Annotated in this window: 199 protein-coding genes, 1 tRNA gene, 6 rRNA genes and 9 pseudogenes (2 of these 215 running past the window's edge); 87 read left to right on the forward strand and 128 right to left on the reverse strand. The window is 41.1% G+C overall.

Annotated features, from left to right (window positions below; all coding sequences use genetic code 11):
* Positions 1-85: the 5' end (the start) of a MazG nucleotide pyrophosphohydrolase domain-containing protein gene (locus UB51_RS21190; protein WP_044879000.1), read on the reverse strand. 239 nt of this gene lie to the left of the window's left edge; 85 of the gene's 324 nt are visible here — the first part of the coding sequence; the start codon lies at positions 83-85; the stop codon falls past the left edge of the window.
* A 103-nt stretch (positions 86-188) separates the two neighbouring features.
* Here UB51_RS21190 and UB51_RS21195 point away from each other — a divergent pair, with 103 nt between their 5' ends.
* Positions 189-770, forward strand: a complete 582-nt coding sequence (locus tag UB51_RS21195) for an LOG family protein (RefSeq protein WP_044879001.1) — start codon at positions 189-191, stop codon at positions 768-770.
* Positions 771-843: 73 nt separating this feature from the next.
* Here the strand turns inward: UB51_RS21195 and UB51_RS21200 are convergent, their stop codons facing one another.
* The 4 genes from UB51_RS21200 to UB51_RS21215 all read right to left on the reverse strand — a co-directional run bounded on the left by UB51_RS21200 (position 844) and on the right by UB51_RS21215 (position 4,122).
* Positions 844-1,158, reverse strand: coding sequence for an MGMT family protein (locus tag UB51_RS21200; protein WP_044880347.1), 315 nt, complete (start codon positions 1,156-1,158; stop codon positions 844-846).
* A gap of 96 nt (positions 1,159-1,254) precedes the next feature.
* A complete protein-coding gene (locus tag UB51_RS21205) occupies positions 1,255-1,866 on the reverse strand; it encodes a flavin reductase family protein (RefSeq protein WP_044879002.1) in 612 nt (203 codons plus the stop codon).
* 129 nt (positions 1,867-1,995) lie between these two features.
* Positions 1,996-2,397 (reverse strand): DoxX family protein, encoded by a 402-nt coding sequence (locus UB51_RS21210; protein ID WP_044879003.1) that lies wholly within the window; start codon positions 2,395-2,397, stop codon positions 1,996-1,998.
* Between the two features lie 324 nt (positions 2,398-2,721).
* The gene (locus tag UB51_RS21215; RefSeq protein ID WP_044879004.1) at positions 2,722-4,122 is read right to left on the reverse strand and encodes a hypothetical protein; all 1,401 of its coding nucleotides are present in this window, start codon (positions 4,120-4,122) and stop codon (positions 2,722-2,724) included.
* Positions 4,123-4,422: 300 nt separating this feature from the next.
* On the opposite strand from UB51_RS21215, the gene UB51_RS21220 reads away from it, so the two are divergent.
* The 6 genes from UB51_RS21220 (at position 4,423) to UB51_RS21245 (ending at position 11,589) form a co-directional block, all read left to right on the forward strand.
* Positions 4,423-5,763: a voltage-gated chloride channel family protein gene (locus UB51_RS21220; RefSeq protein WP_044879005.1), complete on the forward strand. Its 1,341-nt coding sequence runs from the start codon at positions 4,423-4,425 to the stop codon at positions 5,761-5,763.
* On the forward strand, positions 5,760-6,437 hold the full coding sequence (locus UB51_RS21225; RefSeq protein WP_044879006.1) for a response regulator transcription factor: 678 nt from the start codon (positions 5,760-5,762) through the stop codon (positions 6,435-6,437). The genes UB51_RS21220 and UB51_RS21225 overlap by 4 nt, the downstream gene beginning before the upstream one ends.
* A complete protein-coding gene (locus UB51_RS21230; protein ID WP_044879007.1) occupies positions 6,434-7,810 on the forward strand; it encodes a sensor histidine kinase in 1,377 nt (458 codons plus the stop codon). The genes UB51_RS21225 and UB51_RS21230 overlap by 4 nt, the downstream gene beginning before the upstream one ends.
* 73 nt (positions 7,811-7,883) lie before the next feature.
* The gene (locus UB51_RS21235) at positions 7,884-9,002 is read left to right on the forward strand and encodes an ABC transporter permease (RefSeq protein ID WP_044879008.1); all 1,119 of its coding nucleotides are present in this window, start codon (positions 7,884-7,886) and stop codon (positions 9,000-9,002) included.
* Complete coding sequence (locus UB51_RS21240; RefSeq protein WP_044879009.1) at positions 8,999-9,685, forward strand: ABC transporter ATP-binding protein; 687 nt, start codon at positions 8,999-9,001, stop codon at positions 9,683-9,685. Before UB51_RS21235 ends, UB51_RS21240 begins: the two co-directional genes overlap by 4 nt.
* Positions 9,686-10,122: 437 nt before the next feature.
* Positions 10,123-11,589 (forward strand): alpha-amylase, encoded by a 1,467-nt coding sequence (locus UB51_RS21245; RefSeq protein ID WP_044879010.1) that lies wholly within the window; start codon positions 10,123-10,125, stop codon positions 11,587-11,589.
* A 216-nt stretch (positions 11,590-11,805) separates the two neighbouring features.
* Here the strand turns inward: UB51_RS21245 and UB51_RS21250 are convergent, their stop codons facing one another.
* Genes UB51_RS21250 through UB51_RS21260 form a run of 3 tightly spaced genes read right to left on the reverse strand, consistent with a single transcriptional unit; the run spans position 11,806 to position 13,747 of the window.
* Positions 11,806-12,486: a hypothetical protein gene (locus UB51_RS21250; RefSeq protein ID WP_044879011.1), complete on the reverse strand. Its 681-nt coding sequence runs from the start codon at positions 12,484-12,486 to the stop codon at positions 11,806-11,808.
* Entirely contained in the window at positions 12,486-13,379 is an 894-nt protein-coding gene (locus UB51_RS21255) for an ABC transporter ATP-binding protein (RefSeq protein WP_199925045.1), read from the reverse strand. The genes UB51_RS21250 and UB51_RS21255 overlap by 1 nt, the downstream gene beginning before the upstream one ends.
* Positions 13,379-13,747 (reverse strand): GntR family transcriptional regulator, encoded by a 369-nt coding sequence (locus tag UB51_RS21260; RefSeq protein ID WP_044879013.1) that lies wholly within the window; start codon positions 13,745-13,747, stop codon positions 13,379-13,381. Before UB51_RS21260 ends, UB51_RS21255 begins: the two co-directional genes overlap by 1 nt.
* A 183-nt stretch (positions 13,748-13,930) precedes the next feature.
* On the opposite strand from UB51_RS21260, the gene UB51_RS21265 reads away from it, so the two are divergent.
* Entirely contained in the window at positions 13,931-14,914 is a 984-nt protein-coding gene (locus UB51_RS21265) for a phosphotransferase enzyme family protein (protein WP_044879014.1), read from the forward strand.
* A 110-nt stretch (positions 14,915-15,024) separates the two neighbouring features.
* Here the strand turns inward: UB51_RS21265 and UB51_RS21270 are convergent, their stop codons facing one another.
* The 5 genes and pseudogenes from UB51_RS21270 to UB51_RS21290 form a co-directional block, all read right to left on the reverse strand.
* Positions 15,025-16,767 (reverse strand): ABC transporter ATP-binding protein, encoded by a 1,743-nt coding sequence (locus tag UB51_RS21270; RefSeq protein ID WP_044879015.1) that lies wholly within the window; start codon positions 16,765-16,767, stop codon positions 15,025-15,027.
* 41 nt (positions 16,768-16,808) lie between these two features.
* Positions 16,809-18,581 carry an ABC transporter ATP-binding protein gene (locus UB51_RS21275; RefSeq protein ID WP_044879016.1) on the reverse strand — a complete coding sequence of 591 codons (1,773 nt, stop codon included), beginning with the start codon at positions 18,579-18,581 and terminating at the stop codon, positions 16,809-16,811.
* A gap of 222 nt (positions 18,582-18,803) precedes the next feature.
* Positions 18,804-20,231 (reverse strand): alanine/glycine:cation symporter family protein, encoded by a 1,428-nt coding sequence (locus tag UB51_RS21280; RefSeq protein WP_044879017.1) that lies wholly within the window; start codon positions 20,229-20,231, stop codon positions 18,804-18,806.
* Between the two features lie 128 nt (positions 20,232-20,359).
* Complete coding sequence (locus tag UB51_RS21285) at positions 20,360-20,911, reverse strand: class I SAM-dependent methyltransferase (RefSeq protein WP_044879018.1); 552 nt, start codon at positions 20,909-20,911, stop codon at positions 20,360-20,362.
* Between the two features lie 222 nt (positions 20,912-21,133).
* A pseudogene (locus UB51_RS21290) lies at positions 21,134-21,520 on the reverse strand (glycerate kinase); the annotation flags it as partial.
* A gap of 122 nt (positions 21,521-21,642) precedes the next feature.
* On the opposite strand from UB51_RS21290, the gene UB51_RS21295 reads away from it, so the two are divergent.
* Complete coding sequence (locus tag UB51_RS21295) at positions 21,643-22,047, forward strand: bleomycin resistance protein (protein WP_044879020.1); 405 nt, start codon at positions 21,643-21,645, stop codon at positions 22,045-22,047.
* 225 nt (positions 22,048-22,272) lie between these two features.
* Here UB51_RS21295 and UB51_RS21300 read toward each other — a convergent pair whose 3' ends face one another.
* A complete protein-coding gene (locus UB51_RS21300) occupies positions 22,273-22,566 on the reverse strand; it encodes a DUF6509 family protein (protein ID WP_044879021.1) in 294 nt (97 codons plus the stop codon).
* 258 nt (positions 22,567-22,824) lie between these two features.
* On the opposite strand from UB51_RS21300, the gene UB51_RS21305 reads away from it, so the two are divergent.
* From UB51_RS21305 to UB51_RS21315, 3 genes are all read left to right on the forward strand, one after another.
* Positions 22,825-24,177 carry a sodium-dependent transporter gene (locus tag UB51_RS21305; protein WP_044879022.1) on the forward strand — a complete coding sequence of 451 codons (1,353 nt, stop codon included), beginning with the start codon at positions 22,825-22,827 and terminating at the stop codon, positions 24,175-24,177.
* A 284-nt stretch (positions 24,178-24,461) separates the two neighbouring features.
* Positions 24,462-25,004 (forward strand): PadR family transcriptional regulator, encoded by a 543-nt coding sequence (locus UB51_RS21310; protein ID WP_052676028.1) that lies wholly within the window; start codon positions 24,462-24,464, stop codon positions 25,002-25,004.
* A gap of 25 nt (positions 25,005-25,029) precedes the next feature.
* Positions 25,030-25,848: an SDR family oxidoreductase gene (locus UB51_RS21315; protein WP_044879023.1), complete on the forward strand. Its 819-nt coding sequence runs from the start codon at positions 25,030-25,032 to the stop codon at positions 25,846-25,848.
* Between the two features lie 202 nt (positions 25,849-26,050).
* On the opposite strand, the gene UB51_RS21320 is transcribed toward UB51_RS21315, so the two are convergent.
* The gene (locus UB51_RS21320) at positions 26,051-27,346 is read right to left on the reverse strand and encodes a DUF3999 family protein (protein ID WP_044879024.1); all 1,296 of its coding nucleotides are present in this window, start codon (positions 27,344-27,346) and stop codon (positions 26,051-26,053) included.
* Positions 27,315-29,873, reverse strand: coding sequence for a DUF2339 domain-containing protein (locus tag UB51_RS21325; RefSeq protein ID WP_234405484.1), 2,559 nt, complete (start codon positions 29,871-29,873; stop codon positions 27,315-27,317). Before UB51_RS21325 ends, UB51_RS21320 begins: the two co-directional genes overlap by 32 nt.
* Before the next feature lie 288 nt (positions 29,874-30,161).
* Here UB51_RS21325 and UB51_RS21330 point away from each other — a divergent pair, with 288 nt between their 5' ends.
* The 3 genes from UB51_RS21330 to UB51_RS21335 all read left to right on the forward strand — a co-directional run bounded on the left by UB51_RS21330 (position 30,162) and on the right by UB51_RS21335 (position 32,012).
* Entirely contained in the window at positions 30,162-30,383 is a 222-nt protein-coding gene (locus tag UB51_RS21330) for a hypothetical protein (protein WP_044879026.1), read from the forward strand.
* Positions 30,384-30,466: 83 nt separating this feature from the next.
* Positions 30,467-30,694, forward strand: coding sequence for an integrase core domain-containing protein (locus UB51_RS29840; protein ID WP_445322386.1), 228 nt, complete (start codon positions 30,467-30,469; stop codon positions 30,692-30,694).
* 571 nt (positions 30,695-31,265) lie between these two features.
* Complete coding sequence (locus UB51_RS21335) at positions 31,266-32,012, forward strand: class I SAM-dependent DNA methyltransferase (RefSeq protein WP_144407051.1); 747 nt, start codon at positions 31,266-31,268, stop codon at positions 32,010-32,012.
* 173 nt (positions 32,013-32,185) lie between these two features.
* Here the strand turns inward: UB51_RS21335 and UB51_RS21340 are convergent, their stop codons facing one another.
* The 8 genes from UB51_RS21340 to UB51_RS21370 all read right to left on the reverse strand — a co-directional run bounded on the left by UB51_RS21340 (position 32,186) and on the right by UB51_RS21370 (position 41,078).
* Positions 32,186-33,631 carry a DEAD/DEAH box helicase gene (locus UB51_RS21340; protein ID WP_044879027.1) on the reverse strand — a complete coding sequence of 482 codons (1,446 nt, stop codon included), beginning with the start codon at positions 33,629-33,631 and terminating at the stop codon, positions 32,186-32,188.
* A 205-nt stretch (positions 33,632-33,836) separates the two neighbouring features.
* Positions 33,837-34,496, reverse strand: coding sequence for a response regulator (locus UB51_RS21345; RefSeq protein ID WP_044879028.1), 660 nt, complete (start codon positions 34,494-34,496; stop codon positions 33,837-33,839).
* Positions 34,497-36,857, reverse strand: a complete 2,361-nt coding sequence (locus tag UB51_RS21350; RefSeq protein ID WP_044879029.1) for a sensor histidine kinase — start codon at positions 36,855-36,857, stop codon at positions 34,497-34,499.
* A gap of 26 nt (positions 36,858-36,883) precedes the next feature.
* Positions 36,884-37,057, reverse strand: a complete 174-nt coding sequence (gene comX, locus UB51_RS28365; RefSeq protein WP_160297292.1) for a competence pheromone ComX — start codon at positions 37,055-37,057, stop codon at positions 36,884-36,886.
* 167 nt (positions 37,058-37,224) lie between these two features.
* The gene (locus tag UB51_RS21355; protein ID WP_052676029.1) at positions 37,225-38,142 is read right to left on the reverse strand and encodes a polyprenyl synthetase family protein; all 918 of its coding nucleotides are present in this window, start codon (positions 38,140-38,142) and stop codon (positions 37,225-37,227) included.
* A gap of 259 nt (positions 38,143-38,401) precedes the next feature.
* Positions 38,402-38,623 (reverse strand): hypothetical protein, encoded by a 222-nt coding sequence (locus UB51_RS21360; RefSeq protein WP_044879030.1) that lies wholly within the window; start codon positions 38,621-38,623, stop codon positions 38,402-38,404.
* Between the two features lie 143 nt (positions 38,624-38,766).
* Positions 38,767-39,327 carry a radical SAM protein gene (locus tag UB51_RS21365; RefSeq protein ID WP_044879031.1) on the reverse strand — a complete coding sequence of 187 codons (561 nt, stop codon included), beginning with the start codon at positions 39,325-39,327 and terminating at the stop codon, positions 38,767-38,769.
* 326 nt (positions 39,328-39,653) lie between these two features.
* Positions 39,654-41,078 (reverse strand): NAD-dependent malic enzyme, encoded by a 1,425-nt coding sequence (locus tag UB51_RS21370; protein WP_044879032.1) that lies wholly within the window; start codon positions 41,076-41,078, stop codon positions 39,654-39,656.
* Positions 41,079-41,383: 305 nt separating this feature from the next.
* Here UB51_RS21370 and UB51_RS28370 point away from each other — a divergent pair, with 305 nt between their 5' ends.
* Positions 41,384-41,524: a hypothetical protein gene (locus tag UB51_RS28370; protein ID WP_160297293.1), complete on the forward strand. Its 141-nt coding sequence runs from the start codon at positions 41,384-41,386 to the stop codon at positions 41,522-41,524.
* Between the two features lie 130 nt (positions 41,525-41,654).
* On the opposite strand, the gene UB51_RS21380 is transcribed toward UB51_RS28370, so the two are convergent.
* Positions 41,655-43,142: a DUF4153 domain-containing protein gene (locus UB51_RS21380; RefSeq protein WP_044879034.1), complete on the reverse strand. Its 1,488-nt coding sequence runs from the start codon at positions 43,140-43,142 to the stop codon at positions 41,655-41,657.
* A 108-nt stretch (positions 43,143-43,250) separates the two neighbouring features.
* Between UB51_RS21380 and UB51_RS21385 the strand changes: the two genes are divergently transcribed.
* Positions 43,251-44,945, forward strand: a complete 1,695-nt coding sequence (locus UB51_RS21385; protein WP_044879035.1) for an ABC transporter substrate-binding protein — start codon at positions 43,251-43,253, stop codon at positions 44,943-44,945.
* 34 nt (positions 44,946-44,979) lie between these two features.
* Here UB51_RS21385 and UB51_RS21390 read toward each other — a convergent pair whose 3' ends face one another.
* On the reverse strand, positions 44,980-45,864 hold the full coding sequence (locus UB51_RS21390; protein ID WP_044879036.1) for a LysR substrate-binding domain-containing protein: 885 nt from the start codon (positions 45,862-45,864) through the stop codon (positions 44,980-44,982).
* Between the two features lie 117 nt (positions 45,865-45,981).
* On the opposite strand from UB51_RS21390, the gene UB51_RS21395 reads away from it, so the two are divergent.
* The 3 genes from UB51_RS21395 to UB51_RS21405 all read left to right on the forward strand — a co-directional run bounded on the left by UB51_RS21395 (position 45,982) and on the right by UB51_RS21405 (position 50,075).
* A complete protein-coding gene (locus UB51_RS21395) occupies positions 45,982-47,130 on the forward strand; it encodes an MFS transporter (RefSeq protein WP_044879037.1) in 1,149 nt (382 codons plus the stop codon).
* Positions 47,131-47,270: 140 nt separating this feature from the next.
* Positions 47,271-48,290: an ABC transporter substrate-binding protein gene (locus UB51_RS21400; RefSeq protein ID WP_044879038.1), complete on the forward strand. Its 1,020-nt coding sequence runs from the start codon at positions 47,271-47,273 to the stop codon at positions 48,288-48,290.
* 126 nt (positions 48,291-48,416) lie between these two features.
* Entirely contained in the window at positions 48,417-50,075 is a 1,659-nt protein-coding gene (locus UB51_RS21405) for an AraC family transcriptional regulator (protein WP_044879039.1), read from the forward strand.
* Positions 50,076-50,182: 107 nt separating this feature from the next.
* Here UB51_RS21405 and greA read toward each other — a convergent pair whose 3' ends face one another.
* The 3 genes from greA to UB51_RS21420 form a co-directional block, all read right to left on the reverse strand.
* Complete coding sequence (gene greA / locus UB51_RS21410) at positions 50,183-50,665, reverse strand: transcription elongation factor GreA (protein WP_044879040.1); 483 nt, start codon at positions 50,663-50,665, stop codon at positions 50,183-50,185.
* A gap of 148 nt (positions 50,666-50,813) precedes the next feature.
* Positions 50,814-51,992: an NAD(P)/FAD-dependent oxidoreductase gene (locus tag UB51_RS21415; protein ID WP_044879041.1), complete on the reverse strand. Its 1,179-nt coding sequence runs from the start codon at positions 51,990-51,992 to the stop codon at positions 50,814-50,816.
* A gap of 37 nt (positions 51,993-52,029) precedes the next feature.
* Positions 52,030-52,464 (reverse strand): helical membrane plugin domain-containing protein, encoded by a 435-nt coding sequence (locus tag UB51_RS21420; protein WP_044879042.1) that lies wholly within the window; start codon positions 52,462-52,464, stop codon positions 52,030-52,032.
* Between the two features lie 445 nt (positions 52,465-52,909).
* Between UB51_RS21420 and UB51_RS21425 the strand changes: the two genes are divergently transcribed.
* Positions 52,910-54,406: a peptide MFS transporter gene (locus tag UB51_RS21425; protein ID WP_044879043.1), complete on the forward strand. Its 1,497-nt coding sequence runs from the start codon at positions 52,910-52,912 to the stop codon at positions 54,404-54,406.
* Between the two features lie 158 nt (positions 54,407-54,564).
* On the opposite strand, the gene rlmN is transcribed toward UB51_RS21425, so the two are convergent.
* The 3 genes from rlmN to UB51_RS21440 form a co-directional block, all read right to left on the reverse strand.
* Positions 54,565-55,665 carry a dual-specificity RNA methyltransferase RlmN gene (gene rlmN / locus UB51_RS21430; RefSeq protein WP_044879044.1) on the reverse strand — a complete coding sequence of 367 codons (1,101 nt, stop codon included), beginning with the start codon at positions 55,663-55,665 and terminating at the stop codon, positions 54,565-54,567.
* A gap of 285 nt (positions 55,666-55,950) precedes the next feature.
* Positions 55,951-56,622, reverse strand: a complete 672-nt coding sequence (locus tag UB51_RS21435; RefSeq protein ID WP_044879045.1) for a hypothetical protein — start codon at positions 56,620-56,622, stop codon at positions 55,951-55,953.
* Between the two features lie 127 nt (positions 56,623-56,749).
* Positions 56,750-57,655: an NAD(P)-dependent oxidoreductase gene (locus UB51_RS21440; protein ID WP_267884769.1), complete on the reverse strand. Its 906-nt coding sequence runs from the start codon at positions 57,653-57,655 to the stop codon at positions 56,750-56,752.
* A gap of 171 nt (positions 57,656-57,826) precedes the next feature.
* Here UB51_RS21440 and UB51_RS21445 point away from each other — a divergent pair, with 171 nt between their 5' ends.
* Positions 57,827-58,888 carry an endonuclease/exonuclease/phosphatase family protein gene (locus tag UB51_RS21445; RefSeq protein ID WP_044879047.1) on the forward strand — a complete coding sequence of 354 codons (1,062 nt, stop codon included), beginning with the start codon at positions 57,827-57,829 and terminating at the stop codon, positions 58,886-58,888.
* A 65-nt stretch (positions 58,889-58,953) separates the two neighbouring features.
* Here the strand turns inward: UB51_RS21445 and UB51_RS21450 are convergent, their stop codons facing one another.
* The 6 genes from UB51_RS21450 to deoB form a co-directional block, all read right to left on the reverse strand.
* Positions 58,954-60,240: an NCS2 family permease gene (locus tag UB51_RS21450; protein ID WP_044879048.1), complete on the reverse strand. Its 1,287-nt coding sequence runs from the start codon at positions 60,238-60,240 to the stop codon at positions 58,954-58,956.
* 107 nt (positions 60,241-60,347) lie between these two features.
* Complete coding sequence (locus tag UB51_RS21455) at positions 60,348-61,301, reverse strand: ABC transporter permease (RefSeq protein WP_044879049.1); 954 nt, start codon at positions 61,299-61,301, stop codon at positions 60,348-60,350.
* A 3-nt stretch (positions 61,302-61,304) separates the two neighbouring features.
* Positions 61,305-62,375, reverse strand: coding sequence for an ABC transporter permease (locus tag UB51_RS21460; RefSeq protein WP_044879050.1), 1,071 nt, complete (start codon positions 62,373-62,375; stop codon positions 61,305-61,307).
* Positions 62,368-63,903 carry an ABC transporter ATP-binding protein gene (locus UB51_RS21465; protein WP_044879051.1) on the reverse strand — a complete coding sequence of 512 codons (1,536 nt, stop codon included), beginning with the start codon at positions 63,901-63,903 and terminating at the stop codon, positions 62,368-62,370. The genes UB51_RS21460 and UB51_RS21465 overlap by 8 nt, the downstream gene beginning before the upstream one ends.
* Positions 63,904-63,967: 64 nt before the next feature.
* Positions 63,968-65,029, reverse strand: coding sequence for a BMP family ABC transporter substrate-binding protein (locus UB51_RS21470; protein ID WP_044879052.1), 1,062 nt, complete (start codon positions 65,027-65,029; stop codon positions 63,968-63,970).
* Positions 65,030-65,064: 35 nt separating this feature from the next.
* Positions 65,065-66,252 (reverse strand): phosphopentomutase, encoded by a 1,188-nt coding sequence (gene deoB / locus UB51_RS21475; protein ID WP_044879053.1) that lies wholly within the window; start codon positions 66,250-66,252, stop codon positions 65,065-65,067.
* A gap of 136 nt (positions 66,253-66,388) precedes the next feature.
* Between deoB and UB51_RS21480 the strand changes: the two genes are divergently transcribed.
* Positions 66,389-67,105: a Crp/Fnr family transcriptional regulator gene (locus UB51_RS21480; protein WP_044879054.1), complete on the forward strand. Its 717-nt coding sequence runs from the start codon at positions 66,389-66,391 to the stop codon at positions 67,103-67,105.
* A gap of 184 nt (positions 67,106-67,289) precedes the next feature.
* Positions 67,290-67,994, forward strand: coding sequence for a purine-nucleoside phosphorylase (gene deoD, locus UB51_RS21485; RefSeq protein ID WP_044879055.1), 705 nt, complete (start codon positions 67,290-67,292; stop codon positions 67,992-67,994).
* Between the two features lie 79 nt (positions 67,995-68,073).
* Here deoD and UB51_RS21490 read toward each other — a convergent pair whose 3' ends face one another.
* Positions 68,074-69,093 (reverse strand): AraC family transcriptional regulator, encoded by a 1,020-nt coding sequence (locus UB51_RS21490; protein WP_052676030.1) that lies wholly within the window; start codon positions 69,091-69,093, stop codon positions 68,074-68,076.
* 184 nt (positions 69,094-69,277) lie between these two features.
* On the opposite strand from UB51_RS21490, the gene UB51_RS21495 reads away from it, so the two are divergent.
* Positions 69,278-69,859, forward strand: a complete 582-nt coding sequence (locus UB51_RS21495) for an NAD(P)H-dependent oxidoreductase (RefSeq protein ID WP_044879057.1) — start codon at positions 69,278-69,280, stop codon at positions 69,857-69,859.
* Positions 69,860-70,235: 376 nt separating this feature from the next.
* Here UB51_RS21495 and UB51_RS21500 read toward each other — a convergent pair whose 3' ends face one another.
* The gene (locus UB51_RS21500) at positions 70,236-70,592 is read right to left on the reverse strand and encodes a nucleotide excision repair endonuclease (RefSeq protein ID WP_044879058.1); all 357 of its coding nucleotides are present in this window, start codon (positions 70,590-70,592) and stop codon (positions 70,236-70,238) included.
* A 337-nt stretch (positions 70,593-70,929) separates the two neighbouring features.
* Between UB51_RS21500 and udk the strand changes: the two genes are divergently transcribed.
* Positions 70,930-71,565, forward strand: a complete 636-nt coding sequence (gene udk / locus UB51_RS21505) for a uridine kinase (protein WP_044879059.1) — start codon at positions 70,930-70,932, stop codon at positions 71,563-71,565.
* Positions 71,566-72,061: 496 nt separating this feature from the next.
* Positions 72,062-73,297, forward strand: a complete 1,236-nt coding sequence (locus UB51_RS21510) for a hypothetical protein (protein WP_044879060.1) — start codon at positions 72,062-72,064, stop codon at positions 73,295-73,297.
* Positions 73,298-74,164: 867 nt separating this feature from the next.
* Here UB51_RS21510 and UB51_RS21515 read toward each other — a convergent pair.
* Positions 74,165-76,198 carry a beta-N-acetylhexosaminidase gene (locus UB51_RS21515; protein ID WP_044879061.1) on the reverse strand — a complete coding sequence of 678 codons (2,034 nt, stop codon included), beginning with the start codon at positions 76,196-76,198 and terminating at the stop codon, positions 74,165-74,167.
* Between the two features lie 319 nt (positions 76,199-76,517).
* Between UB51_RS21515 and UB51_RS21520 the strand changes: the two genes are divergently transcribed.
* On the forward strand, positions 76,518-77,717 hold the full coding sequence (locus tag UB51_RS21520) for an MFS transporter (RefSeq protein ID WP_044879062.1): 1,200 nt from the start codon (positions 76,518-76,520) through the stop codon (positions 77,715-77,717).
* 319 nt (positions 77,718-78,036) lie between these two features.
* Here the strand turns inward: UB51_RS21520 and UB51_RS21525 are convergent, their stop codons facing one another.
* The 4 genes and pseudogenes from UB51_RS21525 to UB51_RS21540 all read right to left on the reverse strand — a co-directional run bounded on the left by UB51_RS21525 (position 78,037) and on the right by UB51_RS21540 (position 82,346).
* Positions 78,037-79,536, reverse strand: coding sequence for a HEAT repeat domain-containing protein (locus tag UB51_RS21525; RefSeq protein WP_044879063.1), 1,500 nt, complete (start codon positions 79,534-79,536; stop codon positions 78,037-78,039).
* A gap of 326 nt (positions 79,537-79,862) precedes the next feature.
* Positions 79,863-80,252, reverse strand: a complete 390-nt coding sequence (locus UB51_RS21530; RefSeq protein WP_044880351.1) for a BlaI/MecI/CopY family transcriptional regulator — start codon at positions 80,250-80,252, stop codon at positions 79,863-79,865.
* Positions 80,253-80,360: 108 nt separating this feature from the next.
* Positions 80,361-81,273 (reverse strand): annotated as a pseudogene (vanY, locus tag UB51_RS21535) (VanY-A/VanY-F/VanY-M family D-Ala-D-Ala carboxypeptidase).
* Positions 81,274-81,419: 146 nt separating this feature from the next.
* On the reverse strand, positions 81,420-82,346 hold the full coding sequence (locus UB51_RS21540; protein ID WP_044879065.1) for a methyl-accepting chemotaxis protein: 927 nt from the start codon (positions 82,344-82,346) through the stop codon (positions 81,420-81,422).
* 183 nt (positions 82,347-82,529) lie between these two features.
* On the opposite strand from UB51_RS21540, the gene UB51_RS21545 reads away from it, so the two are divergent.
* The 3 genes from UB51_RS21545 to UB51_RS21555 all read left to right on the forward strand — a co-directional run bounded on the left by UB51_RS21545 (position 82,530) and on the right by UB51_RS21555 (position 86,697).
* Positions 82,530-83,423 carry a MerR family transcriptional regulator gene (locus tag UB51_RS21545; protein ID WP_044879066.1) on the forward strand — a complete coding sequence of 298 codons (894 nt, stop codon included), beginning with the start codon at positions 82,530-82,532 and terminating at the stop codon, positions 83,421-83,423.
* Between the two features lie 379 nt (positions 83,424-83,802).
* On the forward strand, positions 83,803-84,912 hold the full coding sequence (locus UB51_RS21550; protein WP_044879067.1) for a PdaC/SigV domain-containing protein: 1,110 nt from the start codon (positions 83,803-83,805) through the stop codon (positions 84,910-84,912).
* 273 nt (positions 84,913-85,185) lie between these two features.
* On the forward strand, positions 85,186-86,697 hold the full coding sequence (locus UB51_RS21555; protein ID WP_144407052.1) for a serine hydrolase domain-containing protein: 1,512 nt from the start codon (positions 85,186-85,188) through the stop codon (positions 86,695-86,697).
* Between the two features lie 143 nt (positions 86,698-86,840).
* On the opposite strand, the gene UB51_RS21560 is transcribed toward UB51_RS21555, so the two are convergent.
* Positions 86,841-87,875, reverse strand: coding sequence for a C40 family peptidase (locus UB51_RS21560; RefSeq protein WP_044879069.1), 1,035 nt, complete (start codon positions 87,873-87,875; stop codon positions 86,841-86,843).
* 207 nt (positions 87,876-88,082) lie between these two features.
* On the opposite strand from UB51_RS21560, the gene UB51_RS21565 reads away from it, so the two are divergent.
* The 5 genes from UB51_RS21565 (at position 88,083) to UB51_RS21585 (ending at position 93,494) form a co-directional block, all read left to right on the forward strand.
* The gene (locus UB51_RS21565) at positions 88,083-88,778 is read left to right on the forward strand and encodes a response regulator transcription factor (protein WP_044879070.1); all 696 of its coding nucleotides are present in this window, start codon (positions 88,083-88,085) and stop codon (positions 88,776-88,778) included.
* Complete coding sequence (locus tag UB51_RS21570; RefSeq protein ID WP_044879071.1) at positions 88,771-89,775, forward strand: sensor histidine kinase; 1,005 nt, start codon at positions 88,771-88,773, stop codon at positions 89,773-89,775. Before UB51_RS21565 ends, UB51_RS21570 begins: the two co-directional genes overlap by 8 nt.
* A 100-nt stretch (positions 89,776-89,875) precedes the next feature.
* On the forward strand, positions 89,876-90,637 hold the full coding sequence (locus UB51_RS21575; protein WP_044879072.1) for an ABC transporter ATP-binding protein: 762 nt from the start codon (positions 89,876-89,878) through the stop codon (positions 90,635-90,637).
* Positions 90,627-92,570 carry an ABC transporter permease gene (locus UB51_RS21580; protein WP_044879073.1) on the forward strand — a complete coding sequence of 648 codons (1,944 nt, stop codon included), beginning with the start codon at positions 90,627-90,629 and terminating at the stop codon, positions 92,568-92,570. The genes UB51_RS21575 and UB51_RS21580 overlap by 11 nt, the downstream gene beginning before the upstream one ends.
* A 123-nt stretch (positions 92,571-92,693) precedes the next feature.
* Complete coding sequence (locus tag UB51_RS21585; protein ID WP_044879074.1) at positions 92,694-93,494, forward strand: metallophosphoesterase family protein; 801 nt, start codon at positions 92,694-92,696, stop codon at positions 93,492-93,494.
* Between the two features lie 72 nt (positions 93,495-93,566).
* Here UB51_RS21585 and UB51_RS21590 read toward each other — a convergent pair whose 3' ends face one another.
* A complete protein-coding gene (locus UB51_RS21590) occupies positions 93,567-94,439 on the reverse strand; it encodes a LysR family transcriptional regulator (RefSeq protein WP_044879075.1) in 873 nt (290 codons plus the stop codon).
* A gap of 161 nt (positions 94,440-94,600) precedes the next feature.
* Here UB51_RS21590 and UB51_RS21595 point away from each other — a divergent pair, with 161 nt between their 5' ends.
* Positions 94,601-95,590 (forward strand): DMT family transporter, encoded by a 990-nt coding sequence (locus UB51_RS21595; protein ID WP_082063219.1) that lies wholly within the window; start codon positions 94,601-94,603, stop codon positions 95,588-95,590.
* 127 nt (positions 95,591-95,717) lie between these two features.
* On the opposite strand, the gene UB51_RS21600 is transcribed toward UB51_RS21595, so the two are convergent.
* Entirely contained in the window at positions 95,718-96,695 is a 978-nt protein-coding gene (locus UB51_RS21600; RefSeq protein WP_044879076.1) for a ring-cleaving dioxygenase, read from the reverse strand.
* Positions 96,696-97,066: 371 nt separating this feature from the next.
* Here UB51_RS21600 and UB51_RS21605 point away from each other — a divergent pair, with 371 nt between their 5' ends.
* The 3 genes from UB51_RS21605 (at position 97,067) to UB51_RS21615 (ending at position 100,012) form a co-directional block, all read left to right on the forward strand.
* A complete protein-coding gene (locus UB51_RS21605) occupies positions 97,067-98,275 on the forward strand; it encodes an MFS transporter (RefSeq protein WP_044879077.1) in 1,209 nt (402 codons plus the stop codon).
* A gap of 187 nt (positions 98,276-98,462) precedes the next feature.
* Positions 98,463-99,290, forward strand: coding sequence for a matrixin family metalloprotease (locus UB51_RS21610; RefSeq protein WP_044879078.1), 828 nt, complete (start codon positions 98,463-98,465; stop codon positions 99,288-99,290).
* A gap of 209 nt (positions 99,291-99,499) precedes the next feature.
* On the forward strand, positions 99,500-100,012 hold the full coding sequence (locus tag UB51_RS21615) for a DUF1036 domain-containing protein (protein WP_052676032.1): 513 nt from the start codon (positions 99,500-99,502) through the stop codon (positions 100,010-100,012).
* A 362-nt stretch (positions 100,013-100,374) separates the two neighbouring features.
* Here the strand turns inward: UB51_RS21615 and UB51_RS28585 are convergent, their stop codons facing one another.
* The 11 genes and pseudogenes from UB51_RS28585 to UB51_RS21660 form a co-directional block, all read right to left on the reverse strand.
* Positions 100,375-100,680, reverse strand: a complete 306-nt coding sequence (locus UB51_RS28585) for a hypothetical protein (RefSeq protein ID WP_052676034.1) — start codon at positions 100,678-100,680, stop codon at positions 100,375-100,377.
* Between the two features lie 188 nt (positions 100,681-100,868).
* The gene (locus UB51_RS21625; protein ID WP_044879079.1) at positions 100,869-102,542 is read right to left on the reverse strand and encodes a methyl-accepting chemotaxis protein; all 1,674 of its coding nucleotides are present in this window, start codon (positions 102,540-102,542) and stop codon (positions 100,869-100,871) included.
* 41 nt (positions 102,543-102,583) lie between these two features.
* Positions 102,584-103,351: a polysaccharide deacetylase family protein gene (locus tag UB51_RS21630; protein ID WP_044879080.1), complete on the reverse strand. Its 768-nt coding sequence runs from the start codon at positions 103,349-103,351 to the stop codon at positions 102,584-102,586.
* Between the two features lie 45 nt (positions 103,352-103,396).
* Positions 103,397-103,987, reverse strand: coding sequence for a YkoP family protein (locus UB51_RS21635; protein WP_144407053.1), 591 nt, complete (start codon positions 103,985-103,987; stop codon positions 103,397-103,399).
* Between the two features lie 158 nt (positions 103,988-104,145).
* Positions 104,146-104,742, reverse strand: a complete 597-nt coding sequence (locus UB51_RS21640; RefSeq protein WP_082063220.1) for a sensor domain-containing protein — start codon at positions 104,740-104,742, stop codon at positions 104,146-104,148.
* 194 nt (positions 104,743-104,936) lie between these two features.
* A complete protein-coding gene (locus UB51_RS28375; RefSeq protein WP_160297294.1) occupies positions 104,937-105,107 on the reverse strand; it encodes a hypothetical protein in 171 nt (56 codons plus the stop codon).
* Between the two features lie 64 nt (positions 105,108-105,171).
* Positions 105,172-105,418, reverse strand: a pseudogene (locus UB51_RS27380) (AsnC family transcriptional regulator); the annotation flags it as partial.
* A gap of 159 nt (positions 105,419-105,577) precedes the next feature.
* Positions 105,578-106,273 (reverse strand): ABC transporter permease, encoded by a 696-nt coding sequence (locus UB51_RS21650; RefSeq protein WP_199924958.1) that lies wholly within the window; start codon positions 106,271-106,273, stop codon positions 105,578-105,580.
* Entirely contained in the window at positions 106,263-107,186 is a 924-nt protein-coding gene (locus tag UB51_RS21655) for an ABC transporter ATP-binding protein (RefSeq protein WP_044879083.1), read from the reverse strand. The genes UB51_RS21650 and UB51_RS21655 overlap by 11 nt, the downstream gene beginning before the upstream one ends.
* A 116-nt stretch (positions 107,187-107,302) precedes the next feature.
* Positions 107,303-107,413: pseudogene (locus UB51_RS29135) on the reverse strand (sensor histidine kinase); the annotation flags it as partial.
* A 145-nt stretch (positions 107,414-107,558) separates the two neighbouring features.
* Positions 107,559-108,233: a hypothetical protein gene (locus UB51_RS21660; RefSeq protein ID WP_052676036.1), complete on the reverse strand. Its 675-nt coding sequence runs from the start codon at positions 108,231-108,233 to the stop codon at positions 107,559-107,561.
* A 239-nt stretch (positions 108,234-108,472) separates the two neighbouring features.
* Between UB51_RS21660 and UB51_RS21665 the strand changes: the two genes are divergently transcribed.
* Together UB51_RS21665 and UB51_RS21670 are read left to right on the forward strand one after the other, a co-directional pair.
* Positions 108,473-109,138: a response regulator transcription factor gene (locus UB51_RS21665; protein WP_044879084.1), complete on the forward strand. Its 666-nt coding sequence runs from the start codon at positions 108,473-108,475 to the stop codon at positions 109,136-109,138.
* Positions 109,131-110,591 carry a sensor histidine kinase gene (locus UB51_RS21670; protein ID WP_199924959.1) on the forward strand — a complete coding sequence of 487 codons (1,461 nt, stop codon included), beginning with the start codon at positions 109,131-109,133 and terminating at the stop codon, positions 110,589-110,591. The genes UB51_RS21665 and UB51_RS21670 overlap by 8 nt, the downstream gene beginning before the upstream one ends.
* Before the next feature lie 63 nt (positions 110,592-110,654).
* Here the strand turns inward: UB51_RS21670 and UB51_RS21675 are convergent, their stop codons facing one another.
* From UB51_RS21675 to UB51_RS21685, 3 genes are all read right to left on the reverse strand, one after another.
* Entirely contained in the window at positions 110,655-111,329 is a 675-nt protein-coding gene (locus UB51_RS21675) for an ABC transporter ATP-binding protein (protein ID WP_044879085.1), read from the reverse strand.
* Between the two features lie 11 nt (positions 111,330-111,340).
* Complete coding sequence (locus tag UB51_RS21680; protein ID WP_044879086.1) at positions 111,341-112,765, reverse strand: ABC transporter permease; 1,425 nt, start codon at positions 112,763-112,765, stop codon at positions 111,341-111,343.
* Between the two features lie 964 nt (positions 112,766-113,729).
* Positions 113,730-114,242, reverse strand: a complete 513-nt coding sequence (locus tag UB51_RS21685; protein ID WP_044879087.1) for a hypothetical protein — start codon at positions 114,240-114,242, stop codon at positions 113,730-113,732.
* A gap of 148 nt (positions 114,243-114,390) precedes the next feature.
* Here UB51_RS21685 and UB51_RS21690 point away from each other — a divergent pair, with 148 nt between their 5' ends.
* Positions 114,391-115,389 carry a hypothetical protein gene (locus UB51_RS21690; protein ID WP_044879088.1) on the forward strand — a complete coding sequence of 333 codons (999 nt, stop codon included), beginning with the start codon at positions 114,391-114,393 and terminating at the stop codon, positions 115,387-115,389.
* 351 nt (positions 115,390-115,740) lie between these two features.
* Here the strand turns inward: UB51_RS21690 and dhaK are convergent, their stop codons facing one another.
* Both dhaK and UB51_RS21700 read right to left on the reverse strand, forming a co-directional pair.
* Complete coding sequence (dhaK, locus tag UB51_RS27385) at positions 115,741-117,501, reverse strand: dihydroxyacetone kinase subunit DhaK (RefSeq protein ID WP_082063221.1); 1,761 nt, start codon at positions 117,499-117,501, stop codon at positions 115,741-115,743.
* A gap of 1 nt (position 117,502) precedes the next feature.
* Complete coding sequence (locus UB51_RS21700; RefSeq protein WP_044879089.1) at positions 117,503-118,639, reverse strand: glycerol dehydrogenase; 1,137 nt, start codon at positions 118,637-118,639, stop codon at positions 117,503-117,505.
* 278 nt (positions 118,640-118,917) lie between these two features.
* Between UB51_RS21700 and UB51_RS21705 the strand changes: the two genes are divergently transcribed.
* Positions 118,918-119,982 carry a PocR ligand-binding domain-containing protein gene (locus UB51_RS21705; protein ID WP_044879090.1) on the forward strand — a complete coding sequence of 355 codons (1,065 nt, stop codon included), beginning with the start codon at positions 118,918-118,920 and terminating at the stop codon, positions 119,980-119,982.
* Between the two features lie 68 nt (positions 119,983-120,050).
* Here the strand turns inward: UB51_RS21705 and UB51_RS21710 are convergent, their stop codons facing one another.
* The 3 genes from UB51_RS21710 to UB51_RS21720 all read right to left on the reverse strand — a co-directional run bounded on the left by UB51_RS21710 (position 120,051) and on the right by UB51_RS21720 (position 123,348).
* On the reverse strand, positions 120,051-120,392 hold the full coding sequence (locus tag UB51_RS21710; protein ID WP_044879091.1) for a zinc ribbon domain-containing protein YjdM: 342 nt from the start codon (positions 120,390-120,392) through the stop codon (positions 120,051-120,053).
* 211 nt (positions 120,393-120,603) lie between these two features.
* A complete protein-coding gene (locus tag UB51_RS21715) occupies positions 120,604-121,839 on the reverse strand; it encodes a 2,3-bisphosphoglycerate-independent phosphoglycerate mutase (protein ID WP_234405485.1) in 1,236 nt (411 codons plus the stop codon).
* 21 nt (positions 121,840-121,860) lie between these two features.
* The gene (locus tag UB51_RS21720; protein ID WP_044879093.1) at positions 121,861-123,348 is read right to left on the reverse strand and encodes an SLC13 family permease; all 1,488 of its coding nucleotides are present in this window, start codon (positions 123,346-123,348) and stop codon (positions 121,861-121,863) included.
* A gap of 148 nt (positions 123,349-123,496) precedes the next feature.
* On the opposite strand from UB51_RS21720, the gene UB51_RS21725 reads away from it, so the two are divergent.
* A complete protein-coding gene (locus UB51_RS21725; RefSeq protein WP_044879094.1) occupies positions 123,497-124,417 on the forward strand; it encodes a LysR family transcriptional regulator in 921 nt (306 codons plus the stop codon).
* A 98-nt stretch (positions 124,418-124,515) separates the two neighbouring features.
* On the opposite strand, the gene UB51_RS21730 is transcribed toward UB51_RS21725, so the two are convergent.
* The 3 genes from UB51_RS21730 to UB51_RS21740 all read right to left on the reverse strand — a co-directional run bounded on the left by UB51_RS21730 (position 124,516) and on the right by UB51_RS21740 (position 127,598).
* Complete coding sequence (locus UB51_RS21730) at positions 124,516-124,908, reverse strand: MerR family transcriptional regulator (protein ID WP_044879095.1); 393 nt, start codon at positions 124,906-124,908, stop codon at positions 124,516-124,518.
* 27 nt (positions 124,909-124,935) lie between these two features.
* Entirely contained in the window at positions 124,936-126,393 is a 1,458-nt protein-coding gene (locus tag UB51_RS21735) for an alpha/beta hydrolase family protein (protein WP_044879096.1), read from the reverse strand.
* 206 nt (positions 126,394-126,599) lie between these two features.
* The gene (locus UB51_RS21740) at positions 126,600-127,598 is read right to left on the reverse strand and encodes a phosphotransferase (RefSeq protein WP_044879097.1); all 999 of its coding nucleotides are present in this window, start codon (positions 127,596-127,598) and stop codon (positions 126,600-126,602) included.
* A gap of 318 nt (positions 127,599-127,916) precedes the next feature.
* Here UB51_RS21740 and UB51_RS21745 point away from each other — a divergent pair, with 318 nt between their 5' ends.
* The 3 genes from UB51_RS21745 to UB51_RS21755 all read left to right on the forward strand — a co-directional run bounded on the left by UB51_RS21745 (position 127,917) and on the right by UB51_RS21755 (position 129,252).
* Positions 127,917-128,255: a DUF4234 domain-containing protein gene (locus UB51_RS21745; protein WP_044879098.1), complete on the forward strand. Its 339-nt coding sequence runs from the start codon at positions 127,917-127,919 to the stop codon at positions 128,253-128,255.
* The gene (locus UB51_RS21750) at positions 128,236-128,640 is read left to right on the forward strand and encodes a DUF2752 domain-containing protein (RefSeq protein ID WP_052676132.1); all 405 of its coding nucleotides are present in this window, start codon (positions 128,236-128,238) and stop codon (positions 128,638-128,640) included. Before UB51_RS21745 ends, UB51_RS21750 begins: the two co-directional genes overlap by 20 nt.
* Before the next feature lie 165 nt (positions 128,641-128,805).
* Complete coding sequence (locus UB51_RS21755; RefSeq protein WP_044879100.1) at positions 128,806-129,252, forward strand: erythromycin esterase family protein; 447 nt, start codon at positions 128,806-128,808, stop codon at positions 129,250-129,252.
* Between the two features lie 110 nt (positions 129,253-129,362).
* Here UB51_RS21755 and UB51_RS21760 read toward each other — a convergent pair whose 3' ends face one another.
* Positions 129,363-130,316, reverse strand: coding sequence for an alpha/beta hydrolase (locus tag UB51_RS21760; protein WP_044879101.1), 954 nt, complete (start codon positions 130,314-130,316; stop codon positions 129,363-129,365).
* A 286-nt stretch (positions 130,317-130,602) separates the two neighbouring features.
* On the opposite strand from UB51_RS21760, the gene UB51_RS21765 reads away from it, so the two are divergent.
* The 4 genes and pseudogenes from UB51_RS21765 to UB51_RS21780 all read left to right on the forward strand — a co-directional run bounded on the left by UB51_RS21765 (position 130,603) and on the right by UB51_RS21780 (position 135,135).
* Positions 130,603-131,454 carry a leucine-rich repeat domain-containing protein gene (locus tag UB51_RS21765; protein WP_044879102.1) on the forward strand — a complete coding sequence of 284 codons (852 nt, stop codon included), beginning with the start codon at positions 130,603-130,605 and terminating at the stop codon, positions 131,452-131,454.
* A 159-nt stretch (positions 131,455-131,613) separates the two neighbouring features.
* Positions 131,614-132,275, forward strand: a pseudogene (locus tag UB51_RS21770) (effector binding domain-containing protein); the annotation flags it as partial.
* Between the two features lie 322 nt (positions 132,276-132,597).
* Positions 132,598-133,527 (forward strand): L-lactate dehydrogenase, encoded by a 930-nt coding sequence (locus UB51_RS21775; protein WP_044879104.1) that lies wholly within the window; start codon positions 132,598-132,600, stop codon positions 133,525-133,527.
* 33 nt (positions 133,528-133,560) lie between these two features.
* Positions 133,561-135,135, forward strand: coding sequence for an L-lactate permease (locus UB51_RS21780; RefSeq protein ID WP_044879105.1), 1,575 nt, complete (start codon positions 133,561-133,563; stop codon positions 135,133-135,135).
* A 166-nt stretch (positions 135,136-135,301) separates the two neighbouring features.
* Here the strand turns inward: UB51_RS21780 and UB51_RS21785 are convergent, their stop codons facing one another.
* The 3 genes from UB51_RS21785 to UB51_RS21795 form a co-directional block, all read right to left on the reverse strand.
* Positions 135,302-136,429 carry a DUF4179 domain-containing protein gene (locus UB51_RS21785; RefSeq protein ID WP_044879106.1) on the reverse strand — a complete coding sequence of 376 codons (1,128 nt, stop codon included), beginning with the start codon at positions 136,427-136,429 and terminating at the stop codon, positions 135,302-135,304.
* Positions 136,404-136,988, reverse strand: a complete 585-nt coding sequence (locus tag UB51_RS21790; protein ID WP_044879107.1) for an RNA polymerase sigma factor — start codon at positions 136,986-136,988, stop codon at positions 136,404-136,406. Before UB51_RS21790 ends, UB51_RS21785 begins: the two co-directional genes overlap by 26 nt.
* Positions 136,989-137,344: 356 nt before the next feature.
* Positions 137,345-137,899: a hypothetical protein gene (locus UB51_RS21795; RefSeq protein WP_044879108.1), complete on the reverse strand. Its 555-nt coding sequence runs from the start codon at positions 137,897-137,899 to the stop codon at positions 137,345-137,347.
* Between the two features lie 97 nt (positions 137,900-137,996).
* Between UB51_RS21795 and UB51_RS21800 the strand changes: the two genes are divergently transcribed.
* Positions 137,997-138,911, forward strand: a complete 915-nt coding sequence (locus UB51_RS21800) for a phosphatidate cytidylyltransferase (RefSeq protein ID WP_044879109.1) — start codon at positions 137,997-137,999, stop codon at positions 138,909-138,911.
* Between the two features lie 283 nt (positions 138,912-139,194).
* Here the strand turns inward: UB51_RS21800 and UB51_RS21805 are convergent, their stop codons facing one another.
* The gene (locus UB51_RS21805) at positions 139,195-140,388 is read right to left on the reverse strand and encodes an MFS transporter (protein WP_044879110.1); all 1,194 of its coding nucleotides are present in this window, start codon (positions 140,386-140,388) and stop codon (positions 139,195-139,197) included.
* 202 nt (positions 140,389-140,590) lie between these two features.
* Here UB51_RS21805 and UB51_RS21810 point away from each other — a divergent pair, with 202 nt between their 5' ends.
* The 3 genes and pseudogenes from UB51_RS21810 (at position 140,591) to UB51_RS21815 (ending at position 142,215) form a co-directional block, all read left to right on the forward strand.
* Positions 140,591-141,169 (forward strand): TetR/AcrR family transcriptional regulator, encoded by a 579-nt coding sequence (locus UB51_RS21810; protein ID WP_044879111.1) that lies wholly within the window; start codon positions 140,591-140,593, stop codon positions 141,167-141,169.
* Positions 141,170-141,212: 43 nt separating this feature from the next.
* Positions 141,213-141,385 (forward strand): annotated as a pseudogene (locus tag UB51_RS29140) (ABC transporter ATP-binding protein); the annotation flags it as partial.
* Between the two features lie 59 nt (positions 141,386-141,444).
* Positions 141,445-142,215, forward strand: coding sequence for a metallophosphoesterase (locus UB51_RS21815; RefSeq protein WP_044879112.1), 771 nt, complete (start codon positions 141,445-141,447; stop codon positions 142,213-142,215).
* A 192-nt stretch (positions 142,216-142,407) separates the two neighbouring features.
* On the opposite strand, the pseudogene UB51_RS21820 reads toward UB51_RS21815, so the two are convergent.
* Positions 142,408-143,034, reverse strand: a pseudogene (locus UB51_RS21820) (amino acid permease); the annotation flags it as partial.
* A complete protein-coding gene (locus UB51_RS21825) occupies positions 143,024-144,097 on the reverse strand; it encodes a chitinase (RefSeq protein WP_445322342.1) in 1,074 nt (357 codons plus the stop codon). The pseudogene UB51_RS21820 and the gene UB51_RS21825, both read right to left, overlap by 11 nt.
* A 685-nt stretch (positions 144,098-144,782) precedes the next feature.
* On the opposite strand from UB51_RS21825, the gene UB51_RS29145 reads away from it, so the two are divergent.
* Together UB51_RS29145 and UB51_RS29150 are read left to right on the forward strand one after the other, a co-directional pair.
* The gene (locus tag UB51_RS29145) at positions 144,783-145,334 is read left to right on the forward strand and encodes an MFS transporter (protein WP_234405682.1); all 552 of its coding nucleotides are present in this window, start codon (positions 144,783-144,785) and stop codon (positions 145,332-145,334) included.
* A gap of 5 nt (positions 145,335-145,339) precedes the next feature.
* Positions 145,340-145,705: an MFS transporter gene (locus UB51_RS29150; RefSeq protein ID WP_234405487.1), complete on the forward strand. Its 366-nt coding sequence runs from the start codon at positions 145,340-145,342 to the stop codon at positions 145,703-145,705.
* A gap of 932 nt (positions 145,706-146,637) precedes the next feature.
* Here UB51_RS29150 and UB51_RS21835 read toward each other — a convergent pair.
* A complete protein-coding gene (locus tag UB51_RS21835) occupies positions 146,638-147,738 on the reverse strand; it encodes a phosphotransferase enzyme family protein (RefSeq protein WP_082063223.1) in 1,101 nt (366 codons plus the stop codon).
* Positions 147,739-147,808: 70 nt separating this feature from the next.
* A complete protein-coding gene (locus tag UB51_RS21840) occupies positions 147,809-148,618 on the reverse strand; it encodes a helix-turn-helix domain-containing protein (protein ID WP_267884714.1) in 810 nt (269 codons plus the stop codon).
* Between the two features lie 686 nt (positions 148,619-149,304).
* Here UB51_RS21840 and UB51_RS21845 point away from each other — a divergent pair.
* Positions 149,305-150,099 carry a MerR family transcriptional regulator gene (locus UB51_RS21845; protein ID WP_044880361.1) on the forward strand — a complete coding sequence of 265 codons (795 nt, stop codon included), beginning with the start codon at positions 149,305-149,307 and terminating at the stop codon, positions 150,097-150,099.
* 109 nt (positions 150,100-150,208) lie between these two features.
* The gene (locus UB51_RS21850) at positions 150,209-151,003 is read left to right on the forward strand and encodes a CPBP family intramembrane glutamic endopeptidase (protein ID WP_044879114.1); all 795 of its coding nucleotides are present in this window, start codon (positions 150,209-150,211) and stop codon (positions 151,001-151,003) included.
* 396 nt (positions 151,004-151,399) lie between these two features.
* Here UB51_RS21850 and rlmH read toward each other — a convergent pair whose 3' ends face one another.
* From rlmH to UB51_RS21860, 3 genes are all read right to left on the reverse strand, one after another.
* A complete protein-coding gene (gene rlmH, locus UB51_RS21855) occupies positions 151,400-151,879 on the reverse strand; it encodes a 23S rRNA (pseudouridine(1915)-N(3))-methyltransferase RlmH (protein ID WP_044879115.1) in 480 nt (159 codons plus the stop codon).
* Between the two features lie 276 nt (positions 151,880-152,155).
* Positions 152,156-152,323, reverse strand: coding sequence for a CxxH/CxxC protein (locus UB51_RS27395; protein ID WP_082063225.1), 168 nt, complete (start codon positions 152,321-152,323; stop codon positions 152,156-152,158).
* A 306-nt stretch (positions 152,324-152,629) separates the two neighbouring features.
* Complete coding sequence (locus tag UB51_RS21860) at positions 152,630-153,883, reverse strand: S1C family serine protease (RefSeq protein WP_044879116.1); 1,254 nt, start codon at positions 153,881-153,883, stop codon at positions 152,630-152,632.
* 410 nt (positions 153,884-154,293) lie between these two features.
* Here UB51_RS21860 and UB51_RS21865 point away from each other — a divergent pair, with 410 nt between their 5' ends.
* Positions 154,294-154,500, forward strand: coding sequence for a hypothetical protein (locus UB51_RS21865; RefSeq protein WP_044879117.1), 207 nt, complete (start codon positions 154,294-154,296; stop codon positions 154,498-154,500).
* On the opposite strand, the gene UB51_RS21870 is transcribed toward UB51_RS21865, so the two are convergent.
* The 23 genes from UB51_RS21870 to rpsF form a co-directional block, all read right to left on the reverse strand.
* The gene (locus tag UB51_RS21870) at positions 154,469-155,275 is read right to left on the reverse strand and encodes an MBL fold metallo-hydrolase (protein ID WP_044879118.1); all 807 of its coding nucleotides are present in this window, start codon (positions 155,273-155,275) and stop codon (positions 154,469-154,471) included. The two genes, UB51_RS21865 and UB51_RS21870, sit on opposite strands and share 32 nt — an antisense overlap.
* 6 nt (positions 155,276-155,281) lie before the next feature.
* Complete coding sequence (gene yycI / locus UB51_RS21875; RefSeq protein ID WP_044879119.1) at positions 155,282-156,034, reverse strand: two-component system regulatory protein YycI; 753 nt, start codon at positions 156,032-156,034, stop codon at positions 155,282-155,284.
* 156 nt (positions 156,035-156,190) lie between these two features.
* Positions 156,191-157,468, reverse strand: a complete 1,278-nt coding sequence (locus UB51_RS21880; protein WP_044879120.1) for a YycH family regulatory protein — start codon at positions 157,466-157,468, stop codon at positions 156,191-156,193.
* A complete protein-coding gene (gene walK, locus UB51_RS21885) occupies positions 157,465-159,291 on the reverse strand; it encodes a cell wall metabolism sensor histidine kinase WalK (protein ID WP_044879121.1) in 1,827 nt (608 codons plus the stop codon). The genes UB51_RS21880 and walK overlap by 4 nt, the downstream gene beginning before the upstream one ends.
* A complete protein-coding gene (gene yycF / locus UB51_RS21890) occupies positions 159,291-160,019 on the reverse strand; it encodes a response regulator YycF (RefSeq protein WP_044879122.1) in 729 nt (242 codons plus the stop codon). The genes walK and yycF overlap by 1 nt, the downstream gene beginning before the upstream one ends.
* Positions 160,020-160,215: 196 nt before the next feature.
* The gene (locus UB51_RS21895) at positions 160,216-161,739 is read right to left on the reverse strand and encodes a M23 family metallopeptidase (protein WP_044879123.1); all 1,524 of its coding nucleotides are present in this window, start codon (positions 161,737-161,739) and stop codon (positions 160,216-160,218) included.
* Positions 161,740-161,987: 248 nt separating this feature from the next.
* Positions 161,988-162,641, reverse strand: a complete 654-nt coding sequence (locus UB51_RS21900) for a hypothetical protein (RefSeq protein WP_044879124.1) — start codon at positions 162,639-162,641, stop codon at positions 161,988-161,990.
* A 222-nt stretch (positions 162,642-162,863) separates the two neighbouring features.
* Positions 162,864-164,153, reverse strand: a complete 1,290-nt coding sequence (locus UB51_RS21905; RefSeq protein WP_044879125.1) for an adenylosuccinate synthase — start codon at positions 164,151-164,153, stop codon at positions 162,864-162,866.
* A 197-nt stretch (positions 164,154-164,350) separates the two neighbouring features.
* Positions 164,351-165,709 (reverse strand): replicative DNA helicase, encoded by a 1,359-nt coding sequence (dnaB, locus tag UB51_RS21910; protein WP_044879126.1) that lies wholly within the window; start codon positions 165,707-165,709, stop codon positions 164,351-164,353.
* A gap of 1 nt (position 165,710) precedes the next feature.
* Positions 165,711-166,154 (reverse strand): 50S ribosomal protein L9, encoded by a 444-nt coding sequence (rplI, locus tag UB51_RS21915; protein ID WP_044879127.1) that lies wholly within the window; start codon positions 166,152-166,154, stop codon positions 165,711-165,713.
* Positions 166,151-168,151, reverse strand: a complete 2,001-nt coding sequence (locus UB51_RS21920) for a DHH family phosphoesterase (RefSeq protein ID WP_044879128.1) — start codon at positions 168,149-168,151, stop codon at positions 166,151-166,153. The genes rplI and UB51_RS21920 overlap by 4 nt, the downstream gene beginning before the upstream one ends.
* Positions 168,152-168,166: 15 nt before the next feature.
* Entirely contained in the window at positions 168,167-169,087 is a 921-nt protein-coding gene (locus UB51_RS21925) for a DUF2232 domain-containing protein (protein WP_044879129.1), read from the reverse strand.
* Positions 169,088-169,092: 5 nt separating this feature from the next.
* On the reverse strand, positions 169,093-169,395 hold the full coding sequence (locus tag UB51_RS21930; protein ID WP_199925048.1) for a MazG-like family protein: 303 nt from the start codon (positions 169,393-169,395) through the stop codon (positions 169,093-169,095).
* A 172-nt stretch (positions 169,396-169,567) separates the two neighbouring features.
* Positions 169,568-169,993: a CBS domain-containing protein gene (locus tag UB51_RS21935; RefSeq protein WP_044879131.1), complete on the reverse strand. Its 426-nt coding sequence runs from the start codon at positions 169,991-169,993 to the stop codon at positions 169,568-169,570.
* 130 nt (positions 169,994-170,123) lie between these two features.
* The gene (locus tag UB51_RS21940; RefSeq protein WP_044879132.1) at positions 170,124-171,116 is read right to left on the reverse strand and encodes an LCP family protein; all 993 of its coding nucleotides are present in this window, start codon (positions 171,114-171,116) and stop codon (positions 170,124-170,126) included.
* 317 nt (positions 171,117-171,433) lie between these two features.
* Entirely contained in the window at positions 171,434-172,399 is a 966-nt protein-coding gene (locus UB51_RS21945) for an ABC transporter ATP-binding protein (RefSeq protein WP_044879133.1), read from the reverse strand.
* Entirely contained in the window at positions 172,396-173,385 is a 990-nt protein-coding gene (locus UB51_RS21950) for an ABC transporter ATP-binding protein (protein WP_044879134.1), read from the reverse strand. Before UB51_RS21950 ends, UB51_RS21945 begins: the two co-directional genes overlap by 4 nt.
* A 32-nt stretch (positions 173,386-173,417) precedes the next feature.
* Entirely contained in the window at positions 173,418-174,314 is an 897-nt protein-coding gene (gene opp4C, locus UB51_RS21955; protein ID WP_199925049.1) for an oligopeptide ABC transporter permease, read from the reverse strand.
* A gap of 39 nt (positions 174,315-174,353) precedes the next feature.
* A complete protein-coding gene (locus UB51_RS21960; protein WP_044879136.1) occupies positions 174,354-175,316 on the reverse strand; it encodes an ABC transporter permease in 963 nt (320 codons plus the stop codon).
* Between the two features lie 132 nt (positions 175,317-175,448).
* Entirely contained in the window at positions 175,449-177,185 is a 1,737-nt protein-coding gene (locus UB51_RS21965; RefSeq protein WP_199925050.1) for an ABC transporter substrate-binding protein, read from the reverse strand.
* 676 nt (positions 177,186-177,861) lie between these two features.
* Positions 177,862-178,134: a 30S ribosomal protein S18 gene (rpsR, locus tag UB51_RS21970; RefSeq protein ID WP_044879138.1), complete on the reverse strand. Its 273-nt coding sequence runs from the start codon at positions 178,132-178,134 to the stop codon at positions 177,862-177,864.
* A 21-nt stretch (positions 178,135-178,155) separates the two neighbouring features.
* A complete protein-coding gene (gene ssb, locus UB51_RS21975; protein WP_044879139.1) occupies positions 178,156-178,635 on the reverse strand; it encodes a single-stranded DNA-binding protein in 480 nt (159 codons plus the stop codon).
* A gap of 49 nt (positions 178,636-178,684) precedes the next feature.
* Positions 178,685-178,969: a 30S ribosomal protein S6 gene (gene rpsF, locus UB51_RS21980; RefSeq protein ID WP_044879140.1), complete on the reverse strand. Its 285-nt coding sequence runs from the start codon at positions 178,967-178,969 to the stop codon at positions 178,685-178,687.
* A 214-nt stretch (positions 178,970-179,183) separates the two neighbouring features.
* Between rpsF and UB51_RS21985 the strand changes: the two genes are divergently transcribed.
* Positions 179,184-179,378, forward strand: coding sequence for a YjzC family protein (locus UB51_RS21985; protein WP_044879141.1), 195 nt, complete (start codon positions 179,184-179,186; stop codon positions 179,376-179,378).
* Between the two features lie 372 nt (positions 179,379-179,750).
* Here UB51_RS21985 and UB51_RS21990 read toward each other — a convergent pair whose 3' ends face one another.
* The 5 genes from UB51_RS21990 to UB51_RS22010 all read right to left on the reverse strand — a co-directional run bounded on the left by UB51_RS21990 (position 179,751) and on the right by UB51_RS22010 (position 182,167).
* Entirely contained in the window at positions 179,751-180,272 is a 522-nt protein-coding gene (locus UB51_RS21990) for a hypothetical protein (RefSeq protein WP_044879142.1), read from the reverse strand.
* A 310-nt stretch (positions 180,273-180,582) separates the two neighbouring features.
* Positions 180,583-180,673: transfer RNA gene (locus UB51_RS21995), tRNA-Ser, on the reverse strand.
* A gap of 63 nt (positions 180,674-180,736) precedes the next feature.
* A complete protein-coding gene (locus UB51_RS22000; RefSeq protein ID WP_044879143.1) occupies positions 180,737-180,961 on the reverse strand; it encodes a DUF951 domain-containing protein in 225 nt (74 codons plus the stop codon).
* Between the two features lie 45 nt (positions 180,962-181,006).
* A complete protein-coding gene (locus tag UB51_RS22005; RefSeq protein ID WP_044879144.1) occupies positions 181,007-181,900 on the reverse strand; it encodes a mechanosensitive ion channel family protein in 894 nt (297 codons plus the stop codon).
* A gap of 12 nt (positions 181,901-181,912) precedes the next feature.
* Entirely contained in the window at positions 181,913-182,167 is a 255-nt protein-coding gene (locus tag UB51_RS22010; protein WP_044879145.1) for a putative Se/S carrier protein, read from the reverse strand.
* Positions 182,168-182,309: 142 nt separating this feature from the next.
* On the opposite strand from UB51_RS22010, the gene yyaC reads away from it, so the two are divergent.
* Entirely contained in the window at positions 182,310-182,915 is a 606-nt protein-coding gene (gene yyaC / locus UB51_RS22015) for a spore protease YyaC (RefSeq protein WP_044879146.1), read from the forward strand.
* Here yyaC and UB51_RS22020 read toward each other — a convergent pair.
* From UB51_RS22020 to rpmH, 12 genes are all read right to left on the reverse strand, one after another.
* Positions 182,890-183,390 carry a DUF4446 family protein gene (locus UB51_RS22020; protein WP_044879147.1) on the reverse strand — a complete coding sequence of 167 codons (501 nt, stop codon included), beginning with the start codon at positions 183,388-183,390 and terminating at the stop codon, positions 182,890-182,892. The two genes, yyaC and UB51_RS22020, sit on opposite strands and share 26 nt — an antisense overlap.
* Positions 183,391-183,564: 174 nt before the next feature.
* On the reverse strand, positions 183,565-184,716 hold the full coding sequence (locus UB51_RS22025; RefSeq protein WP_044879148.1) for an aminotransferase class V-fold PLP-dependent enzyme: 1,152 nt from the start codon (positions 184,714-184,716) through the stop codon (positions 183,565-183,567).
* Between the two features lie 102 nt (positions 184,717-184,818).
* A complete protein-coding gene (locus UB51_RS22030) occupies positions 184,819-185,655 on the reverse strand; it encodes a ParB/RepB/Spo0J family partition protein (protein WP_044879149.1) in 837 nt (278 codons plus the stop codon).
* Complete coding sequence (locus UB51_RS22035) at positions 185,648-186,409, reverse strand: ParA family protein (protein ID WP_044879150.1); 762 nt, start codon at positions 186,407-186,409, stop codon at positions 185,648-185,650. Before UB51_RS22035 ends, UB51_RS22030 begins: the two co-directional genes overlap by 8 nt.
* 167 nt (positions 186,410-186,576) lie before the next feature.
* Positions 186,577-187,392 (reverse strand): nucleoid occlusion protein, encoded by an 816-nt coding sequence (noc, locus tag UB51_RS22040; protein ID WP_044879151.1) that lies wholly within the window; start codon positions 187,390-187,392, stop codon positions 186,577-186,579.
* 457 nt (positions 187,393-187,849) lie between these two features.
* Positions 187,850-188,572, reverse strand: coding sequence for a 16S rRNA (guanine(527)-N(7))-methyltransferase RsmG (gene rsmG / locus UB51_RS22045; RefSeq protein ID WP_044879152.1), 723 nt, complete (start codon positions 188,570-188,572; stop codon positions 187,850-187,852).
* Between the two features lie 2 nt (positions 188,573-188,574).
* Entirely contained in the window at positions 188,575-190,461 is a 1,887-nt protein-coding gene (gene mnmG / locus UB51_RS22050; protein ID WP_044879153.1) for a tRNA uridine-5-carboxymethylaminomethyl(34) synthesis enzyme MnmG, read from the reverse strand.
* Between the two features lie 81 nt (positions 190,462-190,542).
* Positions 190,543-191,922: a tRNA uridine-5-carboxymethylaminomethyl(34) synthesis GTPase MnmE gene (gene mnmE, locus UB51_RS22055; protein ID WP_044880362.1), complete on the reverse strand. Its 1,380-nt coding sequence runs from the start codon at positions 191,920-191,922 to the stop codon at positions 190,543-190,545.
* Between the two features lie 225 nt (positions 191,923-192,147).
* Complete coding sequence (jag, locus tag UB51_RS22060) at positions 192,148-192,843, reverse strand: RNA-binding cell elongation regulator Jag/EloR (protein ID WP_044879154.1); 696 nt, start codon at positions 192,841-192,843, stop codon at positions 192,148-192,150.
* Positions 192,840-193,709 carry a YidC/Oxa1 family membrane protein insertase gene (locus UB51_RS22065; RefSeq protein ID WP_044879155.1) on the reverse strand — a complete coding sequence of 290 codons (870 nt, stop codon included), beginning with the start codon at positions 193,707-193,709 and terminating at the stop codon, positions 192,840-192,842. Before UB51_RS22065 ends, jag begins: the two co-directional genes overlap by 4 nt.
* 74 nt (positions 193,710-193,783) lie before the next feature.
* Complete coding sequence (rnpA, locus tag UB51_RS22070) at positions 193,784-194,134, reverse strand: ribonuclease P protein component (RefSeq protein ID WP_044879156.1); 351 nt, start codon at positions 194,132-194,134, stop codon at positions 193,784-193,786.
* Positions 194,135-194,287: 153 nt separating this feature from the next.
* A complete protein-coding gene (gene rpmH, locus UB51_RS22075) occupies positions 194,288-194,422 on the reverse strand; it encodes a 50S ribosomal protein L34 (RefSeq protein ID WP_044879157.1) in 135 nt (44 codons plus the stop codon).
* Positions 194,423-195,038: 616 nt separating this feature from the next.
* Here rpmH and dnaA point away from each other — a divergent pair.
* The 6 genes from dnaA (at position 195,039) to gyrB (ending at position 201,364) form a co-directional block, all read left to right on the forward strand.
* On the forward strand, positions 195,039-196,385 hold the full coding sequence (gene dnaA / locus UB51_RS22080; RefSeq protein WP_044879158.1) for a chromosomal replication initiator protein DnaA: 1,347 nt from the start codon (positions 195,039-195,041) through the stop codon (positions 196,383-196,385).
* Positions 196,386-196,582: 197 nt separating this feature from the next.
* Positions 196,583-197,722, forward strand: a complete 1,140-nt coding sequence (gene dnaN, locus UB51_RS22085; protein WP_044879159.1) for a DNA polymerase III subunit beta — start codon at positions 196,583-196,585, stop codon at positions 197,720-197,722.
* Between the two features lie 37 nt (positions 197,723-197,759).
* The gene (gene yaaA / locus UB51_RS22090) at positions 197,760-197,978 is read left to right on the forward strand and encodes a S4 domain-containing protein YaaA (RefSeq protein ID WP_044879160.1); all 219 of its coding nucleotides are present in this window, start codon (positions 197,760-197,762) and stop codon (positions 197,976-197,978) included.
* A gap of 58 nt (positions 197,979-198,036) precedes the next feature.
* Complete coding sequence (recF, locus tag UB51_RS22095; RefSeq protein ID WP_044879161.1) at positions 198,037-199,149, forward strand: DNA replication/repair protein RecF; 1,113 nt, start codon at positions 198,037-198,039, stop codon at positions 199,147-199,149.
* 17 nt (positions 199,150-199,166) lie between these two features.
* Positions 199,167-199,418 carry an extracellular matrix regulator RemB gene (gene remB / locus UB51_RS22100; protein ID WP_044879162.1) on the forward strand — a complete coding sequence of 84 codons (252 nt, stop codon included), beginning with the start codon at positions 199,167-199,169 and terminating at the stop codon, positions 199,416-199,418.
* A 35-nt stretch (positions 199,419-199,453) separates the two neighbouring features.
* On the forward strand, positions 199,454-201,364 hold the full coding sequence (gene gyrB / locus UB51_RS22105) for a DNA topoisomerase (ATP-hydrolyzing) subunit B (RefSeq protein ID WP_044879163.1): 1,911 nt from the start codon (positions 199,454-199,456) through the stop codon (positions 201,362-201,364).
* A gap of 155 nt (positions 201,365-201,519) precedes the next feature.
* Here gyrB and UB51_RS22110 read toward each other — a convergent pair whose 3' ends face one another.
* Positions 201,520-202,326, reverse strand: coding sequence for a YheC/YheD family protein (locus tag UB51_RS22110; RefSeq protein WP_044879164.1), 807 nt, complete (start codon positions 202,324-202,326; stop codon positions 201,520-201,522).
* A 379-nt stretch (positions 202,327-202,705) separates the two neighbouring features.
* Here UB51_RS22110 and gyrA point away from each other — a divergent pair, with 379 nt between their 5' ends.
* The 5 genes from gyrA (at position 202,706) to rrf (UB51_RS22135) (ending at position 212,209) form a co-directional block, all read left to right on the forward strand.
* Entirely contained in the window at positions 202,706-205,285 is a 2,580-nt protein-coding gene (gyrA, locus tag UB51_RS22115; protein WP_044879165.1) for a DNA gyrase subunit A, read from the forward strand.
* A gap of 281 nt (positions 205,286-205,566) precedes the next feature.
* Positions 205,567-206,688 carry an HD-GYP domain-containing protein gene (locus UB51_RS22120; RefSeq protein WP_044879166.1) on the forward strand — a complete coding sequence of 374 codons (1,122 nt, stop codon included), beginning with the start codon at positions 205,567-205,569 and terminating at the stop codon, positions 206,686-206,688.
* A gap of 497 nt (positions 206,689-207,185) precedes the next feature.
* Positions 207,186-208,741: ribosomal RNA gene (locus tag UB51_RS22125) — 16S ribosomal RNA — on the forward strand.
* A gap of 358 nt (positions 208,742-209,099) precedes the next feature.
* Positions 209,100-212,029, forward strand: a 23S ribosomal RNA gene (locus UB51_RS22130).
* A gap of 63 nt (positions 212,030-212,092) precedes the next feature.
* Positions 212,093-212,209, forward strand: a 5S ribosomal RNA gene (gene rrf, locus UB51_RS22135).
* Together the 16S, 23S and 5S rRNA genes form the textbook arrangement of a ribosomal RNA operon.
* Positions 212,210-212,735: 526 nt before the next feature.
* Here rrf (UB51_RS22135) and UB51_RS22140 read toward each other — a convergent pair.
* Entirely contained in the window at positions 212,736-213,098 is a 363-nt protein-coding gene (locus UB51_RS22140) for a YmaF family protein (protein WP_044879167.1), read from the reverse strand.
* A gap of 916 nt (positions 213,099-214,014) precedes the next feature.
* The gene (locus UB51_RS27400; protein WP_324607726.1) at positions 214,015-214,371 is read right to left on the reverse strand and encodes a CHY zinc finger protein; all 357 of its coding nucleotides are present in this window, start codon (positions 214,369-214,371) and stop codon (positions 214,015-214,017) included.
* Positions 214,372-215,353: 982 nt separating this feature from the next.
* Here UB51_RS27400 and UB51_RS22145 point away from each other — a divergent pair.
* The 3 genes from UB51_RS22145 to rrf (UB51_RS22155) all read left to right on the forward strand — a co-directional run bounded on the left by UB51_RS22145 (position 215,354) and on the right by rrf (UB51_RS22155) (position 220,414).
* Positions 215,354-216,909: ribosomal RNA gene (locus tag UB51_RS22145) — 16S ribosomal RNA — on the forward strand.
* Positions 216,910-217,267: 358 nt separating this feature from the next.
* Positions 217,268-220,197 (forward strand): 23S ribosomal RNA (locus UB51_RS22150).
* Positions 220,198-220,297: 100 nt separating this feature from the next.
* Positions 220,298-220,414: ribosomal RNA gene (gene rrf / locus UB51_RS22155) — 5S ribosomal RNA — on the forward strand.
* 426 nt (positions 220,415-220,840) lie between these two features.
* On the opposite strand, the gene UB51_RS22160 is transcribed toward rrf (UB51_RS22155), so the two are convergent.
* On the reverse strand, positions 220,841-221,392 hold the full coding sequence (locus UB51_RS22160; protein WP_044879168.1) for an MORN repeat-containing protein: 552 nt from the start codon (positions 221,390-221,392) through the stop codon (positions 220,841-220,843).
* Positions 221,393-221,714: 322 nt separating this feature from the next.
* Positions 221,715-222,710 (reverse strand): ketoacyl-ACP synthase III, encoded by a 996-nt coding sequence (locus tag UB51_RS22165; RefSeq protein WP_044879169.1) that lies wholly within the window; start codon positions 222,708-222,710, stop codon positions 221,715-221,717.
* A gap of 185 nt (positions 222,711-222,895) precedes the next feature.
* Between UB51_RS22165 and UB51_RS28030 the strand changes: the two are divergent.
* The 3 genes and pseudogenes from UB51_RS28030 to UB51_RS22170 all read left to right on the forward strand — a co-directional run.
* Positions 222,896-223,021: pseudogene (locus tag UB51_RS28030) on the forward strand (Gfo/Idh/MocA family protein); the annotation flags it as partial.
* Between the two features lie 439 nt (positions 223,022-223,460).
* Positions 223,461-223,677, forward strand: a pseudogene (locus UB51_RS29155) (Gfo/Idh/MocA family protein); the annotation flags it as partial.
* Positions 223,678-224,305: 628 nt separating this feature from the next.
* Complete coding sequence (locus UB51_RS22170; protein WP_044879170.1) at positions 224,306-224,722, forward strand: hypothetical protein; 417 nt, start codon at positions 224,306-224,308, stop codon at positions 224,720-224,722.
* 68 nt (positions 224,723-224,790) lie between these two features.
* On the opposite strand, the gene UB51_RS22175 is transcribed toward UB51_RS22170, so the two are convergent.
* The gene (locus UB51_RS22175) at positions 224,791-225,315 is read right to left on the reverse strand and encodes a hypothetical protein (RefSeq protein ID WP_044879171.1); all 525 of its coding nucleotides are present in this window, start codon (positions 225,313-225,315) and stop codon (positions 224,791-224,793) included.
* A gap of 232 nt (positions 225,316-225,547) precedes the next feature.
* Here UB51_RS22175 and UB51_RS22180 point away from each other — a divergent pair, with 232 nt between their 5' ends.
* The 7 genes from UB51_RS22180 to UB51_RS22210 form a co-directional block, all read left to right on the forward strand.
* Complete coding sequence (locus tag UB51_RS22180) at positions 225,548-225,733, forward strand: sigma factor G inhibitor Gin (protein ID WP_044880363.1); 186 nt, start codon at positions 225,548-225,550, stop codon at positions 225,731-225,733.
* A 270-nt stretch (positions 225,734-226,003) separates the two neighbouring features.
* Positions 226,004-227,680: an aminotransferase class I/II-fold pyridoxal phosphate-dependent enzyme gene (locus tag UB51_RS22185; RefSeq protein WP_082063227.1), complete on the forward strand. Its 1,677-nt coding sequence runs from the start codon at positions 226,004-226,006 to the stop codon at positions 227,678-227,680.
* Positions 227,680-228,324 carry a dTMP kinase gene (gene tmk / locus UB51_RS22190; RefSeq protein ID WP_144407054.1) on the forward strand — a complete coding sequence of 215 codons (645 nt, stop codon included), beginning with the start codon at positions 227,680-227,682 and terminating at the stop codon, positions 228,322-228,324. The genes UB51_RS22185 and tmk overlap by 1 nt, the downstream gene beginning before the upstream one ends.
* A 74-nt stretch (positions 228,325-228,398) precedes the next feature.
* A complete protein-coding gene (locus UB51_RS22195; RefSeq protein ID WP_044879173.1) occupies positions 228,399-228,728 on the forward strand; it encodes a cyclic-di-AMP receptor in 330 nt (109 codons plus the stop codon).
* Positions 228,729-228,769: 41 nt separating this feature from the next.
* The gene (locus UB51_RS22200) at positions 228,770-229,213 is read left to right on the forward strand and encodes a YaaR family protein (RefSeq protein ID WP_044879174.1); all 444 of its coding nucleotides are present in this window, start codon (positions 228,770-228,772) and stop codon (positions 229,211-229,213) included.
* 46 nt (positions 229,214-229,259) lie between these two features.
* The gene (gene holB, locus UB51_RS22205) at positions 229,260-230,234 is read left to right on the forward strand and encodes a DNA polymerase III subunit delta' (RefSeq protein ID WP_044879175.1); all 975 of its coding nucleotides are present in this window, start codon (positions 229,260-229,262) and stop codon (positions 230,232-230,234) included.
* A 58-nt stretch (positions 230,235-230,292) separates the two neighbouring features.
* A protein-coding gene (locus UB51_RS22210; RefSeq protein ID WP_044879176.1) for a PSP1 domain-containing protein crosses the window boundary here: on the forward strand, positions 230,293-230,686 show its beginning. 407 nt of this gene lie beyond the right edge of the window; the window shows 394 of its 801 coding nt (coding positions 1-394); the start codon lies at positions 230,293-230,295; its stop codon lies off the right edge, out of view.

Genomic DNA, 230,686 nt, shown 5'->3' on the forward strand with positions numbered 1-230,686 from the left:
CAATACGAACAAAAATATTAAGTTCAGACCAGCCTCTTAATTCATAATATTCTTTAACCCATTGTTGAAATTCATGAACGTCCATCAATAGAATCTCCCTTATTAAAAGATTTAATTTAATCCGAAGATTCATTATACTTAAAGTTATAATTCAATTCATACCAAATAATTATTGTGATGGAGGAACTATGAAAAAAATAGCGGTTTTCTGTGGATCAAGTGACGGAGCTTCACCTGCTTATAAAGAGGGAGCTATTCATCTAGGTAAAGAGCTAGCAAAACGAGGCATTACCCTTGTCTATGGTGGAGCTAGTGTTGGAATTATGGGAACATTAGCAGATGCTGTCTTGGAATCAGGAGGACAGGTTATTGGAGTCATTCCACAAATGTTAGAGGATAGAGAGATATCTCATCCGAATTTAACGGAGTTGATCATAGTCGATTCTATGCACGAAAGAAAAACAAAGATGGTTGAACTAGCGGATGGGTTTATTGCTTTACCTGGGGGACCTGGAACATTAGAAGAATTTTTCGAGGTTTTCACTTGGGCGCAACTCGGACTTCATCAAAAGCCTTGTGGGATTTTGAATATTAATCATTATTATGATTTACTTATTTCTTTTTTTGACCATATGAATGAACAACAATTTTTACAAGACAAGTATCGTTCCATGGCTCTAGTGGATTCAAATCCAGCAGATTTACTTGAGAAATTCAATATGTATATCCCACCTACTGTGAAGACCTATATTAAAAAAAATCAAACATAATAAGGCTCAACAACAAAACAAGTTATCACAACACGGTATTATAAGTGTTATGATAACTTGTTTCATTCTAGCTTTATTCACACTCAGGAGTATGCAGATAATAAGCCAGATCAATGACTTCATTCTCATCTAGCTCGACGCCTTCATCCTTCAGATAGAGAATCTGCATGGCATGCCCTTCCTCATCCTGAATGGCTATTTGTCCCTTCGCATTAACTACCCTGTGCCAAGGAAGCTTATAGCGTCTGCCTAATGAATGAAGGATTCGAACAACCTGTCTAGCGCCCCGTGGACTGCCAGCCATTGCCGCTATCTGACCGTAAGTCATGACACGCCCCTCTGGAATCGCCTTAATAACTTCAATCACACGTAATGTGTAGGGCTTCAGTTCCTTCCCCGCTTCGGGCTCCCTAGAGTTCACCAAAACAACCCCTTCACTTCTTAAATAATCAACAAACGGATAATATCAGCGTACTTATGCATATTATTCAGGACGTTCTATAGTAAAGATCTCGCCCAATTTTGCGTAGGAATGACCAGCCAGCCGACTTACCGGCTTCAGCCCCTCGGGATCAATATATCCATTGTGATATAAGGATTCTGCAATATGAAAGCAGATCACTCTTCCAATTAGCAGATCCGTGGCAGGAGATTCTTCTGTCCCTCCAAGAGGTATGACATGTTCAAGAAGACATTCCATCCGAATGTTAGCTTCGGCTATACCTGGCACACTCACCTTGTTACTTTTCGTAGGGGTAAGCCCTGCCAAGACCACTTCACTTTCATCTGGCGGTAAGCTTGCAGCAGTCTGATTTATCTGTGCAATAAAGGATTCATCTGAGATATGAACGACAAATTCACCTGTTGCCATAGCATTCCTAGCTGTATCTTTGGACTGACCCATCTTACGATTTACAGATATGGATACCATCGGAGGATCAGCCGTTACGATGTTGAAATAACTAAAGGGCGCGGCATTCAGAATTCCAGTACTTGATAGCGTCGTTACGAAAGCAATCGGCCTAGGGACAATGCTACCAATGAGTAATTTGTAATTATCCCGTTCACTTTGGTCTAAGGGATCGATCATAATCATCTTCATTCCTCCTTCCCACTTTCTAAGGATATCCTCACTATAACTAATGAATCATACTCCATTATCCTCCATTAACACTCTTACTTCAATCGCGGGGTAAGATGGCTTTAACTCTATTCCCTTTGCTTATTAGTTAAGTAACGCATCCATGGAATAGGCTCCTGCACCGGTTAAGGCAATTCCTATAGCGACAACAATAAGCAACAAGTTATATTCATATCCATTAGCTGTTGCCCAATAACCATTACTTCCATGCACTTTAACGATAGCTCCGAGCATCGTTAGAACGATCAGCAGAGCGCCAACTTCAGTAAATAATCCTGCTGCAAACAACAAGCCTCCAAGAAGCTCTGCCAGTCCAGCACCCACAGCCATAGCTACACCCGGCTTAATGCCTATCGATTCCATCCAGCCTCCCGTTCCTTTGGGACCATATCCACCGAACCAACCGAACAACTTTTGTGCACCATGTCCTACGAAGCTTAAACCTACAACTAATCGAATGATGAGTAATCCCAAAGCAATAGCCATTATTAATTCCCCCATTTTTTAAATTATCTTAATATAAAGATACTTTATGATGAGATTAATGTCAACGACTATTTCTTTAGATATCTATCTCTCTTTAGAACACTAACGGAAACACCTAAAAGCCACATACATGACCATCGAGGTCATTTGCATGTGGCTTTTAGGGTGTTTCTTCTTACTTACGCTTAACTAAGCTAATAAAGATGCTGTCTTTGAACATCGAAAAATTCCTAAGTAAATCCACCAGAACCATGGATCATAGGAGCCACTACTTCTGAACCTACAATGGGTGGAGCCGGTTGTATGAAAATAAAAAAGCATAGACTAACTGCCAACAAAGAAGATATCATTTTCCGCATCATCATGAACTCCTTTAATAATAGTTTTATACTTATGTAAGGCTTCTGTCGAAGCAAGATGTCTTAACTCTTCAAATAATTTCATACAGAGGATAATGTTCGCCTTATTATTCATAATAACAGAATATTCCAAACTAATCAAAACATACCGATTTGCTATCTCATGCCGAGAATTTTTATAATGATAATAAGCAACTTCATAAAAAAAGTTCGTATACCTATCCATACTTAACTGATGGTCATAATCTCCCATCGCAAAATCCAGATGAGAATAAGAAGAAATATTGTCCTCAAACTTTAGAAGAATATCGTCTACATTGATATCATATTCATTCGCAACCTTCATAACGATTTCTAATCCCGGAAGAATTTCACTTTCCTTATCCTCAATATATGATACATATTCAGGAAGGACTTCTAGCTTTCCTGCTTTCAGCTCAAACACATAGAAATTTGCCTTTGACCACTCGCTAAACTTAGTAACACAGCTCTTGCCTTCTTCACCTAATCCCATGAACCAACTCAAATCAGCATAGCGATTATTATATTCCTGTGCCTGTTCGTAATCTTTTCGATGGTCACACACTTCCGCTCTCATCACATAGGCATATGCGTAATAAACAACCAATGGATATTTTGTCTTTCTATTTGATTCATCATATCTGTTAGACTCACATTCATATTTGTATAGACTTGCCACCAATCTTTCTAACTGCACGGCAATCTCATCTAAACGCTCCCATACATGAAGTGAAGTATAAACATTACCCAAATCTCGTAGTGCGTCGAGCTGCTCGTCTTCAGGTAGCCGATTAATAAAGGGATCAAACTGACTAACGGCCTTTAAATTAATCATATTATCTGTTCCTATCTTTTCTTTAAATAACCGATATTGAGAAATAGCTAGCCTCTCGGAATGTTGGTACTTCTCACCTTCAGCAACACATTTGTACAGCAAGGCTGCTGCTTGGGTCCAACCTTGTTTGTAGAGCAATTCTGCCGTATTAAATATTCCAGGAATAAATGAAAGATCATCGGCAAGCCGCTGCAATACATTCTCAATACACTCGTACCTTTCAAGCTCTGCACACCGTTGTAGGAAGGGTCTTAACCGTCGCCAATTCGGTGCATTCACAATAAAGCATTCATCCATATACAACTCATATAATGCTCCCTCTGGAAGCCCCATTGCTGCTGTAATTAGATCCAAATGACTTACAGCAATAGGCTTAGGTGGATTACGATTAATAATCGCACTTAGAATCCCTTTGTTCATGCCAGTTGCTTTGGATAATCCTTGTAGGCTCACTCTATTTCTTCTTATGTAGTCTTCTATTTCTGAGCGGATCGTGGTGTTAGATTTCAAATATATCACCCCCTAATAAAAAATATTATAAAACCCATAAAATAGTATTAATGAATTATATATGTAATTTATCCGACGGTCAATAAACATTCATATAGATTCCTGGTTGTATGGATACCTGTTCATTATCCTCAGTCACCCATGAACACAAAGCCAATAGATTGAAGGATGGACTAGATCGTGATAGAATTTTGGATTAGATCGTCTTCTTTTTGAATCTTTTGGTACAAACGGTTCTATAAAGGAGGACGATCTTTTTTCTACCCATTTTACTCATGCTTTAAGGAGATATGGATATCGATGCAAAAATTCAAATTGAATTGGGCTCAATTTTCGGACAGATTTGTACATACAGCTTTGCTAAGATCTTTTATTAAATGGATTATCCTAGGGAGCGGCGTGGGCATATTGTCTGGGACTGCTTCTGCCATTTTCCTAATGAGTCTGGAGTACGTAACCGACCTGAGAATGGAACATCCCTGGCTGTTATTTCTCTTACCTGCTGGAGGAGCCTTAGTCAGCTTACTTTACCTAAAGCTCGGGAAGAATAGTGCCAAGGGCAATAACTTAATTCTGGAACAAATCAACAACGGTAACGAGACGATCCCCCTGCGGATGACGCCTCTCGTTCTATTCGGAACCTTAATTACGCATCTGTTCGGAGGGTCTGCCGGGCGGGAAGGTACTGCTGTGCAGATGGGCGCAAGCTTAGCTGAAGGATTCGGAAAGCTATTACGAGTGAGTCCCGTTGATCGCAAAATTTTATTGATATGCGGAATTAGCGGCGGCTTTGGATCGATCTTCGGTACACCCTTAGCCGGTACTATATTTGGACTTGAAGTTCTAGCTATTGGATTAATCCGACATGAAGCCCTACTGCCTGCTTTTGTAGCGAGCTTCGTTGGTCATCTAGTAACAACATCATTCTGGGGAGTCTCTCATCTTCATTATAATGTAGGTGCTGTTCCCGAATTATCAGCGCTGGTACTCCTTAAGGTCATATTCGCGTCAATCCTGTTCGGATTGACCAGCATCCTTTTCAGCCAGTTAACTCACTCCCTAAAAAAAGCATATAGCTACGTATTCCGAAATCCTATGATCAAAAGCGCCGCAGGGGGTTTAATCATTATCGGCTTAGTCTACTTACTTGGGACAAGGGATTATCTAGGTCTCAGTATTCCGCTTATTCAAGACTCATTCACGGAGGATGTCTCACCCTTTGCTTTCCTGTGGAAATTGATATTCACTACTCTTACACTGGGCGCCGGTTTCCAAGGTGGGGAAGTTACCCCTTTATTCGCAATCGGAGCAACGCTAGGGAATGCTCTATCCGGCTTCTTGCATTTATACGCCCCTTTTCTGGCATCCTTGGGCTTTATCGCCGTATTCTGCGGGGCGACTAACACACCCATCGCTTGTTTTCTTATGGGCATTGAATTGTTCGGATCGAACGGAGCGAATGGAGCAATCTATATGTTTATTGCTTGTCTCGTCAGCTATTTCTTCTCTGGGCACACAGGCATCTATACATCTCAGCAGATCGGAATTTCCAAATCTCACTTGATACAAGTTCCTGAGGGTGCGACCCTCGGTACTATAAAACTCGGCAAAAAAGAGAAAAACGGGAGTGAGAAATCATGAAGAATCTATTGATCGCCGACGATGATCACCATATTCGTACATTATTGAAGCATGTTCTAACCAGAGATGGTTATCTTGTGCTTGAAGCTGGGGATGGACGGGAAGCTATACAGAAGCTGAAAGAGTCTACCGTGGATCTAGCTATCGTCGATATTATGATGCCACATGTGGACGGGCTGGAATTATGCCAATATATTCGGAAAACCTATGACATTCCTATTATATTGTTGACGGCACGCCAACAGCTAAGTGATAAGGAGCAAGGCTATTTGCACGGAACGGATGACTATGTCACCAAGCCCTTCGAGCCGGAAGAGCTGTTATACCGCATAAAAGCCTTATTTCGTCGCTACTCCATCGCTTCTGACGATAAGATCCGTTTGAACCGACTGGTCATTGACCGCAAAAACTATGAGATTACTGACGGGGACGATATTCTGCTCCTGCCCGTGAAGGAGTTTGAATTATTGGCACAACTAGCTCAGTACCCCGGAAGACTATTCTCCCGCGGTGAGTTAATTGAACTGGTGTGGGGAACAGAATATGAAGGTGATGAACGAACCATTGATGTTCACATTAAGCGTTTGCGTCAGCGATTTATAGATTATCAGGATGACTTTATCATCCGAACAGTTCGAGGGATTGGCTATAAAGTGGAGCTGTTCAGCCCATGAAATCACTCTATGTACGCATGTGCCTTGTCTTTTGTTCGGTTATTCTAATAGGTAGCCTTCTCGCTTTTCTAGCTTCCAACTTATATTACCAACAGAACGTTAAGTCCCTAAATGATTCGAAGCTTACTAGAATGGCCATTCAACTTCAACAATTTAGTGAGTCCCATCCGGATTCTATAGACGAATATCTAACCAGTGTAGCTTCTTTGGGCTACAAAATTTATATTACGAACAATCAAGGTGATGACCGCTTTTACGGTAAACCGTTTCGGGAGAAGGAATTAGAAGAGAAGCACGTTCAGAATGTACTGAAGGGCCAAATCTATCATGGTGTTGCTGATTTTCCAAACACGCTGTTTATTACTGGATTTTTTGATAATCAATTGCGCAACTCAATAGGGGTACCCATAAACATCAACAACCAAAGTTACGCGTTATTCATGCGTCCTGATGCCCAAGTGCAGTTTGGAGAGTTACGTATATTTTTTGCGATGATGATTGGACTCACCCTGCTGTTCAGCCTATGTTTCCTTATGATAAGTGTCCTACATATAGTCAAACCGATTATTCGACTTACTTCGGCTACCAAGGGGATTTCTAAGGGCAGATATGACATTAAACTGAATACGCGAAGACGTGATGAAATTGGACAGTTAGCTACCCATTTCATGATCATGAGTCGAGAGCTAGAACGGACGAATCGGGCCAGACAGGAATTTGTCGCTAACGTATCCCATGAAATCGAATCCCCCCTCACTTCCATACAGGGCTTTGCCCATGCTTTGAAGGACTCTACTTTACCTAACGAGGAAAGAATACAGTACCTCTCTATCATTGATGAGGAAAGCCGCCGCTTGTCGATGCTCAGTAAACAATTGCTTACGTTATCTTCTCTGGATTATGATGCCGATCAGCTACAGATTACAACCTTTGATTTACGCCCCCAACTACGCCAAGTTGTGCAGATTATGGAGTGGTGGCTTGCAGAGAAACAATTGTCGCTTCGGTTGAATCTACCCGAGATTAGCATTAGCGGAGATGCTGACCTGCTCTATCAAGTGTGGATGAATCTATTATCTAATGCGATAAAATATACGCCAGACGGTGGAGAAATTATGATATCAGCAAGCCTTGACAGTGGACGCTGTCTGGTTCGTGTAACCGATACTGGTGAAGGGATTGCCGCAGAGGAACTGCTCCTGATATTCGACAGGTTCTACAAAGTAGACCGGGCGCGGACACGAGAGACTCACAGCACAGGGCTGGGGCTTTCCATTGCTCAGAAAATTGTTCAGTCTCATAAAGGAACCATTGAGGTTACGAGTGTACAAGGTACCGGGACTACCTTCACTGTCTCTCTACCTTCTTTGTAATTCATTATTCATACTCCGTTCATGTTCAACTTCTAAACTGGGGCTATACAGATTAGAAGGAGTGGTTGGTTATATGTTTTTAGCATTAAGGGAAATGCGACATTCCAAAGCCAGATACATGCTTATTATGGTCATCATGTTACTCGTCTCTTTTCTTGTCTTGTTCGTAACTGGACTAGCTCAGGGATTAGCCTACGCTAATATCTCCGCTGTGAAGAATATGCCTGCGAACCATTATGTTGTTCAGGGAGATGCCGATCACACGTTTAGGCGTTCTCAGCTTCATGAACTCGAGTTGAAAGAGGTCCGTTCTGTTGTAGGAGAGCAGAATGCGACTCCGCTTAGCATCCAGATCAGTACGATTACTGCTAACAATACGGATGTAAAGGCTGATGTTACATTTTTTGCGGTAGATATGAAGGGTTTACTTGCTCCTAATGTAGTGCAGGGAGAAGGAATCACTAATGAAAAGAAGGGCAGTGTTATTGTTGACCGAAAGCTTGAGCAATCAGGTATCACCATTGGCAGTACCATTGTTGATCAAGCTACAGGGTTAAGTTGGAACGTTGCCGGATATGTCGAAGACAGCTCTTATAGTCACACTCCCGTGGTCTATATGAATACTGGAGACTGGCAGGATATGAAGCAGGGAGTATCCCGAACTGGGGAACCTTTGAAACCAACATCTTTTAATATTATTGCTGTGAATGCCACATCCGAGCAGGTAACTGGCATCACCGATAAACTGGACAATATCGAGGTAATCACGCAAAAGCAAGCCATTTCCAGCATCCCTGGTTATAAAGAAGAACAGGGTTCTCTGCTTATGATGACTGTGTTCTTATTTGTTATCGCAGCGTTTGTGTTGGCAGTGTTCTTCTACGTCATTACGATCCAAAAGACAAGCCAATTCGGTATTCTGAAGGCAATGGGTACTAAAATGTCTTACTTAGCGTGGAGTGTGGTCGGGCAGGTCATGGTGTTATCGGTGGCAAGTCTGTGTATCAGTCTGTTGCTGACCTTTGGAATGAACATGGCTCTACCGGAATCCATGCCCTTCCAACTGGACACCTCCACGATCGTTCTAACCAGCTGTTTATTTGTAGGCATGTCCTTATTGGGATCACTGATCTCAGTGGCTAAGGTAGCAAAAATAGATGCATTAGAAGCGATAGGGAGGACTGGCGCATGAGTACTAAATTACTGATGAAACAAGTAACCAAAACCTACGGTGATGGAGATTCAACGATGTCAGTGCTGAATAACCTGAACCTGCAAGTAGATGAGGGAGAATTCGTCGCTGTTCTTGGTCCCTCAGGCTCTGGGAAAAGCACATTTCTTTCCGCCGCTGGTGCGCTTCTGACACCTACCAGCGGAGAAATACTGATCGATGGAGAATCTTTGGTGGATAAGGACAAAGGTGAACTTACTCAGCTGCGATTAGAAAAAATAGGGTTTATGTTCCAAAGTGCGCAGCTATTGCCCTACTTGAAGGTGGAAGAGCAGTTATTGTTCGTGGCTAAGCAGGCACATGCTAACGCTAAGGAAGCCAAGCAGCGAGCTGCTTACTTATTACAACGGTTGGAGATATGGGATCGGCGTAATCATTATCCTGATCAGCTCTCCGGTGGGGAGAAGCAGCGTGTGGCTATTGCAAGAGCTTGGATGAACAAGCCCGAGATTCTGTTTGCTGATGAGCCGACCGCAAGCTTAGATTTCAAGCGTGGTAAAGAAGTAGTACGGATGATCGCTGAAGAAGTAAAGAACGAAGGCAAAGCAGCCGTCATGGTAACCCACGATGAGCGGATGTTGGAATGGTGTGATCGTGTGCTTTATCTGGAAGATGGATTGCTGGTCGACAAACCTAATCATTAATTTTAATAGCACACAGCAAAGACGTCATGATGAACTTTGGCGTCTTTTTTTGTGTTCTTTTCCGTTCGCTGGTCATCTTAGATTTGAATATCGATGCCCCCATCAGCATTCACGGTATTACTAACACTAAGGCTCTTATTGCTTGCTTCCTTCGTGCTTGTTTGAGCTTGACTAGAATTAGCACTCTTTTGCGCAAAGTTGAATACTTTTAGTACCGTATTGGAAAACTATCCTAACTAGAGCTATCCATAAAGATTTCACATCGGATGGTCTCACTGACCGAATCGATTATCCGCCTCCTCTTGCAAGCCTAATCATTATTTCTAAGTTTAAACACTATGCAAGATTGGGTAATCTTTCTCATATAAACCTAAATAACCATTCTTGCGAAGGCGTTAATATTGTACAAGCAAGGAACCATATGGAGGGAATAGGACATGAAGCGCAATCATACGATGATGGAATTTTTTGAATGGCATGTCGAAGCTAATGGATCTCACTGGAATCGGTTAAAAGAATTAGCCCCCGAGCTGAAACAGAGGGGAATTGATTCAATCTGGGTCCCTCCTGTCACAAAAGCCCAATCCGCAGAGGATAGAGGGTATGCTACATATGATCTGTATGATTTAGGGGAATTTGATCAAAAGGGTACGGTTCGCACGAAATACGGTACCAAGCAACAATTAGTGGATGCTATCCATGCCTGCCACGATCACGGTATAGGCGTTTATGTAGATCTAGTCATGAATCATAAAGCTGGAGCTGACGAAAAGGAGACGTTCCAAGTCATTGAAGTAGATGAACACAATCGCTTAGAGGAAATTTCCAAACCATTTGATATTGAAGGATGGACGAAATTCACATTCCCTGGACGGGGTGATCAATATTCTTCATTTAAGTGGAACTTCCAACATTTCAACGGTACGGATTATGATGCGAAAGAAGATCGCAAAGGCATATTTCGAATCGTAGGTGATAACAAAGTTTGGAATCAAAATGTAGATGTTGAATTTGGTAATTACGATTACTTAATGTTCGCCAATATCGATTACAACCACCCCGAAGTGAACCAAGAAATGATCTCATGGGGCAAATGGTTGACCAAGACATTGTCATGCGATGGCTTCCGCTTAGATGCGATCAAGCATATTAATCATGATTTCATTAAACAATTTACAGCTGAGTTAATGAAGCAACAAGGTAAAGATTTTTATATTGTAGGGGAATTTTGGAACCCTGATCTCACAGCCTGTCAGCAATTTCTAGATACCGTTGATTATAAAATCGATCTATTCGATGTGTCTCTTCACTATAAATTTCATGCCGCATCACAATCGGGTAGAAACTTTGACCTTACGACCCTATTCAAGGATACTTTAGTCGGTTCTCATCCATCAAGTGCGGTTACTTTTGTTGATAATCATGACTCACAGCCCCATGAATCTCTGGAGTCTTGGGTAGACGATTGGTTTAAACAAAGTGCTTATGCCCTCATACTGCTTCGCCAAGATGGCTATCCCGTAGTCTTCTACGGTGATTATTATGGGATTGGAGGAGAGAAAGCGATCGAAGGGAAACAATCAGCCATTGACCCCCTTCTCTATGCTCGATACCACAAAGCCTATGGTAAGCAGGAAGATTATTTCGATCATCCGAACACAATCGGATGGGTGCGATTTGGTGTACAGGAAATAGAACGTTCAGGGTGTGCTGTTGTCATCTCCAACGGAGATGACGGTGAGAAGCGGATGCTTGTTGGACCAGACCGCGTAAATGAAGTATGGATAGACATCACGAATAATAGAGACGATCAGATTACAATCGATGATAAAGGCTTCGCCACTTTTCCAGTCAATGGAGGAAGCGTGTCTGTATGGGCACTACCAGAGGATGATGTGAAGTAGATAAATATAAATAAGGGTAACGTTGCATGTTGATTGGACATGAAGCGCTACCCTTTTTGATTAAATATAGCCCAGTTAAACCAACAAGTAGGTTTCGTTAACAATTGAAACATAACGTGTAGTTTCACGTTTACTTCTTTAAAGGGGGCTGTATTATACATAATTTATTGTATAGGATTACTCAGAAGCTAGATCACGGCTTCATAAACTGGCGGATTAAATCGTCGCTCGACGCAGCAGAAGGTAAGACACCACTGCAAATATAACGATTAGAGGAAGCATCCACAGGGTATAGTCCACAGCGGATTGTTCGACCATCCAATCAAAGATGGCAGGATACCAATTCAGATAGGTGGCCAGGAATCCCAGAACGGTAAACACCAGTAGCAAAATACCTGAAGCGATGAATAGGCCACTGCGCCCTGTACGCTTGTGTGTAGCAGCAATCACAATCCCTAAATAACGCATGAACAACAGGATGACAAGAGGCACTAAGAATTGATTGATGACAGGACCATCGCTGAGATACGGCAGATGAAAGAAATGCAAATCGCTCCCCCAAGCACCCGTCCATCCTTCCGTGAGACCGAGAAGAAACATCAGAACGGCGAAACCGACGCTTGTCAAAATAATCATGGCCGAAGTTCCCAGAAAGTAATCTGTTCTGCTCACACTCATCCCAAGCGCAAACGGAAATGTCTGTGCCAGTGTAACAATCCCGGCTATGAACATATAGACGTAAACGGAAGCAATAGCACCGGTATACATAGGATCATCGATAAAAACGCTGATAACAAGATTGATAATAAAGACCGAAAGCATGACCACCCAAGGGATAATAAACCACGACCACTTATCCCTGCTATGCATTTTCATAACGTTTGCAACTCGGTTCATCAGACTTCAACCGCCTTTCTTTGTGTTTTTCCATTCGTCAGATAAATAATTAACTGCTGGAGGGATACGGGGGCAAGCTCAAGTCCCAATGCCTCTGCCTGCTTGCGTTCTCCGGCATCCCAATTTCCCATTACGGTTGCTGTTACCAAGTTGCCAAAAGGTTCACGATGGATGACCTCCTTGCCCGCCGTGAAGGATTCAACAGCATCTTTGGGCCCCGCCAAGGTAAACGCCCGACAGCGAAGCGCCTCGGCATCCTCATCGATGATCAAGGTTCCATTATCGATCACCATCACATGCTCCAGGATGCGGCTTACTTCATCGATGAGGTGCGTGGATAGAATGACTGTCCGCGGATGCAGTGAATAATCCTCAATCAGCCGATCGTAAAACAAGCTGCGGGCTACCGCATCAAGCCCTAGGTAGGGCTCATCGAATACCGTGAGCGGCGCCCGGCTCGCAAGACCAACAATAATACCGACAGAGGAGAGCATTCCTCTGGAAAGCTTCCCCATTCTCCGTTTCAGCGGAAGCCGAAACTCCTCAGCAAGCGAGAGCGCATAGTCATGATCCCAGTTGGGAAAGAAAGAAGCGGAGATTTCTAGCACATCGATAATACGATAAACATCAGGATATTTCTGGCTCTCCTTAATAAAACAAATCTGGCTGAGTACGCGGTTATTCTCGTAGGGATTTTCCCCAAATACTCTAAGCTCCCCGCTTGAAGCAAACAGCTGGGCGGTAATCATATTCATGATCGTCGTCTTCCCTGCCCCGTTCCTGCCCAGCAATCCGTAGATTTTATCTTCATCCATGGAGAAACTAACATTATTGACTACCATCACATCTCCATACGACTTCATCAGCCGGTTCAACTCGACTACTTTACCCATCATGCATTATCCCCTCTCTGGATCATATCCGTTAACTGTTCGGCCGAGATGCCCAGTTTCTTCGCTTCCCGAACCATCGTTACCACAAACTCTTCGAAAAATTGTTCCTTCCGCTTCTCAATCACTTTCGTACGAGCACCCTCTGCCACAAACATGCCAATCCCCCGCTTCTTGTACAAAATCCCCTCGTCAACAAGCATATTGACACCCTTCGCCGCAGTTGCCGGATTTATCTTGTAAAAGGTGGAAAATTGGTTCGTCGAAAGAACCTGCGATTCCTCGGGCAGTACGCCATCAATAATGTCATCTTCAATTCGTTCTGCAATCTGAACAAATATCGGCCGGCTGTCATCAATCAAAAATTTCATTTCTTCATCACCACCAGACTGGTTAACTACTTATGTAACTAACCATACAGCTGATGAATGCTGCTGTCAATAACATTTTTAAAAATAGGCTATTGGTCTAAAACAACTGTCTTTCGAGAATGTTACAATAGTTATGGATCATAATATCCCAGTGTAACTACCCATAACAGGCGGTGACAGGAATTGAACGACAAGATGATTAGTGAAATATTAAGAGAGTACCCCATTCATGTTTCGTCAACCGCATTTATTCGGCATAACGAGAATCTGACCTACAAAGTGACTGATGAAGTAAACGGGATGTCGTATCTTTTAAGAATACATAAAGCGGTAACTCCTAATCTGAGCGGTTTACAACACACCTATGAAGGGCTCAAGGTCGAGATGACGTTACTACAGGAATTGAACGCAAGAACGGATATCCTGATGCAGACTCCAGTCCGTAATACAGTTGGGGAATGGGTTACTCAATGGACAGAAGAAGGGGAAGTCATTCAAAGTACACTGCTACAATGGATTGAAGGCAGGGATGTACAGAAGGATGAAGTGATCTCCAAAGAACACATTATTCATTTGGGGGAACAGGTCAGCAACCTGCATCAATTCGGAAGAACTACGGGCATTAGAACAAGTGAATTTCGGCCAACTCATGCCGGTATAGCAGAAAATGAATCGATGCTGAAGCAGCTTGAGTTGGGTGTCTCGCTGGGTATTTTTTCGGCTGATGATTATATAATCTTAAAGAGATTCTTTGAGGTCCTTAACTCTAGATTAGAGACTTACCCTCAGACTTCAGATACTTGGGGAATCATTCATGCGGATATTAACAAGGGCAATCTTCTCGTAACACAACATGGGATTGCTATCATTGACTTTTGTCTGTTTGGCTATGGTTATTATCTCTATGATGTCGCGGGAAGTGTGCTTAGCTTTAAGCCGGATGAACGGGACCACTTTATAGCAGGGTACACCAGTAAATCGTCAGCATTTACGGAAAAGGATATGAAATTGTTAGAGGGAGTTATGATATTATCTATCCTTGGTTTTTATGCTTTTCATCTGGAGAATGAAGACAAGCATCCTTGGATGAGGGAACGGATGCCGACCTTTTGCAATAAGTACTGCCTGCCTTTTATAGATAATCAAAGCATTTTTTATAAGTTATAATGTGCATAAGCCGTACAGTAATCCTAGCCTTGAAGATCAAGGAGACCATTGAAAATAATAAAGAAAAATGGATAGAGCATCAGATTTTTCCTGATCACTCTATCCATTCATTAAGATGCCTTTTCTCCTTTTTGTAACTGATACATCTTATAGTACCTACCTTCAAGCGCCATCAATTCATCATGATTGCCGCGTTCCACAATCTCACCACGATGTAACACTAGGATCTGATTAGCCTCACGAATGGTAGATAATCGATGCGCGATAACAAGAGTTGTGCGTCCTTCACTGACCACCTTGAGCGCCTGTTGAATTAGCCCCTCTGTCTCACTATCGATGCTAGCAGTCGCTTCATCTAAGATCAGAATGGATGGGTCAAATGCTAAGGCTCTAGCGAATGAAATCAGTTGCCTTTGTCCAGAGGATAAGGTACTTCCACGTTCTACGACTTGCTCATCATAGCCATTGGGTAACTGTTCAATGAATGATGCTGCACCCACATCTTTCAGAGCTGTCTTCACTCGTTGCAAGGAAATGTCCTGATTATACAGGCTTACATTAAATTTAATATCTCCAGCAAATAAATAAGGGTCTTGTAGAACAATACCCATATGCTTACGGAGATCTTGTTTCGAGTACGTTGCAATGTCAGTGCCATCAATGGAGATGGTTCCTTGATCAGGCTCATAAAAACCAAGCAGCAAGTTCATGATGGAACTTTTGCCTGAGCCTGTATGACCCACAAGTGCTATTGTCTCTCCTTTTCGAGCTTCAAAAGAAATGTGCTTCAGTACATTCTCACCGGCTTTATACGCAAACGTTACATTATCGAATTTCACGACACCTTCAGGACGATCCACATCGTGACTCTTCTCAACTTCCATACCTTCCAAATCCATAATCGCGAATACTTTCTCCGAAGATACGAACGCTCTCTGTGCATTCGTCAACTGATCAAAGATCCCAATGATCGGTTGAAATATTCGACTTAAGTAGTCAATAAAGGCAACGAATACACCGAAAGAAATTACAGTATTTAACGACTCACGACCGAAATACCAGACAACAAGCGCAGTCACTAGGCTTCCTATCACACCCACAATATTACGGGAAGATAAAGAGAATACTCTGAACTGCTTGATCTGATTCACATATCGATCTTCATTCAGCACTTCAAATTCTTCGAGCGTGACCTTCTCCCGACGAAAGGCTTGAATAATCGGCATCACTACAATCGATTCATTGATGGTTGCGTTCATGTCACTAAGCCTAGCCCGCATAATCGTGATATATCTCTTCGAATATTTCAGATGAATCTTCATAATCACAACGAATATGAGCGGTAACGGTAGACAATATAAAGCCAGACGCACATCTAAGAAGAACAATGCGATATAAATCCCTGTAAGCTGAACCATACTCACGACGAATGTCGCCATGAAGCTCATGAACAAGTCCCTCACTGCTTCGGTGTCATTAGCGATTCTTGATACCACTTGCCCGATCGGCGTATTGTCGAAGTATTTTATCGGAATCCGTTGAATATGCTTCATCAAATCCATACGCATATTTTTAATGATCCTTAGCGCGGTGGATTGTAGAATATACGACTGTGTAAAGTTACAAATACTAGCGATAACGATGAGCCCCATATACAAAGCAATGAGCCATAGTATAGATGAGATATCACCTGTACCTGTAGATAAATGTTTATCAATAATTGTTTTGGTGATAAAAGGCCCACCCAGATCAGCGCCTACTGCACAGCAGAGAATAAGGAGGGCGCCGATAATTCTAAATTTATAGACGAGTGCATATGCGAAAAGCCTGCTCGCCGTGGATTGCTTGGGCATATAAGCTCCTCCTAGAAATTGTGGTGACAACGTTCACTACACTACGCGTCCGAATCCTTTTCAAGTCCCTCTTCATCTTCCAAACTTGCTTCCATCTGCTGACGATCCCATTGCTCTCTATACCAACCGCCAAATAACATCAACTCTTCGTGCGTACCTTCTTCAATAATACGCCCCTCATTCAGGACCAGAATCCAGTTCGCATGACTCACAGCGGACAGTCGATGCGATGTAATTAACGTAGTTTTACCTGCACGTTCAAGACGAATATGATGAAGAATTCGACTCTCTGTTCGTGCATCTACCGCTGATAATGCATCATCAAGGAGTAGAATATCGGAATCAATTAGCAGAGCTCTAGCAATAGCTAAACGCTGCTTCTGTCCCCCCGATAACATCACCCCATTCTCCCCGACAACCGTGTCTAGTCCTTCCGGCATTTGAGCAATGTCCTGAGTGAAGGAAGCCATTTCAACCGCTCTAGCAATCTCCTCTGGGGAGGCCCCCGGCTTACCAAGCGCAATATTGTCAGCAATAGATTTAGATAATAATAAATGCTCCTGGGGTACATAGGCGACCCATCGCTTCATCTGATCCATTGCAATTTGTTCCACAGCGTAGTCTGCGATAAATAACTTGCGTTCTCCAATCGGATACTGCCGCAGTAACTGCTTAAGTAGCGTACTCTTCCCACTCCCTGTCTTCCCGATAATCCCCAAGGTCTGCCCACGCTCCAAACGAAAAGAAACGTTATCTAGACTAGGATGGTTGGCTGATGGGTACGTAAAGGTTAACTGCTTCATCTCGATACGGGTAGGAATTTCAATATTCACTAAATTTTCCCCATCCTGTAGATCAGGCTTCTGAGACAATACGTTGTCCAAGCGATCGGCCGAGGCACTACCACGTTGCAACACATTAATAAACTCGCCGAAGGAAATCATAGGCCAGATTAACATGCCGAGATAAATGTTAAAAGAAATCAGTTGACCGAGTGTAATCTCATTCTCGAAGACAAGATAAGAACCATAACCGATACCAATGGAATAACTCACGCCCACAATCAGTGATATCAGGGGTTGAAAGAGTGCATTCAGTATCGAGACCCGTTTGTTCTTATTCATCACCTCAGAGGTGACCTTATCAAAAGCCACTGTATCGTCATCTTCTTGTACATACGAACGAATAACTCGAATTCCTGAGATAGACTCTAGCGCATGATCATTCATTTTTCCGAAAGAAGCCTGAGCATCTAAGAAGCGTGTTCTCACCTTTTTGCCCAACAAACTAATCACGACAACTAGAAAAGGCAACGGGATTAGCGCCGCAATCATAAGCTTAAAGCTAACTAATGTAATCATGGTGATAATCACGACCGAGGCACCCACTACCGTATTCACAAGGGTCATAACACCGTAACCGGCTGTTTGTCCGATAGCCAAAATATCATTTGTCGCTAATGCCATCAGTTGCCCTGTACTATTACGCTGGAAAAAGGCGGGTGTCATCTTCGTCAAATGCGCCAATAATCTTCCTCTTAATAGTTTCTCTATGAGTGCTGAGTTACCAAATAAAGTAGTGATCCATATGTAAGTCATAATGTACAGCAATAACGCAAGTCCTACGAGCAATAGAACCGTCTGGTTTAGACCTGAACTTGTCAGGTTCCTAGCTTGAATGCTATCAATTGTATTTCCGATCATCTTGGGAGGTATCGTACTGAGGATACTAACCCCTGCTATTAAACTGATAGCAAGCGCATACCGAGCCCATCTCCATTTAAAAAACCACTGTAACCTAGTCACGAAAGACAAGCCATTCACCTCTTCCACATTTCCAATTCACTTTCTTGATTTTACCTTTTCAACCATAACAAGTCTATATAATAAAGACATACCATTTCATCGTCCCAACGAAACAACCCCGAACCATTTCGGCTCGGGGTTGTTCCTAATTCAATTCCCTCTAAATTAATACAATTAAGTATCTTATTTAAGGAAGTAGAAAGGGTGTCACACGATTGTTATACAACTCAACTATTTCCCCTTAGTTGGTGTAGGCGGAGAATCCCAGCAATCTACAATATGGGAACGATCTAGAACACTAAGGCTCTCTCTCGTAAATACAGGGTCTTTCCCCGCTTTCTTCTGCTTCATATAATCTTTCAAGGCAGCGAAGGCTACCTTAGAAAGCATGGTAATGGCGATCAGATTAACGATAACCATGAGGCCCATAAATAAATCAGCCAGATCCCATACTAGCTTAACTTTTGCCACCGAACCGAATATGATCATCGCTAATACACTAATTCTATAAATGACAATCCAGATTTTATTTGATTTCAGAAATGCAATATTGGTCTCTCCATAGTAATAGTTCCCGATCAGCGTACTGAAGGCGAACAAGAACACCATTAATGCTAAGAAACCCGATGCCCAAGAACCTAGATGTATACTTAATGCTGCCTGCGTAAGTTCAATGCCACCGAGCCCAGACTGAGTATACATACCTGAGAGCAGAATGATCATAGCTGTACTTGTACAAATCACCAATGTATCTACTAGCACGCCTAATGCTTGAATCAACCCTTGCTTAACCGGATGACTTGTAGTCGCAGTAGCTGCAGCATTGGGCGCACTCCCCATACCTGCTTCATTCGAGAACAATCCACGCTTCACACCCTGCATGAGAGCCGCTCCAAGAGAACCTCCTGCAATTTGTTCAACACCAAATGCACTTTTCACGATCAATGCAAGAACTGCTGGAACCTGTCCAATGTTAACTAGTACGATATACGCAGCAATCCCAATATATAGTACAGCTAGGATAACAACGATATATTCGGACATCTTGGCAATACGCTTCACACCACCGAATATGATGATTCCGAATGCCGCAGCCATGACTAAACCGACTGCTAAACGATTTGTGCCAAAGGCATTCTGAAATGCTAGTGTAATGGTGTTTGACTGAACCGCATTAAACACCAGTCCGAATGATAATGTGATTAGAATAGCAAACAAAGCGCCCATCCACCGTTTATTCAAACCACGTTCCATATAATAGGCTGGCCCACCACGGAAGCCATCTTTATCTTTGACTTTGTATACTTGCGCTAGGGTACTCTCAATGAAGCTGGATGCTGATCCAATGATGGCAATAACCCACATCCAGAACACAGCCCCAGGACCCCCGAGCGCAATAGCAATCGCAATCCCTGTAATATTACCCGTTCCAACACGGGCTGCCATACTAATACAGAACGCTTGAAAAGGAGAGATCTTGTCACGAGGGCCACCTGTGGATTCTTTTAATACGCGCAACATTTCTTTAAACAAACGAAATTGCAGAAATTTCGTCCTAAAGGTAAAGTACAGTCCACAAGAAATAAGCATTACGATTAACAATTTAGACCACATCAGAGTATTAATAAAATCAATCACATTCTGTAAAGTCTGCTGCATAGTTGCGGCCCCTCTCTAGTTGAGTATATAGATATCCTTGATTGAAGAGCCACATTAGTATATCAAATTTCCTTTAAGAGTAGATACATGTATTAATTTGGATAATAGCAATCTAATTTACAAATTTGCTAACTTACCGTATATACATATACCTTGGTATGATATATATCTTTACAGATAATGACTCGCTCAGGTTGCCAATCTGGCAGAGCAAAACACACACTAATCACCTGTGCTCCCGGGGCCAAACTTCCAGACCAAATGGTGCTTAGTCGCTTCATTGCATCTGGATACAGATAACACACCACCACATCTGCATCTTCATATGTATACGTATAAAGATCTCTTCGGATAAAAGAAACATTAGAGCAGTTATCAAGCCTTGCTAACAGTCTAGAAATCCATAGTGGTATGCTTGAATTCTCTAATCCAATGATCTGCGAATCCGCCATATATCTTCCCATATATAGTGCTAGTGTTCCGAACCCCGATCCTGCTTCAACAATTGATTTCTTTCTAGTCCATTTCTTCATTTCAGTTGTCACTGCTTGGCGAACGGGTGCCGAGGACGGCATAGGAGATATACCATTCCGCAAGCTTACATATATAATAGACAACGCCGCTATAAACATACCTACAACCAATAACCCAGTTATGATCTGATTGAGGGTGCTTAGCATAATCAACCTCCTATTGTCAGATATAATTTGCATATTTCTTTCACAATTCGTTGTGCCATCGTTTGAGATAACTTCAAACAATCACCCCTCTGATGCCTTATTTATTATTTTACATTAAAAGCCTTCGTGGAATACATCAATCTTACAATTCCTTCTGCGGTCTTCTCAATATTACTCTGGCCTTGATCCAAAGCTTCGGCTAGTGAAGAAGCTCCCTTCACGACCATGATCTAAGCAAGCCGCTATTAACTGACCCGTACCATATGTGGACGTCAGCAGTGGATTTCTCATTTCTGGAGTCACAAGTTGTATGCCGCTGGCACTAGCCATTTCAAGGACGCCTGTCTCACCGTCACCTGTAATCCCATAAAGGGCATTTACTTCATTACCCAGAGGCCCCCGTACTTTCAAAGGATAGACATGACCACCTGTAGCATCTACAAGCGATTGCATCGTACCTTCTCCCCCATCAGCCATGGGTACGTGAATACAGTGAATCCGTGGATCAACTTTCTTAATGCCTCGCTCCATAGCTTCGCAAACTTCCTTCGCCGTCATGCTTTCTTTGAATGAGTCCGGGGCTAATACAAAAACAAGTTCATTCTTCATGTGGTTTCCTCCTACTCTTCACCCATTATTTATTGTAAAATACCGTATATGATTGTAACTACAATCGTTATGGTCAGACCGACAGGGCTTTCATAAGGTTAAAATAGAATGGAGTTGATAAGATGATTTTCAATAAAATGGTGCCTGAGTTATCTGTGAGTAATATAAATATATCGAAAAAATTCTATATTGATATACTTGGTTTCAAAGTGGAATATGAAAGAGAAGAAGATAATTTTGCTTTTATTTCACTTGATGGTGCTCAATTTATGTTAGATGAAGATGTTAATGGAAGTTGGAGTACAGGAATGACGGAATATCCATTTGGTAGAGGAATTAACTTTCAATTTTTTGTAAAAGACATAGAGAAAATTATATTAAATTTAAGTGATAATAATATAAAATTATTTAAAGAACCTTTTGTTAGTGAATATAGAATAAACTTAGAAAGACAAGTATTTAAACAAATATTGGTACAAGACCCCGATGGATATTTATTACGATTTTCGGAGTTGCAACAAAATTAATTTATACTTTAAATTAATAAAATGTAGATTAAGGGAAGTCCAAAATGACTTCCCTTAAAATTATCATATAATCAACACTATTTTAAAATATAACCTAATTATTTAGATTTTTGGTAAAGACTAAGAGTTGATGATAGTGAAAAAACAATAGTAAAGATCGTTGTGCACATGCACAAAAAAACTGCCTCCTATTCAGAGACAGCCCAGATTATTTCGGTGTTCCAATTATTTGGTTTTAGGTAAGTTCGCTTTGCAAAAGGAAGCCAAAACTTCTTCCTCATCCTCTTCCATGTCAAAGCTTAAATAGCGATCAACTATCTTCTCATATAGATCATAGTGAATCATGCTTGACTCTTCTCCATCCACCTTATAAGTAACCTTGGCATATATGCCATTCTCGAAATATAGCTCATCATCTTCTTCAACTTCCAAATCAAGTATGAATTGGTACCGCTCACCTGTTAATATTCCGAATGGATCTTTAACCACTTCCACTTGAAAATCCTTAATTGTAATCATTCTCTCAACCCCTCTCTACATCTATGTTATTATAAACGTTTTTCACTTGCTTACAAACCAGATGCACTTTTATATCAATTAAATAGAGGAACTAGTCTATTCATTCATAATTAGATGAATATTGGACACAATTACAATACACAATTACAATATAACCCTCTTGCATCAAATTTTATATACGAACCATCCTATTATTTAGTATAATACTCAAGTTCCTCATAGTATGGACAACTTAGATAAGATTAATGGGAGGATATCATGAGTTCACAACCATCACAGCACAACCTTTCTTCTGAGAAAAAAGACCGCTTCTCTTCATCTGGATTTATATTTGCAGCCATCGGGAGTGCAGTAGGGCTCGGTAACATGTGGAAATTCCCTTATATTACTGGACAATACGGCGGTGCTGCATTTTTTGTACTGTTTATTGTATGTTTGATAGCCATAGGCTTGCCTGTGCTTCTAGCAGAGCTTACGATCGGTCGCGGTGGTCGCGGCAATGCATCATCATCATTCGTAAAGGTGGGCGGACATAAAATATGGGGCGGTCTTGGCATGTTATCCGTGATTGCAGCATTCCTGATCATTTCTTTCTACTCTATTGTAGCAGGATGGACGTTGAATTATGCCGTATCCGCATTTAGTGGCAAGTTATTTGACAACCCAGACTTCACCGCACAATTCAATGAATTCATGTCTGGGAATAAGCCTATTATGTGGCAATTCGTCGTATTACTACTCACAGGCTTAGTTGTCATCAAAGGCGTCTCGGCCGGAATCGAGAAGTTTAACAAAGTTCTAATTCCAGGACTCCTTATACTTCTAGTTGTATTAATGGTTCGCGCCTTGACCCTTCCAGGCGCAGGGGCAGGTGTATCTTTCTTCCTGAACCCCGATTGGTCCAAACTGGGTGCAGAATCCTTACTTGTTGCACTAGGACATGCCTTCTTCTCTCTCTCGTTAGGTATGGGGGCAATGCTTACTTATGGTTCATATGTGGAGAAACGCCAGTCTTTGGGTGCGGCTACGCTGGCTATCGGAGGCGGAGATCTACTGTATGCCTTTATTGCAGGTCTGATCATCTTTCCAACGACGTTCTCATTCGGAATTAATCCAGCTGAAGGCCCAGGCCTCGTCTTTATCGCATTACCTGCCGCGTTCTCTGCTATGCCATTCGGAACATTGTTTGGTGGTTTATTCTTCATATTACTCGCTATAGCAGCGTTAACATCGACCGTATCATTGTTAGAAGTACCCGTGGCCTACACCATGGAACGTTGGCGTTGGACTCGGGCCAAATCCGTATGGATTATCCTGTCCCTCTCCTTCCTACTCGGAATACCATCTGCACTATCACTCGGAGTAGCATCTAATATCACATTGGGTGGTAAAGGATTCTTCGATTGGATGGATTTCATAGCCTCTAATCTCTTACTCCCACTGGGGGGCTTGATTGTTACCGTATTCGCAGGCTATTTCTGGAAAGGTGTAGCAGAAGAGGCTGGCTTAACGGCATGGTGGTTCCGGATCTGGCTATTTATGCTGCGATTCGTAGCACCCATCCTCGTTCTATTCGTATTTTTGCACACCTCCGGTGTTATTAAGTTCTAATCAATTACATCCAGTAACAAAAATTAACGATATAAACAACGCGCACAAGCCCAGATGGGCTTGTGCGCGTTATTTATTATTTATAGATCCTCATAAACATTATTTGATAGCCATCACTCGGTAACAATCAACTCCTGGGCAGTCATGTAAAGATGAGTAGACATCCAGATCATTTTTTTACGAATTATATATTGACTTGATATATATCATACTGATATATTAAAATAGCAATCGGAACACACAATATACCATTATTTCTAAACACCGATAAGGAGGTCCATTTTTTGAACAGTCAGGATGTTATTCTAGGCATGCTTATGAAAGAATCGTTAACTGGATACGAAATAAAGCAGTTATTGGAGGATGTATTCGCATATTTCTATAGCTCGAGTTATGGAACGATTTATCCCATGCTGACTCGGATGGAGAAGGAAGGGTTGATCACCAAGGAAATTGTGCTTCAGGACGGTAAGCCTAACAAGAATGTTCTAAACATAACGGATAAAGGCCGAGATTGTTTCAACGCCTATTTACAAGGGCCTCTGGAGGAAGATAGCACCAAAAAATCGGATTTTATGATGAGGCTTTACTTTGGTGAATTTATTGGGTATGACAAACTAGTTGCCTTGTTGAAGCAAGTACAAGAGGATACTCAAAAGAAGTTAAATCAGTTATGTGAAAAACATTTGCTTTATAAAGATGAAATGCATCCGACACAGATTATATGCATCCAGATTGGAATACAAGAATATAACGCTAAACTTGAAACCATCGCCCAAGGATTGTTAAGTATAGAGCAATTAGAACAAGGAAAAAGCGGCGTTTAATAAAACCTAATTGGGAGGAATTTTAATGAAAACGATTTTTATCACGGGTGCCTCTTCAGGAATTGGAAGAGCTACAGTAAAATATTTTGCTGAAAGAGGATGGAATGTAGTAGCTACTATGCGTACACCTGAGAAAGAAACTGAGTTCATTAAGGTGGACAATATTGTGGTGCTAAGACTTGATGTTGAGAAACAGGACACGATTCAAAGCGCGGTAGCAGAAGCCATTCAGCGGTTTGGTACCATTGACGTTCTTCTCAATAATGCGGGGTATGGAACAATGGGGCTTCTCGAAGTAGCTACAGAAGAACAGATTAGAAGACAATTTGAAGTGAATGTTTTTGGTATGATCAACATGACTAAAGCCCTTTTACCTCATTTTAGATCTATTCAAGAAGGCATGCTGATTAATATTTCTTCTATGGGAGGAAAAGTTACCTTTCCTACAATGTCACTTTATCATTCAACTAAATTTGCGGTTGAAGGCTTTTCTGAATCCGTCTCTTATGAACTAGCATCACAAAACATCAAAGTAAAATTGATTGAACCAGGAGCTATTCATACGGACTTTGGCGGAAGATCCATGGAGTTCTTTTTTAATGATTCATTAACTGACTACACGGAGTTCACTTCTGCATTTCTGGGTAAATTAGGGAAGATGGAAAAAGACCCCGCATACGCCTCATCTCCAGACCTTGTCGCTGAGACGATATATCAAGCGGCAACAGATGGCACAAGCCAATTACGATATGTTGTTGGTGAAGATGCCAAGATGCTTATTAATATGAAGGAAAATTCGGATGATGAAGAGTATATGAACAATATAACTCAGCACTTTTCTTAATAACGTTGGATACATATCCGATATCAAGCAAAGAACCTCTAAAGTACCGAGCGGATTGAACGCCTGATGTACGTTCAACCCTGCCTGACATGCAAAGGGCACCTATAACAGGTGCCCTTTAATTCGCCTTAGATTGTTAAGCTAAACCTTAATCAGGGAACTATACATCCCTGCATTCGGCTCTTACATGATGAATGATGCTTTATTCATTACGGCTACTTTTATTCATTTTTCGAATAAGAAGTATAACGAGTATGACGGATACCAGCATGATGACACCATTGAACCATACCCTTTGCTGTAACCACCATGGTGTTGGTAATTTAGAAGGAGTAGCCTCTTCCAAGAAGATTACTTGGGCACCCAATTTTGCCTCGGGTACATGCTCTTGTTGAATATGTGTCTTGAAATTCACGATATCATACTGCGGCTGATCCACGTTATCCTTACCGTACAACAACTGATAGGGCTGATTCCCTTGATCCTCGAACACTACTTTATCTACAACAAATTCAGTCGTTACACCCTTGATTTCCAAAGGTGCATCGTCATGATTGTTAATCGTTATGGTGAAATAAGGTGCGTTGATCGGTACCGTTCCAATAATGGTCGTATTGGCAATTTGAACGTCCTTGAAATCTAGACGATACAATTCACCCTCACCCTCAGTCCTCACCTTGCTCCCATCCTTATCATATACATCATAGGATCTTTTGAAATTACCCTCCACTTGAAGTTGGACTTTATTGAGCCTAAGCCTATTTTCATTATGCACGATAATGTGAGTAAACTTCGCATCCTGCTGTATTTCGTACTTTGGCTTAGCCGACTTCTTATATTCATTCCATCTAACATCACTTGTGTTATGGATCAATTCCAGCTGCGAGAAAGGAAGATTCTCCACATTATTCAGCACATTCAATCGATAATAACTGAATTTATATGCTGTCTCGAGATCAATAGTCGCCTTCTTAAGTGAGTCTGTCCGGTATAATTCATCCTTTTTCACAAGCTCCCATTCGTTACCATCATAACTTCCGTAGACCTCCACATGCTTCAAAAAAACCTCGTCCGGCAAATGAATCGCTAGGATGTTACCCTGAATGTCTACTTGATCATGAATCGGGATAAGACGATAGTCGAATGAAGTGTTCTTATTCTTCTTAGCCTTATTGACCAAAGTGGATCTGTACGTTACTTCTTGCTCTACCGATTCACCATACCTACTATTGATATAAAAAGGGACATATTGTCCCTTAGTGTTCACAATGCGTAGATCGCTCAAATCTGAGTTCGCTCCTGCATACGTTTGTTCATCTAGAAAGAAGGTTTGGTATCGACTGCCCTCCTCTTGCAGGATCAGCGGTTTCGAGAAACGCCACCCCTGCGGTCCATCTCCATCTTCTGCCGCAGTAACGTTTACTCCAGTAAATAAGCATACGAAGGATGCTAATATAGCTATCGTACTAACTCTTCGAATCAAGTTGTTCCTGAGCATGTTGTGGCTCCCCCATTCTGCTCGATACCTTCTGATACGCATAGGAAATGCCCAATAGTACAAGTCCAAAACAAAAATAAGCAACAATTTTGCTACCCGTCGTAAGCATACTCAGATCATACAATAACAGCTTACCTGTTGAGAATAAGGTCAGCCCCAGACCTAATCTTCTAATATATACGTACTTATAGCGGAACCCAAACGTGATATACACAATGGCCAGTAACAAGTACAACATACTAAATATTAAGCCGACATCTGTTAATTGCAACTGAACCATTAAGAACGTAGTCAATATACCCAGTAGATAAATCCCTAGAATCACAGGATAGAACTCGATACTCTTGTACTGCTGGCGAATAAACGCGATGAGAAAATCTCGAATACCGAAAAACACAAGTACATTAAAGCCAATCAGTACTCCTAGCGCTATATATTCTGCAGCACCATTATCCGAGTGATCATAACTCAATGCCGGAAGAGCCATGGTGACACCCAAGCAAATGATGTACCCAACTCCATATAGAAATAAGCTGTAGTACTTCACGATTCGATCATACAGCACTGTAATCTTCATAAGTGTGTAGGCAAGTGCTATCGTCAGCAAGGCACTCATTAACCCTTGATAAAAGTTATAATGCACAACGTCGTAAGGTACGAACTCGTGATACAAATGCGCGGCCTCGTATAAGAGATAGAACCATGTATTCACCAGTGTTACGTATTTAAAATAAGTTATCATCCGTGCCTCAATAGGTCGATTATACAAATATGCTACATGTCTCTTCTCTTGATGAGCATAGAATAATGTAACCATCAGCATACCTATCGCAACAAACGTATACTTCAGAGCGAAGTATACATCTTGATAATCCACTAAGTGATTTGCCAGTATATCTACCCAGAGGAACGTTCCAAGACACAACGCTAGAATGCCCCAGCCCGCCTTCTCCAACGGCTTGAACCGATTTAAGTTCCCGTATATCGTCAAGAGAATACCTTCAACAAGCCATCCCATCGACAACCACTGAACACCGAACTGAAATGGGATCATTAGAACCGCGAACGTGAGTGAAGTTGCATAGAAGAGCAGTGTCGTTTGCTTCTCTTGCTGCATAAACTTCTCAACGAATCGCCCCAAACCAATATACACAAGGCAAAATACAAGGGCTAATAAGCCATTGAAATCTTCCAAATCGGCCACAGCAAACAATACATATAACGTGCCACAGCTGATCGTTGTATTCAAAGCGAGTAAAGTGAAATCCCACCAAGATAGCTTCGTTTGAACCTTAAATGGATACACCAAAGTAATACCAAGATACATCATAAATGTAATCACAACGTACAGCATACCTACAGCTTCACTTTGTGCTATCGCCACTAAAGCAATCATCGAAGGTACATTGAACATGAAGCTTATATAATTGACAATGACCCAACGTTGTCTAAATGACACAAGTAAGATGAAACCGTTCAATAAGAATAAATAGACCATCGCGGCATACACCGCATTCCCCTCAAGACCGAAGGCCCCCATATATGAGAATAAGGGTAGATATCCACCCACGAGACCCAGAGAACAAATCGTTCGTGAATGGAACCTTAGCGATAACAGGACTGCTGTAATGGATACTAGAACCGATAAAGATAGGCCCACAACAATATCTATAATATGCAGTAAAAAGTAGCTATAAAAGATGGACCCATATAATACTGAAATACCGCCACCTAACAACACTAATGCAAAAGTCTGTCTCTGCTTACGGAACAGCCATTCTCCACTGACAAGCATCAACGCCCCAAGTAGAAAAAAGGTACTCCCCTTCATGTATCCATTAAAAATATCCGAATAGGTATATTTAAACGCTACTCCTACCGCTAAAATAAGTAGTAGCATCCCCAACTTACTGATCCAGTTCAGACCAATTTTCATTTCGAATTGATTCTGCTTTATTCTCTTCTGCATGACTTCTTCGCTAATTTCCTCAGAACCTAGTTGATCAAGTCCCATACTCGCATACTGCCGAAGCCGTAAGCCATCTTCTTTCAATCGCACACGATGCTTCATAATGGTGTCATTTAGTTCAGTAGACATTTGCGTTAGCCTTGCTGTGGTTGCTTCCTTCTCCTCTTTGAGCTGACTCGATGCCTGATCAAACAGCTTCCTAAATTTAAGCTTGGTTTCATCTTCAAAGGTTTCCAGTCGGTTGGCATAACTATTTGCTCGCGCAGCAAAGTATATCTCCAACTTCTCACGTGATACATGAATAATGTTGAGCTTCTCATTATAGATTTGCTCTGTTAGAGAAGAACGCAACTGCACATTCTCTTCTTCCATATGTCTAGTCTTATCCTGAAGCTTCGTTAAGCTAAGTTTCATTTCCTCGTATTGCTCTCGTAGCACTTGATTCTCATGAATTAAATCATTGGACTCATATTCATTGATAATGTCTTGATACTCTTTCATTAATTTACGCTGATGATCTTGAACGAACAATAAGCGATCCTTGAATTCCTTCATCATGACCCCCGCTATATTTCTATTGTTAATATTTACATTTTACTATAAAAATCCCACACAAAAAGTATTATATTGGAAATGTAAAACTCTCGGTCATTTAGTTCGTAATAAACGGAAACTTTCTTATGTATTCGGACAATAAAAATACGCCCTTTCTCATCTTTGAGGTGCACCCCTTATAGTAGACATTGGAAAAACCCATATGGGAATAGATAAAGATCTTTACAACCAACAACTTCAACGTGAGAATGCTGTACTAAAAAAGTGCTTAGAAATCTGGAAACGAGAGGTATGAAAGGCAAGTATGCTATTATCGAGGAGTTATCTGATCTGTACCCAGTGACTCTGCTCTGTGAATTGCTTGATGTATGGAGAAGTGCATATTATCGATATCTTAAACGGAAGCTATTGGACCCTGATCGCGAAATCAAGCAGCGGATCAAGGCGATTTATCTACAGCGTGAGCGAAAGCTAAAGCTTTTAAAGAACATAAGGATGCTTTGGGCTAGATAGCTGATCTAATCGTTCATAGCGACCAGGGGGCCCAATATACGTCCCATGAATATCACGCCTTACTGCCTACGGTTGGCGCCCAAATCAGCATGTCGCGTCGGGGCAATTGTATAGACAACGCCGCAATGGATAGTTTTTTCTCTCATCTGAAAACGGAAGCACTCTACCCATATGATATTACTTATTCAATTAGCGAGGCTCAACAACGAATTGAAGAGTTCATTCGATTTTATAATAATGAACGAATCCAAATTAAATTAAAAAACAGACACCAGTTGAATACGACTACAATTTACGGCTCTAATTCATAATCAGTACTTGCAGAAAATAGAAATCTATGCTGATCGTAGCGAAGAGGATGGAATTGTCGTGGAGAAGTGTAGCGTTCGCCTTTGCCCCTGAATTTTTACCGAAAAGAGCGGTATATTCAAAAAAATTTGGGGGCAACAGCGATCGGAAGGACAATCCATCCGCGTAGCGGTCATTTATCAACTCGATACATTTGTCAAGCTCTGATTTTGGTGTTGAACCCAATTTACAGCATAAGTGTTAAAAAAGAATCAACTGTTAGACTGGACTTCATTAAACTAACGGGCAGGATAGCATAGTGATTATCGACTTAAAGAGTAGTTATGTAAGGTTCGATAAAAATTGTTTATAACTATTTATTACCAAATGGATTATCGAAAAAATAGTAAAATAATACTGTTAAGCGCGATGGCTGGCGATAGGGATTTCATTTCGATTATCCTTTCTGCGTCTATATAAGCACATGTTTTTCCTTATAGAAATTATTTTTTCTCAATGCAACATTGTGTTTATTTTATTCAATAGATTCATTTTTGGCCATTCGAAATGTTATAACAAGAAATGAAAGGGGGAATGGCGTTGATTAAACATAGCAATCTTGAAGAATATCAAGATCCGGTAAATTACGATCTTGAATTTGACGGTGAAATGGACAAATATCAGTTCTATCTTGAGCTTGCTAGATCGAGTCCTGGGGAAGTGTTAGAACTTGCTTGTGGTACAGGCTTAACAACGATAGCCCTGTCGAAAGCCGGCATAACGATGACCGGTGTAGATATCTCTTCAGCGATGCTCGCATATGCGCGGTTGAAGGCGGAAGGGTTGACTGTTACTTTTATGGAAGGCGATGCCCGTACCTTCGAATCGGACAAGCGATTTTCGATGATTTATTTGACTGGTAATGCATTTCAGGCATTCTTAAGTGATCAAGATCAAATCGATTTGCTCATGACCGTTCACAAACATTTACAACCCCATGGAATCTTTGCGTTCGAGACCCGTAATCCGGAGGGAACCGATTTATCCGATCAAGAGGAGACAGAATGGGGATCATTTATTGATAAGGATGGGAATAACGTCAAGGTATCAGGCACACAATGTTACGATGCTAGCCAGCATATTATGCACTGGGTCACGATGCGTGATTGGGGGTATAAGCGAACGACTTCTCGAATTGCTTGTCGGTTCACTGATCAGGATACGCTGCATTCTTTATTAACCCGTCACGGCTTTCGCGTCGAACATCAATATGCTGACTGGGATAAAACGCCGTTCTCTCCATCATCTTCATCTATCATTAGCGTTTGTAGGAAATGTTAGGAGAGACGTAATGCATTGCAATAGAAAAAATCCCCTCAGGTCGAGGGGATTTTTAGTGATCCTAAGTTTAGCATACTTTTCGCATTAATAATTCAATCGGTCCGCGGGACATTCGTTTTCTCCACCCACTTCACAATAAAGACGAAACAAGGCTTATTATAGAAACATTTAAATTATTTATTAGCTTTATGAACTTTCAATAGCTTACCCTTGATCGTCGTATTCTTCATAACATCAATGACGTGAGGACCTTTACCATTCAATATCTCCACATAGGATACGTTATCTTGAATCGTAATAATACCAATGTCATCAGCAGTTACGCCCTCAATTTTCGCAATGGTTCCCACGAAATCTACAGCTCTAATTTTCTTTTTCTTACCACCATTAAAGTAGAGCTTCATAATTTCTTTGTTTAATTGTTCATTCTTATCCTGTTTAAGCGTAGGTTCAATCCCAATTTTCCCTTCAAAAGCGGCCTTCTTACTTGTCACTTCTTCTCTAGAAGGAACACTTCCTTTAGGAATGTTAAAGCCAATGTATCCTTCAATTTCATTCAGGAATTTATCTTCAAAAGGGGTTATGAACGTGATCGCTTTCCCCGTCTTACCTGCGCGTCCTGTTCTTCCCGTACGATGCACATAGCTCTCTTTCTCAAGCGGTAAATCATAATTAATCACATGCGTGATATTATCGATATCAATCCCTCTTGCAGCAACATCTGTGGCCACTAAGTAACGGAATTGCCCTCTTTTGAAATCATTCATCACTTCAAATCGATCTTCTTGCAGCATACCCCCATGGATCTTGGAACAGGTATAGTCTGCATTCGTTAATTGCTCGCACACCTGATTTACATGTTCTTGTGTACGACAGAAAATAATACAGCTATCTGGATTCTCAACGATCGTAATGTCCTTCAGCAGAGAGAATTTGTCCCCTTCTCTTACTTCAAATAACGAATGCTCGATGGTCGCTGTCGTAATTCCCGTAGCTTTGATCTCAATTTGAGTGGGATTAGTCATATATTTATAACAGAGCTTCTCTATATCCTTAGGCAACGTAGCTGAGAATACCATCGTAACCCGTTTTCTAGGTAGCTTCTGAATAATAGACTCCACTTGCTGAATAAATCCCATACTTAACATCTCATCTGCTTCATCGATCACAAGATATTCAAGGCACTCTAATGCAAGCGTCCCTCTCTCAATATGATCTAGAACTCGTCCAGGTGTACCTACCACGACGTGGCTTTTTTGCTTCAATTCTGCGGTTTGCGGAGCATAGGGCTGCTTGCCATATAGTGCTGTCGCTTTGATTCGTTTGAATCGCCCAATGTTCGTAATATCTTCTTTCACTTGTGCGGCAAGCTCACGAGTCGGGGTTAGAATTAACGCCTGTGGCTTATTTTCTTTCCAATCAACCATGTCACAGATCGGAATACCGAAGGATGCCGTCTTTCCACTTCCTGTTTGCGATTTCACGACAAGATCTCTCTTGTCCAGCGCCATCGGTATGACTTCACGTTGAACCTCAGTTGGATGCTTATACCCCAAACTATCAAGCGCTCTTACGATGTCTTCACTTAATGTATAGTCTTTGAAATGTTGAGTACTCATGTATTAACCTCTTCTACTTTTGGTTTATCTTGCTTATTGTTATATGTCTCCACGATCAATGAATTACATACCTTCACCTATTATACTCGAATTAGCAGGGCTGCTAGAATAAATTTAATAATCAGTAGGAACAACAAGAAACGACTCCGCCGTGGGGCAAGAGTCGTTAGAAGTTCGAACCTAAGAATGACTTCCTCAGAATCAGTTAAACAAATTCACCTGAATGAATTAGCCTTAGCCGTTTCGCTTCGACAATGGCTTCCGATCTAGTACGGACATTCAACTTCTCGAAGATCCGCGTCAGGTTATACTCCACTGTCCGCTGGCTCATGATCAGCTTAGTGGCAATATCCTTATTGCTGCTACCCTTCGCCACTTCTTGTAGTATCTCTTGCTCACGCTCGTTAATGGATACTTCCTCTATCGTCTTATCATCTCTCGATTGGTTTATCCGAATTTCATTACGACGTAACTGACGAAGAAGCGTAATAGGAATGACCGCCTCCCCCCGAAGCGTACAACGGATCGCATTAAGTAATTGCTCACGAGATGCAGTCTTACTCACAAAGCCGGATACTCCCGAATCATTAAGTAGATTATAATGGGGACTGATCTCATACCCCGTATAAATAAGCACCCGGCTGTCTGGGTTCGTATTCATCATTCTCTTCGTAAGTTCCAAACCATTAATACCTGGCATGTTCAAATCGAACAACATAACATCGAACGTCTCTGTCTTGACGATCTCGAGTGCTTCCATCCCTGATAGAATGACAGTCACCTGCATATCCGCATCCTGTTCAATCATATTTTTGGTCCCTTCACCTACGGAAGGGTGATCGTCAACTAACAAGATTCGTACCATTTAGACCACCTCCTCTTTCTTATGTGTATAATCAATTTCAGTCTCAAGTGGCAGCGTGATGAATACTTCGAAGCCTCCTCCAACTTTGGATCGGAAGGAGATCTCTCCTTCCAAGCTACGTACTCTCTCCTGAATACCTGATAGCCCCATATGCTGGAATGAATCTCCAAGCTCTTTGAGCTCCATTCCGATACCATTGTCTTTATAGTACAGCCTAATAACATCATCCTGCTCTAGTTCAATTAGAACCGTTGATGCCTTTGCATGCTTACTTGCGTTACGAAGTAGCTCCTGCACCATACGATAAATCGCGAGAATGTGTTCGTCACCTAAATCTCTCACAAAAGGTGTTACACGAAAATCTATAGCATAATTAGATCGCATCTGTGCTTCTTCAAACAACCGTTCCAGCGCTTCGATAATCCCCATTTCCTTCAGCAGAGGAGGCCTCAGCTCGTTGCAGGTCTCGCGAATCTGGTGGATAACATCAAGCAGTCCCTCGCGAATCGTATCCATCTCCAATCTAAGACCAGGCGCCATCTCACAACCTTGCATTTGCATGGCCGCTTCCAGTCTCCGATACCAGATCAATTGATCCTGCAGTGCCGAGTCATGAAGATCTGCCGCCAACCTGCGGCGTTCGTTCTCCGACAGATTGAAGATAAGCCGGAGAACCCAAGGCGAACCTCCCTTTTGCTTCTGGATTTCCGATTCCAAATCTATGAGCAAACCTTCAATTAAGTACAAATTCTCAAAGACGATAGCGCTATAATTAGCTAATGTATTAAGCCAACCAAGCTCATCAATGTTAAACTTCGTCTGATTCTCCTTGTCAGCAAGCCATAGTAAATGATATGTTGATCCTTTATGGCCAATCACCACACCTAATCCGTGTGGAACCGATAGGGTCTCTCCAATGCTCAATCGTTGTGATAATCCTCGTAAGCTAGTTATCACCTCTGGAGGTACCTTGTTTCGAATGACATCGACACTAGCATGAACGTCTTTCTCCACCCTTAACTCTAGGAAAGCAATATCTTTTACCGGTAGAATAGACAGAATCTCCTGCTCCAGCACTTTCTCTAGATCAGGGCGTTTCATGACACGCGATATACGTTTGGAGAAACGATCCAAGCTTCCTTGAAAATTGTACAAATCTTTATTAAGTTTCGGCCGTAGACGGATATCCGCAAATTCCTTACCAAATAGAAAGAGTGTAATCATCATATAGACGGCAAGGAACATCTGTACCCATTTTATCCAAGAGTAGTCATCCTGACTCATAATGAGTGCAGCAAGACCGGTAATAAGCAATGTCGGAAAGAATCCAATCAGTGAATAGTAAAAGAAGCGGTTCAACAAGAAATCAACATCAAACAACTTCTTACTTACAAACATATACAAATACACGATCGGAATCCCAAATAAAAAAATCGTTGTTAATTCTGCAGGAACCAATGTGACTCCGATCAATCTCGGAATCGCAAAAAAGAGCAAAAAAGGCAAAAAGCCAATCACATGAGCGATGAAAGAAAGCTTGAATAATGACCGGAGCTTATCATTCCGATGCATTACAAATTTACAGATCAATTTATATACAATAAAAACATTCGCAACTACGAAAAAGAAAAGAACAAAAAAAGGAGAATACTGATTGATGGGATAATAACCTGTAAATAACCTTCCTTGACTGTAAATCAAACTAATAACTATGTAGACATAGAGAATGTTAAGAAATCGCCTGGATACAAAACGTTCCTCATACCGCTCTAAATACTCATTCATAAATTGCATGAAGAAGACCGGCACCAGCATGAACATCAAAGGTTGTGTCAGGTGACCTATGGGATTCAAACGCGCAGAAGAAAAGGAACTCAAATAAGCTAATCCAATGGATAAAAAAAACAATATAAGATAAATCGCTGCTTGATCTTTTTTTTTCCTCATATACACAAGTACAGAAAATCCAGTAAACAGGATAACTGCACAGATCGGGAGTACAAAATGAAGAACAACCTCTTTTAAAGATATTTCATCTTCTACGGAAAGAGAAAACTGCTGATCTCCACCCTCCCCCACTCGGGTTAACTGAATGGAGGATGCTCCTTCTATGTAAGAGTACGTACGGACCGTAAAGTAAGAAGAAGTCGGATGACCATCAACCTGAGTAATAATATCCCCAATAAATATACGTCCATATCCCCAATCTTCTGGTGAAACTTCCGTCACAACCTGCTGACCCGTCTCATCCTTTGTCACTGCAACTCCAATGATTTGATGGTTTAAAATGGAATATGATAAATAGCTTGTAAATACAATAAATAATAATCCAAACACGGAAACACTGACTTTATTTAACAAAGAATACACCCCACGTCAGATGTATATTAGGAAAACCAAATACTCGCCTTCAAAGGTTCATTCTTCCTCCCATTCTCCAACACATCTATTAATGCTCTTTGTTCGATTTCGCTAATACCTGCCAATTGAAGTTGACCACCTTGTAAAGTAACCCCTGCTCCTTGATTTTTCACTAGCATTTGGACCAATTCCTTTAACATAACAATCCCTCCAATCGATTTATAAGAGATTTTCCTCTTAATTCCAATATATCAACTCACTCCACTCTTTAAAACGAAAACCTAGCTTGTATTTACCACAATTCGTATTGCGGTCGATTGCGTGGTATTTCGGTGATAACGGCTCTGAGAAGCGGGTATTATGCCTATTACTCTGCTAGAGCAAGCATCTGGTCCTTCCAGTAAGGCGCCATACGAAGTTGCTCAATCAGGTTCAAATACTTATAATAGTGTGTTCTCATCCGAACAGAGGTGTAGAGTAACGTCCCTGTCTTCTCAATAAGTAGCTCAATCTCCTCTTTACGATCAATCACATCTTCAAGCTGTAAGTGTCCTTCAAAATAATCATTGACCCATTCATCCTTCTCCGATAAAGACTGCAATAGGAACAGTGTTGGAAGTGTCTTCTTACGATTCAAGAAATCATTCTTATTCTCCCAATTCACTAGATCATGAATATCATTCTTGATTTGTGCAGCAATGCCAAGCTCTTCGGCATATCCTCTGACTAATGGGTCCTGCTTACCTGTAGCAAGCAGTGCACCGATCATACATGCCGATACGAGGAGAGCCGCTGATTTCTGTTCAACCATTCGGATATAATCTTCTTCGTTCTCAATACTGTTCAGAATATCCGTCGTTTGACCATTGATGGCGGTTAACGTCTGCTGACACATCAGCTCAGTAGCCTCATGCCTCCATTCTAGAGGAAATGAGCTTGTAAGCAGCATCTTCTGAGAAAGTGTTAACATTCCTATAGCTATATTAAGCGCGATCGCAGGTTCAAGTTGGTTCCATACTTTACCTTTATTATCTTGGTCCTGCAAATCATCGATCATATCTAGTCCAAGAATCATCAACTCAACCGCCGCTGCTGCGAGGTAGATCTGATCACCCTCCCCACCAAACATCCGATAATGTAGGACGGTCATTTTGCTTAAAATCATAGACTCCTGCTGCTTATCTAACATACATGCAATCGCCTGCTCATACAGGTAAGGCTCAATAAAGGAGGTCCGAAAGCTTGATCGCAATTCCTCCTCTATTTTGTCTATGAAACCTTCCATTTCATAACCTCCCAAATAGTCCCTGTTTCTTTCATATTAATATATCCAACTCCTTTTATCCATTGTTTTCCTATTAAAACAAAAGGACCTCATTCTTTTAACGAATAAAGTCCTTATCTCAACTCCCTTATAACAAGAACAATAGTACAACCTTATACTGACCATCAATCGCCAGGAGCTCCTTAGCAGATAAATCATAGATGTCATTAAAAAAAACTTTTGAGCCGTGTTAATAATTACACAATAAAAGGGCGATTCGTTAGCTCTTATGTGTGAAACCCAAATCTTGGTGAAGAGGAATAGCGTTTAGCTGTGTAACTTCAACGTTCATTTGAGTGAATAGTTTCTTCAGCATCTTCATCCGCGCGCGCGTCAACACATCCAACTGCTGATAATAGTTAGAATTTAAATGATAGGTTAGCGCTAATCGCTCTTCCTCCACATCATGATCAGATGGCCAATCAATAAATTTAACCTGCATCTTTGATCACATCCTTATTATTGTTTGAAGGAATCAACCACTTCGAAGCGCCACATTACACCAGCCATACGAAATTTCCTCACAGGACTGTTCCACGGGCTTATTCTCATACTCTGAAATACTGAGCCTTTCGAGTCCATGCTTCATCGACTTTGTTGTAGCTTGCTCCGATCCAGCTCATACATAGCTATTATTTCAATTTTTTCAGTATCTACCTTCTCTTCAGGTTGCTGTACCTGCTTAGTTTCAGTTCTGAAAGAGACTCCTGGTATCGCCTTCCAGTCCTCTACTTCCTTGTTTAAGAGCGAATGAAGTGTTTGCTCCGACTCCCACTTGACGCAGCCATCGGCTTTGGTCAGTTTGAGCACCTCCTCATGCATGCTTGATGGTTTTTCTCCGAACCACACGATCCGAGTCCGGTCATCCAGTTCCTTCAATACTGATGTCAACCTTGTACATAATTGATAACTTGCCGGAGTAACGTTGAATGCAACCGTTTCGTTCCCTATTGCGATTAAGTCCTCCACGGTATCATACAGATTAGATAAGTTCGCTTGGATATATTGAGTAAAAGATGTTCCGTGACTCTTGAAAAAAGCTCTTATGTACCGACAATCCAGATTGTCACCAGCTACGAATAACCCAGTAGCTTGTTGTTCAAGATGTACTAGTGTGATTCCATTCCCCAATGATAAGTTGGACATCCTTCCATTTCCCCTTTCCTACTTAAGTCGTCGATCTTGCTTGTTATGTTACTTTCATTAAATTATGCTTATAGATTCTGTATGTGAAGTTGTTAACTGTAGTCTCGTTCATTGCTTGTGTCCCCCGTGTTGTTCTTTCCTTTGATTTCATAATAATATATATTTTCCTCTTTCACACCGAAAACCACACTGTTATTAACCACAAACATCTTGCGCTTGGTATCCGCAAATACACTGCAGTTCTAATATATAGGCATTGCAAAGAGTGCCTCCACGCTCATGGAGGCACTCTTCGCTCTATATTAGCAAGGTTAAGCTTGCTTCATCTAATCCCGTATTTTCTTCCTCGCTACGCCTGTTTCATGGGCTGCCTGAACGACAGCATCACGTACCTTCTCCACAATTTTTGTGTTAAATACACTTGGAATCACGTACGTTTCTGTTAACTCCTCATCCGTTACAACAGAGGCTATAGCTCTTGCAGCCGCTAGCTTCATTGCTTCGTTGATTTCCGTTGCTCGGCAGTCTAATGCACCGCGGAATATTCCCGGGAAACAGAGCACATTATTAATCTGATTCGGCTGATCTGATCGCCCTGTAGCCATTACCCTCACGTAAGGCTGTGCTAGATCGGGATCAATCTCCGGTACAGGATTCGCCATTGCGAACACGATCGGATCAGGGGCCATATGCTTAAGATCTTCTACCGTTAAGATATTCGGAGCAGAAACACCAATGAACACATCCGCACCGTGAATAACCTGACTTAAACTTCCTGTTACCTGCTCGGGATTGGTCAGCTGTGCATACTCTTGCCACTGAGGAGAGCTATAGACCATCTGTCTATGAATAGCACCTTCCCGATCGACACCGATAATATGGGTCACTCCAGCAGCAAGCAACATCTTCGTACAAGCAATACCTGCTGCGCCAATGCCGTTAACTACCACTTTAATATGTTCCATTGATTTGCCCGTCAACTTCAAAGCGTTCAATAAACCTGCCAGAATAACAACGGCTGTTCCATGTTGATCATCATGGAATACCGGAATATCCAACTCTTCTCTTAAACGCGCTTCAATCTCGAAACATCGGGGAGAAGCGATATCCTCCAAGTTAATACCACCGAAAGTTGGAGCAATGGCTTTAATAATTTGAATGATCTCTTCGGTATCTTTCGTATCCAGACAGATGGGGAAAGCATCAACACCAGCAAACTGTTTGAACAACATCGCTTTTCCCTCCATTACAGGCATCGCCGCGCTTGGGCCGATATCTCCAAGTCCAAGTACAGCGGTACCATCCGAGATGACCGCAATGGTGTTCCGCTTGATCGTGAGGGAATAAGCTTTATCTGGTGACTCTGCAATTGCCATACAGACACTTGCTACGCCTGGCGTATACACTCTAGATAAATCATCGCGATTCTTAATCGGAATTTTAGATTGAATCTCAATTTTCCCCCCGAGATGGACAAGAAATGTTCGGTCTGATACATGAATGACACGGACGCCATTCAATTGATGCAGCGCCTCCTTCACCCGCGGTACATAATCCATATCAGCCGCATTAACAGTTACATCACGAATCGTATGTGATTGACTGGATGAGATGACATCAATACCTACGATATCCCCGCCGCCCTCTTCACATATTCGTGCGACCTCACTAAATGAGATCCGTTCTTTCTCCAGTTCAATACGAAATATCAAATATGCGCTTGGTGATCCCGCTTTGCTGTGTACCGACATTCATTCGATCCCCTTTCGGTAGCCCTTGTGATTGACTTAACGCTAGCGTTAACCTTAATCTAACAACACATCACAAAGCGTTAGCGCTTTCATGGAGTGTCTCTATGAGAATTACACAAATATTTTAAATTTCCTCTATTTTAAAAATACAAGTTTGAATAAATTTTTCACCTTACTTACGTAATACTCGGCTGTGTAGGTTTGCACATGCAATATAGGAAGGGATTTACCCCTTCCTACGGATTGTGTATATGATTGAAAAATATGATAATTTAACTGCGATGACAAGGGAGTTGATACTATGTTTGATGAAGGTAATCATATACCGTATTCTCATTACGGCTCTAATTCATAATCAGTGCTTGAAGAAAATAGAAACCTATGCTGATCGTAGCGGAGAGGATGGAATTGTCGTGGAGAAGCGTAGCGTTCGCCTTTGCCCCTGAATTTTCACCGCATAGAGCGGGGAGATTCAAAAAAATTTGGGGGCAACAGCGATCGGAAGGACAATCCATCTGCGTAGCGGTCATTTATCAACTCGATACATTTATCAAGCACTGATTTTGGTGTTGAGCCCTAATTACGAAACAATTGCTCTAACGCTTTCTCCGCTCGGTAAGACGATAGGTTAAACGATTGCCATTGACGATCTTGCTGTGACAATTCCAACCAACGTTCATACAAATGTTCTTGAATCAATCCAGACTTCTCTTTATTAAGCTCTAAGAGCAAGGGGATTGCGTCTGCGGATAGGCTACCTAAGTAATCTACATCAATAGCCCCACTAACGTGGTAACGCTCTATGTTCTTCTCGGTAATGATCGTATCCATACCCACATAATTAACGACTACATAAGCTATCAAGCTAATCACAATGTACACTTTAGCAAGGGGAATGTTATGAAAATGAATTCTGAGACCTGCAATGACCAACAATAGGGCCAAAAATATCATAAATGCATGCACAAGAAAACGTATCGTAGTGTAGCCATAAACTTCTTCATAAAGAACCAGCCGGGTATATGCTGAATACAACATTACTCCAGAGCATCCAACCAATATATAGAGCATCATATTGTTTATTTTTTGCAACAAGCTATGTTCCTTCCCACTATATACTAGCGTTCCCAACATAATGACGAAGTTGATTATAGTAACAGCTAGCAACTCGAAAAACCCACTTCTCGCATATTCAGCATAGGAACTTCCCTCTGGTAATGCGCCTAACCATGCACCAAACAAATAGGAGAATTGTAGAACAACAAACATGACATATACGGTGTTTATAGCAATTAATACAGTAACAAGAATAATAGGATCTAGCTTCCATCCTACTCGGTCCACCTCTGGCTTTTCAGACACCTGCACATAGATCTTAGAGTCAATAAATCCCCATAAGTAACCGAAGAATGCAAAACAGAAAAGACCAGTCCATATCCCCCGTATAAGAATCTCATCTAACGCTAGATTGTTCATCCAATCTGGAGCAGAGAATAACATTTCGCCGAATGCCCCATCTGCCGAAGATAACAGGCTAATGACAACAATTAACAAAGGCAAAGCAATCGCTAGACCAATCATCACCTTACCTAAGACAACCTTTCGTTGATCTCCCATTTTACTAATAGAGGACGTCCTTACAACGTTAAATACAGTTGGAAAATGACGAAAGCTCTGCGGAATAAGATGATCTAGAGCATCCACAATTAATCGAAATTTATACCAAGGACGTTTCCTACTACTGAACATAAATGTGATATGTATAAATATTAAAGGGGGAATAGCAACAAAATTAAGAACATGAAAGAACGAATTACTAAACAAAACATACGTCATCGAGAGCATGATAATAACCCCGAATAGCAAATAACCAAACCACGAACGTTTACGCATTTGATCCTGTGCGCCCAAGAACATATAGACGTATAAGAGAATCACAAAAATAGGATAAGATACACCTGGAAGATGGCCAAAGAACAAATACTGATGAATAACCGCCAGAACGAGCGCACTAATGAATGCGATAAGAGATCGATTAGACGTCGATATCATCTTACTTAACATAGTAAATACCTCCACTTTTTACTTCCTAACCCCTATTCTAGATGATAAAATAAGAAGATAAAGAGAAATAAAAAAATTAAAATTTCCTATTTTAGGAGCCAATACGATATGAAGTTACATACTCAATTTTTAAGACTCTATTCCCATTATGGAAGCTCTGAAGAGATCGCTATCACCTTAGATGAATTAGCCATAACCTTTACATGCACACACCGTAATGCATTAACGATCATTAACAAGATGGTCCAGAACGGATGGATCCTCTGGTTCCCTCAGCGCGGAAGAGGACGCCGCTCAAAGCTGCAATTCCTTATACAACCTGAAGAAATCGCCGTAGAATCCATGATGCAGGCCATTAATAGACACGACATCAAGGAAGCGATTGGTCAGATCAGAGTCCACTCTCGCTCGTCCTCGATGCAGGATCGACTTCAAGGATGGATGCTTTCTTATTTTGGCCATCATTCAGAGATGAAGCGCGATAAACAGATCGATACATTACGAATCCCTATTCGTCAGCAGCTTCATACCGTTGATCCACTCTATATGAACCTGCTTGCCGAATCCTTCGTATCTAGCCATGTATTCGACGGTCTCGTTAGAAGAGAGAATAACAGCAATGAAATTGTGCCGAATATCGCCCATGCTTGGGAAGTCGATGATCGGCGTACGATGTGGACGTTCTTCTTACGCAAAGAAGTTCTATTTCATAATGGCAGCATCATGACTGCGGAAGATGTGGTATACACGTTCCAGCGATTAATCGAAACCTCACGAAGAACGCTATACAGTTTTATTTTCAAACAAATTGAATCCATTCGAGCTATAAACGCCACTACCGTGTGTATTACGTTAAAAGAACCCAATGAGCTATTCCTGTCCTTCTTATGTACAAGTCGTGCTACTATCGTCCCTAGAGGCTTAGATCAGCTAACAGAGGCCAGCTTCGGCACGAAGCCTATCGGAACAGGTCCGTTCAAAGTGACAGAGATGAATGATACGGTATGTGTGCTTGAGGTATTCCCGCATTATTTCCAAGGACGAGCGCATCTTGATCGGGTAGAAATCCTCCAGATTCCTTGGGGGAATGAGCCCGAAACGACAGATCAGGGTGAGCAGACATCTCCCTTTCACGTCATTCTAAGCCCATCCTCTGCTGAAGGACAATCTTGGAGCCAGATCCATTCCGAAGCTTCTGTGCGGAAATTTGTAACCTGTAATACGCAAAAAACCGGACCCCTAAGTGATCCAGTTGTTCGAGCTCATATCTTGTCATGTCTAAGTCCTGATGAAGTAGACGACGTTAACTTCCATCGTGAAGCAGACATAATGAACCTCGGTCCAATACAGATTGCCACGATTCCACAATACAGAAAGGATGCTAAATACATTGCAGCGCGACTTCAATCTTTTGGTTATGAATGCAAGGTCGTATCGTCTTCCCCTGAAGAGTTCAAAGGTTCTATTCGGTTAGAATCGGACCTGATTGTATTCTCCTTATTCCGAGATCAGGATGAGCAGCTTCGCTTATTTGATCTCTATCAGACGATGTCCGCGCACGTTGAACCACACACTCGAGTTGATATTATGAAATCACTAGACTCCGTTTCACGGGAATCAGAACCGTTGGCAAGGGCTAGACTATTCAAGACCATAGAGGCACGTCTGATTCAAGAACATCAATTACACATCTTATATGAAAAAAAGGTTCAAACCGCCTATCTGCCTTCTGTTCGCGGAGTGACCTTTAATAGTCAGGGTTGGGTTGACCTAAGACACATTTGGTTCCCACCTACATCATGATGAAATAGGGGAACTTTCAACATGAGACTTACGGTTACATTAACTCGGAAGCAAAGAACGTCTCCATTCTTTTCAAGAATGCTTGTGCAGATTGACTTAGATATTTATCATTACGATAGAACATTTCTAACTTTCGGGTAGGTGAATGCTTGATTGAAATTGCACGGATATCGAGGGACTGGAAACTATCAATCAGCTGACTAGGTTGAATCGTAGCTCCGATCCCTTCTTTTACCAGTTGAAGCAAAGAGGTCACTGACCCTGTTTCCATAATGGGATCGATAGAAATTTGCTGATTTGTACACCATGTGTCAATTAAATCCCGTCCATAGAATCCCTTAGGATACATCACTATTGGTATATTTATTAAATTCTCAGCCACAATCATATCTTCTTCTGCTAACGCATGTTCTTTATTAACATACAGACTATACGTTTCGGTATAACAAGGAATGCAATTCAAACGATGATCCAATTGTATCTCTAAGCCAACTCCAATATCGACTTCATTGTCGAGCACTTTATTCAAAATATCAATGGATGGGATGACCTGAACTTTAGTATGGGGAAATTCCTTGTGGAAATCTACGAGTAACGATGTTAATCGATAATCAAGATCTGAAGGGAGTACAGCCACACGTAAATGACCTGTATTCAGATTCGTAAGATCCGATATAGCATTTTTTGCATTCTCTAATTGTTGAATAACTTGGATAGCGTGATGCTCAAGGAGATTGCCTGCTTCCGTCTTAAACGTCTTTTTACCTATACGATCGAACAGAGGTACGCCTAACTCATCTTCTAATACCCGTATTTGCTGACTTAGGGTGGGCTGTGAAATTCCCAGCTTAAATGCCGCTTCAGAAAAATGTAGTTCATTGCATAATACAAGAAAATATTGCAGTTGCCTGATTTCCATGCGACATCCTCCTTCATTAATAGTCTGAAGCTATCATTTATATAGAAATAGTAGTATTGAACTATCATAAATGTAAGTCTACAATGAATTCAATGATAAAGAAAGAAGGTGCCTCATATGCGTGCTGTTTACCTCGTTATAATTATATTATTTATTTCTTTAAATTTAAGGCCATCCATTACCTCTGTGGGTCCCTTACTCGATATCATCCAGACCAGCTTAGGAATGAGCGGGTTGACAGCTAGTCTAATAACCACGCTACCTGTTTTATGTATGGGCCTATTCTCTATAGCGGCCATTAAGTTAAATAACCGTTTAGGAGTCGAAAAATCTTTACTACTAGCCATGCTTTTAATATTTACGGCAACCTTTCTCCGTATGTTCGTCAATGATCCTTTTTTCTTACTTACTACAGCACTGTTATCGGGAATGGGTATAGGGATTGCTGGACCCTTAATTTCAGGGTTTATCAAAAAGTACTTTCCCGAAAAACCTGGTCTAACAGGTATCTATTCCGTATCCATGGTTATTGGCGCAGCGATTGCATCTAGCTTTTCTGTCCCCTTGTTCCACAGCATGAATGATTCTTGGCAGCACTCACTAAGTTTCTGGAGCATTTTAGCCATCCCTGCTTCTTTACTCCTTCTCCCACTTCTAAAAAAAGGAGCGCCTAATAAAAATCCGATATCAATTTCATCTATATTTACAAAAAATAAACGTGTGAGTTTATTCATGTTATTTTTCGGATGCATGGCAGCTATTTTTTATTCGATAACAGCTTGGTTGGCTCCCATCGTGCAATCTACAGGCTTAAGCTATGCTCAATCTGGCAATATCCTCACCCTGTTTACAGTAATTCAAATTCCTATAAGTTTTACAATCCCTATGATTGTTAGTAAAACAGGCCATAGGAAAACTTGGTTACTCGTATGTAGTCTATCTGAAATCATAGGCATCGTATTGTTAATGGCGCACTTCTCCCCATGGGTAGCTACTATATTTCTAGGTATTGGAGCTGGTGGTCTTTTCCCTTTGGCTCTACTCATGCCTATTCAAGAAGCTAGTAATACAACAGAAGCCATATCATGGTCTGCTATGGTGCAATTCGGAGGTTATTTGTTAGGGTCTCTAGGCCCTGCGTTTATCGGCCTAACACTAGATTTATTTGGAAACTTTGTCCCCGCGTTCATTGTACTCATCCTTGTCATAAGTGTAATGATGGTTACAAGTTTAAAAATTGGAAATAACATAAAAAAGAGTTCATAAGATCCATATGATTTTTGCACAAAAAAAAGTGAAGTCTTTTATTTGTCCATTGAGTAAACCAAAGAAACCCTCTACTATTGCATTATAGATAATGATTCTCATTATCGGTAAAGAAAAGGTTATTGGGGGAAAGAACAATTATGAAACAAACAAGTAAAATGATTGCTATTTTAAGCATGGTCGTCTTTATGGGAGCTTTTATGATAGCATGTAGTAGCAATTCGAAGGGCTCAAATAGCCCCAAAGAAGGCAATAGTAGCAATACCATTCAGAATAGCGAGACCACTGCCCAGAAGCCAGCGGAAGCTACTGCTGAGACATCAGAGTCTACAACCCGGAAATTTACAGATTGGACGAAACATGAAGTCGAAGTACCCGTTAATCCACAACGTGTCATTTTTCATGGCGAGACGATGGGAGATCTGATATCTCTTGGTATCATGCCTATCGGTGGCCATTTAGAGTCGATTAAGGGTACCCTCGTAGAGGATAAAGCTAAGGAAGTACAGGACGTTGGATTCCCAATTAGTGTGGAGAAATCATTGTCTCTCGAACCGGATTTAATTATTTTTGGAAATGCAGATGAGAAACAATACGAACAAATTTCTAAGGTCGCACCAACTGTGACGTTTGACACTTTCGCCTCAATAGAGGATCGCATGCGTATACTAGGTGATCTTCTTGGCAAAAAGCAAGAAGCTGAGGACTGGATCACCGCGAACACACTGAAAACAAAAGAAATGTGGACGAAGCTTCAGGAGGATGGGATGAAACCTGGAGAGACAGCTACTGTATTCACCATGTATCCTGGTAACCGTTTATTTGTAATGGCGGGAGCGGGCCTTCCCCAATTTTTGTATGGTCCCGATGGTTTTAAGGCAATGCCTAAAATTCAAGAACTTATTAAAGATGGCGTAGGATTTGTGGAAATCTCCGCAGAGGTTATGTCTGAATATGCCGGAGATCGAATTTTCATTCTGGATCCAGTACCCCCAGAAGCCAAGCAATCAACAGCAGAACTTATCAAAAGTCCGCTTTGGCTTAACCTTCCCGCAGTTAAGAATGGACAGGTGTATACCTTTGATATTCTAAAAGCCTCAAGCGATGCGACCTCACGAGAATGGTTACTGAGCGAGCTGCCTAAGGTGTTGGCAAAGTAAGTCTGGTATGATGCAAATAACATACGATACAAGAGGTTTTTCAACAAATTGTTGAAAAGCCTCTTTGTATTTACTATAATACAATAGATGAGAATCATTATCACTATAGAAAAAGGGGGTATACCTATGCTTCAAGACACAACGTCATCTGCACCGCTGCGTTCTTTGCTATTTCATCTTTCTGACGTTGAACTCCTTACCCGATCAGCAAGACAAATCGTCGAAGAAGAAGCCCCCCCTTGTTATACCCTTTTAATCTTCACGAACGGAACAGGCCGACTTTACATAGATAACCAACCATTTCTTTTCTCTCCTGACCACTGCTACCTGCTTTCTCCAGGAACTTCTCTTCAAATCGAGAATGGAACCGATACCGTAGTTTGCTTTTACCGGATCACCTTCACTGTCATTCAAGCTAGGGATCAACAACAAGTTTTATATACTGAGGATATTTTCCCAAATCGATATGAACTGAGGGTCTATCCGCTCTCCCGTCTGATCCGACTTACCGAACAACTGTATGCTGGAAGACTGGGTAAAGGCGATATGGAATGGTTTAAACAACATCTGCATTTTCAAGAATTAATAGGTTTTCTGCTCGAACATAATCTGCATTCCGATCCATCCCTTAGTCTGACGCAATCAGTCGAGAATACCATCCATTATTTAAATCATAACTTTATGGATAGCATCACGGTCAAACAGCTTGTGCAATTAGCCAACGTGCCCCATTGGCAGTATACATCCATTTTTCAAGAACTAACTGGAAAGAAACCTCTCGACTACTTAACAGAGCTACGTATTAACCGTTCTAAAGAATGGCTAGCGATTTCAAACGCGCCCCTACGAGATATTGCCCATAGAGTAGGATTTGCTGATGAGTATTACTTCAATCGTCGTTTTCGTCAAACCACAGGGGTCACACCTAGGCAATATGCGATATCCATGCGTCAGAGAGTCCTCGTCAAAGATTGGACAGGGCATGAGGTCCATATCCCCTTACAACCCCTCCGTATCATTTACTATGGGGAAACTATCGGAGACTTGGTGACTCTCGGTATACACCCGATTGGCGGAAACATACCAAACCCCGAGAACAGATTGTATAAAGATCCGACAACAATCATTCATGATGTTGGGTTTCCATTCAATACAGAAAGAGCTTCTGCGCTGGAGCCTGATTTGATTATTTTTGCTAATTCTGATGAACGCCAATATGAACAAATCTCCAAAATTGCTCCTACAATAACCTATAATTCATGGGCAACACTAGAAGAACGTATGCACATCCTTGGAGATTGGTTTGGCAAGAAAAGAGAAGCAGAACAATGGCTCGTTCATCATCATAACAAAACAAAAACGATGTGGCAGCAGCTTCAGTCCAGTATAAATGCCGGAGAAACCGCCTCCGTCTTTACGTATGATCACGGCGAACGCTTATTTGTCATGGGAGTCACAGGCTTCTCTACAGCACTCTATCATCCACTTGGCTTCCGACCCGTATCCAAGATTCAGGACATCTTAGATGCAGGTCAAGGATATAAGGAAATACAGGAGAGCTCACTGCCCCAGTACGCCGGTGACCGAATCTTCATGCTACTTCCGGAGAATAAGATTTCAAGGCGAGCGGCAGAAGACATGATGAATAGCACGCTTTGGCAGAGCCTACCTGCTGTCCAGAGTGGACATGTTTACATGGCCGAGGAAGCGAAATGGAACTTCGGAGATGCGTTTACGCGAGACAAGTTGCTCGAAATGCTACCTGAACTTCTACAGGGTTTTTGACAACAGGGATTGTTAATCAAGTCATAAGCATTTGATAAGTGAGCAAAAAAACCTTCAAATCCACTAACAAAATGGGGTTGGAGGTTCATTTTTGCTTTTATTCATTGTTATACAGCTTTTATCTCAAGCAATTCATATTTAAGTACTCCCATAGGTGCATTCACACTAATGATATTACCTACTTCTTTACCTAACAATTCCTTGCCTAAAGGACTCTCATAGGATATTTTATTATCCAATACATCTGCCTCGGCAGTACCTACAATCCGGTACTCTATTTTTTCGGAATATTCAATATCATTGAGAACTACAATACAACCTATACTCACTTTGGATAAGTTCAGACTATCTGCGCTAACTACCTGAGCCTTCGTGATCATTTTTTCCAGGATCATTATTCTTGTTTCCATAAAGGATTGGTCATTCTTCGCCGAATGATATTCACTATTTTCCTTTAAATCTCCGTAGCTAATAGCCAATTTGAGCCGCTCTGCTAATTCCTTACGTTTTACTGTTTTAAGATCCTTGAGTTCATGCTCTAATTTAGCTAATCCCTCTTCTGTCAAAATCACTTCATCATTATTAGACATCTTTACAACCCCCACTTTACTTTCGTTCTTCAATTCTAACCTATATCAAGCTTAAAAAAAACAGTAAGCCAAAGTGATTCATTATCTTTGGCTTACTGTTTTCTCTTGTACCCAACTTCAAATCATGCTTTAAGTGAAAAGATTCTTCTTAATATGCCAAGCTGTACAGCGCCTTAATATGTGACAAGTAACGAATGTTACTGGCTTCTTTCATAAGAGAAGCTGGCATTCCTTTAAGTGGCGTTCCATTAGCTCCTACAGTTGCAACAGCATCTTTACGACCCAAGCTTGCAAGTGTTCCAGAGTCTATTGGAGCAAATGATTCAAAGGATTTGTTATTAAGCTTAGCGAATAGATTGTAACCCACAAGCTCGCCCATTTGCCAAGCAATCTGAGCCGTTGGCGGATAAGGACGTCCTTCTGGACCAAAGAAAACAGCGCTATCGCCTACAACAAATACGTCTGGGTGAGAAATAGATTGAAGATGTTCATTAACGCTTGCACGTCCACGGTTCACTTCAAGTCCTGATTCACCGACTAGAGGATTTCCTTGTACTCCACCCGTCCAAACAAATGTATTGGTAACAATTTTTTGACCATCTTTCAGGTCAATCACATTTCCTTCAACATTGGTTACAGGGAGACCTGTTAAGAATTGAACCCCACGAGATTCCAAACTTTTCGTTGCACGTTCAATCAAATGATCCGGCAACACAGGAAGGATCTTAGGACCTGCTTCTACAAGTAACAATTTCACCGCTTTAGGATCTACACCATATTTCTTAGCAAGTGCAGACATTCCATCGGCAATTTCCCCAACTAACTCAACACCCGAAAGACCGCCACCACCAATGACAATCGTGCCATCAGCTTCATTATTCGTTTTGGAAAATTCCCGAATACGATCCTCAATATGTTTATGAATGTTGTTTGCATCTGCCGCAGATTTCAACACTAAGCTATTTTGCTCAAGTCCCGGAATACCGAAAAAGGCCGTTTGGCTTCCCAAACCGACAACAAGTGCATCATAAGTTAACTTGGAACCATCTGAAAGTTTCACTTCTTTATTGTCTACTGAGAAAGATTGAACCTTGCTGATTCTCAGATTAATGTCTTTCCCTTTGAATAACTTCTCTAATGGCATAGCAATAGCCTCTTCAGCAATATTACCAGCTGCAAGTCGGTGCAATTCTGTGATGATTTGGTGTGTTGGAGTCTGGTTTACAACAGTCACTTGTGCTTCAGCCTTAGTCAAATACTTGCGAAGACTCAAAGCCGTTAGAAGTCCGCCATAACCTGCACCTAATATAACAATATGTTTTGACATCGTGTATCCTCCGCTCTTACTAATTATTGTACGTGAACTATTTTTTGCTGCGTTCTTCACTGACTTGAAGATAAGCATTAACGAAACGGAACATCTTTTGCGCTTGTGGATCTTTAAGCATCTTTAACAGACCAAAAACACCGATCACTTCGTTGCTCGCTTCGGCACGATCCTTTGCTTCTATAACGGTTCCCGCAATGTTCTTCACGGAGTCTTTCACAGGTCCTACAATTTCTGTTATCGCTCCAACGGTATCACTTTTCAATACATCATCTGTAGCAACGGAATGAGCGAAATCATATGACTTCGTCATCACTTTGACGATTTCAGTCAATTTCGGTAACTGCTCTATCAGAGCCGATAGGGATTCCTGTACCTCAGGTTTTAATAACTGATCCAGTACATCATTGTGGCTTGCTGACAAGGCTTGTGGTTCTTGTTCAGACGTTGTCTGAGTAATTGATTCTGACATATCTAATTCTCCTTTACGATAAGCAACATTCGCTTCAGCTTTATATTTGATAGATTATCAATGCACTTGGATTAATAACCCGTCATTTCATAAAATAATCACTAAGCTTGGAACTTAATGTGATTATGGTTCATGAGTCTAACTAACAATAAAAATTTAAAATCTTTACTTAATCATACGACTAACCTCGGATATTATCAATTACCTTTTCTATGAATTGACCCTTAATTTCCGTATATTAACAATAATCAGAAGATTGTTTCATTAATTTTCACAAATAGCACTGAAATTATGCTTAATGTCATTTTAAATTAAAAAAACTGGCCGAACAAAATGATTGTTCGTCCAGATTAATACTTGTTAAATGAATGTGATTAATTTTTCTTCTTTTGGAATAATAACAAGTGAAGTCTTCGAGCAAACAACATAAAAAGGAGAATATTCCATGACAGATACAAGCAGGCAAGAAATTGTGGAAAGTGTTCCACAAACGGGTTTCTTCGGACACCCTAAGGGACTATTCACCCTTTTCTTCACAGAGTTCTGGGAACGCTTCTCATATTATGGAATGAGAGCCATTCTTGTTTACTATATGTACTATGAGGTATCACAAGGCGGATTGGGCTTGGACGAAAGCACAGCTCTGGCAATTATGTCGATCTACGGCTCACTGGTCTATATGTCCGGAATTATTGGCGGGTGGCTGGCCGATAGAATATTTGGAACTTCCAAATCTATATTCTACGGTGGCATATTGATTATGCTGGGGCATATTATTTTATCCATACCTGGAAGCATAACCATGTTCTTTGTTTCTATGGTTCTAATCGTCATTGGTACAGGATTACTGAAACCTAATGTATCCAGTGCCGTAGGTGAAATTTACAGTCCAGAGGATGTTCGCCGGGATGCAGGATTTAGCATCTTCTATATGGGAATTAACCTCGGTGGATTTCTTGCTCCTTTAATTGTAGGAACCATAGGCATGAAACAAAACAATTTTCACTTGGGTTTTTTAGTTGCTGCTGTCGGTATGTTTCTAGGATTGTTCGTATTTGTCATGACCAAGAAGAAAAGCCTAGGTCTTGCTGGTACCATTATAGCCAATCCTCTATCATCATCTGAAAAGAAAAGGGTCTATGCCTTTATGGGTCTGGGCGCCATTCTTATCGCTGCTTTGATTGCTATTACCATTCCAATGGGGATTCTTACATTCGATACCTTTATTGCTCTTGTAGGAATATTGGGGATTGTCATTCCGGCTCTATACTTTATTGTCATGTATCGGAGTCCTAAAACAACAATAGTAGAGCGCTCAAGACTCATTGCTTATATTCCGCTATTCCTTGCTTCTGTTATGTTCTGGGCCATTCAAGAACAGGGATCAACCATTCTCGCCAATTATGCGGACAAGCGAACACAGTTAGATTTTGCAGGAATTCATCTTTCACCTGCTTGGTTCCAATCGTTGAATCCATTATTTATTATTCTTTTGGCGCCTTTGTTTGCATGGGTTTGGGTAAAACTCGGAGTTCGTCAGCCGTCAGTCCCTACCAAATTCTCTTTGGGATTATTATTCGCTGGCTTATCATTTCTCGTTATCCTGTTACCCGCTTACTTTGGCGGAAGTCAGTCATTAGTTAACCCCTTATGGCTCGTTCTTAGTTACTTCATTGTCGTGATTGGGGAGTTACTTTTATCACCTGTAGGACTATCCGTAACTACCAAATTAGCGCCTGTTGCCTTCTCAGCCCAAACGATGAGTCTATGGTTCTTATCTAATGCTGCTGCTCAAGCCATCAATGCGCAGATTGTTAAATTCTATACACCTGATACCGAAATGCTTTACTTTGGTGTGATCGGAGGAGTAGCGATTCTCCTAAGTATCCTCCTTTTCATGCTTTCCCCGAAAATTCAAGGGTATATGAAAGGTGTACGATGAGTGCGATGACCGCTACGATCTGCATCATCCATTGTTTTGTGAAACGCTAATCATGATAAGGGCCTAACTTATAAAAAACCTCTGGCAAGATGTGATGGTAGTTCATTCACATAGCCAGAGGTTTTTTTAATTAAGTATGGTTCAGATATTTTTATCTCTCACCCTAATGCAAATCGGTCTTGATCCGAGATATCATCTTCCGATTGTTTTTTGATTTGTTTGCTTCTTAACTGACCACAAGCGGCATCAATATCTGCCCCATGTTCAAGGCGAACCGTACAGTTAATGTCTTGCTTTTTCAACGTATCATAGAATGCCAGAATGGATTCCTGATCGCTTCTCTGATATTGGCTATGCTCATCTACCGGATTGTACGGGATTAGATTAACACTACAGAGGTTTTGCTTATCTCTAATCAGCTCAGCAAGTTCTAGGGCATGCTCCTTGCGGTCATTTACATCCTTCAGCAGAATGTATTCGAACATAATTCTCCGATTCGTCTTGGCCAAATAGTAATCGACGGCCTTCATTAATTTTTCTATTGGAAAAGCACGATTAATGACCATGATCTGTGTCCGAAGTTCATTATTAGGCGCATGTAATGAAATAGCCAAATTAACCTGCAAATCTGCATCGGTAAATTCAATGATTTTATCAGGAAGGCCACTAGTCGATACCGTGATACGCTTCGCACCAATTGCTAAACCTTTCTGATCTTTAATAACTTGCAAGAAATCTACAAGATTCTTGAAATTATCGAATGGTTCACCAATTCCCATGACTACAACATGACTTACTCTTTCATCTTGCTCCGCTTGGTCCAAATGCTGCTGGGCTTTGATAATTTGCTCAACAATTTCACCACTCGTTAAATCACGACTTTTCTTAATTAACCCACTTGCACAGAAACTACACCCAATGTTACAACCTACTTGCGTAGTGACACACACGGCCAACCCATATTTCTGTCTCATTAATACCGTTTCTATCAGGTTGCCATCCTTTAATTTAAACAAAAACTTTATCGTTCCATCTGCCGATTCTTGCTTAACATGCTCTGTTAAGGTCTGAATGACAAAGTGATCTGCTAATAATTGCACACACTCTTTATTGACATCAGTCATTTCAGCGAAGTCGGTTACCCGCTTCCGATATAGCCAATCCCATACTTGTGCTGCGCGAAACTTTCTATGCTCATGCTCTAATAGCCATGCTGTCAGTTGTTCAAACGTCAATCCATAAATGGATTCCTTATTCATACATTACCCTCTTTTCAAAACTATAAAGTTCAATAATATTCTACTTAAACAGCCGAAGCCAAGCATCCGATTATATTGTCCCAAATTTTTTATATTAAAACAAGGGGAGTTAAATGGTTTTCCGTACAGAACCTGTAGCACAAACAAGAAGAAACGGCTTCGCCGTCCTTAAAGGATGGTAACCGTTTCTCGTAGAAATATACGCAACGTATAGTGAAAACTTCATACTTTCTTATAATTTAAAAGAGCACCCTCTCAGGTGCCCTTCATGACCGCGACATATAACTATCTAAACTGGTTAGGAAACTGCTTAATAATTCCTTTCGCAAGGACATCTGCGAACATAATCATATGCTCTTCCCCTTTGTCGAAGGCAACAACATAGGCATCCCAGTCTTTGTTAATCCTTGCCATAAGAGCATCTGTAACGAATTGCAAATGCACATAAAACATATCCCTTAATTCTTTATTGGACCAGTTGGGGTTAGCACTACTGAGAAACTGAGCAATATCATCAGCATTCCTATGCCACTCTTTATTATACTTTTCTACATCCTTCTGATTTCCAGCCTTTGCTGCATCCACAATTTTACCTGCAATCAGAATATGCTCTCGTAGTAGCTCAGCTAGCTTATTCCCTGCTGCCTCACCATAATAGGGCTTGATTGCATTTCCAATATCCTGTTGGTTTCGCAATAGCCTTGCCAACACTTTTTGTTGATCCTCCATGCCTGCAACGGCACTTACAATGTAATTTGTCGTCCATACAACATGATCAATCCACAGCTTCCTCAAATCACTCTTAAGTTTTACTTGAGATGGGCTTACACATTCCTTTTCCATATGGAATTGTTCGCCTTGCTTGCTTTGTGTTGCCTCGGCTTGTATGGGTGTCACACTAAACGCAAGCACTAGAGACATACATAACAGTGTCAACTTAGATGATATGCTTTTCATTTATACCTTCTCCTTAATGATGGATTGAACATTCCTGATTATTATGGACTGTTAAATTCAAATCATGCAGAAGGAGGTTGGATTCCTATGATGATGAAGAAAATGGCAGATAAAGTATTGACCTACCTTACTCCTCTATCCAATGCTTGTATAATACCTGAGTTCCCTTATCCTCATACCCCTTATCAGCTAGTTCTTTGTACAAAGATTCTGACAAAGCCAGTGCCGGAGTATCAAGACCCATATCTTTCGCTGCCGCAAGCGCAATCCCCATGTCTTTAATAAAGTGCTTCACATAGAAACCAGGTTCATCATTACCAGCGATTATACGTGGGCCAAGGTTAGTAAGAGACCAGCTTCCCGCAGCTCCGCTCTCAATGCTCTTTAAGACCGTATTAGCATCAAGTCCTGACGTTTTGGCATAAGCCAAAGCTTCACATACACCCATCATGTTCGAAGCGATTGCAATTTGGTTACACATTTTGGTATGTTGCCCCGCACCGGCTTTGCCCTGAAGGACGATGTTCGCCCCCATCAATTCGAACAAAGGACGCACCGCTTCAAAGTCAGCCTCATCTCCGCCAACCATAATGGACAGCATCCCTCCCTTTGCGCCGACATCGCCACCGGATACCGGTGCATCAAGGGCATGTATCCCTTTAATCGCGGATGCCTCATAGATGTGCTCAGCAAGCTGTGGGTTGGAAGTGGTCATGTCAATGAGGTAGGCACCCGACTTAGCATTAGCCACCAATCCATCTGCACCCAGATAAATTTCTTCCACATCTTTCGGATAACCTACAATGGTGATCACGACATCACAAGCCTCAGCTAGCTTAGCCGCCGTGTCATGCCATACGGCTCCATCCTTGACCAATTCCTCAGCCTTAGAAGCCGTACGGGTATATACATGCAGTGGATAACCCGCCTTTTGAATATGCATGGCCATACTTTTCCCCATGACGCCAGTACCGATAAAACCTACTACCGTATTCTCAGGTGTTAGTGACATTAGCCAGTCCTCCTTGTATATGCTTGTAGCTCTTCTCTATTATACTTCTTTTTCATACCCATCATCTGCAGAGTAGCAGTTCAATATATTTTCAAAGAAAAGTAGACCTCTCTTCCACATCATGGTACATTCTCGGTAGTATTCCTCATTGCTATCGGGGGAAACCCAAAAAAATTAATGGAGATATCTAAAATGAAAAAACGAGTATTAAAAGTGGTTGGTTCGATTGTTATAGCGGCTAGCCTAATTGTCGGAGGGTTCTTACTCTATATTACATTTACAGATTATAAACCCGAGGAAATCGTGGAGCTGGCTATAGACAACAATAACGAACGTGTTCTACAGCACAATGAACCTTTTACCATTACAACATTCAATATCGGCTATGCTGGTCTAGATAAAGATCAGGATTTCTTCATGGATGGCGGGAAGATGTCCCGTTCCAGTAGTGAAGAACAAACGAAGGCCAATCTGAAGGCCATAGCCTCTTTTATGACAAGCTTACGTTCGGACTTATTCATTCTACAGGAGGTAGATATCCGTTCTTCACGGAGCTATCATGTGGATGAGGTCGCATACTTCTCAAGGGAATTATCGGAGTACAGTCATGTATTTGCCACAAACTACAAGGTGCCATGGGTGCCCGTTCCTATCCTTGATCCTATGGGTTCCGCAGACAGTGGATTATTCACCTTATCCAGGTTCACAAGCACAGATCATTACCGATATAATCTACCGGGAAAAGAATCTTGGCCACGTCAACAACTCGATTTGGACCGCGCCTTTATTGAAAGCAGGTTTCCCGTCGACAACGGTAAAGAGCTTGTTCTAATCAATCTTCATCTATCTGCCTTTGACCATGGTGGAGCCATTCGCAAGCAGCAATTAGACTTCTTATCTGCCTATATTAAGAAAGAGAATGACAAGGGCAACTACCTGATTCTAGGCGGTGACTGGAACCATGCCCTTCCGGGTACAGATCCCCAAGCATTTGCAACCACCCAAGCATGGCCTGAGTGGCTACAGAAGTTCCCGAGCGATTTCAAGCCAGAAGGATTCAGCTGGGTTGTCGACCCTAATGTACCATCTGTGCGGACACTTGATGTTCCCTACTCGCAAGGCATTAATTTCAGAGCGGTTATCGATGGTTTTCTGATTTCACCGAACATTAAACTCAGCAGTGTGCAGGGCTATGAGTTATCCTTTGAACATAGCGATCATAATCCGGTAACCGCGCAGCTTATTCTGCAATAAGAGATCGTAATCGAGGCAACATTTCTACAGTGAATTATTTCTCTTATATATGCCTTTAATCTTACTTATATCGAACCCAATATAAAATAGAGTAAGAAGAAAAATGCGATGACGTACATCGTGATCGACACTTCCTTTTTTCGACCCGAAATCAGCTTCAGAATGGGGTAAGCAATGAAACCAAATGCAATCCCATTCGCAATACTAAAGGATAGTGGCATAATCGCCATCATCAAGTAAGCTGGAAAAGCTTCTGTAAAGTCACTGAAGGGAATTTCCTTGATACATTGGATCATCAAGCAACCAACAATAATGAGCACAGGAGCAATCGCACTATTCGGGATTACTTTGAACAGTGGAATGAGGAACAATGCTGGAATAAATAGAAGTCCCGTTGTAAACGAGGTTAGCCCCGTTCTTCCTCCTGCTGCAATACCTGTTCCAGACTCAGCAGCTGTCGTCGTGGGACTACAACCCAAAAGCCCTGCACTTATAACTGAAAAAGAATTGGCCTGAAATGACTTCCGAAACTTCGATTTATCTGGAAGCATCCCTAGTTGAGCTCCCATATTCTGAAAAATAATAACCATCGATAAAGAAAAAACAGCGGTCCAAAAATTAAGCGTACCTATACCGCTAAAATCTAAGGCAAAAAATAACTCGCCATACCCAGTAAAGGAGATACTAAAATCACGTAAGGTCGAAAAATCTACGATACCAAACAGCGTACCCATACCTGTTCCTGCGATAATCGCAATTAAGAAGCTCCCTTTCACATTCAGCATGAAAAGCGGCAACAGAACTAATAAGGTCAGTATAGTCGTTAAGGCATAAGGATCACTAAGATTCGCTAAGGTAACGAATGTACCTTTGCTTGCAACGATGATCCCCCCATTCTTTAATCCTAGAAAAGCAATAAATAAACCAATTCCAGCAGTCATTGCGTTAATCATAGACTTCGGGATCGAGCGCAATAAATAGTCGGCCCCTTTAGTTACCGTGGTTAACATAAATACGATACCTGCTAAAAATACGGCTGCAAGTGCTTGTTGCCATGTAAGTCCTAACGAGAATACCAATGTAAAAACAAAAAAAGCGTTATCCCCCATACCAGGGATAATAATTAATGGTGAGTTCGCCCAAAGCGCCATCAGCATACAGCCCACAAAAGAACAGATCACCGTGACAATGGTTGCTGCTTCATATGGCATGCCAGTTGTACTTAAGATGGCCCCATTGACCGCAATGATATAGGCAACTGTCATAAAAGAGGTTACTCCTGCAACAACCTCCGTTCGTATCGTCGAATTTTGTTCTTGAATATGGAACAGTTTTTCCAATCGTCTACCCAATTTAGAATCACCTCTTTTTTAATATATTACTTGGATCATCAAATAAATAAGCTGGAGGTCTTAAGACATCCAGCTTACTTATTCGCTAAGATTAATAGTCAGTCCTCTTATCGTTTCCCTACCTCATAAGGTTCCCCTAATGCTTTCGGTGCACGAGCTTTCCCTACGGCTCCAATTAATACGAATAGTGTTAACACGTAAGGCAACATATAGAAGAATTCATTCGGAATGCTTGCTGCAAAATCAAAGATCTGTAATTGATCCTTCACCGCTTGGGCCAATCCGAAGAATAATGCGGCCAACATCGCACCTACCGGATGCCACTTACCAAAGATAACGGCCGCAAGCGCAATATAACCTTGTCCTGAGATCGTATTAAAAGCAAAGTTACTGTTCGAGGTAAGTACAATAGTCGCTCCACCAAGTGCAGCAATCGAACCACTCAGAATAACGGCAATGTAGCGCGTACGATTCACTTTTATTCCCACCGTATCGGCGGCACTTGGATGTTCTCCAACTGCACGAAGTCTCAGCCCGCTTGATGTCTTAAATAAAACAAAGAAAAGGACGATGACTAACACAATCGCAATATACGTCGTTGGATACGTATTAAAGAACACATTTCCAATGAGCGGAATATCGCTTAAATAAGGAACTGTCACCTTATGAAATACCATTGTTAAAAGCGGTGTTTCAGCTGAGCCATCAAAGATCATTTTCACTAAAAAGAACGTCGAACTTGCCGCGAGAATATTGATGACGACACCACTTACAACCTGATTCGCTTTAAACTTAATGGAGGCGATCGCATGAATGCTAGAGAAGATAGCTGTAAATACAAATGCTCCGACCAATCCAAGCCACGGAGAGAAAGCACCAAAACCTGCCGTTTCAGCATAATAAGTAGTTATCGCTGAGAAGAAAGCCCCTGATATCATAAACCCTTCGAGTCCAATATTAATGACTCCCGCGCGTTCTGAAATGAGTCCACCAAGTGCAGCAAAGATAAGGGCAGTAGAGAATACGAGCGTCCCATTAAGTAAATTACTAATAATCTCCATTAATCACACCTTCTTCTTTGATTTTTTTTGGAATGGTCGGAAAAACAACTTCACAATCCCTGGTGCGGCAACGAAAAAGATAATGAATCCAATGACCATACGAATAATCTCACCGGGCACCTCAGCACCAAAGCTCATACCTTGAGAACCATAGGTAAGCGCGCCAATTAGAGTTGCCGACAAAAGCACACCGATCGCGGTATTTCCACCAAGCAAGGAAACCGCTATTCCGTCAAAACCGAGACCCGACGTAACGGAGTTGATGGCTATATATTTAAACACCCCTAATACTTCAAAAGTTCCAACTAAACCACCAAACATACCTGAAATGAACATCGTACGTACCATAACGTTTGGAACTTTCATCCCCGCATATTTTGCTGCATGGGGATTAAGTCCAACCGCCCGCAACTCATAGCCCCATTTGGTCTTGTTCAAATAAATGTGGTAAAAAACAACCGCAAGGATCGCAATTAAGAATCCCCAGTGGATGCGCGCACCACCCATTAGTTCAGAAAGCCAGCCAATCTGGATACTTGCAGAGTCGTGAATCATCTCAGATCGTTGTGTACCCGCTTGTGGCATAAATATCCGAATGATGTAATGGCTTAAATAAAGCGCAATAAAGTTAAACATAATACAGGTAATAACTTCATTGATGCCTCGTTTGGCCTTAATATAACCAACAAGCGCACCCCACACTCCCCCAAGTAAAGCACCAAATATAATAGCGAAAAGCGCATGTAGAAACGGTGGTAGACTAAGCTGTGTACCTACGATCAACGCACCCAAAGAACCCATGATGATCTGACCATCTACTCCGATATTAAACATCCCTGATCGAAAAGCGATTGCTACGGCCAAACCACTCATTATGAGAGGAACGATGGTACGCAATGCTTCTCCTAAATCATAACTACTCCCGAAAATTTTCGAAATTAACGATTCATAGGCCAACATCGGATCGTATCCGCCGATCCACATAATCACTGCGCCTAATAATAGACCCATGATAATGGCAACAAAGGGTATAACCACAGATTCACGTTTGAAAACGCTCATTATTTTATTCATTCGTGCCATCTCCTTTATGCTTACCTGCCATCATCAACCCCAATTCCTGATCATTCGTTGTTTCCGGCGTCGTTTCACCGACGATTTGTCCGCCGCAGAGGACCAGAATACGGTCAGCCACATTTAAGATTTCTTCCAACTCAAACGACACCAACAGTACCGCTTTTCCTTGATCACGTTGTGCTATTAGTTGTTGATGCACGAATTCAATCGCACCTACGTCTAGCCCCCGTGTAGGTTGAGCTGCAATCATGACCTGCGGATTTTTATCAATTTCGCGTGCAATAATGACTTTTTGTTGATTCCCTCCAGACATTGAGCGAACCAACGTATCAATTCCTGGTGTTCGCACATCGAACTCTTTCACTAGGCGCGTCGCCATATCATCCATAGCCTCCGTATTGATGAAGCCATGTTTACTAATCTCTGGATGATGGTACGTTTGTAAAATTGTATTTTCACTGACAGTAAAGTCCAGAACAAGTCCATGTTTATGGCGATCCTGAGGAATATGTGAGATTCCGGATTCAGAGATTATACGTGGTGAATGATTTGTTATGCTTTTACCTTTTAACAAAATTTCACCTGAACGAATATTCTGCATGCCTGTTATTGCTTCAACTAGCTCCGTCTGACCATTACCATCTACACCTGCAATACCGACAATCTCACCCGCCCGTACTGAGAAGGACAGCTTATTTACCACATTCTTGCCGTTAGCACCTTCAACTATCAAATCTTTCACTTCTAAAAATACATCTTGAGGTTTAGCCGCTTGCTTTTCAGTCTTAAAGTTGACTGCTTTCCCTACCATTTTTTCTGCCAATTCCTGTGGATTGGTCTTAGCCACTTCGACAGTTTCAATTGCTTTACCCCGACGAATAATGGTGCAGGTATCGGCGATTTCCATGATCTCTTTTAACTTATGTGTAATCAAAATGATCGACTTGCCTTCAGCAACAAGACGCTTCATAATCTCCAGCAATTCACTGATTTCTTGCGGTGTTAGAACCGCAGTTGGTTCATCAAAGATGAGAATGTCTGCTCCACGATAAAGTGTCTTAATGATTTCTACACGCTGTTGCATCCCTACACTAATCGAATCAATCGTTGCCATTGGATCCACATCCAACTTATATTGTTCGGATAGTTCCTTTACCTTTTTGCTTGCTCCTTTGATATTGATCTTCAATCCCTTCTTTGGTTCCATCCCGAGAATGATATTCTCGGTCACCGTAAAGGGCTCTACCAATTTAAAATGCTGATGCACCATCCCAATCCCAAGTTCAATCGCCTTGTTAGGACTATCTATCCATTCTTGCTTCCCATTCACATGGATCTCACCTTCATCAGGTTGATATAGTCCGAAGACGATACTCATCAAGGTGGATTTCCCCGAACCGTTTTCGCCAAGCAAAGCATGAATTTGTCCACGTTTTAATTGGAAATTAATAGAATCATTGGCTACTACTCCGGGGAATCTCTTGGTTATTCCTTTTAGCTCCAATGCGATATCTGCCTTAGTCACAGGGACCCCTCCCAAAATTTTCGTCCCCTATCACATTCTAAAATGACAGGGGACGAAATCGTCTTTATTTTTCCGGTACGACAATATCACCACTTATAATTTTTCCACGATATTCTTCAACTTTGGCAAGTACTTCAGGTGTTACATTCTTAACCGAAGTTGGTGCAATATCTACACCTTTCTCTTTTAAGCCCATTGTCGTCACTTTACCTGCTGGGAAATTACCTTCAGCTAAGCTCTTTGAAATTTGATAAACGGCTTCATCCACTTTCTTGACCATAGAAGTTAAAGTGATATCATCACCAAAAGTTAAGGACTGATCTTTATCAACACCAATGACCCACACTTTTCCACCCTTGCTATTACGCTCTTTAGCTTCATTAAATACGCCATTACCTGTTAAACCCGCTGCATGAAAAATGATATCTGCACCATCGTTGTACATCGTAGAAGCCGCAGATTTCCCCATATCAACGCGGTTGAATAGCCCTGTGTAGTTAACAATTAATTTAGCATCTGGATTCACAGCTTTAATGCCTTCTCGGAAACCCGCTTCAAACCGTTTAATAACTGGAATATCCATGCCGCCAACAAAACCAATTTTGTCCGTTTTCGTCGTTAGACCTGCAATTACACCAACGAGGTATGCGCCTTCTTGCTCCTTAAAGGATACCGCCGCCACATTCGGTAAGATGAGATCCGAGTCTACAATTCCAAACATGGAATCCGGATTTTCTTTGGATAGTTGTGTTACCGCATCTGCTAATGTGAAAGCCGTTGCCCACGTTAAATCATAGCCTGCTTTGACAAATTGGTTCAGGTTCGGTACAACGTCACCATCTGTTTTTGGTTCTAGATATTTCACATCAAAATCATAGTCTTCCTTCAATTGTTGCAAGGCTTCCCATGCACTTTGGTTAAAAGATTTATCATTTACACTCCCAAGGTCAGTTACCATACCGACTTTAAGCTTTTTGAGGTCTTGTTTATTATCATTAACCGCAGCCCCATTGGTTTTCGTGCCTTCAGTCGAATCATCTTTATTGTTACCTTTTTGACCACATGCGGTTAGAGCTAGTGTAAAAATCAATACTACCGGCAATAATAATTTCATCCATCTTTTCATTGTGAATTCCCCCTATTATTAGTGACTTGCTTGTCCTACTGATTCACCTTTAACAATTCTAAAAAACTTTCCCCAATATTTGGTTTAGTAACTCTGAAATTATCTGCAATGGTTGCAGCTAAATCAGCAAACGTGTTTCTAATGCCAATGGAAGCGGTATCATTTGCGAGTACAGGGTTATAGATCAAAATCGGAACATATTCACGCGTATGATCGGTTCCTGACCAAGTAGGGTCATTCCCATGATCAGCCGTAATGATCAGTAAGTCCTTGTCGCCAGTTTGTTGCATGAGCTCAGGCACATATTGATCAAACTCTTCTAGACAAGCAGCGTATCCCTTAGGATCACGACGATGACCATATAAAGAGTCGAAATCCACTAAGTTTGTAAATAACATCCCTTTAAAAGAACGCTTCAGCAGCTTGATGGTTGTCTCAATACCGTCTAAATTGCTTTTTGTTGGATAGGATTCATTAATTCCTTGTCCTGTAAAAATATCACTGATTTTCCCAACTGAGATGACATCGTAACCTTCATTCTTGAGATGGTCGAGCACAGTTTCTCCAAAGGGATCAAGCGCATAATCATGTCGATTCGGTGTGCGTTTAAAAGCACCCGGATCACCGATATAAGGTCTCGCGATGATACGCCCAACTACGTACGGATCGTTCAAGGTTAGCTCACGTGCAATTTCACAAGCACGATACAACTCGTCTAATGGAATAACACCCTCATGAGCTGCGATTTGAAATACGCTGTCGGCAGATGTATAAACAATCCATGCCCCAGTTCGGAGTTGCTCTTCTCCGTACTCGTCTAAAATCTCAGTTCCTGAAGAAGGCTTGTTTCCAATCACCTTGCGACCTGTCATCGCTTCGAACTTCCCAATCAATTCCGCTGGAAATCCATTAGGATATACTTGAAATGGCACTTCTACCTTTAGTCCCATCATCTCCCAGTGGCCCGTCATTGTATCTTTGCCAACCGATACCTCTGCCATCTTGCCATACCAAGCCTGAGGTTTCTCTGTCCCAGCGATCGTAGCCAACGGTGCAATATTGCCTAGACCAAGAGCGGCGAGATTTGGTAATTTCATGTTAGGTACTTGCTCGCATATATGTCCCAATGTATAACTGCCTTCATCCCCGAAGGCAGGAGCGTCTGGTAAAGCGCCAATACCAACACTATCTAGCACAATTACACTAATTCGTTCGAATTTCATATCATTTCCTCGATTCTCAAAATAAACTATGATATTGCTATGATGTTATCCGCCATGCTAGAATAATTTCTTTAGTCACTTCCTAATCTCATAACTAGTGTTGATCAGATATTGAACCTTGAAAGGACGCGTCTTTATGATTAATAACATCTCAGAAATCACGATTTTCTCAGACATTCCTGAGGATGAGTTACAGCATATAACCCCTCTGCTTAAGGAACGTCATTTCAAAAAGAACCATATTCTTATGTTTGAGAATGACGAAAGTGAAGAGGTTTATCTCCTTCGCTCAGGCATGGTCAAGATTTATCGCATGTATGAAGGGAAGGAAGTCGTGCTGAGTATTATGATCGCTGGTGATATCACAGGAGAAGTAGAAGCCTTGTCCAGCGACAATCATCGAATTTCATCTATTGAAGCTCTAGAAAATGTTTCAGTCTGGCAGATGTCCAAGCAAGATTTCCTACACATTGTTGATAAATATCCTTCGGTGCTACGAAACGCTTACAAAATTCTTGTTGAGCGCACCCGTATGCTCAATCGTATGATTCGCTATTTGACCTTCTATGACGTACGTGGAAAAGTCGCTAATCTCATCATGGATCTCTACTATAACTTTGGAACCAATAATGATAACGTTTACAAAATTGACTTAAAAATTAATCAATCCTTACTCGCTAATATGCTTGGAGTCACTAGAGAATCGATATCCAAAACACTAGGTGATTTTCAAGATGAAGGACTGATCGACATTCGTGATAAACACTTTTACCTCCTAGATATGGATTTGTTAGAATCCATTTGTAATGAAACCGAGGAGTTCCCAACGCTTCGTAAGTGGTATAACAGTTAGCTATTTCATGCACTCAATATAACAAATGATAGCGCTTCACTTCCGTTAGCACGCTAACGGTTATTTTGTGAACTAGTTCTCAAAAGCGAGGTTATCCCTTTAACATAACGTGGATTTGTATTGTGCTATGATTTTCGTGTAAACGTTTTCGAATACACTATACGAACTACTGGAGGGAATTCACATGAGTTTTCATATTGAAGCAAAAGTTGGCGAAATTGCAGAATCAGTCTTACTACCTGGCGATCCTTTACGCGCAAAATATATTGCCGAGACCTTCCTAGAAGGTGTCGTCTGTTACAACAATGTACGTGGCATGTTAGGCTTCACAGGAACATATAAAGGAAACCGCGTATCGATTCAAGGCACGGGAATGGGTATGCCTTCTGCATCCATTTATATCCATGAATTGATCAACGATTATGGCGCAAAAAATCTTGTTCGTATTGGAACATGTGGTGCCATTCAGCATGATGTAAAAATTCGCGATGTGATTATTGCACAAGCAGCGGCTACGAATTCAGCTATCATTCGCAACGATTTCCCAGGATACGACTTCCCACAGATTGGGAACTTTGACTTAATCAAAACAGCTCATGAAGCCGGAACAGATAAGGGTCTTAATCTTCGCGTAGGAAATGTACTTTCTTCTGATATTTTCTACACCGACGATAAAGATACATTCACCAAGCTTGGCCAACATGGCGTATTAGCAGTAGAGATGGAAACAGCAGCACTTTATTATTTAACTAACAAATTCGGTGTAAAAGGCTTGGGTCTCCTAACGGTTAGTGATCATATTCTCACAGGTGAACAGACGACTGCACAAGAGAGACAAACCACTTTCAACGACATGATCGAAGTCGCTTTAGAAACTGTAGCCAAATAGAACGAGTTCCACAGAAACAGGGCAGGTAGAAATTCTACCTGCCCTGTTAAACGTATTTAGTAAGCTTACTCAATTCTTCTCACTTATTCGTTACTTCTACACGCTGCCTATATTCACCAGGCGCTGCACCCGCCCACTTCCTGAAAGCAGACTGGAAGGCGCTTGGCTCAGAGAAATGGAGAAGGTACGCAATTTCAGATATGGTATATTCTGGTTTAGCCAGATACCGGAGCGCCAGCTCCTTCCGGACCTCATTTGCCAAGCGATTATACGATGTATTCTCCCCCTTCAGCCTAGCTTGTAGGGTCCTTACACTCATCCGCATATGCTTAGAGGCATCCTGTAGAGTCGGGAAATGTGTCGGCATACATTCAATGATCCACCTGTATAACTCCCCTGTTAACACAGAGCCCTGAGTAAGCTTGGTTCTTACCTCCTCAGCAATAGCTTCAAAGATCCCCAGCAGACGTGTATCCGCACTTAGAACAGGATAATCCAGAATCTCTACGCTAAACCGTAGCGTATTGGCGTTCTGATTGAACTGCGGCACAACCCCAAATACGGCTACATATTCCTCTATCCGCGGCGGCTGACCATGCATAAATTGGACGTCCTTGACGGGAATCGCTTTACAGCTTAGCCCCAGCAGTGTCTGGTAAAAAGACACCGTCAATTCCTCTATGCAATGCCTGCTCGGAGCTGTGAGTGAATTGTTGAGAAACAGAGAGATGAGGATATCCTGCCCTTGCACCTCAATATCTGCGTTGAAGCCGCTGCAGACGATAAAGTTGTATTTCTGATACGCGGAGAGCGCCTTACCGATCGTCTTGGAGTGCAGCATAACATAACCCAGAACGCCTAAATCCGAAATATTCATACGCTGCCCCTGGTGCAGACCGAACAGCTCATCCTCTGTATATAGAGCAGCAGCTTTAACTATACGTTCAAAATCATCCTCCGTAATACGCGCTTCAGCGTTGTAAAGAAGTTTTGAGTCGATAGCAGCATATTCGCAGAAAGCATCCCAATCATAACCGCTCTGCGCCATCGTTTTCATCATGGGAAACAGAAGAGACACGGACACGCCATGACTATTCAACCGAGATTCCTCCTCCATTTGCACAAAAGAACAAGATTTTCGCGCTTTTCATCATTTGTACCTCTGTGTTTCAGGCTTATGATTGTATTATACCCATCAATCTTATCACGGGCACCTCCCATCGTAGAGAGGTGGAACACGATTCGTCGTGCGATAACATGAAGAACACCAAGGAGGAACACCGTTGAATAAAAATATTGCCATAATCATAGGACATCCCAATCCAAAAAGCTACTGCAACGCCTTAGCTACAGCCTACACTAAAGGCGCTACCGCCAGCGGCGCAAATATCCGTACCATCGACCTTGGCCGGATCAACTTTGAGCCTAATTTGAAATACGGATACCAAAAGCGAACTGAGCTGGAGCCCGATTTGCTTGCCGCGCAAGAGACGATCCGCTGGGCAGATCATCTGGTATTCGTCTACCCCACTTGGTGGGGCACCATGCCGGCAATCTTGAAGGGTTTCATTGACCGAGTGTTTCTGCCGGGCTATGCTTTCAAAACCAAGCCTAATTCTGTCATGATTGAGAAATTATTAAAAGGCAAAACGGCACGCCTCATCGTGACGATGGATTCCCCACCTTGGTATTACCGTTTAGCGCTTAAACGGGCCGGACACCACATCATGAAGCGCGGCATCCTGCAATTCTGCGGCATAAATCCGGTACGAATTACTGAGATTGGTACAGTGAAAACCTCATCTGTAGAAGTGCGGGAGAAGTGGCTGCGGAAGATTGAGGCGTTGGGGAGTAAAGGGGCGTAAAGCAATTAACATAGTATTAAAGGATAGCGGAGGAATTCCTTCTTCTTTTTCAAAGATTCTAATAGAAAGTCCCTGTTTCGCTGCAATATGCAGACATAACAGGGACTTTTCAACGGTCCACGGTTGAAAAGTCTGTTAGGGATCATAAACCGCCGCGATGAATATATCGACCATAACAGACCTGTCCAGAGGCTAAATGTGGCTTACCATATAAGAAGCAAGCGAAACGATAATGTGCTCGTATTAGAAACCATTGCTAAAGCCTCTACAAAAAACGAGGGACGTGACTGGATTGATCGTTCATAGCGATCAATCCAGTCACGTCCTAACAAAAAAATAGACACAGTCAAAAGACTGCACCTATGACTCTATTCATTTACTTAAATAACACTTTGTCTACATTGTATTTGGCCTTGAGTTCATTAACAATATACGTTTCGTAGATTTCTCTATGAACAGGGTCCCCAATAAGACAAACATCAATTTTAGTAACTTCATCTCTATTCATTTTGATCACGGATACCGTATCTTCAAAATGTTTTTTTATTCTTGGTCTAAGCTTTCTTGCCTTACCCACGAACAATAATTCATCATTGTCGTTGTAAAACATGAAAATACCACCCATATCTCTAGGAATCAGGTGAAAATCTGTAAATCCGTAAATATGACTTAGCTCAGGATTCTCCTGCTTGGTAATCGTAACATCAGGTGTTGGAATCGTTATGTTTATCACTATAGCTCACTTCCTCTTTCTATATAGGAGTAAATACTATCACAAATCTTAATGTAACACCATTTTCTATCTCACTGTTAAACGTATTGCATATGGCGCATACTAAACACATTGCTATCTCTAATGAGAAGGCCTCAAACTTCGTAGGCAGACCCATACAATATTTCCCGTAGTCGCAAATACACCGAGCTCTAAACTTTACATCTTTATCCTTAATATCGACAAATTTTAAAGATGCCATGCTTTGTTTGCCCAATCAGGGTGAAATAAAGTGAGCGCTGTGCTACAATATTGGAATTGCAAAAAGCAATCATTTAGGGAGGTCTATTGAATCTTCATGCTCATTATAGGTATCGCTGGCGGCACCGGCTCGGGCAAGACAACGGTAGCCCGCTCCGTTATAGACCGACTTGGCTCGGGTAAAGTAACTTTCATATCTCAGGATAACTACTATAAGGATCAATCGTATCTCAGTATGACAGAACGCGAATCGATCAATTATGATCATCCGTTTGCTTTTGACAACGAGCTACTCATTGAACACCTTAAGACTCTTAAAGAAGGCCACACCGCACACGCCCCGGTATATGACTTCACGGTTCATGCCCGTTCTACTGTCGACACAGTAGAGCTAGTTCCTAACCATATTGTTATTCTCGAAGGTCTTCATGTGCTATCCGATGAAAAACTCCGGAATCTACTCCACATCAAGGTATTCGTTGATACCGACCCCGATGTACGTATACTCCGTCGGGTGCTCCGGGATATTGAGGAACGCGGTCGAACTATTCAATCGATTCACCAACAATATTTAAAGACGGTAAAACCAATGCATGATGCGTTTATCGAGCCTTCCAAGAAATATGCTGACCTAATCATCCCTGAAGGCGGGGAGAATGAAGTCGGTATTCAAGTGCTGTCCATCTTGACCGAGAAATACTTGACGGGCGACCAGGAATGGACCGAGGCTTAATAGCACTCGATTTACTCATGCGGTAAACCAGCTTGCTGGTTTTCGGTAACCCCGAAGACGTAGCACACGTCCGGGACCACCGTTCATTTATTTTTAACAAGAAGAAACGGCTTCACCGTCCTTAAAGGGAGGTAACTGTTTCTCGTTGAAATATAAGAAAGTATAGTTGAAACTTATCTTTCTTATATATTGAAATAAGCAGACCTCTTGGTCTGTCCCAAGCTGTCGAGACCTTCTCGGCAGCTTATTTTTATATGATGGATTGTGATATGAAGGACACTCCTAACACCGACCCAACAGCTCATTCCCCTGTACATAAGAGCAGCCACCTTGACCATACATTCAAAGTTATACTCAGCAAATACACCAAAGGTTCGACAAATAACTACACTAACTTGTGCAACATTCCAAACGACTGTCCCGTCTAAGAATGTAGATAACAAGACCTCAAACTCTCAAGTACGAACCCTACACATATAAATTGGAGGAATAACAAATGAAAAAAATGTACAAAGTGTTAGCAGCAACAACGATTCTAGCGATGGCAGCAATGCCTATAGCAGCGAGTGCACAAGAGGTTCCCCCCGCACCGATTCACGATGGACAAGGATCTATTCAAAATCAAGCTAAAGTTGTCCCTGGCACAATCGGTCAAATCACAGATTCTGTGAACGACAAAACAGGTAAATTCGTTACTGTAACAGGTCGTGGTCTTACTACAACTGATCAAAGCGAAATTGTTCTATCCATCACTAAAAACACAAAAATTATTGATTCTAAAGGAAAAAAAGTATCTTTAAAAACAATCATAGATGAACAAAAAGTCGTAAAAGCTTTCTACGGTCCTCAAATCACGAAAAGCCTTCCAGCACGTGGAACGGCATTAACACTTGTTGTTCAAGACCAAAGCTTTACTGCTATTAACGGTACAGTTACCGAAGTGAATGACAGTGGCATCGTAGTAAAAGGTGAAAATATCTATTCAGGATTCGAAGATACGATCGTGTTGCACTTTGCTGACAAAGCTCAAATCTTAGGCCTAGATGGCAAAGCCATTGAGGCAAGTGAGATCCAAGTAGGTATGAGCGTCAAAGCTTTCTACGGTCCTGCCGTTACGATGAGCCTTCCGCCTCAATCAACAACTAACTATGTCGTAGTGGACACAACAGTGGAAGAAACGATTCAAGAACAAGCTCCTGGTACGGATGGAATCATTACAAATGTAACAGATAGCAAAATCACTGTGATTGGAAACCCTATGGAAAAAGGCGGAGTTGATCATGTCATCCTATCGGTTGATAAAGACACTCAAATCGTCAATCAAGATGGTAACCCATTAACGCTAGATGCATTGAAAGCAGATGTTCGTGTCGATGCCTACTATGGTGAAGTAATGACGATGATCTACCCAGCTCAAACCCATGCCGACAAAATTGTTGTGAAAGCAACAGAAACCAATAAAGTTGAAGGTACCATTGTTGCATCAGACCGTACAACTGAAGGCCAAGTGTATGTCAATGTGGGTTCTGACAAATCCACAGATAACGATGTGATTCTGAATATCTCGAAAGATACAAAGGTGATCTCATTGCTTAATGGGGGAACAGAATTGAGAGCCGGCATGAAAATTGTCGCATTCCATTCCCCAGTTATGACTAGATCGTTACCAGGCATGACAAGTGCTGAAATTGTGATCGTAACTTCCGATGATAATGCAGTAGCGCCTAAATAATAGCTGGATAATGGTAATAGAATAGACTAAAAAACTAGCCGATCCCTTCTTAGGATTGGCTAGTTTTTTTGGTCTTGACGCATGTATTGGTGCTTATTTAGCCTTAATTTTCATACGGAAATCTATATCTGTTAATTATGGATTTCTTATGTGCACATTTTTACCAGGGATAGTTCTTTTATTCTTTGTAAAAGTATCAAATCTATTTCCTACTATAGATTTAAATATTGTCGCTTTATTTTGCGGATTCACACTTCTCCTTGGACTATTTCATAGTAAAATTAATTTAGAAATTTTGGCTCAACACCAAAATCAGTGCTTGACAAATGTATCGAGTTGATAAGTGATCGCTACGCGGATGGATTGTCCTTCTGATCGCTGTTGCCCCCTAATTTTTTGAATTTACCGCTCTTTGCAGTTAAAATTCAGGGGCAAAGGCGAACGCTACGCTTCTCCACGACAATTCCATCCTCTCCGCTACGATCAGCATAAAATTCTATTTTCAGCAAGCGCTGATTATGAATTAGAACCGAAATTTTAAAATAAAAATACTTCTATAAAGAGTAGATATGAGTTTATCGAGGAGTCTTCCCTGGAGGTCTCCCACTGATTTTCGAGGTGTAATGCATTTACATGTATTTTAAGATGTTCGCTAAAAGGGCCTCCAGATTCATTCTGGAGGCCCTTTGGTTTAATTTAAATAAGTCATAATCTTTAAATGCGTGTCCTTTAGAGACGAAATGTCACAGAATGATCTCTTTGGGAAGCTAGGCTCTAAGGTAGTTCAACCGAATATCAGATAAATCAAACGTTTGAAGCATGCCACTGGCGTCCTAACCAGTGCCAAAGAAAGAACCTTATTGGTGTTTAAAATGGATTTAGGACGTGGAAAAAGACGTTAGGCGATGCCATCCGGTAATAAAAACTGCACCAGCCTGCACCCTTATTCGTAAAGCGATTGGTTGTGCTGTACAGAAGACGCTCCTGTTCTAACTCCTCGATTTGAGGGATTCTTCCCTCAACATAGTCAAGTATACGCTCCGAAGCCGTATCCAGACGATTCACAACTCCACCATAGCGAATGTCGATGACTTCCCACCCAAATGGCTTGAACATCCGTAGCCACTGGCTGCGGTGTGCTTTCCGTAGCTCTTTCACAGCAAGGGAGATAACCGGCAGTTCCTCTGTGGCGATACGGCTTAGTGTATTCATATCTTTAGCATCGTAAGCTTGTTTCAAGTTAATACCGATTTCGCTCTTATGTTTCAAGACGCCGCAAAGCTTCTCAGGCACTTCAAACAGATAATCGAGCTCAGCATCTTGATTCCGGCTGTTATGAAGTTGCTGTTCCAACTGGGCGTAATGGGCGTTCATGCCCAGCCCTTCCGTCTGCTTATCGAACAGCCCTAGAAGAACATCCTGATAGAGCAGAAATTTGGACGGATTACTCTGCTTCCGATTGTTCGGCTCACTCCCTGGTGTTTCATCTAAATATTTCAACTGCAAGAATGAGTCCGCTTCGATGCCCGTACAGAACTTAACCCTCTCCGCCAGCCACGAGTCGCTAGGCGTATTCTGCGAATAAGCATGCTCTGCGTAGAATTGTAGTCCAAGTAGCGCAATATATGGATTGCTCTCCATACCGTCATCGCCCCACATGGTTGCATACACCTCACGGATGCCTTCTTTCTTGCATACTTGCAGTGCCGCATCGGTTGCATTTAACGACAAACCGTAATTCACACCAAAAGTGTTGAATACCCATACCGCACCGGCGAATACGAGGTTACAGCCTAATGGGCGGTGTTTAGCGATCAGGCTCTCATATTCATGCTGCTCCATATGGGCGTAATCCCAATACACCATGTCCACGTCTTTGGGAATGCGACTAGCCATCTCCTCTGGAATAACTGTATTTGCATCATAATGTTCACTGCCGTTTGCTGAAGCTAACTTCAAGAACATGTCGCTCCACATCATCGCCTTCAGCCCCATACGGCGCGTAATTTCCAGTACTTTCTCTAAATGCGAAGTCATGATCTCAAAGCGGCTTTCATACCCGTTCTTGTCCAGATACTTCCCACGTCCAAGTTCCTCAGCCTCATCCATACCAATATGGATCTTGTGGCTGCGAAAGGGTGCGCTAATCGATTGAATCATACGCTCAACAAGCTGATCTGTCCGTTCTTCCCCGACGAGCAGTGCACCCTTCGTATCCTTATAATGGCTTACTGGCTCCCATTTAAGGAATTCCTCCAGATGAGCGAGCGTCTGAATACTTGGAAAAGCCTCAATACCAAATTGGTCAGCATAGTCGTCAATCTTCTTTAACTCTGCCTGCGTATAACGACCTCGCATGTAACCGAAATAAGGTTCTCCGATGATTTCGTACGTATCTTCCAAATACAGCATCACAGTGTTCATCCCCATGAGTGCCATCTTGCGTAGCATCTCTTGGAAACTGTCCACGGTAAAAACGGCATTACGGGATAGATCAAACATCGGTCCTATCGTATCGAACTGCTGCTGTTCCTGAATTGTAAATGACTCTGCGCTGCCGGTGTGCTGCACTAGTAAACTGAGTCCCCGAAAGAACTGATGCTTTCGTCCATATCGTATGTAGGCTTTACGAGGCTCTATGATTTGCTCTTGATTGGTCCCGCTAACGTTCTGTTCATAGTTGCTAATACTTCCACTTGCTAAGTTCCATCCAGCGCTACGTTCCAGAATCGGTCCAGCTTCCAAGCCCACTTCTAGATCAGCGTCCGGATTGTCCGCCCGCTGTTGCACTTGGATAATAAGCTCTTCCCCTTCAGCTGCTTCAGTAATTCCAAGCTGCTGTATCAATTCCTGAATACCTGCATGTAAAGATGTTATATCTCCCTCAAAAAGAACCTTCATCCTCATATTCCCCCATACTCATTTTGGTTAGCTATGATGAGATTGCGTCAGTCCATGACTGGTACTGACAGCTTCAACACTCGTTCGCATTATACGAGCGATGGAAAAGCTTCACTACCTTATTATAGGCGAATTCTCCCTGTTTGGGGGAGTATTTTTTCACTTAGGAAAGCAGATCCGTTTAAATTTAACAAGTGCATGCTATTCGCATTTCCTTGACAATATTTTTATAAGCCTAAATAATATAGAGCATCTCTTAAATGTGGCTCTACACTACAACTATTTTCATTATTGATACAAGAAAGGTTACCTTCTCATCATGAATCTGTCTCAAAGTATCAACAGGAAACAAGCAGTCAAAGAACCGTTCCCAATCTCCATCCTAGCTCTTACAGTGGGCGCCTTTGCGATCGGTATGACTGAATTTGTGATTATGGGTCTTCTACCCAATGTGGCTGAAGACTTAAATGTTAGCATTTCATCAGCGGGACAACTCATTACAAGTTACGCCCTTGGGGTAGCCATCGGCGCACCTATAATGACGATCCTCACCCGCAAAATCCCGCAAAAGACGCTGTTATGTCTACTCATGGTTCTGTTCATTCTGGGCAATGCTATCTCTGTAATTGCTCCGAACTATACAGTTCTAATGGTGGTTCGCATCATTACAGCACTGACGCACGGAACTTTCTTTGGGGTTGGAGCCGTCATCGCCTCCAATCTTGTACGCCCGGATAAGCGTGCCGGGGCGGTGTCCATTATGATGGCTGGTTTAACAATTGCGAATATTGTTGGTGTTCCTCTAGGTACTTTTATCGGACAACATTTGGGATGGCGAGCTTCGTTTGCTACAATTGCCATCATCGGAATCGTAGCATTAATCGGTATACTTATGTTTATTCCGCATATTCGACAAGACAAACCTGCAAGTCTAGCAAAGCAGATCACCGCCCTCGTTCAGCCCAAGTTACTGCTATACCTACTAATTGGAGCACTGGGCAACGCCAGCTTATTCACCGTATTTACTTATATTGCGCCATTGCTTCAACAAATATCTGGCTTTGCTGAACACAGTGTAACGTGGATTCTCGTTTTGTTCGGTTGTGGTGTGACGATCGGCAATTTTGTCGGGGGGAAACTTGCGGACTGGAAGCTAACGCCCTCTATATTGGGAATCTACTTTGTCGTATGTATCATTCTTACCATCTTCACCTTTACGGTCCATCATCCTATTGCTGCCGTAGTCACTATTTTCTTCTGGGGTGTTGCTTCCTTCTCTGTTATGCCAGGACTGCAAATACGAATTATGAGCCTAGCGCAAGAGGCCCCCGCACTTGCCTCTACCACCAGTCATTCAGCAGGTAATTTAGGCAATGCTACTGGCGCCTTCATTGGCGGCTGGGTCATCACCCAAATGGGCCTGACATCCCTCCCATGGGTTGGCGCAATACTTGTTGGGCTAGGTCTAGTACTTGGAATAGCCTGCTATATTGTGGAACGCAAACAGAGTGTCATGTAATCAATGTTCATCCAAGAAGAAACCTTCGCCGTCCTTAAAGGGACGATAACCGTTTCTCGTAGAAATATAAGCAAAGTATTGTTGAACCTTATACTTTTATTTCAAAAAAACAGTTCAGCCCCAGCTTCTAAGTGAAGCGGGGGCTTCTTCTAGTTTATGGCCTCTATTAGTACTTGGTAGTTCGGGAACATGACCGCTGATTGACTTTGTAAGTGTATAAATCTTATTCAGACGCTCAATACAATCTGCGAATCCCCTCAAGCAAAATTAAAGAAGTCTAAAATATCTAAGGCTTCTTGTTGTATCTATTTGCAAACTCTCATCCTTGTTCTCTTTCGTTGAGAATATTTTTTGCTTCTTTAGCAACAATTCCAGCTTCCTGACGCACGTTTTTGTTGTTGTCTTGAAGAAGTATTTCTATAGCAACGAGTGCTTTTTCAATCAACCCGGAGTCTATTTTCCATATACTATTTTTTAGTGAAGCAATTGCATTTTGTGAAATAATTGAATTACCAGAAGGAAGAATTCCTATAAGCGTTGGCATGGCCGGAGTTATGTCCAAGCCCCTCTTGCATGCGGCATCCCGAAGAGCTTCCGATGCAAATTTTTGAACCTCCTGGCAGTCGTCTTTGAGACCTTCTAACAATCTTTCACACACAGGTGAAAAATCAAATTCTTCCATTGGAATATTCTTATTACCTTTTCGCTTACGTTCCAATACATCATCTGTTGATAGCACTTTTGCGTAAAGTCCTTTCATGACTCCGGTCCGGACATGCTTTGACTTGTTCTTTATCAGCTCATCGATGGAATCAAAATCATTTTTATCTATTAAAAATCGTGTGTACGCAGCGGTACAGTTAAGAGAGGTCTTTTTATCTTTGTCTACTATTTTATCCTCTAATATTTCTAAAGCTCTCACTCTCGTTTCATTCGAAATTGTCGAATAGTACAAAGCACTAGCTGCGTATGCAGACACCTGTCCATGCCACTTTAGTTGCTCATGGTCATAAAGCCTCACTTCTAATGAATTAATATATGGGGTAATGTTATGGGAGTTTTCTGCAAATCGAGATATTGTTCGGGCTGTATCTATACGGATTGCCAAATTCTCATGTTCCAACCATGGAAGAATAATAGGGTGAATCCCCTCTGATATGTTTAAATGCTTAAGTTTACGATCAGACATCCCAGCTGGGTGAAAGACCTTGATAACATTCATGGGATCTTGAATTTCCTTAATGGCATCTAAATTTCCAACTTGGATACAGTGAAATGCCCAAAGTTGAGATATTTTTTGATTAGGAGTCTGAACATACAACTTTCGTAAGACTTCAGCCTGCTCCCCCAAACATGCACCTTCTGTTAATAATCGCAACAGATCTTCAGCCCCATGATCATGTCCCTGGGCGATTGACAAGATACAGTCAGCGACGGAATCTCTTCCTTCTTTTTTATAACAATCCAGGATTAAAAGAACAGTTTCAGAGTCTCTCTCTGATTCAATAAATTGTTGATAATAGTTCACGAAAAAATTGGAATCCTCTTGGTACTTTATCTCGTTCCACTCTCGGTTAATAACCACATGAGTACAAAATCCAGGCATTTTCGCAAAATCAATATCTCTTATTCTTGCATATGATGCACGGGTTCCATCCTTTAGTACGAATACATCCTTCCAACCACCGCCAATTCTAAAGCTATCCATCTTCTGCTCATAGTAGTCAAATAGATTCGCAGTTACTTCGTCAAATAGGGTCGATTCATTCATGTACTTCGGTTCAAGATCTTCTATGTATGTTAACACGCTGTAATTCAATTTTCTCACCCTCACATTCTATAGATCATCATGGATTCATCCTATCATAAGCATTCCGCCTTCTTTCCGGATTGCATCCGGCAGCATCTTAAAATTTCTCCCCTCGGGGCTATTACAAGAGTCTACACAAAAGATTTGACAGACCCTATACATAAATTAATTCTTAAACTACGTCCTGTTTCAATTCAGGTGTACTTTTCAGCTAATCTGAAAACAAACTCTTGGATATTCTTAATACTATCGAGATCTGGTATCATCCATTCTTTGTTGTCCGTATCCAACTAAAAGTGTTGAAAGATCGGGGGGATCTATCTACAAAAGTATATTCATGATTTTTCACCATTAGATTCTTTTTCCTGCAAAATTTGTTTTAGACTATCAATATCCTGCTGAGATAACTCTCCTTCCTCTACAAAGTTAACTAAAAAATGTTTAAAGGTTCCGTTATATATGCGCTTGAAAAATGACTTCGTTACAGCACTTTGACAAGCCGCTTCTGATACCAATGGATAATAAACAAAGGGACGCGTTTCTTGCTTAATAGCAAGCACGTTTTTTGATACAAGCCGGCTGAGCAAGGTCCGAACGGTTTTGGGACTCCAATCCATCTCATCTGCAATGGAATCAATGACCTCTGCTGCCGTCATTTCTCCTCTATGCCAAATTGCCCTCATTACTTCCCATTCCGAATCAGAAATCACAGGTATTTTCTCCAAGTCAAACATCCTTTCTCTTGATTACAAATGTAATCTACAAACGTCAATAGGTACATCTTTGATAATTACAATTCTAACCTATCATTAAACGGAATGTATTTAGAGAAATCAAATGGATATCCTCGCCTCGTTTTTACTCCCTATATGTATTTCACTTGGACACAGTCACAATGACGCCATCTATGTTGTTTCCTGATGTCTCATAGTGATGATGCACGGGGATTTCAAGGGTCATATTGTGAGAAATAGGATGATACATAACATCATATGTTGTGCCATTAACTACTGTTGAAGTGCTCTTGTGTTCTTTCAAGAAATCTAAATATTGTTCCAACACCAAATTATTTTCCTTCATAATGGCACTGTGAGGCAGACCGACATAGCGAAAATGCCAAGGCTCATATTGAATACCTGTAATAGCGGTTTTGTCCTTGGGATACCGTAAAATAAAGCCGTACCTCCAAGCATTCTTTTGCAACCATTCTCCTTCAGGTGCTTTACTCATCTCCATTTGCGTAGATCCAATATCAAGGGATAATCCTAAATTGTGTTCGCTATAACCCGCTGGCAAAGCATAATCAGATCCCTTTTCTTGATAAAGGCTTCTTTGCTCTTCAAAATCTCGATAACCACTGCTAATCAAAAAATGTTGAATTCCATCCTTTTCAGCAGCCTCTATCATCTTCAGAAACTTCTGCGCCACACGCTCTGACAACTGAATATGAGTATCTAACAGTCCATAACCTTGTAACAACTCTTTGTGCTCAAATAAATTAACCACATCCGATTGCACACTGTCTTGGTGAACAGGATACTCCTTGTTAACCAAGAGTAAATTCCCTTGGTACACCTGATCTTGAGTAATGTTTATCGTCTGGGCACTTGTAAGAGTACCTCTCTGAATATCATGATCTTCCTTAGCAATGTCTTTATGGGTCTGTTGAACGGTTGGTGTTATATTCATGGCTTTAAGCCCTAGTAACAACAATATAATAATCACAAAAAAGCCCCACTTCTTCATTTGCAGTTTCCTCCTCCATCCTTCATGTATCTAGAATAGAGAAAACTGTTTAAACAAAAAGTAGGACAATTATAAAGTTTTTCTTAAATCATGAACTCTCAACAGAATAAATATGTATCTTTCGATCCGATCCCATGATCGTGTCCTTACAGCATATCCCCTAATATTCTGGCCTGTTTATCAAGTAGACCTGCAGCTTGACCGATGCCCGTAAATTCATCAACCGCTTGTTGGGTAAGGCGTTGGCTGTCAGTAATGACCGTTTGCGAGCGTTTTGTACCGTTTGCGATCTCTGCCACCTGTTCAGCGATACCCTCCAAATTAGAATTCACTTCCTTAGTCGCTTCCTCCGCTTGCTGAGCCAATTTGCGAACCTCAGTTGCCACCACGTTAAAGCCACGCCCATGTTCTCCTGCGTGCGCTGCTTCAATCGCAGCATTCAAAGCCAGCAAATGGGTCTGCGAGGCAACATCACGGATGGTCTTCATGCTATCTCGAACAGAATCGGACTTTTGTTCTAATAGTTGGAGTATTTCCATGTTGTTATTGGATTCCTTAACGACCCGTTCGATGGCTGATGCAATTTGATGACTACTTGAAACGCCTTCCTCTGCACGTTTTAGGAGATCCTCAGCCATGTGTTGCATATCATTTGTAACTTGAGTTGTGGCATTCTCCCGAGACGTGATATCCGTTGCCACTTTAATTACAGCTTGCACATGACCATCTGTATCATAAACGGGGGTATATGTCGCCTCAAACCATAGGAGACGTCGATTCTTTGTAACCCGTAATATTTTTTCTTGGAAAGGACGTCCGCTTTTTAAATCACTCCAAAGCTTCGTATATTCAGAACTGTTCACAAATTCTGGTGTACAGAACTGTCGATGCATCAATCCTGGCATTTCGGATGCTTCATAGTCCATTGCCCGTGCAAAGTTATCGTTTGCCCATAACACTTTCCCTTCAGTATTGAATTCGATCATGGCCAAGGAATTCTCAATAGCTGCAAGGACCGCGCTCTGTTCCAATACTTGGGTGCTAGAATACAAATTATTACTTAGACTACTCATGTTGCGCCCCCTATATTTATATCATTCCGTATAACAATTAATGTAAACTACACAGAGACTATACACAAACTATACAACTTATGCAACAATATTTTTTATAAGTTTCAAATTTGAAGAAAAATCCTTCTCAACCTAGTCATTGTGTCTAATTTATGTATAATTAAACTGAGGTGGGTAACATATATGTATGGTATTAAAAAAGTTTCTGAATTGCTAGGTATCCCCACTGTGACTATACGGGCTTGGGAGAATAGGTACCAGATCATAAAACCGATGCGCAGTCATGGTGGACATCGTTTATATAGCCAAGCTGATATTGACACCCTTAAATGGATAAAGAATCAAATGGACGAGCAAAACATGAAAGTTAGCGAAGCGGTGTGGTTGCTGAAACAAAAAAACTTTGAGGGTCTAATCGAGAAAGCCCCCGAACCTTATGCCAGTAAAATTTACGATGATCTCATCCAAAAACTGTACCAAGATTTAATTGATTTAAATACAATCCAAGCACACGAAACCATTGATTTAGCGTTTACGTTGTATCACTATGACGATGTATTCCACAACTTACTTGTTCCAGTGCTCTACAGAATGGGTGCAGAATGGGAAAGTGGGCTTATAACGGCTGCTGAAGAGCACTTCTCTTCCCAATTAATTATGCAAAGATTTACCCAGTTTTTTAGAATCCTTCCTGTTCATCATCATCTTCCGAAAGTTTTGGCACTGTGTCCTGAGGGAGAACAACATCACATGGAACTGATGCTCTTTAGTTTATTTTTACGAAAAAAAGGGCTAGATGTCATTTACTTAGGCCCAAATACACCATTGAGCGAATTAACTATATTGCTTGAGAGGAAGAATGTATCGGTGGTGGCCATTTCAATTACCGATCCCATCCATATCGAAAGGCTGGAGGATTCGATCAAGGTATGTCACGGACAATTTCCTGATTTAAAATTTGTGCTTGGTGGAATGGGCTTTAAAGATTCCATAACACCTATATCCACGTATGTCATACCTAATGATCAGACAAGCTGGGAACAATGGTACCATTCGCAAATTGAATCCAGACTGTAAAACTCTCCTGATTCTATATTCAGACAGGACAAGATAGACAGATTAAGAACCGGAACCTAGTAAATAATAGTTTCTCATTCATGGGTTGTTGCTAGTTCCATTTCAATTCGTAGGTAAGTAAATCGCAGAGTTCTTGGTTTATACCAAGAACTCTGTTTTTTCTGGAATTCACCAGTAAATTTAATTTTGGATAATTGCTTTCGAATATGACCAAAAGGTTAAGACAAATAAACTTTTTCCACGTTTATGCAACAATACTGTAACCGCGTTTGTAAACAAATCTATTTTTCACTATATATAATGTAGTAGTAGGTAATTTCTAGAAAGATATCACATGACAAACAAATATAATCATGTATTAGGGAGGAGAAATTCAATAATGAATAAAGGTATGCAATGGAGCGCAGCCCTATTGGCTGCTGGTATACTACTTGGGGGTTCGGGCTTAACAGGAGGGACTTCGGCATATGCCGATACTACAACTACAAACGTTATGAAACAGAGCGTGCAACAGCCAGCTGTTGTGCTTAAATATAAGGGGGAAACGTTACCACAGCAGGGAAAAATCGTGAATGGAAACACGATGATACCTGTAACAGTTCTACGTGATGCCCTTGGGCTTCCTTTGAGCTATACACCAAGCACAAAGACTTATAGTGTAGGTAGTGGCTCTATGAAGCTTAATCTCGAAACTTCCCAATATGGCGTTAGCACAAACCTGAACGGTTACTATATTTACAGCAATAGTAGCAAATATGAAGCGAAAAATTTGGACGGACACTTGTATGTACCTTTCAAATTGTTGAATGATTACTTAGGCTATCAGGGTGCGTACAGTCCTTCCCTGAAATCGCTCGAAATCAGCAAACGGGTGATGAACGATATTAGCATCTCGTCCGTCACATTGAACAAAACTAATAAGAATGCAAGTATCCAGATTCAATATCCACAAATCAGCGGATTGACAGACAAAGCACAGCAGGCGATGAATGCCGTGTTCAAGAAAAAATCCGAGGAATTCGCAACCGAGAGTGAAAAGCAGTCCAAAATTAGAGACGGCTCCGTGGAGAAGCACAAGTATGATTTCAGCCAAGACTTTGTAGTGACCTTCAACCGTGAAGGTGTGCTCAGTGTTGTAATCGATCAAAGTTCTTATACAGGCGGAGCCCATGGTAGCACAGCTCGCGAAGGACTTACTTTCTCATTGAAGAGTGGAAAGCAACTGGAACTGGGCGACCTACTGAAGGCGACTCCGAACTACAAGCAAAAACTGGGCAATATGCTGAAGGAAAGAACAAAAAAGGAATCCTTCGCAGACGTATCCGCCGGATTGAACACCAAGCCTGACTTCTACGTCAAAGAAGGTGGCATTGCAATCTTTTACCAGCAGTACGAGATTGCACCTTATGCAGCCGGATTGCCTACTTTCGAATTTAACTTTAGCGAATTACTACCGAAGGGCATAAATCCTTTCTCGTCTATCAAGTAAGCCTTAATTGACCTAGACTAAGTTATAAAAAAGGCCCTATAGCCGATAATAAACTGTGAGCCTATCTGTTAATTGTTAATAAACAACATGAGCTGGGGCTAAACCTAGATTACCACCAGTAGATGACTCTGTATTCGTTCAGGGTCATCTTTTTTTGAGCAGGACATTGAAATACACACGCTAATCGCTATATTTATTAATGATTTCCTTTTTATTCAATATTTGATTTAATAGAAGTTAATAACCTACTATTACAAATTTAATAGACAACAATTGAAAGGAGGATGCGCTATTCGAAGCCAACTTGTCTTAACTCTCATTATGATTTATTGTCTCTTACCGGTCTCGAAAGCCTATGGATCAATTAAACCACTACCGGAAACAACGCAAGAAATAGATGAAGAAATTGTCCAGAACATGCAGCGCTTTAATATTCCCGGCATGGCATTTGTGCTTGCCGATGAGAACGGCAATGTTTATGTCAAAGGTTACGGACGAAATGAATGGGAAGGCACCGAAATTGTTGATCCAACAACCAATTTTCAAATCGGCTCGATCTCCAAGGTGTTCACTTCATTAGCCATTATGCAGCTTCGTGATAAGGGGCTCGTGGAATTAGATGCACCCGTCACACAATACCTACCCTGGTTTGCAACCAAAGAAACCTCCCTCTCTGCGCGTATCACCATCCGAGACTTACTGAATCATACAAGCGGACTTCCGGGTCGACTGAATACTCATGATGTTGAAGGTTCCGATCCTGATCATATTGCATCACAAATAGAGCGCAAGCTCCAAAATGTACAACTCGTAGCCTCACCGGGAACAACATATGAATATACCAACATGAATTATGATTTGCTGCAGTTACTCTTGGAGAAAGTTACAAAGCAACCTTTTCCCAATTATATGAGTCAACATGTTTTTCAGCCGCTGGGAATGAATCGAACGGTCTATTCTTTTGGAGATATCTTGCCAAATTCAGCTACCGGTCATCGGTACATCTGGGGGAATGTGCGACCCTTTCATGAACAATTATCCTATGCCACTTTAGGCTCTGCTGGATTGACAACGAGTGCCGAGGACTTCGGTAAATACATTTCTTTTCTCCTGGGTAGCTCCTCAGAAGGTAACCCTTCCGTTCTTCGATCAGAAAGCCTACTTGAAATGCATAAATCAGATATTTACGATCAATCGACCGGGTATGGATTCGGTTGGGAGGTCTCAGCGAATACCATTGAGAAAAAGGGAGGACTTCCGGGGTTCACTTCAAATTTAATCGTTTTTCCGAATAGATCATATGGTTTTGCGCTATTGTCCAACTCCAAACAAAATATCACGGACGATACCAACTACAATATTTCTCGAATACTAGAGGGCAACCCTCCATCACATCTATCCAAACAAGATTCCCCCGCGATCAACCCTGTAAATAAAGGAATCTTAATGATTAGCACTTTGTTTGCCATCATTGTACCTATAATGTGGATACCTACTTTACTCTCATGGCTGAGTAGGAAATCAAGATTCTCCTTTAAGAAACCAACTCTTCCCACAATCCTCGTGTGTTGGGTCCTGAATGGTCTGATGCTAATCGGCGTATTGTATTACATATATTCGTATATTCCATATGAGAGCGGAACGCCTTCCCTTTATCAGTTAACGACTGCTCCTGACACCGTAAATGGATTGACCATACTCTCTGTAACCTACCTGTTGTTTAGTATTTCACTGGCATGTAAACCTCTATTGCGCAGAAGCACGATTGTTCCAAGGGAACTATAAATGACAAATATTTATATAAAAAAGAGAGCCAACTGCTGATGGCAGTCGGCTCTCTTCCTGTCTAATTAACTCCCAGCTAAATCTGCAGAAGAAGGGGTCAATCGTTGATGAGCAGTCTATTCAATGCCTCAATAGCTACCGAACTACAATATCCTGCGGGCCGTCACAAACCGTTTCATCCACTTGGCATCTAAGGTTTCATAATGAACACCGAGCTCTTTTGAATATGTATGTAATATCCGATTATTTCCTGCATAGATGCCAACGTGTCCAATATCGAGACCGCGTGCACTGAAGAACAATAAGTCCCCTTTGCGCAGTTCGTTGATCGCAACCTCCTTACCCTCTTTGGCTTGGTTGTAGGATACGCGCTGAAGATCGATTGACAGCTTATCCTTAAAAAGACGACTAACGAAAGAAGAACAATCAAATGTAAGCGTCTGATCGGTTGAAGCGCCGAATTCGTACGGTCTACCTAGGAACTTCTCTCCGTATACGAGCAGCTCGTCCGCTTGCCGTGCAACGAGAGACGCGCTAGTATAATCGCTATATTTAGGTTTAGCCGATATGTATCCCGTCTTATTTCCCTTAGTACGCACTTCCAGCCAGAAAGGGCCGACTTCCTGAATGACCTGCACCTTCTCACCTACGGGCAGCATTTCTCGGATCATGGAACCCTTTGTGGAATCCGGCAAGCTTCGTAGATTGACTCCATACAGAACCGTCGTACTGTAATCTATCGTGGAAAAGATACGAACAGTTTGAGTGTTCGCGTCCCACTTCACGGTGCTTCCCAGCACTTCGCTGACAAAGCGCAGTGGCATCATCGTATAACCACTACTAATTTGACCGGGAACGGTCAAATTTAGCGGTTGACCATTTTGGTAAGCTGTCCGTTCCCCAATGTGATAAGTTAGCGTCTTATTACCTTTGATCGCCGTCACTGTTTTGGTATCGCGATTCCAGGAAATCTTGGCTCCCTGCTCTTCAAACAGCTTGCGCATGGGAACGAGCACCGTACCTTTAATAAGCAATGGTTGGACTTCAAATTGAAGCTGACGGCCGTCCAGATAGATGGCCGATACCGGTGTCGGAGGCATCGTCTCCGCATGAACTGGGGCTGAATAGAGCAAAGATGTAAGTAATAAAAGTAGGAGTGAACCCCTTTTTATCGTCATGTTGTCATCACCTCGTTGATTAATATGTTCATACAATCTTACGAAGGCAAGTTCGATTAGTTTTGTTCCAAATATTGGTTACTATGTATATAGGCAAGATGAAGTTGCGCCTGACTTTCATTTCTCAAAAATAAATGCTCCTATAGCACACAACATTTTTTTACTATACAATTACTGTAAATGAAATTAAAAGTGTGGTGAAGCCGTTTGTTTAAACTCTTGTTAATTGAAGATGACACAACGCTATTTCATGAGATCAAAGATAGATTGTCGCAATGGTCCTATGATGTGTATGGGATTACTGATTTCAGTAAAGTGATTCAAGAATTCACAGATATCAAACCTGATCTAGTCATTATTGATATTCAATTGCCTAAATTTGATGGCTTTCATTGGTGTAGAATGATCCGGTCTCATTCTAACATTCCAATTATATTCTTATCCTCTCGCGATCACCCGGCGGATATCGTCATGTCTATGCAGCTTGGTGCGGATGATTATATCCAAAAACCGTTTCATTTCGATGTACTGATTGCAAAAGTTCAGGCGATTCTTCGACGCGTTTACAATTACAATACGGACACCATTGAGCTCAAAACATGGTGCGGCGCAACGGTGGATTATGAAAGAAATGTAGTCACTAATGACACAGGGTCAATTGAACTTACCAGGAATGAAATTTTCGTATTAAAAATGCTCATACAGCAGAAAAATAAGATCGTAAGCCGTGAGGAGTTAATCAATAGCTTGTGGGATGATAAGCGTTTTATAAGCGATAACACCCTTACAGTCAACGTCAATCGTCTACGAAAAAGACTAGATGAGCTTGGCTTAGGAACCTTTATTGAAACGAAAGTTGGACAAGGTTACATGGCTGTTGAAGAGGCAAATGGTTATGATTAAAAAATATGTCATAGAAAGACGTAGCTGGATCATGCTATTTATACTCCAGCAGCTATTTATCATCTTTGTCTCTTTTTTTGATTCAACGATCCCATTCCAATCTACCCTCTATCTTGTCTTTTTATCGATGATCCTTTTTTCGATCTTCTTCGTTATTCGCTACAATAAAGAAACGAAATTTTATAGAAGTTTAGAAGAACGGGACAACAATCTTGATTTGACGAGTATAGCTGGACCAGAAAGTCCTTTTGAAAAGATTATTGAAAACAGTATGACGAACCAAACGGAACTGCTAAAACAAACTGCTTCGCACAATCTTATGACTCTAGAGCAGGAGAAAGATGACTTACTTTCTTGGATTCATGAAGTTAAAACGCCGCTCACAGCCATGCATTTAATGATCGACCGCTTAGACGACGAAACCATGAAAATGCATTTGACGTATGAATGGTTGCGAATACATCTCCTGCTTGATCAACAGCTCCATCAACGGCGTATACCATTTATTGAAAATGATTTGTATATTGAAAATACAGAGTTAGAAACGATCATTTTTGATGAAATCAAAACCTTACAATCATGGTGTATCCAGAAAGGGATCGGCTTTGACATCGATTTAGAAGTACCCGTAGTACTTAGTGATGCTAAATGGCTCGCCTTTATCCTCAGACAGCTCTTAACAAACGCAGTAAAATATAGCAAATCATCCGACATCATGATTAACAGCTATTTGCGAGCTGACCAGACCATCCTTGAGGTGAAAGATGGTGGGCATGGCATCGACCCCAAAGATCTACCCCGTATATTCGATAAAGGTTTTACATCAACGACCATGCATCAAGACACTGCTGCAACAGGCATGGGGTTATATTTAGCCAAAAAATCAGCACAGTCATTGCTCATCCAGATCCATGTAAAATCAACATTGGGAGAAGGAACGACTTTCACATTAATTTTTCCACAAAGAAATGAATTTGTTAATATCACAAGCGTGTGACAACAATGTCACATGCTTGTATTAATTGTTCGGTCAATCGAAGGATAAGAACGGCAAACCCTTTTATAATAAGATCATTGAGAAAAGGGAGTGTGTCGATATGGTTATTCTAGAAGCTAATAAAATCCATAAAAGCTATGGTAACAAATTAAATAAGCAATCCGTATTAAGTGGTCTGGATATTAGCATTGAACAAGGGGAATTCGTAAGTATCATGGGGGCATCAGGCTCAGGAAAAACGACATTGCTCAATGTTCTCTCGTCGATTGATAAGATTAGCAACGGAACTATTAAAATCGAAGGAACAGAAATTTCGAGCATGAAGGAAAAGCAGTTAGCTGAATTTCGAAAGAATCATTTAGGTTTTATTTTTCAAGAATACAACTTATTAGATACACTAACAGTTAAGGAAAATATCCTTTTACCGTTATCGATTACAAAGACGTCAAAAAAAGAAGCGAATCTGAGATTCCATGCCGTTGCCACCGAACTGGGGATTATTGATCTGAAAAACAAGTATCCCAATGAAATCTCCGGGGGTCAAAAACAGCGCACCTCTGCCGCACGTGCCTTTATTCATAACCCGAGCATTATTTTCGCTGACGAACCGACGGGTGCACTTGACTCTAAATCTGCTTCTGATTTATTAAACAAAATGAGCGAACTCAATCGAAATCGAAAAGCAACTATTATTATGGTAACTCACGATCCTGTAGCTGCTAGTTATTGCAGTAGAGTCATCTTCATCAAGGATGGACAAATCTATACACAATTAAATAAAGGAGAAGAAACAAGGCAGACTTTCTTTAAAGACATCATGAAAACCCAAGGTGTATTAGGTGGGGTGCAGAATGAGTATTAATCAACTCATCTTTCGCAATCTGAGGAAGAATTTAAAAAATTATTATCTTTATGTTTTTGCATTAATCTTCAGTGCTGCCCTTTACTTCGCATTTGTCACGTTGCAGTATGATCCCTCCATGGATGCGACAAAAGGGTCTATTAAAGGAGGCGCTGCGATTAAAGCAGCATCTGTCTTACTTGTGGCTATCGTTTCTATTTTTCTTTTATATGCAAATAACATTTTTATCAAAAGACGCAGTAAAGAAATTGGCTTATTTCAATTAATAGGGATGACCAAGAACAGAATATTCCGTATCCTGACGGTTGAGAACTTTATCCTATATTTCGGATCATTATTGCTAGGAATCTTTGTAGGATTCTCCGTCTCCAAATTAATCATCATGATTCTATTTAAAACGCTCGGTGTCGATGGTGTCGCTTCACTGCACTTTTCTTATGAAGCACTCATCCAGACACTGATTGTATTCTTCGTGATCTATCTCTTTATCATGTTGATGAATTATTTGTTTATCAAGAGACAGAGTATTCTATCCTTGTTTAGAGTGACTTCCGTGACCGAAGGCAAAGTAAAAAAAGTGTCCTTCCTTGAAATGATCATCGGCATGATTGGTATAGCTTTGATCGTACTAGGTTATTATGTTTCATCGATATTGTTTAGTGGAAAATCAACCCTGGTTGAACTATTTGCTGCGATGATCATTACTTTAGGGTCTGTCATCATCGGGACGTATCTATTCTATAAAGGATCTGTCCGTTTCATATTTAATATCATTCGAAAAAGGAAAAACGGCTACTTAAATATTAATGAAGTACTGTCGCTGTCATCCATTATGTTTCGAATGAAATCGAATGCCATATTATTAACCATTATTACGACCGTATCTGCACTTGCGATTGGCTTATTGTCCTTAAGTTATATTTCATATTATTCAGCAGAAAAATCAGCAGAAGAGTATGTTGCAGCCGATTTCTCTATTACCGATATCCAAGATGCAAACAAGTTTAAAGAAGCATTAACTGCGAACAATATTTTGTATACCGATAAAACGATTGATGTCATTCAAGTAAATGTCAATGTAGAGAACATAGTGGATATAAATACGGATGGCCTTTTTTTTGATCCACGTGCCATGAAAATGGCAGTGATTAGTGAACAAGCCGTTGCAGATATCCAACTGTCCGCCGATGAGACCCTTTTTACAGATTCTGAAGGCGTAATGCAGAAAGTCATATCTATGAAGGACTCGGGAGCTATTGAATTGAAGGGTCAACATGAAGTCATTGCGCAACAATATAAAGGTGTCAACATGACTTCCCTCATTTCTGGGTATTTCACGAACGGTGGCTTGCCTCTTGCTATTGTGGACGAAACGGTGTTCGAGCGATTGAAGAAGGATATCAACCCAACCATTCAAAAAGACTCTACCCAATATATCGGAATTGATATCAAGGATAAGAGTCATGTTAAAGAGGCCAACGAACTTTATCAAGAACTAGGGTTCACTAGTAATCTTTCCTATGACTCTCAGCTTGAGATGAGCAACTATCAGAAACAAAATATGGGACTCATCATGTTTATCGTTGGTTTCCTAGGGCTAACCTTTCTGATTACATCTGGATGTATTCTTTACTTTAAACAAATGGATGAAAGTGAAGATGAGAAGTCCAATTATACCATTCTAAGAAAGCTAGGTTTCACACAAGGAGATTTACTAAAAGGCATTCAAATGAAACAACTCTTTAATTTCGGAATCCCATTAATCGTTGGGTTATGCCATAGCTACTTTGCAGTCCAATCCGGATGGTTCTTCTTCGGAACAGAACTGTGGACACCGATGATTATAGTTATGTTACTATACACGGGACTGTACTCGATCTTCGGAATCCTATCCGTCTTTTATTACAAAAAGGTGATTAAAGAAGCACTTTAATTTAATAGGTAAGAAGCACAAACTCCAGACCTAAAGGTACTGGAGATTTGTGCTTGTAGTTGCATAACCAATTCACTCTCTTTCGTCATTTTGAATTAAAAAGGATAGAAAGGGTGACCCCTATTGAAATTAAAGAGGAAAACAACCATAACGATACGCAAATCTGCTACTCAGATAGCCAACTTTGCAGTTATCGGTGATAGTCATATTGGTTATGGGAATAGCCTAAATATATTCAGAGGCTTGCTACCCAAAGCAGTCGCATCGGGCAACAAAAAGTTTGTTATCTTTGGAGGCGACAATAAGCACGGGTCCGTAGGAGCAGCAGCCGATGCGGATTACAAAGCATTCAAAAATACCGTCACACGAAATTTGGGATCAAAGAAGATACCCTATAAGGCATCTATAGGAAATTGGGAAGATAACACGAGAGTCTTATTCACCAAATATTTAGGTCCAGTTCAAGGACAAATGAATTTCCCAGAAACGAAGGGTAAAGTGAAATATGTCTGGCTAGATAATGCACCTGGTAAATTCAGCACTGCAAGTATAAGTCTGCTCAAATCGTTGAGCCCTAATTATTACTACATTATCGATTTTCATTGGCCTTTGAAGGTTAAAGGCATTACCGTAGATCCCACCCATGTTCTAAGTTCACAGGAAACAGCTAATTTCTTCAAGGCCATTCCTGCTAATGTGCGAAACAACGTCGTGGGTATTTTCACTCACCATGCCCATACATTTTATGAAAACCTAAATAATATTTATCCAGGATTCACAAGGACAAAATTCTATGTGTGTGGATGCTCAGGTGCATACAAATGTAAATGTACCTCCTCTGGTTGTGGTCGGGGTTATTATGATGCAACACTGACAATCAATAATAATCAAGTCAATCTCGCAGTCAAGACAGTCAAAGCCTAGAAGAGAGATTACCCTTATCTGAACAGCCAAAAGCCCCATACCAATAGGTACTGGAGCTTTTTGGCTATATATTTACATCTGCACCTGTTCTAGCTCAGTTCGAGCAACAATCTCATCGATGAAACACTGTAGTGTGCTTGTTAAATACGAATCTTTACGCCGTATAAAAATAGTCGTGATTTCACGATAAGGTTCAGGTAGATCATGGCAATACACGGTGTCATTGGCAACCAAATCGGTAACTGCTGACTCCGGAATAATCGTTATTCCGATACCTGCGGCAACACTGCCTATAATCGTCCCAAACGTTCCAAACTCCATGATCTGTTTAGGGATAATGCCCTCCACCTTCATCCAGCTTTCCAGTCTTCCGCGATAACCGCAACCTTTATTGTATAGCAATAGAGGCCTTGTGGTTATATCCTCTATAGAAAAGGTATTCACTTTGGTAACGAGTACAAGCTTTTCTTGAATAACCTCTACCTGTTCGATTAGTGGATGCCTGATGGGTCCTGTAACAAACGCTCCATCTAGCTTCATATCGATGACCTCTTGCAGCAAAAGATCGGTTACTCCGGATTCTAATGATAATTCAACATTCGGGTATTTGCTGTGATATGAGGATAAAATATCTGGAAGAGCAATCACGGTCTCTACGATACCAATTTTGAGGATACCCGAGGGGTTCGATTTATCTTGAAATGCACGCTTTATTTCCTCCATTTTGGACAAGATCTCTCTCGAATGATCCAATAACCGCTTTCCTTCTGTGTTTAAGATCATCCCTCGCTTGTGCCGATAAAATAATGGCGTTCGAAGCTCCTTCTCAAGCAGCTTAATTCTTGCTGTTACATTGGATTGAACATAGTTCAGCTCCAATGCTGCTTTGCTGACACTTCCATGTGTAGCAACGGTCTGAAAAATTTTCAAATCATTAAACTCCAATGCAACCCCTCCTCTGCTCTCCAATTCGTATACACTATCATCTAAGTATCATTATAAATGATGATAAACTTTATTTACAATCATTTTACTATCGCCTTTCACGCCCCTATCATTGGTTATACACAATACATCGACAGATACATGCTAGGGAGAGACAATACATGCTAAAGAAACAAATCGTCATAGGGTCCTTGTTATGCCTCATCGCAAGTATGTCGTGGGGAGCCATGTTTCCCGTTGCACACATGGCATTACAGCACATTGATCCATTCTATTTTTCGTTTATTCGTTATTTCATCGTTGCAATCATCCTCAGCGTGTTACTTTTCATTAAAGAGGGAAGATCATCGTTTCGATTAGAGGGAAGAGGCAAAGTGCTGTTATTTTTTGGAACAGTGGCCTTTACAATCTATAATATGTCCGTCTTCCTAGGACAGGATCTCATGGGGGAGTCAGGTACAGTCGCTGCCTCGATTATGGAAGTACTCATGCCGATGATATCCATTATGGTCTTATGGATCACTACGAAAGCAGCGCCGAAAAAATACATGCTCACGAGTGTAGCTATCGCGCTTGTTGGTGCTTTACTTGTTATCACTAACGGCAATTTAGATTTTTTCATGATGGCTGGACAACATCTTTTTCCTTTATTGCTGATTTTTATGGGCGTTGTAGGATGGGTGATATATTCAATGGGGGGAAGTCAATTTAAGGATTGGTCGATACTACGCTACTCCACTTTAACCTGCTTGCTAGGAAGTGCAGTATCTTTTGTAATCGTTACGCTTGCCTCCGTTTTTGGTGTGCTTCCCGTTCCTACCTGGCACACGATATTATCAATTAAATATGAAATGGCCTTTATGATCTTGCTGCCAGGGCTAGCAGCCTTGCTAAGCTGGAATCTAGGACTTAAATTGTTGTCACCGCTTAACGGTTTATTATTTATCAATTTTGTTCCCATTACTACATTCGTTATTATGGCTTTCCAAGGCTACGAGATTAGCATGTATGAATTTTTCGGGACGCTACTCATTATCTTTGCACTAATACGTAACAATGCGTACCAGAGAAAATCCGAACGCAACAAAGACCGCAGAGTGTATACAACGGCACATGATCCTAAAGGTGAAATCATTAATGTTGCTCCATAAGTAAGCACAAAGCCACTCCTACCAATGGAGTGAATCCTCCGAATCCCTTTCGAACCTTAAATAAAGCAGCAAATCCACAAGTGGAATTTGCTGCTTTTATGATACCTGTATGCCTTTCCCCTCTCATTTATTCTTTAATAAATTGTTGTGTACTGCGCACGGTATCGATTGGGCGAACTAACTTTTCGATTTGTTCACGTTTCGGTTCTAAGAATGGAGGTAGGGATAATTTTTCTCCAAGCGTTTCATGAGGTTCATCTCCCATAAATCCCGGACCATCTGTTGCAAACTCGAATAGGATATGCGGGGCAACTCGAGCATACAATGACTCGAAAAAGTGGCGATTTACGTATCCCGATGATGGAATCCCAAAACTTTCTAGACGCTTAATCCATTCCTCTAATACGCTACGATCCTCAACACGAAAGGCCACATGATGAACGGTACCGAAACCTTGCTGGCCTTGAGGAAGAGTAACATTATGTTCAACGATGACTTGCGCTCCATTTCCGCCTTCGCCAACCTCAAATAAGTAGAATGATCCTTGCTTTTCGATTTCTTTAAATAACATAACCTTTTCCATAATCTCTTTAAATAAATCAATATTAGCGACACGAATAAAGATTGGCCCTAATCCAGTTATGGCATATTCTAAAGGAATCGGTCCTTTTGACCATGGTGTACCCGAGGCTACACCCTTATTTTTTTCATCTGAAATCAACTGATATTGCTCGTCATCAAAGTCAACAAAAGAAAGAACTTTTTTACCAAACATCTCTTTTATGCCATCATGTTGTACTTCTAGACGATTAAACCGTCGTTCCCAATAATCTAATGCTGCATCACTTGGTACTCGGAAAGACGTTTTGGATATCTCATTAGTACCATGTATGCCTTTTGGAATACCCGGGAAATCGAAGAACGTCATATCTGTACCTGGGTTACCTTCATCATCTGCAAAAAATAAATGGTATGTTTGAATATCGTCTTGGTTAACCGTTTTCTTCACTAAACGCATCCCTAAGATATAAGTGAAAAACTCATAGTTTCGTTCTGCGCTGCTTGTAATAGCCGTTACATGATGTATTCCTTTTAATCCATTCATTAATATACTCCTCCAATTCATCTTCATAAAGAAAGATAATTTATTGTTACAAATCCATCTAATTGGCGTCGATTGGCAATCATAATGTAATACAGTTAAATTGTTTTTTATTAAAGAATCTTTAATTAAAGATAAATATATCATGTTTATTATTTGCTGTCAACAAATCTTAGCATGAATAATCAGCTCGGATACTTTGACAATTTTTCATCATGGAAATATTCATCCATAGTATATCCTTCATCCCTGAACCCTATTTATAGGAACTTTTTTGTGCCTATATTACTTAAAAGTACGTACTATTCATTTATGCCCAAATAAATCATAATAGCATTTGCCGGCCGGTAATACCATATAAGAGGAGTCAAACCATGTCATTGGATAAAAAGAGAAGTACGTTTGCGCTCCTTGCGTTAGCAATCAGCGCTTTTGCGATTGGGACAACAGAGTTCATCAGTGTGGGATTGCTTCCCCTCATCGCTGAAGACTTCAATATATCTATCACCACTTCCGCATTAACCGTTACTTTATATGCTTTAGGGGTAACCTTTGGAGCCCCTATATTAACGTCCTTAGCCTCTACCATTCCGCGCAAAACATTATTGTTCTGGATTATGATCGTTTTTATAGTGGGGAATGGTCTAGCAGCAACTTCGAACGGCATTGTCGTTCTATTGGTAGCTCGCGTCATCTCCGCCTTTTCGCACGGTGTATTTATGTCGATTGGCTCCACGATCGCTGCCGACCTCGTACCCGCAAACCGTAGAGCTAGCGCCATAGCTATTATGTTCTCTGGACTTACGGTGGCCACCGTCACAGGAGTTCCACTGGGTACCTTGATTGGGCAACAATGGGGTTGGCGGGCTGCGTTTATCGGGATTGTTATCATCGGAATCTTAGCCCTCATAGCCAATATGCTTCTAATTCCGTCCGATCTGCGTAAAGGAATCAAAACACCGCTTCGCGACCAACTTAAGCTTGTTACTAATGGACGTCTGCTGCTTGCTTTCTCCATTACTGCCATAGGATACGGAGGTACATTCGTCGTCTTCACTTATTTATCCCCGTTACTTCACGACGTAACTGGATTTAAGGAAACTACGGTAGCCCTAATTCTCCTTATATACGGAATTGCCATTGCCATTGGTAATGTGATTGGGGGAAAAGCTGCGAACCGCAAACCTATTTCGGCCTTGTTCTATATGTTTATTTTACAAGCCATCGTACTCCTCGTCTTGACGTTCACCATCCCATATAAAGCCGCCGGTTTGACTACGATTTTCTTTATGGGATTGTTAGCTTTTATGAACGTACCTGGATTACAAGTATATGTGGTTATGTTAGCTGAACGTTATGCACCGAAATCAGTAGATGTAGCTTCTGCTGTTAATATTGCCGCATTTAACGCAGGCATTGCCATTGGGGCCTACTTGGGTGGTTTAGTAACTGACTCTTTGGGACTTATTCATACAGCGTGGGTAGGCTCATTGATGATTCTGGTAGCCGTCATCTTGACCGGTTGGGCTCGTACTCTAGAAAACAAAGATGAGGCCAACCTCAAACACAAGCCCGAACTTTGATTTTTAATATGGTTTCAAAGAAGAGGCGCCATTTCTTTCAACAAGAAAAAAATGGCGCCTCTTACGGTATTCACCTTGTCGCCTGATCTGATTGTTATTGACGCCCTTCCTCAAGGCAGTACAGGCACTATTCGATAACTAAGAATATATTATCTCATCCTACTAATGAAAGGTGAGATATAACGAGATGATAGACAAATCTACCAGGTTACGTCATGGAAAACTTAGTCATTTGCAGAAACAGGGTGTACTGAGCAATAACTGTCGCTGTGGTGTAGGCAGTCCGAAAAAAAAGGCAGTTGTAAAAAAAGGAAAGCAGAAAAAGGGTGGATCTGCACAACTTCTTCCTTGCTTGGTGTTGTCTGTTTATGTTGGCCCAGAGTCAACGTTAACCCAAGCAGAGTTTAATACACATTGGAGAACGTTGATTAATCTCTATCGTCGTTGTGGAATTAATTTCAGGTTTCGTTTTCGAGATGCTAGCGGATTACCGATATTTAATCGCCTCAATGGACCTTTAGTTAATCCGGGGGTTTTCCCTTGTGGTACTACTTATCAAAATCTTCATCCGTATTTTAGAGCATGGCTAGCATTTCGACCAGGTAGTTTCTCACGTGATATCGCTATTTATTATGTAAAAGGACCGTTAATTGGTGGTGTTATTGGGTGTGCGCCGTTTATAACACCTACTGGTGTAGCAGTTGTTGTTACGAACGGTGCACCGGCGCAAACTCTCGCTCATGAAATAGGACATGTGTTAGGCCTGGGGCATGTGAACGATATAAACAACTTAATGAATCCAATTGTATTCCCTTCAGCCCTTCAACTAACAGACAGTCAATGCACAACTGCTAGGAGAAGTAGCCGACTCCAACTTTGCCCAGCGAGTGCGAGAAAGTCTCTACATCCAACGGGTCTAAAAGGCAAAGCGGCACTCTATAGAAGACCTAGTCCTTCGCTTATAATACCGAAAGGTAAAAAAGTAATTAAGAAGAGCCGTTACCCCTCTGCTTGATGTTGCTATAGAAGTGCAAGATAACTTTGATGAGAACCAGAGCTGAGCATATCTCCTAAACAGTGCTGCTAGTGTTCTAACTACTTTAAGTATTTTAACGTTGTAAATATAATAATATTTTTTGATAAACAACGATTGTCCGTTTCATTTTTTAGAAGTTTCCATACTATACACCGTAAGACCAACATATTAAAAAAGGAGTGACGACAATGAGTCTTTATTTCCGTAACAGTACCAATGCATCCGTATATGTTGCCTATGCCTACCAGGATTCAAGCTGTAGACCTGTCACCTATACAAAGATTGGCTGGTACCGTGTGGACCCTGGGCAGACTAGACTGGTTTGGAACGGGTACGTCGGGGGACGTACGTTCTTTTACTACGCTGAGGATGCGTTCAGACGCCAATGGTCGGGTTCGTACTTCACCCAACTCCCTAATCAGGCTTTCCAATGGTGCTGGAACACGGGCTGCACTACCTGTAGAAATCTAGGGTTTAGCAGAATTGATATCAGTGTGATCTACGCGAACTTCACAATCAACCTTACAACGAGTAGTAGCCAAGGCGTAGCTAAATCGGGTAATATCCACACAGCATTGCCTACAAAATCAATAAAAGGAAAACCTGTATTGCGTAGAACCCCTAAGGTAATGCCAAGCAACCTAGAAAAGGGAAAACCTATATTGGTTAACCGTATAATATTGCCTGGAAAACGGAAATAAAAAAATAATGTATCATTTTGAATAAATGCTAGATCATTTGTGCTAACGGAATCGATAATTCAATAAAACGTGGCAGTCTAGAACATTGTGTTCATTGTTCCGGGCTGCCACATAATTTCATGTCCTCGATTCGTTATAATTAACCATTTCGTAAGTAAGCAGCTCTGGTGTATCCTCCAAATCCTTTTCCACATTTGGAATTAAGGAGATATAATCATCTACACGTTGACTTGATTGTGAAGAAGTCTGACCTTTACTCCTAGCGTCCTCTTTTAGCCCAACAACTGTAAAGACATCATCCAGTCCTACCATACGTGCGAATTTAATATTACTTGTCCCGATATAACCATTCTCATCGCTGCCTATACCCGCAAATAAGTCATCACGATGAATAAATGTGGGGTAGAGACTTTGTTTCCCTTTTTAGGATACGCCGCAAAGAGATAGCCATTTTTATTGAGATGCTGATGTTCAATCACACGATCAACCAGCTTCTTTAAAGACTCCATATCTAACACAAAGGCAAATATGAGATCATACGCACGATCCTTGATCGTAGTATCATAGCCTGTCAACTCCACGAAATAATCCGTTCCTTCAGGTTCATCCAATATTGCTACTTGATCGTACTTTTGTAAATTCAGCTTTTCTGCTATCGATTTAGCCATTATGCTTCATCCCCTAAATGTATTCGGATGTTTCTGCATTGATTAATATTAATTATAGCCGAAAAAATCAAACGAAATAAAGGAAGGAGGAACCCAACTGTACCTCAGTCAAATGATCCCCTCCTGTCTCTTGAATCCCTTTAACCACGGAGGGCACGCGTCCATTGATCTTGGATCGGCAGGCTTCTTTAAATCGTAAAGATCCCAACTTCACGCTTCAATAATACAGATAATTCACTCAACTCTCTCAGTTTGGTTGTCATTTCTTCGACTGTCGCGAGTTGTTGTTCCGTGGAAGCTGCCACTTCCTGTGATGCTGATGCCGACTCATCAATGAGCTTCGAAGATTGCATCAGAGCTTCCAATGATTGATGTGACATTGTCGACAGTTCGCCGAATATGTGCTGAATTCGTAGCGTGCTTTCGGCCGTTAGGTCAACCTTATGAACGATCATTTCAAGTGATTCTTGGCCCTGTATCACTAAATCGTTCTGTACGATGACCACTCGCTGACTCGCTTCCATTGTCTTAACAGCTGCATTCGTTTCCACTTGAATCCTGCGAATAAGCTCCGTAATCTGCTCTGCCGCTCTTCCTGAGCCTTCAGCAAGCTTACGGATCTCTCCTGCAACTACAGCAAAACCTTTCCCTTGTTCTCCAGCGCGAGCCGCTTCAATAGCAGCATTAAGAGCGAGTAAATTGGTCTGACTGGCTAATTCGGAAATCACGGTAATAATCTCACCGATTTCGTTGGATCGACTGTTCAGCTTTACAATGGTTTCTGTTGAGCGTTGGATTGAGCTAACCATATCTTCTAAATTATCAACAGATGCTCTATTCGCACTCTGGCCAGTTTGTACAGCTTCTATTAAAAGATGGGAATCATGAACCGTTTTTACCGTTTCCAGCTTGATTTCTTCGGAGATCTCCCCCGTTCGTTCCATCATCGTGAGTACTTGCCGCACATGTTCCGCTTGCTGTGTCGAACGATCAGCCATATCAGCGATAATCGTTGTTATCTGCTTCGATGATTCATTCGTCTGCACTGCTGCAATTTGCAGCATACCGGCATTCTCATTCAAATGGTTAGCTTCAATAGTGACATTACCTACAATCGCCCGTAAGTTGTCCAGAAATTGATTAATTGAATAAGCTAACAATCCAATTTCATCATTCCGCTTCATGTCCAGCTTCTGCGTCAAATCACCCCCATGTTCAACGAGTCCCGCAACATGCTTGTTTATCATGCGCAGCGGTCGAACAACACTCCGAGTTAATATGATAAAGAGCAGGACAATAAATATAACCATCGCGATGATAAAACCGCCTATAATTAAATAAAGATTTTCCATCATGGGATCATTAACCTGTTTTAAAGGCATGGCCAACACTAACTTATAACCTGTATCACCAATCATGGTGAAAGCGTACACGCTCTCCGAGTCCCACATGCTATTCGTTCCCGAAGTTTGCGCTATCACTTGACCCACTTTTTGCATCTGTGTGTCCGAATCTCCGATCATGGCTTTACCTAAGACGAACTTAGGGTTCTCACTTGCAGCGTATCGACCTTCTTTATCTACTATAAAATAATATTCATCCCCACTTTTTTTCATTTTTTCCAATACCTCATGGAATTCTTTACTCTCCAGTCCTTGTTTCTTATCACTGCTATTCAGTAATAGCATGTTTAGTTTTACGGAAGTAAGCTCCACCTTATAGTTAAGCTTTTGTTCAACTTCACTACTGATAATTTCGCTAAAGTTAGAAAATGTAAATTTAAATAGACCTGCAAAAATAACCACCATATACACTACAGCAACGGACATAACGATAGTTCGAACTGTCTTTTTCTTTTTCATGTATGAATTCCTTCCAATCTGTTCATGAGATATGTTCTAGCCTACGAATGGACCTGACCTGAACGTTTGGCTCTGGATACGACTTCTCCAATACCCCCAGCTTCCTTATCCAGTAGCTCATCCGTTCGCAGACATTCAAATCCCTTCATATGAATCTCTTTCAAAACTTCCTTCAGTCCTGTTATCATGTGCCGTGGTGCTTCTTCATCTGCCCCAAGTGTATCTCCGCTGTCGTGCAGAACGATGATAGAACCCTGTTTAATCTTTTTCAACAAAGTACGCTTCAAATGTTCCGGGTTGACCGACGGTTTCCAATCTCCCACCATGACAGACCACAATACGATCCGATAGGACTTTCTCATCAAGAAGAGATCGCCTATATTGAGAAGCCCCCATGGCGGTCTGTAAAATAGAGGCCACTCACCTGTGATTCGCTCGACAATATCAGCCGTACGATCAGCTTGCTCCCGTCTATTCGTCCATGGGGACAAGAGCCAGTTGGAAGTGTGAATATAGTTATGGATACCGATTTGGTGCCCTTCCTGATACATTCGCTGAATCAACTCTGGGTGTTGTTCAGCCTTGCTACCCAATACAAAGAAAGTGGCCTTTATGCCATAATCTTGTAACAAGTCCAGCACTTCAGGTGTATAGCGTGGATCAGGACCATCATCGAAGGTAAAAGCAATTCCTTTCGCCCTTTTTCCTTTGGAGAAAATGCCCCACCCACATATTCGGGTAACAATAAAGGGAACTATCATATAGAGGAGCATTACATCAATGGATAAAATAATTAACATATGTATCATGAAACCGCCTCTTTCTTCCTTCAATCCTGCAGATCCTAGTAACTATCAAGAAGTGATCGTTTCAGATTCATTTTTCCGTCGCGTAAAACGTTCTTTCAGAGACTGCTTGCTTATCAACAACATCATGGGAGATAATTTCTGGGTGCTGTGTTGGACTCGTTCTTTCCCCTCCGGATGCACCACACGAAGTAGGAAACGAAGATACGTCGCAAAAAATCGTTGTTGCCATTTGGACTCGATGGGATGCAGTTCAAACCCTATTCCGTGGATGATCCCCCGATGAAGCAGCGTGATTCCGGTTAAGGCTTGGACTTTCACCAGTTCCGGATTGCTGTCCAGCTCCCAGCTAATTTGTTTCATTGCATCGCGAAACATGCGTGTAGTCCTCAACCCGGCCCGATCTGCACCAAACTCACGTGCAAGCCGCAGCACCTGCCGATTATCCAGATGAAGTTCGCCAACCCAATCTCCAGCAAGTATTTGTTGCCCATCTTGACAGGTAATACTCTTTCCGTGATGCTGCCTAACCACCAATTTACATATGCCGTATCTCCACACAGACTCGCTTCGAAATCTAGTTATGAAGTCAAACACGTTCTCCCACATCATCCAGATGGACTGTACAGATGTTTTCATAATTGACGCTACCATAATCTCTTCCCACTCTCATTTTAAGTTGAACTACAATATCGAATGCCGATGAAGATCCACCTCATCTGTTTTTCCATTTCTCTTGACCCACTTCAGTATGGTAAAGGCATTGTCATACAGGGTGGTGTTCTTCTGTCATCTCTTTATTTGCCAGCTAAACCTTCAACCATACGACGCGTATGGCCACCGATCATCTTTACCAGCCCATTACCCAGATAAGAACCGATCCATATAAGTACTGCACCTGCAAGCATGATGAGGAGTGAGTCACCTAACGTTCTGATTTCCATCCCGAAAAATGTAAAATTATTTAACCGATACAAGATGGGCGCTAACAGGAAGATAAGGGGCGCCACGTAGAAAAGAGCGGCACAAATGATACTGACAAGTCCGATAACGAATTTCAGCAGCAGCCAGCAAATCACTTTCCAATTACTCGCATCCAACAGGTCAACTTTAACCCGCTCCCATAAGCCTTCTTCCGCTCTTGTCCGGCTTGGAATCCGGTCAATGGAGATATCTGTGTAGACTTTGGTTTGGCTCCGCTCGTACTGCACAAACACACTGGTGGAACGCAAAACATAATAGAGGATCGGAAGCCCTACTAAAGTGAAAGCCATCGAGACCCCCAATGTGATGCCAACAAAATAAAAACAAAAGTAAAACAGCCCTGTCGCAAAAGTAAGCAGCAAAAAGCAGAAGTTTCTCATGTGTTTTTGGATTCTTAGATTCATGTCCATCTCTCCTTCTCTACTTAGAAACTCCTTAATCTGTACAACGCTTATGCTAGGGCTTGTGATGTAAAATCGGCTAGTACCATAATGTCATATGACAAGATCTTCTCGATAAACGTTGCAAGTTAAAGGTTATTCCACACTAAAAACACCCTATCGTCTGCTCTGGGAAGGATGTAGAAGATTACCTGCTCGGTTATTTAGTTATTCCTGTTATTCACCCTACGTAATAGACTATTACGATAAACTATATAGTTGGATATTTGGATAATGGAAACCTTTCTTTCCTGTCGATCCACTAGTATTCGGTAAGCCTCTGAATGACCTTGACGGATCTCATTGACTAGCTGCTCCTCCGTCAAACCTTCCATATGTGCTCCTCCTTTCGTTCCATTCCAAGACTTAGACGACAAGGTTACCCATTCTCCTTCAACAGATAGATTCGCTCAACGTTTTTATTAAATAATTAAACTCTCCACTTATCCGATACAATTCTGAAACTTCCTCCGTTGACTCACAAAACTGAACAAACTCCAAATATCTGGACGTCTTGAACAGAACAAATGCCCGGTTGAGTCATGGAAATGACCCGACCGATTTCAGAAACTGAGATTCGGGCATTCATGTACAACATACCCATTATTTTCCGATCAATTTCATCTAACTTTAAGGATTCTTTCATAGATGTGAACCACCTGAATTATTAATTATTCGGTTTTTCTTTTGCAATTGCGTACGGATGTAGCTATTTCCTTATCGCGATTAGATAAGCCCTCGAGGCTTGTGCTTGGAAAGCCTTTATTTTTTTGACTGCACTATTCCTCGTCATTATTAATCTGCTTTATACAATATCGACTCTGTCAATATTTCTAAAAGTAAAATAGGCTACGCATACACCTATCAGACCTAGTGTAAGAGGAATCGCGATAATAGAACTAAGTGTGAAACCACCATTGTTAGAGTTCACCACTCCAATAATCAATAGGGATGACACAATCGTTGTAGGGACTGATTTCTTCCGCATTCCAAAATATAAAGAAATTAGACTCATCCCCGTGGCCGCTATAGCCTGAACGATAATATTGACGAACTCTAGAGAGATCCAATTGCTAGTTAGATCATTTTGAACGAAGTGGGAGTAATCATTAACAATGACAAAAGACCCTGCTACAAACACATTTGAAACTACGATCACGATGAATGTCATCCCCGTAATCAGAATGATCTTAGCGAGAATGATCTTTTTACGTTGAATCGGGTAGGTAAACAGAACGGATATCGTATTATTCTTATATTCATCAATAATTAATTTAGCAAAGAGCACGGATGCAAAAATAACAAACGTCACTCGTACGAATGTTCCGACTAACCCCAGTGCTTCAGTTAGACCTGAATAGGTAGATCTACCCTCTAGCCCGTCCGCATAAGGTATAAAGCACATGAATAGAACGATCAACAGGTTCGCAATAACAGCCCCTTTAAAGTACCATCCAAATTTATTCTTCTTCATCTCAAGCTTCATCAAGTTAACCAACATTCTCCATCCCCCCGATTTGTGTTAAGAAGTATTCCTCTAACGATGCCGTCTTTTTATTAATTGATTCAATGGCCACATCGTTTAGGATCAATGTTTTGGAAATGTCCGACTGGGCTATGGTAGTATCATAAATACGAATAACCGATTCATCCATCACCTTGAAGTTTCTGAGTTGAAGCTTACTCTCCAGAATTAAAGCTGCCTTCTTATAATCAGAAGTCTTGAGCTCGACATAGTCCGTATTCCGCCCTCTCATCGTATCCATGGATACCTCTTGGATCATCCTTCCGCTCTTAATGATGCCAATCGTATCCGCAATCAGTTCAACCTCTCCCAGCAGGTGACTTGAAATTAACAATGTCATGCCATACTCTTTACTCAGCATACTGAATATATTCCTCATATCTTTCATACCACTTGGGTCCAACCCATTGATGGGTTCATCAAGAATCAATAGCTCTGGTTTCGTAATAATCGCTCTAGCAATACCAAGCCGTTGCTTCATACCCAGAGAGAAGTCTCGGACAGATTTGTGATCGACGTTAGTTAAATGTACTAATTCCAGTGTTTCTTTGATAGCTTTTTTATTATAAAAACCCATATATGCACAGTGTATTTCTAGATTCTCGAGTGCTGTCAATTTGTCATAAAAGATAGGATACTCAATAATGCTACCTATTCGCTTAAGATACTCAATAGACGATTGTATTAGGGGTTCTCCGAAGATTTCTATGTCACCACAGGTCGGCTTAACCAGATTAAGTAACATCTTCATCACCGTTGTCTTCCCTGACCCGTTCGGACCCAGGAATCCGTAAATCTGTCCTTGGCTGACGCTCATACTTACATCAGATACGGCTTCTTTCCCTTGAAATGATTTAGTTAAATGGCTCGTTCTTATGATAATACTCATTTATTTGGCTCCCTCAATTGTTAGTATCTATAGATTAGAGCATAACCTTTTCTTTTTCATTTCTTAATTCTTAAGAAAATCTTACGATCGCTGTTGCCCTCAGACTTCTTCAGTAATCAATATGTAGCTCGTGGAAGTTGTACGGTAAAGATTGTCTTTTCAAAAGGTTTACTATGAAGATGTATTTCCCCACCTAATTGTTCTACCAATCTTTTCGTTATCGTGAGACACATTGGTAAGCATTCGTCTCATAACCATTTCTGTTCGCGTAAAATGTGCTGTTTGGTAGTTATCGGACTACAATATAAAACCCGTGAGGTTGCTGAATATAGCAATCTCACGGGTTTTATTTAGTGAATTCTTTCTTAACTCTTATTCTGCTTTACTCACTTTGTTTGTTTTTACCTTGATGTCCTTAGCTCCACTGAAATCAAACTCCCAATCGATTCCAAGAGCTTGAAGTTGTGTTTTCACTTGCTCTTTCGTTAGTGTACCAGCTTGTGATTGGTCCAAAATCGCTTTTATCTTTTCTTTGTTTGCGTCATCGAAGTTGTCTGGTTTACTCACTTTTCCATGTTCTACCTTGATACCAGGAGCCGCACTGAAATCAATATCCAAATCGATACCAAGAGCTTGAAGTTGTGTTTTCACTTGCTCTTTCGTTAGTGTACCAGCTTGTGATTGGTCCAAAATCGCTTTTACCTTTTCTTTGTTTGCGTCATTGAAGTTGTCTGGTTTACTCACTTTTCCATGTTCTACCTTGATACCACGAGCCGCACTGAAATCAATATCCAAATCGATACCAAGAGCATGAAGTTGTGTTTTCACTTGCTCTTTCGTTAGTGTACCAGCTAGTGATTGGTCCAAAATCGCTTTTACCTTTTCTTTGTTTGCGTCATCGAAGTTGTCTGGTTTACTCACTTTTCCATGTTCCACCTGTTGTCCATTTCCAATAGTTTGTGTTGGTACTTCAGCAGCGAATACAGATCCAAAAGATGTAAGAGCAAATACAGCACCTAAAGCAGTAGTAGCCAATTTCTTTTTCATAGTTATTAATCTCCTTCGTAAATGTATTTTCTTAACGTCTTCATTGTAATGTCATGATCTGGAGTTACTATGGAGATTATGTAGAGTTTCTGTGGGGATTTTCCTCCTTTTTTTATAAGAAACGGCTTCGATAACCCGTTGCGCTCGGCGCTGACCGCTATCAATCTATGTATTTATACCGAATTCTTCTCCACATAAACTCCAGATAACAAGGTTATAATATTACGAGAGGTGATATAATGATGAACTATCATATTCTTGTGGTAGAGGATGATGAAGAGATTCAGGAATTAATCAAACAATTTTTAATGACACAACAGTATAGTGTTGAAGTTGCATCAGATGGATTAGAGGGAATGAAACAATTTAATAAGCAATCCTTTGATTTAATTCTTTTGGATGTGATGATGCCAAACCTTGACGGATTTGAGGTTGCCAAAATGATTCGAAATGAGTCAAATGTACCCATTATTATGCTAACCGCATTAGAAGAAGAACAAGAACAAATGAAAGGCTTCGATATTGGAATCGATGATTATATTACTAAACCTTTTTCTTTTCATGTATTGATTAGACGGGTCAAGGCTGTACTGAGAAGAAGCAATGATCAAAGTACGGATAATCATTTAGTTTTCAAAGAAATACAAGTCGATTGCGATGCATACAAAGTTTATGTAAATGAGGTTGAAGTTCCATTAACGACAAAGGAATTCGAAATTGTACAACTACTGCTTCAAAATGAGAAAAAAGTACTCCCAAGAGAAAGCATTGTCGAAAAAGTTTGGGGATACGATTATTACGGAGAAACACGAATTATTGATACACATATTAAAAACATACGAAAAAAATTAGATATACCCTACATTAAAACAGTGAAGGGAATTGGTTATAAAATTGATGAATGAGGTATTAAAAATGATGAAGATGAAGCGAATTACCTATAAACTCTTTCTGATTACATCTCTTATTTTGTTAGCCTTTGCAGTCCTGATTTATTTAACTTTATACTTCTTTCTCCCTTCATTTTATGAGCAGTATAAAACAGAACAGCTTCAAACAGGAATAGAAGAAATAATTGATAAATCTAAGGATCTCACTTTTCAAAATGCCATACCACTTCTTGAAGAATACACAAAAATAAATAACGCAATGCTCTACCTTCAAAATAAAGAAGGAACCATTATTTATTCTCCGTTATTCTCTTTTTTTCAAGGAAGTACCCAAGCAGCCCCAAATGTACAATTCGATAAAACAAAGCCATTAAGGAATTCAAATAGCCTTTCCAAATCATACGACGTTACCATGCCAATTCAATTTCAAGATGTTAACTTAACGCTCGTAGTGTCCGCAACATTTCAACCAATTAATGAAGCTTCACAGGTCTTGGTACGTTTCCTTCCCTATATCAGTATCATTGTCGTTGTTATTGGTGTAGGAAGTGCTTATTTATATTCGAGGTTCATTACAAAACCACTCCTTTATATTAACCAAGGAGCACAAAAGATGGCGAACTTGGATTTTTCCGAAAAAATTGAGGTTCGTTCCAATGATGAATTAGGGCAGTTATCCAATAGTTTAAATGAGATGTCAATTAATTTACAACAAACGATGATTGATTTACAAAAAGCGAATCAGCAATTAAAAAGCGATATTGAAAAAGAAAGAGAAACAGAAAAAACACGCAGAGAATTTTTTGCAATTGTAGCACATGAATTAAAGACGCCTCTCACTGTTATGAAAGGATACTTAGAAGGGATGATATATAATATTGGTCCGTATCAAAATCGTGACCAATACTTAAAGAAAAACCACCAAATTATTGAAGGCATGGAACAACTGGTTCGTGAGATTTTAAGCATGTCAAAACTAGAACAACATACCTTTAAACTACAATTGGAAGAAGTAAATCCCTCGGAATTAATGGATACAATCACAAAAAATCTCGAATTTTTTGCTTCTCAAAAAGACATTCAAATGATAAAACAGATAGGTTCTCACCTTTCTGTGCATACAGATCGTATTCTTTTAGAAAAAGCCTGCAAAAATATTATTCATAATGCGATTATGTATTCACCTCATGGCGAGAAAGTATATATAGAGCTAACTCAGGATTCAAAACAACACCACATCCAAATTAAAGTCATCAATACAGGTGTGGAAATTAAAGAAGCGGAAATACAACATATTTTCGAACCATTTTATCGAATCGAAAAATCAAGAAATCGAAATACGGGGGGAAGTGGCTTAGGGTTATATATTGTAAAGCAAATTTTTGAAGCCCTTTCTATTACGTATTCTATGAAGAATACAGAACAAGGAGTACAATTTTTAGTTACCATTCCTTTATCCATAAAGTAAACAACAAAAGAGTCTCAATCTCATTTCCATAGGATAGAATGAGATTGAGACTCTTATTTACTTTCACTCTTTGATTACTAAATTTCTTTTTTCGAGATACACCGCTTTATCTGATTGTTTAGCCACCTCTTGGGAGTGAGTGACTACAATGATACATTTATTTTCTATATGAGCAAGTTCTTTAAATAACTCGATAATTTCCATGGAAGTTTCTTGATCTAGATTCCCAGTGGGTTCATCAGCAATTAATAAATCTACATTACAAGATAATGCACGAGCAATCGCTACACGCTGTTGCTGACCACCACTAAGCTGTAATACCTTTCTTTTGGCTTCTCCTTCTGTCAGCCCTACCTTTTCTAATAACTCAAGCGCTCTTTCTTTTTTGTCTTTCACATCTACGCCTGTAATCTCCATTGCCGTGACTACATTTTGAAGAGCAGTCATATACGTAATTAGATTATAGGATTGAAAGATAATCGAGACATGTCGATTTCGATAGGTAACCAGACCTATCTTCCGTAAATCTGTTCCTTTGAATAATACATTCCCACTACTTGGGTTATCTAATCCACTTGCTAAACTAAGGGTCGTTGTTTTTCCGGATCCCGATGGTCCTAAAATGGTATAAAAGTGTCCGGCTTGAAACTCAAAATTCACATTATCTAATATAGTGATTTTTTTATTATTGCTTTGATAATGATAATTCAGATTTTTGAACTGTAAAATAGTGTCCATGTATATCCCCCCTACTCATCTTTTAATAAAATATCTTTTGGATTCAATCGAAGAATCGATAATGCTGGAAGAATTGTTGATAGGATTGCGATTATTAGGCCTAATCCACCTAATTTCAGCACATCTTGAGATGTTACACCTACATCAATATGATCAATAGGATCCACATCTTTACCTTGGTCATCATTCATCCCAAATATAAATGTGGGTGCCTCTAGATTATTTTCTTGCTCTTCAGAAGCAGTAACTTCTTTCTGTAATAAACTGTCTCCCATTTTTTGAGATACTGTCTCACCTGTAAATATAGAAAGGCTAAATGCTAAAGCAGCTATACATAATACTTCTACTAAGAGTTGTCCTATTAATTTTCCTTTTTTCTCGCCAATCGCAAGTAGAATTCCTAATTCTTTCCGTCGTTCTTTTATGGTCAACATAATGATAAGACCTAAGATAATAGATCCTGTAATTGAGACCAGGTATATAATCCATTTTGAAGTTGATGCCATGTTCTCAATAGGGCCTATCATTTTTTTATATAAGGCATCATGAGCATCTAGTTTAAATAGGTCATAATCAATGCCTGTTTTCTTTCCCTCTGCTTTAAAATCATCGATATGATCTGGATCATTCAAGTAATAAATAGCTTTATCAATGGGTGTACCCTTCATATCCTTATTTTCCGAAAATTCCTTTAACGATCCGTACGAAACATATACTTGGTTCGATGGATGAAACAATGGTGGTGCCGTTTCCATGTTGCTATCTATCGTGGACATTTCGTAAATTCCTATAATTTCGAGCTCTACTGTCGATGTTTCATTTGTTGTTTTGATCTTTAACTCATCACCAACTTGTAGATTGTTATCTTCAGCTAACTGTTTTTCAACCAGGGCTACTTTCTTATCTTTGTCCTCTGATGTTATTGGACGCCCCTCAATCATTTTATTCGTTTCTTCTGTAAATTCTTTTAATAAATCAGAACTTCTCACACCGTGAATGAATGTATTTGGCATTTCCATATTACCTTGGCTTCCACCTATGGATCCACCTACCGCGTCTCCCCCTTTATCAACATTAATGGGAGTATAACCATCCGCTACACCTTGACTATCTTTTAGATAGTTAAAATCTTTTACATATGGTGATTCAGCTAACTTATCTGCTTCCTCTGTAGAAAGTTCTGGGCGATGTATTCTTTCATTTGGATTTTCATTTCTCTGTTTTTGTACATATTTTTGAAATTTTTCTCCATCTAATCCTAACGTTACGTCAACCCCCAACTTTTTTCTAGCGAGATCACTCGCTGTTTCCGTGACATTTTGCATCGCGAATCCTGCTAACACTAAATTACTAACAACTAAAAACACAACAAATAAGATAAGGGATTTTCCCTTTCTTGCTTGTACACTTAAAAATGCGCGTTTGATAAAATTCATTTTTATAACCTCCTTGATATCTCTAATCTATACGATTAATCTGGAGTCTATATGGAGATATAGAGGAGTTTATCTGGAGAATTGTGATGTTTTTATCAAACGATAGAAAAGTTGTTTATTTACGAAAAAGAACCGGAAACCCTCCGGTTTTTCAACTTAGTTTTATACCCATTGACCTGAGGGCGTCCTACATACCCGTGCGGTTATATCCGGGTGCCCTAACCAGCCACCAAGTGAAGCCGTCTTTGCTTCCTTTTACCTTCTGTCGTGATGATAATTGCACGGACGGAGGTTTGTTGGGCGTGTAATCAAGCACGTAACCCAGTCAACTTTGGCTAAACCAAAAATAAATAAGAGGCCTACACATCCATTACTTCGATAATTCGCTATATTCACAAAGACAAACAAAAAAGGCAGCTCTCATATGAGCTACCTTTTAAGCTATTAACTTTCTTGCGGAACTTCCAATCCTTTATAAAATTCAAGTAATATCTGTTTCGTATAGATCAGAAGTTAGATGAGGCTTTAATTAGGATGGAAACGCATGGTAAGAAGAAGAGGTTTTTAGGGTTGTATTAGGGCCGATGAGCACTTTGCCCTCCACACTTTGGTTCCCAACTTTTTTGGGGACAATCGAAGTCCTATAACCCCTGGTACATAAGGGATTTTTTCTCAATCATTATTTTTTGAGGAACCATAATGGGAAACAAAGAATCGAACTTAATTCACTTCCAATGCTACAACCATTGGCCTTGATTGAAATCACGCTCTTCATAATAGGGAAATGTTCGAGCGTCGATCTGCCGATACGTTCCGTGTGTGACATGTACCATTAGTATGTCTTATTCCATGTACAGTAAGCCCTCTTATATAATATTTCACATTATATTCATAGATCCATGCAACTCTTCTACTAATTATTCTTATACAAATTACAAAGCTAAGATGTGTTATTCAAGTCATTTTATTCAGCTTTTAATTTATATTTATCAATATCCAAGTCATTTTCATCCTCAAAGAAAAAGTATGATTTATCGGGTCCTATCTTAAATACTTTTGCTTTTTTAATGTCGTTGTTAACATGTATTAATAAATCTCGATTATTATTTAACTTTGAAGTAATGATGCCTCCCCAAATTTTTTTATGAATAATAAACCCATTTTCTACTGTAGGATAAAAAGATTTTAATATCTTGATTTCACCTTTATTTAAAATAACATCATTTTTATAATATTCACTCCACAGAATTGAGTTATCTCTTTTTTGAAGTACAATGACTCCCATCATACCTTCGTTATTATCATATAGGTAATATCTGAACCAGTCGTCTTTCTGATATATTAATTTGACATCGCTTTGATATATACCATTTTTTAGAATAATACCAGAGGGAATGAAATTTAGAAAACCTAATACACCTAACACTCCAATTAATATTATTGTAAATAACACCCCTAAATAAATACGTTTTTTCATGCCTTTCGAACCTCCCATTTATTTATAGAGTTAGTATACACTTTTCAAGTTTATGATGCATTTTATGGAATATAGTACTTTATATCTATTTTTAACAGAAATATAATATATTACCATTAAATACATAAAATAAAAAGAGGTGTAAATATTGAAAAAAAAGGGATTATTGATTATTGCACTAGCCATTGCTTTAATTGGAACTAATGGGGCTGTATCAGCAGCAGAATCTCCAAGTGAGTTTACAAATGAGTCTACAAATATTGCTGAGCTTGATAAGAATGAGCAACATGAAGTTGAAGCTTTGCTTGATGAACTCATTACTGTAAGAATGCAAAAAGCTCAAATTAATCAAGATTCTATATCTTCAGTTGAAGATCTTAACTCACAAGATGAAGAAATTATGAATGAGCTATCAAATAAAGGGGTACATCCAATAACAGAAGAAGAACGTGCACTCCTAAACAAATCCATTACAAATGGAGATTATCAATCTAAAGCATCACAGCCTCCTACTTGGGGTCCATTTCCTTACGTAGATATGCTTACTTATGGAGAAAAGTCTGTTACTGTTAGCGGAAAGACTTATAAAATTTGGGTAAATTATGCTGTTCCAAAAGATGGCGGTGGTCCTCCTTTGGTGAAAAATTGGAATTCGGTGAAGTTAAGTAATCAAAAATTCGAGTCTGCAATTTTCAAGAAAAAAGTGTTTAACTTAATCTTACAAAGAGCAGCAGGTACAATACCATATATTTCATGGACTCCTTATGATTACTTCTGGCCTGAAGCTACTTCGTACACAAGTTTTGATACATATGACTTACTTGTATCTTATTCCTCAAAAATGAAGTATGTTTGGGTTTATACACCAAGTACAGCTTTATGGCAGTTAAAAGCATCTGCAAACAATGTCATAACAAATGAAACTCATGTTGTACGTGGTTATAAGAATGGTTCATTCAACAATGTAACTAAGGTTAAATCTAATAATATGTGGTCAGACTCATATGATAGTATTGAGACAATTGCTGTCACAGCAGGATCTACTTTCACAAGTCCCGTAAAGACCTTGACATATAAAGATGTCAGTGGTGGCTCAGCGTTGAGTTTCTTCCCTTATTATGCAAATGGCCCACTTGATCTTTATTAAGGAAAAGAGAAAAAATAATATCATATCGGATTTATAACTATGAAGAGCAGCAGCTCATCCCAGCATAAAAAGGCCCTACAAGCCAATTTCTTTTTATTAGTCGAATTCTTCGATCATAAAGGGAAAGTGTCCTGTAGGGCATTTCTGTTCGTTTAATGAAGACCATTTCATCATAGTAATGAACACCCTCTCATGGTAACATCACAAGCGACCCTTGAAGGACACTGATAGAGAATTCTTTAACACGGTTTCTGCGTCGGACGATAATTTCAAGTCATCAATACAAGTGTAAAAAGGGCACCCTTTTGGGTGCCCTTCATTTAGAAATATTCATTATGGGGTGCCTAACTTTCACTTTATTGTTTTTGAAAGTTCTGTAAAAATAACCCCTAATGCATAAGCTCCCGCGTCAGGATAACCAATGCTTCTCTCGCCAACAGTACCCGCTCTTCCCATCCGAGCAACAATCGTCTCCGTTTGTTTCGCTCCTTGGACAGCAGCACTTGCTGCTTTCGTTGATGCAACCTTGATATCATCCCCATGAAGCGCACTATTTGCCCAAGATTCCGCATATGGGACAAGAGCATCGATCAATGTTTTATCCCCAACAACAGCACCCCTACCAAATGCTCTCTCCCCTGTATCTTGTATACCTTTAACAACGGAGGCCATCATTTTGGCAAACTCGTCCATAGATAGCTCCTTTTTATTCCCTACATTTTTACTAGCTGCTCGGAATGCTGATCCCCAAATGGGGCCTGATGCGCCTCCACAATGCTCCATAATAATCAGAGAGCAAGCATCTAGGAAACTTCCAATATCCGTTGCATGGTTCGTTACAATGTCATTCCACTCTATTTTTAACTGCTTGAACCCCTTTGCAACACTCATGCCAAAGTCACCGTCACCCGCATGAGCGTCTAGCTCACAGAATGGAACTTCATTCTCGATGATGATTTCACTCATCTTATCTATTAGATAAATAATATTATTTAAAGAAAACTTATCATTCTCAATGGTTGCAAAATCTGCATCAGTCTCACATGTGTAGGATACAGACTTATTCTCCTCTTGTTCTAGTACAACCTCGGTATAATTCACTCGATCAAAAGGTTCATGAATGAATAGCGCTGGCGTATCACACTCTTCACTCAATAATTGCTTCAACTGATTGTCTAATTTCATAATAGAAACAGACGCCCCAGCCATATCAATACTCGTCATATAATTTCCAACCAACACCTTATAGACCGTTATATTTCTGGATACTAATTCACGAATGACGGAGTTATTCAACAGATATAATTCTTGGAGTGGAGTTCCTCCAAATCCATTGATCAATACAGCGACTTCCTGCTCAGAACCACTTTCTATCTTCAAATTGTCCAATAATGCCGTCACCATTCTGCTTGCCAATTCGTCGGCTGGAACCACTCTTTCTCTCCGGATGCCTGGTTCGCCGTGAATGCCAACACCATACTCCATTTCATGATCTTCAAGAGTAAAAGTTGGAGTTCCCTTGGCAGGAACAGTGCAAGAGGTAAAGGCGAATCCAAGACTTCTCGTATTGTCGATTGCTTTTTGAGCTGCTTCCTTCACTTGACTTAAAGGCATTCCTTGCTCAGCCGCTGCACCTGCTATTTTGTGAACCAGAACAGTACCCGCAACGCCTCTTTTTCCAACGGTATAGAGACTATCTTCAACTGCAATATCATCGTCCACTTTAACAAAATCGACCTCTATGCCGTCTTCACTTGCAAGATGAGCCGCATTCTTGAAATTCATTATATCGCCGCTATAATTTTTAATAATTAATAACGTTCCTTTATTGCCTGCTGTGGATCGGATCGCTTGGTATACTTGAATTTGTGAAGGGGAAGCAAATACATCGCCACACACAGCTACATCTAGCATTCCTTTTCCAACAAATCCGGCATGCGCGGGTTCATGTCCACTGCCCCCACCACTGATCAGTGTTACCTTTTCTTTATTTATTTCTTTTTTCTTAATGATCTTATATTTACTGTTAAACTCTAAGTTTGGATGTGCCAAGACTAAGCCATTACACATCTCTCTTACTAACGTTTCTGGCTTATTCATTATTTTTTTCATGTTATTCATCCTTACTCATCTTGTATTGTCGACCGAGTTGATCAGCTACCATAATGGCTGCTGCTACAGCTTCCTCCGTAATTGGAAATGGCATAGAATGAATGGATTCTTCCGGAATACAAGCGATTTGGGCTACCCTAAGCACTTCTTCATAGGTTACGCTGTCCACGCCAATGTCTGAGAGACATATGGGAAGACCAACCGCTACACAAAATGCCATTACTTCATTCAATTCCTCTTTATCTGCATTTTCCAGAACTAATTGGGCTATTGTACTGAAGGCTACTTTTTCACCGTGATAATAGTGATGAGTCCCCTCAAGTGAAGTTAAGCCATTATGAATGGCGTGAGCAGCAGCTAAGCCCCCACTTTCAAACCCAAGCCCCGATAAGAGGATATTGGCTTCTATAATATTCTCAAGTGCAGGAGTTACCAAATTGCAATCCGAAGCTACCTTTGCCTGAATTCCATCTTTCAATAATGTTTCGTAGCAAAACTTAGCAAGTGCGAGTGCTGTATTGGTCCCTTTAGCCGCACCACATACTCCCTCTCGAACACCACATGGCAATCCTGCATTTACGTTAGAGTAAGATCTTGAGGTTGCTCTAGCTTCAAAATAAGTCGAGAGTGCATCTCCCATACCCGAAACAAGAAATCTTGTAGGGGCGTTTGCAATAACGGTAGTATCAATCATAACCACACTAGGACTTTGTTTAAAATAGGCATACTCATCGAATTCCCCTTCTGGGGAATACAGAACGGCTGAGTGACTTGTTGGTGCGTCGGTAGCTGCTATTGTTGGAACAATAATTAATGCTTCCCCTTCTGCTACGCACTTCGCTGTATCAATGGCCTTTCCCCCACCTAATCCAATCGTACAAGAACAGGAATGTTCTTTAGCCAATGCTTGCAATCTCTTGACTTCTTCACGTGAGCATTCCCCTTGGAAATGACTTTCAATCAATGTGATATTAAATTTATTTATAGTAGATTCCAGTTTTTCTTTTACTCGATTTACGTCATCTGGATGAGCAATAAGTAGAGCTGAATCCCCGAATGTCTTTACAAAATACCCCAAGTTTAAAAGTTCATCTTCTCCCTGAACATATTTAGTTGGGCTAATAAAAGCTTTTCTCATCATAAATTCCTCCCTTGCTTACTATGTTTCCATTATAGTCTGACCATGGTTAGTTATCATTGAACTATAACTGCACTTTTAAGCGCTTTCAGATTGTGTTTTTTTGTCATAACTCTAGTAAATAGTATAATCTTGTCTTCACAGCCGATTAATATAGTATAATCATGATGAAATGTTCATGCTTTTTTAGCAACATCGAAATGGAAAATCACAGCTAACCCTTTTATTATTCTATTCCCATCTTTATATTTCTATTCATGTATAGGGAGCGTACACTAATGAACAACTCGTTGTTTAATTTAGATAAAATTATTGATTTAGAGAAATGGCATAAGTTACAAGACTCTCTTGCGCTAGTCACAAAAATGGCGATTATTACAGTTGACTACAAAGGTACTCCCGTTACACAACACAGTTACTGCCAACCCTTTTGTCAGAGTGTAAGGAAAGATTCCTCACTATCTCCGTATTGTCAGACATGTGATGCAAGAGGAGGATTGGAAGCTGTACGGCTGAATAAACCCTATATCTATATGTGCCATTTCAATATTATTGATATTGCCATTCCTATCATTATCGATAATCAATATATTGGAGCCATCATGGCTGGACAAATTAAACTACACGATACAGAAACACCACTAGAACAAATTGTAACTCGACCGTCCAATTCAGAAACAAACAATAAGTTTAAGGCTTTAGAAGAAGAATATCTATCTTTACCCACCTTGTCATACGAAGAAGTCACAACCATCGCCGATATGTTATTCCACTTATGCAACTACATCGTGGAAGAGGCCATCCATAAAAATTCAACGATAGATATGTATAAAAAGGCTCTTTCTATAGATATAGATAACCCTTCTATGGATTCAATGAGCTCTTCTGATCGTACTTATCGGAATATACAAGCGATTCAAAATGAGCTTTCTAGTACTCTTATTGATACTAAAATAAAAAAGGTTATATCCAATGAAATCCGTTCTGCTAACCCATTGCTTCAACCTTCATTTGATTATATCTATCATCATAAAAATGAAAATATAACATTAAGTGAAATGGCTAAACTGTGTCACATTAGCCCAAGTTATTTTAGCCGAATATTTATAAAAGAAACCGGAGAAAAATTCTCAGTCTTCGCTCCACGCTTAAAAATTGAGTGGGCCAAGCAACTTCTGGAGACAACGGATCAATCCATTAATCAAATAAGCGATGAATTAGGATTCTGTGATGCTGGATATTTTATCAAAACTTTTAAAAAGTTCGAAACGCTAACGCCTGCCGTTTACCGAAATATGTATCGGAACAATCATACATTTAAAAATTCCTCGGAACTTCCTTGAGACGATAAAAAGCCCTTCATATCGAAGGGCTTCCAAAACAGTCTCGTTCTATTGCATGCAAACCTCATTTATATCTTTTTAACAAATTCTGATTTTAATTTCATAGCTCCAAAACCATCAATTTTACAATCAATATCATGATCACCATCAACCAAACGTATACTTTTTACTTTTGTTCCTATTTTTAAGACGGATGAACTTCCTTTTACTTTCAGGTCTTTGATGACTGTTACAGAATCACCATCGTTTAAGACATTTCCATTCGCATCTTTGACAACCTTGATATCTTCACTATTTTCGGCTTCTAATTCTAAATTCCACTCATGAGCACATTCTGGGCAAACAAAAAGACTTCCATCTTCATAAGTGTATTCTGAATTACATTTTGGACAATTTGGTAAACTAGACATGATTTCATGTCCTCCATTCGTTATTATTAGCAACTTCGTAAGAATAGCCATTGCGAACTTGAAATACACAAAAACACATATAGGGAGTTCCCTATATGCTTATATACTGTCATAGTCCTCTGATATTGACAACCCTTCCATTGTGACTTACGCAACACGAAAAGATCCTTTTTGTATGGAAACAACACAATAAGGATCTTTTCGAAGTGTTCTAATTACCCTGTTTTTCCACGCGTCCCATTAACCCATGTAGTGTTCGGACAAATTCATTTCCGGATAAACGCCCTAGTCCCCCATAAGCACAATCCATTTCATTGTATTGCAAAGTTCGATCTCTTCGGATACTGGGACCGTAAATTAGGATGGGTACAGGGTCACCTGTATGCTCTCCGACTTCACAAGGTGTAGAATGATCGGCAGCTAATGCCAAATACACATTTTCGGGTATTCCCTGAGATATAATTCCTACCATTTGATCAAACAATTCGATTGCTTTTGCCTTTTCAAAAGGTTCATTATCATGACCTTTAAGGTCCGGTGCCTTTAGATGCACCAAAACCATGTCATTCTTGGCAATTTCTTCGATCGCCAGTTTGGCTTTTAATTCTATGTTCGTATCCATATTGGCTGTCATACTGCTATCCGAGATAGACTTAAAACCTGTCATTTGAGCAACACCTAAGACTGTGCTTTCTCCTGCTATACAACTACCCTTCATATGAAGTTGATCCGTGATTGGGTCAAGATGAACCATCTGACCGGCTCCTCTGGTGAGGACAAAATTAGCTGGTAATTTCCCATGTCTGATACGCTCTGCATTAACGGGATGGTTAGATAATATGACGTGAGCCTGTTGAAGAAATAAATTTAGAATCGAAGCTGTTCTCTTGGACTCCTCAGAAGAGTCAAGTGGCCTTATCTCATGATAAGGGCTTCCATCGTTTGGCGCTTTAGGGTCAGAATCACTGATTTTATCACTCAATCCTATTCCTCGTAATATAAGTACAGCTCGATGTTCCGTAGCTGGTTTAAAATAACACTTCACCCCATCAAATTCTAAACCGTTAATGGCATCTGCTATTTCATTTGTTCCTTCACGTATCCTCCCTGCCCTACGATCAATAACAATCCCATTCTCATCCACCGTTGAGAAATTACACCGAAGCACAATATCACCTGGCTGAACGTCCATACCAATTCCTAAAGCTTCAATGGGGCCTCGCCCAGGATAGTGGTGTGGCTGGTATCCAAATAAAATTAAGTGTCCCATATCTGTTCCTACTGGAATGCCCGGGCTAATCAAATCCATCATTCCTGTAATCCCCATAGAAGCTAGTCTATCAAGATTGGGCGTTTCAGCATATTCCAGTGGTGTTTTATTTCCCAATAAAGGATGTGGACGGTCTCCCAACCCATCGGCAATGGCTAATATTACTTTTCTGTTCAATATGGTTTCCTCCTACTTTATCTATATTCCTATCACTTTAAACCAAGTAAATATAGCCAAACTGATCACACTTGCACCGACAAAACAAGTAATTACTGCGTACTTCACTTGATCCAATACTGTAAAATAACCTGTTCCAAAATAAATGGTATTCACTTTCGAATGTGGTGGAAGCGTAATTGTATAGGTCATGGTCATGGCGGCAGCTAGTGCAAGAGGGACTGGGTCTATGCCCAATGTCTTAGCCAGGGCTATGAATGCCGGTATTAGTATCGTGACCCTTACTGTTTTGCTCGTAAATATGAGGTGGCTGTACATGCTAAGGAATACTACAACTACGTATACCAAGACATGATTCATATGTTCCATTCCTAAAGCAACGACTACTTTACCGATAATCCATTCTGCGCCTCCCGATTTGTCCAACGCATTACCTACCGCGTATGCTCCTGCGGCAAAAATCATAAGCTCCCATTTGATGTTTGTTTCTTTCCAAGTCAACAAACCTATTCTAGGAAGCAAGCACAAGAGTGCTCCCAATACAGCTGTCTGCTCCGTACTTAATTCAAACCCGAACCAAGCGTTGTGATAATCGCCCGTTGCCCATAAGAATACGGTAAGGAGGAATATCGTTACTGCCTTCTTTTCGTCTAAAGAGAAGGCACCCAATTTCTTTAGCTCGTCCTTCAGCGTATCCCTTGCATTATCGAAATTAGATTCACCCTTAATTGGGAACAGCTTTAAGCCAATGAAGAACGTAATCAGCATTGTGATGATTGCAGTGGGCATAGAAGCTAGAAGCCAATCCATATAACCAATATTACCGCCCGCTTGTTCATTGATGAAACCAACCGCAATAATATTTCCCGAAGTAGCCGTCATGACACCTGAAGTAGCAAGTGCATCTGCTTGAACCCCTTGAAGCATCATCACCTTCCCAAGTTTGCTTTCACCTGGTATGGCTTTATAGACTTCCAACAAAATCAAGCATATAGGTACCATCAGCGTAGCCCTTGCAGTTGTGGAAGGAACGAAAAAAGCTAGAACAAAATTAATAACAATCAATAAAAACAACGTCATTTTTGGTGTTTTGCCGAACTTCGTAATCATCCATAACGATAATCTTCTACCCAAATTCGATTTTATCATTGCAGCCGTGAGAATGAATGCGGCAACCATCAACCAAATAACGTCGAAGCCTAGGGTCCCAAATGCAACTTCTTGATCTTCAACAGCTCCAACTAAAGGAAGTAATAGAATCGCAATAATGGATGTCAAATAAATGGGTATTGGAGTGGTTATCCATAGAATCAATGCTCCAGTAAATATAGCAATTGCTCGTTGGGCTTCTAAGCTCATGCCTTCTGGTGTAGGCATAAAGAACAGAAGTAACGCAATAATAACGGCAAGTGGAACACCAAACTTTTTCATACCTTCCTCCACCTTGCTCTTCTTCTTGACAGGCGGCTTCTTACCATCCTTCTCTACGTCCTCTGAGACATCAGTCATCTTCCATCCTCCTCAAACTCGTGTTGTTAACGCTTTCATTTTAGGTAATTTTTGATTATAATACAATTTGATTTGTTTCTAATAATCATAACGTTTTGTTATGATGTTTATTAACGAATGCGCTTCTTTTATGAAAGGGGTCTTGAATATGAACATAAATAAACTACAAACCTTTATCACGCTAACGGAATGCTTAAACTTTACCGAAGCGGCAGAGCGGCTCTATTGCTCCCAACCGTCTGTAAGTATGCAAATTCAAAGTATTGAGGAAGACTTGGGGGTTCCACTCTTTGACCGAATCGGCAAAAAGCTTTTTTTAACTAAACAAGGAGAGTATTTTAAGCCCTATGCGGAGCAAATTATTAACCTGCTCCATTCAGCTAGAGATCATATTAGGCAACTGGAAGACTTATCTTTCGGAACCTTATCATTTGGCGCGAGTAATTTTGTTGGCGTTTATTTGCTCCCTATGATACTGAGGGATTATTCCAAGACGTTCCCAGACATTAAAATTAACATGAACATTACTTCTTCAAGTTACCTTATTAGCATGTTGGAATCCAATAAAGTAGAGTTCTTGATTATCTCTGATCGAGTTATGATTGATGAATCTCGTTTTCAACGCAAAACTTTTTATCAGGATGAACTTGTCCTCATTGTCCATCCATTGCACCCACTTGCAAGAAAGGAGGAATGTACACTAGAGGATTTGGTCAATGAAACTCTAATTATAAAACCCGATAAATCAGCTACACGAAAATACTTAGAAGGACAATTCAAAGAATTGGGGTTTACTGCACCCAAATATCTGGAAATTAGCAATTTAGAGGGTATTAAACAAGGTGTCATTCATGAACTTGGCGTATCTATGGTTTCTAACTTTGCGATTCAGCAGGAGATTAATAATGGCTTATTAGTTACGGTACCCATAAAAGGAGTAAAATTCAGTAGAGGGATCTGTTATGTTTATCATCGAAGCAAACATCTTTCTCCGGCGACCAAACAATTCATTACTTTATTAGATAATAAATATTGTTATTCAGAATCTCCGATAATTCATTCAATATAAAAACACTCTTCACCATGACATTGCCGTCTCCCGCATCACTATTTACTGCGCTCCAAACGGGGCTAACACTCCATAAATGTGTCAACGACCCACTGCATTCACTCACCCAATTTACGAAACGATCGTAAATAGTTGTGAATGTCTTCTTTAGGGGTCTCAAGCAAGCCGGAAAGCATCGTTTGTATGGAATGCAACGTTTTAATCTTCTCATCAATCTCAAAGATCTTATTGCGTACTAATTCCTTTAATGTCTCCGCCTCCATCTCTTGACTGAGCATTTGCAGCCCTTCTTGGATTTCCTTTAGCGAATAACCTAATGATTGGGCATCTTTGATGAACTTAATCTTCACCAGATAATTCTCCGTATATATACGATATCCATTCGCTCTCCGTTCGGGAGCAGGCAGGATGCCACTATCCTCGTAGTAGCGGATGGTTGCCATGCTTAACCCGGTTCGCTTTGCCAGTTCACCGCGTGTCATTCCTTCCATACCTGTTCCCCCTGCCTTTTAACGTCTTTATTCAGATATCATTCTCTTTTTCGTATACACCTCGTCAAACTTCACTTCGGGATATTTAGGCGATGAACCATCCAGAAGCGCCTGCGGTTCGCCTTTTAAATATTGATCGAAGAAAGCTTTTACATAGGATCTGGTAATATCAATATTATGCACCGGGTCAATTTCCTTGGCAAAAAGCGATGGCGAGAGCAGCGCTATTTCCGTGAAGCTCTGATGGATTAAATGATCGATGGTCAAATAGTAGGTATCGCTTGTACTTTTCGTCATCGCCGATTCCAGATCGGGGGCAAATTCCTCATAGAATACCTTATCCTTCTTCGTATTCGATGGATCAAGACTCTTGGCGGTGCCGCCAGTCATCATATACATAAACGGCTGCTTCAAGCCGGTATGGGCAACATCTCCCCAGAATGCGCCTTCCAGACTTACACCTGCCTTGAATCGCTCGTCCTGCGCCAGCGTCTCTGCAGTCGTTGCCCCGCCGTAAGAGTGTCCAAAGATTCCGACACGATTCAGATCTAGCTTGCCTTGGAATAGTTGGTTAGGGTCTTTCGTGTTCCATTCCGTAAGGGTATCGAGCACGAACCGGGCATCCGCAACGCGAATTCCAATGCCCTTTATGTTGTGCTTATAAAGCTCTGCTGATGTCGCAAACTCAGGATCCGGATTATAGAAAATAGAACGGTCGTCCGGAAATGTGACCTTGGCCGATGTGTAGGGATGGTCCATGCCCACTACAATATACCCGTGACTGACTAACTCCTCGATGGCTGTCAAACTCTGGAACCGGGTCGAGCGAATGCCGGGCGAGAACAGCAATACCGGATAGTTGGCTTCAGCCGCGGACAGCTTTGCCCCATCGACAACATGCGTAGGAATCGTTGTTACATGACTGAATAGCTGCTTGGGTATGCCAAACACCAGACTGATGGCTTCCCCGAGTTCAGAAGGATAATGCTCCCTCTTCTTCCCTTTAGCCTCGTCTAGATCAACCGGATACCAAACATTCACCATCAACTCCCGCTTGTCGCTCGGGTCAGCACTTAATGTTTCATCACGGGATTTATCCGTAAGCTGCCGAGAAATGGTGCCCATCGCATAACTACCGGTCGGCTCAGGCATTGTAAAGACAGGCAGCAACAGACTCAAATACACAGACACACCACTGACGGCCAACGCTACAATAGATAGCAGACTCTTTTTCACTAGGGACTTAGACCGGGATTCGCTCTGAGGCTTAGCCAGTCTACGGATGAGTACGATGATCAGTACTAACGCCACAGCGTAAGCCGGAACCATCTGTATGCGATAATGATCTATAATTCCATGCAGCACCACAGCCAATAATACGGACAACAACAGTCCTACATTCCACCGCCGGTCTCTTTTTCCAAAGAGAATTCCCCCTGTGGCTGCCAGGATGACCAAGATTACAATTACCTCTAACGCTCTCATTATACATTACCTCCATCTTCATCTCAGTCCTCCGTCACGAGGAACCGTAATTGATTATAGGTAAATCATAAAGGTTGAAGTATACTGCAAGGTCAAGCTTTAATTTTGTTAGATTTCACTGAAACAGAATCTACCTCGTACTTACCATAAGATAGACATAAGTATATAACAAACGAACCACCCCTAATGTTGGAGTGGTTCGTTTGTTACAAGCTATGAAAGAATGATAAGTCTAAATTCCTGAAATAATCCATTTTGCTATCAATAAATCCATTATCAACGTCAGCTTCTCCTATAAGCTCTGATTCACTAAAACATAAACCAAAAAGCCAAAGCTGTCTAAGTGCAACAAATATAGGAATGGCTTTAACATCATTATCACTAATATGTCTTATGTCCCTGTACCCATTTAGAAATGCTTCCCAAAGCCTTTCGACTTCAGCTTTGTTGTGGCTACTATGAATTTCTCTCGCCAACCTGAACTCTGCAATATCATAGGCTCTCCATCCACAACCACAAAAATCGAAATCATAATGTGTCAGTTTCCCATCGTCCGTAAAGGCTACATTTGTATTACCATGCAAATCCCCATGACATACCCCCCAATCTAACCCTTTTTCCAGATGGTTCACGATCTGTTCCTTTAATCGCATAGCAAGCTCATACAGAAACTCATAATCCTCTTGACGATGTTCCATATGTAGATTGATTGTGTTAAGCGAGTTCTCAATTAGATGCTCAAAATTAAGATCACCCCTTACGTGTTCACTATTAAAGTTGTCAGCAATTTTGTGAATTTGTGCAACTGCTTTTCCAAACAAATAACTATCTTCTATAGCATGAATAGGCTTTTCATTTCCTTCAGCATAACTAAACATAACCCCATACTTTACACCCTCAGGGACAACAAATTCGTTAATAAAAGTCCCATCTTTTTTTGTGATTGGTATTGAAACGCTTACACCTTTCACATGGAGATAATTCAATAAATCTAATTCAAAGGCAATCTCTGAATTATTTCTCCTATCAGCACGATAAACTCTAAAGATATATTGTGCTTGCTTAGTTACTAAAACATAAGTGTCATTCATTCCTCTAAGGAAATACTGAAAACTAACGGGTGTATCAACGTTATAATTATCTTTAATATGCGATAATATCGCTTCTCTTGACAAGAGTGAATATGACACAGGAAAAAAACTCAATTTTACACCATCCTTTTAACTTTTCGATTATCAATAACTATACCATATGTGGGTATATATGTAATTCTTAGCGTGGCGTAACTATCAGAACCTCATCATTGTGAGGCAGTGATCAATCCTATTGTAAATCCTTTCCTTGTATATGTATTCATATTTTATTAAGATAATATTGTCGATTTTTTTCATTTCCTGTCAGATACTCACTAGAAAATATTTCAGCGAACGAATTCGATCGGTGATCTGTTATTCTATTCCGTGAGTTTGATTTCAGGCCTACTTTATGTTCTAGAAATACATAAATCAACAGGATGGTGTGTAGTGATTAATCAGAGGGGTATCGCGTTAGCAATTATTTTAACATTGGTCACATGCGGCATCTATGGTATCTATTGGTTTATTACTTTAACCAATGATGTCGGCAAGCTGAGTGGAGACTACTCATTTACGGGAGGCAAGCATTTCCTTCTAACATTGGTCACATGTGGTGTATGGAGTTTCATTTGGGCCTATCAGGTAGGAAAGCATATCGAAGAAGCACAAAGACAACGTGGCGTATTTGCAACGGATAATTCGGTCCTTTACCTTGTCCTTACATTCTTTGGTCTAGGTATCGTAACGTATGCTTTCGTTCAATTGGATGTCAATAAACTTGCATAAGCTAGATCCCAAGAGACACCCCAAACTATTTTGGGGTGTATCGCTTGGCGTGGGAGGGCTATTTTACCTGAAAGTATGGTTACCGGTGACAAAAATCGACGTTCCTTGTGTGTTTCACGAGTTAACTGGGTTTTACTGTCCGGGGTGTGGAATAACGAGGGTTACTCTTTCCTTGTTGGGATTAGATTTTGTTCAGGCATTTAGATATAATCCCTTGGTGTTTATCATACTTCCTTTATATGCGATGTACTTCGTTACAAAAAAGAAGCAAATGCGCGTTTTAAGCAATGGGATTATGACTGTAATGTTGATCGTGACCCTTGCATTCGGACTACTTAGGAATATTCCGATTTTTGATTGGTTGGCTCCAACGGCCATTCGTTAGTAACCTAAGTTCTCTCCTGACATTCATTCTTTACATTAGAATATACGCAAGAAGCCACTCTTATTTTAAGAGTGGCTTTTTGTTATACATTTACGGTGCGACATCTTCAAGCGCTCGGAAAGAGATGGTGCTCGTGGTGCCGACGATTCATATGTATCGTTCGTCATGTCATCTCTTCAGAAGGTGATCGTCTGGGGCCATAATTATCATATTCGGAAAAACAATTCAGCCATGGAAACATCTTTTCAGATTCACCCTTACGAAAATGGCTCTGTTCCGAACATGACCGAGCTACTACCATCGAGACTTAAGAAACAAGTGTATTCCATTGGACAATTTATGTATCAAGGGGAAACCGCAGCCAATGACGGAACTATTATGCCTGTAAGCACAAAATCCGATCCAACCAGCTTGGAGTCAATCTTGAAAAGAACAGGAACCCCCTACTCTTTCGTTGATCTAACGACTCAGGATAATCGAGCATGGATGAATACATCCCGTAAAGGATTGTATTGGGGGATTATTGAGGAGCAATTCGTACCAAGCGAGCAGTATGATGGTATCCTTTTTATCGATAAAACAACGCCTGCTGAGTACTTGTCATCTAAATAGCAAGCATATAAAAAGATGAAGAGCAACCCACTCCTCATCTTTTTGTCATGAAAGAAAGTTACAACAACTATTTAATCAGCATCAAATATCGGACCATTTATTCAAAACATTCAGATACCCTCTATATATTTCACGCTTTCTTCCACAATGATTTCAGGTTCATAGTCATGAATATAATGACCACTATCCAAAATCATATATTTTCCATCCTTTGCAGCACCAACGTACATAATTAAAAGATTTTTCCAATCATCTAGTGGCACTTCTTTTCCATTCGATATAAAAAAGTACATCGGCACATTGGGGATACCGCCTTCTGATACTCTTTTTGCATTATTTTCTATCATCTTGACTTCTTCAATCATATTTGATGTTTGTGTTTTTTCATAAAAAATCGCACGGTAAATATTCTTTTCTTGTTCTGATAAACGGTTTTCTTTTATTGCAGCAGAAGAATTAACAATGGACGGAAAAAAGCGAGTAATACCTATACGCGCACCAAAACTTGTGAGTCCCATTGTAAAATCTGATGGCAGGGGATATTTTTCATATGCTGATGGAATAGCAGGGTCAAGTCCAATGATGGAAGTTACTTCTTCAGGATATTTTTGTGCCCAATAAAGAGCCTCAATACCAGACATTGAATGGGGAAATAGAATATAGGGTGCTTTTTCACCTGCTAATGATAAAGCAGTCCTAGTCTCTTCTAATATAGTATCTATATCACGAGAGACAGCCGCAGTTTCACTATAACCATAGCCCGCCTTTTCTACGACTACAATTCTATATTGGTTAGACAGTTTAGAATACAACCCTTTGAAATCTAACACTGGGGAGGCAGTTCCGCCACCCGACATAAAGACTAGAGTCTTAGCGCCGCTTCCCTCCGTATATACGTGCATTTGGTGGTTATTCACATTCACCATTGTTCCTATTGGAGAAAGTATTGCCGACTCTTTCTTCAATTGAATTCTATGATTGATAAAACTAAATGCAATGATTAAGAGCAAGATACTTATAACAACTATGACAACAATTCTAATCTTCCCCAGTACTTTTTTCATTTCGTTCCTCCAAAAAACATAATCTTTATATTTATTACATAATTTTCTATTGCCAATCTACAATTTTAGCACCATGCCTATATACATACAAGAAGGCTAAATATATGTATCAAGTTAGATTCGCTGCATCAATAAATTCTTGTTATCCGCACACAGCACTCTACATATGTCGAGACTAGGAAGTAGTTTTGTAAGCCAACCTACGGATAATATTTTAATATCCTGCTATATTATAACGTAGCGCTAGTACATTCACTCAGCAGAGTTTTCGAAGGAGAGGAATTTCATGAGGTATAACTTTGACGGAAAAGGATTAACAGAAACGCCAGAGGTCGTATTTGAAACAAAAAACCTCACTGAACTAAGTATGTATAACAACCATATCAAAGAGATCCCTGAATGGCTCTTCTTTCATTACGAATTAGAAGTATTAAATTATGCAGACAACGATATCGAAATATTATCTGAGGAGGTCGAACGTTTAATAAATTTAAGAATGCTAGATTTAGGTCATAATAAGTTGAGGCAATTACCAGAGGGGATTGGAAAGTTAAAAAATTTGGATTCCTTTCTGTATCTGAGTAATAATCAGTTTGAAAATCTTCCGGAGCAGCTTTGTGCTCTACAACAACTTAAATATTTGAACGTAACGGATAATAAATTAATAAAGTTGCCTTCTAATATAGGTGAAATGAAAAGTCTTATTGAATTACGATTATATAATAATCAACTTGAGAACCTGCCTGATTCGATAACAAATATAAGAGGTTTAAGAGAAATTCATCTCTATGGTAACCAATTAATTTGCTTGCCAGATAACCTGGGAGCTTTGGAAGAAATCCGAATACTGGATTTAAGTGATAATAAATTAAAAGGCCTTCCTACATCCATCGGTAAACTGAAAAAGTTAAGAAGGCTAAACCTTAGAAAAAACAAAATGAATGAGCTTCCTGAAGAAATAGGTGAATTATGTAATCTCGTTGAGCTAGATTTGAGAGATAATGATATAGAAGAAATTCCAAATTCCGTTATAAACCTTGAACGTTTGGAGAAACTCGATTTGAGATGGAATCACAACTTGAAAATAACGAAAACGTTAGAGTTATTAGAGAAAAGAGGATGTATTGTTTATAAATAAACTCTTCATCAATGCTATTTAACGGACCGATGAGGTAAGTCTCGCCGTTAAACTCAGCACTCGGTTCGCCCCCCTTATGATACGGTTCACCGCGCTGTCTATAACGGCAAGTTTTTGTATAATAGTCACATGTAACAGGAGCCTGTTCATAAAAAGCACGCAATGACAACATCTAGGGTGTTGGATGTAGCGCTTAAATATGGCTATGACTCACCCGAGTCCTTCTCCAAAGCATTCCGGAAAGTCCATGGTGTTCCTCCTTCGGAGGCTCGCGGTCCGGGGGTTATCCTTAAAGCCTTTCCCCGCATTTCGTTCCCCTTTCACTGAAGGGAGACAAGGATATGGATTACAAAATTGTCGAGAAGAATGAGTTTACAGTTGTAGGAAAGCCTATTCAGGTAACGACAAAGGATGGTGAAAACTTTCGACGAATCCCGAAATTTTGGGAGGAATGTAACGAAGACGGCACAACTGCCAGGCTTTGCAACATTGGAATAGATAAGGATCTTCTAGGAATCTGTATGGATGTACAACACGATCAAGAACAACTCACATATGTAATTGCAGTTGAAGATAGCTCAGGAGCAATAGAGGAAGGGTTAGTCTCGAGAAGCATTCCTGCTTCTACTTGGGCGGTATTCACATCAATAGGTCCGATGCCGGGAGCTATACAAAGCGTGTGGAAGCGAATTTTCCAGGAATGGTTTCCAGCTACAGGATACGAGCACTCGGGAGGAGCCGAACTCGAGGTATATCCGCTGGGAGATACATCCGCAGAAGATTACCGGTGCGAGATATGGGTTCCTATCGTGAAAAGATAGTGTATAAGCTGACTGCTCTTTGCAGTTGGCTTTTATGTTTTTAAGACCTCTCCTGTAAAGTCGATTAAATTCCCCTTCTGCCAAAGTTTCATTAGCGGTGTACAGAACATCTGCATCTATGAAACCGGCCCTTTTTCCGTTTCAACTATTTTTTAGCCATTAGCCCTTTATTCAGCTTCGTAATTTTCTTCGTAAAATCTATTGCTACTCTCCCATAAAATTTACCTTTTTGAATATGTCTAGATTATCGTCTTCTTGGGAAAAGTACATTTGAGTTAAATAGTAACGATGTGGAGAACAATTACAACTGGAGGTCATGAATATGGAGATTACATTAGGAAGAAAGGTCGTCTTAGTTGGGACAGGTGCGGTTGGTTCAAGCTATGCGTTTACTTTAGTGAATCAAAGTTTATGTAATGAACTAGTCCTAATCGATTTAAATGAAGCAAAAGCAAAAGGTGATGTTATGGACTTAAATCATGGCATTGTTTATGCACCTTCCCCTATAAAAATAAAATTTGGTACATATGAGGATTGTAAAGATGCTGCTATCGTTATGATTAGTGCTGGAGCAGCGCAAAAACCTGGAGAAACGAGACTTGATTTAGCCAACAAAAATGTGAATATTTTTAAATCAATTGTAAAAAATATTATGGATGCTGGCTTTAATGGCATATTCTTAGTAGCTACTAATCCTGTAGATATTTTATCGTATGCAACATGGAAATTTTCTGGCTTACCAAAAGAACGTGTTATTGGTTCAGGTACGATTTTAGACAGTGCAAGATTTCGCTATTTATTAGGTAAAGAGTTCGATGTAGCTCCAGCAAGTGTTCATGCTTATATTATTGGTGAGCATGGAGATTCAGAAGTTCCAGTATGGAGTTCGGCAAATATTTCAGGAAAGGTTATTGAGAATAATTTCACAGATAAAAGAAAAGACGAAATATTTGTACAAGTTCGTGATGCAGCCTATCAAATTATTGAGTCTAAAGGTGCAACATACTATGGAATCGCTATGGGGTTGGCGAGAATAACGAAAGCTATATTACAAAATGAGGAAGTAGTATTACCGGTTGGATCACTATTAGAAGGTGAATATGGTCACAATGACGTCTATATCGGTGTACCAACGATCATAAATCGCTCAGGTAGAAAAGACATCGTTGAACTTTTATTAAGTGATAGTGAAAAAGAAAAGCTTGCAAAATCCGTTAAAACATTAAAAGAAATTGGGCGTAGCTTTTTTTAAAGTAAAGAATCTCACAAAAGGGAGTCATGCATCATGTTAGTAGAAACCTTTAATCCATTTAATAACCTGATTATCTCCTCACTTGTTGCAGCTATTCCAATTATTTTATTTCTTTTATGTTTGACATTATTTAAAATGAAAGGGATTTATGCAGCCTTATTAAATTTGGTCGTTACCTTTTTGATTTCGATGTTTTTATTTGATTTACCATTTGGTGAATCAATGGGTAGTATGATACAAGGTGCGATTCAAGGAATATGGCCCATTGGTTATATAATTATAATGGCAGTTTGGTTATATAGAACCTCTGTTGAATCTGGTAAATTTGACATATTACGTGCAAGTATTGCCGGTATTTCACAAGACCAGCGTCTTCAGCTTTTGCTTATTGGTTTTTGTTTTAATGCATTTCTTGAAGGTGCTGCAGGTTTTGGTGTACCCATCGCAATTTGTGCCGTTCTATTAGTTTCCTTAGGATTCAAACCATTGCAAGCTGCCATGCTTTGTCTAATCGCTAATGGTGCTTCTGGAGCTTTTGGTGCAATCGGAATTCCTGTTGGCATAACAGGCACCTTAAATTTAGAAGGCAATGTTACTTCAATGGATGTATCCATGATGACGGCACTCACGCTACCTATAATTAATTTTACAATTCCGTTTTTACTCATTTTGTTAATTGATGGATTCAAAGGGATTAAAGAAGTTTTTCCAGCCATTTTGGTGGTATCTACCACCTATACAATATCTCAAGCTATTGTTACATTACTGATGGGACCTGAATTAGCTGATATCATTCCTTCATTGTTAGCTCTAGGGACATTGGCATTATTTCTAAGAAAATGGCAGCCAAAACATATTTTTTTACTAAATGATCAAGCGGTTAAACTGGAAAAACATACTGTTGGTAATATTATAAAGGCTTGGTCTCCATTCTACTTATTAAGTATATTTGTTTTAATATGGAGTTTACCTGCATTTAAAGGTCTGTTTACAGCAGGCGAGGCTCTAGATTTTACTACATTGACCTTTAAGATGCCAGGCTCAACGCTAACCTCAAAAATTGATTTAATAAGTGCAACAGGTACAGCCATCTTATTGGCAGTCCTAATCACAATAATAACTACAAAATCTATCGGTTTCTCAAAAGGATTTACGCTCTTTAAAAAAACAGTTACAGAATTTTGGATTCCTATTGTAATGATATGTGCAATTCTAGGCATAGCTAAATTAATGACTTATGGCGGATTAACAAGTGCAATAGGTGAAGAGATTGCAGCAACCGGAAATTTCTTTCCATTACTATCGCCAATCTTAGGTTGGATAGGAGTATTTATGACGGGGTCTGTCGTGAACAATAATACATTATTTGCGCCAATTCAAGCAACAGCAGGTAATATCATAGGAACAAATCCAGCATTACTAGTTTCTGCGAATACTGTAGGAGGCACTATGGCAAAACTAATTTCCCCACAATCCATTGCAATCGCAACAGCTGCTGTTGGCGAAACAGGTAAAGAATCTGTTTTAACGAAAATGGTTTTAAAGTATAGCTTAGCATTATTAGCCTTTGTATGTATTTGGACATTTGTATTATCGTTATTATTGTAGCTTACTTTTGTATATAATATTTGAATGTAAATATCGCGATCTACGTTCCCAATAAATGCTTGCCAAATGGGAAAAGAGACCCGGATAGGTCTCTCAAAGTGTAAGAAGAGGATTTCTCTTTTTTTTTGTATTCTCAACGTATTTGACAGAAAGAGCGGTGCTAATCTTAAGGCTGAATCGGAATGGTTAGCTCCAGATCTTTGAGATATGTTTTGTCACCTGCAATCCCGTTACTTGCTCCAACGATCTTCCAATCAGAGGTGTTCACGGTAAAGGTGTAAGGTTTAATCGTAATGGATTTAGGCGTCGCCTCGAAAGCCGAATACAGCTCATTTACATGGTACTCGGTCTCAGGCGCGCTATTAAAGAACCCAACTCTATTCTGATTAATTTCATTCCCTTGGTCATCAACGATATCATAGTAAACCATCGTTGCACTATAGTCGCCCGATGATTGCTCAGGTGTTGTGGGAACATCACCCGTGCTATCCAGAATCAGTCTAGTGGATGCCGCAGTTATCTCCAATTGCTTCACCGTATAACTGAACTTCCCGTCCGTTTCGGTTGCATTCGGCTTCAATACAAGCATATTATTGTCAATTTTCACCGGAATCTTGAATTCGAATGGCTCTTCAATTTGTGTTACTTTGGATTGAAAGGTCAGCTCAAATTGGTCTGGAAGAGATAATCCCTCCGATATTTCAATATGAACGGTATTCTCTTTTCCTGGAACTTCCCCGAAGGATCCCCCGGTATATTTGATTTCCTTGCCATTAGCCAGAAATGTCAGTTTATCAGTCTCAATATATCCCTTGACCCCGTCATTACTACCGTCATATCTAGGAAGTACTGAAGACAATTCAACACCCTCACGCTCCATTGCAAATTTTAGAACGGTCCCGTCATACAGCAGATCGGTCACTTTTAATGTTACGCCGTCATGTGTCACGCTCAGGTTAGGACTAGTAGCGATTCCTTGATCAATCGCTGTCTGCAATCTCTCATCACTGATTCCCATGTAGATACTACCAATTCCTGGAATTTTTTTCAAAGCATCCGCCATGGCAGGGGATACGAAACCCGTGCCAATCACACCTACTCCTAGTACTGCTGCAGCCGATACCGTTACTAATGTTTTTCTAACAAAATTTGATTTTGATTTACTCATTGTTCGATCTCCTATCTTATTCATAATTTGATGGCTCATACTTGCTCTTGGCATTTCCGAATCCCGAATCCATTGCTCGATCGTATCCATTTTTTTCGAATCAGTTTGATTTGGCAAATGTACCATGTGCGATCCCTCCTTTATTACGTTTGTACTCCGATAGCTTAAGGCGAAGCCGTTCGTATTTCTTGCGAACCGTTGCCGGCTTTATGCCCATAACGTCTCCGATTTCGTCAAAGCTGTACTGTTCAACCGCTTTGAGCAGCAAAATATGCCGTTCTTCCGGTGTGAGATAGGTCAACAGTTCCTCAATCACAGACTCTCGGGGTGAAATTTCGATTTTGGCCTGCTGCTCCTTGAACTCATGAATCAGCTTTAACCTTCGGCCCTGCTTTTTCTTTATGTTCATCATGTGATGATAAGCCATTTTATAAAGCCATGCCGAGAAGGTCGCCTGCCTGCTGTATCGATGAAGATTCTCGTATGCCCGGATAAAAATTTCCTGAACAGCATCTTCGGTTTCTTCATGATTTTTCAGAATATAATAGCAGTAGGTGTACATTTGCCGTTCAAACTGACAAATGATCATTTCATACGCTTGCTTGTCTCCTGATTTGACACGATCAATGATCGCTTCAATCTCATTGCTTGTCTCATCCACTTCCCCGGGGATGGTAGGTTTCACAGGTTCACCTCCTTTGTTTCTATGCCTATATAACAATCGGTACCTGCCGTTTTGTGACACGAGCTGTTCTAATAGACATAATATCCGGATTTCTTAGCGATAGCAGGTGATTCCAGTTCTTCAGTCGTTATTCCATCATGAGCAAAAACCAAGCCGAACGAGTCCTTTTAATGTTCATCCCTTCTATAAACATTAAAAGGGCTCGTAACAGCCTCTTAAACGCGCTGTTCGAGCCTTATGTATCCAAAGTAAAGTTACAACTTAACCTAAATTAGTCGCTTTCTGTGCCAAATATTTCGTGGAACTATCTTAGTCGTATAATCGGTCTAATCCGATAACATCGAAATCCAAGGCAGTCAACGAGGCCGTTGCTTCAGTTGCTCGTACTCGCTTAATTTCCCTTCATAAATCAGATTCAGCCGGTCACTTTTCCGGAAATCATCCGGAGTCACGAGCGCGGGCAGCTTATTCCATATTTTGATGCCGGACCGCTCCAGAATTTCCGCGACGAATTGCGAACAAAAGTAGGAGTTGCTGAATTCGACCGGTTCTTTCAATGCGATGCCAATTACACCCAGAATATTATAGAGATACTTTTGGTGCTTTTGGATAAAGACCTGCAAGACGCGCTTCATCTTCTCGATTTCACGCTCCGATACTTGAATCTCATAGATCACGCACGTCGTATTCGGATACTTGCTGTACGTGCCCGTCTTAATATCCTCCTTCACGAATCCGCCATTCAGAGGGTTATTCGGGTGCTTCCTCCCAAAACTGTATAACTCCGAAAGTTCGCGATTAAAGGAGATCGATGCGTGATTGTAAGGCGCTTTCGTGTAGGTTTGAATGACTCTCGTAAAAAGAGTTCCGGTATTCGTAAGCAAAATAAAGACTGAGCGATCAGCTTCCATTTAAAAAATTTCCCCTTATCAAGTGTGAGCGTTTCCTTCATAATAACATATGATCCCTCTAATGGAATCCTATCTCATGATAAGTTGGTGATCGGCAATGGACAGTTCGTTATTTACGTTAACTCTTATTTTTACAGCTTTATTAGCCATCCATTTGATGTATGTGGTGATAAACAAAATACAGCCTGACAAAGATTATGCGACCATTGGCGTCCGCATCAAGACCTGGTGGGGCATGTTCTTTATTTTTTTCCTGGCCACCCTGTTCAACCCGGTCGTTTCACTACTGTCCCTAATGGCACTTACCTTCTTCGCGCTGAAAGAATACTTCTCTATGATCAAAACAAGAAAAGCCGACCGCCGACTCTTTCTGTGGGCGTATCTGGCGATCCCTGTACAGTTCTATTGGATTTATATCGAGTGGTATGGAATGTTTATTGTCTTTATTCCGCTCTATGTATTCTTGTTCCTGCCACTCCCGCGATTAATCAACAAAGGAACAGTCGGTTTTTTACGTAGCGTCAGCTCGACCCAATGGGGACTTATGCTGATGGTTTTTGGGCTTAGTCACTTGGCATATTTCCAATTTGCTACGCCACAGTATGGAGCAGGGCTCGTACTGTTTCTAGTGGTATTGACGCAGCTTAATGATGTTGTACACCATCTGGCATCCATCTATTTCGGCAAGCGAAAAGTAGTCCCGACGGCCAATCCGAATTTGACTTGGGAGGGATTCGTATGTGCATTTGTCGTTACAACAGGGGTGGCCTATCTGATTTATCCCTACCTGACACCACTTGATCTGACTTTCGGGATCTTCTCCGGTATGCTTATCAGCTTGAGCGGTTTCTTCGGTAGCTTAACGGTGTCCGTGCTGAAGCGCGATTTATTAATCGGGGATGATGAAAAGTTCGATGCTCTGAAAAAAAGCTACTTAAGCCGGGTCGATAGCTTGACCTACACCTCGCCGGTCTTTTTCCATATGATCCGTTATTTTTTCGACTTCATGTAGTGAAAGGGCGCCTGATTCAGGTGCCCTTGTTTTTATTCTATTTTTCTTATGATGATATTTCTTATAGCATCCTGATTGTGTACGAATCATGAATCCAACCTCTGGGGCTTGCAGACTACGAGTAACCAAAATAAAAGACCATCGTGATAAAAGCTTACAATAGTACCCACAGTCTAGGCACTTTTCTAAAAAAGTGCCTAGACTGTGGGTACCTTGGTTTTATTTACAAAATAAATCAACCCCTGTCCGCGTTTTTAAAACAGCCACGCATCTCCCGACTTAATTACTTCTTCTCTGTCGCAAAATAAAGTATGGCCGCGATCGGGAAAGCCATTCCAACCCATAACACGGCACTCCATCCTCCCGTGGTGTATGTCCATCCCCCAATTGCCGATCCGATGGCACCGCCAAAAAAGAAAATAGCCATAAAAAGCCCATTCAGACGATTGCGAATTTCCGGACTCAGCGAGAAGAGTGCGCGTTGTCCAAGCACAAGATTTGCGGATACACCGGCGTCCAATAATATGGCTGAAACGACGAGAATAGCTATTCCGGTGGTTGAACCAGACTGAAACATAAGCGGCAACAACATAGAAATGACGACAGCTGCAAGTGCAATTCCTGTTGCAGGTTTCGTCCACCCGCGATCGGCCAACCGTCCGGCCACAGGTGCAGCTATTGCACCCGCGACTCCGACAAGCGCGAACAACGCAATGTCTTTCTGTGAAAAATGAAAGATGGGACTAGATAACAACAATGGGGCTGTTGTCCAAAATAAACTGAAAGTTGCAAACACACATGCATGATAAGCAGCCCGGCGGCGTAAAATTGGAGTTGTTCGCAGCAATTGCCACATCGAACCGAGTAGAGCTGTATAGCGTGTGTCTGTCGAGGGCTTTCTTGCAGGTAACACCTTCAACAGCACGATAGCCAAAATAAAAACAGCTGCAGCAGACAAGGCGAATACGGCATGCCAGCCAAAAAAATCAGCTACCAGGCTCGATAAAGGACGCGAGAGCATGATTCCAAGTAACAAACCACTCATGACATTGCCGACAACACGGCCCCCTGAAGATTCGGATGCAAGGTATGACGCAAAAGGCACGAGTACTTGCGCAGCAACCGACCCTAAGCCGATTACAAACGAAGCCGCTAAGAACGGCACAGCTTGCTTCGACACTGCCGTGATTGCAAGGGCAATCCCTGTGAGAAATAGAGATACGACAACCAACCTGCGGTTTTCAATGATATCTCCCATAGGTACGATGAATAACAAGCCAACTACATAACCAATCTGCGTTAACGTCACGATAAAGCCAGACATGTTGGCTGACAGCCCGATTGAAGAACTAATAATCCCAACCAAGGGCTGTGCATAGTAAAGATTAGCTACAATGATACCGCATGCGGTAGCCAGAAGTAGGGTTAACCAGGTCGGGATATTGTTCTCGATAGTTTCCTTTTTTAATGCAGTCATTTTAAGCAACTCCTTACAGAAATTTATTTTTTACTTTTAAATACTAAACGTACAGTTTACTAATTTATAATCAAATAATATACTGAACGTATAGTTTTGTAAATAGGTGAATTCAGCTTTATTTTTTATTCTTAATTGGTATACTGAACGTATAGTTTATTTTTTCGTTTAAGATATGTACTGATGAAAGGTGACGATTACAATGAATGGTAAAAGAGGAAGACCGCGTAATGTAGAAGCGCAAAACTCTATCCTTTCCGCATCCTATGAGTTATTGTTGGAAAATGGCTTTCAAGCCGTCACAGTTGATAAAATCGCCGATCGTGCTCAAGTTAGCAAGGCTACCATTTATAAATGGTGGCCTAACAAAGCTGCCGTGGTAATGGATGGTTTCCTGTATGCCGCCACGACCAGATTGCCAGTGCCTGATACGGATTCGGCATTTAGTGATATTCTCATTCATGCCACGAATTTAACCCGGTTTTTGACAAGTCGGGAGGGAACCATCATTACGGAGCTATTAGGCGAAGGACAGTTTGATTCAGGATTGGCGGAGGCTTATCGTACTCGATTTTTCCGTCCCCGCCGACTTGAGGCAAGAAGTCTATTAGAGAAAGGGATTCAACTCGGGGAACTGAAAAAAGACCTCGACATCGACATATGCATTGATCTCATTTACGGACCGATTTTCTATCGTTTGCTTGTAACAGGTGAGAAGTTGGATGAAACCTATGTGCAACATTTGGTACAAAACGCATTTGAAGGAATCCGCTCTACCTGAGTTGTATTTCTCGCCATCACAACAATTACTTCGAGTCGCAAGAATGCTACCGCAATCCCCCATAGTTCCGGAAGGAATTTCTGTGCGGATTTGCTTGAACGAGGAAGGTTCCCACACCAATCGTTGCTCAGAGGATGGACAAAAAAAGAGTCCGAGGCAGTTGACGAAGCGATGAGAATTATGGATATAACTGAATTTGCCAATCATAATATTGACGGTGCATTAAAGACAGTAGTATTGTTATCTCCACTTTGTATTAAGGAAGGATTTACTCCATGATCTTTTTTATTATCCTGTTTATCGCTGTCGTAATCTATTTCCTTTTGATCTTTCCGACTCAATGGCTTAAGGTGGAACGTGTCCGCTACTCTTGTGGGATTGGAATCCGAGCTCTGCAAATTAGCGACCTACACGTGGAGAAACTCCGTATCAGTCCGGAAAGATTGACTCGCTTGATTACCAAAGGAGCTCCTGATTATATTTTTCTCACGGGAGACTTTACTCAGAAATCCCGACATTTATCCAAGGTGCAGCGGTATGCTAACGCGATTGCGAAGCCCGGCATTCCTGTTGTTGCGGTATTGGGGAATCATGATCATCGCCTAAACTTCACTGCTTTTAATCAGCTTATCCACATTCTCGAAAGCGCGGGTATACAGGTCCTTAGCAATCAGTCGATATTGGTTGATAACTTTCAAATTGTTGGAATCGATGATTTAGGCAGCAAGAAAAGCAAGATTGATCAAGCATTCGCAAACATCGATCCAAGCAAACCGATCCTAGTCCTCACTCATAATCCCAATCTTGTTCTTTCTATTAAACGCAAGTATACCTACTTGATGGCCGGCCATTTCCACGGTATGCAGTTCAACGTACCCTTTTTGTTCCGATTCATAGATAAAGGCAAGCTGGCAGCCGATGGTATTTACAAGGGAATGCATTCAGGCACCCATGGCAAGTTCTACATCTCCAAAGGGATTGGCCAGACAGGTATAAATGCTCGATTCCTTATTCGCAGTGAAGTTACTCTTCATGAGCTCTATTGATTGGTCATAATTTACTACGCTGACCGTGCTATCTGCAATGGCAAATTTTAAGGCCACCCTATCGGATGGCCTTTTTTAAGTATTCGGTTATGACTTCAACACATTCCATTCATGCTTTTTCGATTTTTGGCTTATGAAATCCGTTAGCATAGTTTCGTTTTGCTGAAGAAAGTCTGTAGTACTGAGGTTTTGTTATTTTTCCCTCTTCCTTCTATTCGCATAATACAAAGTAAATAATAGAATAAACCATAAAGGCGTTAACAATAAGGCCGGACGTGTTTCTTCAGCAAATAGCATAATAATGAGAATGATAGCAAACAAAGCTAGAACAACATAATTAATAAATGGTGCTTTAAATTTTGATTTTTCATGTAATTGCGACTGGGTTTTCTTATACTTTATATGGCAAATGAGAACCACACCCCAAATAAAACAAATGGCACTAATGGTTGTCACGATTCCAAAAGCCTGTTCCGGAATAAGCTTACTCAAAAGAGCTCCTACAGATAGGACAAGCGTGGATATGAGTAACCCATTTTTTGGAACATGATTGTTATTCAATTTGGCAAAATGAGATGGAGCCTGGTCATTCTTGCCTAAGTTATATAAAATACGGCTTGTTGAGAACATCCCGCTGTTACAAGCAGAAACGGCTGAAGTTAATACGACAAAGTTAATAATTCCCGCGGCAATCGGAATCCCCACTAAACTAAATGTTTTAACAAAAGGACTTTCTGCCGGACTTAGCTCCGTCCAGGGGTTAATGCATAATAGAGCAATAATTGCACCCACGTAAAAGAATAGAATTCTAAAATGGACTCATACCTAAAGTATTTACTTTCTCTCCTTCAATCGATATCCCCATTTGAGTTGTAATTTTACGATATAAACCAACGCGGCGACCGATACGACGGTCAGTTTCGTCTAAGTTGCCTTCAAGATTGCCGTTAATGATCATAATGGTAATACCAAAGCCCGGCTGTGTTAATCCTTTAGAAATATCCGATTCAGAAGGCGTCCAGTTGCCAACCATCACATCATGAGCGGAAGGCTTCGGAGGCTGTGGTGTCATCCAGAACAGGATCGCCGTTATAAAGCCTAGCTTGCCGTCGTTCACAATAAGCTCAGGCTGTTGAAGCAGCTTATCTCTGGTGCCATAAATAATTCCACTAATCAATCCGTAATTGTAGTTCCAACTCAGCTGTATCGGTCCGCGTCCATGATAGGATTTGCCCACAACTGGCGGAAAGTTATCATTTGCTTCAACATAATTGACCGTGGTGGTGTTAATATAAGATATTTCCTCATTCCAATACAAACCCCAAGCGAGCGGACCTCCAGGAGATGTTGGCATACCTCCACCCGTTTCGTGCGAGATATTGGCAAGAAAAGCTGCCAGCTCATGCTTTCGTTTCAAATCAGACCCTTCTTTAATAAAGGAACCAAAATCGACCGTTTTCGATAGAATCGGAACCGTTGTATTTTTAAAGTTAGCATTTTGGTAGATGAGTGTTTCTGTCTTCGTTTCTTTATCTAATCGAAATACGCGACTGTTCTTAGTATCGTCCTGTCTGTATTCCACCTTATATTTGATATTAGCTACATCCTTAACGGCAGCAATCAAGTTGTTATAGGAATAATAGTCGGTTTGATCTGCATTGTAATTTGGTTGATCTGCGGCAAATTTGTGCCATTCCGCCGTGCCAATACGGTAGGGGAACAATTGTTCATATTCCTCTTGTGGCAGTGCACTTTGTACAGCGGCAACGGCATTGTCTGGTGAAAATTGTGGATCTATTCTCCCCCACAAGGATGTGACCTCGGAAGCGGTAAGAACTCGACTTTGACCAACATTTAATACATCTAAATCTTCAGATTTCACTTCACTTTTCCCTCCAGTTTTCACTTCAGATTCCACTTCCAGATAAGGTGGTTAATAGGACTTGCGGCTTCATTTTAGAATTAGTAAAAAGAATTGAACTTAAATATATAAACAATAACAAGACAGGCAGTGCAATGGCGGCAATAAAAAAAACACTTGCTTGTCATCTTCGTTTTCATGTTCATCCTCCAATTCTGGAAATATAACCATAATCCAATTATAATCAGCATTAAAATTGTTTTATATATGAGTAATCAACTATTATTGATAGAAAATAAACTTATTTTCAGATCAAACATCCGTAAAAAAAGAGGTTGGCTTCAAATCGATGCCAACAATGAAACCACTTTAGGACTCAATCGCTTATTTGTTTTATGATACGAATGACGAGAGCCTCAATATTAACAATTTGTTACAGATGATCGTTTTGGGGTGACTATGAGGTAATCCAATTTTGGGGTTTGGTTATGCTGCACATCTGAAGGTCTCACCTGATCTAATAACTGCTGTACTTCAACCCTTACTTGAAAATCAGTCTGCCCAGATTGCTGCAATTCTGCCGCCTGCTCCCTCATTTCCCTAGCCTTCTTTACGGTATGTTGAAACTGCTGGCGGATGCGATGCGCAGTAACTTCTCCGCCGTTATCACGCGGAAATTTTATTTGTTGATATTTTATGGGTGATAATGTATATATTCAAAGCCAATATGAGAGACAGAACAGGAGGATCTGCGATTCTTGCCCTCTATCCACCGGAACGCCGGGGTGCGGCCATGGGTCTCATGGGGCTGGTCATTATGGTCGCCCCTGTCATCGGGCCAGCTTTATCGGGTCTGGTCATCGATACATTACACTGGCGATGGCTATTTTATATGGTGATTCCTGTCGCATTGTTTTCGATTATTTATGCATTCATTTACTTAAAGAATGTGACAGAACTAACCAAACCAAGGGTCGATCTTTTATCCATTGTGATGTCAACCATCGGTTTCGGTTGCGTCATATACGGCTTCAGCCGAACAAATGTATGGACTGAACCCGAGGGTTACACTTCGATTGCCATAGGCAGCCTCTTCTTGCTCTTGCTTGTATGGCGGCAGCTCAAGATCAAAGAGTCTTTGATTAATCTTTCAGTATTCTGGCATCCCACTTTTTCTTTGGTTGCGGTATTGGTAGTAGTCCTGATGATGGTTCGTTCGCCACCACGACATTGTTGCCAATCTATATGCAGGATGTGATGTAATTGACAGCATTCGCGACAGGTTTATTTCTGATGCCAGGCTGCATTTTAAACGCAATGATGATGCCAGTGACGGGAAAATTATTCGATAAATTCGGGCCGAGATTCGTCATAGTGCCCGGACCCGGACTGTTCCTGATAGCCATATCGTTGTGGCTGTTTGCCGGCATCGACAGTGATACAACACAAGGTTCCATTCTGTTCAGTCATGTCCTCTTATTCTTAGGCATGTCGTTCGTCGTCATGCCGGCTCAGACGACAGGATTGAATCAACTTCCACGTCACCTGATCCCTCAATACGCTCCAACAGATTGCTGGGGGAATTGGCATCGCATTGTTCGTCGGCATTATGTCATCCGGAGCCAATAGTTATCTTCACCATTCGCTCGATCCCACTGCAATGCATGGGAAAACACAAAGCATGGTTGCCGGTCTACAAACGGTTTTTTGGATTGAATTTATCCTCGCAATACTTATTTTGGTGCTGGGTTGGTTTATTAAGGGTTCTCTTTGTGTCGATTCTTCTCATAAGAAAAACCCAAAAAAACTGTTGCCTTAGGGGTCTTAAACCACTTAATCCACAGCATTCCTACAATAAAATTTTCCGCCCTATTTATGGTGCGATTCAGCTTAACGCGTCTATCGGCGAAAAATCCGCCGCGGCGCATAATTTCTGACTTCTTAGCTCATTAAATTAAACAAATTTCAATCCGAGGATTATGATCAATTCTTCATAACCATGCACTGAAGGTCGTCGAAATAATAAGGATTTTCTGGTAGGGATTTCCTGTTGATTACAATAAGGAATTTCTATTGCTCGAAACCTCCAATTTTATCTTGATCATAAACACTCCTCGTCACAGCGTCAGAATCACGTCCCGCAACTGGTTCAATTATTCATTTCGCATGTGGTTACCAAACATCCATGGGTAATGTTATGCGCTATTTGGAAGCAAATTACGTTCGTGGTATACTCAAACCTAATTCGGCTGCGGTGTTATTGGCATACAATCGCATGAAAAAAAGCCCTTGCGAGGCGAACTCACAGGGGCTTTAAGGGCTAGTAAATTCTACTGCTAATCTACAGGATACGCTTGATATGCTCGTATTTTCCCCGCCCCGACCTTATATAATTTCTAACAATTTACATTAATTTCAAGTAGAGGAAAACCAGGCAAGGACGTCATGTGGCGTAACAAGCTTAAACGTATCAGGGATAGCGAGGCGAAAAGCGATGATCGAACTAGCCTTAACGGTGAGCAGATAGGACTTGAGTTTTGACCATAACTGCTCGAAAAAGACTAAATATTTCGTACCTCATACTCAAAGGGTTCTTCACACGAGTAAATCTCATGGAAAAATCCCTTATACGGGATATCGTCTTCCAGGCATTTTATGAGATACGACAGCTCCCCTTCACACTCAGTCTCTTCACTATCGTTCTGCATATCCTCAAAATAACCTAAAATATTTTCCATGAGGGTTACTTTGATAAATAAGGGCAACTTATCCAACATCGAATCTTCGATTCTGGTCTCAGATCTGTATCCCGCGAGGACTGTATTAAAATAATCCTCCATAAACTTTTTTCGTTTGCCGTCGTCTGGTTCGAATTGTATCCAGCCTACTCCGTGTGTCCAGAGATCTGCTAGGTCATACATATACCAACCGAAACATGAATTATCGAAATCGTATACGGTTATTTGCCCGGTATCAAAATCTATCGAATAATTCCCATCGTTGTAATCAAAATGAATCATACCGAAAGTCTCCTGATTCTTGTCCAATCCTTTTAAAGTATTAAGGATCTCTACCAGCTTTTCCTTAAGCAGGGATAAGGAGTCGGGGATCAGTTTATCGATATATTCAGCATTAAATTTATCAAAAAAACTATACCGACGATGGACAGGTGTATATCCTTTCGATATTTGGTGCAGTTTCCCCAGGACTTTACCGCAATTATAATAATATTCGGAAATCGGAGCGTCTTCACGGTACCGATAATTATTTTCTACAAGCATTTTGCCCTTAGCCTTTTCAAATAGGCAGACAAAAAAAGTGTGGTTATTGTGGGTGATCTCCTCCAGCAGATTCCCATTCCTAGAGCTGACTACATCGGAGACACTTCCTCCATGCTCGAATAAATACCTGATATACTCAACTTCTCCCAGAAAATCTTCCCGGCTCCTGTCATGTAAGAAAGCGATTCTGAGTATTTTAGCGCCCTCGCCCTCTTTCTCACAGGTATAAACGACATTCCGCCCTCCATCATGTGCCGGAATCCGCTGGATTTCATAGCCTTCTAATCCGAACAACTCTGATACTGCTGTAAGTAAATAGGTATCTCCGATTGCAACAACTTCGTTATAATTTATAACTACCTCTCCTTTTCGTACAAACATCTATTTATGATTACGATACAAATAGAACATACCACAATGGCGGCATGCCCAATGGACTTTTTTGATCATTTTAATCGTACTTCACTCTGATTGGCGCAAACCATTCCATTTGACAATATTGGCCATCGTATGCATCTATGTCGATTTTTTCGAAGAAGAATTCGTTATCCAGAAGCACATATCTCCCGTTGTGCTCCTTGGCAAGCCTATCGATGGCAGTATACAGCGCTTCTGCGCGTAGTTCGCTAATCTCCTCGTAATGATGGTTCCCAATATAGCGAAAGCCGACACACAAGGAAGCAGGGACGGTGTCGCCTGTAAAGCCATCAGGAATATCGTTCAGATCCTTTACGCGCATAGACGGTAGATAGTACGTCCAACTAAGCGATGGATTAGGTGTTCTCGTTAGACCGTAATAGATATTGGGTTCTACTGGACTCGGCACTTTATGCCGCTTGTTCCACCAAAACTGTTTGGCAGCTTCGGGTGCTTCTGTCGGTGCTTCAGCGATCTCAATTCGATGGATACACCCGATTAAATGAAAGGATGGAATCATGACCATATTCGGCCCGTACACCAAATTTCCACAAACATCGTTGTTTGGAAACAGATGTAGAGGAGGTGTTACGTGAATGTTTCTGCCGGATTCTCTGCATTCGCCAGGCGTAAGCCCATACTCGCGTTTAAACGCGCGGATGTAAGTTTGTTCATGTTCATAACCACATTCGATTGCAATGTCGAGGATCCGCTTCTCGGTTTGCATCAAATTCTCCAAGCTGACGGCTAGCTTTCGAGAGCGGATATAGCTTTGCAGCGGCACGCCGAAAGCGAACTTAAAAAGTCGTCGCAAATGAACTAAGGATATCGGGAGATCGGCCAAATATTCCGACTCGCTCGTATCAGAAACATTTTCTTCTATTCGTGATAGGAGCTCAGATAGTAACTTGTATGGTTCTATAACCTATGTCACCCTCCTAGGATCTTTTTGTTCCTTATAGTACAAATTCTGTGGGTTACACAATTAAAGTATAATGGAGATTTACGGCCAAATTGGGCTTTGGTTACATTAATTCGCGTTCAATAGCTATAAAAGCATCCCGCCTATGTTTATTGAAAACATATCGTGTTTCCTCGCCCCCGAACGTTCGTCTTCTGTACCCATTTCGACTAACGTCCTATACATAATGTCTTTTATCAATTCTTAATGGATCACATAATTGCTACTTGTAAAATCATACCACAATATGGAAAACATTGTCGTTTCTTGCATATAAAAAAAAGCCCCTAAGTCACTTTAAGGGCTAGAATTTCTTATAAGTCATCGATCTTACAGGCCTCAGACCCTCTTACACCCCAATCTTCCGCCGTCACTTATGATACGGCTCACCGTAACATCTCTGAGGCAAAATTTTATCCATCATGAATTTCCCTTATAAAATTGATGATCATATACAATGTAGAGGTCACCTTATTTGGCTCTTTTAAATTCGCTGTTATGCCTGTATTAACTTATAGTAATAAGATATCATAGTTTAAAGAATCTATGGGAGTACAAGGAGGATGGAATTGTATACAATCGGACAAGTAGCTAAATTTCTAGGGATATCCAGAGATACATTAAAATTTTATGAGGAAAAGGAATTAGTAAAGCCTAAACAAGATGATACAAATGGATATAGAAAATATAATCATTTTGATATATATGATGTTGTAACCATAAATTTTTATAGAGAAATTGATATTGAAATCAAGAAGATTCAAGATATTAGAAGAAGCAAGAGTATAGAGGAGCTAGAATTACTTTTAGAGGAGAAAGAACAACAAGTACTGGAGGAAATTGAATATAAAAATTTACTTTTAAAACGTATTCAACTCATTAAATCGGATTGTCAAAAAGTAAAGCAATATCTAGGGAAATATATGATAAAAGAAATGAACCCTTTGAAAGTGAAAGGTGAAATAACAGATTTAGCAGCTCATGATGAATATGATATTCTACAAAACAATCCAGGCAATTTAAAGCAGGCAGTCACATTAACAGGTTTAAGAAGAGTAATAAAATTTAATGAAGAAGGTATCATAGGTGATAGATTTATAGTTGTACATAAAGTAGAGGACATTAATGAGGATATAGAGGGTGAAGTTCTTACTTATCCCAAGTGTATTTATACCATTATTGAAGACGGTAGATGGTCAACTAATGGAAAAAATATAGATGATCAAGTCGAAGAGAACTTAAGAAGAGTAGCCATAGAAAATAGTTATGAACTATTGGGATTGGTTTTTATTAATATGATCATTACTACTTATGAAGATGGACTTGAACGTGTGTTTTTGGAAATTTATGCTCCTATAAAATAGTACAATAATGTATTGACCTGAGTGTTACCCCCAGGTTTAAGCTGAAGATATTAGTAAATACATGCTGTATTGTATTTGCTAAATACTTAGTTTGAAGTGGGGATTATTGATGAAACGAAAAAAAACCTTAAAGAGACCAATAGTAAGCTTTATTCTATTAACCAATATCATTTTTTGGCCACTCTTTTTGCTCGTTGGAGCAGCAAGTATGTTAGTATTTCCTTCAGTGATATTTGATATTCTATTCTGTATATCCTCTTGGTCGTCAACCTTTGCCTTTTTCATTTTATTTAAAAGAATTTATCCGGAACAGCGTTTTATAGAATTCGTAAAAGATAAATTCAAGAATAAACTCAAGTTATCTGTGGCTATTATAGCCATTATGATCCAAGTTTTAATATTTGGAGTTATCGTGTTTATTGTATCATCTAATACGAGTGGAGCAGGGTCAATTTATACAATTTCTTCTTTTGGAATGCTGATATACTTCTTTTTTAGGAATTTATTGTCAGGACCATTAGGAGAAGAATTAGGCTGGAGAGGCTTTGCTCAAAATGAGCTTCAAAAGAAGTATTCACCTTTAAAAGCTTCTATAATAATAGGATTCTGGTGGGGAATGTGGCATCTACCAATATGGTTTACTACAGGGTTGATGGGCATTGAATTAATAAAGTATATTGTGTTTTTTATGATTTCAATTATAGCAACAAAGATTATGATGACAGCATTTTATAACTTGAATCAGAATTTAGTCATTCCAATCATAATCCATCAATTCTTTAATTTTTTTATTGGTATCATAAATGGAAACGTAATTGATTTGATCATGTATAGCGCAATTTTATATTGTATAGTAGCGGTTATACTAATAGTTATAAATCCGAAGAAAGTACTATATGAATAATGAAAGTATAAATCTCATTTGCAGTAGTTATGGTGTGCCTTGCCTAAATAGCAGCAAATTTTATAGACTCAATTTAAAAATCAGTGCTTAATTATATCTTGTCTTTTTTAATCCGTGTGCAATTTTCTGTTCTTCACGACGAATTTCATCCACAGCTTCATAACGTGCAACTTATCAAATGTGATTTGTGCCTGCGGGAAAATTTCCTCGCCAGTTCCCATGGAGATTTAAGAGCCATTGCTACTTCAAACATTTTAAACATCCAGTTACTATCATTTGTATTAATCCACATGTTACACCCTACCGCCCTATTATTTTTATTGATAGCAGTATGGTCAGAAATCTACCGTTCTAGAGCTTGCCGATTAATGTGGCGAAGAAGCATAATTTTTCGCCTCATTTATGGTACGGCTCACCCCGGTTAATCTTCACCGCCCGATACACCTGCTCCGTCAGCACCAGCCGCATCAGCTGATGCGGCAACGTCATGCGCCCGAAGCTGAGCTTCCGCTGGGCGCGACGCAGTACTGCATCGGAGAGCCCGTGGCTTCCTCCGATCACGAACACGACATGACTCGTCCCATAGGTGCCGAGCTTGTTGATCTCTGCGGCCAGCTCTTCCGAACTCCATAGCTGGCCCCCGATAGCGAGCGCAACGACATGCGCCTCGCTCTTAATATGCGCGAGGATGCGTTCGCCCTCGCGATCCTTAACCTGTGACACCTCTGCTTCGCTCAAGGTGTCGGGTGCCTTCTCATCCGCTACCTCCACCATCTGGAACTTGATGTAAGGAGTAAGCCGCTTGGCATATTCCTGAATGCCCAACACTAAATATTTCTCTTTCAATTTGCCGACACCAATAATCTGAATGAACATCTCAACTAACCTCCACCTTATTTATGTATGCCTTCTACGATAAACCCTCACGGTTATTTAATTCATTTACATCAATTCATCAATTCATCAATTCATTAATTCATTAATTCATGTACTTTATTTAATTCCTATAATCTATTGATTCTACTTATCTTTCTTTTACCTTTTCATTATCCTTATTCCTGTCCTTGAAGCTCTCTCCCGCTCTCCTCTACAAATACAAAAAGGGCGCAAAAACACGCCCCTCCCTAATTTCAACTATTCTGCTTTTCTATTCTAGACGACCAAATATTGTGCGGACTGCTCGCATTCACGGCATTTCACTGGTGGATCCCAATCGGAGAATTCCGTTTCCTTCAGATCTACAATATCAGGCGCATCCTCAAATTCATCGACGAACATATCAATCGCAAGTTCTACATGATCTTTACATACCACATACATGAATGAAAGCATCCTTTCTGATTTACACTCTGCTGTAAATACATAAAATGAACTAAAGACGAACCCCCTATGCTAAATTTTCGCTAGAATCTATAGCATTTGGAGGGTGTAAACTTTAGTTCAATTTATATACATAAATATACCTCTATCTTCTCAGGTTCACAACCAGTACCTGCGGTGTATATGTACCTTCCTACTCGTTCCTGACCCGCAAAAGTAACCAACTTAGTTGAACCATCAACTTTAGACACGTATTTACGCCACTTAGACTTCAATGTAGAACAGCTTACTTACATGCTTGCTATCCTACTTCACGTCCTCAAGCTCAGGCTTATCCTTCAACAATACTTTAGCGGTCTTCAGTTCGCCCTCACGATAGTAAGTAATCGTCAGTTCATCGCCAACCTTCGTCTCATTATAGAGGAACTTCTTTAACTCGAGTGTCTTGTTAATCGCCTTACCATTAAACTGCGTAATGACATCATTCAGTTTCATGCCTGCATCCAGCGCAGGGCCAACCACATCTAGAACGAGAACGCCATCCTTCACATCACTAGGTAACTTCAGTTCCTTACGTTGATCTGCATCGATAGGAGAGAAGGAATTATTCAAATCTACCGTATATACGCCAAGGTAGGAACGAGATATTTTACCATTCTCCATCAGATCCCCGGCCGTCTTCATCACTTGATCCATTGGAATAGCGAAACTTAATCCTTCTACACCAGTATCCGATATTTTCATCGTATTAATACCAATGACTTTACCGTTTAGATCAACCAACGCGCCACCACTATTACCTTCGTTAATGGCAGCATCGGTCTGAATGACCTTTTGTTCCCAATCATAAACACCATCTTGGTTCAGAGACACAGGAATCATACGATTCGTGTAACTGATAATCCCAGAGGTTAGCGTATCGCCAAGCCCAAGTGGGTTCCCAATAGCAATAACCGTCTCGCCCAGGCGTAATTTATCTGAATCACCCATCTCGGCTATCACTTTAATATTCTTGTCATCTATAGACAATACTGCGATATCATTAACGGGATCTGTACCGATCAACTTGGCTTTACGCTTCTCACCATCAACGGTTATCACTTCCAGCTCTTCAGCTTCATTAATGACGTGATGGTTCGTAATGATATAAGCAAGACCGTTCTCTTGTTTATAAATAACTCCTGACCCGACGCCAGATTCATCTAACGTTAGGACATCCTTCTTATGATCCTTATAATTAACGATACTCACCACAGCAGGACGAACCTTCGCCGCCGCCTGAATAAGTCGTTCGAAAGGATCTCCTTCAATCTGCTTGATTGGAGCAGCACTCACGGTAGCTGAATCCTTCGGTGAAGTGGGTAACCCTGTAATCAGACTGATTAATAGAACTGTCATAAACGCACTAACAACCGAACTAATCAAGGAAATCTGCAAAGTGGACAGACCTAGACGACGACGGGGGCGGGGCCAACTTATAGATCTTCTTCTTACTTTGGCATTTTCTTTTTTTGGTCTCGATACTTTGGTCGAGTAAAACTCATCATCAAACAAGCCCATCGTGATCCTCTCCCCCTAGTTGTCACGCACCAAGAACCTGGGCCGTTACAACCTATACTACTTTAAACTACGAAACATCCCAAAAGGTTGCACTGTAAGCTCCTTTTATTTTACATCACCACAAATACGCCGGTCTAAGCTCCAAAAGACCTCTTTCTCAAAAATATTATTGGAAAATAGGTCCAAAGGTACATTTTATTTCAGATTCAATAAATTTTGTATGATTAAAGGAATGTTTTTGAACAAAATCGACTACACTAACAATATAACTCTTGATGAAAAAAATTTCATAGATTCATATCGGTCATTTTATTGTATCATACGTGACTCTACGGACATAATTTTTTATCCAAGAGATCAATGGTTGATGTTGGAAGTGCTGTCACGAATTGAAGGAGGGTTTTAGAACGATGGAACAATCTAATTTATCTATGGACATGGTGTCGATGATTGCCAAGCTGGCAGATTTAAAGGATGAGCATTACCGCAACACCCTCGCCATCAGCACAATGCTCGAACTGTTAGTAGACAAGGGTGTCTTCACCCGTGAAGAAATGGAAAAGAAAGCAGCTGAGCTTGATCAATTTATGGCTTACTCACCTTATCCCATGGCGTAGGGCGATCATAATAGGTGTCACACAACTGGAAATCCGTTTCTTTATAGAAACATCCACGTTCTTCCATGGCATCCCGCACGGTCATTTTGGCTAAATCCATCATATTGTGGTCTCGGCTTAAATGGGCTAAATATGTTCGTTTGGTGCCTCCGGTCAGCAGTTCGCTCATCGCTTCACCCGAAGCCTCATTCGAGAGGTGACCCATATCGCCGAGAATACGACGCTTCGTATTCCATGGGTAGCGTCCCATGCGCAACAACTCGATATCATGGTTCGCTTCCAATACCAATACGTCTGCATCAGAGATGGCCCGCTTCACTTTATCACTCACATACCCTAGATCGGTAGCTACACTAAGCTTCTCTTCTCCATCATAGAAATTGTAACCGACGGGATCAGCAGCATCATGTGAGATCCCGAAAGATTCAACTTGAAGTGTACCGAAATCCATCGCTTCACCACTATCCATCACGATCCGATTCTCTTCGGCAATTTTCCCTATCGATTTATTCATAGCATCCCATGTCTTCTCATTGGCATAGATCGGCAGATTATATTTACGTGCTACCGGTCCCAATCCTTTGATGTGATCCGAATGCTCGTGAGTGACTAAGATACCATCAATATCGCTTCCTACTAGATCTCGTTCATGAAGTAGCTCATCAATACGCTTCGCACTGAATCCTGCATCAATCAAGAGCGTCTTATCTCCGTTCGTAACTACTGTTGCATTCCCTGTTGACCCACTCGACAACACGGTAAAAGATATCCCCATGAATCTCTACTCCTTTACTTTCTCGGTCTTAGGACTAATAACATCCCCGCTAATGCCTTGCACATAGTACACTCCGTTCTCTAGCGTGAAACGCCATGCAGGAGCTGCGACCTGATTCTCCGAATTAAACATCTCTCCATAATAACCTAGCTTTATATCCTTCACCACCGAATTCGGTGGAATATAATTGTTATCGACCAAAGTCCCTAACGCGTCTGCCGCAGGTAGTACCTTCTGCTGTTCCTCTTCATTTGAAGAATTAATTTCAATAAGGGATAGTTGATAGGAATTAATCTTCTGATCACTATACATTAAATTCAATTTCGTCTGATCATTGAAAAGAGGCCATTTGCCCTCAACAAGAGGGTGAAGCACGAAGACCCCATCTTCTCTAGACGTAGGGTCGAATTGATAGTCCTTAATTTGAGGAATTTGATTGGCCAGTGCCTTCACTAACTCGTTGCCAATAAAGACTAGCTTGCTGTCAATTGGTTGCTCTAACACGACAGGATCGCTGGTGCTATCCCCCGTAAGGTAGTGATAAGTAATCTTAGGAAGCACAGGCGTAACGTTCGGAATTAATGATAAGAGCTGAATATTCTTCTCCTTCATCATCTTTTGAGTGTTGGCGCCTAATGAAGTAAAGTCTAGATTGGCGTTCGCCTGCTCGCGCACATCTATCCATAACTGGTAGCCCAGTACAAGATTAAGCAACAAGAACGCGTATATAAGTACATTTTTGGCTCGTCCCCAATCCATCCCTATTCCTCCTTCACTAAGTACATCTATTTATAGAAGTTGTTCAAAAAGCAATCTATTGATCACGAAGTAACTCGACTTTTTGAATACGCATTTACTGTAATCCGCCCTCTTCATGCTCAACTCTAAGTTAAGCTGCGACAAATGAAATCCTTCCTACTCCAGTACAGTCACTGTACCGTTCTGTAACTTCACTGCCCACACCGGAGTAAGCTGCATACCTTTCTTCGTCAACGACGGCTGATAGGCCGGATAGAGATCCACGATAGCAGATATAATCTCCTCATTCTTAAGCTTAGCCTTCAGATCATCCCCGCCCGGTAATTTCTTCATTTTCTTGCTTACGCTGCCAGGTTTACTGTAGATTAGTGATCGCTGATATGCGGACACGGTACCCTGCTGTAGGTTCAGAGTCATGACACCATACTTAAATTGTGGTGTATCAAGAACGGGATATGCACCATAATACTGCTGGAACACAACGCCATTCTCCTCCTCCCCACTACCAACCACGCTTAACCTATACTCGCCGTTCCACCCACCATGCTGGTTCACGAAATCAACTGCGGCCAGTACATCTGTATCCGCACTACTCTCGCCGGCAGGAAGCGCTGCAGGGTCTGTATAGCTCATCCATTTTTGCTCCTGTCTAACCTGTAAACTTCGCTTACTATCCGTATATATTTCCGATCCATCCTTCTCTCGAATGTTACGAGTTATACTTGGATCAAAGAATAGACTCCGATGCATTTGCTCCGTAGTATACACGCCGATCTCAAATTCAACCTCCATCACATCTATATCCACCTCTGGAATATAGTAGGAACCTTTAGTAGAAGTATAAGCCGTCCACTGTTTACCGAAATCAACATGTTGCTGGACATCTTGTGCCGTGAGATCCGCTTTACCTGCCTCATAGACGACACCACCTTCTGTGCTAAAGAACAGTGCGTGCGCCTTCGACTCATTCTTAACATTATAAATCCAGATGCGATTAATTTGCTCCGCTTGGAACAATGCGTCTGGCTGAATCTGCATCACCCGTTCTAATAGAGTTACGGGTACTCCCGATGCAAAGGTTAATTCAATGCCATCGTTCTGAGAGCGTAATTCATTGATATCGATATTTTGTATAGAGCGACGTTGAAAACTATCAAAGCTCCGCGCCTGTAATCGTGAGAAAATCAAATTATAGAAAGTGGAGTGAGGGTAGAAGATAGTATGCTTATTCCCACCCATATGAATAATCATTCTGTCTGGATAAATAAGATTCTCCGCTCGTTCCTCAGGTCCCATATCATCCGTCTTAATATAATTCGTTGCTGATTTGGCTATAGAATCACTTCCAGGGAGGCGGTACATTAAGAAATAGCTCTGAATGAGACTACTCGTTACCAGTAACACTAACAACGCGGTCTTAAGTTTCTCCTTCATATCGTCTCCCCTCCTTCTTCTTGCAGAGGCAGTGTAAAGGTGATCTTCGACCCTTGTCCGAACTCCGATTGAAGAGCTATTGTGCCACCATGGGCACTAACAATTTCCCGGGCAATGGACAACCCAAGTCCTGTGCCTCCCATGTTACGTGAACGGGCCTTGTCCACTCTATAAAAACGGTCAAAAATCTGTCCTAAGTCTTTCTTAGGGATTCCTATCCCTGTATCCTGAACAGAGATCGCAATCATATGATTGTCTGTTAATCTAGCATCTAGCGTTATCTTCCCACCCTCAGGTGTATATTTAAGTGAATTGGATACGAGGTTATCCAACACTTGGTCAATCTGATCGCGATCAAGCCATGCACTCTGGATTTTCTCTTCCACTGTAATTTCTGATTGAATATTCTTCTGCTGCATTTGAAAAGAGAACCGATCACTCACATCCTCTAGCATCTCGAACATATCCGTCATCTGCTTACGTAAGAAGGATTCCTTATTATCCAATCTTGATAAATGAAGGAGATCTGTAACAAGGCGAATCATTCGCTCTGTCTCATTCTGAATAACACCCACGAACTTTGGTGCTAACTGTGGGTCCTCTAATGCACCATCATCAAGCGCTTCTGTATAACTTTTAATTGTCGTCAGCGGTGTTCTTAATTCATGAGATACATTGGCGACGAACTCTCGGCGAGAAGCCTCTAATTTCTCTTGTTCTGTCACATCTTGCAGTACAGCAATGGTGCCAGTAATACCGAACTCCCTCCGATAAATAGGCATGAACGTTACACGCACCATATACGGAGCGTTCGTTTCCTCAGGACTAATCTCAAGTAACGTAGTACTAATGGTTCCCTCGGTAAATGCCTGTGACTGCTCTAGATCAAGCCCAAGCAATAACGTAATGTCTCGAGTGACTACTGACGCCTCGTCAAGATTTAGCATCTCTCCAGCACGACGGTTCACCAGAATAATATGTCCCGCCTCATCGGTTGCAATGACACCGTCACTCATATTGCTGAGGATTGAGGCTAGTTTCTCTTTCTCTTCTTCATTCTGCAGCAACGCTTCTTGTAGTCGACTTGTCATATAGTTAAAGGCTTCACTCAACTGTCCAATCTCATCTTTACCGAATATCGGCATCTTCTGATCGAAGCTTCCTTCCGCTACCGCTTTAGCATGACGAGTTAACTCTATGATTGGCTGCGTAATAGTATGCGCTAGAATAACGCCTAATACCGCCGTTAATCCTAGCGCTATTAATATCCCTGATATGAATATATTATTAACGCGCCCCATCGTGTCATGTAGCTCACCCATGGAGGCAACGATATATATGGCTCCTACAATTTTGCCATTGCTGATAACAGGCTTAGCAACGACACGCTTACGTTCATTATCTTCATCTATCATATACTCTTCATTATCACTAATACCTTGAAGTGCACGACTAACCACCGTCTGCGTATTCTTGCGTCCTATATAATTATCATGCGCAGAGAGAGAGGTGATCATTACCTTACCATTAGCATCGAGTACCTGAATCTCCACTCCACTTAAATTAAATAGATTATTAACGATAATTGCTAGGCTTTCAACCGAATTCTTCCCGGCGTCGAATTCGCCTCCCAATTTGTCCGCAGCCATGACTGAGAGCAGTTCTGCCTGTTCTTGCAGATCTTTGGTAAAATTGCTGGTTAGTGAATTTTTCATAGTACTCACGAAATAGACGCCAATCAGCTGCATGGCGATTAGAATCAGCAGCATATATACGATAATAAGCTTTGCCTGAATCGTGCGGAAAAAGGAGGCCATTTTCATTACAGCCCTCCGTTTTTAGGACTGCGCATGACATAGCCGAGCCCCCTACGGGTAAGAATATATTCGGGTTTGCTTGGATTCTCCTCTATTTTCTCACGAAGTCTACGAATGGTTACGTCTACCGTGCGTACATCTCCGAAATACTCAAATCCCCATACGGCCTGAAGTAAATGCTCACGCGTCATCACTTTTCCTGCATGCTTTACAAGATAAAATAGAAGTTCATACTCACGATGCGTCAGATCTAGCGGTTCCCCATTCTTAAACACTAAATACATGTCCGTATCAATGAACAAGTCAAAATGCTTTACCCCTTGCTTCTCTTCATCCGCTGCTAATGCCTCGGACGAAATAGCAGGCTTCATCTGCCGCCGCATATGTGCTTTCACTCGTGCTAACAACTCACGTGTACTGAATGGCTTGGTCACATAATCATCCGCACCTAGCTCTAGGCCTAGAACTTTATCGATCTCCCCATCTTTAGCTGTCAACATAATAATAGGCATTTGTAAATGTGCAGCCCGCACTTCCCGGCATACATCCATCCCATCTTTACCTGGCAACATCAGATCCAACAATATGAGATCCGGCTTCTTTGTCAAAGCCAACTCAACAGCACTAATGCCATCCAAGGCACAAATGACATCGTAGCCTTCTTTTTCTAAGTTAAATTTCAGAATATCGGCAATAGGTTGTTCATCGTCCACGACCAGAATGGTTCCCTGCATGACATCATCCCACCTTATATTTCAAGACATAAGTCTTATACTCTCTTTTATTATTTTAACACACCTGAGAGGCAGCCACACCCTACCTATGACACCCCTACTAGTCAAACCGCAAAGAGAGCAATACCTCCCTTGCAAGGTATCGCTCTCTTTGAAATGAATAATATAGATTGTCTCTATGCTAAATAAATTATCTTTATTCTAAATACTTCATTGGGTTCTGGGCGACGTTATTCTTGAGAATTTCAAAATGAAGATGTGTCCCTGTTGAGCGACCTGTATTGCCCATAATGCCAATACCTTTCCCTTGATCAACAGCTTCACCTTGATTAACAGTAATTCTACTGAGATGCCCATATAGCGTCGTGTAACCATTACTATGATTAATGATCACTGCATTACCATAGCCACTTATAGTGCCTGTAAAGGTTACAATGCCGCTATCTGAGGCCATTATCGTACGGTTTCCTGATACGACATCAATTCCCTTGTGCGTTTTACCCCAACGGGAGCCGTATGTGCTCGTAATGGTTGCGCTGTTCACCGGCCAAGCAAATTGCCCTGACCCTTGACCTATAATCTTTGTTCCTTGCAACACAACCTCAGTTAGTGATTCGTTAATCACTTCTTGACCCAGCCACTGTTCATTGACCACTTGCCCATTCTCTTTCGTCACGAGATACTCCATTACTTTAAGACCCTCTCGTCCTGAACGGACAACCTTCGTTTTACCTGCAGGAAGATCTGAGCTTTTACGAATCTCCACTTTAGGTTCTGTCACAACCTCTTCAGATATTTGTTCTACCGTAGTTACTGTTAATGGAGATTTAGGAATTGTTAGCTTCAACGAATCACCAATTTGAAGATATTTTTCCTTGATCTCTGGATTATTAAGATACAACTCCTTCTCAGTCACCGAATAACGCTTAGCGATGGAGCTTATTGTATCTCCCTCAGCAACTGTATACAGCACTGGAGCCTCTTCTCCCTTGACTAGAAGCTTCGCCACATCCTCTGCACTTAACACTTTGTTAGGGTCTACCTTAGCAGGAGTGGAATCGATCCTTTCACCAATCTTAACCGATTGAACAGAAGATTCTGGCGCAACGGATGCCTCCACAGCAGCGCCCCTGCTTGACGAGTAGGACATTTTCTTCACGTTCAGTTGGCTCTTGGCTACTACGGGCAAGTATTCCTGCTTCACCTGCTTCAATACCTCATCTACCGCCTTTTGATCCCTAAGAATGGCAACCACTTTACCATCCACCTTCATCTCAACACCTTTAGCATAAGCCTTCAGCATGCCGTCTATCTTTTGAAGGGTCGCCGAACTATCCACCTCTTCCAGAAAAGCAACATCTTCTTGCGTAGTAATTCCTTCCGTTTGTAATACCATTTCTACATCAGGATACTTACTTTGATATTCTTCTCTCTTCTGGTTAAATAATTGTTCAAGTTGCTCCTTATCCTTAATCTTGCCGATTTCCTGATCTTGAACATACACCTTATAATAAGGAACCTTGTTAGCATTAATGTACTCATTACCCGCAAATATAAGACCTGTAGTAATAACCACTCCTGATGCCAACATCGTGAGCCATCTTCTACCCTTAGGGGATGAACCGTCATCCTTGCCTTCTTCTAGTTTAATAGGCTCGCTACTGGATTCCAACTTGTCCTTTGTTTTTCGAAACATTTGCATACCTTTGAACACGTTCATACTTCTCTCCTTTTGTAAGCCCAATCGCTACTACGTTCGTAACTGATATCACCTTGTCGGATGAATTATAATCCTCAAAAGGTTTCAAAACTTTAACCTTTTCAACTATTATTTACTTTAACACATGCTTAAAGCGTTATTCAAGCTTACCCCAATGCCAAAAAAACCCGCTCACAATGCAGGTTTTCGCATTTCCCCTGAATCTGGACAACTTATATTAATGACAAATATGTGATAACTGTTTTATCTTATGATTTCAGTAGTGCCATTAGTTTGTCATACTCCTCTTGACTTAAGTACTGGGATAGCGTCTTTTCTATGCTAATAAGCTCTTGTTCCGTTAGACCATTCTCCATGGCGCTAGATATATTTTGTACTTCTTTTTGAGGGAGTTTAGTCATTAATATGTTAAATATTTCTTCTTTCTCGCTTGCAGGTAAATTGTCCTTTTTGCGCACGACATCATCAGGCGTCACGATAACCAATTGATCTTTCCCTGGCTGATCTACCTTATTCTGATCTGTTGATTCTGTCGTCTCTGATTGATTCTGACCCATCACAGGAAGTGCATCCACCGGCGCCTTCTCTCCAGCCTCTTCAGAATCAGAATCCCCCTTACTTTTTGTCCCTTGCATCTTGTTGTCATCCTTATTAACAGTAGCTTTCTCAACTTTCAGGTCCGTGTCGGTATCGGTATTGATATTCTTCGTCTCGGTATTCATTCCGAGCATTCCTTGCAACATACCACCCCATGTAAATGTCTGTCCCTCAAGTTCAATATTAAATTTGGCTAATATCGATTCAAGATACGTATTCACTACCATTCCCGTCGTGAACACCGTCAAGGCACTAACGAGTGTAACCGTTAAGGCTATCTTCAACAGCCATTGCATGAATTTCATGTGTCACATCCCCCTTTACTTCCATTCTGGTGTTTCTCTATGACAGTATTGACCATATGGAAGGGTTTCAATCCCAAATAAGGGACAATCCATCCGCGTAGCGGTCATTTATCAATCCATATATTTTTCAAGCACTGATTTTGGTGTTGAACCAAAAAACACAAAAAAGCCTGCCCACCGCTACATAGCGGCAGACAGGCTTATGATATGGATCTCAATCCATTATGATTTGTAAATAGGTAATACTTGGTTCGTCTGATCACGATTACGTCCAACGGAGAAGATAGCAATTGGAATACCTGTCAATTCAGATACACGTTGTACATAATTACGCGTATTCTCAGGTAAATCTGCCAATGTCTTAGCTCCTGTAATATCTTCACTCCATCCTGGCATCTCTTCATAGACTGCTTCACATTCTGCCAACATCTTGAGACTAGCTGGGTAATACTGAATCACTTCATCACGATATTTATATCCAGTACAGATCTTCACAGTATCCAGTCCAGATAGAACATCTAGCGAGTTGAGAGACAATCCAGTGATACCACTAACCCGGCGAGCGTGACGTACCACTACGCTATCGAACCAACCTACACGACGAGCACGACCTGTAACGGTACCATACTCAAATCCTTTTTCACGAATATAATGACCTACTTCATTATCAAGTTCAGTAGGAAATGGACCATCTCCCACACGAGTGGTGTAAGACTTAGCAACACCAATAACTTGCTCTATCTTAGATGGACCTACTCCAGAACCGATACATACCCCACCAGCAGAAGGATTAGAAGAAGTCACGAAAGGATATGTACCTTGATCGATATCAAGCATCACACCTTGTGCTCCTTCAAACAATACCTTACGATCTTCATCAATAGCTTCGTTTAACACGACCGATGTATCCGTTACATAAGGTCTAACAAACTCCGCATATTCCAGGTATTGCTTCAAGATTTCTTCTACATCTAGTGGTTCAGCCCCATACACTTGCTCAAGCATATGATTCTTTTCTTTCATCATTTGACGGAGGCGCAATTCGAATTCTTCTGGATCAAGTAGATCTGAGATTCGAATACCATTACGCGCTGCTTTATCCATATAACAAGGGCCGATTCCCTTACGCGTTGTACCAATCTTATTCGGTCCTTTGCGATCTTCTTCCAATGCATCAAGAAGCATATGGTAGGGCATAATGACATGTGCGCGATCACTAATGACCAAATTATTTGTTGTGAATCCATTATCATGAATGTAGGTAATTTCCTCAATAAGTGCAGCCGGGTTAATCACCATTCCGTTACCGATAACGCAGATCTTATCATCATAAAACACACCTGATGGGATAAGACTGAGTTTATATTTTTTACCGTCAATCAGAATGGTATGGCCAGCGTTGTTGCCGCCTTGATACCGGGCAACCACATCAGCGCTCTCCGCGAGAAAGTCCGTGATTTTGCCTTTGCCTTCGTCTCCCCATTGTGTTCCCACAACGACTACTGTTGACATGTTCATTCCCCTTTGGGTGTTATACACCTTGTTTTAATTACTCTGTTAGCATATCCATTCACTGTACTAAAGCAGCAATATCAGTTTAACAGCCCCAATTTTCAAAGTCAAATAAAAAACGAACAATCACACATCGAAATGTGCAATTGTTCGGAATTAGATTATCGTTTCCCCAGCATCATGGTTTTTGCACAACATTAACCTGCAAATGGATCTGAGTGAGCTCGTTCATAATTAACGAATTTATTGAAATTCTTAAGAAATACAAGCTCAACCGTTCCTACTGGACCGTTCCGCTGTTTAGCAATAATAATCTCAATAATATTCTTTTTCTCTGTATCCGCATTATAGTAATCATCACGGTATAAGAATGAGACAATATCAGCATCTTGCTCGATAGAACCAGACTCCCGCAAATCACTCATCATGGGGCGCTTGTCCTGCCGTTGCTCAACACCCCGGCTTAGCTGGGATAACGCCACTACTGGCACTTCAAGCTCACGTGCAATCTGCTTCAAAGTACGGGAAATTTCAGATACTTCCTGCTGACGATTCTCTCCAGCTTTACCACGACCATGAATAAGCTGTAAATAATCGATAACAATCATGCCAAGGCCCTTCTCTTTCTGAAGACGACGACATTTCGCACGGATATCCGCTACCGTTATACCCGGTGTATCATCGATATAAATCTCTGCCTCTGACAGAGAGGAGATTCCCATGGTTAGCTTGGCCCAATCGTCATCCTTAAATTCACCCGTACGCATCACATTTGCATCCAAGTTAGCCTCCGCACAGATCATCCGTTGCACAAGTTGAGGTGCAGACATTTCCAGACTGAAAATAGCTACGGTTTCCTTAGCACGCACAGCGACATTCTGAGCAATGTTCAAAGCAAATGCCGTTTTACCTACAGAAGGTCTGGCAGCTACAATAATAAGGTCATTACGCTGGAATCCATTGGTCATCTTATCAAGATCAACGAATCCTGTTGGAATACCGGAGGTGCCACCTTTGTTCTCATGTAGCATTTCTACCCGTTCAAACACATCCATGAGTACATCACGAATCCACACAAATCCGCTTCCGCTACGTCGATTGGAGATTTCCAAGATACGGCGTTCTGCATCCCCTAACATGCCGGAGACGTCTTCTCCTCCCGTATACCCTTCACTCACAATCTGCGTTGCTGTACGGATCAAGCGCCGCAGCATCGATTTCTCTTCAATAATCTGCGCATAATAATCGACGTTCGCTGCCGTTGGAACAGCATGAGCTAACCTTGCTAAGTAACTTACGCCGCCGATATCCTCAAGCTGTCCACGGTCCTGGAGCAAGGAGGTCAGCGTAATTAAATCTATCGGTTGATTCTGCTCTCCGAGGTCAATCATAGCTTCATAAATCAATTGATGCGGCTTATCATAGAAATCCTCGGTCTGCACCCGCTCCATTGCCGTGATCATAGCTTCACTTTGTAGTAATATAGCGCCAATTACAGCTTGTTCTGCCTCTAAGTTTTGTGGGGGAATCCGATCAAAAAACAGCTCGCCACCCATCTTATCCCTCCGCTACTTGAACCTTCAACGTTGCTTTTACTTCTGGGTGCAACTTCACAGGTACCTGAGTTACGCCTAAATTCCGAATCGGATCACCTAGCTCAATCTTACGTTTATCAATCTTCACGCCAAGCCCCGCCAATGTTTCAGCGATCTGTTTACTCGTAATAGCTCCGAACAAGCGTCCGCCTTCACCAGATTTAGCATTAAGAACGATGTTCATGCCCTCTAGTTTCTTACCCAGCGCCTCAGCTTCTTCCTTCTCCTGATCCTTACGCTTCTGCTCAGCTACAGTCTGATTCTCAAGCGTCTTCATGTTTCCGTCTGTTGCCGATCTTGCTAATCCACGAGGAAATAAGAAATTCGCTGCAAATCCTTCTGATACTTCTTTAACTTGCCCCTTTTTACCTTGGCCCTTAACATCTTTTATAAAAATGACTTTCATTCGAATAACCCTTCTTTCTCTTCAATTTGCGTCAACACTTCCTCAAGCTTTGCTGCCGCTTCATTTACAGTACTCTTAAGCTGAACAGCTGCATTCGTCAAATGACCACCGCCGCCGAGCTTCTCCATCACGACTTGCACATTCATTCGCCCTAAAGAACGGGCACTAATTCCAATCATACCATCTGGACGTTCGCTAATCACAAAGGAAGCCACGACATCCGTCATACTAAGCAATGTATCTGCTACCTGTGCAATGAGCAGCTGAGATATGACCGTCCCAGGCTCTGTTACAGCTAATGCAATGTGATTATGCACCATCTTAGCTTTCTTAATAATCTCTGCCTTAGCTAGATACTCATGAAGGTCTTCCTTCAGCATTCGTTGAATCATCGCAGTATCCGCACCTCCACGACGTAGGAACCCTGCTGCTTCGAAGGTTCTAGATCCTGTATGAAGCGCGAAATGTTTCGTATCTACAATAATCCCCGCTAATAACATCGTAGCTTCCAGCGGACTTAGCAGTATTTTCTCATGTATATATTGTAACAGCTCCGTTACGAGTTCGCTGGCAGATGAAGCATAAGGCTCCATGTAGACAAGTACGGCATCGTTAATAAATTCTTCCCCGCGGCGATGATGGTCTACGACAACAATCCTAGATGCATTATGCACTAGACGAGGCTCCATCGTCATCGATGCTTTGTGTGTATCCACAACGACGAGCAGACTGTTCTGGGTGAGCATTTGCAAGGCTTGTTCCGGTGTTATAAAACGCTGCATAAGCTTCTCGTCTTTGGCGACCTGTTCCATCATTCGCTCAATAGAAGGGTTGTTGCCCGAAAGTACGATATAAGAATCGACGTTATACATTTGAGCCGCCTTAAGCACCCCTATTGAAGCACCAATGGCATCCATGTCAGGCATCTTGTGTCCCATAATAAATACTTTATCGCTCTCTTGCATTAGATCCCGCAATGCATGTGCAATGACCCTAGCACGAACTCGTGTCCGCTTCTCTACTGCGCTGGATTTGCCGCCATAGAAGGATAACCGCTGACCCGCCTTCACTGCTGCCTGATCACCGCCACGCCCCAGTGACATATCTAGACTGGATTGCGCCAACTCTCCAAGCTCCGTAATGCTGTTTGAACCGAAGGCCATACCAATACTAAGTGTCATCGGCACTTTCAGATCCGCAGTCATTTCTCGTACCTCATCTAAGATGACGAACCGACTCTTCTCTAATTCCTGAAGCGATCTATAATGGAGCACCATAAGATAACGATCGGAAGAAAGTCTCCGTAAGTATATCTTATACGTTTTGGCCCAATTTGTAATCTCACTGGCAACTTTTGCAATCACTGCTGTGCGTTGTTGATCATCCATTCCTTGAGCCGCTTCATCTAGGTTATCAATCATAATAATCCCTAATGCAAGCTTCTCTTCGTCATACCTTGACCTTAACACCACAAGCTCCGTAATGTCATATAAATAAATCAGACGTTCATCCGGAATCATAATCAACTGAAAGTGTCGATCCTCATATTGAATCTCCGTTTGAACTTGGTATTCTTTATGTGTGTTTTCCTTGACTCCCTCCTTCTTGTCACCAAAGGTCGCCGGAATTTGTGGGAAAATCTCCTGCAATGTCATCCCAGTCAACGACTTGCGCGTAAATATATCACCTACATAACGATTGTGCCATTCTACAGTTCGATCCTCACTGTAAAGTACAATACCGAAAGGTAGCATGCTCATCGCTTCACCTTCCACCCTTTTAATCCGGTATGAAAGGCCGTTAATATATTCTAGCAAGTCTTTGCGAAACGTCATTTCCATCTTGAGTATGAAGTAGCAAAGCGTTCCTACGATACACATGAAGACGATACCTAGTGGCCAGTTGTACCACGAGACACAAATGACAAGTAGCAAAAGAAGCATAAATGCCCATACGGTATAGTAGCCGTGCCAGCGTTTCTGTAGAAATTTAGGCATGAACGTATCATCCTATCATTTGGATTTCGTCATAAACTGACGCAGTGGAAAGGCTATGTCGAGAATACCAATGATCACCATTGGCGGGAAAATCACTACAGGAAAAGCGATCAACACCGGAATCACCGTATTCCACTTACGTGTATAGGCAAGGTAGAAGAAAAATCCAATCGCTTGAATTCTAAAAAACACATCGATAACTGGGCCCATGTTCGCAGACAATAACGTTAGGTAGGAACTGTCCGAATTCAGAGCGATGATCTCAATCACCACACTCAGTAAATAATACCAGATCAATGATCTTGGAAATCTCCACTCATGTGCAGGCTTAAGCTTCGGTACGTTATGACCTAGGTTAGTTAGGGTAGGTCTCGCTAAAGCGTGCGCTATAATGGCCATCACAAATGAACTTACAATAAGCGCATAGGGTATCTTTAATACCGTGACCTTACTTAAACGATTAACATCATCTTGTGTCCAAGGCATGCTACTCATGAATGGATTGCTACTTGCATCCAATAATGGTGCCATAATCATATTCGTTATATCTTCAATATATTCAGCAAGATTGAATTGGAAGACCAACGACCCTAAGAAAAGCATCAGAAGGATCTCAACTAGAATCGTTGCGGCCCCCAATAGTATGGTTCGTAACGACGAGACACGTCTTTTATAGCACATACCCATAACAAGCGCTGGAATCGCAAAATATACCGCCATTATGAGTAGAGTCAGATCGAATCGAATTAGAAGCGCGATCGCCCAGACTAGAACCATATGCACAATAAACTGCTTCGTATTCAACATATTAAACAAAATCACTACGGGCACAATCATAACAAATAACGTGAAAATGGATAACGCAGGATACTGTAAAGACAGCAGCAGGAGCAAATAAACCCCACTCCACACTGCTGAAGTAAAATTAAATTTCAACGTTTTCACCTCTTACGCACATGTTCTTCAAGCGCGGAAATATCTTGATACCAATCTTCAAGCTGATGCCCTTCTTGTTTGTGCTTCTTTAGCTTATCCAATAATAGATTATCGATGTCACGATAAGGTACACCCAGTCTGCGTCCCAGAATATAAGAACTCATGATGAGGCTGGCAAGACTATCGCCTACCCGAGCTGTGCTGCCTTCCCATAATGCCTTGAACAATCGGGATACATGGTCGACCACTTCGGTCTTCAGCCATTCAATGACTTTTGCGCGTTTGGCTACATCCAAATCCTTTGGCATATTCGACACATTAACCTCCCTGAAAAAGCTTTATTCTCAATTATATCACAAATAATTGGTCCTCACATCAAGGGCCCTGGCAGGGAAAAACAGCAAAGAGACCTGCTATGTAGCTAATTCTGTCTAGCTATTTAATGATAGCAAGCCTCTTCATGTATAGGATTATGATCACTTAATGAGAATTAATAGACTCTTTAGATACGAATTTTTCACAATATTCAATAATTTGGCTTCTGCGTACAATACCAATGAAACGGTTCATATCATCGACTACAGGCACGAAATTCTGAACCTTGGCTAGATTAATTAAATCTTCCATGTTGGCATCTATGGAGACAGGTTTATTGCTCATTCTTAGAGGAACATCTTTCAATAGGAATTTCGAGGCATTCTCAAATGTAACTTTTCCTTCTGAATTCTTCATATACCATAATAAATCACCTTCGGTAATCGTTCCCGCATATTCACCATTCTTATCTAGAATGGGAACTGACGTAAAACGATGATACTCCATTCGCTCTAGCGTCTGGCGCAGCGTTGTTTCAACCGTCAAGCATACTACTTCTTGTTTCGGAAGCAGAAAAAATGCAATATTCATTTACTGAATTCCTCCTTATGGTCCCTAATGGAAGGTCCCCCTACCTTTATACGTGTATAACAGCCGAATGTTCCATAAGATATTATAGCAGCAGCCCATTGTTGGGACTGCTGCTTTATCAATAATCCTATTACTCTAACTCTTGACTCTCGGGTTGCATAAGCTGATCAGAAGTCGTACTCTGATTCATCCAATTATCAATCATATCCTGTGCATATTTCAACGTATCTTCGTCAGGCTTATCGTAGTATACCCCATTAACACGCATACCCGTTCCTGAGATGCTATAACTTACAATTTCAGTTTCATTACCCGTCAGAATTTGCTTACCTAGATCTATAATGAATTTCGGCTGCATATTCGTCTGAAAGTTAGATCCCATAATGTCTAGCAAATCCGGAATCTTCGTGATTTGGTTCAAGTTTCTCATCTTTTTAGCAACTGCGTCTAAGAAGATCTGCTGTCTCTTCATCCGATTGGAGCCACTGTCTTCACGATAACGTACATAGTTTAGTGCCTCTTCACCTGTATAGATAGGTTTATTGGCCTCTACTGTAAACTTCTCGTGGTCTGCGCCCTTATTTACAATATCTTTACCAATAGGTAACTCCACGCCACCCAAAGCATCTACTGCGTCCTTCAGCCCTACAAAGTTAATAGTTGCATAATAGTCTAACTCATGATCCAACAAGGCCTGCATGGTATCCATGGCCATCTGTTGTCCCCCGAATGCAAAAGCATGATTGATTTTATCCTTCTTCCCCTTACCGATGATCTCTGTATACGTATCCCGAGGAACAGAGACAAGGAGAACCTTCGATTCCTTCGGTCTCACTACCGCATACATCATCGTGTCCGAACGTGCTGTTTCATCCCCACGCTGATCCGTACCTAACAACAACATTGAGAATGGCTTAGTCTGATAAGAAATAGGCTCAGCTTGTAGGGACTGATCTCTATCCAGAGGTCTATAAGACTTCTCTTGTAGCGTATCTTCTACCTGATCAGATAAGAATACATCAAATGCAAAGATAGCCAGCTGTTTCTGAAAAATTAAACCACCAGCCCCAATTAACAATACGACAATCGCCGCTATTATAAAGCCTTTTGTTCGTTTCTTCATATTTCAATTCCTTCTTTTTATATAGGATAAATTTAAATGATTTCAGTTAGGCAAACATGATAATAAGTACTACTCTTACCTCCCTTCCATATTTAAACGGATTAAACCTCGCTTGAAGCATGAATATACAAATTTTAAAAATACCATTCCAATTGTAAACTTAAAACTATTAAAAAGAAACCAACAAAATTTTAACCATTTGTGAACTCCAACTCTATTTTTAATATAAATTAAACAAAAGAATACAGACTCTACCTTAAAAGGAACGGTCTGTATTCTATAAATCTACTTTTAAATTTTTGGTTATTTATAAATATTTATGCATAATGACAAGCTACAAAATGCTCGCCACCGACATCTTTATATTCAGGAATTTGCTGTTTACAAATATCAGAAGCAATAGGACAACGAGTATGGAACTTGCACCCAGAAGGTGGATTCGCTGGACTTGGAATATCGCCCTTCAGAACCACTCGATCCCGTTTTAACGTTGGATCTGGAATCGGTATTGCAGACATCAGTGCCTTCGTATAAGGATGTAATGGATTACTGAATAATTCTCTTTTGGGAGCCATTTCAACCATCGACCCTAGATACATTACACCTACCCGGTCACAGAGATGCTCTACCACGCTCAGATCGTGAGAGATGAACAAATAAGTAAGCCCTTTGTCCTTCTGCAAGTCACTCAGTAGGTTAATAATCTGTGCTTGGATGGAAACATCCAGCGCCGATACCGGCTCATCCGCTACAATAAATTCTGGATTCATAATAAGGGCACGAGCAATTCCAATCCGTTGGCGCTGTCCTCCAGAGAATTCATGAGGATAACGATTGTACTGATAACTTGCCAAACCACAAATATTCATGGTTTCCAGAACACGTTCCTTAAGCTCTCTATGGCTAACTAATCCGTGGTCTAGAAGAGCCTCACCGATAGCGTCACCAACCTTAACTCTCGGATTAAGTGAACTGTAAGGGTCCTGAAATACAATTTGGATCTTCGGTCTAAGTTTACGTAATTCTTGCTTAGGGATCTTATATATATCTTGTCCCTTGAACAATACATTTCCTGAAGTTTTCTCATGCAGGCGAAGGATCGTACGGCCGATCGTGCTTTTACCACAACCAGATTCGCCTACAAGACCAAGGGATTCACCTTTGTTAATATGAAAAGAGACATCATCCACCGCTTTGACATGACCTACTGTCCGTGAGAACACTCCACCGGTAATTGGGAAGTACTTCTTAAGATGCTCGACTTGCAGTAATGGCTCGTTCAATGTACTTCCCTCTCTTCCTCATATAACCAACAGGCTACTTTATGTGTACCATCTGTATGTGACTGGAATGGAGGTTGTTTCGTTTTACAGATATCCATACAGAACTCACAACGATCATGGAAATGACAGTTGTTACCTAGATCAACAGGGTTAGGAACTTGCCCAGGTATGGAGTATAGACGTTCCTGCTCTTGATTAATAATGGGCTTAGCTTTTAACAGTCCTTGCGTATATGGATGTTTAGGCTCTCTAAACAATTCCAGTACAGGAGCCTCCTCAATCACTTTACCAGCATACATAACGACAACGTAATCGGCCATTTCAGCCACCACACCAAGGTCATGGGTGATAAGCATAATCGAAGTGTTCATCTTATCCTTGATATCACGCATTAAGTCCAATATTTGGGCCTGAATAGTTACATCAAGTGCAGTGGTAGGTTCGTCAGCAATAAGCAACTTGGGATTACAACTTAGTGCAATCGCAATCATAATCCGTTGACGCATGCCTCCACTTAATTCGTGAGGAAACGAATCATATATTTTCTCTGCACGTGGAATTCCAACCAGATTAATAAGCTCAATAGCCTTCAAGCGTGCTTCTTTACGATTCATCATGAGATGAAGCATAATAGGTTCTGCAATCTGCTCCCCTATAGTCAACACTGGATTCAGTGATGACATCGGTTCTTGGAAAATAATTGAGATATCATTCCCACGGATTAAGCTCATTTCACGTTTGCTCATCTTGAGAATATCTTTACCTTCGAACAATATTTCCCCTCCGGCGATTTCCCCTGGAGGAGTCTCAACTAAACGCATGAGAGACATCGCCGTGACACTCTTACCACATCCTGATTCTCCAACGACACACAGTGTCTCGCCTTCACGAATTGTAAAGCTAACGTCATCGACCGCTTTTACAATTCCATCAGATGTATGAAAATGCGTTTTCAAATTACGAAACTCTACTAAATCTTTAGCCATATCGCATCTCCTATCTTAAGCATACGGGTGCCCTATTTCTTCATTTTTGGATCCAGGGCATCACGAAGGCCCTCACCGATAAGGTTAATCGCAACAACCGTTGTTAGAATACACATACCTGGTGGAATCCATAACCAAGGTCTCTTACGGAAATCAATCATGTTATTAGCTGCTGAAATCATATTTCCCCATGACGGCGTAGGAGGTACAACACCAATACCAAGGTAACTCAGAGCTGATTCAGCAAGAATAGCTCCTGCCACACCTAGTGTTGCAGAAACAATAATAATTGGAACGACGTTAGGAATCAGATGCTTGAAGATTTTTCGACGATCACGTAATCCTAATGCCTCCGTAGCTTGCATAAATTCCATTTCACGCAGTGATAGTATTTGACCGCGTACAAGCCGCGATAAACTTGTCCAACCTAAAATACCGATAATCAACATGAGAAAGTAAATACGTTGACCCGAATCAACCTTGAGGTCAGATAGCACCGCACCCAGAATAATCAGAATCGGTAGTGCCGGTAGTGCCATGAAAATATCAGCAATCCGCATGATAACCACATCAATTCCTTTACGATAAAAGCCAGCAAGCGCACCTAACGTTGCTCCAATCGTTACCGAGATTGATGTAGCTACTAACCCTACAGTCAAGGAAATTCTACCTGCAAGCATCGTTCTCAACAGAATGTCTCGCCCTAACTTATCTGTACCTAGCCAATGATCCGCACTAGGGGCTTTATTCTTATCAGCTATGCTATAGTCCTCTAATGTATAAGGAGACAATAACGGACCTGCAAAACTCAATATAAACATAAATATCAGTATTATAAGTCCCATTAACGCTAACCGATTCTTTACAAATCGCCGCATTGCCAATCTCCAAGGAGATGCTGGCGCTTTAACTGGAACTTGTACATTCATCTCTAGTGGTGTTACGTCTACGGACAACTGAATCTCCTCCTACTTTAAGCGAATTCTTGGATCTGCAACACCATATAATACGTCAGAGAGCAGATTACCCAGCAATGTTAGTACGGCAAGGAAAATCGTGAATCCGAGCATAAACGGATAATCACGCATACTGATGGATCCTAGATAAACCTGACCGATCCCCGGCCAAATAAATACCTTTTCCAGTATAATCGCGCCACCAAACAAAGCAGGTAGTTCAAATCCGAGCAAAGTAATCGCTGGAATCATCGCATTGCGTAGGGCATGTTTGAAAATAACTGTGCGCTCTTTCAGACCTTTGGCACGTGCTGTACGAATATAATCCTGACGGATTACTTCTAACATAGAACTACGGAAATATCGTGTAAGACCACCTGTACTAATCATGGTTAACACAACCGTAGGGAGGAACATGTGTGCAGCTACATCTTTGATATATTCCCAACCTGTGGCACCTAGCCCGGCTGTCGTCATCCCGCCCACAGGTGTTATCCCGAGATTTAGACTGACTATTAATATAAGCAAGAGCCCTATAAAAAACGAGGGCAATGACATCGAAATAAATATTAATAACGTAATGACCTTATCAAAAAATGAGTGCTGGAATTTGGCTGAGAATACCCCAGCAAATATAGCAATAATCCAACTTAGCACTAAACTTGTAAATGCAATAACAACAGAATTCCATACATACGTATTGATGACTTTTGTTACCGGTTTCTTATGCTGTAGCGAATCACCCATATCACCTATAGCCATTTTTCCCACCCAGTCAATATAGGCCTTGGCTACTGGTTTATCTAGACCGTAGATTTCACGAAGCTGCGCTTCTTTCTCTGCTGTCATGTTAGGGGAAGCCTTGGCCGTTATATAATCACCTGGAACCATACGAGAAATTGCAAACACAATGATAGTTATGCCGATCAACGTCGGGATCATCTGCAGCAGTCTACGAAAAATGTACTGCTTCATATTATTCCTCCTGGCTTTATAATTGGACATGCCCAGCCCCTTAAGGGCTGAGCATATATCCATCTAGATAGATTCAACTAAAGAAAATTAACAATATGGGGGTGCGTCTTTAGTTCATTTTATCCTGTTGTATTATTGTGGTGCAATTTCCACTTGATTCAGGCTATAAGTGAAGTTTTTGTAAGGAGTTAAATCAAAACCTTTGATTCTTGAATTGACAGGCCACATATCTCTTCTTTGATACATAAAGATGTAAGGAAGATCAGCATTAAGCTGTTGATACATCTCTTTGTATATTTCTTTACGTTTTTCGCGATCTAATTCAGCTTTACCCTTTTTCATCAGCTCATCTACTTTGGCACTAGCATAACCAATATCGTTTTGCGCACCGCCAGAAGTATAGACTGTGTTATCTGGATCTGGCGTTAAGCCCCAAGCTGCGAAGAACATTTCGAAATTCCCAGCATCTTTCTTGGCGCTAATAGCGTTAAAATCAAGTGTTTCTGGAGAAATATCAATCCCAAGTTCTTTGTAGTTCTTACTCATAATTGGAAGTAAAGAATCTACAACTGGGTTATCTGCTGTTGCAGAGAATTCAATTTTGAATTTCTCTCCGTCTTTTTCGCGAATACCGTCAGCTCCAACTACCCAACCTGCCTCATCGAGAAGTGATTTAGCTTTCTCAATATCGAAGTCATAAGAATTAATACCTTCATCTGTGTAAGCCCAACCTACCTTAGATTCAGGAACGTTGATTACGTCTGCGAATTTACCATATACACCTTCTACAATCTCTTTACGGTTCAGACCGATAGTTAGTGCTTGGCGGACTTTAGCGTCTTTGAATTTATCCTTCTTATGGTTAAAGGCAACATATCCATAACCATTCGTTGGATAAATATGAACATCTAAGAATCCTAGTGCTTGTAATTCTTCTACATTGTCTTCATTAACAGTAACCATATCCATATCGATCTCACCAGCTTGTAGCATGGCTAGTTTTGTATCATCCGTTGTGACTTTGTAGATTAAGTTTTTGATTTTTGGAGCACCAGCGAAATAATCTGGGTTCGCTTCAAATACCACTTCTTGTCCTGCTGCGAAACTCTTCATAATATATTTACCACTACCTACTGGCTTATCATTCAATGCCTTAATAGAATCTAATTTACCAAATTTATACCCTTTACCATAATAAGCTTCAGGCATGAAAAAAACGTCACTACCTAGTGAATCTTTGGTTATAGCCGTTTTTTCAGTAACATTAATTTCGATTGTATTGTCATCAATAACTTTTACTCCAGCGATTTCTTTGGATTTACCATCGTGGAATTCCTTACCGCCCGCAATGTGTAGGGATAGAATATCAGATTCTCCATCATAAGTTGGATCATGAAGCACTTTAAGTGAGAATAGGAAATCCTTTACTGTAACCGGTGTTCCGTCACTATACTTAACACCTGGTTTTAATTTGAATGTATATTTCAAGCCATCTTCAGAAACATCTATACTTTCAGCAAGATTTTCTTTGTAAGTTCCATCCCCTTGAACTGCAAGGAAACTGTCAAATACAGTTTCAACAACATATCTATCATATGCCGTAGACCAGAACAATGGGCTGAATGTACCATTCGGAGCCACCATACCAATAATTAGCGTATCTGCACGATTTTTTGCAGGAGCTGGGTTAAGCGATGGATCACTTGCTGGGAATACCCCGTCATTAGCTGATTCGTCTGTTGCTGGTTCAGTCGTAGGAGTTTCTTCTGTAACAGGAGTTTCAGTATTCGTTGGTTCTGCTGCTGGCTTAACCTCGTTATTACCACCGCATGCCGACAAAATTGTAATCATTACCAAAAGAATTAACATGATACTCGATAACCTCTTCTTCAAAATGAATCCCCCTTAGTACATTTTTTTTGGTTCATAAATCGCTTTGTAGATACTTACTTAAAAGAATATATTAATTAATCCTTCAAGTAATGACCCACTTTTACTATGAACTCTACCAGAGGGGAACCTACGTTAAAGCTATAACACATTAAAGCTTTAACGTAATGACCACCGGTCAATTATAGTCCACAGTACTCGTAGCCACATTGCTTTACTAAATTATTGTAAATCATACAATGTTAAAATAACTCACGTCAATCTATTTTTTTTCAATTATTTAATAAATTTTATTAATTATATCTATTACAAGCGCTACATCACCATTTATACTCTTCAGATTGTTTCATTATACCTTTTATATCTAATTACTTAATCATAGTTCATTTCGTAATGCGCTTACATATATAAATAAGAAAAATAGTATGTCATCAATAGTAACATTGATGTGACTTTTTCATTCAATTGGCTGAGTTATATGTATAGTTCTATACCTTAGTAGAATTGTCAGATTACAATAATTTACTATAATTGTTTAATACTTGTCAACTAATTTTAACACTACATTGACAAATTACAATACAATATCTCCCTAAACAAAATAAAAGAAAGACAGCTGCTATAGAAGCAACTGTCTTTCTTTTATTATTTAATACTACTCAGTAGTATATGGTAACAATGCGATTTGACGTGAGCGTTTGATTGCAATTGTCAATGCACGTTGATATTTTGCACTAGTTCCAGTTACACGACGTGGCAAAATCTTTCCACGTTCACTAACGAACTTCTTAAGCAAATCAATATCTTTATAATCAATGTGAGTAATTTTGTTAGCTGTGAAGAAACATACCTTACGACGTTTGTTACGGCCGCCACGGCGAGCCGGTCTTTTATCGTTATCGGCGCCTTCTCTTGGTTTAAAAGCCATGCTATTCAGTCCTTTCCGTTACTAAAATGGCAAATCATCATCCGAAATATCTATCGGTTTTCCGTCATCGGAAAAGGGATCTTGATTGTTATTTTTGCGTGAGGAATTTCCACGTCCTTCGCCCCCATAGGAAGGCTCTTCACGTGTAGCACTACTATTCCCGCCGCTACCGCCCTCGCGGTTTGGCGACTCCAAGAAACGAACATTATCGGCAATAACTTCGGTGACGTATACACGTTTACCTTCGTTATTCTCGTAATTTCGTACTTGAATGCGTCCTTCAACAGCCGTTAATCGGCCTTTACGCAAATAATTGGCGCAAGTCTCTGCAAGCTGTCTCCAAGTTACAACCGGAATAAAATCCGCTTCGCGCTCGCCGCCTTGTGCCGTAAACGGACGATCCACAGCGAGCGTAAATTGCGTTACAGCCACCCCTGCAGGTGTATAGCGCAATTCGGGATCTTTAGTTAACCGGCCGATCAGAATGACACGATTCAACAATCTAAGTCCCTCCCTCAAGCGATTTAACTACAAAGCAAAACATACTAACTTAGGCTACGTCTTTAGTAATGAGATAACGAATAACATCGTCAGAAATTTTCATGAGGCGTTCAAGTTCGTTAAGAACTTCAGGTGTACCATTGAAGTTAACTAAAACAAATGTACCATCATTAAATTTCGTAATCTCATACGCAAGACGGCGTTTACCCATTACATCATGCTTTGTAATTTCTCCACCGTTGGAGATGATGCCTTGGAATTTTTCGACGTTAGCTTGAACAGCATCCTGTTCAATGTCTGGACGAATAATGTACATCACTTCATATTTGCGCATATCATTTCACCTCCTTGTGGACTCACGGCCCCCGACTCAAACGTCAGGAGCAAGGAACGAGCTTAAACTCGCACCTGATTAATATAACAAATTTACATGAGTTATGCAAGTACACCTCTATTTCATTCCATATAGATGAACACATGTTTCTCCATAGGCATGTACACACTAATGAAGCAGTTTATTTCTTAACAACACACAAGGAGGAATACAAATGGGTGAAAAAACAGAATTCGAGCCTGGCGATAAAGCCCCCAACAACGCGACATATATGGAGATTGGTGAAATCAGTATGGATACAGAAATTCATGATCCCAAGCATGTCAAGCTACGTAAAGGGGAACGGTTCCCATCTACAACAAACAAGGATCGTAAGTGGAAGAAGAAAATTAAAGTTAAAGTCCACTAATTATTTATATTTTGAACGCCATGTATAATCTTGTCGATTCTGTCCATACTATGATTTAAGCGGTGCAAGAGAGAGGTGTGGTTCCGTTGGACTACTTAGTTGAACAAATCACTGGAGATCTAAAGACAGCACATGAAGGTTGTAACAAGGGCTAGTGTCGTAAGAAACTAGGGTCTAAAGCAAGCCTAACGTTTGCTCAAAGCTTAACCAATTGTTTCACTTAGATGTGGTTGTGTAAGAATTCCTAAATCAATCAAGCACCGCTGTCAAAAAGGAATCCTAACGGATTCCTTTTTGGCTTTTATGGCAATTTATTTTCATTAGAAAACTCACTGTTTACATTATATTATTCCTGCTTCTTGCTATTCACAATCATTTCATTACAATCTCACTATCAATATCAAGCTCAATCATTTCCAGATGATCTTCTCCTTCATTATCCTTCCATGAAATCTCCAAAGTAGTACTTTCATAGTTATTTCTATCTTTTTTAGTTTCTCCGTAGGAGTACTCACCCGTGATCGAACCAACATCCTTATTATTATCTAAAATTGATATTGGTCCACCAAATGACCGAGCATCTTTGGCGTATACTGCCTCTTTCTGGTTATCATGACCACTTTCATAGAATGTGTAGTTAAAATATGTGCTGTTTTCTATCTCCTTTGAGCTTCCCTTGTAAACTAATTCAGCGTGCCCTCTCAAAATCTTATCCGATGAAATTATTATTTTATAATTCTTTACGTCCCACTTCTCCCCAGTTCCATTAAGCACATAAAGTCTAACAGTATGATTAGCGGCAGTTTCATCTGAATTTTTATTAAAATATAAATAACTCCAGACAGCATTCGACAACATTAGAATAGTTATTAAAATAAATATTAGTCTTTTCATTTATTCTCCTTGAGCAATTAATTGAAAAGCAGAACTTCATACTTCATATAACGGTTTACAATCTACAATCTTCGTAAAAAAGTATTACCTATTCTGGATTCAACGAAATATTTATACCATTGTACTTTACCATAATTATCTAAATGTAATCTACACCTTCTGCTTTTCTTCATTTCCAATGAAGCTAGTTCATGAAATCAATTTCCGCTTCCTTCTATCGTTTATCCTTCTATTTGTATATCAAAAAAACCTCTCACATTTTGTAAGAGGTTTAAAATTATTTAGAGTATTTAAAAAATCTGCGTAGTAATGGCGGAAAGAGTGGGAGTCGAACCCACGCACGCCTTGCGACGCCTAACTGATTTCGAGTCAGCCCCCTTGGACCACTTGGGTACCTTTCCGCAGCAAGATTGATTATACTGTATTTCATACTAAAAAGCAATGCTAGAGCTTGGATTAAAAGACTATTTCGCTTCCTTAGAGGAATCTTCAGGTGGCAAGGTAGAACGAAGTACTTTTTTCATGTTTTTCTCAAATTTAGCCCGAGGAATAAGTACACTGTGCTGACATCCTACACATTTGATTCGAATATCCATCCCCATACGAATGATCTCCATCTCGTTACTGCCACACGGGTGCTGCTTCTTCATCTGTACAATATCGCCTAACTGAAAAATTTTACGTTCCATTCCAGTTTTTCCCTCCTATATGCCTGCAGCTGCTGCTTCCGTCTCTTAAGCCTGCACCTTATCCCTCTCTGCCTGTATACGAGCCTCTTCGTGTTCTAGAGCTTGTTTGACGCCCATCTGAATTTGGCTCTCTACCTCTCCCTTAGTATTTGGAAGACATTCAGCCACAATTCGAATGACATACTCACTCGTGCTTAGTGACTGTATTCCAAGAACATTAGGAGCCGAGATCATATTCGTATTCTTTTCCTGAATATTTACTAATACCTTCTTCATTAGTTGCAATGTATCTTCCAAAGTTCGTTCATTCTTTATAGGAAGATCTACAACTGCCAGAGCATTTGATACTGAATAGTTGGTTACCGTGCTAATGGAGCCATTAGGTAGTATAAAGAGCTCCCCTGTATGACTAACAATTCGAGTGGTACGGATTCCAATCATCTCAACAGTTCCTTTGAAGGTGCCTGTCTGAATCACATCACCTACAGCAAATTGATCTTCTAATATAATAAAGAATCCTGTAATAATATCTTTCACTAAACTTTGGGCTCCGAAACCTATAGCCAAACCAAGGACCCCGGCACTAGCAAGCAGCGGCGCAATTTCAAAGTTAAATTCACCTAATACGATTAGAACCATTACGAAATTACATACAAATGAGGTCACATTCTTCAATAATTCTCCAACGGTCACGAACCTCCGCGGATTCAAGTTAAGACGACTATTTCCTTGTCGTGTCAGAGAGCGATCAATCACTTTATAGACAATTCTTATGATTAGACGTGTAAGTAAAAAAATAATGATAATTCTAATCCCAGCATACAGAACATCCATCCACATTTGAGAATCCGTTAGCCAATTCCATACCGCATCCTTAAAAGCAATCACCTCTTCTACAGCATCCTCTGTGCCAGGTATTTCAAGCGCTTGATTTCGCACTTTTCTTCCCCCTTACATCTCGATGTTCTCATACTGCTCTAAGTTGTTTTTGATGAATATTCCTTTTATTTCCACATTTTCTTCTTGAATGATCTTAACCACCGTTGGTAATTCGTTTTCAGGAAAAAGAATTGATAGAGCACACCCGGCTGTAACCTCCTTAGGTGTAGGAAATAAGTCGATTTCGATGTCGCTATATTCCAGTAACATCTCTGTTCTTAACGCCTGCTGGGTGGAATCGAAAGCGATCAGCATCCATGCCTCCATTAGCACAGGACCCCCTCTTATCCATTATGGTCTATGAATCAAAACATTAGAAATCAGCCATATAATCACTGGGACCATAGTATAAAAATATCCTTTCATCCATATACTAGTTACTACTATCTAAACATGAAAGGAAGATCATATGAGCCCTCTCTCCAAACCCTTATCTCAACAGCAACCATCTTGCTTAAAAATACCACATACCGACCCTGAAATCCATTCTGCTGTAGTCCATAGGTTATTATTCCATCTATCTCAGGCTAAAGAAGGACAGCCCGTCATTGTTGTATGCATAGGTACAGATCGTTCAACTGGAGACAGTCTGGGACCACTCGTAGGCACTTCCTTATCTCGTTATAAGAGCCACCTATTTCGTATTTATGGGACATTAGATGAGCCTGTACATGCAGTCAATCTAGAGGAAACCATTACATCCATTTATGAATTATATGACCAACCCTTTGTAATCGGTATTGATGCTTGCCTAGGTCAATCCGCAAGCGTCGGTTGTATCCAGGTTGCCGGAGGTCCCCTTAGACCGGGAGCTGGCGTAAATAAACAATTACCGCCCATCGGCGATATCCATTTGACTGGTATCGTTAATGTCGGCGGCTTCATGGAATATTTCGTATTACAAAACACACGTCTAAGTCTCGTTATGCGTCTGTCTGATGTCATCGCTACGAGTCTATACTCAGCTATTAAAGAGTGGAAATCGCCTGCTAACTTTTTTGCCTTGCGAGAGTAATGACTTCTTTCTCCTCTTCTGACAGAGAAATCGACGATTCCCCTGCTTGTAGCGGCTTAGAATAGATATAGGAGTTCTCACGATTATAAATGGACGTAAGCACGACTCCATCTGCATTATCGTCAATAATGGCCATTGAGAAGCTGAGGTCGTTCCCTCTCTCTCCGAAGGCGTTGTATCTCTTGATGCCTACATTACCCTTCACAGCACGAAGCTGCGTCGACAATCCTTTTAACGTCTTCTGCTGCGAAATTTGTTCATCTTCCATGCTGTCCAGCTGCACCTTCAAATCAATGAGTAACGACTCCAGATTATCAACACCATTGCCCGACATCATCGCATCATAGCGACGTCGCATTTTACTCAATTTAGATAATTGAATCATTGTCGTAACTAACAAGAACAAAACAATAATTACGATTCCTCCGATAAACCACGCTAGCTGCTCAGTAATAATCTCATTCAGTTCTGACATGGATGCTTCATTCCTTTTCCTCAATCTTGAGCTAAATAAGACAGGAACTAAAGAGAGTATATAGTATGAACTAAAGACAAGCCCGCTTATTCTTTCTTTAAGTGCATCGAAATTGGGGCGTAAAACTTTAATTCAGGCCACTTTCTTTAGTTCATTTCTTCTTTAATTCATTTTTCATGTTCTATATAACTGATTCATCGCTTTGACTAAAGCATCCACTTCATGTTCGGTTGTATCTACTCCAACACTTACACGCACTGCCCCACTTTTTTCTGTACGAACAGCATAATGGGCTAGAGGTGTGCAATGCATCCCTGCTCTAACTGCAATCCCATATTCACGATCTAACCTAAAAGCAATCTCTGAGGAATCAACATTATTCATCACAAAAGAAACAATACCTGAACGAGGCTTTCTTACCTCTGGTCCTAACAACACAATATTAGGAAGACCCTTTAATCCATCAATCATCCGCTGCGTAAGTTCCCATTCATGGGCATAGATCGACGACGGCGTAAGTTCCAGAACTTTATCTACGCCAGCACGTAGACCTGCAATTCCCGGTGTATTAGGCGTACCTGCTTCATAGCGATCAGGCCTAACTGTTGGCTGTTCTTTTTCCTCTGATTGACTACCTGTCCCTCCGTGAAGCATTGGTTCTAGATCTACATGAGGAGCTATATATAATCCCCCTGTACCTTGTGGACCAAGTAATCCCTTATGCCCAGGAAAGGCCAACATATCAATATTCATCTCATTCACATCGATGTTGATCACGCCCGCACTTTGAGCAGCATCCACTAGAAAAAGGGCACCCTGTTCATGTGCCAACCGACCGATCTCAGCAATGGGGAGAATACTTCCCAGTAAGTTAGAACTATGGCTACATACAACTAACTTCGTAGGATGACTCAAAGCTAATTTCATGTCGGCAATATCCAGTTCGCCATTCCCGTTGACTTTAACGTAATCTACGGTTATACCATGTGTCCTTTTCAAATACTCTAAAGGTCTACGTACAGAGTTGTGTTCTATCATTGTAGCTATCACATGATCACCTGGTTGTAGCACTCCCTTAATTGCCATGTTCAATGCCATCGTCGTATTGGATGTAAAAATAATATCATTCGCATTTTTCACGTGGAACAATTTGGACAGTACCATTCTTGTTCCAAATAATACGCGACTTGCCTTCACAGCCATCGAGTGACTTCCTCGCCCCGGATTTGCAGCCGCTTCATTCATCGCTTGCTGCATCGCCATCATTACCGTAGGCGGCTTTGGCCAAGAGGTAGCCGCATGATCTAAATAAATCACCGAGCTCATTAGCTGTCCTCCTAGAAGACGGAAAGACATACCCCTTTCCCCATTTGGGAAACAAATCAGATATGCCTTCGCCATTCCCAATATTGTGTAGAACAATCAAGTCTATTGTAACAACTCTAGTAAGCGTTCCAAATCTTCTTTGCTATAATAATTCAATTCTATTTTACCCTTATCTTTATTATGTTTAATTTTCACTGTTGTTCTAAAGCGATCACGTAATGACTCTTCTATATGATCAATATAAGGATCGTTATTTCTAGATACCTTTTTGGGTTCAGTAGGTTTACGATCCAAGTGTTTGACCGTCTCCTCCAACTCCCTAACGCTCCACTCATTCACTACACATTGCTTAGCTAATTGTTTGACCATGTCATGATCCTTAATTCCAACAATCGCTCTAGCGTGTCCCATGGACAATGTTCCACGTGAAACATAATCCTTAACTTCTTCCGGTAATGCAAGTAATCGTAAGAAGTTAGCAATATGTGATCTTGATTTTCCTACCTTTAGAGATAGCTCTTCTTGAGTCAGCGCATATTGGTCCATTAACCCTTGATATGCAACAGCGATCTCTAACGCATTCAGATTCTCACGTTGTAAGTTCTCTATCAAGGCAATTTCCATAACCTGTTGGTCACTGAAATTCCGAACTACTGCTGGAATTGTAGCCTTGCCACAATATTGAGAAGCACGGAACCTACGTTCCCCAGCAATAATTTCAAAACCTTTAATGACGCTACGCACAATGATCGGCTGAATAACACCATGTTGACGAATAGATTCAGCTAGTTCATGAATAGCTTCTTCTTTAAATTCTTTACGTGGTTGATATGGGTTTGCTCGTAATTGACTAAGAGGAATTTCTACAATTTTATCATCATCATGAATAGACAGTGATGGAATTAATGCATCTAGTCCCTTACCCAAACGCTTACTCATATGAAATCACTTCCTTTGCCAACTCTAAATACACTTCCGCCCCTTTAGAGCGTGGGTCATAAGTAATAATAGATTGACCATGTGACGGAGCTTCGCTTAGGCGAACATTTCTAGGAATTACCGTTCGATATACTTTATCTTGGAAATACTTTTTAACCTCTTCAATGACTTGAATGCCCAAATTTGTACGAGCATCAAACATGGTCAGCAATACTCCTTCGATTTGTAAAGAAGTATTTAAATGCTTCTGAACAAGTCTCACGGAATTTAGTAGCTGGCTTAATCCTTCGAGAGCATAGTACTCGCATTGGATAGGAATAATAACAGAGTCAGCTGCCGTTAATGAGTTAATAGTTAGAATTCCTAGTGAAGGCGGACAATCTATTATGATGTAATCATACTTGCTTTTAACCAAACTCAAGGCCTTTTTCAAACGCAATTCACGAGAAATCGTAGGCACAAGTTCAATTTCAGCCCCGGCTAACTGAATGGTTGCAGGTATGATATGAAGGCCTTCTACTTGAGTCTCAGCAATAGCGTCCTTTGGATGAACTTCATTAATAATGACATCATAGATGCAATTCTCAACATCTGCTTTATTAATACCAACACCACTCGTTGTATTTCCTTGTGGATCAATATCCACTAGAAGTACTCTCTTCCCTAAAGAGGCCATTCCTGCACCTAGATTGACTGAAGTCGTCGTCTTCCCTACTCCACCCTTTTGATTGGCTATGGCAATAATTTTGGACACTAATTTCACCTCAAATGATATGAAAGACTCTTCGTGTAGGTCGCGAGATATGTAATATACAGCACAGTAACGGATTACAAAGGTTTACATGAACCTATGAGGTTACACCCGATGTTTCACTATTAGAAATATCGAATTGAAGGGCCGATTTCACTTCCACCACTCATTTATCTTTTCGGAATTTTTATAACAATTTCGTAGTGATCTTCGTGGTCATTCTCAGTTGTCTTAATAGCCATCCCAGATCCAGATACCATGTCGATAGACTGCCTTATTGTATTTAACGCAAGTCGTACATCTTTGGAGTAAGATATTCTTTTGGATTTCTTATTAACGGATACTTCCTTATAAAAAGCCACTCTAGCTTCTGTCTGCTTCACATTTAACTCTTTAGCAATAACTTCTGCAATTAGCTTTAACTGTAGTTCCTCAGAAGGAAGAGATAACAGCGCACGTGCATGTCTCTCTGTTACTTTACGCTCCATAAGAGCTAATTTAATAGGTTCTGGTAATTGAAGTAATCGGATCTTATTAGCAATCGTTGATTGACTCTTCCCAAGACGTTGAGCTAAACTTTCTTGAGTCAATTGATGTAGGTCAATTAGCTTCTGATAAGCCACTGCTTCTTCAATAGAAGTTAGACCTTCTCGTTGTAGATTTTCAATTAAAGCAATCGATGCTGCTTGTGAATCGTTAAAATCACGGACAATAGCAGGGATCGTCTCAAGCCCTAACTTTCTAACAGCACGCCAACGACGCTCTCCAGCAATAATCTCATACTTGGCATTACGCACACGAACAACAATAGGTTGGATAACTCCGTGAGTTTTAATCGTCTGACATAATTCATCAATCCGATCTTCATCAAAAATAGTACGAGGTTGATAGGGACTACTTACGATTTCTTCTACCGGAATTTGCTTTATTTCATCCCCGTTGACTCGTTCAGTTAAGCCAAATAATTTAGAAAATTGTTCTTTCATTCCGTATATTACCACCTAGTTTCATAATAGTACCGGGACATAGCGATAATGAACATAGATCACACGAAAGTTAAGCATAATAGTTAGCCATTCAAATGAAACTAACCTAACTATGGTCTTCATTCAGCTTCTCTCTTATTCATTCAACTTCCCTACCACGCCTCGTCGGTACTTTCTAATCACTATAAGAATACTGTCGTTCTATATTCTTTCTCATATATAAGTACGATCTACTTCTGTAAAAAGAAAGAAGTTCCTATGTATCCTATTCTATCACTTTTTTTCATATAATCCTATTCTCTTATCATCCTTTTTTGAGTATAGTTTTGCTCTTTTAATCAAAAATGGTTTTATCTTTCATTGTGCGAAAGATAAAACCATTTCATTAAAATATTATGATAAATCTAAATAGATTTCCAATGTTTCACGTGAAACATTAAGGGCTTGTATGTCTTATTTAAGCAAGCGGTGACTTAGCAATAATTCCAGAATTACGTGGATATTTATAAGGTGTAATATCTGTCTTATTAATAAGAACGATATGCCGATCCGCATCTTCTATTGGAAGTGTAAACTTCTCGACTCGGTTAAGCACGCTTCTTAATTCCTTTAGACTACGAGTTGCTTCCTGTATTTCAACAGAAGGATCACTACCCTTCATAGCAGCAAAGGTTCCACCCACTTTAACAAATGGTAGACAGAATTCATTCAGCATACCTAGTTTAGCAACGGCACGAGCCGTGACAAGATCATACTGATCTCTATGCTCTCTCTGGTGTCCACATTGCTCTGCCCTACCGTGAATTAACTTAACATTTGTAAGCTTCAGCTGATCCACAATATTTTGTAAGAATGTAATTCTTTTATTGAGAGAATCTATAATGGTCAGTTGAAGATCAGGGAAACATATTTTTAGTGGAATTCCCGGAAATCCTGCTCCAGAACCAATGTCAGCTAACCGCTTCACCTTACTCATATCCATAAAAAAGGCAAGAGATACTGAGTCGTAGAAATGCTTGGTATATACTTGTTCACGTTCTGTAATGCCTGTTAAATTCATCTTCTCATTCCAACTTACTAACTCTTTGAAATAGGCTTCGAATTGTTCTAATTGGAATTCACTTAGAGTAATTCCACGCTCTTGTAAACGACTTGTGAATGCTTGCTGTATAGAGTCCATAATTAACCTTTCGCCGCAGTGACTCGGTTATAATGCTCCAAGTATACGAGTAGAATAGAAATATCAGCTGGTGTAACGCCTGAGATCCGCGATGCTTGACCAATTGAAATAGGACGTATCGTTGTAAGTTTTTGACGAGCTTCAATTGCCAAACCATGAATATCGGAATAATCAATCGTTTCCGGCATTTTTTTCTTCTCCATCTTCTTAAGTTTACCTACATGGAGTAGTTGCTTCTCAATATACCCTGCATATTTAATCTGAATTTCAACTTGTTCCTTCATCTCATCCGTTAATTCATAAGGCGAAGGTGAAATTTGCTCAATATGACTATAGTTAAGTTCTGGGCGACGCAGAAGGACTAACAGCGTAGTTCCATCTTGAATGGCAGTCGAATCGGCAGATGCAATAACCTCATTCACGACACTTGGGCCTACCTTAGCCTTGTCCAGTCGTTCCACTTCGAGCTCAACCTTTTCTTTTTTACTTAAGAATCTTGCATATCTTTCATCTGTAATGAGACCAATCTCATGTCCAATCGGTGTTAACCGTAAATCTGCATTGTCATGACGGAGTAACAAACGATATTCAGCTCGTGATGTTAATAATCGATAAGGTTCATTCGTGCCCTTGGTTACAAGATCATCAATCAGCACGCCAATATAACCTTGTGAACGGTCCAGAATGACAGGTTCTTTCCCCTGTACTTTACGGGCAGCATTAATCCCTGCTATAACTCCTTGACCTGCAGCTTCCTCATAACCCGAAGTACCGTTAATTTGGCCCGCTGTAAACAATCCTGGCATTTTCTTCGTTTCCAAGGAAGGCCATAATTGTGTAGGCACCATTGCGTCATACTCAATAGCATAACCATTACGCATCATTTCAACCTTTTCCAATCCAGGAATAGATCTCAACATGGCTAACTGTACATCCTCTGGCATACTTGTTGACAATCCCTGTACATAATATTCCGAAGTATTCTTGCCCTCTGGCTCCAAGAAAATTTGATGCTTCGGTTTATCGCTAAACCGTACAATTTTATCTTCAATAGAAGGACAATACCGGGGTCCTGTACCTTCAATCATGCCAGAATACATAGGTGCTCGATGTAGATTATTGCTAATGATTGTGTGAGTATCTAACGAAGTATACGTTAACCAACAAGGAAGTTGTTCATTGGTAGATGAATCCGTTTCGAACGAGAAAAATTTAGGCTTATCATCTCCAGGTTGAATTTCAGTCTTAGCGAAATCAATAGTATCTTTGTGTACTCGTGGTGGAGTACCCGTCTTGAAACGAACGAGATCAAAACCATGCTCACGCAAGTTTTCTGCCAATTTAATAGAGGGTTGTTGATTATTTGGACCACTCTCATAAGCCAACTCACCCATGATCACTTTCCCCCGTAAATAAGTACCTGTCGTTAAAACAACGGACTTTGCACGATACTCTGCTCCCGTTTTTGTAATCACACCTACACATTGGCCATCCTCAACAACTAATTGTTCAACCATGCCTTGGCGTAACGTTAAATTCGGTTCTTTCTCCATCGTTTCTTTCATCGTATGTTGATATGAGAATTTGTCTGCTTGTGCACGTAATGCGTGTACAGCTGGACCTTTGCCTGTATTCAGCATCCGCATTTGAATAAAGGTTTTATCGATATTCCGTCCCATCTCACCACCAAGTGCATCAATCTCACGTACCACATGACCTTTGGCAGGTCCACCTATAGAAGGATTACAAGGCATAAACGCCACCATATCCAAATTAATTGTAATCATTAGTGTCGAACAACCCATACGTGCCGCGGCTAAGGCAGATTCACAGCCAGCATGGCCTGCACCAATCACGATGACATCATAATTGCCCCCTACATAACTCATGGTTACTACCTCCTTTTAAATTAAGTTACATGTCTTTCTTTTACACACATATATATAGAAGCTTTAGATCATCCTTAAAGCTTATTTACCTAGACAAAATTGGGAAAAGATCTGATCTAACAAGGAATCACCAGCAGTATCACCAATAATTTCTCCAAGCTGTTCCCAAGCTAATCTAACATCAATTTGAATCATATCAATGGGAACAAGCATCTCTGCTGCATCATAAGCATCCTGTAAAGATTGCTTAGCTTTATTCAGTAAAGCGATATGCCTTACATTACTTACATAGGTTAAATCATTAGATTCCAATTGACCACTAAAAAACAACTTCGATATCGACTCTTCTAATGAATCAATACCTTCCTGTGCCTTCACAGACATGGAGACTATGCTCTCGGGATCAAAGTAGCGTTTGATTACATCTATATCTATCATGGACGGTAAGTCCATTTTATTCATAATAACGATGACTTGTCTACCACGGATTTGTTCCATTAATACCAATTCATCCGTATGCAGTGGTTGACTAGCGTCTAACACAAGTAGGATAAGGTCTGCTTCATTAACGGCATCCCTAGAGCGTTCCACACCGATTTTTTCAACAATATCAAGGGTTTCACGTATACCTGCGGTGTCTAATAATTTCAACGGAATATTGTTTATCGTTATAAATTCTTCAATAACATCTCTTGTTGTTCCTGGAACATCAGTTACAATTGCTTTATTATCATCATGAGCCAATGTATTCATTAATGAAGATTTACCAACGTTAGGACGACCCACAATAGCTGTGGTAATTCCTTCTCGTAGAATTTTACCTTCTTCAGATGTTTTTAAGAGCTTCGTAATCTGCTCCATCACTTCGGTACATTTATCCTTAATTAAATTAGATGTTAGAGATTCTACATCATGCTCAGGATAATCAATATTAACCTCAATATGCGCCATTGTCTCCACTAATATATGTCGTTGTGCTTTAATTTCGCTTGAAAGATTACCTTTCACCTGCTTCAAAGCCACACTAAATGCTCGATCAGATTTAGATCGGATAAGATCGATTACAGCTTCAGCTTGTGACAGATCAATTCGACCATTCAGATAGGCTCTCTTAGTGAACTCTCCTGGCTCAGCCAATCGAATCTGCTGTTGTAGCAAGAGGTTCATGACTCTAGTAACAGAGATAACCCCGCCATGACTACTGATCTCCACAACGTTCTCTGTAGTAAACGATCGAGGTGCTCTAAAAACAGTTACTAGAACCTCTTCAATTTCCTCTCCATTCCGAGGATCTATGATATGCCCATAATGAACAGTATGTGATTCAGCTTCAGAAAGTTTAATACGGCTTTTAAATATAGGCTCTACTTCTAATATGGAATCAGGTCCGCTCACACGAATAACAGCAATACCGGCTTCCCCAACAGCTGTAGCAATTGCAGCAATGGAATCACTAATCAACATGCTTCTCTCCTTTATAATCGTAATATATAGTTATGACTAAAGAAGAACACACAGACATATTCCAACACCTATGGATATACATCTTTCACTTAGCCAAATTCGTCTTTATTTCATTCTATATAATAAGAAAAAAGCAATGACTCCTATCTATGATCAGGGAGTCATTGCATCTACCTAGAATGAAATTCTCATGACAGTTCATTCTATTTATATAACTCTACTTCACTTTAACGAAATAACTACACGCCTGTTCGGTTCTTCCCCTTTACTGTAAGTCTTAACTTGTCTATGATCCTGAAGCTTAGCATGAATGACCTTACGTTCTTGCGATGACATTGGCTCAAGTACAACTTCTTTATGAGAACGAATCACTCGCAATGCCAAACGATCAGCTAACTCCTCTAACGTCTTCTTCCGACGTTCACGAAAATTCTCAGCATCAAGTACAATCCTTACATAATTACTGGACACCTTATTGGCCACGATATTCGTTAAATACTGAAGAGCGTCTAGCGTCTGTCCTCTTCTGCCAATCATAAGTCCTAGATCAGGTCCATAAATATGAAGTGTGGTGGCATCTTTATTGTGCAAGACATCAACCTTCACTTGTAATCCCATACTTTTACCTACATCTAGAATAAAGTTAACCGCTGCGCGGTAAGGATCTTCTTCATCTTCTTGGATACTAGCGATATCTTGCGGAAGAGAGTTCACCGTCTCGGCTACTGGTACTGGTATCTCGTCAGGAAGCAAGGATAGTTCTACCTTCGCTTCCTTGACACCAATGAGTCCCAGGAATCCTTTTGACGGCTGACAAAGTATATTGACCGATACACGGTCCTGACTTACCCCAAGCTGGGATAATCCTTTTTTTACAGCTTCTTCAACGGTTTTTCCTGAAGCAGTTACTTTATTCATTTGGACTTTTTGGCCCCCTTCTTGCCGGAGTTGTTCCCTTTATTGCCCTTACTATTACCTTTACTATTAACCGCAGCGGATACAGCAGCTGTATTAACAACCGCATCCTTATTACGGTAAAGGAAGTAGTTCTGAATTAATGTATACAAGTTACTGTAGAACCAGTACAACGGCAATGCAGCCGGAAATTGATACGACATGAAGAAAATCAAAATGGGATAAACCATCATCATGAACTGCATAGCCCCTTGTTGTTGGCTAGGGTTCATTTTCATCATCATTCTAGACTGGAAGAAAGTCGTTACCGCAGCTAGAATTGGCAAAATGAATGTTTTGTCTGGTTCACCAAGCTGTAACCATAAAAAAGTATGCTCACGTATAGCTGAATTTCCATAGATAGAATTATAGAGAGCAATGAAGATAGGCATTTGAACAATCAATGGTAAACAACCAGCCATCGGATTGACTTTATTCTCTTGAAACAACTTCATTGTTTCTTGTTGTTGTTTTTCAGGATTATCTTTAAATTTTTCTTTTAGCTTAACTAATTCAGGCTGGATAGCCTGCATAGCTCTTGAACTTCTTACTTGCTTGATCGTTAATGGTAAAATAAGCGTACGTACAATAATAACCATAACTAATACAGCTAGTCCGTATTCCCCGCCGAACCAATCTGCGAAGGTATCCAGTGCTTTAGCGAACCAATAAACAACATTTCTCTGCCAAAAACCACCGTTCCTAAGATCCTCTGTAACCATGGTAGCTGCTGCACTCGTTCCACATCCTGATAATACAACCATAGTAAGAATCATTACAGTGGTGAGGAGGATCCATTTCCTACCTCGGCTAGTCTTAAATCGCGACAATTTATAACCCCTCTCTTAGCACGTCCATTTCATTGTAAATCATACCATATTCACAGGGACAAGGAAACATTTCATCAGCGCCTTGAAGAGCTCAAAAGTGACGCTTTTCGCAACACATGCAATATACTTCGTTCCAATTCTTTATACGGCATATTTAGGGCACCTTTGCGTACAATAAATACAAGATCAACGTGCTGAATTAAATCAGCTTCATGATGGCGAACAATTTCTTTAACTAGCCTTCTCATTCGATTGCGAACAACCGCGTTACCAACCTTCTTACTAACCGAAATTCCTACACGGAATTGCTCTACCTCTTTTTTGCGGAACCAATATACGACGAATTGATGATTAGCGAATGACTTTCCATGACGATATACACGACTGAAATCAGCGCGGTTTCGTAAACGTAAGCTTTTTTGCACGTATCTCTCCCAATTTCACTTCATATTTATTATTACTCTTCAATATATTATAGGCATGATCCAGAACTCATAAACTTATTCCATCCCAATACCTCTTTCTCATCCTTTATAAAGAAAAAAAGACCACCGCAGTGGTCTTCATGCACGCTCATTTTACGCACTCAATATTTTTCTGCCTTTTAAGCGACGAGCAGCCAATACTTTACGGCCGTTTTTCGTGCTCATTCTTTTACGGAAACCATGAACCTTAGCGCGTTTACTCACATTCGGTCTGAAAGTCGGTCTCATGAATTGCACCCCCTTACAGGTAATACTGCATATAGATAAACCATTTTCATCAACACAGAAAATGCCTTTATACATTTAACCATGAATAACATCAAAAGTCAATGTCCATGATATCACCCTCTTTTTTAAAAAGTTATCAACACGCTTCAGCAACTTTCAAAAGTTCTCCACAGACTCGCCTAATTAATAATGAAATGTTGAAAGTTATCCACCTGTTCACAATTGTGCGCGTTTTTGATTTTTCATGGTACAAGCTGTGAATAACTTTTTTGGTGATTTTACAGATGATGTCGAAATTTTAACAAAATATAAACAATATCTTGTGGTGTTAATAAACTTTATACACAAGTTATTGAATTTGTGGATAAAATGGCGACTTTCATTGAAAACTAACGCTTCTTTTGCTATGATAGTAATACTTTTGGTTGTGCATATGTTATTTAAATCAATAAATTATCAACAAGCTGTGGATAAACTTGTGAACAATTTCAATTTATCCATTTTTTTATGTTCACACCTTCGGGGTTTTGGGGATAGTTTTACACTATTCATCGTTTTTCGACAATTTGACTCATGGCTCTAGCCGCAATTGGGAGATTTAAAGGAGTGACAATCTGTGGACAGCCATACTTCTGAATTATGGCAAGAAATTCTTTCTATTATTCAAACCAAGCTTAGTAAGCCCAGCTTCGATACTTGGTTTAAAGCAACTAAAGCGACGCAGATTAATGATCATTTTATTGTGATCTCTGCTCCCACGACTTTTGCAGTCGAATGGCTTGAGAGCCGTTATACCAAAATGGTAAGCTCAACTTTATTTGAAGTCATGGGTAAGCAATTAGACGTCAAATTCGTTATTGAGGAAGCGAAGCCTGAATATCCGGCTCCGCAGCAAGTTACACCGCAGCCTCAAGTTCTTCAAGAAGAATCACTAACACACATGCTTAATCCTAAGTACACTTTCGATACATTCGTCATTGGATCCGGAAACCGTTTTGCACATGCTGCATCTCTAGCTGTTGCAGAAGCTCCAGCAAAGGCGTATAATCCTTTATTCCTTTATGGAGGCGTAGGACTCGGGAAGACACATTTAATGCATGCTATTGGTCACTACATCCTAGAGCATAATCCGAATAGCAAAGTCGTATACTTATCGTCCGAGAAATTTACGAATGAGTTTATTAATTCCATTCGTGACAACCGGACTGAAAATTTTCGTAACAAATATCGTAGTGTGGATATATTGCTCGTGGATGACATTCAATTTATCGCGGGGAAAGAATCCACACAGGAAGAGTTTTTCCATACATTCAATGCACTGCATGAGGAACGTAAGCAGATTATTATTTCTAGCGACAGACCACCAAAAGAAATTCCAACGCTGGAGGAACGTCTAAGATCTCGTTTTGAATGGGGTCTAATTACAGATATTCAACCCCCGGATCTAGAGACACGGACTGCAATTCTACGTAAGAAAGCGAAAGCGGAGAATCTTGATATTCCAAATGAAACCATGATGTATATCGCCGGCCAGATTGACACTAACATCCGTGAACTAGAAGGTGCCTTAATCCGTGTTGTAGCTTATTCATCACTAACCAATCAAGATGTAACTACTCATTTAGCTGCAGAAGCGTTAAAGGATATCATTCCTTCTAGCCGACCTAGAATGATCAGCATTCAGGATATCCAGCAGCGGGTTGGAGAATACTATAATTTGCGAATGGAAGATTTCAAAGCTCGCAAACGTACCAAAGCCGTCGCCTTTCCAAGACAGATTGCCATGTATCTCTCTCGAGAGTTAACGGACTTCTCTCTGCCCAAAATTGGTGAAGCATTCGGAGGGCGAGATCATACAACCGTCATCCATGCTCACGACAAAATCACACAAGCATTAAAGGTCGACCAAGATTTGTTTAAAGTGGTCAATAATCTTACAGAAAAAATCAAAAATCCGACCTGAACAAGTTCAAAGCCTATGCACAATCTATACACATGTGGATAGGCTTAATTTTATTCCGTTTTTTAGAGTTATCCACATATTCAGTGCCCCTACTGCTATTACTAACAAAATATATAAAGATACATCATCTATTAAGAGGCTGAACAAGGAACATTTCCTAAACTCAAAACAGCCGAAATCTCGCTAGGAGTGAAACTATGAAGATCAGCATTCTTAAAAATTATTTAAACGATTCGGTTCAGCAGGTATATAAGGCGATTTCTAGTCGAACCACCATTCCGATTCTGACCGGTATCAAACTCGATGTGAATCATCAAGGGGTAACACTTACAGCAAGTGATACGGATATTTCAATTCAATCATTTATTCCGATTGAAGATGATAATCAGACGATTGTTCAAATTGATCAAACCGGCAGTGTCGTACTCCCTGCTAAATTCTTCGGTGAAATTATCAAGAAGCTACCTTCGCAGGAAATTAATATGGAGGTCAAAGACAATTTCCAAACCTTTATTTCTTCAGGAGCTACTGAAATTCAAATCGTAGGCCTCGATCCAGAAGAATTTCCGATACTTCCATCCATTGAAGAAAACCAAACCATATCAATTCCTGGTGATCTCCTTAAAAATATGATTAAACAAACGGGATTTTCTATTTCCACTCATGAAACAACACCTATTTTGACAGGTATTCTGTGGAACTTAGAAGATAACGAATTAAAATTTACCGCAACGGATCGTCACAGACTGGCTACACGTTCAGCATTGTTAGAATCGGGAGATGTTCGATTTAACAATGTTGTCATCTCAGGTAAAACACTAAGTGAACTTAGTAAAATTGTGCCTGATCAAAATACACTTGTAGAAATTCTAGTATCTGATAACCAAGTATTGTTCAAAATAGATCGTGTCCTTTTCTATTCGCGTATACTTGAAGGCGTTTATCCTGATACTTCTAGGATTATTCCAACAACTTACAAAACAGAACTAGTTGTCGATACAAAAAAATTAAGTGAATCGATAGATCGGGCTTATTTGCTGTCTAGAGAAGAAAAAACCAATATTGTGCGTTTGCAGACCTTAGAGCAAGGTGGGATTGAAATATCTTCAAGTTCCTCCGAACTGGGTAAAGTACGAGAAGAACTAGATGTGATAGACTTTAAAGGTGATCCATTACGAATCTCTTTTAACTCCAAATATATGCTTGATGTGCTAAAAGTCGTGGAAAGTGAACAGTTAATGATCGCCTTTACGGGGATTATGAGCCCAATTGTTCTTAAACCAATGGATGATAGCCAAAGTTTATACGTTATATTGCCATACAGAACCAATAACTAAACGTAAATTATGTTGAAAGAGAAGGGAACATATATCCATGAATAAAGTAGTTATCCACACTGAATATATTAAGCTTGATCAATTTTTGAAATTAGCGAATTGTGTATCCACAGGCGGAATGGCCAAAGCACTTTTGCAAGAGGGTGCAATTTCTGTGAATAGTGAACCCGAAGAACGTCGTGGTCGCAAACTGTATCCAGGGGATATTGTTAACGTTGAGGGTGAAGGTTCGTTTGAGGTAGCTGTTGCAGAATAGTGCACCATACCTCAAAGTCCGCACATGAGTAGCGGCGGAAGATGAGGAGGACTTCAGTGTGTTTGTAAAAAACATCAGCTTGCAGCAATATCGCAATTATGAACAATTGCGGATGGATTCCTTTGGGGATGTGAATCTTTTGATTGGTTCCAATGCCCAAGGGAAGACCAATTTGCTGGAAGCTATCTTTGTCTTGGCACTTACGAAGAGCCACCGAACGTCAAAGGATCGGGAGCTCATTGCTTTTGAGCAAACAAGCGCTCATATTTCTGCCACCGTTGAGAAGAAGTATGGACCGCTCACGTTAGATTTGATGTTGTCTCCTCAAGGGAAGAAAGCCAAGATCAACGGTCTAGAGCAGCGCAAGCTTAGCGAATTTATTGGATCATTGAATGTGGTCATGTTTGCACCGGAAGATTTAGAAATTGTTAAAGGCACCCCTGGGATTCGCCGTCGCTTTCTCGATATGGAGATTGGACAGGTCCAACCTAGCTACCTATTTCATCTGCAGCAATATCAAAAAATATTGATTCAACGTAACAACCTCTTGAAGCAAATGTGGGGTAAAGAGGCTTCGTCGCAGGGGTTATTAGACATATGGAATGAACAATTAGTAGAGCATGGTGTTAAAATTATAAGAAAAAGGAAACAATTCATAGTAAAACTCCAGAAATGGGCAGAGTCCATACATCATGGGATCACGAATGGGACCGAGGATCTGCAGTTACGCTATGTTCCATCGTTCGGAGAGGCGGCAGAGGAAGATGAAGCTGTCTTATTCGAGCAATTTATGATAAAGTTAACACAATTGAAAGAACAGGAAGTTCGGCGCGGCATGACACTTGCGGGTCCTCACCGGGATGATCTAACTTTTTATATCAACGGTAAAGAAGTGCAAACGTATGGGTCTCAAGGTCAGCAGCGAACGACAGCCCTATCGCTTAAATTGGCAGAGATCGAGCTGATACAGGAAGAAATCGGGGAATACCCCGTACTTTTACTTGATGATGTACTATCGGAATTGGACCCCTACAGACAAACCCAGCTTATCGAAACATTTCAAAGTAAGGTGCAAACATTCATCACCGCAACTGGAATTGAGAGTTTGAATGCGGATAAACTAAAGAATGCTAACATCTACCATGTGCATGCAGGTCAGGTGGGCTCTTAAATGAGTGGAGGATCAGAATGTATATACATTTAGGCGGGGAAAAAAATATCCGATCCTCGGAGCTCGTAGCTATTTTTGATATATCGATTGAGAAATCATCTAAAATATCTAAGAAATTCGTAAGCCATGCACGGCAGGAAAAAACGATCGTAAATATTGGTGAGGAAGAGGCCAAATCTATCGTAGTAACGAAAGACAAGGTCTTTTACTCTCCGATTTCGTCTGCCACGCTTAAGAAAAGGGTCAATATATTTTATGCCAATGCTTAGTAGTAGTTGTAGAATCTATAGAAGTAGGTGAAGGCATGTCTATGAATCAACCAACATATGATGCGAGTCAGATTCAGGTATTGGAAGGTCTAGAAGCCGTCCGTAAACGGCCGGGGATGTATATTGGATCCACCAGTGCTAAGGGTTTGCATCATTTAGTGTGGGAAGTAGTTGACAATAGTATCGATGAGGCAATGGCCGGTATATGTGACCATATCGAAGTTACGATTCATCAAGATAATAGTATTACTGTTGTCGATAACGGCCGTGGTATCCCTGTAGGGCAACATGAGAAGATGCAAAAGTCTGCTCTAGAAGTCGTTATGACTGTTCTTCACGCAGGTGGTAAGTTCGGTGGTAGTGGGTATAAAGTATCGGGTGGACTACATGGTGTGGGCGTATCGGTTGTAAATGCTTTATCTGAAAAACTTCTTGTTACCGTTCAGCTTGAAGGCAAAGTCTATCAGCAAGAATATCGTCGTGGTGTACCTCAATATGATGTGAAAGTAATCGGGGAGTCGGAAGAACATGGAACGACAGTTACTTTCTATCCTGATCCAGAAATTTTCACAGAGACGGTTGAATATGACTACGGAACTCTTCTTACTCGTATTCGTGAAATTGCCTTCTTAAACAAAGGTATTGCACTAACACTTACAGATGAGCGCAGCGGAGTCTCGAATCGTTTTATGTATGAGGGCGGAATTATTGAGTATGTGAGATTTTTGAATGAGAAAAAAGAAGCACTTCATGAAGATCCAATCTACGTAGAAGGCTCACGGGATATGATACAGGTTGAAGTCGCCTTACAATATAATGATAGCTACACAGAGAACATTTATTCTTTTGCGAACAATATCAATACGCATGAAGGTGGAACTCATGAATCTGGATTCAAGAGTGCTTTGACCCGAATCATTAATGACTATGCTCGTAAATCAGGTTTGATTAAAGAGGGTACTTCCAACCTTTCAGGTGATGATGTTCGTGAAGGACTAACAGCGATTATATCGGTCAAAATTCCAGAACCTCAATTTGAGGGTCAAACAAAGACGAAATTGGGTAACAGTGAAGTACGTGGGATTGTAGAGTCACTATTCTCAGAGAAGCTCCAAGAATTTTTACAAGAAAATCCTGCTGTATCCCGTCGCATATTAGAAAAAGGCCTACAGGCTGCAAGAGCACGTGAAGCTGCACGCAAAGCCCGAGAGCTAACACGACGTAAGAGTGCACTAGAAGTCAGTGCCTTGCCAGGTAAATTAGCGGACTGTTCTTCGAAAGATGCATCGTTAAGTGAACTTTACATTGTCGAAGGAGATTCAGCAGGCGGATCAGCTAAGCAAGGTCGTGACCGACATTTTCAAGCGATTCTCCCACTTCGGGGTAAAATTCTAAATGTCGAGAAGGCTAGATTGGACCGTATCTTATCTAACGCAGAAATTCGTAATATGATTACAGCGCTTGGAACAGGTGTAGCTGAAGATTTCGATCTTAGTAAAGCTCGTTACCATAAAGTTATTATTATGACAGATGCCGATGTCGATGGTGCGCATATTCGTACATTGATGCTGACGTTCTTCTATCGGTATATGCGTAAGTTAGTGGATGCAGGGTATATCTATATCGCGCAGCCACCGTTGTTTAAAGTAGAACGTAACAAAGTCATTCGTTATGCGAATACCGAGTCTGAACGTGATCAGATCATAAGTGAGTTTGGTGCAAATGCTAAATTTAACGTTCAACGTTATAAAGGACTTGGTGAGATGAATGCATCACAATTATGGGAAACAACGATGGACCCAGAGAGTCGCACCATGCTTCAAGTACGGATTGAGGACGCTATGATGGCAGATAGCATATTTGATACATTGATGGGTGATAACGTTGAACCACGACGTGATTTCATTAATGAGCATGCTAAAACCGTTAAAAATCTTGATATTTAAAATAAATTTTGCAAATATACTGAAGAAGGTGCGACTGCACCTTCTTTTTTTTAAATTTAGATGGTATAAACTTTCATGATTATTTCGTCGGTAAACCAATGATGTCCTTTTAGGACCACGAAGCCGTTTATCCTTATATAACAGATTAAGCTTGTTTAAATGCTTCTTTTCTTGGAAGAATATCTGCCGTAGGATACGGCATAACGATGTATTCGTTTATACACATGTTTATCAGGTATAAACTTTTTGAATGGAATTAGAGCCGGAAGAGTATTTACTTCAAGAATCCATGGTTTTAGATCAGAATCTATAGCAACATCCAACCCAAGTTCCTTGATACCAGGGTATTTCTTTTCAAGTTGAACGGCAACTTCCGTTCCAAGACTATGAAGTGATCGCTCAAATTTGAATACCTCCATTCGATTCATGTAATTAGATAACAAGATATCCATCATATAAACACTTCCACCATTGTGATGGTTCGTTACTACTTTATTAGGAGCTGCCACACGTCCAAGAATTCCTGTTGAGGCCCACCGATGATTAGGACTTTTTTGGGTGAGAACGCGAAGATCGAAGGAGCGATTGTTATACTGCAAAGATACGATACCTTGCTGAATCAAATACGTGTGTTTACGTATATGTGAAGTAATATAAGTATGAAGTGGTTCAAGTGAAGGGAAGATCTCAACGGTCGTATCATAATAAAGTAAGTATTTATATTTTATTGGGATTTCTTCACTTGGCACATGATCTTGATCTGGTAATTGTTCAATACGCATAACGCCATTTCCATAGGTCCCTTGATCAGGTTTGATATATACCATGGGGTATACTTTCAACATGCTGTCCAAAGCATCCCAATTGTATTTATAAGTGAGCGGAATATAGGCGGATATCTCTTCATTTTGGAGAAGCACTTTGGTCTTTTCCCATTTACTTGAGACACGCTGAATTGCCAAGAAGATTCATCCTTTCAAAATTACATTTTTAGAATAGTTAATACAGACGATTTAGATATGTTAAAGGGTGTAAAACTTAAGACAATGTAATGAAACAATGGTATACTATGAGATAGGGTATTTCCCTAACAATGTATGTTTTGGTATCTAATCAAGGCAGGGCATATCCCTAATACGTCTATAAAATTAGGCATATTTCCCCCTTTAAGAGCTTTAACGTTTAATTGTGCTCCTTTTGAGAAAGTAATATAATAAAGATTACTGATTTTTTATAGCGTGATAGGTTATGAAGCGGATTCCGGACTCCTAGATGGAGGAACCGTTTCTATTTGCTTATAGAGTTTATTTAAGGTTGATAGGAAATTGGAGGAGGTCCAGTATGGCGGAAGAAATTAACTCGCAAATTAAGGATCGGGATATTGGCGTTGAGATGCGCGAGTCATTTATGGACTATGCAATGAGTATTATTGTAAGCCGTGCCTTGCCTGATGTAAGGGATGGGTTAAAACCTGTACACAGACGTATTTTATATGCGATGTCAGAACTAGGGATGACCCCAGATAAGCCTTTTAAGAAATCAGCAAGAATTGTCGGCGAAGTTATCGGTAAGTATCATCCACATGGAGATAGTGCCGTGTATGAAACGATGGTTCGGATGGCACAAGACTTCTCGCTTCGCTATATGCTAGTAGACGGTCATGGTAACTTCGGTTCTGTAGATGGCGACATGGCAGCTGCGATGCGTTATACAGAAGCACGGCTATCCAAGATCGCTATGGAGATGCTACGTGATATTAACAAGGAAACCATTGATTTCACAGCTAACTACGATGGAGAAGAACAGGAACCTATCGTATTGCCTGCTCGTTATCCTAACCTTTTGGTTAATGGGGTGTCGGGTATAGCTGTTGGTATGGCTACTAATATTCCTCCACATAATTTAGGTGAAGTGATTGATGGTGTCCAAGCTCTGATTAAGAATCCAGAACTTGATTCACTCGATTTAATGGAATACATTAAAGGCCCCGATTTCCCAACCTCAGGTTATATACTTGGTCGTCAGGGGATACGTCAGGCTTATCAAACAGGTCGTGGTTCTGTAACGATGCGTGCGAAGGCTAATATTGAGGAGAATAACAACAAAGCGCGTATCGTTGTCTATGAACTCCCATATCAGGTGAACAAAGCACGGTTAGTGGAGAAAATCGCTGAGCTTGTTCGTGAGAAGAAATTGGATGGAATTACGGATCTACGAGATGAATCTGACCGCAATGGTATGCGTGTCGTTATTGAACTTCGTCGTGATGTGAACCCTAATGTAATCCTGAACAATCTATACAAACATACCTCGATGCAGACAACGTTTGGTATCAATATGTTGGCCATCGTTAATAATGAACCCAAAACACTAAGTCTATATGACGTACTGTATCACTATCTGGATCACCAAAAGGTTGTAATACGTCGTCGTACTGAATTTGAGCTAAGAAAAGCAGAAGCGCGTGCACATATTCTAGAAGGTTTGCGCATAGCTATGGATCATTTAGATGCAGTTATCGCACTAATTCGTAGTTCACAGACGACTGATATTGCTCGTGAAGGGTTAATCAGTACATTTGATCTAAGTATTGAGCAAGCTCAGGCCATTCTAGAGATGCGTTTGCAACGTCTGACAGGACTAGAACGCGATAAGATCGAGAATGAGTACCAAGAGTTATTGAAGAAAATTAGTGAATTCCGTGAAATTTTAGCTGATGAATCGCTTATATTACAAATTATTAGCGAAGAATTAAATGAAATTAAAGAACGTTTCGCTGATGAACGTCGTACTGAGATTACCATTGGGGAAGAAAGTATTCATGATGAGGATCTCATTCCACAAGAAGAAGTAATCATTACAATTAGTCATACTGGTTACATTAAACGTCTTCCTGCTAACACATATCGTAGTCAAAAGCGTGGTGGGCGTGGAGTTATGGGTATGGATACTAAAGATCTGGATTTTGTAGAGCATCTTTTTGTGACGAATTCACATCATTACTTGTTATTCTTTACGGATAGAGGTAAAGTGTATCGTCTTAAGGCATATGAGATTCCTGAGTTGAGTCGAACAGCACGGGGTACAGCGATTATCAACTTAATTCAAATTGAGCAAGGGGAGACTGTCAATGCAGTTATTCCAGTGCAGAAATTTGATGGTGAAGATTACTTATTCTTTGCTACGCGTCAAGGGGTCGTGAAGAAAACTCCATTAGAGGATTACATCAACATTCGTAAGGGTGGGCTTATCGCCATTAACCTTCGTGATGATGATGCACTAATCGGAGTGAAGCTTACGGATGGAGAGCAAGAAGTCATCATGGGTACTGCTCAGGGCATGTCTATTAGATTCTCAGAAGGTGATGTTCGATCCATGGGGCGTAGTGCAACAGGAGTTAAGGGTATCCGATTGTCTGGTGAAGATGAAGTGATTGGCATGGATGTGGTAGATAAGGACCTAGATATCCTCATCGTTACTTCTAAAGGTTATGGTAAACGTACACCGGTTAGTGACTATCGATCCCAGAGCCGTGGTGGTAAAGGAATCAAAACGATTAATGTAACGGACAAGAATGGTCCAGTCATTGCATTAAAAGTTGTCAAAAATGAAGAAGACTTAATGATTATTACGACAAGTGGTACTTTGATCCGTACGAGCATGGAAGGTATCTCCACGATGGGTCGTTACACGCAAGGCGTTAAATTAATTAATACCCGCGAGGACGATGCCGTTGCTACGGTATGTCGTGTTGATAAAACAGAAGAAACAGAAGATTTTCCTGAAGGAGAAGAGGACTTTAATGAGTCAGGCTTGAATGCTGGTTCAGTTGGAGAGGACATAGAGTCTTCGGAGACGAGCTCTTCCGATGGTGATGAACCTTCTCTAGACGTCTCTGATGAAACGCTAGAAGAAGAATAGATTTTAAGTTTCGAAGAGCATTATCATTCGGAAAAGATGGCTACCGAATCTTTAACTCTGGGTTATTAAATGGACAATTTATTAAGTGAAATATAGCCTAAGTGCACCTATAAACGACCTCGGAATGTATTCCGGGGTCATTTTTCTTAGAGCGGATAGAGTATGATTGGTTTTAATTTCTAATATAGATTGTAGAGCTATAAGATTAATAATATAATGATTTTGATTGCTGCATACGGTTATTAACTTTGAACAAATGAAATGGAGATGTATATTAATCTATGACTAGCGTATCCATTGTTGATTTAAAACCCGGTGTCAAATTGGTCAAAAGTGTATATACCCCATTGGGAGGTCTCCTCTTTCATAAAGATAAGGTACTACTTTCACGTGACTTAGATATTCTGAAAGCGTTTCTCGTAGAGTATGTAGAGATAGGGCAATTGAGAGAAAAAAGTGTTCAAACGAAGGAAAAGGTTTCAAATCATACAAAAGTAGCCACAATAGAAAAATCTATAGGCAACTCTTCCGATTCATTTGTTCAAAATCAGTCATCATCGAATAGTTCATCTTCTTTTGAGGAAGAATATGATAAGTTGGTCCATTTGATTAAGAATGCTTATCCTTCTGTTTTAGCGGCAGGAATTCCTATATATGAAATTCGTAATCAGCTAGAACGAGTGATTCATTATATAAAAGATTATAGTGTGATCTCTTTTTCACCTCGTCTATTAAATGACTACGATTATATGTATCATAATGCTGTTCTGTGTGCGTTGTCTTCTTACAAGCTCGCTCAGTGGAGCGGTCTTCCACCAAAGGATTGGATGCAGTCGGCATTCGCGGGTCTTTTTCATGATATCGGAAATGTTAAGGTTGATCCAACCATATTGCATAAGCCAGACTCTTTAACGACTAGTGAGATTGAAGAAATGCAGCAGCATACAAAATACGGGTATCAGTTACTAAAGAATGTTACTGCTATTAATGAAGGCGTACGTTTAGCAGCATTGCAACATCATGAAAAAGTCGATGGTACAGGATATCCATTACGTGTTCAAAGTAATATGATTCATTTGTATTCCAAAATCGTTGGAGTAGTGGATATATTTCATGCTATGACGCTAAATAAGGCATACCGAAAAGGACAATCTCCATATTTGGTTCTAGAACAAATCTACTCGGAATCCTTCGGTAAATTAGATCCTAAATTAGTACAGATATTTATAAAAAAAGTGACGGAGTTCAATAATGGTGTGATGGTTAGGTTGAGTAACGATCAAATAGGGGAGATTGTCTTCTCAAATCATAATCAACCTACGCGTCCTATGGTCTCTGTTAGTAATAATATTATAAATTTGGAGCAACAACGCCATCTTTACATAGTAGAAATAATTAAATAGTAGAAATGATTAAAGGAATGGCTAGCTTATACAGGGCACACATAGCTCAGCATATATATTCAAATATAAGCGGTCTTGCTTTCAGTATGAAGAAGGTAAGGTCGCTTTTTAATATATGTTGAAAAAAATATAAAAAATATTGCATTCATATGACAGACGTGATATATTATTTATCCGGCCATTAAACGTCGGTCAAAACGAATCAGAAAGCTTAACAATCACATGAAAATGACATTGAAAATAAAGCTTGCATTACTGAGTTGGACATGATAAGATATAGTAGTTGTCGCCGAGAACAACTGGTGATGACGAAAGAGAAATTGATCTTTGAAAACTGAACAACGAGTGAGTAAAGATTTCACGAAAGTGAAATCAAAACAAATGAGAAATCATTTGGTAGAGAATGCAAATTCTCGCCAGTTTGTTTCAAAATGAGCATATCGCTCTTTTCATTCGATGGATGTGAGATCGCTGCAAAGTTGATTTGACATTCATCTCTATTGGAGAGTTTGATCCTGGCTCAGGACGAACGCTGGCGGCGTGCCTAATACATGCAAGTCGAGCGGAGTTGATGGAGTGCTTGCACTCCTAATACTCAGCGGCGGACGGGTGAGTAACACGTAGGTAACCTGCCTGTGAGACTGGGATAACTACCGGAAACGGTAGCTAATACCGGATAATACATTTTCTCTCCTGAGGAGATGTTGAAAGGCGGAGCAATCTGTCACTTACAGATGGACCTGCGGCGCATTAGCTTGTTGGTGAGGTAACGGCTCACCAAGGCGACGATGCGTAGCCGACCTGAGAGGGTGAACGGCCACACTGGGACTGAGACACGGCCCAGACTCCTACGGGAGGCAGCAGTAGGGAATCTTCCGCAATGGACGAAAGTCTGACGGAGCAACGCCGCGTGAGTGATGAAGGTTTTCGGATCGTAAAGCTCTGTTGCCAGGGAAGAAGATTCAGGAGAGTAACTGCTCCTGGAGTGACGGTACCTGAGAAGAAAGCCCCGGCTAACTACGTGCCAGCAGCCGCGGTAATACGTAGGGGGCAAGCGTTGTCCGGAATTATTGGGCGTAAAGCGCGCGCAGGCGGTCATTTAAGTCTGGTGTTTAATCCCGGGGCTCAACCCCGGGTCGCACTGGAAACTGGGTGACTTGAGTACAGAAGAGGAGAGTGGAATTCCACGTGTAGCGGTGAAATGCGTAGATATGTGGAGGAACACCAGTGGCGAAGGCGACTCTCTGGGCTGTAACTGACGCTGAGGCGCGAAAGCGTGGGGAGCAAACAGGATTAGATACCCTGGTAGTCCACGCCGTAAACGATGAGTGCTAGGTGTTAGGGGTTTCGATACCCTTGGTGCCGAAGTTAACACATTAAGCACTCCGCCTGGGGAGTACGGTCGCAAGACTGAAACTCAAAGGAATTGACGGGGACCCGCACAAGCAGTGGAGTATGTGGTTTAATTCGAAGCAACGCGAAGAACCTTACCAGGTCTTGACATCCCTCTGAATCCACTAGAGATAGTGGCGGCCTTCGGGACAGAGGAGACAGGTGGTGCATGGTTGTCGTCAGCTCGTGTCGTGAGATGTTGGGTTAAGTCCCGCAACGAGCGCAACCCTTATGCTTAGTTGCCAGCACATTATGGTGGGCACTCTAAACAGACTGCCGGTGACAAACCGGAGGAAGGTGGGGATGACGTCAAATCATCATGCCCCTTATGACCTGGGCTACACACGTACTACAATGGCCGGTACAACGGGCTGCGAAATCGCGAGATGGAGCCAATCCCACCAAAGCCGGTCTCAGTTCGGATTGCAGGCTGCAACCCGCCTGCATGAAGTCGGAATTGCTAGTAATCGCGGATCAGCATGCCGCGGTGAATACGTTCCCGGGTCTTGTACACACCGCCCGTCACACCACGAGAGTTTACAACACCCGAAGTCGGTGGGGTAACCCGCAAGGGAGCCAGCCGCCGAAGGTGGGGTAGATGATTGGGGTGAAGTCGTAACAAGGTAGCCGTATCGGAAGGTGCGGCTGGATCACCTCCTTTCTATGGAGAATCGTTTCCTGCAACGGAAACATTCATATAAGAGTCAAGATAAGACTTATGGAACAATAGATTCCATGAACATTTCCTCACTCGTTGTCAGTTTTGAAAGAGCAATCTTTCAAACATGTTATTTCTCTTGTAGAAATGACTTTGATCCTTGAAAACTAGATAACGAAACGAATTTGCGATTTAGAACATCTTTATATCGCGCTTGTGTTACAACAAGCGTAGTGTAAAAGTAGCAGCGAATTTGATGTGATGATCGATCCTTTGGGAGTTCATTTCAACCTCTAATGGGTTTACTCAATAGATGAAATGAACGGACAAGAGAGCGGACAGCGCAACAAATGAGCGAAATGGTTAAGCTACTAAGAGCACACGGAGGATGCCTAGGCGCTAGGAGCCGATGAAGGACGTGGCGAACAACGAAACTACCTCGGGGAGCTGTAAGCAAGCTTTGATCCGGGGGTGTCCGAATGGGGAAACCCAGCTGTGGTAATTCGCAGTTACTCATTCCTGAATACATAGGGAATGTAGAGGCAGACCAGGGGAACTGAAACATCTAAGTACCCTGAGGAAGAGAAAACAATAGTGATTCCGTCAGTAGCGGCGAGCGAACGCGGAACAGCCCAAACCAAGGAGCTTGCTCTTTGGGGTTGTGGGACGTCTCACATGGAGTTACAAAGGATTAGGTTAGGTGAAGAGGTCTGGAAAGGCCCGGCATAGAAGGTAAAAGCCCTGTAACCAAAAGTCTAATCCCTCCGAGACGGATCCCGAGTAGTGCGGGGCACGTGAAACCCCGTATGAATCTAGCAGGACCATCTGCTAAGGCTAAATACTACCTAGCGACCGATAGTGAAACAGTACCGTGAGGGAAAGGTGAAAAGCACCCCGGAAGGGGAGTGAAATAGAACCTGAAACCGTGTGCTTACAAAAAGTCAGAGCCCTATTTATGGGTGATGGCGTGCCTTTTGTAGAATGAACCGGCGAGTTACGTTCCCGTGCAAGGTTAAGGTGAGAAGCCGGAGCCGCAGCGAAAGCGAGTCTGAATAGGGCGAATTTTAGTACGTGGACGTAGACCCGAAACCGAGTGATCTACCCCTGTCCAGGGTGAAGGTGCGGTAACACGCACTGGAGGCCCGAACCCACGCATGTTGAAAAATGCGGGGATGAGGTGGGGGTAGCGGAGAAATTCCAATCGAACTCGGAGATAGCTGGTTCTCCCCGAAATAGCTTTAGGGCTAGCCTCGGAAATAAGTCGTGGAGGTAGAGCACTGATTGGGTGCGGGGCCCGCAAGGGTTACCAAACTCAGTCAAACTCCGAATGCCATAGACTCGAATTCCGGGAGTCAGACAGTGAGTGCTAAGATCCATTGTCGAAAGGGAAACAGCCCAGACCATCAGCTAAGGTCCCCAAGTGTGTGTTAAGTGGGAAAGGATGTGGAGTTGCACAGACAACCAGGATGTTGGCTTAGAAGCAGCCACCATTGAAAGAGTGCGTAATAGCTCACTGGTCGAGTGACTCTGCGCCGAAAATGTAACGGGGCTAAACACGCCACCGAAGCTATGGCTTGATGCTTTGCATCAGGGGTAGGGGAGCGTTGTATGCAGGTTGAAGGTGTACCGTAAGGAGCGCTGGACAGCATACAAGTGAGAATGCCGGTATAAGTAACGAAAAGATCAGTGAGAATCTGATCCGCCGAAAGCCCAAGGTTTCCTGAGGAAGGCTCGTCCTCTCAGGGTAAGTCGGGACCTAACGCGAGGCCGAAAGGCGTAGTGGATGGACAACAGGTTGAAATTCCTGTACCACCGTAATCCGTTATGAGTAATGGGGTGACGCAGCAGGGTAGTGACGCGGACTGATGGAAGTGTCCGTCTAAGCAGTGAGGCTGATGTGTAGGCAAATCCGCACATCATTAAGGCTAGGCTGTGATGGGGAGCGAAAATTATAGTAGCGAAGGTCATGATCTCACACTGCCAAGAAAAGCCTCTAACCAGGAGAAGGTGCCCGTACCGCAAACCGACACAGGTAGGCGAGAAGAGTATTCTAAGGCGCGCGGAAGAACTCTCGTTAAGGAACTCGGCAAAATGACCCCGTAACTTCGGGAGAAGGGGTGCCCCGGTAGTGTGAATAGCACGAGGGGGCCGCAGTGAAAAGGCCCAAGCGACTGTTTAGCAAAAACACAGGTCTGTGCGAAGCCGCAAGGCGAAGTATACGGGCTGACGCCTGCCCGGTGCTGGAAGGTTAAGGGGAGTGGTTAGGGGTAACCCGAAGCTATGAACCGAAGCCCCAGTAAACGGCGGCCGTAACTATAACGGTCCTAAGGTAGCGAAATTCCTTGTCAGGTAAATTCTGACCCGCACGAATGGCGTAACGACTTGGGCGCTGTCTCAACGAGAGATCCGGTGAAATTTTAATACCTGTGAAGATGCAGGTTACCCGCGACAAGACGGAAAGACCCCATGGAGCTTTACTGCAGCTTGATATTGGATTTGGGTACGATCTGTACAGGATAGGTGGGAGCCTGAGAAGTAGGAGCGCAAGCTTCTACGGAGGCGCCGTTGGGATACCACCCTGATCGTATCTAGGTTCTAACCTAGGACCGTAAACCGGTTCGGGGACAGTGTCAGGTGGGCAGTTTGACTGGGGCGGTCGCCTCCTAAAGAGTAACGGAGGCGCCCCAAGGTTCCCTCAGAATGGTTGGAAATCATTCGAAGAGTGCAAAGGCAGAAGGGAGCTTGACTGCGAGACCTACAAGTCGAGCAGGGACGAAAGTCGGGCTTAGTGATCCGGTGGTACCGCATGGAAGGGCCATCGCTCAACGGATAAAAGCTACCCTGGGGATAACAGGCTTATCTCCCCCAAGAGTCCACATCGACGGGGAGGTTTGGCACCTCGATGTCGGCTCATCGCATCCTGGGGCTGAAGTAGGTCCCAAGGGTTGGGCTGTTCGCCCATTAAAGCGGTACGCGAGCTGGGTTCAGAACGTCGTGAGACAGTTCGGTCCCTATCTGTCGTGGGCGCAGGAAATTTGAGAGGAGCTGTCCTTAGTACGAGAGGACCGGGATGGACGCACCTCTGGTGTACCAGTTGTTCCGCCAGGAGCATAGCTGGGTAGCTACGTGCGGACGGGATAAACGCTGAAAGCATCTAAGCGTGAAGCCCCCCTCAAGATGAGATTTCCCAATTAGTAAGACCCCTTGAAGACGACGAGGTAGATAGGTTGGAGGTGGAAGTGCAGTAATGCATGGAGCTGACCAATACTAATCGGTCGAGGGCTTATCCTATCGTTTTAACATTGCAAATTCATTTCGTATCTAGTTTTCAAGGATTAAACCTTGTAAATACCGTTTGGTGGCGATAGCGGAGGGGTTCCACACGTACCCATCCCGAACACGACCGTTAAGCCCTCCAGCGCCGATGGTACTTGGACCGCAGGGTCCTGGGAGAGTAGGACGTCGCCAAGCAAAAGAAAAAACCACTGTCAGAAGTTGACGGTGGTTTTATTTTAGTTAAAATTAGCACGAACGTACAGGTACTAGCAGTTGTGTTATTGTGTATATTAAAGGGAACTTCTAATATGTTTTATTAAAAAGTGAGAAGAAATCCGTTATGACCAATAATAATAAAGCATTAGATATAATGTTAACATTTTATGAGTGTAAAGAATGGATAGAGTCGTCAGAAATCTTCTGACTCTCTATCCATTTTTCATTATTGTTTTACAATTATAATTTGATTTGGTAATGCTCAGAGAGATTATATTCTTAGACTGTCAGGCTATTTAACTATTGTGTCCCGTTAGTTGAACGTGTTTCTTCATGATGCATTGGTCCCTTACCGCCCGCATTCACTTTTGAATAGCATAATATAGTTATAGCGATTATTGATTCCATATTCAGAACATTGAATATTAGTCTACCAGATTAAATGACATTAAAATAAACCATCGACTTTTAAAGCTGTATTTTATTTCTACATAAAATATGTTAATTAAATAAGAGGTGCTTGAATCAATGTTGCAAATTTAAATTGGTGAACATGACCATCATTTAATGTAGTTTGGCCTGTAACAAAATGTACGTGTTTGCCATTTCCGACTGCAATAGCTGGTCCTGTTCTGATTCTTTTTAGATTATGAAAATGGTTCAGGAAATCAGTTTTTGTGAGATCAATTTCATGGACATGACTTCTTCCTACACGAATCGCTTGCCCTGTAACACCTGCAAAGCGATGGTTATGTCGATCTGCACCTTCTTCAGCCAGCTTAGTACTACCTTCAAATTCATGTACGTGCCTCTGTGCCTGTTTAGAAGATACTGATATTTTCTTTATTGTAGGTTTCCTTTTCTTCACCCGTTGCATGCCTCCTTATGATTATGTGACTTCACAACATCCTATTAAGGCAAACATATATAAGTGCTTGGCTATCAGCGGTCCATGTGATAATTTTTTTGATTATACACTTGAATCAATTTCATGAATTTTAAACCTCGTTGTCTTACGAGAGCAAATGTCCTTGATCTTCAGTGGGCAGTCAAAAAAAACAGTGAAGGCAAACACCTGTTTTGGTATGGCTAGAAAGATCATTTAGCTGTAGGCACGCAGAGTCAATAGATTCTTGGATCGTTGCTTCTTCCGGGAATTTAATGACAGTAAGGCAGTGATTAGTAAATGGGATGACAATCTAACATCTGAGCTACAAATTTAAACATGCCGCTATGGATGCCGGGTTATGATTATAATCCTAGTGACCAAAAAGTTTGAAAAGCACATACCTACCATTAGTTTACTACCGACGGCGCGAACCTGAGTGGGTAGGATTTGATTGAACATTTTGCTCCGACTTGTGTTCAGGAAAATTCCTATCGCTACGACAGTTATGATTAGGAGTACGAGTACGTTCAAATATATTTGGCCGAAAAAATTCGAGGTTGTCCATTAGCCAATGACTTGCTTTTCCAAAAGGTGTACAAGATGAAAATAACAAAAGACCCTTAGAAATTATACGGATTTGGCGCGGGGTTCCACGTCTAATCTTCAGTTTTTTTGAGTGATGCATTATGAAATTAATTCACTTATTTCATGGAATTAAGCGACCCAGTTAACACAGAAGGCCGCCGATCCAATGTCGGTAGCCTCTGGTGATTATATTATTACGCTTTCGTTTCCCGTTAGTGGAAGCTGCCCTTTCGGTAAAATGACCTAATATGTCCCTTTAGCGCAATATTAAGGTTTTGTCTTTTGTTCGATCCAATATTCATCCAACAATTTATAAGTCAAAGTACAGATGATAATGGGCCCGACAACCTACATTGAAATTAGCATTACAGGAGGGACAGGCAGATTTACTGGTTAGATATTCATGAATTGTTAATTGGCGACCACAGGCACCACAAAGAATAGCCTTCACATCGGTCTGATCCTTACTCCATCTTACTGCGGGATGATCGGAAACTTCTCTATGACATTCATAACAAGGATAATAGGCATCACAGCAAGGAAACCGAATAGCTATGATATCGACAGTAGAATGATAATGTCCGCAACGAGTCTGGCGATCTACTTCGACCCCGTAGATTTTTATACCATGTACGCTAACGTAATTTTGTCTGTGAGTATTCGACACCTGAAATAATTCACCTCCATCGAAAATTATACTATATCACTTTTATTATGAATAACTGCCTGTTAGATTAACTGAGCATTTTATTTCATAGGCATATTTTTCACTTAGCAAATTTCTCAAAGAATTGAAGTTCGTCTTTATGTTTTCCGCAATGAATTGTTCCGCATGAATAAGTCTCTAAACAAATTCTTGTGTTTGATAGTCTAATAAGGAGGATTGGATGATGCAGCTAGTAAAATGGTCCAAGATGTTGAGGATGTGATATATGCTCGGTAGGCGGATTTAGAAAGAGGGAAAACGATGGTTTAGCTAAATTCAATGAAAATAAATTGGAATGTTTCTATGTGGGGAGATGGAGTCTACGGGGTTGGACTGAGATACTATAACATACGGTTACAGGTGTGAATACTTTTAAAGACTGAATATATTTCTTGGTAATGATGAATGATGTTATATAATATAGGAATCATTCAAATAGCAAATGGCAAATGGCAAAGACATTACTCTTTCATTAATATGATAGATTTGGACGCTATTAATACACGTAAAAGACTACCTTCTATATGAGTCGAGCGGGATATGATAGTGATTAGTTAATAATTATTAGTTATAAAATATTATAACTTGCAGTTATACAACAAACGTGATATATTATTTATCCGGCCATTAAACGTCGGTCAACACGAACCAGAAAGCTTAACAATCACATGAAAATGACATTGAAAATAAAGCTTGCATTACTGAGTCGGACATGATAAGATATAGTAGTTGTCGCCGAGAACAACTGGTGATGACGAAAGAGAAATTGATCTTTGAAAACTGAACAACGAGTGAGTAAAGATTTCACGAAAGTGAAGTCAAAACAAATGAGAAATCATTTGGTAGAGAATGCAAATTCTCGCCAGTTTGTTTCAAAATGAGCATATCGCTCTTTTCATTCGATGGATGTGAGATCGCTGCAAAGTTGATTTGACATTCATCTCTATTGGAGAGTTTGATCCTGGCTCAGGACGAACGCTGGCGGCGTGCCTAATACATGCAAGTCGAGCGGAGTTGATGGAGTGCTTGCACTCCTAATACTCAGCGGCGGACGGGTGAGTAACACGTAGGTAACCTGCCTGTGAGACTGGGATAACTACCGGAAACGGTAGCTAATACCGGATAATACATTTTCTCTCCTGAGGAGATGTTGAAAGGCGGAGCAATCTGTCACTTACAGATGGACCTGCGGCGCATTAGCTTGTTGGTGAGGTAACGGCTCACCAAGGCGACGATGCGTAGCCGACCTGAGAGGGTGAACGGCCACACTGGGACTGAGACACGGCCCAGACTCCTACGGGAGGCAGCAGTAGGGAATCTTCCGCAATGGACGAAAGTCTGACGGAGCAACGCCGCGTGAGTGATGAAGGTTTTCGGATCGTAAAGCTCTGTTGCCAGGGAAGAAGATTCAGGAGAGTAACTGCTCCTGGAGTGACGGTACCTGAGAAGAAAGCCCCGGCTAACTACGTGCCAGCAGCCGCGGTAATACGTAGGGGGCAAGCGTTGTCCGGAATTATTGGGCGTAAAGCGCGCGCAGGCGGTCATTTAAGTCTGGTGTTTAATCCCGGGGCTCAACCCCGGGTCGCACTGGAAACTGGGTGACTTGAGTACAGAAGAGGAGAGTGGAATTCCACGTGTAGCGGTGAAATGCGTAGATATGTGGAGGAACACCAGTGGCGAAGGCGACTCTCTGGGCTGTAACTGACGCTGAGGCGCGAAAGCGTGGGGAGCAAACAGGATTAGATACCCTGGTAGTCCACGCCGTAAACGATGAGTGCTAGGTGTTAGGGGTTTCGATACCCTTGGTGCCGAAGTTAACACATTAAGCACTCCGCCTGGGGAGTACGGTCGCAAGACTGAAACTCAAAGGAATTGACGGGGACCCGCACAAGCAGTGGAGTATGTGGTTTAATTCGAAGCAACGCGAAGAACCTTACCAGGTCTTGACATCCCTCTGAATCCACTAGAGATAGTGGCGGCCTTCGGGACAGAGGAGACAGGTGGTGCATGGTTGTCGTCAGCTCGTGTCGTGAGATGTTGGGTTAAGTCCCGCAACGAGCGCAACCCTTATGCTTAGTTGCCAGCACATTATGGTGGGCACTCTAAACAGACTGCCGGTGACAAACCGGAGGAAGGTGGGGATGACGTCAAATCATCATGCCCCTTATGACCTGGGCTACACACGTACTACAATGGCCGGTACAACGGGCTGCGAAATCGCGAGATGGAGCCAATCCCACCAAAGCCGGTCTCAGTTCGGATTGCAGGCTGCAACCCGCCTGCATGAAGTCGGAATTGCTAGTAATCGCGGATCAGCATGCCGCGGTGAATACGTTCCCGGGTCTTGTACACACCGCCCGTCACACCACGAGAGTTTACAACACCCGAAGTCGGTGGGGTAACCCGCAAGGGAGCCAGCCGCCGAAGGTGGGGTAGATGATTGGGGTGAAGTCGTAACAAGGTAGCCGTATCGGAAGGTGCGGCTGGATCACCTCCTTTCTATGGAGAATCGTTTCCTGCAACGGAAACATTCATATAAGAGTCAAGATAAGACTTATGGAACAATAGATTCCATGAACATTTCCTCACTCGTTGTCAGTTTTGAAAGAGCAATCTTTCAAACATGTTATTTCTCTTGTAGAAATGACTTTGATCCTTGAAAACTAGATAACGAAACGAATTTGCGATTTAGAACATCTTTATATCGCGCTTGTGTTACAACAAGCGTAGTGTAAAAGTAGCAGCGAATTTGATGTGATGATCGATCCTTTGGGAGTTCATTTCAACCTCTAATGGGTTTACTCAACAGATGAAATGAACGGACAAGAGAGCGGACAGCGCAACAAATGAGCGAAATGGTTAAGCTACTAAGAGCACACGGAGGATGCCTAGGCGCTAGGAGCCGATGAAGGACGTGGCGAACAACGAAACTGCCTCGGGGAGCTGTAAGCAAGCTTTGATCCGGGGGTGTCCGAATGGGGAAACCCAGCTGTGGTAATTCGCAGTTACTCATTCCTGAATACATAGGGAATGTAGAGGCAGACCAGGGGAACTGAAACATCTAAGTACCCTGAGGAAGAGAAAACAATAGTGATTCCGTCAGTAGCGGCGAGCGAACGCGGAACAGCCCAAACCAAGGAGCTTGCTCTTTGGGGTTGTGGGACGTCTCACATGGAGTTACAAAGGATTAGGTTAGGTGAAGAGGTCTGGAAAGGCCCGGCATAGAAGGTAAAAGCCCTGTAACCAAAAGTCTAATCCCTCCGAGACGGATCCCGAGTAGTGCGGGGCACGTGAAACCCCGTATGAATCTAGCAGGACCATCTGCTAAGGCTAAATACTACCTAGCGACCGATAGTGAAACAGTACCGTGAGGGAAAGGTGAAAAGCACCCCGGAAGGGGAGTGAAATAGAACCTGAAACCGTGTGCTTACAAAAAGTCAGAGCCCTATTTATGGGTGATGGCGTGCCTTTTGTAGAATGAACCGGCGAGTTACGTTCCCGTGCAAGGTTAAGGTGAGAAGCCGGAGCCGCAGCGAAAGCGAGTCTGAATAGGGCGAATTTTAGTACGTGGACGTAGACCCGAAACCGAGTGATCTACCCCTGTCCAGGGTGAAGGTGCGGTAACACGCACTGGAGGCCCGAACCCACGCATGTTGAAAAATGCGGGGATGAGGTGGGGGTAGCGGAGAAATTCCAATCGAACTCGGAGATAGCTGGTTCTCCCCGAAATAGCTTTAGGGCTAGCCTCGGAAATAAGTCGTGGAGGTAGAGCACTGATTGGGTGCGGGGCCCGCAAGGGTTACCAAACTCAGTCAAACTCCGAATGCCATAGACTCGAATTCCGGGAGTCAGACAGTGAGTGCTAAGATCCATTGTCGAAAGGGAAACAGCCCAGACCATCAGCTAAGGTCCCCAAGTGTGTGTTAAGTGGGAAAGGATGTGGAGTTGCACAGACAACCAGGATGTTGGCTTAGAAGCAGCCACCATTGAAAGAGTGCGTAATAGCTCACTGGTCGAGTGACTCTGCGCCGAAAATGTAACGGGGCTAAACACGCCACCGAAGCTATGGCTTGATGCTTTGCATCAGGGGTAGGGGAGCGTTGTATGCAGGTTGAAGGTGTACCGTAAGGAGCGCTGGACAGCATACAAGTGAGAATGCCGGTATAAGTAACGAAAAGATCAGTGAGAATCTGATCCGCCGAAAGCCCAAGGTTTCCTGAGGAAGGCTCGTCCTCTCAGGGTAAGTCGGGACCTAACGCGAGGCCGAAAGGCGTAGTGGATGGACAACAGGTTGAAATTCCTGTACCACCGTAATCCGTTATGAGTAATGGGGTGACGCAGCAGGGTAGTGACGCGGACTGATGGAAGTGTCCGTCTAAGCAGTGAGGCTGATGTGTAGGCAAATCCGCACATCAATAAGGCTGGGCTGTGATGGGGAGCGAAAATTATAGTAGCGAAGGTCATGATCTCACACTGCCAAGAAAAGCCTCTAACCAGGAGAAGGTGCCCGTACCGCAAACCGACACAGGTAGGCGAGAAGAGTATTCTAAGGCGCGCGGAAGAACTCTCGTTAAGGAACTCGGCAAAATGACCCCGTAACTTCGGGAGAAGGGGTGCCCCGGTAGTGTGAATAGCACGAGGGGGCCGCAGTGAAAAGGCCCAAGCGACTGTTTAGCAAAAACACAGGTCTGTGCGAAGCCGCAAGGCGAAGTATACGGGCTGACGCCTGCCCGGTGCTGGAAGGTTAAGGGGAGTGGTTAGGGGTAACCCGAAGCTATGAACCGAAGCCCCAGTAAACGGCGGCCGTAACTATAACGGTCCTAAGGTAGCGAAATTCCTTGTCAGGTAAATTCTGACCCGCACGAATGGCGTAACGACTTGGGCGCTGTCTCAACGAGAGATCCGGTGAAATTTTAATACCTGTGAAGATGCAGGTTACCCGCGACAAGACGGAAAGACCCCATGGAGCTTTACTGCAGCTTGATATTGGATTTGGGTACGATCTGTACAGGATAGGTGGGAGCCTGAGAAGTAGGAGCGCAAGCTTCTACGGAGGCGCCGTTGGGATACCACCCTGATCGTATCTAGGTTCTAACCTAGGACCGTAAACCGGTTCGGGGACAGTGTCAGGTGGGCAGTTTGACTGGGGCGGTCGCCTCCTAAAGAGTAACGGAGGCGCCCCAAGGTTCCCTCAGAATGGTTGGAAATCATTCGAAGAGTGCAAAGGCAGAAGGGAGCTTGACTGCGAGACCTACAAGTCGAGCAGGGACGAAAGTCGGGCTTAGTGATCCGGTGGTACCGCATGGAAGGGCCATCGCTCAACGGATAAAAGCTACCCTGGGGATAACAGGCTTATCTCCCCCAAGAGTCCACATCGACGGGGAGGTTTGGCACCTCGATGTCGGCTCATCGCATCCTGGGGCTGAAGTAGGTCCCAAGGGTTGGGCTGTTCGCCCATTAAAGCGGTACGCGAGCTGGGTTCAGAACGTCGTGAGACAGTTCGGTCCCTATCTGTCGTGGGCGCAGGAAATTTGAGAGGAGCTGTCCTTAGTACGAGAGGACCGGGATGGACGCACCTCTGGTGTACCAGTTGTTCCGCCAGGAGCATAGCTGGGTAGCTACGTGCGGACGGGATAAACGCTGAAAGCATCTAAGCGTGAAGCCCCCCTCAAGATGAGATTTCCCAATTAGTAAGACCCCTTGAAGACGACGAGGTAGATAGGTTGGAGGTGGAAGTGCAGTAATGCATGGAGCTGACCAATACTAATCGGTCGAGGGCTTATCCTAAAAGTTTCATGAAGTGAAACTACTTCGGAAGCATATGCTGTTTTAACATTGCAAATTCGTTTCGTATCTAGTTTTCAAGGATTAAACCTTGAATATACCGTTTGGTGGCGATAGCGGAGGGGTTCCACACGTACCCATCCCGAACACGACCGTTAAGCCCTCCAGCGCCGATGGTACTTGGACCGCAGGGTCCTGGGAGAGTAGGACGTCGCCAAGCAAAAACCACTGTTGAAGTTATCGACAGTGGTTTTTTATGTGTATTGAGCTAAACCAAGAAATATATATGTTGGGATCATGTTTCTATAGAACGCTTCCTTGCTCATATGAAAAGGAGTAGGACACTACAAGGCTTAGCTACGTATGAGGAAGTAAGTTCATGTATTGGACATTAAATAGGATGACCCCCAAAAGTATTAAGGGAGGTCATCTCTAAGTAATCTAAACAGTTCGTTTATAACTATGTGAAATTAGAGTTACGGTTTATAGTAGCCACAGTTAGCCATTTCTAAATGGTCTGAGCCAACTTTGTAAACTGGTCAATATGAGGTTTGATTTCCTTTTCGACACTTTGAATAAATGTCTTAAGCTCCTGTTGGTTAAACTCTTCACCGACCCCAACGCTTTTGTATATTTTTCCTTTTTTTTAGGTGAATGAGAAAAAGTACCCATTTTTCAATCCTTCTAAATTTGCTTCATCGCCTCCTAATATTTCTAAATAAAGTTTGTTGTCTTTGTAAACAAAAGCATATGGAGGATCGTATTCACCGTGACGCGCTTCATATCCGGTCACCCAAATATCTTGGGTAAAGGTTCCCGTTTGGATGGAATTCTCTAAAATAGTGGCATCAAAAGCCGTCATTCTTACCGTCAACTGGCCCTCGCCGTCCTTTTTATCATTTTTCCAGTATCCTGTATACATCGAATCCGTGATCGCTTCATTCTGGCTGGTGACCGCTCTGTATACACCGTAACCAAAACGTTTGCCGTTGGACCAGCTACCTTTGTATGTTTTGCTTTTGTTCCAGGTCATCGTTCCGGTACCGTGAGGCTTTCCGTTCTTGACTTCACCGTAATAGGATACTCCGTTACCATACTCGATTGAACCTATTTTACCCGCTGCATGGATCATGTTTACATCAAGAAACAATGTGGCGATCATCGTGAAGCATAGAAACCAAACAATACTTTTTTTCAAATCCTTACACTCCCTCAATAGTGATAATGCTTATAGCTTGTCTTATTTTACTATATTATCAGTGATCATAGTTGCGAATTGATTGCCACAATCATTATTCACTAAACTATATCTATATGAAGTGAAAGTTTATATGGGGAATACATATTAACACGCAAGTTATTCTTTCTGGTTACGTAAGAAAATGAGAACGATAAATTTTATCTATTTGAAGCGATTGACCATTTATGAGCTCTGTTGCTCTTTTCCCACTTCGATGACAATCCGTCATGAGAAAAAAGCCATATGCTTATGATTTAAGCATATAGCATCTATTGAAAATTTAAGTTAAATTCTTAATTCCCCATTTTATAAGTAATCCAGCATGAGTAAGCCCACTACCAAAACCATAAATGATAATTTGATCTCCGTATTTAAGTTTATTCTGCTGTACGGCAGTATGTAGAGAAAGGGGAATAGACGCGGAAGAAGTATTACCATTATAGGTTGCGCTATGTAGCGTTTTTTCGAATGGGAAATTTACCTTTGCACAGATCGATTCAATCATCTTCAGGTTAGCGCTATGTGGAACGAACCAATCAATATTGTCCCAGGTCGTCTGTGATTGCTCCAGAAGTTGTGTAGTTCCCTCTGTAACGGTTCTTACCGCCCACTTATAGACCTCTCTACCATTTTGAACAATATTCCCACAGCCTTGGAGTGGAATACCCTGCATGACCTCGGATAGTCCTGAGCGGTATACATGGATTCCTCCACCTCCATTGGTACCCATATGAGATGATATAAAACTAGGATCATGCTCATCGTACTCTACAAGAACGGCTCCTGCGCCATCTCCAAAAAGAATACATGTGTTACGATCGGTATAATCAGTCACTTTTGACATCGTTTCACCGGCAATAACTAATACCTTACGGTTAAGTCTAGCAGTGACTAATCCATTAGCTAAATGAAGAGCGTATGCGAATCCAGCACAAGTAGCATTTAAATCCATAGCTCCAGTACCCTTAATGTTAAAATGATCTTGAACAAGGCAGGCTACACTGGGAAAATTAAAGTCAGATGTTGTCGTTGCTACTATGATCATATCAACGTCATCTATAGTTTGATTGTAGGTGTGAACTAAATTTGCTACAGCTTGGATACATAAATCAGAAGTGAATTCTTCTTTGCTCGCAATCCGACGTTCTTTGACTCCTGTGCGTTGCGTAATCCATTCATCGTTGGTCTCGACCAGGGCCTCTAAATCAGAATTAGTTAAAATATGTTTAGGAGCGTAGCTGCCAATTGCGGTTATACGTGCTTTAGATATACTCAATATGATCACTCCTCTAAGTAAAGTAGAACAATACCATTATAGCACTACATATTAGTACTATGTCTTGGGGCTTAAATGAAATATTGGAATGAGCCTGTATTAATGATGGCTTCAGGGACCATAGATTATTATGTCTATTCCTCATTATGATCATTCCAAGTGGGCTATTCTAAGAGATCAGACTGGGTACCCCTTTGATTGTACCTGATGAAGAAGGTATTAAAGGTTTAACCTTATCCAATGCGATGTATTTGTCGACATGGATGGATGATTGGATTACATTACCGCTGGATGAGAATTTATTTGTGGATTAATTAAAGTAACGAATTCAGTTTATCCACAGCTAATAAAAGTGAAGAACACGCATAAATATAAAAAACAGACCTGTGGATATCTTTTTTCTGATAATAGAAAATAAATTAAACTGAATTTAGAGTACTAAATATTAGTACGTTATATATGATGCGTACTTTGAAATGAACGGAAATAAAATACAGGGGGAGGCATCGTTTCTTCTGATGGCAGATAAGGATGGTACGTTTTATGCTCTTAAGAGTCAGAGACCAGACCCAGTTTGTGGTATAGAGAGTTTAATTTTGCTGCAATTGCTCTTGATCATGGATATATCTATGGGATGTGTAATGGGCTAAATGAAGCAGGTGCTACCTTGAAGTAGGTGTATAATCCAGATGAAAGTAAGGCAAAAATATTCTGCAATGTATAGAGGCAGTCATAAGATCGAGCAATATCACAGTCATCTTAGATATGGATGGATATATTGAACTGAAAAAGTACATCGATATAGCAAGAGGTCGTGAAGGCGATTTAGCTGTACCTCGTGAATCATGAAGGAGAATATCGTTATAGTCTAAAAGGTCAGATTGGTTATCTATGCTTTGGTCAGTTAAATAGAGATTGTATGGAACGCACAGAGCTAGCTATGACACAACTTGTTGTATTTACATAGATCTAATCTTATTGATGGAGTACCTTATGTTCGTACTACTATTCACTATGAGCTTCTTTTCTACCTGAATCTTTAGTAGGGCAATTGATTCGTTCGTTCCAACAGTTACGTAATTATCGTATCTCTCTATTGCCCGATCAAAAGCAGGAGTTTCAACTATTAATAAGTCAGATAGATGAATAAGTAAGCGTGGGAAATATGGACGAGGAATGCTTTATGCTGCGATTATATGAGTTGTTATATAGGGCTGCCGATTTGCGTCAGGTTAAGGTTGGAGAACGAGATTCCGTTCTGATAAGGAGAACGATATTCAATATGTCATTACTTATCTAGTAGATCACTATGAATGAAGTAGGGATGGATGAAATTGCTCCATACCACCGATGATTAACGGGAGAGAATGAAGAAACAGGGGCATCGCCTAACGATAGATTATTTACATTGATAATGGAAGTAATACAGATTCATAGCCAATAATGTAACACTTTTGTTACCGATGGTCATTGGGGAGCAAGTATAATAATAAAGTAGAAAAGGGGGATACCCATCTCCCAACGATGACACATGGTGTAACAGGGCAGAATTGAATACTTTCGCAAGTGTAGCGAAATGGTTAAGGAGGACATACATGGGTGGAAAAACATGGATACGTGCTCTCGTTCTGTTATGTATGAGTATAATGGTCCTTACCGGATGCAATAGTTCTGAAATTTCTTGGGATTCCTTTGAAGGTGCAGCCAATGAAAAAAATTTCCCTGTACCTAAGGTGGCTAGCAAGACCGACCGACCTACGGGCAATTCAGAGTTGAATTACGTTCGTTACTCGCTGCCTGGGCTAAAGGAAGAGGATAGTATTCCTGAGGTCTATTTGCAAACTATAAAAAGTTGGGGTTGGCAGGAGAAAGAGGATGAACAGAGCGATACATCAAGAGTATTTAATAAAGACAGTCGAGTGGTTCAAGTAACGATTCATGATGATTTTTTCATGATCATGGTGCCTAAAATCGCTGATAAGTCTGTCATACGTAGTCTAGATAATAAATAATTAAGAAGAAGATCCCTTTCATGATAAGAAAGAGGATCTTTTTGTATTCTAAATATTTGAGATATATCTTATTGCTTATAGTAGGAGATGTCCTTAACGTTAAATTTAATCATGCCATCTTTCCGTTGACGAGATAGTTTTACATAGATATATATTCTTGGCAATATGTACCAAAAATGCCAAAATAGCAAGGAGATGATAAAGGATAACGGGGACCAGAAAGTTAGAATAAGAAAAACACATAAGCCGATCCATCCGGTATGGAAATAAACTTTGCGAAATAAAGGGTAGTTAATATGCTGATTAGGCATGTAACCTAACCAAGGGAGCTTCAAGGAGAACGCCCATTTTTTATGATAATGAAATCCTGCAATTAATAGTACAGAACGAGAAATGACATATTGAATCCACAAAACGATGGGTGCCGCTAAAATAAAATAAAAAATACTTGTCCAATGAAGCATGGTTATTTCCATAACCAATGCGATACATGGAAGAATCATATAAAACATCATTAATGGGTTAGATACCGGTACTTTTTTAATAAGTTTGTATTGATAAAAGGTTGCTCTCGGTTCTGTTTCTCCTACCATATAATACGACTCTCCTCCTTTGAGGTTTCTTATAATAAATATATCGGTTTAAAAATAGTTTTTGTAAAGATGTAAAATGTATATAGTACAGACACGTCAGAAGAGGCAGTCGAATACACATGTAAGATAATAAAGGATGGATCACAAGAAATATGAAAGTTCTATGAAAAGGTTTAAAATAGTAGAAACTGTAGCATACTGATAGGAAAAGAGACAAGGTGGGATGGTTGATATGGATAATCAAACCGAACACGTCTGTATTATTTGCGGGCAAGATAAAGAAGAGGGAATATGTATTCTCTCTCAATTTATTTGCGAGGCTTGCGAATCGGAAATGGTGCATACGAACACGGAAGAAGTAAAATATCGTTTTTTTATTCATCAAATGAAACAAATCAGTGAGCAGGTCAATGTTTAGACTATAGTGAAAAAATAGGGGCGGCGTAGGGCGGCTCTTTTTTTAAAATATCAGAGGGTACGAACTTTCTAATATTTCATCCATAAACGAATGTTGCCCTTGTGGGACGATATTCGTTTATCCTTGTTTATGGGAGTGGGTTTGTGAAGAAGGACATGAGATAATACAATAGAAGAAAGGCAATTATAAAATGAAGTTAAGCATAGGCGTCAAGTCTGAATTGCGCTAAAACAGCCTATAGACTTATGTATGGAAGGAACCGAACGATTCATGTCTATAAAACACAGAAAAAAATCCGATTTGGTTAGTGAAGATATAACAATTCATAACGATATAAAAAGTGATAATAATCAGATCGAGTATGAGATTAAAGAGTGTGAACGTACAAGCAGTGCACCTCTATATGAGGCGTTGCTTGAATATAAAAGACGAGATTGTGCGTCTTTTCATGTTCCTGGTCATAAAAATGGTCAAGCTTATACCTCTTCTGATGGAGCAGGATTATTGTCGGATATCATGAGGATCGATGTTACAGAAATTACGGGTACGGATGATCTTCATCATCCGGAGGGCATTATTCGTGAAGCCCAGTCGCTTGCTGCTAAGTGTTTCGGTGCAGAGGAGAGTTATTTTCTTATAGGAGGCAGTACGGTGGGGAACTTGGCACTCATCTTGACCGTATGTAGTGGTCCTGAAGATGTGCTATTGGTTCAGCGGAATGTACATAAATCTGTGTTACATGGTCTGATGTTGGCAGGAGCGCAAGCGGTGTTCATGCAACCGGAAATAGATCCTGTAACTAGACTGGCGATAGCTCCCTCCAATGAGACAGTGAAGCAAGCATTATTGGCTTATCCAGAGGCTAAGGGTGTACTTGTCACGATGCCTAATTATTATGGTATGGGTAGGGATCTTACGTCATTGGCAGACCTTTGCCACGGCTATAATGTGCCTTTGCTTGTTGATGAGGCACATGGTGCTCATTTCGGGCAGCATCTTGATCTGCCCCCAAGTGCATTGTCCTGCGGAGCGGACGGTGTTGTGCAGTCAACACATAAGATGTTAGCTGCGCTCACGATGGGCGCGATGCTGCATGTGCAGGGTATGCTTCTAGACCGCACGCTGCTTCGGCAGCGGCTTGCGATGATCCAGAGCTCCAGCCCATCATACCCCGTGATGGCTTCGCTTGACCTAGCCCGCCGCCAGTTGCACGTGGGCGGCGCGGACACCTTCACGGCGGGACTCGCCGCCGTGGAAGCATTCAAGCGCGGGCTCGCGGAGCTGCCGCGCTTCGGGCTGCTGCAACCTGCGCAGCCCGGGGAGACTCCCGCCGGCGAAGACGCGGCGGGTAGTACCGCGCCGCCGCTAGCTTCGCTGGCGGCGTATGCGACGCAGGACCCTTTTAAGGTCGTCATATATGACGACTCCGAGGTCCTAAGCGGCTACGAACTTCAGCGCCGCCTAGAAGCGTGCGGATGCATCCCAGAGATGAGCGACGCGCGGTATGTCGTCTTACTCTTTAGTTTAGGATCTACCATGAAGGATGTTAGGCACCTTTTGGAGGTTGTACAGCATATATCTATAGAAATGGATGAGGCCCATGGGCAATATGAAAGGGGCTCATTTGACTCTAATACTGTCGAATTTTCCACGTGGAACATTTTTTCGGGAAATTTATCACTTCCTGTTCCTTTCGGACTCAAATCATTACCTACAAAAATGATCGAACCTGTATTATTAGAAGAGTGTGCAGGAAGAATTGCAGCAGAGATGATTATTCCTTATCCGCCAGGGATTCCAATATTATATGCGGGTGAGGAGATCACGTCCGAGGTTGGTCAACAGTTAATGAGTCTTGCTGAGGCAGGAGCTAAATGCCAGGGAGCTGCTGATCCTGATCTGCACACCGTTAACGTCTATAAAAAGGTCAGAAAGCAGGAAAAATAATGAACACAAGAGGCAAATTTATTACACTCGAGGGTGGCGAAGGATCCGGCAAGACAACGGTTATTAGTCGGTTAAGTTCTTATTTGGAGAGACGGTTCTTACCGCACCTCCTTACACGTGAACCCGGTGGTATTGAAATTTCAGAGAAGATTCGTGATATTATTCTTGATCCCCATAATACAGCAATGGATGCAAGGACAGAGGCGTTATTATATGCGGCTTCAAGACGTCAACATTTAGTAGAAAAGGTTGAACCAGTACTACAAGCGGGTAATATTGTTCTATGTGATCGTTTTGTTGATAGCAGTCTTGTGTATCAGGGGTATGCTCGGGGACTTGGAATTGAAGAAGTGTGGAATATGAACAAGTTTGCCATTGATTCTCTTCTACCCGATGTTACATTCTATTTAGACATTGAGCCTGAGCTTGGGCTATCCCGTATTGATGCTAGCAAGGAGAGGGAAGTGAATCGCCTGGATTTAGAAGGGCTAGCGTTTCATCATAAAGTTCGTGAGGGATATAGAAAGCTAGTGGAGCTTTATTCAGATCGAATCATTGTGATTGATGCATCGCAAAAACCTGAACAGATAGAAAATGACATTATTCAGGCTATGGAGAAGGGTATCTTAAAGGATTTTTATTGATCTCTGTCAAATAGTGTAGTATAGAAGAGGTAATAGTCGTGAGTGACTCTATTATAATGAGGAGGGAATGCAAGATGAAACTAATCGTTGCGATTGTACAGGATAAAGATAGTAATAGGCTGTCAGGAGAATTGGTGAAGGCTAATTTTCGTGCTACGAAACTTGCTAGTACAGGAGGGTTCTTGCGTGCAGGTAATACCACATTTATGATTGGGGTAGACGACAATCAGATAGAGTCTGTAATGAGTGTTATTAATAAGAGTTGTAAGGTACGTGAACAGTTAGTTACGCCAGTAACACCGATGAGTGGAACGACAGATTCCTATTTGCCACTTCCGGTAGAAGTTCAAGTAGGTGGGGCAACGGTATTCGTATTGCCTGTAGAGCGGTTTGAACATTTCTAATTGATTTCTTTATTGGTCATTATAAAGGCAGGTGCTATCCTTTGAAAATAAATCCAGGTTTCAGACCTATTAAAAGTGAGCTTCCTCTCCCAGAGGGAGGAGCCAAACCAATTATTCAACAGTCGTTTTCTGATGTTATTCAACAAAAAGGGCAACAGGCTACGCAAGAAGAGCTAGGACGCCGATTTAAAGAAATTCAGATGCAAGGAGATCGTCTTGCACGATCTATGACAATTCGAGAGTTGAAATCTTATCGTATGATGGTTAAAAGATTTCTTGAAGATACAGTTCGGCAAGCTGTCACGATGAGGGATACCCGAGGCTGGGATCGACGTGGCCGAGGCAAACGATATAAATTAATTGATGAGATTGATTCTGTATTACTAGCGATGGCGGATGAGTTATTAGAGAGCGAAGAAGGTAAAATAGATTTGTTACAGCGTATGGGTGAAATACGTGGAATGCTGATTAATTTAAGCTTCTAACACCCAGTAGGTGAGTTGTAGAATGATTACCAGGAAGTGAGGAATTATGTCTTTTAATGATATTATAGGTCAGGATACGGTGAAGCAAATGCTTCAGAATGGACTACGCAGTGATAATATGAGCCACGCCTATTTATTTAGTGGTCCTGCGGGTAGTGGTCAGATGAAGATAGCATTAACCTTTGCGCAGGCGATATTCTGTACGGAATGTAAGGATGATGCCTGTGGACATTGTCTAGAATGCCGTAAAGTAGAGCATGGCAACCATTCAGACCTACATCTAATTTCTCCCGACGGTTCAACGATCAAAATTGACCAGATCCGCGGATTACAGCGGGTCTTTTCCTATCGTTCGGAATCTAAAAATCCGAAAGTATATATTATCGATCAAGCGGACAAAATGACGAATCAAGCTGCAAACAGTTTGCTAAAGTTTCTGGAAGAACCTCCAATTCCTGCTGTTGCTATTCTGATTGCTGAGAATGGACAAGCTGTCCTTCCTACAATTCAATCGAGGTCACAGCGGGTTCCTTTTAGCTCACTAAGCCCTGCGATAATGTTCCAAGTTTTAAGCGATGAGGGTTATCCTTCACCACTAATACGCTGTGCTATACATTTATCCTCAGGATTGGAAGGATGTAGGGAACTCCTTGAGCAGAATACGTTTGCAGAAATTAGAAATGTAGTGTTACAATTAGGTAAGGAGTGTATAGGCAAAGGCAGCTCACCCTTCATTACTGCGGGGACAAGACTGTTCAAGGCTGGACTCTCAGAACATATGGATATTCTGTTTAACCTGTTTCATTTGTGGTTCAAAGATATGCTCCATGTTCAATATGAAAGGCACGAAAGTATCGTTTTTATAGATCAGCTAGAGTTCTTGACATCACATGCTTCAACACGCACAACGGCACAGTGGGTCTCATATATGGACCTAGCCGCTGAATGTAAGAAGAAGCTACGTTTCAATGTGAATGCTCAACTCTGTCTGGAACAATTTCTAATTGGGCTTGGTGGATAATAAGCTATCAGCTCAAAGTTCGGTATCACCATGATGTGATGCAAGGGGGTTAGAGCTTTTGTATAGTGTAGTGGGTGTTCGCTTTAAAAAGGCGGGCAAAATTTATTATTTCGATCCGTTGGACTTTCCAATTGTAAAGGACAATAGCGTTATCGTTGAGACAGCGCGAGGAATCGAATATGGCAAAGTTGTAGTTGGAAAAAAAGAGGTGCAAGAATCCGATGTGGTACTGCCGCTGAAAAAAGTGATTCGAATCGCCAGTGATTCTGACGCCATTGTAGTGGAGGAGAATCAACTGGCGGCAAAGGATGCATTTGCTACCTGTTTAAATAAAATTCGGGATCACGAACTCAAAATGAAGCTCGTCGATGTAGAATTTACGTTTGACCGGAATAAAATTATATTTTATTTTACAGCTGAGGGAAGAGTGGACTTTCGGGAACTTGTTAAAG

The sequence above is a fragment of the Paenibacillus sp. IHBB 10380 genome, from assembly GCF_000949425.1.
Lineage (GTDB): Bacteria > Bacillota > Bacilli > Paenibacillales > Paenibacillaceae > Paenibacillus_AQ.

Bases quoted from the DNA above. Each gene is read 5' to 3' on its own strand.
- mnmG (WP_044879153.1), bottom strand. From the start codon at position 190,461: ATGAGTTATGTAGGGGGCAATTATGATGTCATCGTGATTGGTGCAGGC.
- UB51_RS21330 (WP_044879026.1), top strand. From the start codon at position 30,162: ATGAAAGGCAAGTATGCTATTATCGAGGAGTTATCTGATCTGTACCCA.
- UB51_RS21250 (WP_044879011.1), bottom strand. From the start codon at position 12,486: ATGAACCGAGTTGCAAACGTTATGAAAATGCATAGCAGGGATAAGTGG.
- yycF (WP_044879122.1), bottom strand. From the start codon at position 160,019: ATGCAGGGAACCATTCTGGTCGTGGACGATGAACAACCTATTGCCGAT.
- UB51_RS21270 (WP_044879015.1), bottom strand. From the start codon at position 16,767: ATGCCCAAGCAATCCACGGCGAGCAGGCTTTTCGCATATGCACTCGTC.
- UB51_RS21380 (WP_044879034.1), bottom strand. From the start codon at position 43,142: ATGTTAAGTAAGATGATATCGACGTCTAATCGATCTCTTATCGCATTC.
- UB51_RS21370 (WP_044879032.1), bottom strand. From the start codon at position 41,078: ATGTCGGTACACAGCAAAGCGGGATCACCAAGCGCATATTTGATATTT.
- UB51_RS21445 (WP_044879047.1), top strand. From the start codon at position 57,827: ATGAAAAAACGAGTATTAAAAGTGGTTGGTTCGATTGTTATAGCGGCT.
- UB51_RS21420 (WP_044879042.1), bottom strand. From the start codon at position 52,464: ATGTCAGAATCAATTACTCAGACAACGTCTGAACAAGAACCACAAGCC.
- rpmH (WP_044879157.1), bottom strand. From the start codon at position 194,422: ATGAGACCGACTTTCAGACCGAATGTGAGTAAACGCGCTAAGGTTCAT.
- UB51_RS21510 (WP_044879060.1), top strand. From the start codon at position 72,062: ATGAAAAAAATGTACAAAGTGTTAGCAGCAACAACGATTCTAGCGATG.
- UB51_RS21610 (WP_044879078.1), top strand. From the start codon at position 98,463: ATGATAGACAAATCTACCAGGTTACGTCATGGAAAACTTAGTCATTTG.
- rsmG (WP_044879152.1), bottom strand. From the start codon at position 188,572: ATGGACTCTATACAGCAAGCATTCACAAGTCGTTTACAAGAGCGTGGA.
- deoB (WP_044879053.1), bottom strand. From the start codon at position 66,252: ATGAAATTCGAACGAATTAGTGTAATTGTGCTAGATAGTGTTGGTATT.
- UB51_RS21570 (WP_044879071.1), top strand. From the start codon at position 88,771: ATGATTAAAAAATATGTCATAGAAAGACGTAGCTGGATCATGCTATTT.
- UB51_RS27395 (WP_082063225.1), bottom strand. From the start codon at position 152,323: ATGTATGTGGTATGTAAAGATCATGTAGAACTTGCGATTGATATGTTC.
- UB51_RS21675 (WP_044879085.1), bottom strand. From the start codon at position 111,329: ATGGACACTATTTTACAGTTCAAAAATCTGAATTATCATTATCAAAGC.
- UB51_RS21520 (WP_044879062.1), top strand. From the start codon at position 76,518: ATGAATCTGTCTCAAAGTATCAACAGGAAACAAGCAGTCAAAGAACCG.
- UB51_RS21455 (WP_044879049.1), bottom strand. From the start codon at position 61,301: ATGGAGATTATTAGTAATTTACTTAATGGGACGCTCGTATTCTCTACT.
- UB51_RS21730 (WP_044879095.1), bottom strand. From the start codon at position 124,908: ATGGAAGGAATGACACGCGGTGAACTGGCAAAGCGAACCGGGTTAAGC.
- UB51_RS21850 (WP_044879114.1), top strand. From the start codon at position 150,209: ATGAAACGAAAAAAAACCTTAAAGAGACCAATAGTAAGCTTTATTCTA.
- UB51_RS21600 (WP_044879076.1), bottom strand. From the start codon at position 96,695: ATGAATGGATTAAAAGGAATACATCATGTAACGGCTATTACAAGCAGC.
- UB51_RS21755 (WP_044879100.1), top strand. From the start codon at position 128,806: ATGTCATCTCTTCAGAAGGTGATCGTCTGGGGCCATAATTATCATATT.
- UB51_RS21205 (WP_044879002.1), bottom strand. From the start codon at position 1,866: ATGATTATGATCGATCCCTTAGACCAAAGTGAACGGGATAATTACAAA.
- UB51_RS22180 (WP_044880363.1), top strand. From the start codon at position 225,548: ATGGATAATCAAACCGAACACGTCTGTATTATTTGCGGGCAAGATAAA.
- UB51_RS21775 (WP_044879104.1), top strand. From the start codon at position 132,598: ATGGAGATTACATTAGGAAGAAAGGTCGTCTTAGTTGGGACAGGTGCG.
- UB51_RS22195 (WP_044879173.1), top strand. From the start codon at position 228,399: ATGAAACTAATCGTTGCGATTGTACAGGATAAAGATAGTAATAGGCTG.
- UB51_RS21295 (WP_044879020.1), top strand. From the start codon at position 21,643: ATGATTTTCAATAAAATGGTGCCTGAGTTATCTGTGAGTAATATAAAT.
- UB51_RS21665 (WP_044879084.1), top strand. From the start codon at position 108,473: ATGATGAACTATCATATTCTTGTGGTAGAGGATGATGAAGAGATTCAG.
- yyaC (WP_044879146.1), top strand. From the start codon at position 182,310: ATGAGCCCTCTCTCCAAACCCTTATCTCAACAGCAACCATCTTGCTTA.
- UB51_RS21900 (WP_044879124.1), bottom strand. From the start codon at position 162,641: ATGAAATTCATGCAATGGCTGTTGAAGATAGCCTTAACGGTTACACTC.
- opp4C (WP_199925049.1), bottom strand. From the start codon at position 174,314: ATGAATGTACAAGTTCCAGTTAAAGCGCCAGCATCTCCTTGGAGATTG.
- UB51_RS22020 (WP_044879147.1), bottom strand. From the start codon at position 183,390: ATGTCAGAACTGAATGAGATTATTACTGAGCAGCTAGCGTGGTTTATC.
- UB51_RS21950 (WP_044879134.1), bottom strand. From the start codon at position 173,385: ATGGCTAAAGATTTAGTAGAGTTTCGTAATTTGAAAACGCATTTTCAT.
- UB51_RS21395 (WP_044879037.1), top strand. From the start codon at position 45,982: ATGCGTGCTGTTTACCTCGTTATAATTATATTATTTATTTCTTTAAAT.
- UB51_RS21985 (WP_044879141.1), top strand. From the start codon at position 179,184: ATGGGTGAAAAAACAGAATTCGAGCCTGGCGATAAAGCCCCCAACAAC.
- UB51_RS21320 (WP_044879024.1), bottom strand. From the start codon at position 27,346: ATGCTCAGGAACAACTTGATTCGAAGAGTTAGTACGATAGCTATATTA.
- UB51_RS21625 (WP_044879079.1), bottom strand. From the start codon at position 102,542: ATGAAAAAGAAAAAGACAGTTCGAACTATCGTTATGTCCGTTGCTGTA.
- UB51_RS22175 (WP_044879171.1), bottom strand. From the start codon at position 225,315: ATGGTAGGAGAAACAGAACCGAGAGCAACCTTTTATCAATACAAACTT.
- holB (WP_044879175.1), top strand. From the start codon at position 229,260: ATGTCTTTTAATGATATTATAGGTCAGGATACGGTGAAGCAAATGCTT.
- UB51_RS21355 (WP_052676029.1), bottom strand. From the start codon at position 38,142: ATGGAAGGTTTCATAGACAAAATAGAGGAGGAATTGCGATCAAGCTTT.
- UB51_RS21305 (WP_044879022.1), top strand. From the start codon at position 22,825: ATGAGTTCACAACCATCACAGCACAACCTTTCTTCTGAGAAAAAAGAC.
- walK (WP_044879121.1), bottom strand. From the start codon at position 159,291: ATGAAAATGGCCTCCTTTTTCCGCACGATTCAGGCAAAGCTTATTATC.
- UB51_RS21340 (WP_044879027.1), bottom strand. From the start codon at position 33,631: ATGAGTACTCAACATTTCAAAGACTATACATTAAGTGAAGACATCGTA.
- UB51_RS21710 (WP_044879091.1), bottom strand. From the start codon at position 120,392: ATGTCTAGTTTACCAAATTGTCCAAAATGTAATTCAGAATACACTTAT.
- UB51_RS21235 (WP_044879008.1), top strand. From the start codon at position 7,884: ATGTTTTTAGCATTAAGGGAAATGCGACATTCCAAAGCCAGATACATG.
- yycI (WP_044879119.1), bottom strand. From the start codon at position 156,034: ATGGATTGGGGACGAGCCAAAAATGTACTTATATACGCGTTCTTGTTG.
- remB (WP_044879162.1), top strand. From the start codon at position 199,167: ATGTATATACATTTAGGCGGGGAAAAAAATATCCGATCCTCGGAGCTC.
- UB51_RS22025 (WP_044879148.1), bottom strand. From the start codon at position 184,716: ATGAGCTCGGTGATTTATTTAGATCATGCGGCTACCTCTTGGCCAAAG.
- UB51_RS21700 (WP_044879089.1), bottom strand. From the start codon at position 118,639: ATGAGAAAAGCTTTTATTAGCCCAACTAAATATGTTCAGGGAGAAGAT.
- UB51_RS21470 (WP_044879052.1), bottom strand. From the start codon at position 65,029: ATGAAAAGATGGATGAAATTATTATTGCCGGTAGTATTGATTTTTACA.
- UB51_RS22120 (WP_044879166.1), top strand. From the start codon at position 205,567: ATGACTAGCGTATCCATTGTTGATTTAAAACCCGGTGTCAAATTGGTC.
- UB51_RS21705 (WP_044879090.1), top strand. From the start codon at position 118,918: ATGAACAACTCGTTGTTTAATTTAGATAAAATTATTGATTTAGAGAAA.
- UB51_RS21425 (WP_044879043.1), top strand. From the start codon at position 52,910: ATGACAGATACAAGCAGGCAAGAAATTGTGGAAAGTGTTCCACAAACG.
- dnaB (WP_044879126.1), bottom strand. From the start codon at position 165,709: ATGGGTGGCGAGCTGTTTTTTGATCGGATTCCCCCACAAAACTTAGAG.
- UB51_RS21435 (WP_044879045.1), bottom strand. From the start codon at position 56,622: ATGAAAAGCATATCATCTAAGTTGACACTGTTATGTATGTCTCTAGTG.
- UB51_RS21865 (WP_044879117.1), top strand. From the start codon at position 154,294: ATGGAACAATCTAATTTATCTATGGACATGGTGTCGATGATTGCCAAG.
- rpsF (WP_044879140.1), bottom strand. From the start codon at position 178,969: ATGCGCAAATATGAAGTGATGTACATTATTCGTCCAGACATTGAACAG.
- UB51_RS21335 (WP_144407051.1), top strand. From the start codon at position 31,266: ATGGCGTTGATTAAACATAGCAATCTTGAAGAATATCAAGATCCGGTA.
- UB51_RS22185 (WP_082063227.1), top strand. From the start codon at position 226,004: ATGTCTATAAAACACAGAAAAAAATCCGATTTGGTTAGTGAAGATATA.
- UB51_RS21810 (WP_044879111.1), top strand. From the start codon at position 140,591: ATGAATGGTAAAAGAGGAAGACCGCGTAATGTAGAAGCGCAAAACTCT.
- UB51_RS21650 (WP_199924958.1), bottom strand. From the start codon at position 106,273: ATGTTGGTTAACTTGATGAAGCTTGAGATGAAGAAGAATAAATTTGGA.
- UB51_RS21360 (WP_044879030.1), bottom strand. From the start codon at position 38,623: ATGCAGGTTAAATTTATTGATTGGCCATCTGATCATGATGTGGAGGAA.
- UB51_RS21240 (WP_044879009.1), top strand. From the start codon at position 8,999: ATGAGTACTAAATTACTGATGAAACAAGTAACCAAAACCTACGGTGAT.
- UB51_RS21960 (WP_044879136.1), bottom strand. From the start codon at position 175,316: ATGAAGCAGTACATTTTTCGTAGACTGCTGCAGATGATCCCGACGTTG.
- UB51_RS21780 (WP_044879105.1), top strand. From the start codon at position 133,561: ATGTTAGTAGAAACCTTTAATCCATTTAATAACCTGATTATCTCCTCA.
- UB51_RS21795 (WP_044879108.1), bottom strand. From the start codon at position 137,899: ATGGAAGCTGATCGCTCAGTCTTTATTTTGCTTACGAATACCGGAACT.
- noc (WP_044879151.1), bottom strand. From the start codon at position 187,392: ATGAAAGAACAATTTTCTAAATTATTTGGCTTAACTGAACGAGTCAAC.
- UB51_RS21285 (WP_044879018.1), bottom strand. From the start codon at position 20,911: ATGCTAAGCACCCTCAATCAGATCATAACTGGGTTATTGGTTGTAGGT.
- UB51_RS21815 (WP_044879112.1), top strand. From the start codon at position 141,445: ATGATCTTTTTTATTATCCTGTTTATCGCTGTCGTAATCTATTTCCTT.
- UB51_RS21630 (WP_044879080.1), bottom strand. From the start codon at position 103,351: ATGATACATATGTTAATTATTTTATCCATTGATGTAATGCTCCTCTAT.
- UB51_RS21655 (WP_044879083.1), bottom strand. From the start codon at position 107,186: ATGAGTATTATCATAAGAACGAGCCATTTAACTAAATCATTTCAAGGG.
- UB51_RS21595 (WP_082063219.1), top strand. From the start codon at position 94,601: ATGCTAAAGAAACAAATCGTCATAGGGTCCTTGTTATGCCTCATCGCA.
- UB51_RS21860 (WP_044879116.1), bottom strand. From the start codon at position 153,883: ATGGGCTTGTTTGATGATGAGTTTTACTCGACCAAAGTATCGAGACCA.
- UB51_RS21255 (WP_199925045.1), bottom strand. From the start codon at position 13,379: ATGGGTAAAGTAGTCGAGTTGAACCGGCTGATGAAGTCGTATGGAGAT.
- UB51_RS21835 (WP_082063223.1), bottom strand. From the start codon at position 147,738: ATGTTTGTACGAAAAGGAGAGGTAGTTATAAATTATAACGAAGTTGTT.
- UB51_RS21400 (WP_044879038.1), top strand. From the start codon at position 47,271: ATGAAACAAACAAGTAAAATGATTGCTATTTTAAGCATGGTCGTCTTT.
- UB51_RS21660 (WP_052676036.1), bottom strand. From the start codon at position 108,233: ATGAAAAAGAAATTGGCTACTACTGCTTTAGGTGCTGTATTTGCTCTT.
- gyrA (WP_044879165.1), top strand. From the start codon at position 202,706: ATGGCGGAAGAAATTAACTCGCAAATTAAGGATCGGGATATTGGCGTT.
- UB51_RS21480 (WP_044879054.1), top strand. From the start codon at position 66,389: ATGATTAATAACATCTCAGAAATCACGATTTTCTCAGACATTCCTGAG.
- UB51_RS21895 (WP_044879123.1), bottom strand. From the start codon at position 161,739: ATGAACGTGTTCAAAGGTATGCAAATGTTTCGAAAAACAAAGGACAAG.
- UB51_RS21680 (WP_044879086.1), bottom strand. From the start codon at position 112,765: ATGAATTTTATCAAACGCGCATTTTTAAGTGTACAAGCAAGAAAGGGA.
- dhaK (WP_082063221.1), bottom strand. From the start codon at position 117,501: ATGAAAAAAATAATGAATAAGCCAGAAACGTTAGTAAGAGAGATGTGT.
- UB51_RS21760 (WP_044879101.1), bottom strand. From the start codon at position 130,316: ATGAAAAAAGTACTGGGGAAGATTAGAATTGTTGTCATAGTTGTTATA.
- UB51_RS21605 (WP_044879077.1), top strand. From the start codon at position 97,067: ATGTCATTGGATAAAAAGAGAAGTACGTTTGCGCTCCTTGCGTTAGCA.
- greA (WP_044879040.1), bottom strand. From the start codon at position 50,665: ATGTCTAATAATGATGAAGTGATTTTGACAGAAGAGGGATTAGCTAAA.
- UB51_RS29145 (WP_234405682.1), top strand. From the start codon at position 144,783: ATGTATATATTCAAAGCCAATATGAGAGACAGAACAGGAGGATCTGCG.
- UB51_RS21635 (WP_144407053.1), bottom strand. From the start codon at position 103,987: ATGAAAACATCTGTACAGTCCATCTGGATGATGTGGGAGAACGTGTTT.
- UB51_RS21365 (WP_044879031.1), bottom strand. From the start codon at position 39,327: ATGTCCAACTTATCATTGGGGAATGGAATCACACTAGTACATCTTGAA.
- UB51_RS28375 (WP_160297294.1), bottom strand. From the start codon at position 105,107: ATGGAAGGTTTGACGGAGGAGCAGCTAGTCAATGAGATCCGTCAAGGT.
- UB51_RS21195 (WP_044879001.1), top strand. From the start codon at position 189: ATGAAAAAAATAGCGGTTTTCTGTGGATCAAGTGACGGAGCTTCACCT.
- deoD (WP_044879055.1), top strand. From the start codon at position 67,290: ATGAGTTTTCATATTGAAGCAAAAGTTGGCGAAATTGCAGAATCAGTC.
- UB51_RS21930 (WP_199925048.1), bottom strand. From the start codon at position 169,395: ATGCCAAAGGATTTGGATGTAGCCAAACGCGCAAAAGTCATTGAATGG.
- UB51_RS21280 (WP_044879017.1), bottom strand. From the start codon at position 20,231: ATGCAGCAGACTTTACAGAATGTGATTGATTTTATTAATACTCTGATG.
- UB51_RS21550 (WP_044879067.1), top strand. From the start codon at position 83,803: ATGAATAAAGGTATGCAATGGAGCGCAGCCCTATTGGCTGCTGGTATA.
- UB51_RS21965 (WP_199925050.1), bottom strand. From the start codon at position 177,185: ATGTTAATTCTTTTGGTAATGATTACAATTTTGTCGGCATGCGGTGGT.
- UB51_RS21415 (WP_044879041.1), bottom strand. From the start codon at position 51,992: ATGTCAAAACATATTGTTATATTAGGTGCAGGTTATGGCGGACTTCTA.
- UB51_RS21920 (WP_044879128.1), bottom strand. From the start codon at position 168,151: ATGCCTAAATTTCTACAGAAACGCTGGCACGGCTACTATACCGTATGG.
- UB51_RS21345 (WP_044879028.1), bottom strand. From the start codon at position 34,496: ATGGTACGAATCTTGTTAGTTGACGATCACCCTTCCGTAGGTGAAGGG.
- UB51_RS21735 (WP_044879096.1), bottom strand. From the start codon at position 126,393: ATGAGAGCGTTAGAGGTAATTGTAATCTTGGTCATCCTGGCAGCCACA.
- gyrB (WP_044879163.1), top strand. From the start codon at position 199,454: ATGTCTATGAATCAACCAACATATGATGCGAGTCAGATTCAGGTATTG.
- UB51_RS21315 (WP_044879023.1), top strand. From the start codon at position 25,030: ATGAAAACGATTTTTATCACGGGTGCCTCTTCAGGAATTGGAAGAGCT.
- UB51_RS21575 (WP_044879072.1), top strand. From the start codon at position 89,876: ATGGTTATTCTAGAAGCTAATAAAATCCATAAAAGCTATGGTAACAAA.
- UB51_RS21880 (WP_044879120.1), bottom strand. From the start codon at position 157,468: ATGAAGGAGAAACTTAAGACCGCGTTGTTAGTGTTACTGGTAACGAGT.
- UB51_RS21800 (WP_044879109.1), top strand. From the start codon at position 137,997: ATGGACAGTTCGTTATTTACGTTAACTCTTATTTTTACAGCTTTATTA.
- yaaA (WP_044879160.1), top strand. From the start codon at position 197,760: ATGAATAAAGTAGTTATCCACACTGAATATATTAAGCTTGATCAATTT.
- UB51_RS21765 (WP_044879102.1), top strand. From the start codon at position 130,603: ATGAGGTATAACTTTGACGGAAAAGGATTAACAGAAACGCCAGAGGTC.
- UB51_RS28585 (WP_052676034.1), bottom strand. From the start codon at position 100,680: ATGGCTAAATCGATAGCAGAAAAGCTGAATTTACAAAAGTACGATCAA.
- UB51_RS21615 (WP_052676032.1), top strand. From the start codon at position 99,500: ATGAGTCTTTATTTCCGTAACAGTACCAATGCATCCGTATATGTTGCC.
- UB51_RS21725 (WP_044879094.1), top strand. From the start codon at position 123,497: ATGAACATAAATAAACTACAAACCTTTATCACGCTAACGGAATGCTTA.
- UB51_RS21670 (WP_199924959.1), top strand. From the start codon at position 109,131: ATGAATGAGGTATTAAAAATGATGAAGATGAAGCGAATTACCTATAAA.
- rlmN (WP_044879044.1), bottom strand. From the start codon at position 55,665: ATGAATAAGGAATCCATTTATGGATTGACGTTTGAACAACTGACAGCA.
- UB51_RS21225 (WP_044879006.1), top strand. From the start codon at position 5,760: ATGAAGAATCTATTGATCGCCGACGATGATCACCATATTCGTACATTA.
- rplI (WP_044879127.1), bottom strand. From the start codon at position 166,154: ATGAAAGTCATTTTTATAAAAGATGTTAAGGGCCAAGGTAAAAAGGGG.
- UB51_RS21580 (WP_044879073.1), top strand. From the start codon at position 90,627: ATGAGTATTAATCAACTCATCTTTCGCAATCTGAGGAAGAATTTAAAA.
- rpsR (WP_044879138.1), bottom strand. From the start codon at position 178,134: ATGGCTTTTAAACCAAGAGAAGGCGCCGATAACGATAAAAGACCGGCT.
- UB51_RS22170 (WP_044879170.1), top strand. From the start codon at position 224,306: ATGGGTGGAAAAACATGGATACGTGCTCTCGTTCTGTTATGTATGAGT.
- UB51_RS21940 (WP_044879132.1), bottom strand. From the start codon at position 171,116: ATGAAGAAACGAACAAAAGGCTTTATAATAGCGGCGATTGTCGTATTG.
- UB51_RS21545 (WP_044879066.1), top strand. From the start codon at position 82,530: ATGTATGGTATTAAAAAAGTTTCTGAATTGCTAGGTATCCCCACTGTG.
- UB51_RS22000 (WP_044879143.1), bottom strand. From the start codon at position 180,961: ATGGAACGTAAAATTTTTCAGTTAGGCGATATTGTACAGATGAAGAAG.
- UB51_RS21245 (WP_044879010.1), top strand. From the start codon at position 10,123: ATGAAGCGCAATCATACGATGATGGAATTTTTTGAATGGCATGTCGAA.
- UB51_RS21560 (WP_044879069.1), bottom strand. From the start codon at position 87,875: ATGACGATAAAAAGGGGTTCACTCCTACTTTTATTACTTACATCTTTG.
- tmk (WP_144407054.1), top strand. From the start codon at position 227,680: ATGAACACAAGAGGCAAATTTATTACACTCGAGGGTGGCGAAGGATCC.
- UB51_RS21540 (WP_044879065.1), bottom strand. From the start codon at position 82,346: ATGAGTAGTCTAAGTAATAATTTGTATTCTAGCACCCAAGTATTGGAA.
- UB51_RS21935 (WP_044879131.1), bottom strand. From the start codon at position 169,993: ATGAATATTGCATTTTTTCTGCTTCCGAAACAAGAAGTAGTATGCTTG.
- UB51_RS21210 (WP_044879003.1), bottom strand. From the start codon at position 2,397: ATGGCTATTGCTTTGGGATTACTCATCATTCGATTAGTTGTAGGTTTA.
- UB51_RS21230 (WP_044879007.1), top strand. From the start codon at position 6,434: ATGAAATCACTCTATGTACGCATGTGCCTTGTCTTTTGTTCGGTTATT.
- UB51_RS21990 (WP_044879142.1), bottom strand. From the start codon at position 180,272: ATGAAAAGACTAATATTTATTTTAATAACTATTCTAATGTTGTCGAAT.
- UB51_RS22030 (WP_044879149.1), bottom strand. From the start codon at position 185,655: ATGAGTAAGCGTTTGGGTAAGGGACTAGATGCATTAATTCCATCACTG.
- UB51_RS21385 (WP_044879035.1), top strand. From the start codon at position 43,251: ATGAAGTTACATACTCAATTTTTAAGACTCTATTCCCATTATGGAAGC.
- jag (WP_044879154.1), bottom strand. From the start codon at position 192,843: ATGAATAAAGTAACTGCTTCAGGAAAAACCGTTGAAGAAGCTGTAAAA.
- UB51_RS21685 (WP_044879087.1), bottom strand. From the start codon at position 114,242: ATGAAAAAACGTATTTATTTAGGGGTGTTATTTACAATAATATTAATT.
- UB51_RS21390 (WP_044879036.1), bottom strand. From the start codon at position 45,864: ATGGAAATCAGGCAACTGCAATATTTTCTTGTATTATGCAATGAACTA.
- rlmH (WP_044879115.1), bottom strand. From the start codon at position 151,879: ATGTTCATTCAGATTATTGGTGTCGGCAAATTGAAAGAGAAATATTTA.
- UB51_RS21220 (WP_044879005.1), top strand. From the start codon at position 4,423: ATGCAAAAATTCAAATTGAATTGGGCTCAATTTTCGGACAGATTTGTA.
- UB51_RS21905 (WP_044879125.1), bottom strand. From the start codon at position 164,153: ATGTCAACAGTAGTCGTTGTGGGAACACAATGGGGAGACGAAGGCAAA.
- UB51_RS21640 (WP_082063220.1), bottom strand. From the start codon at position 104,742: ATGGACATGAATCTAAGAATCCAAAAACACATGAGAAACTTCTGCTTT.
- UB51_RS21405 (WP_044879039.1), top strand. From the start codon at position 48,417: ATGCTTCAAGACACAACGTCATCTGCACCGCTGCGTTCTTTGCTATTT.
- UB51_RS21750 (WP_052676132.1), top strand. From the start codon at position 128,236: ATGTCAATAAACTTGCATAAGCTAGATCCCAAGAGACACCCCAAACTA.
- comX (WP_160297292.1), bottom strand. From the start codon at position 37,057: ATGTTAAAGGAATTGGTCCAAATGCTAGTGAAAAATCAAGGAGCAGGG.
- UB51_RS22010 (WP_044879145.1), bottom strand. From the start codon at position 182,167: ATGGAGGCATGGATGCTGATCGCTTTCGATTCCACCCAGCAGGCGTTA.
- UB51_RS21325 (WP_234405484.1), bottom strand. From the start codon at position 29,873: ATGATGAAGGAATTCAAGGATCGCTTATTGTTCGTTCAAGATCATCAG.
- UB51_RS21460 (WP_044879050.1), bottom strand. From the start codon at position 62,375: ATGAATAAAATAATGAGCGTTTTCAAACGTGAATCTGTGGTTATACCC.
- UB51_RS21260 (WP_044879013.1), bottom strand. From the start codon at position 13,747: ATGAAATTTTTGATTGATGACAGCCGGCCGATATTTGTTCAGATTGCA.
- dnaN (WP_044879159.1), top strand. From the start codon at position 196,583: ATGAAGATCAGCATTCTTAAAAATTATTTAAACGATTCGGTTCAGCAG.
- UB51_RS21720 (WP_044879093.1), bottom strand. From the start codon at position 123,348: ATGACTGATGTCTCAGAGGACGTAGAGAAGGATGGTAAGAAGCCGCCT.
- UB51_RS21515 (WP_044879061.1), bottom strand. From the start codon at position 76,198: ATGAAGGTTCTTTTTGAGGGAGATATAACATCTTTACATGCAGGTATT.
- UB51_RS21805 (WP_044879110.1), bottom strand. From the start codon at position 140,388: ATGACTGCATTAAAAAAGGAAACTATCGAGAACAATATCCCGACCTGG.
- UB51_RS21300 (WP_044879021.1), bottom strand. From the start codon at position 22,566: ATGATTACAATTAAGGATTTTCAAGTGGAAGTGGTTAAAGATCCATTC.
- UB51_RS21785 (WP_044879106.1), bottom strand. From the start codon at position 136,429: ATGGTACATTTGCCAAATCAAACTGATTCGAAAAAAATGGATACGATC.
- udk (WP_044879059.1), top strand. From the start codon at position 70,930: ATGCTCATTATAGGTATCGCTGGCGGCACCGGCTCGGGCAAGACAACG.
- UB51_RS21870 (WP_044879118.1), bottom strand. From the start codon at position 155,275: ATGGGGATATCTTTTACCGTGTTGTCGAGTGGGTCAACAGGGAATGCA.